Origin of the sequence: Caballeronia sp. LZ043 (genome assembly GCF_031451075.1) — a bacterium.
In the GTDB taxonomy this organism is placed as follows: domain Bacteria; phylum Pseudomonadota; class Gammaproteobacteria; order Burkholderiales; family Burkholderiaceae; genus Caballeronia.
In genome coordinates, this window is record NZ_JARUXT010000003.1 from 225,014 (window position 1) to 455,699 (window position 230,686).

Here is a 230,686-nt window from a genome sequence, read left to right on the forward strand (position 1 = left end):
CAACAAGGGCAGCATCCTCTATGGCGAACTGGCGCGTCCCTACGCGTTCGAAGCCTCCGCGGCAACCGTTGCCATCCTCTGTTCCGTGATCGTGCTGAGGGAACTCACCGACAGCCGCGCACCGGAAGAAGGCAATGCTGCACCTCAACGAGGACGATTGCTGCCCGCGCTGGTGGTGCTTGCGCTTGCCGCATGCGGGACCTTGTGGTCGCACAACACGGCGGTGCTCGTTGCCTTTGCAGTCGGGCTTGGCATGCTGGTCGCGACGCTCGGCTGGGCGCGCGGCAACCGCCTCATGGCGGCCTTGATCATCGGGGCGCCATTCTTGGTGGCGCTGGCGCTGTGGTCGCCTTACGTCCACTTCCTGATTGCCGCAACGAAGTATGTGCAGTCGTCGTTCTGGGTCAAGCTCGAATGGGTCGACTTCCTCAAGGCATGGTCGCTGGCGGCCGGCGCGCGGCTCACGCTGCTGCCCGTGTTGCTGCTCTGTGCCGGGGCATGGCTGATCCTGTGGCGCACCTGCCGCGCCGTGGCGGTGCATGTGGCGACCGTCCTGCTGCTGCCCTTCGTGTTCATCGTCGCTTATAGCGTACTCGTACGGCCCATCTTCATGGACCGCCTGTTCGAGTGGATGGCCGCGCCCATCATGTTCCTGACGGCGCTCGGCATCGTGTGGGCATTGCCGCGCAACCGCATTCGCCTCGGCGTGCTCATCCTGTTGTTGCTGCTGTCCGGCGTGCAGGCGGTGCAGCTGTATCGCGGCGTACAGGAAGACTTCCGCGCAAGCGTGGCGGAAGTCGCGAATCATCGCCGCAGCGGCGACCTGCTGATTGTCAGTCCGAATGAAGTCGACGTAGCCGTGCAGTATTACGCGAAAAATTATCGCGACTTCCCGGACGTGCTCGTCATGCCTTCGGCGTTTCCCGCGATCGGACTGAAGCGGCCGTACATGAGCAATGTCGCCGCGCCCGGGATCATTCCTGAGGATCGCGAGATTGTCAGGGCCGCGCTCGCGACGCACGGGCGCGTCTGGCTGATCCAGCGCAATCCCGGCGGCTTCGATCCCGACTCCGTGGTGCGCAACGAAATACTGTCGCTGCGCAAGCCGGTGCAGGTTCACGACGAGCATTCGCCTGAGCTGCAGCCTGAGCTGTTCCAATGACTTGACGGAAGAATTCGAGTTATGTGCGCTGGCGCACATAACTCGTGCGACATCCTCGCTATCTGCCGACAGAGGTTAGCAAAACGCGTGTGCGGGAATGAGGATTGCAAATGTTCGCACGGCGTGAATCACATCTGCGCGATGAACGTTTTCATTTCATGGGTGTCTTGTAAGACAGCCCATCAGGACGAGCCAGTATCGCTGATGTCACTGCAACGCGAGGCAGCCTGAAGTCTTTGCAGGTTCGCCCTGTCACCGAATCGCACGCGCGCGCTTCTTTCAGCGCTGCTGATGATCGGTCATCAGCCACGGTAAAGGAAAGTCATGAACACTCCTGTTTTCGAGGCCGTCCGGCTGGACGATGTCCTGCTGAAGCCCGATCCGATCGATCCCGCGTGGATCATCGAAGGACATCCGGTGGCACGCAGCGGCCAGTGGTCGCGCAGCCGCGACACGACCACGTCGTCGTGGGTCTGGGATTGCACGGCCGGCCGCTTCAGATGGTATTTCGATGCCGACGAAACCATCTATGTAATCGAAGGCGAAGTGATCGTCACGTCGGAGGGGCAGGCGCCGCGTTCACTGCGGGCCGGAGACGCGGCGCTGTTTTATGCAGGCACCTGTTCCGAATGGTATGTGCCGAAGTACGTGCGCAAGCACGCGATCCTGCGTCCGCATATCTCAAAGCCGGTGTTGCTGGCGCTCAAGATGAGCCGCAGGCTCAGGCGCAGGCCGAGCGGTTACCTGCCTCGTTCATCGCTCTGAACGAAGCGGCCTTGCAAGCGAACAGGCCGGACCTTGTACAGGTCCGGCCTGATTCATCACTCGAAACGCCCCAACGCAAGCGTCAGAAGTTGAACTCGGCGGACAACAGCACCGTGCGCGGCGCGGCATTCGTGATGTACGTGCCTTGCTGGATCCAGTAGCGGCTGCCGAACAGGTTCTCGATGTTGGCGCGGAAGATCACGTCCTTGCTCGCAATGCGCGTGCTGTAGCGAAGGCCCGCGTCATAGCGCGTCCACGACGGCAGGCGCAGCGTGTTGGTCGCGTTGTAGTACTGCGCACCCGTGTGGATGATGCGGCCATTCACACTCAGGCCCGGCACCCACGGCAGATCATAGTCGGCGCCCAGGTTGAGGGCGAACTTCGGCACGCCGGCCGGATCGTTGCCGTCGTTCGCGCCACCAGCGGTGCCTTCGAGCTTCGGATCGTAGAAGGTCGCGCTCGCCATCATGCGCAGGTTGCGGAACACTTCGCCGTACGCCGCGAGTTCGAGACCGCGCACCTTGGTGCGGCCGTCGTAACCGTAGACCAGCGTCGTCGGGTTCAGCACGCCATTCGGCTGCGAGATCTGGAAGACCGACACCGAGGTCATCACGCGTCCCCAGTCCGCCTTCACACCCGCTTCGTACTGGTTCGACTTGTACGGCGCGAAGACCTGTCCCACGTTCACTGCACCGGCGGGCGCGCTGCCGCCGTTGGTCAGCCCCGACGTGAAGTTGCCGTACACCGAGATGTTGTTGAGCGGCTTGAACACGATACCCGCGAGCGGCGTGATCGCTTGCTGATCGATCGTGCCGGTGCGCGAGCCCGACGACACGTCGTAGTTGTCGAGGCCGATGGTCTGACGGCGGAAGCCGCCCGTGATCAGCAGACGGTCATTGAAGAACGACATCGTGTCGATGACCTGCTGGCTGTTCAGACGCAACTGCGCGCTGCGTTGCGCGTCGCCGCGCGGCGTGGTCATCGGCGGGAGCGGCGTCGGGTTGTACAGGCTCGACGGCACCGCCTGGGCGGCTGTTCCGAGCGCGTAGAAGTAGCCATCTTCCTTGTTCAGGCTCGTGATGCCGGTGACCAGCGTGTGCTTCACGCCGAAGGTATCGAAGTGGAAGCGCAGGCCCGCATCGATCGTCTTCGTGCGGTTATAGGCGTCGTAGTAGCCGTTGCGAACCGAGAAGTTGCCGGCGTTGGTCATGCCGCTCGCCGCCGGGAAGTTCTGCGCCGACGTGCCGTAGTGTTCGCCTGCCGCGCCATAGACGGTCACGTGCGGATTGATGTCGTATTCGAGGCGCGTCATGACGGCCGAATCGCGCAGCTTGAGCTTCGAGCCGGGATAGAGGTTCGCATAGCCGGACGGCACGGCCGGCACCGCGGTAGCCGTGCCCAAGCCGATCTGCGAGCGGAGCTCGTCCGTGTTCTCGGAGACGTTGTAGGCATCGAACGACCAGCGCAGGTTCTTGCCGCGATAGTCGAGGCCCACGGCGCTGTCGCCCTGCAGCTGATTGCCGTGCGCGATGCTCGTCTGGCCATCCTTGATCTGGCCGTTCACGCGAATGCCGAACTGGCCTTCATCGCCGAAGCGCCGGCCCACATCGGCTGCGACACCGAACTGTCCTTTCGATTGATACAGCGCGGTGAGACGCGTGAGCGGGGTGTCGTCGGCACGCTTGGTGACGATGTTGATCGCGCCGCCGACGCTGCCCGACGGTCCCATGCCGTACATCAGCGAACCCGGACCCTGCAGCACTTCGACGCGGTCCAGCAGGTTCACCGGCACGCGCGCCGCCGAGACCATGCCGTAGAGGCCGTTCAAGGCGACATCGGTGGCCTGCACCGCGAAGCCGCGAATCTCGAACACGTCGCCGAAACCGCCGCTGCTTTGCTCGGTACGCACCGACGCGTTGTTCACGACGACATCGCCGATCGTGCGTGCCTGCGTGTCCTGGATGAATTGCTCGGTGTAGTTGGTCGTGTTGAACGGCTGGTCCATCACGTTCGACGTGCCCAACACGCCGATGCCGCCGCCTCGCGCCACCTGGCCGCCGGCGTAGGGCGCGGGCAGATCGCTGGTGGTCGTGCCCTTCACCACGACGGCGGGCAAGGAGGCCGGCTGAACTGACGAAGCGGCATCCGCGCTTTGCGCGTGAGCGATGCCCGCTGTTGCCGAGGTGGCGATGAAACCGAAGAAAAGATGCTGGACGGCGCGGGAAACGGCGGTGCGTCGGCAATTCGACGCCTGGGTTTGGCGATGAGACATGACGTGCTGGATCTTCTGGCTGGAGGGGTGAAGGCGACGCAACGTGGAACGTTCCGAATGAGAATCGTTCGCAAGTGTAAGTTAAGCGTTCACTGGAGGAAACGGTTTGTTACGAAATTTCTGAGGAGAAAGGATTCAAGTCGGAGGAAAACGTTTGCGCGCGGAACATCTGTTGCGCCGTAATTACACGCGATGTAATTGGCACGCCGCGCCCGCCTCACTACTGTGTGGTCATCGCGCGGCCATTCCGGCTGCGCTGGCCAACAGGAGAGATTCATGTCCAGCTACATCATTCACACGACGGCTTCCGCACCGGCGCAATCGCGGCCCGTGCTCGAGCAACTGCAACAACGCTTCGGCCTGATTCCGAATATCGCGGGAGCGATGGCTGCATCGCCGGTACTGATCAACGGCTTTCTCGGGCTGTTCGAGCGCGTGCATGCGAGCAGCCTGACCGAGCCGCAGATCCAGACGCTTCTTCTGACCAACGCCGTGGTGAACGCGAGCGAATGGCCGGTCGCGTTTCACACGGCGCTCGCGCTGAAGGAAGGCGTGCCGCCCGCCGATGTCGACGCCATCCGCCACGGCGCCTTGCCCGGCGACGCCACGCTGGCGGCCCTGTCAGGGTTGGCGCGCGCGCTGATCGAAAGGCGCGGCCGGATCACGGCGCACGACCAGGAACGCTTTCTCGCAGCGGGCTTCAGCGACGAGCAGATACTGGAGGTCATTGCGGTAGTGGCGGCATCGACGATCACGAACTACGCGGCCAGCGTCACGCAGCCGCCGCTCGAACCGCAGTTCGAAGCCTTCGCATGGCGTCAAAAACAGGAGATCCGATGAACGACACGCGGTCCGACCGCCCGGCGCCGGTCTCCGGTCTCGGCGACCTGCTGCGCTACTGGCGCGACGTGCGCGGCGTGAGTCAGCTCGATCTTTCGCTGGACGCAGGCATTTCGCAGCGGCAGATCAGCTTCATCGAAAGCGGACGCAGCGTGCCGGGCCGCGACACGCTGCTGACGCTCGCCCAGACCCTCGACGTGCCGCTGCGCGAGCGCAATGCGCTGCTGCTCGCAGCGGGCTATGCGCCGATGTATTCGGAAGCGCCCTGGAGCGGGCAGGAGATGCACGGCGTGATCCGCGCGCTCGAACGCGTGGTGCGCCAGCACGAACCGTTTCCGGCCATCGTGATGGACCGGCACTGGAACGTGCTGATGACCAATGACGCCGCGCCGCGCTTCTTCGGCTGTTTCATCGACATGGCCGCGCGCAAGGGGCCACGCAACATGCTGCATCTGATGTTCGATCCGCACGGCATGCGGCCGCACCTGATGCAGTGGGAAGACCTCGCGCGCAGTCTGCTGCAGCGTGTGCAGCGCGAGTCAGTGGGCCGCGTGCTGGACGCGGGCACCATGCGGCTGCTGGATGAACTGCTGGGCTATCCCGGCGTGCCGCAGGACTGGCGGACGCATCACGAGCCATCCGCGACGCCGGGCGCGCCGGCCATGCCGGTCATTCCGATGGTGTTTTCACGCGGTGCGCGCGTGCTGCGCTACTTCTCGCTCGTCACGACGGTGGGCACGCCGCAGAGCGTGGCGGCGCAGGAGTTGCGCCTCGAATGCATGTTCCCCGCCGACGAGGAAACCGAGGCGCATCACCGGCAACTGCTGGCCGATGATGAGCATCATCGCGGAACAACTACCAGCGCACGTTGAACGTGCTGCACAGCTCGTCGATAGCGGATTGTTCGAGCGGTTCAGGACGCGGCGTGGTCATGAGCCACAGGCGCGCGGTTTCTTCCAGTTCTTCCAGCGCCCAGGACGCGTGCGAGACGCTGCGTTCCCATACCACCGGACCGAGGCGCTCCAGCAGCACGGCGCGCACCGAAGCCGCACGCGCCGCGATTTCAGCCGCCACCTGCGGATCGCCCGGACGCCGATAGCGCACCAGCGGCACATGTCCGACCTTCATCACGTAGTACGGCGTGATGGGCGGCAACACGTCTTCATCGCTCCACACGCCCGCGAGCGTCAGCGCGACGAGCGAAGTGGAATGGGTATGCACGACGCCGCGCGTGTCCGCGTCGTTCGCGTAGATGCGCCGATGCAGTTCCAGCGTCTTCGAAGGCCGGCCGCCGGAGACGTGCTGGCCTTGCGCATCGACCTTGGCGATCTCGGCGGGGTCCATGCGGCCGAGGCAGGCGTCGGTCGGCGTGATGAGCCAGCCGTCCTCGCAGCGCGCGCTGATGTTGCCCGCGCTGCCCACCGTGTAGCCGCGCGCATAGAGACTCGCGCCGACCGTGCAGATTTCCTCGCGCAGCGCCGCGTCGCTGCCGGTGTTGATCATCGCGCTGCTCATGAACGTTTTCCCTCGGCATAACGCAGCGCCTTCGCGAAGAAATCGCGTGCGCCGAAATTGCCCGACTTGAGCGCGAGCACCAGCGGCGTCTCGCCCAGTGCGACCGTCACGGGCACGCCCGGATCGATCGGCGGTCCGATCTGCAGCATGTTGACGTCGAGCGCCTGCACCACCGCGCCCGAAGTCTCGCCGCCCGCCACCACGAACTTGCGCACGCCGCGCGCTTTCGCTTCACGCGCGATGGCCGCGAGCGCGTCTTCCACGAGCTTGCCTGCCGCCGCGACGCCGAGTTCGCGCTGCACTTCGCCCACTTCCTCGGGCGCGGCCGTCGCGTAGATCAGGACCGGCTGTCCGGCGTGGCTGTCGATGAAAGCGAGTGCCGCTTCGACCACCGCCTCGCCGCGCGCGAGTGAACGCGGATCGACGCGGAAAGCGGGACGCGCGGCTTGCCATTCGGCCACCTGCGCATTGGTCGCCTTCGACGCGCTGCCGGCCAGCACGAGCGCCGGGCCGCTGACGGGCGGCAGGTCGGCGGCCTGTTCGTTCGGTTCGATCAGCCCCGCGCGGCGGAAGTTCTCCGGCAGCCCGATGGCGACGCCCGAGCCGCCGGTCACGAGCGGCAGGTCGGCGCAGGCTTCGCCGAGGGTACGCAGGTCGGCGTCGGTGAGCGCGTCGGCGATGGCGAGGCGCACGCCGTCCGCACGCAGCCGCGCGATGGCTTCCCGCACGGCCGTGGCGCCGGCCGCAACAGTGGCGCTGCCGATCAAGCCCACTTTTGATTGCGACTGCCGCTGCAACACGCGCACGAGGTTGGGATCGCGCATCGGCGTGAGCGGATGGTTTTCCATGCCCGACTCGTTCAGCAGCGCATCGCCGACGAACAGATGCCCGCGATACACCGTGCGCCCGTTCTCCGGAAAAGCCGGGCAGGCGATGGCGAAGTCGTCTTCGCTGCCTTGGGCCGCGAGTGCGCCGAGCAGCGCTTCGGCGACCGGGCCGATATTGCCCGCGTCGGTGGAATCGAAGGTCGAGCAGTACTTGAAGAAGAACTGGCGGCAGCCTTGGGCGCGCAGCCAGTCGAGCGCGGCGAGCGATTGCGCGACGGCGTCCTGCGCGTCGATGGTGCGCGATTTCAGCGCGACCACCAGCGCGTCCACGTCTTCGGCCACGGCGGATGCGGGCACGCCGATGGTCTGGATCGTGCGCATGCCGCCGCGCACGAGGGTGCTGGCGAGGTCAGTGGCGCCGGTGAAGTCGTCTGCGATGCATCCCAGTACGGGACGGCGTGTGCGTGTGTGCATGGTGTTCCCTCCGTGCATCGATTGTACGGCGCGATGATCGATTCGTGTTAAACGGTGTTAAAAAAATTGACGTGAGTGGTAAAGAGCGTTAACGTCTGCGGTATTCGACGTAGACGTTGTCCGCGTTCCTTTTTTTCCTTTATTTCCCCGTCGTCGGCGGAAAAATCTGCCGGCCACGCCTTTTTGCGCGGATCCCAAGATGAATTTCGAGCTTCTCTTCGCCTCGCCGTCGCCGGCCCAGACAGTCCAGCCGGTGCGCTACGCGCTGACCGGCGCCAAGGGCGGTTTTGCCCGCACGCTGCTGGCGCAGACGCGGCTGATCGAGCGGCTGGTGCCCGCCGCGCTGTGCGATCTCGACGTTCACGGCCTGCGCGCGATGTGTATCGAACTGGGCTTCGCCGAAGCGTCGCTCGTCGAATGCACGGACGCAGCGAGCGTCGCCGCGCTCGCGCCCGGCCAGATCGCGCTGGTTGCGGATGTCGCGCTGCTGGCGTCGTCGGAATGGGACATCCTCGTCGAGGCGACCGGCAATCCGTCGGTGGGCTATCGCGTGGCGGTGGCGGCGCTCGAAGCAAAGCGCCACGTCGCGATGGTCAGCAAGGAAGTCGATTCGGTCGCGGGCGTCGCGCTCGCGCGGCTGGCGGAGCGCCAGGGCGTCGTGTACACGACGGCGGACGGCGACCAGCCGTCGAACCTGATCGGCTGGGTGACGTGGGCGCGCGTGCTGGGCCTCGACGTGGTCGCGGCGGGCAAGTCGAGCGAATACGATCTCGTGTTCGATGCCGACACCGGCAACGTCACGCAACTCGACCAGACTTTCCCCGCGCCGGAACTCGCTGGCCTGATGACGCTCGGCGACGACATCGCCGCGACGCTCGCCGCGCGCCGCGAGGCATTGCGCGGCCGCAAGACCTCGGCGACGGCGGACTACTGCGAAATGAGCGTGGTCGCGACCAACACGAACCTCGTGTCGGATGTCGAACTGCTGCATTACCCGGTTGCGCGCACCACCGAACTTGCGGACATCTATGCGCTGCGTGAAGACGGCGGCGTGCTGTCGCGCAGCGGCGTCATCGAAGTGTTCAACATGCTGCGCCGTCCCGACGAAGCGAGCTTCGCGGGCGGCGTGTTCGTCGTCGTACGCACCTTCGACGCGCCGACCTGGGAACTGCTCGCGCAGAAGGGCCACGTGGTGAGCCGCAACGGCCGCTACGCGTGCATGTATCTGCCGTATCACTTCATGGGCGTCGAAACGCCCATCTCGCTGCTCGATGCCGTGCTGCACGGCCGGCCCTCGGGCGCCGCGAAGCCGGCGCAGTGCGTCGTGCTGGCGGGCCGCGCGAACGTCGATATCGCCGCGGGCTCGGTGCTGCACATGGGCGGCCATCATCACGACGTGACCGGCGTGCAAGCCGTGCTGCTCGATCGCAGCCGCGCGCCCGGCGACGTGTCGCCGCTCTATCTCGCGGCCCACACGACACTGGCCCGCGATGTGAAGGCAGGCGAACTCATCACCATCGCCGACCTGCGCAACCCGGACGAGGCGCTGCTGCGCGCGTGGGAAGAGGGCTGCGAATAGGCGTAGCGGGCTACAACACACACTGAAACAGAAGGAAGGGGAGACCATGCGGGGAGAATTTGGAACGATCACGATGGCGGTGATCGCGATCATCGTGCTGATCGTATTGATTGCGCGGTTCAAGCTGAGTCCGTTCATCGCGCTGACGCTGACGGCGCTCGGACTCGGCCTTGCGGCAGGCGTGACGCCGGAACATGCCATCGACAGTTTCACGAAGGGCTTCGGCGGCGCGCTCGCGCGTACCGGTCCGGTGGTCGGACTGGGCGCGGTGCTCGGCGGCATCATGATCGGCACGGGCGGTGCGGACCGCATCGCCAATGCGTTCGTCGGCAAGCGGCCGCTGTGGCTCGCGCCGTGGACGGTCTGCGCGGCGGCGCTGCTGATCGGCATGCCGCATCTGTTCGACGTGAGCTTCATCATGCTCGCGCCGCTGGTCTATACCATCGCGCGCCGCACCGGCAGCCATCTGCTGTATATCGGCTTGCCGCTCGCTGCCGGCCTGTACGTGTCGCACGGTCTGCTGCCGCCGCATCCGGCGCCGACGCTCGCCGTCAACGCGTATCACGCGAACACCGGCCTCACGCTGCTGTACGGCCTGATGATCGCGATTCCGGCGGCCATCATCACCGGTCCGCTCTTCACGACGCTCGCGCGCCGCTTCTTTGGTCCGGCGCCGGATCTCGCGAAAGGTCCGGGCGGCACGCGCACCGACACGGAAAGCACCGGCGAAGTCTCGCTTGCCCTGTCCGTGCTGTGCCTGCTGATTCCGCCGGCCTTGATGCTGATCGGCACGCTCGGCATGGACTACAGCGTGAAGGGCACCGGGCAGTACGTGTTCTTCCAGTCGCTCAACGACCCGATTCTGTCGCTGCTCGCCGCGGTGATCTTCGCGTTCTTCGCGCTGGGCATCAAGGGACGCTTCCCGCTGGCGGACATGCAGAAGATGATCAGCAAGGGCATCGCACCGCTGTCGGCGATCCTGCTGATTCTCGGCGCGGGCGGCGGCTTCAAGCAGATGCTGACGTCGATCCATCTGGACACGATCATCGTTTCTCATACAGCGACGTGGGCCGTGAGCCCGCTCGTGCTGGCGTGGCTGATCGCGGCGCTGCTGCGCGTGTGCGTCGGCTCGGCGACGGTTGCGACCGTTGCGGCGTCGGGCATCGTCGCGCCGCTGCTGATGTCGCATCCGGGCGTCTCGCCGGAACTGATGGTGCTGGCGACGGCGTCCGGCGCGGTGATGTTGTCGCACGTGAACGACTCCGGCTTCTGGCTCTTCAAGGAGTATTTCCAGCTGACGGTGGCGCAGACGCTGCGCACCTGGACGCTGATGCTGTGCGTGCAGTCGCTGGTGGGACTGGGCGGCGTGCTGCTCATCAATATGTTCATCGGCTAAGATAGGCGACCCGCCGCGCGCGCAGTGCGTCACGCGGGACGCCCAACCCAGAACCCTTCATGTCGAGCCAAGCCAAACCCGATCCCGCCGAAGTCCCGCTGATTCCCGATCAGCGGCGCGAGGCCATGCTGCGTCAGCTACGCCGGGACAAGGTGCTCTCCGTGCATCAGTTGATGGAATCGTTCAACTGTTCGCACATGACGGTGCGGCGCGACATCGCCGCGCTGGAGGAAGCCGGCTTCGTCTACACGGTGCCGGGCGGCGTGCGCATTGCGAGTCACCTGAACACCGAGCCGAGCCATCAGTCGAAGGCGGTCGTCGAGCAGCCGCAGAAGCAGGCCATCGCGCGCCGCGCCTGTGAAGGTCTGCGCCCCGGCATGTCCATCTATCTTGATGCCGGCACCACCATGCTGTCGTTCGTGCCGCATATCGCCGAACTCTCGAACATGACGGTCGTCACCAACGACTTCGAGATCGTGCGCGAACTCGCGAGCGCGCAGCATGTGAACGTCATCCACATCGGCGGCCAGCTTGATCACAAGAACCTGTCGAGCGTCGGCACGCTGGCGGCGGCCACGTTGCGTCAGGTCGTGCTCGACGTGGCCTTCATCTCGGCAAGTTCATGGGATCTGCGCCGCGGCGTGACCACGCCCTCGGCGCCGAAAGTGGAAGTGAAACTCGCGGCCATGGACGCCGCATCGCGCACCGTGCTGACGGTCGCGAGTTCCAAGTACGGCACGGTCGGGCTGTACAAGGTCGCGAGCCTGGAGCGCTTCGACCAGGTGATCACCGACGACGGCCTCGCCCCCGCCGCGGCGACCGGCATCCGGCAATCGGGCATCGATCTCGCGCTGGCTTCGGTGGCGTGACACGCTGCGTTCGTCGGATTCTCTGCTTCAATGCGGCCTGCCGCGCTCCGCACGCCTGAATAACCCCACTACAATGAGCGCCGCACCCGGCGCGTCAATTCTCATTCGAATGGCCTGAGGAATCGGGCGGACCCGCCGCGCATGGCGACAGCGTTCGCCCCCTTCCTGGAGCGTCCATGTTCGGTAACTTGCGTATCGAAAGAGGCCCTGACTGGCAGGTCCACGTCTCCACGGACAGCTGGATGGTCGCGACACTGCTGGTCGTCGCGCTGCTGCTGGGCATCCTGCTCGCAAGCACCGTCTGCTATTACCTGACGCGCTGGATCATGCTGATGATCGTCAGCCAGCTCGCGCGCAAGGAAGGGCGCAAGTGGCTGGTCGCCGCGGAGCGTCATCGCGTGTTTCACCGGCTCGCGCCGCTCGTGCCAGCGGCGATCGTGTTCTGGGCGGCGCCGCTGCTCACCGGGCTGACCTTTCCGATCATCCCGGCGCTCGGGCAGCCGCTCGCCATCCTCGCTGCATGCTTCATGGTCGTGACGCTGGTGCGCGCCGCGCTCGCGCTGCGCGACAGCATCGAGGAACGCTACAGCCACTTTCCGTCCGCGAGCGAGCGGCCCATCAAGAGCTTTCTGCAGATCGCCACCATCGTGGTCTATCTGGTCGCGCTGATCGCGATCGTCTCGATCGTGCTGGAACGCTCGCCGGTCTATCTGCTGACGGGCCTCAGCGCGATCACCGCGCTGCTCATCATCATCTTCCGCGATTCGCTGCTGGGCTTCGTCGCCAGCATCCAGCTCGCGGCGTACGACATGCTGCGCGTGGGCGACTGGATCGAGGTGCCGGGTTTCGTCGCCGACGGCACGGTGATCGATATCGCGTTGAACACCATCAAGGTCCGCAACTTCGACAACACCATCGTGATGTTGCCCAGCCAGGTGCTGCTGGCGAACAGCGTCAAGAACTGGCGCGGGATGACGGAAGCAGGCGCGCGCCGGTTGCGGCATGCCATCCATTTCGATGTCGATACGATTCGCTATCCCGACGATCGCTTGCTCGCGCAATTGCATGAGGCGTTCGACCTTCCGCTCGCCGTGCCCGACGACGAACGCCGCACCAATCTCGGGCTGTACCGCCGCTATCTCGGCGCGTGGTTCAGGGCGCATCCGGCGGTGCGGCGCGACATGCCGGTGGTGATACGCCAGGTGCAATCGGCGGCGCCCGTGCTGGCGCTGGAAATCTGCGTGTATCTCGCGGAAATCCGCTGGGAGCGCTACGAAGCGCTTCAGTCCGACATGCTCGATCACGCCTATGGCGTCGTCCCGATGTTCAGCCTGCGCTGCTGGCAACCGGACCGCGGCACAGCCGTAATGCAATGAGCTAATGCTCGCTTAGCAGGTCGACAGGCATGAATGCGGCAGTGCGGCATTCCGGATTCAATGATATCGAGTTAACTTTCTCGATTAAAAGATTGAATCGAGTCCGATTAACTGGGAATACGGACTGCTTCCACAACATAAATTGCCGATTGCCTGCATTATCGCGGGTTATTTTTTCTGCCTGTTGTCTTTTGCTCAATCCTTTTGCGCCTGAAGAAAACGGGGATGCAAAAAGAATGAAACCCGATAATTGAAAGCGAATTGCGTCGGACGATTTCGTTTATCGAAACGATAATAAGGTTTGATTGATATGAACATTGCTTTCAGGAGAATAATTCTTCTGCCGAAGGCGTGCGTTGAGAGACAACTGAGCTTGGAGGCGAAAGAGAGGGTGGCCTATGCTTGCGCTTAGCCGTTAAAGAGAAGCTCGACGAAGGATGAGTCCTGGCTTTTTTTGAAGCGGGTGTGAGACAGGAGCGCCGTAAGCCTGAGGAACAGCGCAAACGTTTCCATAACCCGTGCTAAAAGGACCACTTCGTCGGCTCAAAACCTGAGAGAACTGCGTGCGCCTGAAAACCGCTCCCGCCACACCGGGAGCGGTCGACAATGCACGCAAGCCGGAGCTGACGATGGCCGTCGAATACAGCTTTGCAAGAAAAAATGATTTGGTCGTATCTTCGCGCTTCGGTTGGTTTAACTCCTTTCCCCTATTCATCGCTTTCTCCCTGGCGATAATCGCCAGCCTGGCGAGCACTGACGCGCAAGCGCTCTGTCTCGGCACGACTTCGGTGTCGTGCACAGGCGCGAATGGCGCCTTTGTCGGCACGACGCCGCAGCAGACGGTGACCGTCCAGTCCGGCGCGACGCTCACTCCAGGACTCGGCACGGCGCTCAGCATGTCCGGCGCCAATCCGACGCTCGTCAACAACGGCACCATCGATCCTTCGCTGCTCGGCGTCCTGAGCGTGCTGGCGACGGGCGCGGTGGTGGGCAACGCGTCGGCGAACAACGTGAGCGTCACCAATGCCGGCACGATCAGGGGCACGACGGGCCTGCTCGGCGTCAATCTCGCCGACCTGACCGGCCTCGCGCTGGTCGCGCAGAACGGCACGGGCGGCACCACGACGATCAACAACAGCGGCACGCTGGGCACGACGGCGCTGCTTGGCGTCACCCTGATTCCCAACGACGCAGCCACGGTGGCGTCCTACGGCGGCGCGCGCACGGACTTCACCAACACCGGCACGATCAACGGACGGGTCGCGTTTCAGGCGCCGACCTCGGGAGCGGGCAACACCTTCACCAATGGCGGCACGATCAACGGCAGCGTGTCGATGGGTGCGGGAACCACGAACACGTTCACGGCGCAGACGGGCTCGTCGGTGAGCACCGCGCCCGGCGCGAGCCTGAACGTGCTGGGTGTCGCGGGGCTTTCGCTGGGCTTTGCGGTGCCGGGCATCGTGGACGGCGGCGCGGGCGGCAACAACACGCTCTTGCTGACGCAGGCGGGGGGCGGTCCGACGACGGGCACCATCAATACGTCGAACTACATCAACTTCCAGCATCTCGGCTTGAACAGCGGCACCTGGACGCTCAACGGCGCCTCGACGGTGCTGGACACGACGCTCCTCGGCGGCTCGACGGCCATTTTCAATGATGGCGGCGCGTTCGGCACCGGCACGATCACGTCGACCGGCGGCACGATCCAGGCGGGAACCGCGGGCCTGACGGTCGGCAATGCGGTGACGCTCGGCACGGGCGGCCTCACGGTGCAGGGCACGAACGGCACGACGCTCTCGGGCGTCATGTCGGGCACAGGTGGCCTCACGAAGAACGGCACAGGCACGTTGACGCTTTCGGGCGCGGACACCTACACCGGCGGCACCAGCATCAACGCCGGCACGCTGGCGCTGGGCGCGGGCGGCAGCCTGGCGCCGGCCGGCGCCGTGACGCTCACCGGCGCGGGGGCGGGCTTCAATATCGCGGGGGCGAGCGGGCCGCAGACCATCGGCGGGCTGAACGGCGTGGCAGGTTCTCTTATCGGACTCGGGGCGAACACGCTGACGTTCGGCGATGCCAGCAACGGCGCCTTCGGCGGCACGATCAGCGGCACAGGCGGAATCGTCAAGAGTGGTACGGGCACCGAAACACTGACGGGCGCGAACACCTACACCGGCGGGACCACGATCAACGCCGGCAAGCTCGCGCTGGGCGCGGGCGGCAGCCTGGCGCCGACCGGCGCGGTGAATCTCGCGGGCGCGGGCACGTCGTTCGACTTGAGCGGCGCGTCGGGCGCGCAGACCATTGGCGCGCTGAGCGGTATCGGCGGAACGTCAGTGCTGCTGGGGGCGAATTCGCTGAGTCTCGGCGGCGCGACCAGCGCGGCGTTCGGCGGCGCGATCAGCGGCACGGGCGGCATCACCAAGACCGGCACCGGCACCGAAACGCTGACCGGCGCGAACACTTATACCGGCGGCACGACGATCAGCGGCGGCACGCTCGCGCTGGGCGCGGGGGGCAGCCTGGCCTCGACGGGCGCGGTGAATCTCAACGGCGCGGGCGCTGCGTTCAATATCGCGGGCGCGAGCGGCCCGCAGACCATCGGGGCGTTGAGCGGGATCGGCGGGACGTCGGTTGCGCTCGGCAACAACGGGCTCACCTTCGGCGATGCCGGCAACGCCACGTTCGGCGGCGCGATCAGCGGCGCGGGCGGCATCACCAAGGCGGGCACGGGCACCGAGACGCTCACCGGCGCGAACACTTTTACCGGCGGCACCACGATCAACTCCGGCACGCTCGCGCTGGGCGCGGGCGGCAGTTTGGCCTCGACCGGCGCGGTGACGCTCGCGGGCGCAGGCTCGGGCTTCAACATCGCCGGGGCGAGCGGGCCGCAGACCATCGGCGCGCTGAACGGCGTGGCGGGCTCGACGATCGGACTCGGCGCGAACACGCTGGGATTCGGCGATGCCGGCAACGGCACGTTCGCCGGCACGATCAACGGCACGGGCGGCATCGTGAAGAACGGTACGGGAACCGAAACACTCACTGCGGCCAACACCTACACCGGCGGCACGACGATCAACGCCGGAACGCTCGCGCTAGGAGCGGGCGGCAGCCTGGCATCGACGGGCGCGGTGAACCTGGGGGGCGCGGGTGCATCGTTCGATCTCAGCGGCGCGACCGGCGCGCAAACGATTGGCGCGCTGAGCGGAGTCGGGGGAACCTCGGTGGCGTTGGGCGGGAACGGACTCACGTTCGGCAACGGCGCCAACGCGACCTTCGGCGGCTCGATCGGCGGAACGGGCGGGATCACCAAGGCGGGCACGGGCACCGAGACGTTGACGGGCGCGAATACCTACACCGGCGGGACGACGATCGGCGCCGGCACGCTGGCGCTGGGCGCGGGCGGTAGTCTGGCGTCGAACGGGGCGGTTACGCTCACGGGCCTGGGTTCGGGCTTCGACATCAGCGGCGCGAGCGGGCCGCAGTCGATTGGCGGTCTGAACGGCGTAGCCGGATCGACGATCGGTCTCGGCGCCAACACGCTCGCATTCGGCGACGGCAACAACGGCACGTTCGCTGGTGCGATCAATGGAACGGGCGGCATCGTCAAGAATGGCGCGGGGGTCGAAACGCTGAGCGGCGCGAACACCTACACCGGCGGCACGACGATCAATGCGGGCGGCATCGCAGTCGGCGCGGGCGGAAGCCTCGCTTCGACAGGCGCGGTGAACCTCGCGGGAACGGGCGCATTGCTTGATCTCGCCAATGCAGGCGGTGCGCAGACGATCGGTGCGTTGAGCGGTGTCGGCGGTACTTCAGTGCTGCTGGGCGCGAACACGCTGACCTTCGGTGACGCCACCAACGCCACCTTCGGCGGCGCGATCAGCGGCGCGGGCGGTCTTATCAAGAACGGTACGGGCACGGAGACGCTGACGGGTGCGAACACCTATACCGGCGGTACTGCGATCAACGCTGGCACGCTGGCGTTGGGCGCGGGTGGCAGTCTCGCGTCGAATGGTGCGGTCACGCTTACAGGCTTGGGTTCGGGCCTCGATATCAGCGGCGCCAGCGGCCCTCAATCGATTGGCGGCCTGAACGGCGTAGCCGGTTCGGTGATCGGCCTCGGTGCCAACACGCTTGCGTTCGGCGATGGCAACAACGGCACGTTCGCCGGCACGATCAACGGGACGGGTGGCATCGTCAAGAATGGTGGAGGCGTCGAAACGCTTACGGGCGCGAACACCTACACCGGCGGCACGACGATCAATGCAGGCGGCATCGCAGTCGGCGCGGGTGGCAGTCTGGCATCGACGGGTGCGGTCAATCTCGCGGGAGCAGGAACGTCGCTGGACCTGGCGAATGCAGGCGGCGCGCAGACAATTGGTGCATTGAGCGGTGTCGGCGGCAGTGCGGTGCTGCTGGGCGCGAATCCCTTGACCTTCGGCGATGCGACCAACGCAAACTTCGGCGGCACGATCAGCGGCACGGCCGGCGTGACCAAGAACGGCACAGGCACCGAAACACTGACGGGCGCCAACACCTTCACCGGCGGCACGACGATCAACGCCGGAACACTCGCGCTGGGCGCAGGCGGCAGCCTGGCGTCGACGGGCGCGGTCACGCTTGCGAATGCGGGAACGGGTTTCGACATCGGCGGGGCGAGCGGACCGCAGACCATCGGCGCGTTGAATGGCGTGACGGGTTCAGTGGTTGGTCTCGGAGCGAACACGCTCGCATTCGGCGATGCCGCCAACGGCACGTTCGCCGGCACGATCAATGGCACAGGCGGTCTCGTGAAGAACGGCACGGGCACCGAAACGCTCACGGGCGCGAACACCTATACCGGCGGTACGGGCATCAATGCGGGTACGCTGGCGCTCGGCGCGGGCGGCAGTCTGGCGTCGAACGGCGCGGTCACGCTCTCGGGCGTCGGCGCGGGTCTCGACATCAGCGGAGCGAATGGGCCTCAATCGATTGGCGGTCTGAACGGCGTTACCGGTTCGACGATCGGTCTCGGCGCCAACACGCTGGCATTCGGCGACGGCAACAACGGCACGTTCGCTGGTGCGATCAATGGAACGGGCGGCATCGTCAAGAATGGCGCGGGGGTCGAAACGCTGAGCGGCGCGAACGCCTACACCGGCGGCACGACGATCAATGCGGGCGGCATTGCAGTCGGCGCGGGCGGAAGCCTCGCTTCGACAGGCGCGGTGAACCTCGCGGGAACGGGCGCATTGCTTGATCTCACCGATGCAGGCGGTGCACAGACGATCGGCGCGTTGAGCGGTGTCGGCGGTACTTCAGTGCTGCTGGGCGCGAACCCGCTGACCTTCGGTGACGCAACCAACGCCTCGTTCGGCGGCGCCATCAGCGGCGCGGGCGGCCTTATCAAGAACGGTACGGGCACGGAGACGCTGACGGGTGCGAACACCTATACCGGCGGTACTGCGATCAACGCTGGCACGCTGGCGTTGGGCGCGGGCGGCAGTCTGGCGTCGAATGGTGCGGTCACGCTTACGGGCTTGGGTTCGGGTCTCGATATCAGTGGCGCCAGCGGGCCGCAGTCGATTGGCGGCCTGAACGGCGTCGCCGGTTCGGTGATCGGCCTTGGCGACAATACGCTCGCATTCGGCGATGGCAACAACGGCACGTTCGCTGGTGCAATCAACGGCACGGGCGGCCTCGTCAAGAATGGTGGAGGCGTCGAAACGCTGACAGGCGCGAACACCTACACCGGCGGCACGACGATCAACGCGGGCGGCATTGCACTGGGCGCTACCGGCAGTCTCGCTCCGACAGGCGCGATCGATCTCGCGGGAACGGGCGCATCGCTCGATCTGAGCAACGCAGGCGGTGCGCAGACAATCGCCGCGTTGAGCGGTGTCGGCGGGACGTCGGTGCTGCTGGGCGCGAACCCGCTGACCTTCGGCGATGCGACCAGCGCCACCTTCGGCGGCACGATCAGCGGCACGGCCGGCGTGATCAAGAACGGCACAGGCACCGAAACGCTGACCGGCGCCAACACCTTCACCGGAGGCACGACCGTCAACGCAGGCACACTCGCACTGGGCGCAGGCGGCAGCCTGGCCGCGACCGGCGCGCTGAATCTCGCCGCGAACACCGGCTTCGACATCAGCGGCGCCAGCGGACCGCAGACCGTCGGCGCGTTGAACGGCGCGGCGGGTTCGGCTATCGGCCTGGGCAACAACACACTCGCATTCGGCGACGTCGCCAACGGCACCTTCGCGGGCACGATCAACGGCGCGGGCGGCATCGTCAAGAACGGCGCGGGCACCGAAACGCTCACCGCCGCCAACACCTTCACCGGCGGCACGACCATCAACGCCGGAACGCTCGCACTGGGCGCGGGCGGCAGCCTGTCGCCGACCGGCATCGTCGATCTGGTGAACGCGGGCGCGGCGCTCGACGTGAGCGGCGCCACCACGGCGCCGGCAATCGGCTCGCTCGCGGGCGCGGCCGGCACCAACGTGACGCTCGGCGCCAACACGCTGCAACTCGGCGACGCGAACAACGCCACCTTCGGCGGCACGATCTCCGGCGCCGGCGGCCTGGTCAAGACGGGCGCGGGCACCGAAACCCTCACCGGCGCCAACACCTTCACCGGCGGCGCGACGATCAATGCAGGCACGCTCGCGCTGGGCGCGGGCGGCGGCCTCACGCCGACAACCTCGGTGACGCTGACCGGCCCCGGCGCGGGCTTCGACATCGGCGGGGCGAGCGGACCGCAGACGATCGGCGCGCTGAACGGCGTGAGCGGCTCCGTCGTGGGCCTCGGCAACAACACGCTCACGTTCGGCACCGCCGCCGACGGCACCTTCGCCGGAGCAATCGACGGCGCGGGCGGCATCGTCAAGAACGGCGCGGGCACGCAGACGCTGAGCGGCGCGAACACCTTCACCGGCGGCACGACGGTCAATGCCGGCACCATCGCGGTCGGCGCGGGCGGCAGCCTGGCATCGACCGGCGCGGTGAATCTCGCGAACGCCGGCACCGCGCTCGATGTGAGCGGCGCAGGCGCGCCGCAGACCATCGGCGCGCTGAGCGGCGTCGGCGGCACCTCGGTCGCACTCGGCGGCAATACGCTGACCTTCGGCGATGCCGGCGACGCCACCTTCAACGGCACGATCGGCGGGACGGGCGGCATCGTCAAGCAAGGCACGGGCACGGAAACGCTCACCGCGGCGCAGACCTTCACGGGCGGCGCCAACATCGGCGCAGGCAGGCTGGTGCTCGCGGGCGCGGGCGACCTCGCCGCGGGCAGCGCGGTCAATCTGTCGGGTACCGGCGCCGATCTCGACCTGAGCGCCGCGAACGGCCCGCGTACGATCGGCGCGCTGAGCGGCGTCGGCGGCACTGCGGTCACGCTCGGCAACACCGCGCTGACGCTCGGCGACGCCAACAGCACCACCTTCGGCGGCGCGATCAACGGCACCGGCGGCGTCACCAAGGACGGCAGCGGCACGCTCACGCTCACCGGCGGCAACACCTTCACCGGCGGCACCACCGTGAACGCGGGCACCATTGCGGTCGGCGCGGGCGGCAGCCTGGCATCGACCGGCGCGGTCAACCTCGCGAACGCCGGCACCGCGCTCGATGTCAGCGGCGCGGACACGCCGCAAACCATCGGCGCGCTGAGCGGCGTGGGCGGCACCTCGGTCGCGCTGGGCGGCAACACGCTGGCCTTCGGCGATGCGGGCAACACCACCTTCGGCGGCACGATCGGCGGGACGGGCGGCATCGTCAAGCAAGGCAGCGGCACGCAGACGCTCACGGGCGCGCAGACCTTCACCGGCAACACGACGATCAACGCCGGCACGCTCGCACTCGGCGCAGGCGGCTCGCTGGACAGCGCGAGCGTCGTCGATATCGGCCAGCCCGGCGCAACGCTCGACGTAAGCGGCGCCAGCACGAATCCGACGCTCGGCGGGCTCTCGGGCGTCGCGGGCGGCAGCGTGCTGCTCGGCTCGCACAGCCTGAATCTCGCGGTCAACGGCAATTCGGTCTACGGCGGCACCATCAGCGGCACGGGCGGCATCGTGAAGACAGGCACGGGCTCGCAGACGCTCGACGGCGCCAATACCTTCACCGGCGGCACCTCGCTCGCGGGCGGCACGCTCGTGCTCGGCAATACCGGCGCGCTCGGCTCCGGCGGCCTCAGCGTCGATGCCCCGTCGACGTTGGATACCTCCACGGCGCTCACCATCGGCAACGCGGTCACGCTGAACACGGGCGCGACCTTCGGCGGCAGCAACGATCTCACGCTGACCTCGCCGGTGACGGGCGGCGGCGGCATCACCAAGGACGGCGCCGCCAACCTGACCCTCGCCGGCAACAACAGCTACGGCGGCGGCACCACGCTCAACAGCGGCTCGATCACCGCGAACACCGGCACCGCGCTCGGCAGCGGCACCGTCACGCTCAACGGCGGCACGCTCAACACGGGCACCACGCAAGTAGCGATCTCGACCCTCAACGGCGTGTCCGGGTCGGCGGTCAACGTGGGCACGGGTGGCATCGCGGTGGGCGGCGGCGACTACGGCGGCACCATCGGCGGCGCGGGCGGCGTGACCAAGACGAGTCCCGGCACGCTCACGCTCACCGGCGAGAACACCTACACGGGCGGCACGACCATCAACAGCGGCACGCTGCAAGTGGGCAACGGCGGCACCAGCGGCAGCATCACCGGTCCGATCAACAACAACGGTTCGCTGGTGTTCAACAGCTCGGGCAACGTGACCTATGGCGGCAGCATCAGCGGCAGCGGCACGGTGACGAAGGTCGGCGACGGCACGCTGTCGCTGACCGGCAACAACACGAGCACTGGCCCGGTGGCGGTGGGCGGCGGCACGCTCGACGTCGCCGGCGCGATGCCCGCCGCACCCGTGACGGTCGGTTCGGGCGGCACGGTGTCGGGCAGCGGCACGGTCGGCAGCGTCGTGGTCCACGACGGCGGCACGGCTGCCGCGACGACGCCCGGACAGGCGCTCAACGTCGCCGGCAACGTCACCTTCGAACCCGGCTCGAACTACAACGTCGGCGCGAATCCGCAGCAGCAGAGCGGCAAGATCCTGGCGGGCGGCACGACGACGATCCAGGGCGGCACCGTCAACGTGCAGGCCGGCGGCGGCAAGTGGGGGCTCGACAACAACTACACCATCCTCACCTCGCAGGGCGGCGTGAACGGGGCCTTCACCAACGCGACGTCGAACCTGGTGTTCCTCACGCCGACGCTCGGCTACGACGCCAACAACGTGTATCTGTCGCTGGTGCCGAACGGCGTGCTGTTCCCGTCGATCGCGGCGACGCCGAACCAGCGCGCGGCGGCCACGGCCATCGCCCAGCTCGGCGTCGGCAATCCGGTGTTCGACGCCATCTTCCTGTCCGATGCGCCGAGCGCCCGCTGGGGCTTCGCGACGCTCGCGGGCGAGATCTACGCAAGCACGCGCAGCATGCTGGTCGACGACAGCCGCCTCTTGCGCGACGCCGTCACCGACCGTCTGCGCCGCGGCCTCTCGCCGGAGGACGGACCGCTGGCGGCGCTGTCGTCATCGCAAGGCGCGATGTGCGACGACACCTCGACGAACGCGGCCGGCACGACGCATCGCGGCTCCAGCGCGGCCTGCGCCGAGCGCGCGCCGTGGCGGCCGACGGTCTGGGCGCAGGGCTATGGCGCGCATGACCGGCTGAACGGCCCGAGCGGCGTATCCGATGTGACGCAGACCACCAGCGGCTTCTTCGCCGGCGTCGATACGGCGGTGAACGATCACTGGCGCGTGGGCGCGGCGGCGGGCTTCGGTCACGGCTCGATCAGCGACGACCTCAACGCCAGCGCTTCGGTGGACAGCTATCACCTTGCGCTGTACGGCGGTGCGCAGTACGGCCCGCTGGGCGTGCGCATGGGCGGCGGCTACTCGTGGAATCATGCGGACACGGATCGCACGATCGGCTTCTCGGGCTTCAACGCGAAGGAAAGCTCGGGCCAGACGACCAGGATCGGACAGGTCTTCGGCGAGGTGGGTTATGGCATCGCGGCGGGACCGGTCGCGGTGGAACCGTTCGCCGCGCTCGCTTACGTGAACGTGTCTTCGGACGGCTTCGAAGAGAGCGGGCCGGCCGCGCTCAAGGGCGACTCCGACAATCAGGGCATCACCTATTCGACGCTCGGCGCGCGGGCCGCATGGCGCTTCTATCCCGGCGCACGCGGCATGCTGACCGCCCGCGCGATGGCCGGCTGGCGGCATGCGATGGGCGATACCACGCCGGTCTCGCGTGTGGCGTTCGTCGCGGGCGGCAGCGCGTTCGACGTGACGGGCGTGCCGATCGCGCGGGATGCCGCTGTGGTGGAACTGGGCGTGGATGCCGCGATCACGAAGAACCTGAGCTTTGGCGTGCAATACTCCGGCCAGTATGGCGGCGGTGCGCAGGATCACACGCTGACGGGGAATTTGCAGTGGAAGTTCTGATGGGCGGCGCGCCCTGGGTCTTGCGAGGGCGCGCTGTGTCGAGCCTGGCTTTTCTTCGGGAAGCCCAGCTGGTCGGCGCGCTTGCCCTACAGCGCCACTTCCGGCGGCGCCTGCCGGAAGAACTTCGTGATCCAGCACAGGTAAGCGATCCCCACCACGAACCAGACTGCGCCGAGCACGAGCGCCCGCGTTTCCAGGCTCGCGAGCAGCCAGATATCGGCGATGGCGCCAATGGCCGGAAACACCAGTCCGCCCAGCATGCCGATACGGCGTTCGCCATGATTCCCTGACAGCCAGATGCGGATCACGCAGAGATTGACGGCCGTGAACGCGAGGAACGCGCCGAAGTTGATGAACGACGTCGATGTCGCGACATCCATCTTCAACGCGATCAAGCCGACCACGCCCGCAATCGCGATGTTGAACGCCGGCGTCTTGAAGCGCGGATGCACGAACCCGAAGATGCGTCGTGGCAGGATCTCGTCGCGTCCCATCGCATACAGCAGGCGGCCGACGCTCGCTTGCGCCGAAATGCCCGAAGCGAACTGCGCGAGAATCAGCCCTGCGAGGAACACGCTCACGAAGAGATCGCCGCCGATCATCTTCGCGACCTCGAACGCCGCCGAATCCGTATCCTTGAATTCGACGCCGGGGTGCGCGAGCTGCATCGTCCAGGCGGCAATCACGAAGATGGCGCCGCCGATCAACGCAATCAGCACGATGGCGCGCGGCATGTTCTTCTTCGGTTCGATGGTTTCCTCCGTGAGCGTGGACACCGCGTCGAAGCCGAGATACGAATAGGCGGCAATCGCGGCGCCCGCCATCGTCACGCCGAGCGGCACATGCGGCTTGAAGAACGGCTCGGCCATCGCGATGCCGCCCGGCCCGGCAACCGCTGCGGCGTAATGCCAGCAGAGCGCGACGAACAGCGCGACGATCACGAGCTGCACGATCATCAGCACGATGTTGAAGCGCGCCGCCAGTTCGATGCCGACGATGTTCAGTCCGCTCGTCAGCACGATGAACGCGACGATCCACACCCACGACGGCACATGCGGGAACGCGGCGTTGAGATAGGCCGCGCCGATCAGCCAGATCACCATCGGCAGGAAGAAATAGTCGAGCAGCGTCGCCCAGCCGATCATGAAGCCGAGATGCGCGTTGAAGGTCTTGCGCGTGTAGGTGTAGGCCGAGCCCGCCACCGGAAAGAGCCGTGCGAGCTTGCCATAGCTCAGGGCCGTGAAGACGATCGCGATGAGTGCGAGCAGATAGGCGAGGGCGGCCGTGTCGCCGCTGGCTTTGGCGAGCACGCCATAGGTGCCGTACACGATCAGCGGCGCCATGTAGGCCAGGCCGAACAGCAGCACCGACGGCAAGCCGAGCGTGCGTTTCAGATGCGTGGGTTCGGAAGATGAAGTCTGCATGGTGTCTCCTGGCCGCGGCGGCGGCCGATGGTGTTGTGATTCTGTGATTCGACCAGCGTGTCGTGCGGTCAGCCTGCTTTGCGGGCGCGCGCGTCGATCAACAGCGAACGGGTGCCGTCGGCTTCCTGGACGGCTGTCAGACCAAGCGCAACGCGCGCGTCATGGTGGTAGTTGTAGTGCTCGCGGCTGGCTTCGAGTCGCTTCAGGTCGATGTCCGTTTTCGTCACGGTCTCCGCGCCGCCCAGTTCGACGACGGTTTCGCCAAAAGGATCGATGAGCGCGGACAAGCCGGGGAACGTCAACGCTTCATCGCCCGAGCCGCAGCGATTGACCATGAGCGCGAACATCTGGTTTTCCATCGCGCGCGCGGCGATGGCGCGGCGATGCACCGGACCGAACGGATCCATGTTGCCGTTCGTCACGAGCAACAGGTCCGCATCCAGCGCGCCAATCGCACGCGCGGTCTCGGGAAACTCGATGTCGTAGCAGATCAGCAGGCCCACTGTGAGGCCGTTCCACATGCAGGTGGAGAAGCGGTCGCCCGGCGTGTAGATGCCAATGTCCGACGCCCACAAATGCGTCTTGCGATAACGCAGTGCAATCTCGCCGCGTTCGTCGATGAGCACTGTCGTGTTGTGCAAACGCGCGCCTTCGCGCTCGGTGAATCCCACCGCTGCGGCCACGCGGCGTTGACGTGCGGCGTCGCGCACCGCGGTCAACGCGGGGCCGTCGAGCGCCTGCGCCAATTGCGCCACGTTCTCGCGCACCGGAAAGCCCGACAGCGTGGTCTCGGGAAACACGATCAGCTTCGTGCCGCCGGAGGTGTCGGCGTTCGAGATCGTCTGCACGACCTTGCGCGTGTTGTGCGCGAGATCGCCGTCGATCAGTTGCAGTTGCGCCAGCTCCACTTGCATTGCCCGTCTCCTTCCATATCCCTTTCAGACGCGCTGAACACGCCGGATGCGTCGCGCCATGTGATGATTCGCGCCTGGACTGCCGGCGTCACGGCCGATTATCAAGGTAATATTTTTGGCGAGAAATTACCCATCCGGGGTACCCCACAGGAGCACTGCATGGAGTTGGAATGGCGGGATCTCGCCTTTCACCGGGAGATCGGCTCGGCCATCGAGGCCCTCGACGGCCCGCAATTCTGGGCGCGTCTCACACGCGTGCTGGAACGGCACGTGGCCTTCGACAGCTGGGTCGCATTGCGCTTCCTGCGCGATGACTCGCCGCACGTGCTGGCCGAGCAGGCCTTGCCCGACGGCAAGATCGACGTATTGTTCCAGCACTATCTGTCGGCGATGTATCAGCTCGATCCGTTCTATCTCGCCGCCTTCGAGATGCGTCAGTCGGGCTTCTACACGCTCGCCGACGTCGCGCCCGACAACTTCCGCATGACCGAGTATTACCAGCGCTACTTCAAGCGCAATATCGTCGGCGATGAAGTGCATTTCAACGTGTACATCGGGCAGAACGAGACGATGGGTCTGTCGCTGGGCAAGACGAGCCGGTATGACGATCGCGAGACCGCGCTGCTCACGCTCTATGCGCCGTGGGTGCTGGCGCTGATGCAGCAGCGCGTGCGCTTCGAGCGAGAAGCGGCGCACGAGGCGCATGCGCCCGTGGAAGGCGATGACCAGCACATGGCCGCGCGCTTCGGCACGCTGGGCAGCCGGAGTGGGCGAAGCGTGCTGACGGCGCGCGAGACTGAAGTGGCGATGCTGATCCTGCGCGGCTTTTCCTCACGCGCGATCTCCGAGAAACTGGCGATCTCGTTTGAAACCGTGCGGGCGCACAAGAAGCATATCTACGCGAAGCTCGGCGTGAATTCACAGTCCGAGCTCTTTGCGATGTTCTACGAGTCCGACATGGATGCGAAGTGAGTCTCGATGAATAACCCCTTGCACACGACACCCGTCGCGCAGGCGCAGTTGCGCCTGCAACAGGCGCGCCGCCTGCTCGCGATTGCCCAGACGGGACTTCACTATGCCACCGGCGATTTCGACCGCGAGCGCTATGAGGAAATCGCGCAGATCGCGCATGCGCAACTCGCGGAGCTGGCGTCGATGGACACGCAGCACGTCGCGCAACTCTTCGCCTTCGAGTCTGGTTATGCCAATCCGAAGCTCGACGTGCGCTGTGCCGTATTCGATGACGAAGGGCGCATTCTGTTGGTGCGCGAGCTTGCGGATGGCAGGTGGTCGCTGCCGGGCGGATGGGCTGATATCGGTGTATCGCCGGCTGCGAACGCGGCCAAGGAAGCGCGCGAGGAGAGCGGCTTCACCGTCGATATCGTGCGCCTGCTTGCCGTGTGGGACATGAATGCGCATGCGCACCCGCCGTCCGTGTTCCATATCTGGAAGCTGGTGTTTCTCGGGCGGATTACGCAGGCCGGCGACATCATCGGCAGCGAGACGAACGAGACCGGGTTCTTCCCGCTCGATGCCCTGCCGCCGCTCTCGCTGGGTCGCATCCTGCCCGAGCAGATCAGGCGGCTCGATGCATTGCGCCGCAGCGATCAGGTGGACTTCGACTGAAGCGCCTGCGCGCCCGGACCCACTCTGTGGATGTTGGCGGCGTACACCCAGTCGCGCGCGTGGTGCGCGATGAAATCCATGAATGCGGGCGGGCCGCTGCAATAGATCTGCGTGTTGGCGCGTGCGGGACTGAGCGCATGCGTACACGCTTGTTCGAAGAGCGCATGAGGCAGATCCACATGACGATGCACCTTGCCGTGATGACGCAGGGCGTCGATCTCGTCGTGCTGCGCGCTGCGGTCCGCGGACTGCAGGAAATGATGCAGCTCGAAGCGTTGTCCGGCCACGGCGAGCCGCCGTGCAATGCCCGCTATCGTCCGGGTGCTCGTGCCGCCCGCAAACAGGATGGAGCGCGTGTGCTGCTCCGGAATTGCGGATGTGCCTGCCGGACCGGCGATGACGGGACTGAGGTTGTCGCGCATGTCTTCTCCATGAATCGTTCGTTGGTGTGCCACGAATCGAGGCGGCATCGACGGCAATGCGCCTTCTGACCGAGAGTAGGTGCAGGCCGCGACGGCAACAAGGCGCTCGGCCGAATGTCTGTCATATAGGCATGCTGATAAGCGGTCCCCGCGTTTCATCTGACCGAAGAGGTCCAGTGCGGCGTCCGGTCAAGCGCGAAAAACCGTGCGTTTTCGCTTCATCGGTCCGTGAAGTCTGCCTACACTACGTGCTTAGGCTCACGTCCAGGGGAAGCGATCATGTCTCTTCAGACACATGGCTATGACGTCCTGCACAATCCGCGCTTGAATCACGGGACGGCGTTCACGCTCGAAGAACGCAAGGCCTGGCGCATCGAAGGGCTGTTGCCGCCCGGAGTCAGCTCGCTCGAATTGCAGATTGCGCGCACGCATGCCGAGCTGTCGCAACTCGATAGCGACCTGCAGCGCTACCTGTTTCTCTCCGACATGCAGGCCCGCAACGAAACACTCTTCTATGCGTTGCTGATGTCCGATCCGGCCAGCTACATGCCGATCGTCTACACGCCGACAGTCGGGGAAGCGTGTCAGAAGTTCGATCAGATCTTCAGGGCCACGCGCGGCCTCTACCTTCCGATCCATGCGCGCGGCCGCGTGAGGGAGTTGCTCGGCAACTGGCCGGAAACGGACGTTCGGTTCATCGTCGTGACGGATGGCGAGCGCATCCTGGGGCTCGGCGATCTGGGTGTCGGCGGCATGGGCATTCCGATCGGCAAGCTGGCGCTGTACACCGCCTGCGCAGGCGTGCCGCCGATGCATTGCCTGCCCGTCATGCTGGATGTCGGCACGAACAACCAGACATTGCTCGAAGACCCGCTTTATCTCGGCCTGCGGCAGGAACGCGTACGTGGCGCCGACTACGATGCGTTTCTTGACGAATTTGTGAACGCGGTCCAGGACGCGTATCCGAAGTGCTGCATCCAGTGGGAGGACTTCGCGAACTTCAACGCCGTGCCGTTGCTGGCGCGCTACAAGGACCGGGTCTGCACCTATAACGACGACATCCAGGGCACCGCGGCCGTCGCGCTGGCCGGCATCTATGGCGCTCTGCGCATCTCCGGACAGAAGCTGACCGAACAGCGCTTCCTGTTCCTCGGCGGCGGATCGGCGGCGACAGGTATTGCCGAACTCGTCAGCGAAGCCATGGCGCTCGAAGGCCTGGACATCGACGCGGCCCGCGCGCGCAACAGCCTCTTCGACATCAACGGACTGATGGTCCGCTCGCGCACGGATCTCGCGGCGTTCCAGCAGCCCTTCGCGATCGATCACGAACCGCTCGACAGCTTCGTCGACGCAGTGCGCGCGCTCAAACCTACCGGCATCATCGGCGTGAGCACGGTGCCCAAACTGTTCAACCAGCCGGTTATCGAAGCAATGAGCGAGATCAACGAACGCCCGATCATCTTCCCCTATTCGAATCCGACTTCGCGTTCCGAGTGCACTGCCGAGGAAGCGTACCGCTGGTCGAAAGGGCAGGCGATTTTCGCGAGCGGCAGCCCGTTCGGACCGGTCGAGATCGAAGGACGGCAGTTCGTGCCGGGACAGGGCAACAACGTGTACATCTTTCCCGCGATGGGCATGGCGGTCTTCGCCACCGAAGCGACGCGGGTGACCGAAGACATGTTCATCGTCGCGGCGAAGGCGGTCGCCGAGCAGGTCAGCGATGAAAGTCTCGGCAAGGGCTTGATCTACCCGCCGCAGAGCGGAATCTTCGAGGCGTCGATGCACGTGGCCGCCAAGGTGGCGGAATACATCTTCGAGCAGGGACTCGCGCGTGTGAAGCGGCCGGACGATCTGCTGGCCCACATGAAAGCGGTTGCCTATGTGCCGGCGTATCGGCCGCTGTTGTAGGGATTCACCGCGCCGCAAACGCAACGAGCGACCGCCAGGGTCGCTCGTTGCGTTTCGAACTACGCGGGATCTGCGGATCCCGCGTCATGCATTACATCGGGTGGGATGCAACGAAGTTCTTGTAGGCCGTGTAAGCCGGCTTTTGCGTCTTGCCGTCGCCGCGCAGCAGGCCGAAGTTGCCTTCGCTGTCGTCATACAGTTCGAACTGCTGGATCGACTGGATGTTGTACTTCGACGCCACGCTCTGGAACTGCGCCATCATCGTGTTGCCCGACATGTAGTTCGCGATCTGCTGATCCGAGCCGTAGTTCGGACGGACGCCGAACTCGTTGATCCAGATGGGACGGCCAAGCGACTTGAGCACGGCCAGCATGTCGTAGCAACCCGAACCGCCGCATGCGTGCGTCATGTCGCCCTGATCCGAGTACCAGTGCCACGCGGTGATGTCCCAGCTGACGGTCGGGTGACCGTGCGTGCCGTCCGGCTGCGAACCGTCGAGCAGCATCTGGAAGAACGAGTAGTGCAGCCAGGTGCCGTTGATGATGATCTTCGCCGAGCTGTTCACCGACTTCACACCTGCGATCAGGCCGCGATACACGCCACGCGCGACGACGAACGGCTGGTTCTTGTAGTGCTTCCAGTTGGTGCCGTCGACATTGCCGTTGAGCGCCTGCGCTTCGAGTTCGTTGGCGACTTCGTAGTATTGCCAGTTGTAGGTCTGCGCGACCTGGCGGCCCAGCGTATAGCCCGCGTTGTAGGCGTCCTGCTCGTTGTTGTAGTTAGCGCCGAGCATCAGCACCGGATAGACCGTCACGCCGCCGGCGGCCATCGTCTGCGTCATCTTCGCGACGACTGCGGCCGATGCCACGTTGTACACGTCGTTACGATAGATCTTCGCGCCGAGGTCCTTCAGCTGTGCAAGCTGGGTTGCGACCGGCGTGCCGTCGTAGGCGCCGCCGTTGGTGTTGCGGCCATTCACGCCGTAGAAGATGGACGAGCTGGTCGCAGCCTTTGCGGTGGATTCAGGCAGGTCGCTGGCCTTGGCGGTGGCGGCTGCGTCGAGGGCGGAATCACCGCCGCCGCCGCATGCGGCGAGCAGAACGCTGGTGAGGACGGCGGTCGCGACGGCCGTGATCTTGCGTGCGGAGAAAACGTTGAAGCGGCGAACGGAGGTTTGGTTACGAGTCGTCATTGCGATCAGCAGGGCTAATGGGTGAGCGCAACGATCGTGAATTCATACACGCTTGATGGACCTGTCTGTGCGCAATTCGAAACTGCTTTGAATCGCATCCATCCGTTCTCATCGTTGAGATGACATTGATTAGTCATCCGGAAGATGAGCGCACCAGTCCTGTCAGCCGCGCTCATTGCGCTGGCGGACGGTGGGGTGCGACACGGATTTTTTACCGACAAGATCCAGTGCGTGACACGACTAGCGCTCTGGATGGCAGAGTCGAGCAAATGAAAGGGTCATTCGCCCGGTTAAGCCTCGTGAAATAACATCAGATCATTTTCAAGGCTACGTCGACGGAACTGGTACAACGTTTGCGCGTGTCCGGTAAAAAAAGCCGATTTCTCGGAGGTTCTGTCCCGGTTCAGCAAGCATTGCCGAAAACCTGATCAACGGAACGAACTTTATCTTCTTATGAGATGAATGTAAACGCTTGTCTCAGTAAAAAAATCTTTTGTCGTACTTGGGATGCAGCAAGAATTGCAGTGACATGCAAAACGTTCACCGTAGAAACCCTGATCGCGAACGCGCGTGCGAAATGCAAGGAGTATTGAATAAAATTTACCGGGTAGAAATTGCGACCAGCCTCTCTCGCTATCGGCGTCGTTGGTTATCGCATAACAGGTATTCGAGCATCCCCAACACGCCAGTACTAAGCTCGGAATTCGTCGTTTCGCAAACCGCGAATCGACTACGGCAGCGCCATCGAAACTGGCGTGCTCAGCATGATCTCCCTCCTGCTCGAAAGCTCCGGCATGGCCGAATTCATCTCGGCCGTGTGCCGGGTCGCGTTCGTCCGTCCGGGTGACATCAACGCTGAATCCGCTTGCCTCGCGGCGCAGACAATAACGAAGAAATGGCGGGAGACAGGAATGGTCGATAACAAGGATATCCGGCGCGTCGCATGGTCGAGCGCGATCGGCGCGACGCTCGAGTGGTACGACTTCTTCATATTCGGATCGGCGGCGGCGCTGATCTTCAACAAGCTGTTCTTCCCGGCCTTCGACCCCGTCGCGGGCACCATCGCTTCGCTGGCGACCTTTGCGGTCGGCTTCATTGCGCGTCCGCTGGGCGGTATCGTGTTCGGTCATTTCGGCGATCGCATCGGCCGCAAGGCGATGCTCGTCATGAGCCTCACGATGATGGGCGGCGTGACCTTCCTCATCGGCCTGTTGCCGACGTATGCGCAAGTCGGCGTTGCCGCGCCGATCCTGCTGACGGTGATGCGCTTCCTGCAAGGCTTCGCCGTCGGCGGCGAATGGGGCGGCGCCACGCTGATGGTGATCGAACATGCGCCGGCGAAGAAGCGGGGTGCGTTCGGCAGCTGGCCTCAGTGCGGCATTCCCGCCGCGTTGTTGTTGTCGACAGGCGTCATGGCCCTCACCACGGCGATGTTCTCGAGCGAGCAATTCGCCGCGTGGGGATGGCGCATTCCATTTCTCGTGAGCGGTGTGCTGGTGGTGTTCGGCATCGTGCTCCGCCGCAGCGTCTCCGAATCACCCAGCTTCAGGAAGCTGCAGAAGGCCAATGCGAAGGATCGTCTGCCTATCGCAACCGTGCTCCGCACCGAGAAGCGCAAGACGCTTTGCCTGCTGGCCGCGCAAGCAGCGGAGAACACGAGTTTCTACGCCATCGCCGTCTACTCGCTGGTGTATCTGACGCAGGACCTGCACGTGCCACGGCCGCTCGCCTTGCGCGCGCTGATGATCGGCGCGTTACTGCAAACCGTCACGCAACCGATCTTCGGCGCGCTCTCGGATCGCATCGGCCGCAAGCGGGTTTATATGGGCGGCATGATCTTCATCGGCCTGTTCATCTTTCCCTTCTATGCCATGCTTCATACGGCCAGCTATCCGATGATCGTAGCGGCCATTTCGATTGCGCTGATCGGACAGGGCAGCACGCAAGCCACGCAGCCCAGCCTGATGGGCGAACAGTTCCACGCGGCGATTCGCTATAGCGGCGTGTCGGTGGCGTATCAGTTCGCCACCGTCGTGTGGAGCGGTCCCACGCCGATTCTCGCCGCGTTGATGGTGGGCTGGGCGGGCAGCTACTGGCCGCTTGCGGCGTATATCGCGCTGGCTTCCGTCATCTCGGTGATCGGCATCACGCAACTGCGCGAGGCCGCCGGTCAGGAACTGGGCGCGGCGGAACCCGCGGCCGTCGAGGACGACGCCGTGCAACGCGAAGCCGCCGCTGCGTGAGCACAACCTTCATCAGGAGACAACCCACATGATTCGATTCAGGATCGGCAAGATCACGGCGACGCTCGTCGAAGAGATGGTGGATCACTCGTTCAACTTCCTGAAGTTCTTTCCGCTGGCGACCGAAGAGGCGCTCGCCGAAAATCTCTCGTGGATGACGCCGGGCCACTATGACGCGGCCTCGGGGCGCCTGTTGCTCAGCATGCATTCATGGCTCCTCGATACCGGCAAGCACAAGATCCTCATCGACGGCTGCGTCGGCAATGGCAAGGACCGGCCCGGCCGGCCCGACTGGTGCGGACTCGACACGCCGTTTCTCGATCGGCTCGCTGCCGCCGGCGCGACGCCCGAAGAGATCGACTATGTGCTCTGCACGCATCTGCATGCCGATCACATCGGCTGGAACACGCGGCTCGTCGGCGGGCGCTGGGTGCCTACGTTCGCGAACGCGAAGTATGTGTTCTCGCGGCGCGAGCACGCCTTCTGGGAAGCGAAGTGCGCAGCCGACGCAGGCAAGGGCGGCCCGCATCTGATCGCGTATCAGGACAGCGTGCTGCCGGTGATCGAAGCGGGGCAGGCGATGATCGTCGACGACTACGCCGAGCTCGCCGGTTGCCTCACGCTCGAACCGGCGCCGGGACACACGCCGGGGCATGTGGCGATCTGGGTCAAGTCTGACGATGCACGCGCCGTGATGACTGGCGACATCATCCATCACCCGGTGCAGGTCCGGTATCCGCAATGGAGCTGCTTTGGCTGTATCGATCCGGTGCAGTCGGCGCAGACACGCGAGCGGGTCTTGCAGGCAACCTGCGAGCATCGCGCATTGCTATTGCCCGGGCATTTCATGGCGCCGCATGCGGGCTATATCGACGAGGCGCGCAACGGCTTCGCGCTGCGCTGGGCCGAACCGGAAGCCTGATGAATGCTAATGCGCGTCGATGAACGCGACGACATCGGCCAGCACCGGAGAGGGCTTGCCCGGTTTGGCCGAGAATGACTCGACGATCGTCACGTGCCCGAGCCCCGGGTACTTCTTCAACTCCACCTTGTCGTGATGCGCGCGCAGGACATCGGCGAAGCGGTCGCTGTTGCGCGGATCGACATCCTTGTCGTCGGTGCCGGCAGCGAGGAACATCGGCGGCTCGTTGCCGTCGACGAAGGCAATCGGAAGCGCCTGTGAACGCAACGCGGCAGGGAAGATCTCGTCCATGTGCGGGTCCGTCGTCGGAATGACGGCGTACGGTCCCGCCAGTCCGATCATGCCGGCAAGCGAGCGATTCGAGAGCCCATGCGCCGCCAGATAGCGCGGATCGGTCGCGAGCATCGACGCCATGTGTGCGCCGGACGAATGTCCCATGACGAACAGGCGCTGCGGATCGCCGCCGAATTCATGCGCGTGATCGTGCGCCCAGCGTACAGCCGTGGCGGGATCATCGAGGAAGCTGGGAAAGACCGTGTCCGGATACAGGCGATAGTCCGCCGCGACGGTCACGACGCCATGTGCGGCGAGCGCCTGCGCCACGCCATGCGAGTCCGAGCGATGGCCGCTCTGCCACGCGCCGCCATAGAAGTACACGACGATGGGCCGCTTTGAACCGGCATCGGCGGCCGGGGCGTATAGATCGAGCCGCTGGCGGCGCGCGGCGCCATAAGGGATGCCGCCCGCTTCGTCGTGTTCGCGCGCACGCGGGGCGATGACGCCCACTGCGCAGGCGGCCAATGCCGCGGAGATGAATCGTCGTCTGGTGATGACACGCATGGTGCTGTCGACCCGCAATGGTTCCGGTACAGCCGTCATTAGACGATGTCTCGCGCGGCGCTGTACGTGCGCAAGACATCGCTCACACAATATGTCCGGATCGGAAGGAGGATCGAAGCGCCCGATACGCGCACAGTGTTAGGTATCGCACCGAAGCGTGGCGCGTGAGGCAAAAAACGACAAGTCCCGGTGGACGGCTGCGCGCCGTGCACCGGGACTCTGCTCACATGAAGCTCAGGCTTAGTGCGATGCCTGAACAGCCGCCTTCATGGTCGCGTAGATGGCCTTCTTCTGGCCGCTGTTGGTGAGGATGCCGTAGTCGCCGGTGGGATCGTCATAGAGCTCGTACCACTGGAAGCCCACCACGCCATACGTGTTACGCGCCGCGTACAGCTCAGGAATCGTCTTCGTGATGTAGGCCTGCGCCTGCTGTGTCGTGAAGTCGAAGTTCACGCCGATTTCCGTAAACATGATCGGCAGGTTATAGGCGTCGTGAAGGATCTTCAGCACGTTGTAGTTGGTGCCGTCCTTGCCCCAGGTGTTCTGCGGATCAAGGCCGTCCGAATACCAGTGCAGCTGGATGATGTCGGTCTTCACCTTCGGATGCCCGGTCGAACCGTCCGGCTGAACGCCCGTCAGCATGCCCTTGTACCAGCCCAGATAGAGGAAACCCGCCGATGCCGTCGCGATGACCTTCGTCTGTCCCGCCGTATCGACCGAACGCCAGCCGTCGTAGTAACCACGCAGCGCGCCGCGCCAGATCGGCCAGGTCGTGTTGTCGTAGTCGGAGACATTGACGCCGTCGTTCGCGATGCGCTTGTTGTGAACGTCGAGATCGTATTCGTTACCGAACTCCACCACCGGCACGCCCTTCAGCTTCGTCGCCGCGTAGGCCGCCATGTTGTAGGCGTAGGTGTAGGCGCTCGATTCCGTCGGCGTCTTGCCGTTCAAGGTCGGATCGTCCCAAGGGTAGGCGTCGATCAGCGGCATCACCGTGACACTCGAACCGAGACCGGGGATGACTTTCTCCGCCAGCGTATCGATCTGATCGTAGCCGTGCACGTCCTGACGAATGCCGGTGAGACCGAGGTCGACCATCGTCGCTGCCTGGGTGCTCAGCGGAGTCTGCGAATAGACGCCGCCGTAAGCGTAATGCTCGTTGACGCCGAAGAAGGGCATGCCCGGCGCGCCCGACGTGGACGTGCCCGTGGACGCCGCGGTTGTCGACGATGCGCTCGACGGCGCCGATGCGGCCGTCGAAGACGATGCAGGCGAAGAGGCTGCGGTCGAACCCGAGGCCGAGCCCGTAGTGGTGCCTGACGTGGTGCCCGTCGATGAACCCGTGGACGTGGCGGGACGCGGGTCCGCCGACACGACCCAGGTGTTGTTCTGCCAGACCCACCATAGCTTGTTCACGTTCTGCTGATAGATCTTGCCCGCGTACCAGAGCAGCGCGATCACGTCCTGCGAGAAGCCGGCTTTCACATTCGCGCGATAGATGACGCCGCTTTTCACGGTCCACACGGCGCCGCTGGAGTCATTGAGCGACGTGGCGGGCGGAATGACGGTGCCGCTCACGGAAGCGGGATGCCGGTTGATATCGATGACCGTGGCGGGATCAGCGCTGTTGGCGACGCTCGACGGACCACCGTTGTCACTCCCGCCACCGCAGGCTGACAAGATAAGCGCACCTAAGCAGTACGCATAAGCACTCGTACGGAGATTTTTCATTTCTTTTAGATCCGGAAATCGTTGATTGGAATCGCCGGAGAAAAATGTCCCCACTGCTTTCGAATGGCCATTCGAAGCAGTCGGAAAAAGTGGCGATCGGGCTAGACGTTCGCGGGAGAAATGCGATGCGAAACGCGCTTCAGTCGGTTTGTTGGCGACTTGAAGAAATGTTACACAGCTGAATCAAGATGAGTATGACGTAAGAAGTAACTTCTTGTAACGAAAATGGACGACGCGAAAAAATTGCATGTCATTCCATAATATGAATGCAATTGGATGCCGCGCAGGGGCTTGCAATACGGCTTTTGAGTCGTCCCCGATATCTTTTGTATTGGTTATACAAAAGAGGATGGGGTGAATGCGGTAAATCTGGCAATGGCGGTTTTGTATCGCCGAAGAAACATGCTTGTGAAACTTTGACGACAACCATCACTTCTTTTGGCAGGTAATCGCGCCAGGCCAATATGCTGGCCATCTGTCGATTTACCCTTCGATGAAACGTCGTCGATATATCTCCAACCTGTCCTGAGAAGAGGAAATCACCATGGCTACCGGAACCGTTCAATTGCACCGCGTCTTGCGCACTCCGCCGGAACGCGTTTATCGCGCGTTTCTTGAACCCGACGCCATCGCGAAATGGCTGCCGCCCTATGGCTTCACCTGCCGGGTTCATCAACTGGATGCGCGTGTCGGCGGGACGCACAAGATGTCGTTTCATCAATTCGGCACGAGCAACGGCCATTCATTCGGCGGCGAGTATCTGGAACTCGTGCCGAACGAAAAGCTTTGCTATACCGACCGTTTCGACGACGCCAACCTGCCTGGCGAAATGCGCGTCACGGTGACCTTGCGACAGGTGTCGTGCGGGACCGAACTGAGGATCGTGCAGGAGGGCATTCCGGAAGCGATCCCGGTGGAGATGTGTTATCTCGGCTGGCAGGAATCGCTGCTGCAACTGGCGAGACTGGTCGAGCCGCATATTCCGGAGTGACAAGCGCGTATTCCGATTGATGTCGCGGGTGGCGGTTTTTTATTCGAGGGCGTCAGCGGGTTACGATGCGTGAGGTGAACGCAGGCAGGCCCGCCTGCGGCACAACGAGAAACCGCAGCCATGCAAACGAACCGGATCGTCCTGACGCTGTACATGGACGAAGAAACCGCGGCCGCATCGGTCACGGCGAGTCTCTTGCACCGGCTCCAGCGTTCGGTCGATCACATCGTGATCGAGCGAAGCGTTGCGACAGGGGAGCCGTCGCGCACGGCAACCATGCTCGTTGCCGTGCTCGGCCCGCGGGACATCAGGGAGTTCGCTCATCAGCTGCACGACTGGCTCGCCCGCAACGGGTCCGCCGAAATCGCGATCGGCGCGAATCCGATCACGCCATGCCGGGGGCTGACCACCGGGCAATTGCACATGCTTCTCGCGAGTGCCGTCGAGGACGAGCACGCGCCGCGCTAAGGCATCCGGCATTCATCTCCAGTAGCCGACACCATAGCGCGGTCCCCACCAGCCCGGATGTCCCCAGTACCCGACCGCGACAGGCGGCGCATAGACAGGCGGCGGCGCGTAATAGGCGGGTGGCGGCGCATATACGGTCGCCGGAGCGTAGGGCGCATAGGGAACGTAAGGAGACACGGGCACGACCGCCGGCGCCATCACGACAGGCGCGACCGGCATGCCGATACTCATCCCGACGAAGACATGCGCCTGAGCCGCGCTGATGCACCCAAGGCTCAGCACCGTGGCGGCGATCACATAACCGGTCTTCTTCATGATGGTTCTCCTCAGAACGCGGTGCGGCTTGAGTGCGCATCGGTTGAGGATGATTCTCGGCGTCGTGAATGAGCGGCGAATTAGCGCAGTGCGCGGCCTTCGCGCAGCCTGTGCGGCATCGTGCAGTCAAGCCGAAAGCCTGTTTCGATGGCGCGCATCGCATTTGACGAGTCAGCTTTCCTACTATGACCAAGCAGGCCTGAAGTGCATGAAGAAGCGTATTCAACACAACCACCTCTTCCAAGGAAAGCCATGAAGCCAGCCTATGTTCTGATGACCCTGACGTGTGCCCTTGCCGCTCAATCGGTGTTTGCGGACGACCAACCCGTCGCGCCCATGAAGATGACCTGCGAGCAATTCACCCAGCTCGATGACGCCTATCGCCCCGCGCTCGTCTACTGGGTCGCGGGCGTGGACAAGCTCGGCATCAAGGAGACGGACAGAGTCGTGGTCGATACGGCGCATCCGGTCGGCGAGATCGTCGCCACGGAATGCAAGAAGGATCCGAACGCGCCGTTCGTGAAAAAAGTGCGGTCGATGATCAAATCCAACCAGATCTCGCTCTTCGACCATCACTGAAGATCTGCGGCGGGCATCGCGGCATGGCCGCGATGCCTTTGCGCTTCATGACTCGAGCGGCACGGCACTGACGCACTTGAGTTCGTCGAGACAGACGCTGGACTTGACGCCGCTCACGCCGGGAATGCGCATCAACGTGTCGAGCAGGAATTCCGACAGTCCCTTGAGATCCCGCGCGATCACCTTCAGCATGTAGTCCACGTCGCCGGCCACGGCGAAGCACTCCTGGATCTCGGCCAGCCGGCTGACCACGCCTTTGAATTTGGCCAGATCGCGCACGTGGCCACGCTCCATCGTCACCTGAATGAAGGCCACCACGCCGAAGCCGAGCATCTGGGCATCCAGACGCGTTTCATAGCCCTTGATGACGCCCAGCTCCTCGAGGCGCCGATGTCGCCTGAGTGTCTGCGCGGGTGAGAGACTGATGGCTTCGGCCAGTTCGAGATTGGAAATGCGCCCGCGCGCCTGGAGCATGGCGAGCAGGCGCAGGTCGATGCGATCGATCTCGATGGTCTGCAATTTTCTTTCTCCCCTGGAGCAAACGATGAAACGTGCATGCACGAAGACCGGCTGCGACGCTGCAAATGCGAAATCATAGCGTGCCGCCGCCCGGCGCCGGACCCACGCCGCTCGATGCCCTGCTGAACGAAATCGTGCAGCGCTACCGGCTGACGGAGATCGGTCCGACGTCGTGGCCGCTCGACGCAGCGCAACCGGCGACCACGCTCGCCCTCGACATCGAGCGCGCGCGCGAGGCGAGCGCACGCGGCGAGGCGCCCGACGCCGCCTGTCGTCTGCGTTTCCTGCATACGCTCGCGCGCCTGATCGGCGATGCCATGCATCCCGATTCCGGCGATGCCGCATTCCAGGCCCTGGTGCTGCGCCATCGCTCGGCCTGGGTGGGCGAATACGCGTCGCTTTCGGCGCAGGCCGCTCAGGACCGCAGACGGATCCGCACGGAAGTGGCGGCAATCGCGCATCCGGCGAAGCTGGACCGTACGCCGGCGGGTGTCCGGCGAACCTTGCTGGCGCACCTGCATGCGGCAGCTTCAGTCGCGCGTCCAGCCGAATTGCAGGACGCCGTGAAGGCGTTGCTGGACCTTCCCGACGTCGCCGCCGACGCTTCCTTGCACGAGGCGCTGGCGCGTCTCCAGCGTGGTGCCCCGCTCGAACGGCTCTTCCGTCTCGAAACGCTGGAGCAGGATGAGCGCGTGCGCCGCTACCGCGCGCTGTGGGACCGCCAGGGGCCGGCGCCGGGCAGCGACGAGGCGGCCGCACGCGGCGCGCGATCGCGAGCGCGCGGGGCGAGCGCGGAGGCGTCGGCGGCGGACGCCCTGCGCGCGCTGGCACGGCGGCTCAATCATCTGGAAGCGGGGAGGGCGGAGTATGGCGTCGTGACCTCCCTGCGCGTGCCGGCCACGATTCCCGGCAGCGCGGCGCACGCCAAGAGCGAGTGGGATGCCGTGCTGTTGCGGCGCGCAGCGCCGGGCGCGGCGGCTTCGGCCTGGGATGTGTGTCTGCTGGTGGAGGCGAAATCCTCCGTCGATGCCGCTGCGACCGATTTCCCGCGGCTGCTGCGCGGCGTGCGGCTGCTCGCGTGCGCCGAAGCGGACATCGAGTACGCCTTTGGTGCGCGGGAGGGCGAAGTGCGCCTGCGCGGCGCGTCGCTGGCAGCGTTGCGCACGGATGAAGCCGCATTGAGGCGTTCAATCCTGTATTGTTGCGATGCGCCCGCGGAGCCTGCGCCGCGCCTGCTGAACGCGGCGGGCCGCATGCAACTCCTGACCGCTCCGGCGAGTCTGAGCTTTGCGGCGCGGCTGGACGAAGGCTTCCTGGCGGAACCCGCCGAACTGGAACCTGTATGGAAGGAGTTGCTGTCCTCGCCCCGCTGGGCTACCGTGCTGAATCAGTACCCGATACTGCGTCAGGTCCGGGAGTTGATGGTTCATCCGCATGATCTGCTTGCCGTGGCAGGCGCTGCGGCCGGCGGCCGCTGATTGCGGCACGCCGGGCGGCGATAATGCCGTATTGCCGATGAACCGGCCACCCGATACGCACCAACTGAAGGCATGTGGACTGCTGGGCTTCATGTATTTCACCGTAAGCGCCAGCAAGGCCATTCCTGTTTAATTACCGATCGAGCTTGCCATGTCAGAAGCTGTTACAAATCCGCAAAATGATTTCCTGAACGCGTTGCGCAAAGAGCGCAAGCGCGTCGCTATTTTTCTTGTCAACGGGATCAAGCTGACGGGCCACATCCAGTCGTTCGATCCTTACATGGTCTATCTCAGCTCGACAGCCGGCGCGCAATCCATCTACAAGCACGCCATTTCCACCATCAGCGAAGATCACGACCGTCCGCATCGCACGGATCGCCCCGAGCGCCGTCCGCACGGGCCGGCCCGCTGAGCGGCGCGGTTGCTTCCTGGCTTTGCATCCCTTCCCGTTGCGCTGACCGCGTCGCGAGCCCCGATTGCCGGGGCTCGACCGAACGCGCGTTCCAGTGCACGATCTCGCGCCGGATCCGGCGCGATACAATTTCCTTTCTCGAAACAGGCCGCGGATGAAATTCTGATCGCTGAGTCAGGGTTTGTCTGTGTCCGTTAGGAAATCATATTGTGCGGCAGGAAATCTACACTGATTCCCCTGAAACGGACGGCGCGCGCTTCGGCATCGCCGTGTCAGGTTCAACCGCATAACGAGGGAGAGGGCACGTGGCATTGCAAGAAGACGGCACGCTCAAACGCGGCCTGAAAAATCGTCATATTCAGTTGATCGCGCTCGGCGGGGCGATCGGCACCGGATTGTTTCTCGGCATTGCGCAGACCATCAGGACGGCGGGTCCGTCGGTGCTGCTCGGTTATGCCATTGCCGGCATCGTTGCGTTTTTCATCATGCGCCAGTTGGGAGAAATGGTGGTCGAGGAACCCGTCGCCGGTTCGTTCAGCCATTTCGCCGACAAGTACTGCGGCCAGTATGCAGGCTTCCTGTCAGGCTGGAACTACTGGGTGCTCTACATTCTCGTGTCGATGGCCGAGCTTTCCGCCGTCGGCATCTACGTCCAGTACTGGTGGCCGGGCATGCCCACGTGGATCTCGGCGCTCGTCTGCTTCTGCGTCATCAACGCCATCAACCTCACGAGCGTGAAGTCTTATGGTGAACTGGAGTTCTGGTTCGCGATCGTGAAGGTGGTCGCGATCGTCGGGATGATCGGCTTCGGCGGCTATCTGCTGCTTTCCGGCAGCGCAGGCCCGGAGGCCAGTGTGTCGAACCTGTGGCGCCACGGCGGTTTCTTCCCGAACGGCGTCTCGGGGCTCGTGATGGCGATGGCCGTCATCATGTTCTCGTTCGGCGGACTGGAACTCGTGGGCATCACGGCGGCGGAGGCGGACGATCCGTCGCACACCATTCCGCGCGCCACCAATCAGGTCATCTACCGCATTCTCATTTTCTACGTGGGCGCACTCGGCGTGCTGCTGTCGCTGTATCCGTGGCAGAAGGTGGTGACCGGCGGCAGCCCGTTCGTGCTGATCTTCCACGCGATGAACAGCAATCTCGTCGCGCACGTGCTCAATGCCGTTGTGCTGACGGCGGCGCTCTCGGTCTACAACAGCGGCGTGTACTGCAACAGCCGGATGCTCTACGGCCTCGCGCAGCAGGGCAATGCGCCGCGCGCGCTGCTGCGGGTCAACGCGCGCGGCATTCCGCTCGCCGCGCTCGGCGTCTCGGCGCTCGCGACGGCCGTCTGCGTGCTGATCAACTACCTGATGCCGGGCAAGGCGTTCGAATTGCTGATGGGCCTCGTGGTGTCCGCGCTGATCATCAACTGGGCGATGATCAGCCTGATTCACCTGCGGTTCCGTCGTGCGAAGGCGCGCGCCGGCGAAACGACCACGTTCCGCAGCCTCGGCTATCCGCTGACCAATTATCTGTGTCTCGCGTTCCTCGCCGGGATTCTCGTCGTGATGTGCATGATTCCCGACTTGCGCATGTCGGTTTATCTGATTCCCGTGTGGCTCGCGGCGCTCGGCGTGGGCTATGTCGTGCGGAACCGGCGGACGCGGGCGGGGCTGGCGGTGTCGCGCTGAAGCTTCATTCGCGCAGGCCCATGGCGCGCAACAGCGCGTCGATCTGCCCGAACGCGTCCTGCTGCCACTGGTCCGGCGTGCGGTCGCCCAGCGCTCGCGTATCTTCGACGAAGCGCCTCACGCAGGTCGGGCCGTGCGCCTCGAAGGACGCGAATTTGTCGGCGATGTGAGCGAAGCCCCGCGCGCCGCTCGCATGCTCCAGCAGCGGCCGGCACTCGGCTGCCAGCGCCTCGATGCCGCCGGCATAGTTGCGCACGCAATAGTAGATGTCGTACGCATCCTTCTGCTTGTAGCGGCCCGCGAGCGCATGGCCTTTCATGGCCAGCAACGCCGGGATGGAACAGACGGCAATCTCCACGCGGTTCGTGCCGCCGTTCGGCATCGGTCCCGCCACCGCCACCAGTTGATAGAAGCGCATGGCCAGGTCGGCGCCTTCGGCGCGCTGCACGGCGAAGTCGCTGATCAGCGGCGGCACGTTCTTGACGATCTCGGCATCGCGCGGCATCAGAAAATCGACGATGACGTCGATCGCTTCCCCGCCGTCGCGCACGGCAACCTGCCGCACCAGCTGGAAGCGCCGCAGCCCGGCGCGCTGGCTGTAGCCATGACCTTGCAGCGTGCCGACGAGCGTGGCGTATTCGCCGTCGCCGAGCGCTTCCGCATCGAGCCCGACATCCACGTCGAGCGTGCCGACGTGCGGCATGTCCTCGTTGGCCAGCAACAGCCACGGCACCGCGCCGCCGATGATGGCGAACTTGCCCTTGAAGCTGCCGAGGATCTGACCCATTTCGATCAGCACGGACTTGACGGCGGCGGTGGTGCGGTCGTCGTAGTCGGCGGCCGATTGCGGTTCGTGGGGAGGTGTCATCGGGACCATGGAAGTTTTTCCTGGCGCAGGTGGTCGGCGGCCTCCGCGCCACGTTCGCCGGCAATGGAGAGGTCGAGCCAGGTCTGGACCGGGCTGGTGCAGATGGCGCCCGGCGCGGGCTCGATGGTATCGGCCAGCAGCGCCGGATCCTTCGGCAGAAGGATGCTCACGTTTTCGCCCTTCAGGACCGGCGCCAGCTTGAGCGCGGCTTGCAGCGTGCGCAGGCCGTCGTCATCGGCGAAAAAATAATGGGTGCCGGTGCGGCCGTAGGGCGCCAGCCATTGCGCCGCCGAGAAGGAGGCGAAGGCCGCATGCCCGGAAGCGTCCGGGGCGCGCAGTGCATTGCGGGCTGCGTCTTCGAGCGCGCTGCCGTGCAGCGGCGTATAGAAGCGCAGCAGTTCGCCGGCCGGCGCGGTGTAGCTGTCGCGCCATGCGTCCAGCAGGGCGGCCGGCGCACAGAGCACGAGTCCGTCGTCCGAGGTGCGCGCCCATTCGCGGTCGAGCAGGCCGTTGCGGACATTGCTGACATGCCCGAGGCTGACGCCCGACAGGTCTGCCAGGTCGCTGACGCGCCACGCGCGCTCCGGCTCGCGCAGCATGACCCGCAACACTTGCGCGGATTTCGGTCTGAACAGGGACTTGAGTTCGCGTTGTTCCGCCTGCGGCTTGTCCGCCACGATGCGTTCGATGAAGACGTTGCCGAACGCTATCCGGGTGTTGCCCTGCAGGTCCAGATAGCTTGCGTGTTCCTCGCTGCACATCTGCCTGACTGCGGGCGAAATATACGGGGCGATGAACACAGGTGTGGCGCCCGGCGGATGGCGCGCGACATGACGGCGCAACTCCAGCAGCGCGGCGCGCGCGTAGCGCGGTTGACCGCTTGGCTTGAGCACGCAGATGAGCGAGTGCCGTTGGTCATTCACCGTGATCCGGAAGATGAGGTCCGGTTTCCAGTCGTCGAACTCGGAAACCGTGTCGATGCCTTCAACCCTGAGCACGGGGACGCGCGCGAGCAAGTCCCGCAAGGCCGATTTGGCTTGCTGCAGACTGGGAGCGGATTCTCCGGTGGGAAGGGGGTCTTTCATCAAATAGCCTGGTTTCAGCATTTGTTGAAAATACCATATTTACTGAAAATCCGCCAGTTTTCACTGTTTTGGCTAGTTTCAACATTTGCTGAAATCAGCCAATTTACTGAAATTCAGGTGCAAGGCCTATCGTCGTTCGTGCGTGCGTTGGCCCGACACGCGCCGTTTCGCCCGCACGAAGCCGCGGCGCGCGCACTCAATGAATCGACGAAGGGTGTTTCGCGAGCGCGGTCACCTTGACTGTCATGTACGGAAACAGCGGCAGCGCCGAAAGCAGGGTGTGCAGCTCGTCGTGCGAGTCGACGTCGAAGACACTGTAGTTCGCGTACTCGCCCACCACGCGGTGCAGTTGCTGCCACTTTCCGGAGCGCTGCAGTTCCTGCGAGTATTCCTTCTCGCGCGCCTTGATGGAATCGGCCGTGGCTGCGGGCATGTCGTGCGGCAGGTGCACGTCCATTCGTACCAGATAAAGCATGTCGTTTCTCCGGATGATTGAAGACATCCCCGCCGTTCGGGCCGCGCGCGGATGCCGTGGTGATGGAGCCGTGTTCAGGCGCGCTTGTCGCGGCGATAGAACGCGAGCTTGTCTTCGTCGATCTGCAAGCCGAGACCCGGTCCTTCCGGCAGATGCAGGTCGAAGTCGCGGTAGTGCGGGCGCGCGGTGACGATGTCGTCCTTCAGCAGCAGCGGTCCGAAGAGTTCGGTGCCCCACGCAAGCTGCGGCAACGCGCTGAAGCCGTGCGCCGAAGCAATCGAGCCGATGCTGCCTTCGAGCATCGTGCCGCCGTACAGCGAGACGCCGGCCGCGTCCGCGATGGCGGCGGTGCGCAACATGCCGTAGATGCCACCCGATTTCGCGATCTTCAGCGCGAACACATCGGCGCAGGCGTTGCGTACCAGTTCGAGCGCGTCTTCCGGCCCGGTCACGGCTTCGTCGGCCATGATGGGCACGATGAAGCGCGCCGCGAGCCGCGCCAGCGCGTCGCGCTGTTCGCGCGGCGTCGGCTGTTCGATCAGGTCGATGCCCGCCGCCTGCAACGCTTCGATGCCGAGCGCCGCGTCGGTCTCGTTCCAGGCCTGGTTCACATCCACCGTGACCTTCGCGCGATCGCCGAGCGCCGCCTTGATCTTCGACACGTGCGCCACGTCGTCACGCACGCCGCGCCGGCCGATCTTCAGCTTGAACGTGTGATGGCGGCGCTCGGCGAGCAGCATCTCGGCTTCCTCGATGTCGCGCCCGGTGTCGCCGCTCGCGAGCGTCCAGAGCACCGGCAGCGTCTTGCGCACCGCGCCGCCGAGCAGTTCGTTCAGCGGCACGCCGAGGCGCTTGCCCTGCGCATCGAGCAGCGCGGTTTCCAGCGCGCACTTGGCGAAGCGGTTGCCGCGCGCGACCTTGTTCAGCCGGAGCATCGCCGCGTTGATGTTGGTCGCGTCCTGACCGACGAGCGCCGGCGCCAGATAGGTATCGATGGTCAGCTTGATGCCTTCGGGACTCTCGTCGCCATAAGACAGCCCGCCGATCGTCGTGGCCTCGCCGATGCCTTCGATGCCGTCGCTCGAACGCAGGCGCACGATGACGAGGGTTTGCTGCTGCATCGTCGCCATGGCGAGCTGATGCGCGCGGATAGTCGGGAGATCGACCAGGATCGCTGAGACGGACGTGATGTGGGCGTTCATACCTGAAATGTCGGGAAGGGAGGGTTGCTGAAGTATTGCGCGCCCGATATTCGCCTGTCCAAGACCATCGACGTCTAGTCTCATACCCTCGAGGTATGAGCGTGTCACGTACCCCGGTCGGTGCGCGGGGTGTAGTCGATGCGTTCCTCCTCATACAGCCGGTAGATGAGTTCGAGCATCTCGCGGATGTCGCGCGACTCGTCGAGCGCGCGCATGCTCATGATGATTGGCGAGACGAGCGTCGGATCGTCGAGTTCCTGATAGCTGACGTCGTCGCGCTTGAGACCGTAGACGCTGCTCGGCACCACGGAAATGCCTTCGCCCGCCGCGACCAGACCCAGCGCGATCTGCAACTCGCGCACTTCGTAGGTCTTGCGCGGCGCGAGCCCGCGGTCCTGAAACGCGGACAGCACCTGATCCGCGTAACTGGGACGCGGCGCCTTCGGAAAGATGATGAGCGTTTCGTTGATCAGGTCGCGCAGTGCGAGCACCGGTTTGACCAGCGACAGCGGATGACCCACCGGCAGCGCGACGATCATCTTTTCCTCGCGCAGGATCACGCGGCGAATGTTGGCGTCTTCATGCCGGATCCGGCCGAACCCGACGTCGATGCGCCCGTCCTTCAGCGCGCGGATCTGGTCCATCGTCGACATCTCGTGAAGACTCAGTTCGACGGTGGCGTTTTCGTCGCGGAACCGGCGGATGATCTTCGGCAGCATGCCGTACAGCGTCGAACCCACGAATCCAACCGAAAGACTGCGTTCGATATTGCCCACGCGCCGCGTCATCGATTCCAGCTCGGAGGTCTGCGCCAGCAACTGCACTGCGTGGGAATAGAAGAACTTTCCCGTCTCGGTCAGCTTGAGCGGACGCGACGCGCGTTCGAACAGCTGCACGCCGAGCGTTTCTTCGAGCTGCTGGATCTGCCGGCTCAACGGCGGCTGGGCGATATGCAGCCGCTGCGCCGCGCGCGTGAAGTTGCGCTCTTCCGCCACCGCGACGAAATAACGAAGATGCCGCAATTCCATTTCGATACCTCCTGGATATAGCCCAATACTAAATCAGTGTTGGACCGGGCGTTCTGGCGTCGACTATTCTGCCTTCACGCTCTGTTTCAGCACCCGATCATACCTTCCGAGCATATCTGTGTCGGCGCTGGAGCAGGGGTTAACCCCACTAAAAACAGCGAGACACAGGAGCAGACATGAACGTCAAAGTGTTCGATACGAAGGAAGTGCAGGACCTGCTGAAGGCCGCTTCCAATCTCGGCGGTGAGGACGGCAATGCCCGCGCGAAGCTGATTACGCATCGCTTGCTGGGCGACCTGTTCAAGGCCATCGACGACCTCGACATGACGCCCGATGAAATCTGGGCCGGCGTCACCTACTTCAACAAGCTGGGCCAGGATGGCGAAGCCGCCTTGCTGGCTGCCGGCCTCGGCCTGGAGAAGTTCCTCGACATCCGCATGGATGCGGCGGACCGCGAAGCCGACATCCACGGCGGCACGCCGCGCACGATCGAAGGCCCGCTGTACGTGGCCGGCGCGCCGGTGCGCGACGGCGTGTCGAAGATCGATCTCGACGCCGATGCCGACGCCGGCCCGCTCGTGATCCGCGGCAAGGTGACGGGTCCCGACGGCAAGCCGGTGGCGCACGCGGTAGTGGAATGCTGGCACGCGAACTCGCACGGCTTCTACTCGCACTTCGACCCGACCGGCGCGCAAAGCGACTTCAACCTGCGCGGCGCGGTCAGGACCGGCGCCGACGGCGTCTATGAGTTCCGCACGCTGATGCCGGTGGGCTACGGCTGTCCGCCGCAGGGCGCGACGCAGCAACTGCTCGATGCCCTTGCACGTCATGGCAACCGTCCGGCGCACGTGCATTTCTTCGTCTCCAGCGACCAGCATCGCAAGCTGACGACGCAGATCAACATCGAAGGCGATCCGCTGATCTGGGACGACTTCGCCTACGCGACCCGCGAAGAACTGGTGCCGCACGTGGTCGAGAAGAGCGGCGGCGCGGCGCTCGGACTGAAGGACGATGCGTACCGCGAGATTGACTTCGACATCCAGCTCACCTCGCTCGTGCAGGGCAAGGACAACCAGCTGGTGGAGCGTCCGCGCGCAAGCGTCGCGGCTTGAGCGCCTCGTCTTGACGCGGCGGCGCGCGGACTGCGCGGCCGCCTTCCTACCCCGAATCAAACTTCACCGATGCAAGGGCTTCGTTCACTGAAGCCCGCATAGGGAGAGCACTCATGTCCGCCATCAACGACCGCGCCCGGCAACTGGACGATCTGCTGCAAACCGCCGTTCAGGACGACAAGGAAAGCGGCGTCTACCGCTGCCGCCGCGACATCTTCACGAACGCCGACCTGTTCGATCTCGAGATGAAGCACATCTTCGAGAGCAACTGGGTTTATCTGGCGCACGAAAGCCAGATTCCCGCGAACAACGACTACTACACGACATGGATCGGCCGGCAGCCGGTGGTCGTGACGCGCGACAAGACCGGCGAACTGCATGCGGTCATCAACGCCTGTGCCCACAAGGGCGCGATGCTCTGCCGCCGCAAGCACGGCAACAAGGGCAGCTTCACGTGCCCGTTCCACGGCTGGACCTTCTCCAACACCGGCAAGTTGCTGAAGGTGAAGGACGAGAAGACCACTGAATATCCGGTGCAGTTCAACAAGCAGGGCTCGCACGATCTGCGCCGCGTGCCGCGCTTCGAGAACTATCGCGGGTTCCTGTTCGGCAGCCTGAACCCGGATTCGATGCCGCTCGAAGACTATCTCGGCGAGACTCGCGTGATCATCGACCAGATCGTCGATCAGGCGCCGGACGGGCTCGAAGTGCTGCGCGGCAACTCGTCCTATATCTACGACGGCAACTGGAAGATGCAGATGGAAAACGGCTGCGACGGCTATCACGTCAGCACCGTGCACTGGAACTATGCCGCGACGATGGGCCGCCGCAAGGTCGAAGGCACCAAGGCCGTCGATGCCAACAGCTGGAGCAAGTCGGTGGCGGGCGTGTACGGCTTCGAGCACGGCCACATCCTGCTGTGGACCCGGACGATGAATCCGGAAGTGCGGCCGGTGTACCGGCATCGCGAGGAACTCAAGGCGCGGGTTGGCGAAGTAAAGGCGGACTTCATCGTCAACCAGACCCGCAACCTGTGCCTGTATCCGAACGTGTTCCTGATGGACCAGTTCAGCACGCAGATCCGCGTGGTGCGTCCGCTCGGCGTCGACAAGACCGAGGTCAGCATCTTCTGCTTCGCGCCGAAGGGCGAAAGCGCGGAGCAGCGGGCACTGCGCATCCGTCAGTACGAGGACTTCTTCAACGTCACCGGCATGGGCACGAGCGACGACCTCGAGGAATTCCGCGCATGCCAGGCCGGTTATGCGGGCACGACTGCGCTGTGGAACGACCTGTCGCGCGGCGCGCCGCTGTGGATTGAAGGCGCGGACGAGAACGCCAGGCACATGGGCCTCAAGCCGCTCATCTCGGGCGAGCGCAGCGAGGACGAAGGGCTGTTCGTCTGTCAGCACGAGTACTGGGTCGAGGTGATGCGCGACGCGCTGAAGAAGGAGCAAGCGGAGGTGCCGGCATGAGCTTCGATTACCAGACCATCTGTGCCGCGCTGTATCGCGAGGCGCGCTTTCTCGATGACCGCCAGTGGGACGAATGGCTCGGCTGTTATGCGGAAGACGTGACTTACTGGATGCCCGCGTGGGACGACGACGACCAGCTCACCGACGATCACGAAAGCCAGATCTCGCTGATGTACTACCCCGACCGGGGCGGACTCGAAGACCGCGTGTTCCGCATCAAGACGGAACGCAGCGGCGCCTCGTTGCCCGAGCCGCGCACGAGCCATAACGTGACGAACGTGGAAGTGCTGGCCGAGCGCGGCAACGAAGTGGACGTCCGCTATAACTTCGACACGCTGAATCACCGCTACAAGATCACCGATCATTTCTTCGGCACGATCTTCGTCACGTTCCGCAAGGTCGACGACATTCTCTTGATCGCGAGAAAGAAGATCGTGCTCAAGAACGACACCATTCGCCAGGTGCTCGACGTGTATCACGTCTGAGTTCCGCGATGAGAGACAGCACGCAGGAGGCAACATGACCAGCTTCAACATTGCACTGAATTTCGAGGACGGCGTGACGCGCTTTGTCGAATGCAAGGCGGGCGAAAAAGTGCTCGACGCCGCATTCCGCGCCCGGATCAACCTGCCGATGGACTGCTCCGACGGCGTCTGCGGCACCTGCAAATGCCGCGCCGAAAGCGGCCGCTACGATCTCGGCGACGAGTACATCGACGACGCGCTCACCGAAGACGAAAAGGACAGCGGTCACGTGCTCACCTGCCAGATGATTCCGGAGAGCGATTGCGTGATCGCGGTGCCGGCATCGTCGACGGCCTGCAAGACCGGGCAGAGCACGTTCGCGGCGACGGTCACGAAGATCGAACCGCATAACGACGCCGCCGTCGTGCTCGAACTCGATGTGGACGCCGCAGCGCCCGTGTTTCTCGCGGGCCAGTACGTGAACATCGACGTGCCTGGCAGCGGCCAGCATCGTTCGTATTCGTTCTCGTCGGCGCCGGGTGAAACGAAGATCAGCTTTCTCATCAAGAAGATTCCGGGCGGCGTGATGAGCACCTGGCTCGAATCCGCGCAGGCAGGCCACAAGGTCGAACTCACCGGACCGCTCGGCAGCTTCTACTTGCGCGCGGTGGAGCGGCCGCTGTTGTTCCTCGCGGGCGGCACCGGGCTGGCGCCGTTCCTGTCGATGCTGGAAGTGCTGGCGCGCGCGGAGTCGCAGCAGAAAGTGCATCTGATCTACGGCGTGACGCGCGATCTGGATCTGGTGCAAGTCGAAGCGATCGAGGCCTTCACCGCGAAGCTGCCGAACTTTACCTTCAGCACCGTGGTCGCCGACGCGGCGTCGGCGCATCCGCGCAAGGGCTGGGTCACGCAGCACATGCCGGCCGAGTCGCTCAACGACGGCGATGTGGACGTGTATCTGTGCGGTCCGCCGCCGATGGTCGATGCCGTGCGCAAGCATTTCGACGACAACGGCGTGAAGCCGAACAGCTTCCACTACGAGAAGTTCACGCCCAACGCCGCGCCGGTGACCGCATGAGCACGCCACGTTTCGACGGCAAGGTGATGGTCGTGACGGGTGCGGCGCAGGGCATCGGGCGCGGTGTGGCGTTGCGCGCGGCGGCGGAGGGCGCGAAGGTGCTGTTCGTCGATCGCGCGGATTTCGTCGCCGAGGTAGCAGCCGAGGCGCGGGGCGCGCAGACCGCGGGCTTCGTCGCGGATCTCGAAACCTACGAAGGCGCTGCCGCCGCGATGGCGTTCGCGGTGCGCGCGTTCGGCCGTATCGACATTCTGATCAACGGTGTGGGCGGCGCGATCCGCATGCGCCCTTTTGGTGAATTCGAGCCGGCGCAGATCGACGCGGAGATCCGCCGTTCGCTGATGCCGACGCTTTACGCCTGCCACGCGGTCCTGCCGTATCTGCTCGCTAACGGCGGCGGCACCATCGTCAACGTATCGTCCAACGCTACGCGCGGGATTCGCCGCGTGCCGTATTCGGCGGCGAAGGGCGGCGTGAATGCAATGACGCAGGCGCTCGCGATGGAATACGGCGAGCACAACATCCGCGTGGTGGCCGCCGCGCCGGGCGGAACCGAGGCGCCGCCGCGTCGCGTGCCGCGCAATGCCGCCGGCGATAGCGAGCAGGAGAAGACCTGGATGAACGAAGCGGTGCGGCAGGTCAAGGAATCGACCTTCTTCAAACGCTACGGCACGCTGGACGAACAGATCGCTCCGATCCTGTTTCTCGCGTCCGATGAAGCCAGCTATATCACCGGGGCCGTGCTGCCGGTGGCGGGCGGCGACAACGGCTGAATATCCCGAGCCGATAAGCTTGCAGCCGCTTAAGCAAAAGCACTACAAGAACACTAAAACTTTGCTTAGCCGCGCTCAGCCGCTTCGCTTGGAATTCCGTCAAGCAAGGCAAGTTCGTCTTAGCGCAGGATATCGCCGGCGCGATGCCCTGCCTCGACACCCTCTATGAGAATGACCGCGCCGCGCGAATGGTTGGTCCTGAGCGGCAGGATGACCCGATAGGCATCCGATCCGTACCACGCGCGCGCCTCGGCCAGCGACGGAAACTCGATGATGACCAGATCGCCTCGCCACTGCCCTTCGCGCACATCGGGCGGCGCGCCATGCACGATGAAGCGGCCTTCGAACGGTGCGAGCGTGGCATCGATCTCGTCGAGATAACGAATGATGTCGTCGTTCATGACGACGTCATGAAGATGCGCAACGGCATAAGCGGACATGATGGACACTCCATTAAGCGGGTATGTCCATGTTCGCGGTAAGACTGAGCGATGTCGATTACCTGGCAGGTAAAAAGCGCTCTCTCGAGAGGCGGCATTCCTCATACCATGCACAACATTTTTGAATCCCTTCGACAAACAGTAGCGGAGTCCCGATCATCTTTATTATTCTTTAGCCTTCGCAGGCAATAATCGCGAAAGCATCGAGCTTGACTTCTCAAGAACCGGAGGTTCGCAGATGAAAGGGCACTCGACGTTTGGCGTGATGGCAATCGCTTTCGCACTGTTGCTTGCCGGATGTAGCGGCGGCAGTTCAAGTTCCGATTCGGGATCTTCCACGGGCGGTGCATCGCCGGCATCGAATCCCTCTTCCGCGTCGAGCCCGACGGGTGCGTCCACTCCGTCCGGCGCCAGTTCGCCTTCGGGCGCGAGTACGCCTTCCGGCGCCAGCACGCCCTCCGGTGCCAGTTCGCCTTCCGGCGCCAGTACGCCGACAACGACGCAGCCATCAGCATCCACCCCCGCCGACGTCACTACCTATCACAACGACAACCTCCGCACTGCCCAGCAATTGAACGAAACCCGGCTGGCGCCCGCCAACGTCAACGCCAACACCTTCGGCAAGATCGGCTTCTATACGGTGGACGGCGCCGTCGACGCGCAACCGCTCTTCCTCGGCAGCGTGCCGATTGCAGGCGGCACGCACAACGTGCTCTACGTCGCCACCGAGGCGGGCAGCGTGTATGCGTTCGATGCCGACACCGGCACCGTGCTGTGGCGCGTGACGACCTTGCCGACGGGCGAAGTGCCCAGCGACGACCACGGCTGCAACCAGACCACGCCGACCATCGGCATCACGTCGACGCCGGTCATCGACCGCACGCGTGGACCGAATGGGACGATGTATGTGGTCGCGATGTCGAAGGACACGGGCGGTGCATATCATCAGCGGCTCCATGCGCTCGATATCGCCACGGGCGCCGAACTCTTCAACGGCCCCGCGGAAATCACCGCTTCCTATCCGGGCACGGGTTCGGGAAGCGTCAATGGCGTCGTGCCGTTCACGCCGGGACAGTACATCGAGCGGGCTTCGCTGTTGCTGCTCAATGGCGTGGTCTACACGGCCTGGAGTTCGCATTGCGATGCGCTGCCGTACACCGGCTGGGTCATCAGCTATAACGCGGACACGTTGAAGCAAGCCGGAGTATTGAACGTCACGCCGAACGGCGAAATGGGCGGCATCTGGATGAGCGGCGCCGGTCTTGCATCGGATGGCACGTCGGTCTATTTCCTCGACGGCAACGGCACCTTCGATCCCACCACCAACGCGCAGGACATGCCCAACAAGGGCGACTTCGGCAATGGCTTCCTCAAGGTCTCGCCGACGCCGACCCTGCACGTCGCGGATTACTTCGAGCCTTCGGATACGGTGGCGCAGTCGAACGCCGACCTCGACCTCGGCTCGGGCGGCGTGCTGCTCCTGCCGGACCTCAAGGACATCAACGGCAACGTGCGGCATCTCGCGGTGGGCGGCGGCAAGACGCGCGCGCTGTTCATCGTCAACCGTGATTCGATGGGCAACTTCGACTCCAACGGCGACCATATCTACCAGGAGCTGTTCTCGACCATCTTCGGCCCGATGTTCAGCGCGCCCGCGTTCTACAACAACACGGTGTACGTGGGTCCGGCCGGCGATCATCTGAAGGCGATCCCGGTGGTCAACGCGGTGTTCGCGACCACGGCGTCGAGCCAGAGCTCGCAGACCTGGAGCTTCCCGGGCCTCGCGCCGGTGATCTCGGCGAACGGCAATACGAACGGCATCGTGTGGGGCGTGGAGAACGGCACGGCCATCGGCATCCTGCATGCCTATGACGCGGGCAATCTCGCCACGGAGCTCTACAACAGCAATCAGTCGGGTACGCGCGATCAGTTCGGCAGCAACAAGTTCATCTCGCCGATGATCGCGAACGGCAAGGTCTATGTCGGCACCAAGACGGGCGTGGCCGTGTTCGGCCCGCGTTGATGATGGCGCGATGAACACAGGCGGGGGCTGCATCGATATAAGATCGCAGTTTTCCCACCTGTGGAGCGCTTCATGCAATTGACCCGTCTTCTGGTCCCGACCTTCGTGCAGACGCTGAAGAACTTGTCCGCATGGCTGGACAAGGCCGCCGGGCCCGACAAGGACAAGAGTGGCGAAGCGGCCGCCGGCCTCGACATGCTGATGACGCTGCGTCTCGCGCCCGACATGTTTCCGCTCGCCGCGCAGGTTCGTTTCGCGTGCTTTCAGGCCCAGGAACCGGTGTATCGCTTGCGCGGCGAAGACGTGCCGCAGGCGTTGCGGCAGGTGCGGGAGGAAGGCGTGAAGTCGAACGAAGCGCCGGGCACCTTCGCCGACGCCAAGGCGCGCATTCAGGAGGCGGTGTCGTTCCTGTCGCTGCTGACCCCGGATGCGCTCGATGACGCCGCGAACCGCCCGATCGCGCTGGATCTGCCGAACGGCGTCATCTTCGACATGACCGGCGAGGAATATGCGCGCGACTGGTCGCTCCCGCAGTTCTATTTTCATGCGGTGACTGCTTATTCGATCTTGCGCAGTCACGGCGTCGTCCTTGGCAAGCCGGATTACGTCGCGCACATGTTCCCGTATATCCGGCCCGGTACGTTGCCGCAGTCCTGACGCCTCGGCCGTTTCGATATCACGCGTACGCCGAAGATTGGGCACAATGCTTGCCTCCAAGCCTGTGCTTTGATTGAGCCCGATCCCTCCGCATGAAACCCGCCGACCCCGACGTCTCTCCCGCCCTCGAATGCCGCCGCCTGACCAAGACCTACGAAGGCGGGCGCGTGGTGCTCGATGCGCTCGACTTCGCGCTCGGCGCGGGCGAATTCGTCGCGGTGATGGGCGATTCCGGCGTGGGCAAGTCGACCTTGCTGAACCTGATCGCAGGACTGGATCACGCGGACAGCGGCGAGGTGCTGATCGACGGCTCGGTGATCTCCAGTCTCCCCGACGACGCCGCCACGCGCCTGCGCCGGCAGAAGCTGGGCTTCGTGTTCCAGGCGTTCCACGTGTTGCCGCATTTGACGCTGTTCCAGAACGTCGCGGTGCCGTTGCTGCTGAACGGCGCATCGCCCGATGCGGCGCATGCGATGCTCGCGGCGGTCGGTCTGGCGGGCCGCGACGGCGACATGCCGCGTCAGCTGTCCGGCGGCGAACTGCAACGTGTGGCGATTGCACGGGCGCTGGTGCATCGGCCGCGTTTGTTGTTGGCCGACGAACCCACCGGCAATCTCGATCCGCAGACGGCGCATGAAGTGCTCGGGCTGTTGCGTGCTGAAACGCAATCGACCGGCGCGGCGACCGTGATGGTCACGCACTCGGAAGCGGCGGCGGCCTTCGCCGACCGGGTGGTGATCCTGCGCGACGGCGCATTGCACGCTGCAACGCTGCAGCGATGAGCGGCGCCAGGATGAAGCACGGCTTCGACACGCTCGCGCGCTGGCTGCTCGCCGCGCAATGGCGCAGTCATCGTGGCCGCGCGCTGGTCGCGGTGCTGACGATCGCGCTGGGCGTCGGCCTGGGCTATGCGGTGCAACTGATCAACGGCGCGGCCTTCAACGAGTTCTCGGCCGCCGCGCGCAGTCTCTCGGGGCAGGCGGACTTGCAGGTGCGCGGCGCACAGCCTTTCATCGACGAGCAGATCTATCCGCGGCTGGCGACGCATGCGGGTGTGGCGGTCGCGAGCCCGGTGCTCGAAGTCGATGCCGCCGTGCCCGGCAAGAGCGCGCCGCTCAAGCTGCTGGGCGCGGACGTGTTTCGCGCGCGGCGCATTGCGCCTGATCTTGTCGGTGTGCCGTCGCCGCAAGCGCCGCTCGATGTGCTCGCCGGCGACGCCATCTTCCTCTCTTCCGCCGCGCAGACCTGGCTCGGCGCACGCAACGGCGCGCCCGTCGAATTGCAGAACGGCACCGCGCCCGTGATGCTGCGCATGGCGGGCGGGATCGCGCGGACGCGGCCCGGCCAGCGCATCGCCGTGATGGACATCGCCGCTGTGCAGACGCATTTCGCGCTCGAAGGCAAGCTCTCGCGCGTGGATCTGCAACTGGCGCGCGGCGTGGACCGCGAGGCATTTCGGCAGACACTGCAACGCGAACTCGGCGCGCGCTTCGTCGTGACGGAAACGAGCGATGTCGAAAGCCGCACGGACCGGCTCTCGCGCGCGTATCGCATCAACATGAACGTGCTCGCTCTCGTCGCGCTGTTCACCGGTGCATTCCTCGTCTTCTCGACCCAGGCGGCGGGTGTCGTGCGCCGTCGCGCGCAATTTGCGTTGCTGCGCGTGCTCGGCATGACGCGCGCGGCGCTCGTGCGGCAGATCATGGTCGAAGGCGCCTTGCTCGGTGTTGCGGGCGGCGTGCTCGGCATTGCGCTCGGCTTCACCGTCGCGGCGCTCGCGCTGCGCTTCTTCGGCAGCGATCTCGGCGGCGGATACTTCCCGGGCGTCGAGCCGCGCGTCGCGTTCGAACCGGTCGCGAGCGGGATTTTCCTGGCGCTCGGCATCGGCGTCGCGCTGGCGGGCACGCTCGCGCCGGCGCTCGAAGCGGCGCGCACGCGGCCCGCGCCCGCGCTCAAGGCCGGCAGCGAGGAAGCCGCGCTGACGCCGCTCGGCACGCCGTGGCCCGCGCTCGCCTGCCTCGTGCTCGGCGCGGCGCTCACGCAGGCGCCGCCGCTGTTCGAGACGCCCGTCGCCGGTTATGTGGCGGTCGCGCTGCTGCTCGTCGGCGGCATTGCGCTGATGCCGCGTCTCACCGCCAGCGCCTTCCGTCGCGCGCCGCGTTCCCGCAGCGCCGTCGCGACGCTCGCGCTCGCGCGCCTCGCGAATGCGCCAGGGCAGGCGTCCATCGCGATGGGCGGTGTGCTGTCGAGCTTCACGCTGATCGTCGCAATGGCGATCATGGTGACGAGTTTTCGCGTGTCGGTGGAAGACTGGCTCGCGCATCTGCTCTCCGCCGATCTCTACGTGCGCATGGCCTCTGGCGGCGACACCGGCGGCCTCGATCCCGCGCAGCAGGCACAACTGGCGGCGGCGGACGGCGTCGCGCATGCGGCGTTCACGCGCACGTCGAAACTGACGCTCGACGCCGCGAAGCCGCCGGTCGTGTTGATCGCACGCGAACTCGATGCCGCCGATCCCGGCGCGACGCTGCAAATGACCGGCGCCGTGTTGCCGACGTCCGCGTGGCGTGCCGACGAAACGCCGGTGTGGGCCTCGGAGGCGATGGTGGATCTGTATGGATATCGCGTCGGCGAACGTGTGACGTTACCGGTCGGCGGGAAGGACGCGCGTTTTGTCGTCGCGGGAATCTGGCGCGACTACGTGCGCCAGACGGGCGCATTGCAGATGCGCATCGGCGACTATCGCAAGCTGACGGGCGACCTGACCGCGACGGATATCGCCATCACGCTGCGCGCCGGTTCGAGCGCCGCGCAGGTGATCGGCGCGCTCAAGCGGCTGCCGTTCGGCGGCACGCTCGAGTTCTCCCAGCCCGGCGAGATTCGCGCGCGCACGCTCACCATCTTCGATCGCAGCTTCGCGGTGACCTATTTGCTCGAGGCGGTGGCGATCGTGATCGGCTTGTTTGGCGTCGGCGCAACCTTTTCGATGCAGACGCTCGCGCGGGCACGCGAGTTCGGCATGCTGCGCCACGTAGGCGTGACGCGCGCGCAAATCCTGGCGCTGCTCGCCTCCGAGGCCGGCTGGCTGACACTGCTCGGCATCGCGCTGGGTTGTCTGCTCGGCTTCGCGATCAGCCTGATTCTCGTGTTCGTCGTGAATCCGCAGTCGTTCCACTGGAGCATGTCGCTGCATGTGCCGTGGACGCCGATTGCGGTCATCGCGTGCGTGATGCTGGCGTCTTCCTGCGCGACGGCGGTGTTATCCGGTCGACGGGCGGTGTCGGTCGATGCCGTGCGCGCCGTGCGGGAGGACTGGTGATGCGCGCGTGGATCGCCGGAGGGTTGCTCGTCGTGTCGAGCGTATGCGCCGGGCAAGCGGCGTTCGCACCCGTCGTGCCGGGGCAAGGGATCGACTGGCCGCGCGACAGCGGCGCGCATCCGCCGTATCGCACCGAATGGTGGTATGCAACGGGCTGGCTCGACACGCCGGAGCATCAGCCGCTCGGCTTCCAGATCACGTTCTTCCGCTCGAATACGGGCAAGGGCGGGACGGACAGCAGGAGCGCGTTCGATCCGGCGCAACTGATCATCGCGCACGCGGCGCTGTCCGATCCGGCATACGGACGGCTCGTGCATGACCAGAACATCGCGCGGCAGGGCTTCGGTCTGGCGTATGCGCGTGAGGGCAACACCGACGTCAAGCTCGACGGCTGGCGCATGACGCGTGCGGCGGACGGCAGCTACGCGGTCGTCGCGGATGCCGCGAACTTCGCGCTCAAGCTCACCTTCACGCCGACACAGCCGCCGATGCTCCAGGGCGAGCGCGGCTATTCGCAGAAGGGGCCGTTGCCGGAGCAGGCGAGCGACTACTACAGCGAGCCGCAACTTAAGGTGACGGGCAGCGTGGTGCGGCCGTCCGCCGATGGCCGCGCGCGCGCGGCGACCGCTGTGACGGGGCGCGCGTGGCTGGATCACGAGTGGTCGAGCACGCTGTTGTCGCCGGATGCCGCGGGCTGGGACTGGCTCGGCGCGAATCTCGACGACGGCGCCGCGCTGATGGCGTTCAAGGTCCGCGCGCGCGACGGTCATGCGATCTGGGCGCATGCCGCGCTGCGCGACCGCGAGGGCCGCACGACGCAATACGGGCCCGGCGACGTGGAATTCACGCCGCTGCGGCAGTGGCGTTCTCCGCGCACCAGCACCGTGTATCCGGTCGCGATGGACGTGCGTGTCGGTGCGCTGCACTGGCGGCTGAATCCGCTGCTCGACGATCAGGAACTGGACTCGCGTGAATCGACTGGCGCGCTTTATTGGGAAGGCGCGGTGACGCTCGACGGCAACCCGCACGGGCACGGGTATCTGGAGCTGACGGGCTATGCGGGGGCGATCGGGATGGAGAAGCGGTGAGGGCGGCTCGCTCGATGTGACAGGCCGGATCGAGCCGCCGTCGCTCACACGCCCGGACTTTTGTCCGGCCGCACGTCGAGCAGATGCATGGTCTGCGTGGCGATATCGACGAACGGCGGCCCGGCCACCGCGCCGCCGAAGTGCGAGCCGCGCAGCGGCCGGTCGATCGATACCGCGATGACCACGCGCGGCGCCTTCGCCGGCACGATGCCGACGAACGACGCGCGATACTGATGCCGGTCATATCCCTTCGACGTCCACTTGTACGCGGTGCCGGTCTTGCCGGCGACCGTGTAGCCCGGCACGGCCGCCTGCGGCGCGGTGCCGTCCTTGCTGACGACGCTCTCCATCATCGTGCGCACTTCGCGCGCGACGCGCGCCGTGAACACGCGCCGGCCTTCCGGCGGTTGCTGGTTCGCGTCGCGAAGGTGGATCGACGCGCGCACGAGACGGCCATCGTTGGCAAAACTCGTATAGGCCTGCGCCAGTTGCAGCAGCGACGCCGACAGCCCGTAGCCATAGGACATCGTCGCCTGCTCGATGCGCCGCCAGTTGCGATACGGCCGCACGCGGCCCGACGAAACGCCCGGCAAACCCGCACGCGGCGCGTGCCCGAGTCCGAGCGCGCGGAAGTTGCGGTACATGTCACGCGCCGGAATCAGCAGCGCGATCTTGGTCGTGCCGACGTTGCTTGACTTCTGGATGACGCCCGCTGTCGTCAACGTGCCGAAGTTCTTGTCGTCGTGGATCGTGCGGCCGTCCAGGCGCAGGCGGCCGCCGTCGGTCGGCACGACGGTGTCGGGCGTGATGCGGTGCTGTTGCAACGCGAGCGCGATGGTGAGCGGTTTCATCACCGAGCCCGGTTCGAAGATGTCGGCGACCGCGCGATTGCGGACCGCCATGACGGTGCGGCGCGTGCGCTGGTTCGGGTCGTAACTCGGCCAGTTTGCCATCGCGAGGATTTCGCCGGTATGCGCGTCCAGCACGATCGCCGAACCCGAGCGCGCGTTGCTGCGCTCGACCGCGCTTTTCAGCGCCTTGAAAGCGGCATACTGGATCGGCCGGTCAATCGACAGTGTCAGGTCCCGGCCGTTCTGCGGCGGCGTGGTGTCGAGGGTATCGATGACCTGACCGCGCGCATTGCGCAGCACGCGGCGATGGCCGTCCGCGCCGCGCAAAGTCGTTTCGGCGAAGCGCTCCAGACCTTCCTGGCCGGTGCCTTCCGTGCCCGTGAAGCCGGTGATCTGCGCGGCAATTTCGCCTTCCGGGTAGTAACGCCGGTAATCCTCCTGCATCGACAGACCGGGAACGTCGAGACGCATCGCCCGGCCGGCGACATCGACGGGGACTTCGTGCTTCAGGTACGCGAAGCCGCGACGGGCCGCGTAGATCTTCTCGATGTCGGCCGGGGCGACGTCGAGCAGACGGGACAGCGCATCGATCTGCTGTTGCGACACATGCTCCTCCAGGTTCGATGCGTCGACGAACAGCGTGCGGGTCGGCAGGCTCACGGCGAGCGGGCGGCCGTTGCGGTCCAGGATGCATCCACGGGAGGCGTGCATCGGCCAGTCGCGCACTTGCCGCATGTCGCCCTGACGACGATAGAAAGCGTCATCCACGCCCTGCACCCAGAACGCCCGCACCGTCAGCGCCACAAACAAGGCGGCGAATGCACCGCTCAACGCCCGCGAGCGCCAGCGCGGCGGCGGTGTCAGGTTCGTGGTCTGGATGTCATGCCGCGCAATCCCGAGGTATTTCCGTACTTGTGGTTTCATGCCGCGATTATGCGGGATCGCGCTTTCGGGTGTCGAATTGAAAAGTCTGCATCCGGCGTCATCCGCCGGCAATTTCATGCAAACTTCGTGCAAAAGGTTTATTAAGGGGCAGCTTAAGTTTGGTTTAAGAAAGCTCTTTTAGTCTCGGCCGACCTGAACGTGCCGCGCAACGTGGCCGAACTCATCGCCTTTCATTTCATGCCCGCTTGCCGTTTCGCTGCGCTTTCCCCGACGATCCGCCTGTTTTCGCGGCAGATCGAATAACGCGCGCAAGCGTTCACGCCGCCCGCGGTCAAGACCGCGCCTTTTCGTTCCGGGTGATGCCCTTGCATCGCCCGTCCCCTTTTCCGCCGATGCCCTTCTCTCCCGCAACCGCCTTGCCCGGCAAGGCAGGACGAGTCTTTTTCATCTGCGCCGTCGGTTCGATCTGTTCCGTCGTGATCTGCAATTCACTCGAACACGCGCGTTCATCTTCATCAACGGTTCTCGACGATATGCCGCCCGTGTCAGTGCGGCAAAGCGCCGCTCCGGCGCCTGCCGCGCCACCGGCACCGGTCCGCACGACCGAAAGCGCCACAGTCAACCAGACCTTCTCGCAGGCCGCGCAGAGTCTGGGCATCGATGCGGCAACCATCGCGACACTCACGGACGCCTTCGCGGGCAAGGTCGACATGCGTCGCGATATCCGCAAGGGTGACACGCTGAGCGTCATTTACGACCGCAAGCCGGGCAATGAACAGGCGCAGCAAACGCCGCTGGCCGTTCGGCTGACCACTGGGTCGTCGTCGCACGATGTGTTCCTCTATCGCGATCCCGAAGGCGAGGCGCGCTACTACTCGAAAGACGGCAACAGCACGACACCGGGCTTCTCGCGTTATCCGATCGCCTTCACGCGCGTATCGTCGGACTTCTCGCGGCGCCGGCTCGATCCGGTCACGCATCGCTGGCAGAGTCACGATGGCGTGGACCTCGCTGCGCCCATCGGTACGCCGGTGCATGCGTCGGCGCAGGGCACGGTGACTTTCGTCGGCAGGCAGACGGGCTATGGCAAGGTCATCATGCTCGACAACCCCGCGCCGTATTCGACCGTATACGCGCACCTGTCGCGTTTCGCGAAGGGCATCCGCAATGGCGGGACGGTGAAGCGCGGGCAGGTGATCGGCTATGTCGGCGAGACGGGCTGGGCAACGGGCCCGCATCTGCACTATGAAGTCCGCATCAATGACATCGCGATGAATCCGCTCACCGTGGACCTGCCGAGCGATGATCGTCTGCGCGGCAAGGAGCGTCGGCGTTTCGCGAAGGAAGCAGAAAACCTGAGCGCGGAACTGAGCGGCTGATTCCCGGACGTCCCGCTCAGGCGACCAGTCCGACCGAGCGCGTCGCCGGCTTCGGCTCGCGCCGGCTGGCCGCGACCCAGCGGTTCTTGCCGGCGCGCTTGGCTTCGTAGAGGGCGTTGTCGGCGTCGCGGAGAACGCCGTCGAGTTCATCGTGATGATGGTCGAACATCGCAATGCCGATGCTCACGCCGATGCGCAAGGCCAGATCGCCGTCCGTGTGGAACGGTTTCGACAGCTCGCGAACGACTGTGTCCGCGAGCGTGAGCAAATCGTCGCGCGGCGGCGTGACGATCACGAACTCGTCGCCGCCGAGTCGCGCCACCAGCGCGCCTTCCCCCGAGAGATGCCGCAGACGGCGCGCCACCAGCGCGAGCAGCGTGTCGCCGACCTCATGGCCGTGTGCGTCGTTGACGGCCTTGAAGCCGTCGAGATCGAGATAGAGCAGGGCGGTCGGCGCACCGTTGCGCGCCCGGCCCGACTCGCGCGAACGCGCCGCCTGGAACAGGCCCGCGCGGTTCAGCAGACCGGTCAGCTCGTCGTGACGCGCGCGGCGGTCGTTTTCCTGCTCGGCTTTCATCGTCGAAACGAGCATGCCGTTCAGGCGCCACGCGGCCGCGCTCATCGCGAACAGGTAGAAGGGAATCTGCAGCAGCGTGAGCCAGAGCGTCGGCTCGCCGGCCAGCACGGCGCCAAGACAGCACGGTCCCAAGGACAGGAAGATCATCACCGCCACCAGACGCGGCGCGGCGAAATTGCGGAAGCAAATGCCGCCGACCATCGCGGCAGCCGAGAGGAACGAGAGCGTCGCGGCCACCCAGTCGCCGGACAACACCGAGACCAACGCGCCGTAGCCGACCGTCGCGCCCCACAGCGGCGCGAGCAGGACATAGGTGTCGGTCAGCGTGGACTTGCCTTCGCGTGCGCGTCGGCGCGCGATCACCAGCACGACCAGCCGGATCAGGCAGACGGCAATTTCGAGTGCGAGCCAGATGTGGAAAGCGGTGGTCGGATGGCGGCGGTCGAGCACCCAGGCCACCGCGACCGTGTTGAGCACGCCGCCCGCGAAAATCGGCAAGGTGCCGAACAGGCTGCCGACGAGCGCGACACGGATCGCGCGGGGAATGTCGGCTCCCGCGTGCAGCAACCACGTGGCCGCACGTCCGCGCGGCAATGTGAATACCTCGGTCTGATGGTCCATGTTGGATTCCGGCGTGGTCCGGCGAGGGCGGGACACTCGCGGAAAATCGGACCACATCGCAGATATCGGACGTCGAAGTCCCAAACTTTAGTGAGGAACACCCGCGCGCGCGGACTTTTATACTGACGGCTCCGAACGACAACTTCCCTCACTCCACATGGCCCTCATCAACTACATCACGCAGATCCAGTTCGATTTCGGCGCGGTGCGCCTGCTTGCCGGCGAGTGCGAGCGCATCGGCATGCGCCGGCCGCTGATCGTGACCGATCGCGGCATTCGTGCCGCCGGCCTGGTCGATACGGTGCTCGCCGCGCTCGGCGCTTCACAGCCCGCGCCGGTGTTCGACGCCACGCCGCCGAATCCGAACGAGGCCGCGGTGCGCGCCGCCGTCGCGATGTACAAGGAGCAGGCGTGTGATGGCGTGATCGCGGTGGGCGGCGGTTCGTCGATCGATCTGGCCAAGGGCGTGGCCGTCTGCGCGACGCACTCAGGCCCGTTGCAGAGCTTCGCGGTGATCGAAGGCGGGCTGGCGCGCATCACGGCGAAGACGGCGCCCGTCATCGCTATCCCGACGACGGCAGGCACCGGCAGTGAAGTCGGCCGGGGCGCGATCCTGATTCTCGACGACGGCCGCAAGGTCGGCGTGATTTCGCCTTATGTGGTGCCGCGCGTCGCGATCTGCGATCCCGAACTGACGCTCGGCCTCCCGCCGATGATGACCGCCGCGACCGGCATGGACGCCATCGCGCATTGCCTCGAAACCTTCATGGCGCCGGCCTTCAATCCACCCGCCGACGGCATCGCGCTCGATGGACTCTGGCGCGCGTGGCGTCACATTGAACGGGCGACGCGTGACGGCTCGGACCGCGTGGCGCGCGGGAACATGATGAGCGCGTCGATGCAGGGCGCGCTGGCGTTCCAGAAGGGTCTGGGCTGCGTACACAGCCTGAGTCACTCGCTGGGCGGCATCAATCCGAAGCTGCACCATGGCACGCTCAACGCCATCTTTCTGCCGGCCGTGATTGCGTTCAACCGCAGCGCGCCGACGATGCAGGATGAAGGCAAGCTGGAGCGCCTCGCGCAGGCCATGGGCCTGACTTCCGGCGATCAAGTCGGCGATGCCGTGCGCGAGATGACCGCGACGCTCGGCCTGCCGCGCGGTCTGGCGGAACTCGGCGTCACGCGCGATCTTTATCCGCGAATCATTGCCGGTGCGTTGAAGGATCACAGCCACAAGACGAATCCGCGTGAAGCATCGGAAGCTGACTATACGGCGATCCTCGACGCTTCGATGTAGGGACAGGGCGCGAGCCCTTGCATGACGGCGCTGGTGCGGCATTGCAACAAACACTTAAGGGAAAACCCTTAACTCTGTTACAATGCCGCAAAGTTTGAGGAACAGATCATGCGCCGCCATCACCAAGTCATCGAAAAAGTCGCCTTTACCTTGCTCACGCTGTCCGCTGTCGTCGATGCAAGCTACATCACCTGGGAAAAGCATCCCAACTTCCGCGAAAACGTCACCGAAATCGTCAAGCTGAGCGCCGATCTCTCGCTGGCAAATCCGGGTGTCGGCGAACCCACGCCGCTCGTGCCGCTGGCGTTCAACTAAGCTGCTTCCCACCGGCGCGACTTTTCTCGTCGCGCCCACTGCTTCAAGTCCATACCGGTTATTCGGCCCGCCGTCGCACGGCGCGCGCCGGCTGCCTTATGCTGGCGGCTTCTCGTGCCGTCGCCGCCCAGCATGTCTTCCGCTCTCCATTCCGACGTCGTTCTCGCCGACCCGCTGCGCCGCTTTGCGCGCGCGATCGGGCAGATCGTCCTTCAGCGCAACGCCGCGACCGGCGCGCTCCTCTTCCTCGCGGTGCTCAGCGCGAGTCCGCGCCTTGCATGCGGCCTGCTGATCGGCACGCTGACCGGGAATGTCATCAGCGCGATCATCGATAACGATGACGCGCCCGTCTTCCGCGACGATCTCCACGGCTTCAATGGCGCGCTCGCGGCGCTGGCGGCGTTCGCGTTCATCGGCGATGTCTCGCAGGCGGGCGCCGTCGCGATCGTCGCGGCGATGGGCGCAACGCTGCTCGCCCACAAGCTGTCGCGCGTCCTGGCCCGCTTCGACTGGCCGTTTCTATCGAGCCCAGCGATCCTGGTGACGTGGTGCTGGCTGCCGCTGTTCAGCGGACGCGGCGACACCGGCGCGATCCCGCAAGTCGCGGCAGGCGTCGTGCCGATGCTCGAAGCGGCCTTCGCGGGACTCGCGCCGATTACCTTCGCCACCGGCGCCATTGCGGGCGGACTGATCGCGGCCGGACTACTCGCGGCGCGGCCGTCGCAGGCGGGATGGGCGCTGACCGGCAGCGCGCTCGGCGCCATGTTGCACGGACTGGGCGGCGCGGGCGATGCCGTCGTGCTGTCCGGCGCGTGCGGTTTTAACGCCGCGCTCGCCGCGCTGGCGGCGGCGCCGCTCGGCAGGCGCTATGCGCTGTTCGCGATCGTCGCGGCAGTGTTGATCGAACGGCTGATTGACTGCGCCGGCATCGCCGCGCTGACCGCGCCCTTCGTGCTGGCGTCGTGGCTGACGATCGCGCTGCAACGCCGCCTGGTCCGTAGCACTCAAGCAGGAGACTCGCATGTCATTCACCCACACGCCTGAACACAGGATCGCGCAGGATGGCCCGCGCAGTGCCGCCGAAACGGCCGCGCGGGTCGATCTTGCGGCGGCCTATCGGCTCGTCGCGCTCAATGGCTGGGACGACGTCGTCTACACGCACATCTCGGCGAGCGTGCCGGGCGAGCCAGGACGCTTCCTGATCAATCCGTTCGGGCTGACGTTCGATGAAGTCACAGCATCGAATCTCGTGAAGATCGATATCGACGGCAATGTGATCGGCGAGAGCGTGCATCCGGTGAACGCGACGGGCTTCGCGTTGCACGGCGCCGTGCACGCGGCGCGCGAGGATGCAGTGTGCGTGATGCACCTGCACGTGCGCGAGGCGATTGCCGTCTCGGCTCAGCCCCATGGCTTGCTGCCGGGATCGCAGCATGCGATGCGCTTCCATGGCCACCTCGCGTATCACGACTACGAAGGCCTGGCCTTCTCGCCTGCGGAAGGCGAGCGGCTGGTGACGAGCCTCGGCGCGCATCGTGCGATGCTGCTGCGCAATCACGGCCCGCTCACGCTCGGGCGGACCGTCGCCGAGGCTTATGTGCTGATGGATATGCTCGTCAAGGCATGCGATATTCAGCTGCGCGCGCTGGCGGGCGTCAACAAGATGATCGTGCCGACACCGGATGTCGTCACGCGCACGGCAGCGCAACTGCATGATGACGACGCCATCGAGGGCGCGCTCGAGTGGCCCGCGTTGCTGCGCAGGCTGGACCGCATCGACGCGTCATATCGCGACTGAAAACCCAGCAAAGGAGAACATTGCAATGCCGACATTCAACATTCAGCTGTTCGAAGGCCGCACGACGGAGGAAAAGCGCAAGTTTGTCGAGGCGATCACGCGCACCACGTGCGAGACGCTCGGCTGCGAGCCGGGTTCGGTGGATATCATCCTGACGGATGTGAAACGCGAGAACTGGGCGACCGCGGGCAAGCTCTGGTCGGAGCAGTGAACGCGGCGCGCATGCGGCACGAGGCCGCATGCACGCGCGACACGATTACATCGAAGCCTTCACGGCGAGACGGAACTTGTGCAGCAGCGGTTCCGTATAGCCGCTCGGTTGTGTGCGACCTTCGAACACGAGTGCGCAGGCAGCCTTGAACGCGAAGGAACTGTCGAACGCGGGGGCCATTGGTTGGTAGACCGGATCGGCCTCGTTCTGCTGATCGACGACCGCGGCCATGCGTTCCAGCGTCGCCTTCACCTGCTCTTCGCTGACGATGCCGTGACGCAGCCAGTTCGCAATGTGCTGGCTCGAGATACGCAGCGTCGCGCGGTCCTCCATCAGGCCGACATCATGGATGTCCGGCACTTTCGAACAGCCGACGCCCTGATCCACCCAGCGCACCACATAACCGAGAATGCCCTGCGCGTTGTTCTCGATCTCGTTCGTGATGTCCTGTTCCGACCAGGTCGGCTTGTCGACGACGGGAATCGTCAGCAGGCCGTCGAGCAGTTCGTTCTTCTGCCCTTCGTAGTCGTGGCTTTCGAGTTCCTGCTGCACCTGTTGTACGTCGACCATGTGATAGTGCAACGCATGCAGCGTGGCGGCCGTGGGCGACGGCACCCAGGCGGTGTTCGCGCCCGCGCGCGGATGCGCGATCTTCTGTTCGAGCATCGCGTGCATGAGGTCGGGCATCGCCCACATGCCCTTGCCGATCTGCGCGCGGCCACGCAAGCCGGTGTTCAGGCCGACGAGCACGTTGTTGCGCTCATACGCGTTGATCCACTTCGACGACTTCATGTCGCCCTTGCGCATCATCGGGCCGGCTTCCATCGATGAATGCATCTCGTCGCCCGTGCGATCCAGGAAGCCCGTGTTGATGAACGCGACGCGCGCGCCCGCTGCCGCGATGCAGGCCTTCAGGTTGACGCTGGTGCGGCGCTCCTCGTCCATGATGCCCATCTTGATCGTGTTTCGCGGCAGGCCGAGCAGCTCTTCGATGCGCGAGAAAAGTTCATCGGCGAAGGCCACTTCGGCGGGGCCGTGCATCTTCGGCTTCACGATATAGATGGAACCCGTGCGCGAGTTCATCTTGTTCTTCAGGTCGTGCATGGCGCCGAGCGTCGTCATCACGCCGTCGAGGATGCCTTCCGGAATCTCCTTGCCGTCGCGGTCGACCACGGCGGGATTCGTCATCAGATGGCCGACGTTGCGCACGAACAGCAGCGAACGTCCGTGCAGGCTCAGCGTTGAGCCGTTCGGCGCGGTGTATTCGCGATCCGGGTTCATGCTGCGCGTGAAGCTCTTGCCGTTCTTCGTGACCTGCTCGGCGAGATGACCCTGCATCAGGCCGAGCCAGTTGCGATAGAGCTGGGTCTTGTCGGCGGCATCGACGGCCGCGACCGAATCCTCGCAGTCGATGATCGTGCTCACCGCCGCTTCCATCAGCACGTCTTTGACGTGCGCGGCATCGGTCTTGCCGATCGGATGGTCCGCGTCGATCTGAATCTCGAAGTGCAGGTCGTTATGCTTGAGCAGGATGGCGTGCGGCGCCTTCGCATCGCCCTGATGGCCCGCGAACTGTTCGGCGTTGGCGAGCCCGCTCTTGCTGCCGTCCTTCAGTGTCACGACGAGCGCGCCCTGTTCGACGCTGTACTTCGTGGCATCGGCATGCGAGCCGTGCGCGAGGGGTGCGTTGTCGTCGAGAAAGCGGCGTGCATAGGCGATGACCTTCGCGCCGCGGTTCGGATTGAACTGGGCGGTGCGCTCGGCGCCGTCGGTGTCGTCGATGGCGTCGGTGCCGTAGAGCGCGTCATACAGGCTGCCCCAGCGCGCGTTGGCGGCATTCAGCGCATAGCGCAGGTTCGACAGCGGCACGACCAGTTGCGGCCCGGCCTGCTCGCCGATCTCGCGATCCACGTTGGCGGTGCTGGCCTGCACATGTGCGGGCGAGGGGACGATGTAGCCGACTTCTTCGAGAAACTTGCGATAGCCGCGCAGGTCTTGCACGGGGCCGGGATGGCTGCGATGCCAGTTGTCGAGTTCGGTCTGGAGACGGTCGCGCTCGGCGAGCAGCGCGCGGTTTTTCGGGGCGAGGTCGTGAACGAGCGCATCGAAACCCTTCCAGAAGGCGGCGCTGTCGACACCCGTGCCAGGGATGGCTTCTTCATCGACGAACTTCGCCAGGCTTGTGTCGACCTGCAGACCGTGTTGTTGGATCATGTCGTTCATGGGCACTCCGGCTGAGTTGCTGTGACTCTGGGGTTTGGGGTGGGCTGGTTGTGTATGGTAGCGCGTCTTGGGGGAGGATCGAAGCGGGGTGACGGGGGAGGGGGTGTGCCTGGCGGCATGCCCTTTTGAAGATTCGACGCGAGGAGAGTGCCCGACGCGTCTCCCGCTAGAGTTTGAGTTCGGTGGCGAGCAACTCAAGTTGCTTGCCGAGCGCGGGAAGGTCACCACGGGCAGTGACCCAGACGATTCCGAGGTCGACCTTATGGTATCCGTGCGAAAGTGCATTGCGCATCTCGTACGCGGATTGGAACGGAACTTCGGGATGCTGTGTGACGAAGGTCGGAAAGTATTTGCAAATATTCCTGCAGGCTTCACCAACGACTTCGATGTTGCGTATGACTCCATCCTGAACGAGTTCATCCGCGAGAAAGTCCGTTTCGTCCAGATCGTTGATGTATCGACTGATCTATCCGATGGCCGTGAGCACATGACCCACGTATTCCGCAGGCGTCGAGGCGTCCCGGCTCATACCGGAATGGCTCCCGCGATGATTGCGTCACGCGTCCGGTCCGGCAGTGCGCCGGGTGTTAGAACGTCGACCTTTACGCCAAGAAGCTGGCGCAACTCATGGCGTATCGCGCCGATATCCAGCAACGATGTCTTCGGTGTGGGATCAATCAGCAGGTCCAGGTCGCTTCCTTCCGTGTCCTCGCCGCGCGCGACGGAGCCGAAGATACGCGCGTTTTTCGCGCGATGCGCCTCGACGACGCGCCGAATGTCATCGTGATGTCCTTGAATGGCGAGCGAAGGTTTCATAAGCGGTCTTGTCCGGGGAGCGAGCCGGCGTGAATGAAACGAAGCGCCACGCGATCGGGCGCCTGTGTATTCGAGCGCAGTCTAGCATAGCGCCTTTGCCCGCCAGCGGCCCTTGCCGGGCGCCCGACACGGCGCCCGGCAACGCCTCCCGACCCTATCCCCCCAACAAATCCTCAATCATCACCGGCAGCTTCCTCACGCGCACGCCGGTCGCGTGATACACCGCGCCGGTGATCGCTGCCGCGATGCCCGCCAGTCCGATCTCCGCAATACCCCTCGCGCCGAGTTCGTTGAACACGGTATCGGGATAATCGAGAAAGGTGACGTCCATCTTTGGCGTGTCGGCGTTCGTCGCGACCACGTAATCCGCGAGACTGCTGTTCACCGGCGCCCCGCTGCGCTCGTCGTACACCGTGTGCTCGAACAGCGCCATGCCCACGCCCATCACCACCGCGCCCTCGATCTGGTTACGGCCCGCGCGGGGATTCAAAATCTTGCCGCCATCGATCACGGTCACCACGCGGCTCACGCGCAGCCGCGCCGTCGACGCATCCCAGGTCACTTCGGCGAAATGCGCGCCATACGAATGGATCGACCATTTCTTCTTGAGCGGATCGTTGAAACCGCCTTTCGCGCTGCCGCTGCCCGACGCCGCATGCAGCTTCGCCGCGTCGAGAATCTGCGCATACGGCACGCCGCTACCGGGCGGCTGATCCTTGCGATGCACGTGCCCGGCCGTCATCGCGAGTTCCTCGGGCTTCGCGCCGTTGAACGGCGAGCCTTCGGTCTTCGTGGCATGCGTGAGCAGCGTCTTGATGGCGCCGCGCACCGCATCCGATACCGCCGGAATCACCGAAGCCGTCGCCGCCGATCCACCCGACACCGGCCCGAGCGGCAGCGCCGTATCGCCGAGACCGACTTCGATCTTGCCGAGCGCAATGCCCGTATGTTCCGCGACCAATTGCGCGAGGATCGTATAAGTGCCGGTGCCGATGTCCTGCGTGCCGCACGCAATGCGCGCGGTGCCGTCGGCGCGCAGGTCGACGGTCGCGTCCGCCGAGAAGCGCAAGCCCGGCCAACTGCATGCGCCCAGGCCCCAGCCGAGCGTGAGGCCGTCACGCTTCATCGAGCCGACTTCCGGCGTGCGCTTGCTCCAGCCGAACTTCTCCGCGCCGGTGGTCAGGCATTCCACGAAGTGTCGCGATGAAAACGGCAGGCCGCTGCTTTCATCGACCTTGGGCTCGTTGCGCAACCGCAGTTCCACCGGATCGATCTTCAAAGCGACAGCCAATTCGTCCATTGCACTCTCGAGCGCATACAAACCCGGCACCGCGCCGGGTCCGCGCATCGACGTGGGCGAGCCGACGTTGCGCTTCACCGTGCCACCCGTAACGCGCAGGTTCGGCACGCTGTACATCGACGGCGTGGCTTCGCCGCAATCTTCCGCGTACTCGTCGGCAAGCGCCGCGTGATTCACGAAGTCATGCTGCAAGGACACGAGCTTGCCGTCCTGTGTTGCGCCGAGCCGGACGCGCTGCTGCGTGGTCGGTCGATGGCCGACGTTCTGGAACATCATCTTGCGCGACAGCACGAGCTTCACGGGCCGTTCGAGCTGCCGCGTCGCGGCCGCCGCGAGCAGCGAATGCGGCCACATCCACAGCTTGCCGCCGAAGCCCGAGCCGAGATAGCGCGAGATCACCCGCACCTTCTCCTTCGGCAGGCCCAGCATCTGCATCAGCGCGCCCTGATGATTCGAAACGGCCTGGCTCGTCTCATAGAACGTATAGCCGTCGCCGTCCCAATGTGCGACGGTGGCGTGCAGTTCAATGGGGTTGTGCGTCTCGACCGGCGTGACATAGGTCTCGTCGATCTTCACCGGCGCGCTGTCGAACGCCATGTCCGGGTCGCCGCGTTCGCTGTGCGTGTCGAGCTTGCCGCCGTCATCGAGCGCGGCGCTGACGTCGTGCGGCGTCCTGTCGTAACCCACTTTGACCGCCGCTGCTGCGGCGCTCGCGGCCTCGAAGGTATCGGCCACGACGAGCGCCACATACTGCCCGTAATAGCGAATGATGTCGTCGTCGAACGGCGGCCGGTTTTCATCGACCATACCGGTCTCGATCGAACCGCCCGCGAGCCGATAAAAGCGGCCGATATTGCCGCGATGAAGAATCAGCTGCACGCCGGGCATGGCTTGCGCGGCGGCGAATTCGAGCGACGTGATCCTGCCGCTCGCAATGATGGCGCCGACCGGCACGGCAATCAGCATGCCGGGCAGATCGACGTCGGAGGTATAAGTCGCGCGGCCGCAGACCTTCAGCGGTCCGTCGATGCGCGACTGGGGCCGTCCGATGACGGACGGCGTGGTGTCGGGCGCAGTGGACATAGTCAGGTTTCCTCGGTCGGGTTCATGACGCTTGCGTGACGAGCTTGAGCGTATGCACGATGCAGCGCTTCGAAAGCTCCACCTTGAAGCCGTTCTCGCTTTGCGGCTTGGCATCGGCGAGCGCGGCATCGGCGGCGCGGCGGAAGGTCGCCTCGTCGGGCGCCGCGCCCTGCAACACCTGCTCCGCTTCGCGCGACCGCCACGGCTTCGTGCCGACGCCGCCGAGACCCACGCGCGCATGTTCGATGCGCCCGTCCTTCAGCGCGACCACAATCCCCGCCGACGCCAGCGCGAACTCATACGATGCGCGATCGCGCAGCTTCAGATACGCCGACCGCGCGCCTTGCGGCAGCGGCGGCACGGTGACGTGCGTGATGAGATCGCCGGCGTCGAGGACGTTCTCGCGATCGGGCGTCGTGCCCGGCGTCAGGAAGAATTCGTCGACGGGAATCGCGCGCTTGCCGCCCGTGCCTTCCACGTGAATGGTCGCTTCGAGCGCCTGCAACGCGACGCACATGTCCGACGGATTGCTTGCGATGCACGCTTCACTCGTGCCGAGTATCGCCATCATCCGGTTGAAGCCCTGCATGGCCGAGCAGCCGCTGCCCGGTTCGCGCTTGTTGCAGGGCGAGGCGGTATCGCGGAAATACACGCAGCGCGTGCGCTGCATGATGTTGCCGCCGGTCGTCGCCATGTTGCGCAGCTGCACCGACGCGCCCGCGAGCACCGCCTGCGACAGCACCGCATAGCGTTCGCGGATCAGCGCGTGATGCGCGAGGTCCGAATTGCGCGCCGTAGCGCCGATGCGCACGCCGCCATCGTCCGTTGCCTCGATGGCATCGAGCGGCAGGCGGCTGATGTCGATGACGCGCATCGGCCGCTCGACGTTGAGCTTCATCAGGTCGAGCAGGGTCGTGCCGCCTGCGAGAAAGCGCACTTCGGCGCCTTGCTGGGCCGTATGCGCGAGTGCGCCGCCATTGATCGCGTCGCGCATGTCGCGCGCGCGGGAGAGCTGGAACGTTTCCATGATGCTCTCCTTATTTGGCCGGGGTCTTGGCGACGCGCACCGACTGGATCGCCGTGACGATGTTCTGATAGGCGCCGCAGCGGCACAGGTTGCCGCTCATCGCTTCGCGCACGTCCTCGTCGTTCGGACCGATGGGCTCGTCGAGGAGCGCGACCGCCGACATCAACTGGCCCGCCGTACAGTAGCCGCACTGATAGCCGTCGCATTCGACAAAGGCGGCCTGCAACGGATGCAGCGCTTCCACTTCGCCAATGCCTTCGATGGTCGTGACGGTGTCGCCATCGCACGCGGCGGCGAAGCACAGGCATGAGTTCACGCGGCGTCCGTTGACATGAACGGTGCACGCGCCGCACTGGCCGTGGTCACAGCCTTTCTTCGTGCCGGTCAGATGCAGATGGTCGCGCAGGGCGTCGAGCAATGTCGTGCGCGGGTCGAGCGACAGCGTGTGACTACGGCCATTCACGGTGAAGGTGACGCTGGCAGGGGCGGCGGGAGTCCGGACCGGCGCCAGTGCTTCGGTGCGGGCCGAATTGGGCGTGTCTGCGTGAATGGTCTTGGATTGGGGGACAGGGTGTTGTGGCATCGAGCATTCTCCAGGGGTAGCGCATGGAAGCTGCACTGCATGGCTAAGACGGTCCGGGCAGGCGGCAAGGCGTGAGAAGGCGAAGATGGAGCGAGAGCGTGACGGCGCGCGTCAGGCGGAGCGCGGACAGCCGGGGAAGAGTCTGCACAGGGCGCGCAGGACTTCATATGCCGCAGGGACGCGTGTGAAGACGCTCAAGCCAGTATAGGCAGCGGACGCGAAACTTTCTTCATTGCAAGCTTCCATGCGCTGCCGGTCTTGCGCAGGCGCACGAAGCATGCCCGAAGCAGCGCTTCAGTGCGGGAACACGGCGCGAACGAAGAGATAAAAGAGGTAGACGCCGACCGTCGTGAACGCGACGAGCGCCACGAGGACGAGGAACAGGCGCACAGTCATCTGCATGGCGTCAGTCCAAAAAAATGGCCGCTTGCGCGGCCGGAAGGAGGGGTGGATCGGTCAGACTTCAGGCTAACGGCGCATCCTTAAGTCAGACTTAAGTGCGCTGCCATTTCGGGCGGGCCGGGCCATTCTCCTTCCTTTGCGAACTCGATGCAGCAGACTTACCTCAATGCTTCGCTATAGCGATCGCGCAGCGGAATGATCGTCAACAGCGCCACCGCGCTGCCGAAGATCACGTAGTAGCAAATCGAAAGCGGGTCGCCGGTGCTCATCGTGAGCCATTGCACGATGGCCGGTGCAAAGCCGCCGAAGATCATCACCGCGACGTTGTAGCTCACCGAGATGCCGGTCGACCGCACGCTGGAGGGCAGCAGCTCCGAGATGAACGCCGGATAGCAGCCCTGGAAGATGCCGAGGTAGGTCATCAACAGCGCCTGGCAGACGATCAGCATCGGCAGGCTTGGATGCGCGGTCAGCACCGCGAAGATCGGATACGCGGTGAGCAGCGACAGAGCCAGCGCGGTCAGCATCAGCTTCTTGCGGCCGATACGGTCCGACAGGCGCCCGAAGAACGGGCAGCACACGAGATACACGAGCGCACCGATGGTCGAGCTGATGAGGCCGTCGGTGAGCGCCATGTGCAGCACGCGGGTGGCGTGGGTCGGCAGATAGAGCAGGAAGATATACGTGCCGATGGTGCCGAACACCGTCAGGCCGAAGCCCGCGAGCACGGAGGTCCAGTGCTTGGTGGCCGTGTCGCGGATGGGGCTTGCACTCAGTTCGTTCTTCTGCGCCTTCTCGACGAACACGGGCGACTCGTCGAGCTTCGAACGCAGATACAACCCCACCGGCACGATCAGCAACCCGACCACGAACGGCACGCGCCAGCCCCAGCTATTGAGATGCTCGGGGCTCAGCGTGCGTGTCAGCACCGCGCCGAAGAACGAGCCGGCGAGACTCGCGGCCGCCTGCGCGACCATCTGGAAGCTGCCGAAGTAGCCGCGCTTGTCGGCGGGCGCGTATTCGACGAGAAAGGCCGTCGCGCAGCCCACTTCGCCGCCTGCCGAGAAGCCCTGGATCAGCCGGCCCAGCAACATCAGCAAGGGCGCGGCGATGCCGATGGCCGCATAGGTCGGCGCGAACGCGATGATCGCGATGCCGACCGCCATCAGCGAGATGGTGAGCGTGAGCGCCGACTTGCGTCCGACGCGGTCCGCCACGGCGCCCAGCACGATGCCGCCGAGCGGCCGCGTCAGGAAGCCGACGCCGAAGGTGGCCCAGGTGGCGAGCAGCGAGATGGTGGGGCTGGTGGCGGGGAAGTAGAGCTTCGAGATGATGACGGCGAAGAAGCCGTAGACCATGAAGTCGAACCATTCGAGCGCGTTGCCGATGGTCGACACGACGATTGCTCGTCGGCCGGACAGGTTGAGCGCGGCGTTCTGTTCGGCCGCGTGGGCTGCAGGAAGTACGGTGCTCATCGAATGCACTCCGTGGGCGTGGGGCGATTGATCAAATGCCAGACTTTATTGGCCGACGACAGCCGTGTATCCGGCCTGCACCGGGTAGGCGAGCAGGCCGCTGCAACCCTCAAACATTACGCCTGGCTAAAATAAGAAAATATAGAATTTCTGAACTGACACTCAAGGAAACCTGATTGAACGATCGGGTTTGTCCCTAGCCACGATGAGCAACATCCGCTTTCTGCGCACCTTCATTGCCGTCGCGCGCTACGGCTCCTTCGCTGCCGCCGCCGAAAAGGTCGCCCTGACCCAAGCCGCCGTGAGCATGCAGATGCAGTCGCTCGAAGACGATCTCAAACGGCCGCTGTTCGATCGCGTGGGACGGACCAACCGCCTGACGAGCATCGGCAAGCAGGTGCTGCCGCAGGCGGAGCGCATCGTCGCGCTCTACGACAGCATGCGGCACACCGGCCTCGATGACGAGATCGCCGGCTCGGTGTCCATCGGCGCCGTGGATTCGGCCATGGGCGCGCTGGCATCGGTCGTTACGGAATTGAAAGGTCAGTACCCAAAGCTCGATGTGCGTCTCTTCACCGGCAAGGCGCTCGCGCTCGCGCCGCAAGTGGAGGCCGGCGAGATCGATGCGGCCGTGATCGTCGAGATGGCGGGCAAGACGCCGGCCAGTCTCAACTGGACGCCGCTCTATTCGGAGCCGCTGGTCGTGATCGGCTCGCCAGGCGGCACGGCTTCGAGTGCCGCCGAGATGCTGGCCAGCCGGCCGTTCCTGCGCTTCGACCGCGCGCAGCGCACCGGCGCGTTGATCGAGCGGGCGCTCAGGCATAACCGGCTCGTGGTGAACGAGTTCCTCGAACTGAATTCGCTGGAAGTGATCGTGGAACTCGTGCGGCAGGACGCGGGCGTGTCGGTGGTGCCGCTGCTCGAATACGGCTCGTGGGCAAGCGACCCGGCCTTGCGCGTGATGCCGCTTGCACGGCATACGCCGCGCCGTGTCGTCGGCATGCTGGAGCGCAAGATCCACGACCGGCATGCGGTGATGAGCGTCGTGCAGGAACGCATCAGGCTGCGTTCGCATGGCGCCATGCCGCTTGCGAACGGGACATGACACCCAAGCTTTGCTTAAGTGACGGACAAGAAATATCAGCTTTCCCTGTGAATTGCGGCCACTGACAATGCTCGGGCAAAGTCGCATGTCCAACCATCACTGAAGAGGAACGCATGTCGATCATTCCCGAGATCGCCGCAAGCCGCGCAGAGATTCAATCCATTCGCCGCGATATCCACGCGCATCCTGAACTCTGCTACGAAGAAGCCCGCACTGCCGAGCTCGTCGCGCGCACGCTTGAAAGCTGGGATATCGAAGTGACGCGCGGGCTGGGCAAGACGGGCGTGGTCGGCGTGTTGAGGAAGGGCAGCGGCAAGCGGGCCATCGGCTTGCGCGCCGACATGGACGCGTTGCCTATCCCTGAACTGAACACCTTCGCGCATGCGTCGCGCCATGAGAACAAGATGCATGCGTGCGGTCACGACGGCCACACCGCCATGCTGCTCGGCGCCGCGCAATATCTCGCGAAGCATCGGGACTTCGACGGCACGGTGGTCTTCATCTTCCAGCCTGCGGAAGAAGGCGGCGGCGGTGCGAAGGCGATGATCGAGGATGGTCTGTTCGAGCGCTTCCCCGTCGATGGCGTGTTCGCGCTGCACAACTGGCCCGGCATGCCTGCGGGTGAATTCGGCGCGCGCGTCGGCGCGACGCAGGCGTCGAGCAACGAGTTCGAGATCCGCATCGAAGGCGTCGGCGCGCATGCCGCGATACCGCACGACGGCGTCGATCCGGTGTTCACGGCCTTGCAGATCGGCACGGGCTTGCAGAGCATCGTGACGCGCAACAAGCGCCCGGTCGATGCCGCCGTGCTCTCGATCACGCGCATGCAGGCGGGTTACGCGATCAACGCGATACCCACCACCGCGACGCTCGCCGGCACGGTGCGCACGTTCTCGACCGAGGTGCTCGACCTGATCGAGACGCGCATGAAGGAGATTGTCAGCGCGACGGCGGCGGCGTATCGCTGCAAGGCCGAAGTCAGTTTCCTGCGCAACTATCCGCCGACCGTCAACACCGAAGCCGAAACGCAGTTTGCGCTGGGCGTGATGCGCGACATCGTTGGAGCGGAGAAAGTGAACCCGAACGTCGATCCCACCATGGGCGCCGAGGACTTCTCGTACATGCTGCTGGAGCGGCCCGGCTGCTATGCGTATATCGGCAATGGCGTCGGCGCGCATCGCGAACACGGGCACGGCATCGGTCCATGCATGCTGCACAACAGCAGCTACGACTTCAACGACGAACTGCTGCCGCTCGGCGCCACCTACTGGGTGCGGCTCGTGCAGGCGTTTCTCGCGCGTGCCTGACCAGGAGAGCGCACATGTTTTCATCGACCTATCGCGAGGCGCGACAGCGTTTCCTCGACACGGCCGCCGAACGCGGGCTGGCCGTGGATACCCGCGTGCTGGAGGGCGTCGCCGGACTCGAAGGCGAGCTGCTGGCGACGGATGTCGTGCGCATCGGGCCACGCTCGGCGCGGCGCATGCTGGTGCTGACCTCGGCGACGCATGGCGTGGAGGGCTTCTGCGGCTCGGGCGCGCAGATCGCCCTGATGCGCGACGACGGACTCGCTGCATTGGTGAAGCAACTCGATGTCGCGTTGCTGCTCGTGCATGCGATCAATCCCTATGGCTTTTCCTTCCTGAGCCGCACGACGGAAGGCAATGTTGATCTGAACCGCAACAGCATCGACTTTGCTGCGCCCTTGCCGCAGAACCCGGGATATGCGGAACTGCACGAGCTTCTGATTCCGGCAAGCTGGCCGCCTGATGAGGCCAACGTGCAGGCCATTCGCGGCTATATCGAAGAGCGCGGTGAGTGGGCGTATCAGCAGGCAGTGACGACGGGCCAGTACACACATCCGCAAGGCCTGTTCTATGGCGGTGCGGAGACCGCATGGAGCACGCGCACGATGCGCGAACTGCTGACGGAGTACGGCGAGGGCTGCGCATCGATCGGCTGGATCGACTTTCATACGGGACTCGGGCCGAGCGGTTTCGGCGCGAAGATTTGCGTGGGGGATGTGCCGCGCGCGCGTCGCTGGTGGGGCGCGGACGTGACGAGCCCCGCGGACGGCACCTCGATTGCGGCGGATATTGCCGGACCGCTGCTCGATACCTTGCGGCAGACGTGTCCGCGTTCGGCCAATGCGTCGATCGCGGTGGAGTACGGCACGGTGCCGCTCACCGAGATGCTCGACATGCTGCGCGCGGACCAATGGATGAGGCAGCATGCCGATGCACCCGATGCCGTGAAGCACGCGATCCGCCAGCAGATTCGCGCGGCTTTTTATATCGATGACGATGTCTGGCGCGGCAAGATCCTCGGACAGGCGCGCGCGGCGGTGTTGCAGGGGCTGTACGGTCTGTCGCGCGAGGCCTGACTACGATGGGGCCGCACTTATGGTGCGGCCCCGCGCGTCACAGCGACATGCAGCCTGCCAGGATCACGCGCCAGCCGGGCTGTTCCGGCTCATGTTCGGCACGCTGTCCGTAGATTTGCAGGATCAACTGGCCGTCCCTGGCGAATGCTTCGAAGCTCGTGACGTAGCCGCAGTCGGAAGGCTTGCTCACGATCCAGCAGCGTTCTATCTGCTCATGCTCCACGTGCAGACGATATTGTTTGTTCATGACGTTGAGGTACTGAGCGTCCTTCATCAGCTTCTCGACCTTGCCCGTCGATATCTGCACGCAGCCCGCATTGCTGACGAAGATCGCGAGGCTCACGTCCCGCAGCTTCGATTCCGTGAGCACTTCCATCAGTGAATCGGCGGCGACTTCGCGCGCCAGATCGGACTCCACGCAGCGATAGAGTTCCTGCCGGCTCTTGCCGTGCTTGCGCATCAGCAGATAGAAGTCGTGCGGATCGGTCATGGCGCGCCATTCCTCGCTGATGGATTCATCGGACGCACTGGGAAGGCCATGCGGCATGGCGCGAGGAGAGACTGATTCAACGCGCGCCGTGACGCTCTCGTCCGTGCATCGATGCCGCTCCACGAGTGCCTTGAACGCCTGCATGTTCGTATCCTGCGTCGCATAGATCTTGTGCACCGCCTTGCCGGCTTCGTCGAAGATCTGGATGGACTCGAGCGTGCGGTTGGGCTTTTCATCGCGCAGGAAGAAGAAGTGCTTCCAGTGACGGAAAAAGATTCGCAGATCAAGACCGCCGGGATTGAGAACCAGACCCGCTTCGGCCGACACGCTCATTTGCCGATAGCCGTTCAGATACTGATTCGTGAACGCGCCCGTCTGAACGCTGATCGCATGTTCGTTTCTCGTAATGCCGCGCACTTCGCCGCAGGCTTCGAGCGCCGCGATAAACGCCTTCACGTCAGGCACGCTCAGCGCAATGGCATCCATGCCGACGCGTGCGCGCATCATCGTCAACTCGTCGATCTGCATATCCCGGGCGATGTCATACGCATACTCGTTTGGGATCCTGTCTTTCACTGCGTTGATGATTTCGTTCATTGTCTCTCCTTGGTCATGACGGATGACAACGAGATTACGCTCAAGGACGTGACTGAGGGTTTCATTCAGCGCCTTGCTTGACGAAACTTAAAAGGCTCGCGCTAAGTTGCTTAAAGACAAGAAAAGAAGTTTTTTCGAAATGTCTCAAACCTGCTTAAATGCTAAGCAATCTGCTATTGCTCGTCATTGCGAAGGGCATAAGAATGAATGGCTGAAAGGAAGTTGATAGATGAACTTCTTTAAGCGGCCGCAAGGTCTTCCATTCCCGTCTGGAGCAACTCATGCAGCTCATTTCCCGTCTGATTCGAATCCTTTCCGTGACCGCTACGGCCGGCTCGGCGCTGATGGTCCTGTCCACCGCTCATGCCAATACTCCGGCTGCCGCCGACGTCGCCGCGCAAGCCGAGCCCCAAGCCCACACGCTCGACATGAAGGCAACCGTCGTGAAGGTTCACGCTGATACGAGCAGCGTCGAGGTGAAGGGTCCGAAGGGGCGCGTCGTGGTCATCGACGTGGATCCGGCCGTTGCGGACGTGAAGAAGCTCAAGGCCGGCGACGAGGTCCACGTGTCCTATCGCGGCGCCCTGCTGATTTCCGCAGATCCGGTGGATCCGAAGGCTGCCGAGTCGCGCGTGATCGCCGACCAAACCGCGCCGGCTTCAGACGGTGTCGTCGTGAAGAAGCATGGCGTGCAGGTGGTGGCGGTGGTCCAGAAGATCGATGCAGCCGCGCGTGAAGTCACCCTGGCCGGTCCGAAGCACACGGTCACGGTGCAGGTGGCGCCCGACATGCCGCTCGACAAGATCAAGGTCGGCGACCGTGTCACGGCCACCTATGTCGCGGCCACCGCCATGAACGTCACGCGCGGGGGGCACGTGGTCAAGTAAGCGTGTGAGGGCGCGTTGCAGCCGGCGTCACATGTTGGTCCAGGACGAGCACCAGCCGCGTCCGGCCACGAGCTTGTCGCCGAACAGCGTGCAGTCACCCCATGCATCCGTCGCCTTGCCCTGGAACAGCGAGCAGTTGGCGCAAGTCTGGTCCGCCGCGTAGTTCGCGTACTTCTTCTTGTCGACCTTCGCGGCGTTTTCCGTGTAGCCGACGGCCACCGCGGCCGGGTCGGATTCGCTCAAACGGGCGGCATCGGCCCGGACACGCGTGAGCCACAGCGCGGGCAATGCACCTGCGCCGGCAATCATGAAATTACGACGGCTAATGGGTTTCATGGTGAACCTTGGTTTGTGTGGGGAGGTTCCTGCGCGCCAGTTTTTCCAGTCTTTTCCAGCACTTGGCGGCAAGCGTTTGCGAATCATACGGCCGGTCGTTTTTTTGTGAAGGCCTTGAAGCCATTCTCATGTAACGCCCAGGCTACGTCGCTTGATCCGCGTGCTGCTAAACCTTTGCGCGCCGCTGCCGTAATCAGGCCAGAACGCGTTTGCAACTGCGTGAATCATGCCCGCGGCAGGCTTGCCTGCGGATCAATTCGAAGGAGAAGAACCGTGAGTGGAATGGACTGGATGATGGCAAGCGTGTATCTGACGGGACTCGTCGGCAGCACGTTGTTCATGAGTGCGCTGGCGCGGCGCAGCCTGAATCGGGTGGAGGAACACGGCCACTAAGTCTTTCAGTTTGCTTGTATCAAGCTTCTTCGTTATCTGAATACCGCCTTTCCGCAGGCGGCGCAAGATGTCTCGGGGGATAGTCCCGCACAAGCCGCAAAAACAAACACGCCGGGCGATCGGCTCGAAAGCCCATCGCCCGGCGCGTCATTTCAAAGCTTGCAGCGTCTTAATGAAACAGCTTGACGGCCTGCGTCAGGGTATTCGTTACGCCCCATGCAGGCGGGATCAGTACATAAGCCCAGAACAGCACCAGCAGTCCCTTGTTCGACGAACTGCCTTGCTGGATATCGTTACGCGAATTCATTGCGAATCTCCTTTCTTCAGTCTCAGCTCGCGGTCTGCGCCGACGTGTTCATGTGATGCTTTTCGTGCACGCGCGTCACGAGCAGGTTGCAGACGAAACCGATCACGAGCAGGACAGCCATGATGTGCAGCGTCATCGTGCAGGCATCCGCGCCGGTAACGCCGTGAGCGACCTGACAGGCGCGCACATAGTTGACCAGCACTGGACCGGCGATGCCCGCCGCCGCGACTCCGGCAGTTCTTGTGGGCTCGGTTGAAAACTATCGGTGAGGTCCCATTCGGGATCCAGATTTGACGGTGGTTTCATGGGCTTACCTAAGAGTTGTCTCATTTTGAACCGCGCTAAATTCGTTCGCCGACGTGCATCATGATTGTCGAGGATGGTTGAAGCATCCACTTGGCATGCGCCTTACTATGAATTTCGAAAGATGGTTCCAATGCCTTCATTCAAAGCAATATGACAGGTTGGAATGTTCGATGTACGCACATCGGCGTGGAAATCAGCGAAACGGCTCTTGACGCATGCCACAGTAGTCCAATTCATTGACGGAGCATATCTCGTGAGTTCAGACAACAGTTACCCAGGCGTTTATATCGAAGAAGATGCAACACCCACGTTGTCGGTTTCGACGCTTCCCACCGCAGTTCCATTAATCAATATGGATAGCGACATTACAGAAATATTGAAGTTCAACAATATCCTGGATCTTTACGAGAAATTTCCGCCATCTGGAACGTACGACACTGCCCTAGCTGGTTTGCGTGCCTACTTCGAATGTGGGGGAGGGCCTTGCTATGTCACGGGATGGAAGACTTTCACAGATGCCATCAAGACCTTGGGGAATCGCATCACGCTTGTGGTTGGCAACTACCACGGAATCAAAGATGAGGTGTATACCCTGCTCGAAGATCGCAGCAAATGTCTATTTGCCATCCTCGATGGACCCGCCGTCCACATTAAAAAGAGCGATCTCAATACGTACCAAACGAGTGCTTCCGCCGCAGTCTACTATCCCTATCTCAAAGTTGGATGGACCGATGTTGACGTGCCTGCAAGTGCTGTCGCCGCAGGGCTCTATTGCAAGAATGATCGAACACGAGGCGTGTGGAAGTCGCCCGCCAATGTTCCATTGCCGTCGGGGTACACACCGAAGTACACCGTAACGGACACGATCCAGGCCGACTACAGCACCGGCAAGGCCGTCAACATGATTCGAAAAATTGACGAACGGGGTTCGGTGATCTGGGGCGCCCGCACCCTGGACGATAGCGACGACTGGAGATATGTCTCGGTGCGACGTTTGTTCAATAGTGTCGAGCGCGACTTGCGATACGCACTTGGTACGATGACGTTCGAACCAAACAGCCCACTGACCTGGGAGAAGGTGCGCTCCGCGGCAACGAGCTATCTGCATCGACTGTGGAAGCAGGGCGGTCTGGCTGGTGCTTCCGAGAATGAGGCATACTTCGTGCAAATCGGCAAGGGAGTCACGATGTCTGACGAAGACATCAAGCAAGGGAAGATGATCGCGAAAATCGGGCTTGCCGCCGCGCGACCAGCCGAGTTCATCGTGCTGCAATTCACGCAAAACATGGCACAAGCTTGAGGGACCGTGCGTTTCACATGTTGATGCTGGTTGAGTTTTTTGAAACATCGACGCGATGCATCTCAACGTTGCTCGCAGAAGCGCGGTGGTCGCATCCTGTGAAGGGAAGCGGCCGAGTGCATTGGCAAATGACGGAATTGAGCATGCAGGCTCTGCTTTGAGTCCGTCCCTGGAGCACCTGTCTCACCCCAGTGCGCCAGTCAATCGAAACGGCGCGACGCCCCGACTCCCCTTCGCTCATCGCTTTAGACGGTTCGTGATATTGTGGAATTCAGTTCGAGCGTGTCGCAGGTCGGGGCCGAACTCGGCGCAACGGCGTAGACCGTGCGCAGGTTCGTTCGTGGCAGTGGATGACCACTTGATCAAGCTCCGCTCATCGCGATGACGTCTTGGCGAGCTGACGGCACCACTACCGCTGGCATCGCACTCACCTCTTCATCGGCAATGTCGTACGAATGGCAAGAATTCACAAGGCGACAAGCGACCTGTTGAAGCTTCACCACCAAGTCGCATCCGGCGAGACGGACAGCCACACGCCATTCGTCCAGCACGCCTTGCTGCTTTCCCAACCCCGACGGTAAATCGCCGCACTTCCGATATCGCAAGAGCTGACCAAGCTCCGCAGTCGACACGATCGCGTCCGGTTCCCGGAATACGGAATCACCGTCGACCAGGGTGGGCACGCGGCCCGTCAGATTCATGGCGAGATAGCTGACCTCGTTGTTCGGCGGTATTGGAGGCGGGCGTCGATGCGGTCCGAGGGAAGATCCAGCTCTTCAAGGCATCACAGGACTTTCTGCACGTTTACCGAGATGGCTCAGCACTGGCATGCTGTTGGAATACCTTCTATGCGGGTCATCCGGGCAGGAGGGGCAAAGGCTGATCTGAGGAATCAAGCGACACTGAAACCAAAACGACGCGCGGAGCGGACGGCTACACCGAATCGCGTCCGAGCATCGCGTCAGAGAAGCTGATTCGCGCGCTGCTATTGCAAGTGCCGTATTCGATTCGAAGCGAACGCATTCTGACGGAGCAAATCTTCTATGACATGCTGTTTCGCTGGTTCACGACAAAGCATCGCTCCGGTGCCGCGATTCTACAGTTTCGCCTGAGCGTCGGTGCTGATTCATGCGTATCGTTGCTACGTTTCTCGCAATACCAGTTCTCTTGAGAACTGCCGCCACCATCAGCCGACGAGTCGTTATCCGATCCGCTCCGATCCGGTCCTGGGCACGAAGCTCTTGTGCCCAACCCAAGCCTGAATGAGTGTGTCATCGACACCGAAATGCTCTCCCGACAGATGACCGCGCACGCGTGTGGTCTCCACCGTCACGTTAAGCAGACTGGCCGTATCGAGGTCTGAAGCGCGTCGACCAATTCCTTGTGTTGACTCAGGCACCCTACAACCTGACGCGTATGCGAACGCTGGCTGCTCGGGCGGCATGAAAGCAGACTCGGAGAGGAATGCGAGATCAGCAGCACCTGAATCAACAAAGTTCGGCGTCGTTTTCAGTTGGGGCTCTACGTCGCTGCCTCGTTAGAATGAGCGGGCGCGCGTTCAAAAAAGAGATCTTTGAACAGCCCGCCCAGCCTTTCAGTTTTGCTTGTACCAAGCTTCTTCGTTATCTAAATACCGCCTTTGCGCAGGCGGCGCAAGACGGCTGAAGGGATAGTCCCGCACAAGCCGCAAAAACAAACACGCCGGGCGATCGGCTCGAAAGCCAATCGCCCGGCGCGCCATTTCAAAGCTTGCCGCGTCTTAATGAAACAGCTTGACGGCCTGCGTCAGGGTATTCGTCACGCCCCATGCAAGCGGGATCAGTACATAAGCCCAGAACAGCACCAGCAGTCCCGTGTTCGACGAACTGCCTTGCTGGATATCGTTACGCGAATTCATTGCGAATCTCCTTTCTTCAGTCAGTTCGCGGTCTGCGCCGACGTGTTCATGTGATGCTTTTCGTGCACGCGCGTCACGAGCAGGTTGCAGACGAAACCGATCACGAGCAGGACGGCCATGATGTGCAGCGTCATCGTGTAGGCATCCGCGCCGGTGACGCCGTGGGCGACCTGATAGGCACGGACATAGTTGACCAGCACCGGACCGGCGATGCCCGCCGCCGCCCACGCAGTGAGCAAACGTCCATGAATGCCGCCGACGAACGCTGTACCGAACATGTCCGCGAGATAAGCGGGGATGGTCGCGAAGCCGCCGCCGTACATCGACAGGATGATGCCGTAGGCGAGCACGAACAGGGCGATGTTGCCGGCGGTGGCGAACCGCGGCACGAGGAAGTACAGCACGGCGCCCAGCACGAAGAACACGAAGTAGGTGTTCTTGCGGCCGATCCAGTCGGACGCCGACGCCCACACGAAGCGCCCGCCCATGTTGAACAGCGACAGCAGCCCGACGAAGCCGGCCGCCGCGCCTGCGGTGATCGACGTCTTGAAGCTCTCCTGGATCATCACCGAAGCCTGGCCGAGCACGCCAATACCCGCCGTGACGTTGAGGAACAGCACGAGCCACAGCAGATAGAACTGCGGCGTCTTGAGCGCCTGGTCGATATGCACGTGGTTCTTCGTGATCATCTTGCTGGCGGTGACGGGCGGCGTCCAGCCGGCCGGCTTCCAGTCCGCCGGCGGAATGCGGATGGCGAGCGCGCCGATCGTCATCGAGATGAAATAGAGCACGCCGAGCACGAGGAAGGTTTCCGCCACGCCCGCGCTGGTGGCGCTCTTGAAGTAGTTCATCAGCGCGACGGAGCCGGGGGCGGCGATCATCGCGCCGCCGCCGAAGCCCATGATCGCCATGCCCGTGGCCATGCCGCGGCGGTCCGGAAACCAGCGGATCAAGGTGGAGACCGGCGACACATAACCGAGCCCCAGTCCGATGCCGCCAATCACGCCATAGCCGAGATACAGCAGCGCGATCTGATGCAGATAGACGCCGAGCGCCGAGACGAGGAAGCCGCCGCCAAAGCAGCAGGCCGCCGTGAACATGGTGCGGCGCGGGCCGACCTTTTCGAGCCACTTGCCGGCGAAGGCCGCCGAGAGGCCGAGGAACACGATGGCGAGCGAGAAGATCCAGCCGAGCGTGGTCAGCGTCCAGTCATCCGGCGCCGACTTGGTGATGCCGATGATCTTCGTGAGCGGGGCGTTGAACACTGAGAATGCATAGGCCTGACCGATGCACAAGTGAACAGCGAGCGCGGCGGGCGGCACCATCCAGCGCGAGAATCCGGGCCGGGCGATGGTCGCCTCCTTGGAGAAGAAAGGTGTCGGGCCGTGGGCGGCCCCTTGATTGATTGTGCTGTTCATGGTGGTCTCCGTGGCGCGTCATGCAAGCACGTGCGCGCGCATCGTTACTGAGGTGCCTGCGCCGGGGTCGCCGGTGCAGCAGCCCGCCGTGGTTCATGCAGGCGCGCGATGCGGTTTGCATCCTGCGGCTGCAAGGCCATTTCGCGTCACAAACATGCTGCAAGAGCACATATGCATGCGGCGCTTTGCCACGGCTGGGCATGAACATAGACAACTGTGAAAGGCTTTGCAATATGAACACTCGTGCCATAAGCGTTTGCCCTCAGCGCAGGACACTTTTTGCATGGGCCGATCAGCACCGGCCGGTGTGGCGCATCGCTACAGCCGGGCGCAGCTGTTCTGAATGTGAACAACGCCCGATCTCCCGTACAAACCCTGAGCACATCGTGCTGAGCCGCATGCCGATGCGGTCGGCGAACCCGCCATGCGTGCGGCGGGCTCATGGCACGGAACTCGCAAACCAGAGCGACCGGCGCCGGCCAAGGGCTGTGCCGGCTCGTTCACGTCGACATGCGAGGAGCACACAGAATGAATCACGCGGAGATGCAGTTCCTGAGCACGGAGTACCCGTACAAGAAGCAATACGGCAACTTCATCGGCGGCAAGTGGGTTGCGCCAGCGGGTGGCGAGTACTTCGACAACATCTCGCCGATCACAGGCGAGCCGTTCACGTCGATCCCGCGCTCGCGCGAGGCCGACATCGAAGCCGCGCTGGACGCGGCGCACGCCGCCAAGGTGGCATGGGGCAGGACGTCGGTCACGGACCGCTCGAACGTGCTGCTGAAGATCGCGGAACGCATGGAGCAGAACCTGCAGCGCCTCGCGGTGGCGGAATCCATCGACAACGGCAAGCCGCTGCGCGAGACCATGGCCGCCGACATTCCGCTGGCCATCGACCATTTGCGTTACTTCGCGGCGGCGGCGCGCGCGCAGGAAGGGGGCATTTCGGAGATCGATCACGATACGGTCGCGTATCACTTTCATGAGCCGCTGGGCGTCGTCGGACAGATCATTCCGTGGAACTTCCCGATCCTGATGGCGATCTGGAAACTTGCGCCCGCGCTGGCCGCAGGCAATTGCGTGGTGCTCAAGCCCGCCGAGCAAACGCCGGCTTCCATCCTCGTGCTGATGGAAACCATCCACGACCTGCTGCCGCCGGGCGTTCTCAATGTGGTCAACGGCTTCGGTCTGGAGGCCGGCAAGCCGCTCGCATCGAACAAGCGCATTGCGAAGATTGCCTTCACCGGTGAGACCACGACGGGCCGTCTCATCATGCAGTACGCGAGCCAGAACCTGATTCCGGTCACGCTGGAGCTGGGCGGCAAGAGCCCGAATATCTTCTTCGAGGACGTGCTGAACGCCGACGACAGTTTCTTCGACAAGGCGCTCGAGGGCTTCACGATGTTCGCGCTGAATCAGGGCGAGGTGTGTACGTGTCCGTCGCGCGCGCTGATTCAGGAGTCGGTTTATGAGCGCTTCATGGAACGCGCGCTGAAGCGTGTTGAGGCGATCTCGCAAGGCCATCCGCTCGATACGAAGACGATGATCGGCGCGCAGGCTTCGCAGGAGCAGCTGGAGAAGATTCTTTCGTATATCGATCTCGGCAAACAGGAAGGCGCCGAGTGCCTCTCCGGCGGCGAGCGCAGGAGCTTCGACGGCGAGCTGAAGAACGGCTACTACATCAAGCCGACCGTCTTCAAAGGCCATAACAAGATGCGCATCTTCCAGGAAGAGATCTTCGGACCGGTGTTGTCCGTGACGACCTTCAAGACCGAGGAAGAGGCGCTCGACATTGCCAACGACACGCTCTATGGACTGGGCGCCGGTGTATGGACGCGCGACGGTACGCGGGCCTATCGCTTCGGCCGTGCGATTCAGGCGGGACGCGTGTGGACCAATTGCTATCACGCCTATCCGGCGCATGCGGCGTTCGGCGGTTACAAGCAGTCGGGCATCGGGCGGGAAAATCACAAGATGATGCTCGATCACTATCAACAGACGAAGAACATGCTCGTCAGTTATAGCGACAAGCCGCTCGGCTTCTTCTAAAGCCTTTCCAGCAGTCTGTGAGGCCGCCGCTGATTCCAGCGGCGGCCGTTTTCAAGAACGGGGACATCATGAGCGAACAGGACGTGCAGCGCGTGACGGCGACAGCGGCCGCGATCGAGCTGATCGAGAGGCTCAAGGCCGAACATGGCGAGGTATTGTTTCATCAATCTGGCGGCTGCTGCGACGGCAGTGCGCCGATGTGCTTTCCGGTCAACGAATTCATGGTCGGAGGATCCGACGTGAAGCTCGGGGCGATCGGCGGCGTGCCGTTTTACATGACCGAATCGCAGTATGAGTACTGGCAGCATACGCAGCTCATCATCGATGCCGTGCCGGGGAATGGCGGGATGTTCTCGCTGGAGCGGCCTTCGGGATTGCGGTTTCTGACGCGCTCGCGCTTGTATAGCGATGACGAGAATGCGTGGCTCGAGAGACATCCGGTAGAAAAAGTGGAATAGACACGACGATGCGTATCGTCGTTTGTGCTTCAGCGCCGGAAGCGACTCCTCACAAAACGAACGCGCACGAAACAATTCCGCTTGCCAGCGATGCCTCGTCCGATTGAAAACTATCGGCTCGGGTTATCGCTTCCTGTTTGATGACTTCGCACTCAATGCTCTGCATCAATAAAGTCATATTCTGATGCAGGCTAACGGCATATAACTTCCCGACTTCACTATGGGCGTCAGGCGAACTCAGGCCCGCCAGGCGCGTGAAGCATCGCGCTTCTGGTGACGAAGTTCGCGTGCGAGGCTCCGCATTGCAGGCATGAACTTGCTCCCGGTGAGGTTCTTCTCGGGTCGAGACCTGTTTCATCTTCTACATCAAAGAACGAGATGTCGCAGGCGGTGCCGTCAAGGCTGGGCGTGTTGCGCCGAGCCTGCATTTCCCGAACAGGAGAGGGTTCATGGCTGTGACTACAAGCTTTCCCGGTGTCTATGTAACGGAAGATCAATCCCCGGCATTATCGGTCGGGACCGCTTCGACCACGGTTCCGCTGTTCAGCATGCACTATCAGTTTTCCGGCACGGCGGTAAGGTTCGAATACTGGCTCGATGTCGTCAATTATCTCGGAACCGGTATGGATCTTGAGGATGCCGCAACAGCGGGACTTCGGGCTTACTTCGATGCAGGCGGCGGGCCTTGTTATGCTGTCTCACACGACTACCTCGAAAGAGAGGCTGGCAAACTGTCCTCAACAGTCAATCTGATCGTCGAGAACAGTTTCGACATTCCCCCTGAATTCCAGGATCTGAAGCCAGACGATGGGATCTTCCTGATCCTGGATGGACCCAAGGACGAACTCACCACCGCAGACCGCCCGACGCGCTATGGCAAGAATGCACTGGCGGCCGTCTACTATCCCTGGATCAGAGCGAAGTGGACCAAGGCTGACATAGCGCCAAGTGCGGTCATGGCAGCGCTTTACTGCAAGAATGACAAGAACCGCGGAGTATGGAAAGCGCCCGCCAATATGCCATTGCCCGCAGGTTTCACACCGAAGTACAAAGTATCCGATGATCTCCAGGGGCAGTACATGTCAGCGCCGGCGATCAACATGATTCGTACATTTCATGATCAGAACCCGGTTGTCTGGGGCGCACGTACGCTGGATGAGACCGACGAATGGCGATATGTGCCGGTACGGCGTCTGTTCAACAGTGCCGAGCGCGATATTAGAGCCGCGATGAACGCCCTGATGTTCGAACCCAATATGCCTAACACCTGGGAGAAGGTGAGATCGGCTGTCACCAGTTATCTCCGCAGCCTCTGGCAGCAGGGTGGTTTGACGGGCGTCTCCGAGGAAGAAGCGTTTTTCGTGCAGATCGGCAAGAACGTCACGATGTCGCAGGACGAAATCGAGCAGGGAAAGATGATCGTCCGTGTCGGCATGGCAGCGACACGGCCTGCGGAATTCATCATCCTTGAGGTTACGCAGAACGTGCAAAGCGCTTAAGGCCTGCGTACAAAGCAGCTGTTCATTGCTTGCGGGCGGGCACGTACATGGAATGACGTCCCTTGGCACGCATGACGCTCGCCATTGACCGATGTGGAAAATGAAAGATGAATGAGACGACAACTTATCCCGGCATCTATGTCTGTGAGAGTGCTTCATCGACGGTCAGCGTGACTCGCTCGTCATCGACCATACCTCTGTTCTGCATGGGCAGCGACTTCTCGACTGAACCAGTTCGATTCGATAACTGGTTCGATGTCGTCAATTACCATGGCGGAAACATCAAGACGAACGATCAGAAATCATGGGCGCTTCGTGGCTATTTCGAATGCGGCGGCGGCCCTTGCTACGCGATCGAGCCTTTTCATGTGCTGGACGGAGTAAAAGCACTGAAAAGGAGAATCACCCTGATCGTTGCACTTGCCAATGACCTCACTTCGCAGATTCAAAGCATCCTCGATATCGATCCCACCCTCTTCATCATCCTTGACGGGCCCTATGAGGAGATCACTGCGGCAGGCTTTGACGCCGGCTATGCAGCCACGTCCCATGCCGCGATGTACTACCCTTATCTGCGCGCAAGCTGGACGACGAGCGATATTCCAGCGAGCGCGCTGGTTGCTGGTCTCTATTGCCGGAACGACGCTACCCGAGGAATCTGGAAATCACCTTCCAACCTCCCTCTGCCTCGGGGCTATACGCCAAAGTTCAAAGTCTCGGACGACATCCAGGGGCTATACAACCAGGGAAAGGCCATCAACATGATTCGTTCGTTCGGCGACGAGACGCCCCTCGTCTGGGGCGCGCGTACGCTCGACGATACGGACGCCTGGCGCTATGTGGCCGTACGCAGGCTGTTCAGCAGCGTCGAGCGCGACCTGCAGAATGCAATGGAGCAGATGCTGTTCGAGCCAAACACACCTCTGACCTGGGAGAAGGTCCGCTCGGCAGCCGTCAGTTATCTGCACGGATTGTGGAAACAAGGCGCACTGGCTGGCGCGTCGGAGGATGAAGCCTACTTCGTACAGATCGGCAAGGAGGTGACGATGCTGGATCCCGACATCGCGCAGGGCAAGATGATCATGAAAATCGGCCTGGCCGCCGTGCGGCCCGCCGAGTTCATCGTTATCCAGTTCACGCAGAGCATGCCGGGCGGCTGACACTCACTCCCAACACGGCGGCCGCTTTTCAATGAACGCCTGCATGCCTTCGAGCGTGACGTCGTCCATCATGTTGCACGCCCTCGTTTCCGATGCAAGCGCAGAGGCGTCCTCGATGTGCCGCTCGATCCGGTGGTGCGAACAATACGCCGCCCCGCCGTTTCGTGCTCGATTCTGTTCCTAACATAGTCATATTTTGATGTGGGCCGAAGGCACATATCGGCTTGCTGTCACTATAAGCGTCAGGCGAGTTGAAGCATGACAGTACTGCGGAGCGTGTTCTCCGTGCAAGAGCCCGTTTCATTTTTCACCTCAAGCTGCGAGAGGTGGCGGGTGGGACGTCGGTGCTCAGCGTACCGCGCTGAGCATACATTCACCAAGCAGGAGAGAGTCCAATGAGCGTCACTACAAGCTTTCCCGGTGTCTATATAGCAGAGAGCGATTCCCCGACATTTTCGGTCAGCACCGCTCCGACCGCGATTCCGCTATTCAGCATGAACGCTGATTTCTCAAGCACTGCGGTCAGGTTCGAATCCTATATGGAGGTCGCGAGATATTTCGGAGCGGACCTGGATGTTAAAAGACCCGCCATCGCGGGACTTCGCGCTTATTTCGAAGCCGGTGGTGGACCTTGCTATGCCGTCTCACACGACTACCTGGAACAGGAGGCAAGTTCTCTGGGTTCGACAATCAGTCTTGTAGTCGCGAATGCCTTTGACATTATTCCGGAATTCTCTAGCCTGGATGTGGCCGATGGACTCTTTTTCATTCTGGACGGTCCAGAGGAAGAACTCACCATTCAAAGCCGCCCGACCAATCTTGGCTCGAGCGCGCTGGCGGCAGCTTACTATCCTTGGCTCAAGGCGCGATGGACCGATGCTGATATTGCGCCAAGCGCGGTCGTTGCAGCACTCTACGGTCAGAACGATCGAACCCGGGGTGTATGGAAAGCACCCGCCAACATCGCGTTGCCTGCAAGTCTCAAACCCAAGTACCAGGTTACCGATGATCTCCAAGCCGAGTACATGTCAGCACCGGCGATCAACATGATCCGCACATTCCGGGATCAGAATCCGGTCATCTGGGGCGCGCGGACGCTGGATGAGAGTGACGACTGGCGCTATGTGTCGGTACGGCGTCTGTTCCTCAGCGTCGAGCGGGACATCCGGAAAGCAATGAACACGCTGATGTTTGAGTCAAACGTCCCACATACGTGGGAGAAAGCAAGATCCGCTGTGACGAGCTACTTGCGGAGCATATGGCAGCAGGGTGGTTTGATGGGCATCTCCGAGGAAGAAGCGTTTTTCGTGCAGATCGGCAAAGGTGTGACGATGTCGGACACGGACATTGCGCAAGGCAAGATGATCATGAAGATCGGACTGGCCGCTTCACGACCGGCGGAATTCATCATCCTGCAATTCACGCAGAATTTCGAAGGCGCATGAGTCCCCGCCTGGTGATTCAACCGCTCACTCCCAACGCGGCGGCCGCTTTTCAATGAACGCCTGCGTGCCTTCGAGGGTGACGTCTTCCATCATGTTGCACACCATCGTTTCCGATGCAAGCGCATACGCGTCCTCGATGCCGCTCTCGAGTTGCCGGTAGAACAAGCCCTTGCCGGCCGCAACCGCTTCACGCGGTTTCGCCGCGATGTTCGCGGCCAGCTTGCGGACGGCATCATCGAGATCGCCCGGCGGGGCCACGCGGTTCACGAGACCGCGTTCCCGCGCCGTGGCGGCATCGATGAAATCGCCGGTCACCAGCATCTCGAACGCTGCCTTGCGCGACAGGTTGCGCGACAGCGGCACGCTGGGCGTCGCGCAGAACAGCCCGAGGTTCACGCCCGATACCGCGAAACGCGCATCGCTCGACGCCACCGCCAGGTCGCACATGGCGACCAATTGACATCCCGCTGCCGTCGCAATGCCGTGCACGCGCGCGATGACCGGCTGCGGCATCTGCTGAATAGTCAGCATCATCCTGGTGCAGCGTGCGAAGAGGGCGCGGTAATACTCGCGCGAAGGCTCGGCACGCATCTCCTTCAAGTCATGCCCCGCGCAGAACGCGCGGCCTTCGCCGGCCAGCACGAGCACGCGCGCCTCCGACGAAGCCACTTCCCGCAACGCGTGTTCGAGCGCTTCGAGCATGGCCTCGGACAGCGCGTTGAAGGCTTCCGGCCGATTCATCGTGAGTGTGACGACGCCCTTGACGCCGTACGCGTCCTGTTCGATTCGCACCAGTTCGCTCATTGATCCGCTCCTTCAGAGATTGAGCGCCGCAACTGATCCGGCGCGCTTGCGCAGTTCGAACTTCTGGATCTTGCCGGTCGAAGTCTTCGGCAGCTCGCAGAATTCGATCGCGCGCGGCACCTTGAAGCTCGCAAGTCTCGACTTGCAATACGCAATCAGTTCCTCGGCACTGACCTGCGCGTCCGCCTTGAGCTCTACGAACGCGCAGGGCGTTTCGCCCCAGCGTTCGTCCGGTTTCGCGACGACGGCCACCGCCAGCACGGCCGGATGCCCGTACAGCGCGTCCTCCACCTCGATGCTCGAAATGTTCTCGCCGCCCGAGATGATAATGTCCTTGCTGCGATCCTTGATGCGCACATAGCCGTCCGGACAGGCGACTGCGAGATCGCCGGTGTGGAACCAGCCGCCCCGGAACGCTTCTTCGGTAGCGGCCGGGTTCTTCAGATAGCCCTTCATCGCGATGTTTCCGCGAAACATGATCTCGCCGATGGTCTCGCCGTCAGCGGGCACCTGTTCCATCGTGTGTGGATCGCGCACGGTCACGGCGTCCTGCAAGTGATAGCGCACGCCTTGCCGGGCATTGAGATGCGCGCGCTCGTGAACATCGAGCGCGCTCCACTCGGCTTGCTGCGCGCATACAGTGGCGGGGCCGTAGACCTCCGTGAGCCCATACACATGCGTCAGCTCGAAGCCCATGCGCTCCATGCCTTCAATCATCGCGGCAGGCGGCGCGGCGCCCGCAACCATCGCGTGCACGGTCTGGTCGATGCCGGCCTTCCATTCATCCGGCGCGTTAACGAGCAGGTTCTGCACGATCGGCGCGCCGCAGTAATGCGTGACGCCTTCGCTGCGGATCAGGTCGAGCACGCCTTTCGCATCGACGCGCCGCAGGCACACGTTCACGCCCGCGCGGGCGGCCACGGTCCATGGGAAGCACCAGCCGTTGCAATGGAACATCGGCAGGGTCCACAAATACACGGCGTGTTTCGGCATGTCCCATTCGAGGATGTTGCTGAGGGCATTCGTATACGCGCCCCGATGGTGATACACGACGCCCTTGGGGTTGCCGGTCGTGCCCGACGTGTAGTTCAGGCAGATGGCGTTCCATTCGTCCGGGGGCGGCGACCATTCGTATGCGGGATCGCCGCTCTCGAGCAACGCCTCGTATTCAATTTCGCCGATGCGTTCGCCCGTGCCGGTGTACTGCGGATCGTCGACGTCGATGACGAGCACGCTCTGCGGCACGTCCTCGAGCGCACGGCGCATGACATCGGAGAACTCGCGGTCGACGAGTACCGCCTTTGCTTCGCCATGTGTCAGCATGTAGCCCAGCATGGCGGCGTCAAGGCGCGTATTGAGTGTGTTGAGCACGGCGCCCGACATCGGCACGCCGAAATGCGCTTCGACCATCTCGGGCGTGTTCGGCAGCAGCGCGGCCACGGTATCCCCGAAGCCGATGCCACCTGCCGCAAGCGCGGAGGCGAGCCTTCGCGTGCGCGCATAGGTCTCGGCCCAGGTGCGCCTGAGGTTGCCATGCACAACGGCGGGGCGTTCCGGATAGACCGACGCAGCGCGCTCGATGAACGAGAGCGGCGTGAGCGCCGCGAAGTTGGCGGCGGTTTTGGGCAAATGGTCTTCGTACATGCCGGTGGACATGGTCTTCTCCCTGTGCGCAATGGTGCGGGTGAGTCAGTGTCACCCTTCTTGATTAGCTGGTTGTTATCATGCCCGCGAGTGGCATTTTCCTGATGACCAGGTCGCTCATGGTTTGCCCTGATCAGGCGAGGTCATCCAGCTTCACGGCGAAGCCGCGCTGCACGCCCGGGCGCGCGAACAGGGCGTCGTACCAGCGCTTCACGTTGGGAAAGTCGCCGAGAGAAACCTCATGGCGCTCGTGGCGCCAGGCCCAGCCGAGGATCGCGAAATCCGCGACGGACAAGGCGCCCGCGACGAACTCCACCTGGCCGAGACGGGTATCGAGCACACGATAGAGGCGGCGGGTTTCATCCGAATAGCGCTTCAGCCCGTAACGACGATCACTTTCCGGCTCGACGGCGCGAAAATGGTGCACTTGCCCAGGCATCGGGCCGAAGCCGCCCATCTGCCACATCAGCCATTCGAGCACCGGCACGCGATGGCGCAGGCTTGACGGAAGAAACTTGCCGGTCTTCTCGCCGAGATAGAGCAGGATGGCGCCGGATTCGAAGACGCTGATTGGCTTCTCTTCCGGACCGTCGGGATCGACGATCGCCGGGATGCGGTTGTTCGGGCTGATGCGCAGGAAGTCGGGCGCATGTTGTTCGCCCTTGCCGATGTTCACCGGCCTGACGACATAGGGCAGCTCCATTTCTTCCAGTGCGACGCTGATCTTGCGTCCGTTCGGCGTGTTCCAGGTATGCAGTTCGATTGTCATGGCGTTAGTCCCGGGACAGGTTCAACTGAGGGCAGGCGCGACGTAACGCTGGAACCCCGCGCGCTGCGTGACGCCGATGTACCAGCGTTCGAGATCGGGTAGCGCCGGACGCACCAGTTCGGCGATACCGAACCAGCGGCGCGCATACGCGCCGATGACGATGTCCGCGAGTGTGAATGTGCCGCCTTCGAGATAGTCGCGACCCTTCAGATGGGTGTTGATCACCCGCCAGAGCTTCTCCACGTCGCTGGCCGTGACGGCGAGTTGCGCGGCGTTGCGCTCAGCGGCGGACGTGCGGATGTAACCCCAGAAGAGCGGGCGTTCGGCGGGCTGCAACGTCGAGAGCGTCCAGTCCAGCCAGCGGTCCGCGCTCGCGCGAGTCTTCGGATCGGCCGGACAGAGTGTGCTGTCCGGCCCGTATTGCATCGCCAGGTAGCGCAGGATCGAGTTGGATTCCCACAGCACGAAGTCACCGTCCACCAGCGTGGGCACGCGGCCGGTCGGATTCATCGCGAGATACGCGGCTTCGTCGTTGCGGCCGAACTGCATGCCGGCGTCGATGCGGTCAAACGGAATCTTCAGTTCCTCGCAACACCACAAGACCTTCTGCACGTTGACTGAATTGGCTCGGCCCCAGAGTGTGATCATCGGATGGATCTCTTTGAGTGGAGAAGTGTCGTTATCTTAGCTGCGTTCGGTTCCGGGCGTTTTATCAGCGCGGAAAGGGCGTTTTGACGATCGGTCCACCCCCGCAGCAGCGACCGGGCGATCGCATTCTTCATGCGCGGTCTCCTCGCAATAAGTTATCCCTTGTCTTTTTCATTTCCCGTGCTCTGAGCACGCCAGAAGCAATATGGAATGAGCGAAAGTGACACGTTCCTTTCCAGTGGAACCTTCAAGGAAATGATGCCTTTCTCCATCGGTTTATATCTATCTGAGCGCGCCGGATAATCAATGTCATAACCCCTTGAAATTCAATTGGCTACCCCTTGGAAGTCACATTGTAATGAGCGTTAAGAACCTGCTGCTGGTGGATTCATGATTGGCCCGGTACCAACGATCACTCAGCAGAGTGTGAGGCGCGTCACGAAAACAGGAGCTTGAGCAAATGGCGACAACTTCGGCACAAATGGCTTCGTCGTATCCCATCCCGACTTATCGATTCATCGTGTCGGTCGGAAGCGAGGATATTCCCTTCAATAACGTATCCGGTCTCAACATCACGTACGAGACGATCGAATACAAAGACGGTCTCGGAAACTGGTACCGGATGCCTGGCCAGCTCCAGACGGTGGATATCACGTTAAGGAAAGGCGTGTTCCCCGGCGATTCGAGGCTGTACGATTGGATCAATCAGATCGCGCAGAACAAACTCGAAAAGATGGATCTGACGATCAGCTTGACCGACACGAGCGGCACGACTCCCCTCATGACATGGACGGTCGACAACGCTTTCCCGAAGTCGATGACGTCGCCTTCGCTGGACGCCACGAGCAACGAGATCGCGGTTGAGGAGCTGTCTCTGATGGCGGATCGCGTGACGCTGAAGATGGCGTCCTGAGCAAGGAGCTTCCCATGACAGTTGTTACGAGTTATCCCGGCATCTATATCCAAGAAGACGCGTCGCCGGCGCTGTCGGTCAGTCAGCTCGCGACTGCGGTGCCGCTTTTCTGCATGAACGAGGACTTTGGCACAAGCGTCATCCGCTTCAGCAGTTATCTCGACATGGCGCAATTTTTCGACGGCAAGCCGAATTTCGAGGACGTGAGTGTGTCGGGCCTTCGCGCTTACTTCGAATCGGGAGGCGGCCCCTGCTATGCGGTGTCATTCGAGAGCGTTGTGCAAGCCGCGAACCTCTGGCGGGATTCCATTACGCTGGTCGTGGCCAATGGCCATGACATCAGCACTTCGGTGGGCAGTCTCACGGATCCTGCTGCGTCGCTGTTCGTGGTTCTGGACGGGCCGAGCACGGAGATCACCGATGAAAAGCAGGCCGACGGTTACACGGCCACGCCATACGCTGCCGTGTACTACCCCTGGCTGACCGTGGCATGGAGCAAGACGGACATTCCGCCAAGCGCGGTCATGGCCGGCCTCTATTGCAAGAACGACCGGTCCCGCGGCGTGTGGAAGGCGCCTGCCAATCTGGCCTTGCCAGGGGGCTACACGCCAAAGTTCATGGTGAACGATGATCTGCAAGGCATGTACAACACGGGCCGCGCGATCAACATGATCCGCACCTTCAACGATACGGAGTCGCTCGTCTGGGGCGCCCGTACGCTGGAGGATTCGGACTACTGGCGCTATGTGTCGGTGCGCCGGCTGTTCAACAGCGTCGAGCGGGACGTCAGAAGCTCGATGAACTCGATGGTCTTCGAGCCCAACACGCCGCCCACGTGGGAGAAGGTGCGTTCCGCCATCAACAGCTATCTGCATGGTCTGTGGCAGCAGGGCGGCCTTGCCGGTGCCTCGGATGAAGAAGCCTATGTGGTGCAGATTGGCGAGGGCGTCACGATGTCGAAGGACGAAATCAAGCAAGGAAAAATGAAGGTTCTCGTAGGACTGGCTGCGGCCAGGCCGGCGGAATTCATCATCCTGCAATTCACGCAGAACATGGCTTGAGCGCTGGGCATTCGCTGTAGCCGGATTCACGTTCATCGAGGGAAAGATTCCAATGACCGAAGTTGTCTCTTATCCAGGCGTATATATATCGGAGGATTCTTTCCCTTCGATCTCCGTGAATCATTCGGCTACTGCAGTGCCGGTTTTTGCCGGCAACGTGAAGAAGGCTGACAGCACCAATTTCAAGGAATTCGAATGCGTTGGCGTGAGCGCGTGGCTCGATTTCAGCTCCATCGCCAAGGTCAACGCCAGCACGAACGTGGCCTTGACCTCCACGGCCGACGCGACGCTCGCCGGCGCCGACTCGAATGACGACACCAGCTGGCGCTACATTCCCGTGCGCCGCCTGTTCAACAGCGCCGAGGCGGACATCAGAAAGTCGATGCAGGCCATGATGTTCGAACCGAACACCGCGCCGACCTGGGAGAAGGTGCGCGGCGCCATCGACAGCTATCTGTTCTCGCTCTGGAGCAGCGGCGCACTTGCCGGCACCGCGCCGGAGGAGGCGTATTTCGTGCAGATCGGCAAGGACGTCACGATGAGCGACGCCGATATCGCCGCCGGCAAGATGATTGTGAAGGTCGGCATGGCAGCGGCCCGCCCGGCTGAATTCATCATCCTGCAGTTCACACAGGACATGCCGGCCTGAGCCACTGCAACGACGTGCGCGCATCTGAGGAGAGTGTTTCCATGAATGGCATCGAACAGCCCGGCGTGAGCTACAGCGCGGAAGTCCTGACCGGTGAGCCTCCGCCGGAGGACACCGCCGTCCCCGTCTTCATCGGGTACACCGAAAGCGGCCCGCAATGGTCCCTCACGGCGATCGATTCGCTCGCCGATTTCGAAGCGGCATACGGCGGCCCCGCGCACGAAGGCTTTGCGCTTTGTCACGCGGTCCGGCATTACTTCGACAACGGCGGAAGGACGGGCTACGCGCTCTCGCTCGGTCTGTACTCCAGCCTGACCAATTTGGGCCGCGACGCATTGCTCAACGCATTGTCGGATGAGCGCATTGTCCAGTGTGTCCTCAAGGAAGAGCGCATTACGCTGGTGTGCATGCCGGAAATGATGCGCCTGTCCGAAACCGACACGGATGGCTGGGCAGCGGCGTGGTCCGCGGTATCGGAGATCGTCCGGGTGCGTCGCGGCGTGTTCGGCATTCTGGACACACCGGAAGATCCGGCTGTGGCGCGTGCGTGCCTCGACCGCTTCGTCACGCAACAGGCGGATGCGGCGCAATGGACTGGCGCGTACTGGCCGCGCTTGCTGACAGACTACGTGGACGATGCGGGCGCCGCCATCACCGTTCCGGCCTCGGCCGCTGTCGCAGCAGTCATGGCGGCAGTGGACCAGGAATACGGCATCTGGTGTGCACCGGCCAACATCGCGCTGTCGCGTGTGGTGAAGCCGACGCGTCCGTGGCTGCAATCCTCTGGCTTGTTCCAGACGAACGGTGCGTCGATCAACCTGATTCGTAGCTTCCCCGGCGGCAGCGTCCGTATCTGGGGCTGCCGCACGCTGATCCAGGACGCCGGCCCGGCCTGGCTGTACGTTCACATCAGGCGAACTCTCTCATGGATCGAAGCGCAGGTCGCGCAGATCGTCAAACCGTTCGTGTTCGAACCGAACATCCTGTTCACCTGGATCCGCATGCGCGGCATGGTGCATATCTGGTTGCGGGAGTTGTGGCTCGACGGCGGACTGTATGGCGAAGAGGAGAGCGACGCCTTCTTCATCCAGATCGGACTTGGGGAGACCATGAGTCAGGAAGATATCGACCAGGGGCGGATGGTCATGAATATCGGCGTGGCGGCCGCCTATCCGGCCGAGTTCATCGAGGTGAGCATCACGCTCGATACCCGGTCGTCGCTCGTTTCCTCACTGGAGAGCAACTGATGGAACAGCGCTATTTCGAACCGTCAACGGCGCATCATTTCTCGGTTCTTTTCGCACTCAACCGGATACCGATACCCGACGTCCTCGACATGAGGTTTCAGAAGGTCCATGGCCTGTCGCGCGAACTGAACGTCATGACGCACAACGAAGGCGGTGAAAATCTGCGCAACCAGTATTTCACCGAAAAGCTGTCGCACGGCTCGCTGGTGCTCGAGCGTGGCGTCATGGCGCTGACGCCCCTCACCGCCTTGCTGAGCGCTCAGTTCGCGAGCGGCAAGATCATGCATCTGAGCGCCGTCATCACGCTGTTGCATCCCGGCCTGATGCCGCTCACGAACTGGCTGGTGACCAAGGCAGTGCCGGTGCGCTGGCAGACTGGCGACCTCAACGCGCACGGCAACGAAGTGCTCATCAATACGTTCGAGCTGCGTTACCGCGACATGATTCCTCTGGGAGTGAAACTCTGATGCTCGAAATTCGCGAGTTGATCATTCAGGCCCGGGTCACGGCCGAGGAGCCTGGCAAGCCAGGCAGTGAGCAGTCGTGGCGCGATCCGAGCGAGCGCATGATCGAGGTCATTGCGCGCCGGGTCGTGGAATTGATGCGGGAACGTGAATTGGAGCGGCTGCAATGAGTTTTCTGTCGAGACGACCCGTCAAGCTCAAGCTCGAATCCTACGACAACCGGGACGCGCAGGGTCTGCCGCTGCAGTTTCAGGCGATGTACAACCCCGATTCAGTCAGCCTCGGCTATCACACGGACTTTGCAACGGACACCTTCATCAACACGAACTGGAAAAGCAACCGGTTCGTCCAGACCAAGCCCGGCGGGCTGTCCATCGAACTGCTGTTCGACGCGAAGATGCCCGGTAACCGGCAGGACATCGACGGGAAACTGCACAAGCTGCGCAAGCTTTGCTATGACGTCGATGAGACGCGTTGTGAACCGCGCTATATCAAGGTGATCTGGGGCAAGATGAAGTGGAGCGGCTCCGGCTATTTCTTCGGGCGCCTGCAAAGCCTCTCGGTGCGCTACACGCTCTTCGAAAAAGACGGCACGCCGCTGAGAGCCACGGCGACGCTGCAACTCGCCGAGGATCAGAGCCTGAGGAATCAGGCTGCGGAGGCACTGAAGAAGTCGCCTTCGAAAGCGGTCGCCATCGCGAAGGCTGCGTCCTCCCTGGCCTCGATAGCGAAGAACTTGAAGGGCAAGATGAAGAAGAGTCCCGGCTATCTGAAGATCGCCAAGGACAACAACCTCGACAGCATCGATGGCTTCAAGGCCGGCGACAAGTTGAAGGTCGAGTCAGGCAAGGGGAGCCACTGATGCGCGCGAGCCCTTCCGTTAGCGTTCTGGTCGGCACAGCGCGCCTGCCGCTCAACGGGCTCAGTCCCGAGCGCGTTGAGGTCCTGCATCGCATCAATAGCGTGCCCAGCGCGCGCGTGGTGCTGACGGTACAAGGCAATCCGCTCAGGGACATCTTCGAGGACGTCGAGGCGGAGGTTGCCCGGTGCGCGGCGGGTGAACCTGTCTCCCTGATGTTGCTGGACGCCCAGGAGCGCGAGCATCTGATCTTCAAGGGCGTGATCGAACAGCAGACCATGAAGGCTGACCGGGAGCGCACCGAATTGACGCTGAGGCTTCGGCACGACCTGGAGAAGCTGCGCAATTCCCACCGGTCGCAGGTCTTCCAGAACATGTCGGAGGCTACCGTGGTTGGCAGCCTGCTGGCCGCGCAGCAGATTCCCGCGACCATCGCCGATATGGACCTGCGGTGCGAGCAACTGGTTCAGTTCGGCTGCTCGGACTGGCGCTTCATCCGTGAGCGTCTGAGCGCCAGCGGCGTATGGGCATTTCCGTCGCCGGAGCGCGTCGTGATCGCAGCGCCGGGTATTGCCTTTCCCACGCTCATCATCCGGCAGCATGCCTTGTTCGACTCTGATCACGTGCTGATGGAGGACGCAAGCTGGAGTTTCAGTGAACGAGCCCAGCCGGAGAAACTGAAGACGTCCACTTGGGACGATCACGAACAGCGTCTCGACACCGTCAGCGCCAAAGACGTGTCGCTCGGCACTGGCGCCTTCGACAGCGCGCGCGGCAACACCATCAACCGCGAGCCCTGGCAGTTCAGCCGTAGCGCGCCGCTCGGGCTGCAACGGACGACGGCGCTTTCGCACGGCCTGATGTTGAGCCTGCAAGCAGGACGGGCGAGCGGCGAGTTCAGGATCAACGGCACGGCTGAAGTCGACCTTGGCGATACGGTTTCAATCGAGGGATACGGCAAAGCTTTCGACGGCGATGGAATCGTCACCGCGGTCCGGCATCACATCGACAGAGAGGCAGGCTGGCGCACTACGCTGACGCTCGGATGCGACGACATGAGCAGCGAGGACGTGCCGCCCGCGCAGATCAATGGATTGCACATTGGCGTCGTCAGGAGCTTCAAGAAGGACACGGGCGGCATGAACCGGTTGCAGGTTCATCTTCCCGTCCTGGGCGACAACAGCGACCCCTTGTGGGCGCGCCTCGCCAAACCCTATGCAAGCGACATGAGCGGCTTCTGCTTCTATCCGGAACCAGGCGATGAAGTGATCGTTGGCTTTCTCGATGGCGATCCGAGTTTCCCTGTGATTATCGGCTCGATGCATAACCCGAAGAACCGTGCGCCGATCGATCTGGACGCGAAGAACGACGTTAAGGCGCTCATCGTCGGCAAGCAGGGCATGTCGTCGCAGCTGCTTTTCGATTCCGGCGAACAACGCGTTGACTTGAGTTCTCCGCAAGAGCAGCTTGTCTTCAAGAAAGGTTGCAAGCTGATGTCGGGAAGCGGGCTTGCACTGACGAGCAATCAGCTGAAGCTTTCGGGGGCGAGTTCAGTGTCCGTCGAGAGCATGTCCGTCAACTTCGACCAGAAGTCGACGCCGCCCAAGAAGTCCTAGTTATCCAGAGGTGATTTGCATGATTGACGACTCTGTACTGACCAGCATCTATGGTCGTGGCTGGGCGTTTCCGCCGGCGTTTTCGCTCGAGGAGGGCGTGGTCATGTCGGAAGGCGTCGAGGACGTCAGGCAAAGCCTGCGCATCCTTTTCGCCACGGAACCCGGCGAACGGATCATGCGGGAGGAATATGGATGCGCGCTGTATGACGTCATGTTCAGGAACATCGACAGCGAGCTGACCAGCGAGATCGAGCGGCGAGTAGCGGATGCCGTCCTGAGTTACGAGCCGCGCGCGAACCTCACGGACATTCTTGTCGTGCAGGCAGAGAGCAATCGAAGCGCCGTGGAAGTGGGCGTGACGTATCGGCTGCGCGGTAGCGAGATCGATGAAACCATGTCCGGAACGCTCGACCTGAATCAGGCCATGCGGGGAGACTTCCTGTGACGACGCCAATCGTTTGTGATGGAGATCAGCTGATGTTCGAGCCGATGTTCGGGCCGCGCCAGGTGGTGCTGTCGGCGCCGGCCTCGATTACGGGGACGGGCGTGGCCATGATCGGCAAGCGGCGCATCTGCGTAACCGGTGATGAAACGCGTGCGCAATGGACTGCGCAGTATTTCATGCCTGGCTATGCGCCCGGCACGGGCACGGTGCGGATCCTGATGCTGGATTCCAGCCAGAGCGCGCCGTATATCAAAGGCCGCGCGCCCGTCATCCTCAAAGGGATGCAATTCACGGCGCAATTCACGCCGACCGTGCCGGCCGTTCTCTCGTCGCCGCCCGGGACGCCGGATTCGACCGCGCCCAGCACTGGGCGAGGCGTTTTCATGCCGCGTCAGTGGTTCGGGTGCGCGTGACGCAAACAGGGTGAAGCGGTAAGTAGCAAGGAGGATGTCATGGATAAGACGACGGTGAACGGGCTAAGGACAGGACATGTCGGACATTAGTCATCTGATGAACAAGCTTGTTCCATTTGGAGCGAGCGAACGCTTCCGTCTCGATGGACGAAGCGACGAGCGTGTGCTGCAGCAGTTGAAGGACTATGCGTCCCTGATTCCCTTCGATGCATCGCATAGCTGGGCGGATGTGCTGTTCACAGCAGGCGTGACGCCGGCATCGCTGGCTGAAATATTCAGCCAGCCGAAGAAAGCTGATGGCGAGTTGGGCCCGCAGCAGGCGTTTATCCTGGCGATCATGCAGATGCTCAAGACGCCGCGCGCGCTGCTCAATGCATTGCCTTATGCGCATCGCGAGATGTACTACCGGGACTTGCTGGGTCTGACGGAAGCGTCGGCACGCGCCGATAGCGTGGCGCTCGGTTTCGCGCTCGCCAAGTCGGCTCGCGAATGTTTTCTGTCGGCGGGCACGCTGTTCGACGCCGGGGAGATCGATGGCGTGAAGCTGAGCTATGCCCTCGATCGCTCCTTGCTGGTCAATCCAGGCGTCTGGACGGACCTGCGCTGGAAGATTCCCGGCGACGGCAGCGCGGCGTTGACGTGCATTGCCTTCGACCAGACGCAGGGCGAATGGAACGCTGATGGCGTGCGGCTGTTCGACCCGGAAGCCACCCGGACGCCGATGTTCGAGGGCCGCCTCGTGACGTCGGGCGCGCTGGCCGCGCCTGCGGGAAAGCGCACCTTCAAGGTTACGTTTGAGAAAGCCGTGGACGAGAAGGTTGTCGCGTCCGCCGAGGTCAGCGGCGAGGATGGATGGTTGCCCTTGAGCTTTTCCTCGCTCTCGTCCGACAAGCTGACAATGACATGGTGGCTGGGCGACGATCAACCGGCCATCGTCGCGCCGGAAGATCTCGATGGCCTGACCTTCGACACAGCGGTCCTCCGGCTCGGCAATGAGAGCGGCGCCCAGGTGCCGGCCGTGAAGAAGCTGAGTTTGGTCGTGGAAGGCGACAGCGCGCTGGCTTACGGCACCGACAACGGCGCCGCTCCGCTCGATGGCGCGAGCTATCCGTTCGGTACGCTGCCGGTCACGGGCGCGGGTTTCAATCTTATTGCGCCGGACTGGTGCGGGCAGGCCGCGGCCGCGACGCTCACCGTCACGCCTCGGTGGGTGGGTTTGCCGGCGGCGGGTTTTGCTACGTGGTACACGGGCTACGATTCCCCGCCTGCAAGCAATACCGACTTCAAAGTGCAGGCTCTTCTGATGTCAGGCGTGCAGCGTGTCTTGCTCTCATCGAGTCCGAGCGATGCGACCAAGACCGCGCCGCAGTCATTGTTCACCGGTGCGGGCAATGTATTGCCGGTTGCGGCCGCGCTGACGGTCGCGGTGCCGGCAGAGCTGGCCGCGCTGAGTGAGGCTACATCCAATCCCACCGACTGGCCGCGCTGGATCCGCTTCGAATTGACCGGGCGCGATTTCGGTCATCAGGTCTATCAGAAGCTCGCGGGCAGCAAGACGCTCAACCCGCCTTACACGCCGCAGATGAACGGCGTCGCAATCGAGTGGAAGATGGACGTCACGGACTTTGCGCAGTACGTGCTGACGCCCTTCGGCTATGACGGTTCGCCGGACGCGGGGTCCGGGGAAGCATCGCAGGCTTGCCTTTATCTCGGCTTCACGGATGGAACGCCCGGCGAGACGATCTCCCTGTATTGGGAGCTGGACAGTCCGCAGGCAGTCGAGCCGGAATGGCATTACCTGAATCAGCAGAACGACTGGGTGAGTCTGGCCGATACGCTCGTGGACGGCACGAACGGTCTGCGCGACAGCGGCATCATGAATGTGATCCTGCCGCACGATGCGTCGGATTCCGCCGCCCAGATGCCTCCGGGACGGTACTGGCTGCGTGCGCTGGTGGCTAAGCCGATGCTGGATATGAGCGGGGCGAAAGTCGAGGGGGATGCTGATCCCCTGACGGAGCCTGCTGTTCAAGCCTCAACGGACGCGGATACCGACTCAACTCCGAAGCACGAACCCGATTACGCCTACGTGTGGCTCAAAGGCATTCTGGCAAATGGCATGACCGCGTCGCTCCATTCGCCGGAGAGCGTATCCGCGAGCCACTTCCTTGCCCCGCTCGCGGCATCGACGATCACCCGGCCGGTGGAGCCTGTCGCTGAGCTGTCGCCGGTGGTGCAGCCTTGGCCTTCGAGCGGCGGCAAGGCAGCGGAGACGCCGGCGCAGTTCATGTCGCGCAGCGCGGAACGTCTCTTTCATCGCTCGCGCGCGCTGACGTGGCACGACATGGGCTCGCTCATCAAGGCCCGGTTCGACAACGTGCTCGAAGTCGCAATCCCGCCAGTGGACAACATCACCGACCTTCCCGCACCCGATCCCCTGAACCTGCTCATCGTGCCCAACACGGAGCGAAAGGATAACGACGATCCCTTGCGGCCGCGCCTGAGTCAGTCACACCTCAATGCAATTCAGGCCTATGTGCAAGGCATGGCTTCGACGTGGGCCAGGATCGCAGTCGTGAACCCGACTTACCGCGATGTGCTGATCACCTACGACCTCTCTTTCAACGTCAATCCGGACTACGGCTATTGCCAGATCCAGGAGCAGCTCGAACGCCGTTACATGCCGTGGATGCAGGGCGGTCAATCCGGCCTCACGCTTGGCACGACGCTGGACTTCTACGGCATGGTTGCCTTTATCGAGGCGCAGCCGTTCGTGACGGAAGTGGTGAACATGACGCTCGACGGCGGCTGGGCGTCAATTCATGCCGCGACCAACGAAGTGCTGATCCTGACCTGGAAGAGCGCAACGCAAACCATGCCGGCGGTGGCGAACCATGGCAGGAGGAATAATGCAGTCGAAGCCTGATGTGTTTGAACTGGTGCAGGACGACATTCATTTTGATGCGCTCTGGGAGCAGGCGCAGCAGACCGTCGAGCAGTTCGGTGGTCAGGTCTGGACCGATACGGGCGATCATGACCCTGGTGTGACCTTCCTGCAGGGTTATGCCTACGGCGCGTCCGACCTCGGTTACCGGCATACCTTGCCGCTGGTTGATCTGCTTACGCCGCCGCTGGCCGAGCAGACCGAGGGCGGGGGCGTATTTCCGCTGGAGTTTGGTCCTCACCAGGCGCTGACCTGCGGGCCGATCACGCCGGAAGACTACCGCCGCGCGCTGCTGGATCTGACGGACAGCACCGGAAGCTACTTTCTGTTTCGCAACGTGCAGTTGCTTCCGCTCGATTCGGATGGTACTGATGCCCGGCAGCAGGACTATCGCTATTACTATTCGCCGCAAACGCTCGAGTTCAGCTTCAAGCAGCCGCAAGACAAGGCAGCCGTCAGGTACTGGCTTCGCGGAAATTATTCCTTGCGTTTTGAGCGGACACGCGAAGGGCTGCGCAATCCGAGTGAACCGAATAACCAGTTGAACGCGTTTTTGACTGACAACCGGAACTTGTGCGAAGCGGTTACGCACACCGTTGATCAAACATGGCAGAAAATCAATCCGGTAGCCGAGATAGAGCTTCAGAAACATGTGCAGGACTACGCGGCTGTCTTCGCGGAACTCTACCGCACGGGTGAAGATTATATTTCGCCGTGCGTGTCACATGAAACCGCCGAGACGCTGGAAGGCCGGGGCGCTTCAGCGGCTGAAATCTACAACGGTCCCGCTCTGTCCCATGGCTGGCAGAGCCGGCTGCCTCCGGCAACGGATTACACCGTCCCGATTTCAGTGAACCTTAGCGGTCTCGCAGCGCGCTGGACCCAGGTCGCGGGGGTCAAGAGCGTTCTGTCGATAAGAGAGGGGGCACACAGTGATCCCGGCTGGGGGTGGACGTCTAATGCAGGATCCTATCCGCTGCTCTGGGGCGACGACCCGCTGAGCGAGATCACGAGTTCCATCAAGCTGATCACCGCCGACGGCAAATACGTGACGGCAACGAAAGCCGAGATCGAGGCGAAGCTGACACCGACGCCGGTGGAAGACAACCCGCCGAAGGTGCTGCCCTACGGAAAGCCGCGCGACGTCGCGCAGTATCACCCCGTCACCGACAAGATGCCTGCCTGCTACAACCTGCAATTGCCGCCTGGCCTGGGCGGCCCTCAGGCGCTGTACCAGTTTCTGCTGCCCTTCGAGCAAGCGATGTCGGACAGTTGCCGCCTATTGGCCATGCTGCCGAACTTGCTCTCGTTTGTCCGAGAAGGCGAAACGACGTGGGGTGCGCAATGGCCCTACGCCGAGGGCAGCGCGGCCGATGTGGCGCACGCGTCATACAAGGCCGGCTTGGTCGAGCACAGCGCATCCATGGCGGTGGACGGTGCCCAGGAGCGAAAGCTGACCGATCATCTGCTTGGCTACTTCGGCACTGAAGCGGCATCGCGGATGCTCGACACGACCGAGAGCGAGTCTCTGACGATTCAGCAGTCCGCGTTGAGTCAGATCACCACGCTGGCCTATCAACGGGCGAACATACGAGTCGATCAGGTGTCCGCGTTGCAGAAGCGAATCGCCGCGCGCATGGGATGGGGGCAGGCACTGTTCGACGATGATGTCGACATGGGCGAACTGCCGTTCTATCTGGTCGAGCATCGCGCGCTTATGCCGCAGCTTCCACGGCCCATCTACGACAGTCCCATGAAGCCGAAGAAGCTCACGCTCTCCGCAGACAACCGGAAGCTGACTGTCGATTGTGGCAACGCCAAGCCTATTGATCAAATGGTGGTCGGACAACTGGTCGATTTCGCCTACCCCGACGCGAGCGGTACACACACGGTGCAGGGTGTGATCGTGGATAGCTACGATTGGCACGCTTATACCTTCACAGTGGATCTTGTGGATAACCCGCATCTGCGGGTCGTGCTCGAGCCTGTCCTGGCGGCACAGGACAAGCAGCAACTAACGTGGAAAAACGCGGCGTCGTGGCTGAAGGAGATCGTCTATCCGCTGCAATACGAACCTGGGACACCAGAGACTCCGGGCCAGGAAGCCCAGTTGACGATCCCGCCGGACTTCCCGTTTCCTGCCTGCCTCCAAAAGGGCAGCGCGTTCTCGATCGATTCGATTACCCAGTTAGGTCTGGAACCGTGGTCGATGAAAGCCGAGGTCGTGAGTGTGGACTGAATTGCCCGAACGCTGTCGATCAAGCCCGCAGCAGGCGAGAAACAAGTGCTGCCGGCTGTATCGAAGCAACAGGGCTATGCCTGGCATGCGCTCGACATCGGCGACCGCTTCTCGATGATCGTGAGCCTGGTGCTCAACCGCAACATGCTGCCGGAGAACGGCGATGTCCAGGCGACCGAAGCGTGGATCAAGCGCTGCGTCCAGGCTGAATTGCAGGCGCATATCAGACTCATGATTCACTGGCTCGATTCGGACGAGAGCAACCCGCAATCGTTCGGCAGCTTCGCGTTGAGCTATGCCGCGTGGCAGAACGGGAAAACCGTGGCCAGTACGTCCACTTTTCAACTTCTCTGGAAACTGGGCTTGGGACGGCCGCCTGCCAGCCTGAGCACCGGCATCGGCGCTGTGCGCATTGCTACCCCCGAGCAGAGAACTGCTGTGCTGGGACCCGATGGGGATCAATGGAATCTGGACGTGCTCTTGAGGCAAGCGCTGTTTTTTGTTCCAGACGACGTCTACCGCAAACGCAGTCAACTCAATTGAGGCTTAACGCACCATGGAAAACGAAACGAATCAATTGCCAGGCGATTCAGTCTCCGACAGCAACGGGACGACCACTGCCGAGCTGAAGGCCCGGTTTTCAGCCGGATCGGTACCCCTGGACACGGATTTCGCTGCACTGATAGACATGGCCGAGTGCGGGCGCAGGGCTATCGGTAAAAGTGCTGATCAGACGAACAATACGATTGGAGCAGGCTTGCAGATCGCCGCGGATAGCGATGCAGCCAACAAAGGCAAGCTGTCCGTGAAGCTTGGCGGAGGCCTTCAGTTCGACGCCGGCAGCATCAGAGTAGGCGCTGGAAGTGCGCTTTACCTCGGAGGCAACGAAGTCAACGTCAAGGTGGGTGTGGGTGCCGAAATTGTCAACGACTCCGTGAGCGTGAAGGCCGACAAGTACATCAAGGTCAGTTCGTCCGGCGTGAGGGTCGATACCGACGCATTGCTTCCGCGCGGCATGATCATGATGTTCTGTGGAAGCACGGCGCCAGAAGGATGGCACTTCTGCGACGGCTCCAAGGTAACTGCCGCCGATGGCACCCAGGTTCAGTTGCCGGACCTGCGGAAGCGCTTCGTGCTGGGGTCCCAGACGCTCGGTGATTCCGCTGGTTCGCATAAGGGTGGTGCAAGCTGGTCGGATTCAGGCTTTCAGGCGACAACGACCACTGATGCCTGCAACGTGGGCGTGAAAGATCATTTGCTCACGCAACATGAAATGCCTGTCCATAAACATGAGTTTATTGATAGCAATAAAATGCTTATGAGCGTAGTCAGATCCAACTCGGCGTGGGGTGGAGACAAGGAAGCGACGAGTCACGATTATGTCTATGCCTCCTATGACACCAGTAAAGGCGATTTCACAATGTCGACCGCAGGATGGAGTGAACCCATCAAGTTCGATGTCACCGACCCCAAGCACGGCCACACCGTCACGGTCAATCCGCCGTACTACCAACTCGCCTACATCATGAAGGTGTAGCGAACGAGCCATCAGCGGCCGATTAAACGGGGACATCATGCGTACCATCATCCAGAGCGTCTCGCTGATCGTGGACACGCGCACTGATATCCACGCCACGGTGACGGACCATTGCGCGAAGCTGTTTCGCGGCTCGTTAAAAGAGGATATTTCCAACCTCGTGAATGAGTACTTTCATCGCGAGGCCGATATCCAGATCGCCGAGTTGCATCTGGATATCGGAACCATGCGGCGCGACGAGATTGACACGGTCATGCCGAAGCGGATTCTTGCGGAATTGCAGCGAGCGCTTGCGGAACATGTTATTGCGGAACAATCTCCTGCGGCCGAGTCCGTGGAATTTGACGAAATGACCATTGCCCCGGATGACGTCTTCGCTCGCGAAGGAGAGCAGCCTTCGCTAACCGAAGCCGAGCCAAGCGCGATCGATTCGCCACGGCCCGATGTCCTTGGGCAAAAACGCACGTTGCAATCCCACTCGGTCACTTTGGCTTTGCTCGAACAACACCTTGCGTCGTTGGGCCAGGACGAGCCGTCCGAGCGCATCCTCACCTGGCTGGCTCCAGCGTGCCTGCATCGCGAATCGCGGCAGTTCCTGCTGGAACGCGCCAGGACGATGCCTGAAGCGGCTCATGCATTGGAAGTGCTGCGGGGCGAAACGGAGGCGACAGAGCTAGCTATCTTCCTCAAGGCTCTGATCTGGCTTGGAAACAATCCGTCCTTCGCTCATTCAAGCCAGATTCCCGAGTTACCGGACATTCATGAACTGAAGGGCGCGCGCTTAAGCGAAACACTCGCATTCATGGAAAAGTCCTCACACGCGGAAATACGCAGCTGGCAGGCCAAGCTATGGCGCCATGAAACCGTCCGCGCCAGCCTGCGAAAAAGTCTCACGCAAGCGGAAACGCGACGGCTGGAGCGCCTGGCGCGCGCCTATCCCGAACGCCGCATCGCACAGCGACCCGAAAACGAAAGCGCGACAACAAAAGTGCAGTCCGTAGCCGGCGCAGGCCTGATCGTCCTGTGGCCTTTGCTGCCCGATCTTCTTCGCAGTCTGCACCTCTGGGACGGCGAACGATTCGCAAGCACTGAAGCGCAGGAGCAGGCAGCCGCATGGCTCGACTGGCTCATCTGGCAAGACGCCGGACTCGCGCTGCGCACGCATGGCTTTGCTCGCCGTCTGTGCGGCCTGGCAAGTCTCACCGATGAAGAAGACAACGACCCACCCGAGCCCCCGGAAGAACAGACCAGGACACTGCTCGAAAACTGGCTGTCCCAGCTGCCGATGAAACTGCCCAATTGGAAATCCCTTCAGCCGGAAGACATTCGCGCGCTGTTCCTGCAGCGTCCAGGTCAACTGTCCACGCAAGGCCCCGTGCCCGTGCTGACGATAGAACCGCAACCCTTCGACATCCTGTTGCGGGATCTGCCGTGGCCCTTGTCCACCGTCGTCCTGCCGTGGCTCCTGAAGCCGATTGAAGTGAACTGGCCGATACCGAACCTCGATACGAGGATGTTCTGATGACTTCACCGCTCATAGTCGACCCTGTGGAACGGCAGCGTTCCGCCGATGCCTGGAATAGCCTGATGCACGAAGTCGAGCGCATCGACTTGTTGTTGCAGCGTGAATATCACGTGCGCATGGAGCGGATGTGGTCGGGCGACGTGTGTCTTTCGCGTCAGGATATCGAGGCGCGACTCGACGCCCCGCGCGGCATTCCGTGCTGGATGGAAGCGGAAGATCTGGCAAGCGAACGCTCCTCCGGCGCGAGCGTGCCGTCCGAAGCTGACGCGCCGCTCGACCAGCTGGTGGCGCGCTTCGGTCTCGACCGGTTCGAACGCGAGATCATCCTGCTCGGCGTGCTGCCGCATCTGGACACGCGTTATCAGACCATGCTGGCGCTGCTGCAGGGAAAGGGGCGTCACTATCCCACCGTCGAACTCGCGCTGAACCTGTTCTGTTCATCGTGGGCCGAACGCCATGCCGCGCACCAGAGCTTTCTGCCGCAAGCGCCGCTGCATGAACATCAACTCCTGGTACCCGTTCATCCCGGCGATGCCGCGCGCGATGGCTGGGGCCGCACGCCGCTCTGCACGTCGCTGGAGGTGTTTCACTTCCTGCAAGGCAATCGTTTGCAACCGACGGACCTGCAATTGTTCTGTCGATGGGAACAAGCGCTCTCCGCGCAAGCCGGCGATGCACGCATCACCGCGCTGATCGACGTCCTGCGCAACGCGATCTTCGACAGTTCGTCGCCGGCCGTGGTGACGCTGCGCGATGCCGCCGAGAGCGAGGTAGTCAGTGCACTCGCTGCATACCGGTGCGGCGCGCTCATCATCGATGTGCAGCGCCTGCCGACGGAAGAGGAGCCCGCGTCTTTCCGCTTCGCTCAGGCCCTGCGCAACGCGCGCCTGCATGATCGTGCAGCGGTCATTTGCGGTCTTGAAGGCGCGGCGGCAGCGGTGCGCGACACGCTGCTGGCGCAGCTCGCGGCCTGCGCGCGCGGCGCGGTGGTGCCGATTCTATGTCTGGAGGACCGTCGCGCAAGCGTGCTGCGTCTGGCGGGCGTTCCACACGTCACCTTCGACATGCCGCCGCGCACGGCACAGGAACGGGCCGCGGCGTTCGTCGTGCAAGTGGGCGACGCAGCGATCGACGCACTGGCTCTCAGCCGCCGCTTTGCCTTCCAGCCGGACGAACTCGCGCAGATCGGCTGGGAAGCATCGTTCTATCGAAGCCGGCGCGCGCCGGATGCAGAAACCAGCCAGGGCGACTGGACCGAAGCACTCCGCCATCGCGCGCGGCAGAACTTCGGCAACCTGGCGACGCGCGTCGAGCCCCAGCGTACTCCCGCTGATCTCGTCGTCACAGCCGACATGCGTCTTCAGCTTGGCCAGATCGTCGCGGCGGTACGGCATCGTGAAGCCTTGCTCGAGCGAGGCTTCCTCGAAAAGATTCACTACGGCACCGGCATCAGCGCGCTGTTCCATGGTCCCTCCGGAACCGGCAAGACGATGGCCGCGGAAATCCTCGCCGGACAGCTTTGCACGGATCTCATCAAGGTGGATCTGTCGAGCGTGGTGAACAAGTACATCGGCGAAACGGAAAAGAATCTCTCGCGCATCTTCGATATGGCCGAGGCCGACGCAGGCGTGCTGTTCTTCGACGAAGCCGATGCACTGTTCGGCAAGCGCAGTCAGGTCAAGGACGCACACGACCGCCACGCCAACATCGAGGTGTCGTATCTGCTGCAACGCCTCGAAGCCTTCCCCGGTCTCGTGATTCTCGCGACCAACAATCGCGGCCATCTGGATGAAGCCTTTATCCGGCGCTTCACCTTTGTGACACGTTTCGTCTATCCGGACCCGGCGCTGCGCGAAGTGATGTGGCGCGCCATCTGGCCGGCGCAGATGAAAGTGGATGAGAGCATCGATTTCGCGGATCTGGCCAGACGCATCGACGTCACCGGCGCAAGCATCCGCAACATTGCCCTGCTGGCGGGATGGCTCTCGATGTCCGAGGACTCGCCGGTAGTCAGGAAACATCACATCGAGCAGGCCAGCCTGCGTGAACTCGCCAAATCAGGGCGCTTGAAGATATAAGGAGCATGCACATGGCAGACATCATCGCGTCCGATACAACCATCCTCAACCTCAATCAGGCTATCTATGATGCGCTGGTCGAGTATGTGCCCATCGACCTGGATTCAGGCGTGTCGATCATCTTCGATCTTCCGAATGCCGACAATCCGCCGTCGGAGCCCACGCTGAGCGTATTCCTCTATCAGATCTCCGAAGACCTTCAGATGCGCACGTCTCCAGGACGCATGACTTCCTACAATGCGGAGACGAAGCAGTCCACCGTCGCGCCGGGATGGGTCAATGTGTGCTGCAACTACATCATCACGTACTGGGATATCGGTCAGACCGAGAAGATCAGCCCCGGCAGTCCCGGCAGCGCGCCCGACAACCCGTCACTCAAGGTCATGAATCAGGTCGTCAACGCGCTCATCAACAATCAGGAGATCGGCGGCATGCCCGGCGCCTATGCGCGCATGATTCCGCCCAAAGCCGAGTTGAACAGTCTCGGCAACTTCTGGCAGTCGCTCGGCAACAAGCCGCGCCTTTCGCTGAATCTCTCGGTGACGGTGCCCGTCGTTCTGACTGACAAGCAGAAGACGGTCGCAAGCGTGCAAGAGACGGAAGTCAAATCGCAGCAGCCGCCGTTCGACGAGGCGGTCTGACGGCAGAAGGACGTTCGGCGATGAGCGTCGCGTTCATGGATCCAGCGGAGGCTACCGATGCTCGCTTCAGAAGCAAACGTACTGCGCAATCGCAGGCCGTCAGGGCAATCCCGATCCTCGAATGCGTGGATCATCGAACACGGGGAAGAGGACGCATGCGAGCCCGCGGCGGCGGGCGCCAGCGAGAAGCCTGAAGCTGCGCTGGCGGGCATGCTGGAACGCTTGCTCGTCCCCACGGTGATAAAACTTGCGGGAGGGGTATTCCGGCAGGCGTTCGTCGCCAATCGCACGCTGGGGCAACTGGCGGAAATCAGGAAGAGCGACGCGCCGTGGGATCAGCAGCTGCTTCAAGCCGCGCGGCTCTCGGCGTCATTCGACGAATGGCTGCCGCCTTCCATCGGGCCGCGCATGAAAGGCATGATGCAGAGCCTGGAAGATGCTGTGCATCTCTGGCAAGCCTCCCGGCGGGTGCTGGCCGCCCTGCAAGCGCTCGATGATCCACGACGCCCCTGGATGCAAAGGGCCGAAGACTGCATCGACGTGCTCGACCTCCATGCGCACCAGTTGCCTTCCCCTGTTCAGCGCAGGCTCGGCACGTTAAGAAGTGTGGTTCAGTATGGAAAGGCCGTCCGTGAATTGCGCCGTCTGTTGCAGTCGACGCCCGAGCAGGTCTTGCACGAGGCGGGCGGCTCGCGCCTCGGACTCGATGCGGTCTGCGATGAACTGGCCGGGCAGTTGCCTCCCGTCCTTGCACGTCGGCTCAACGCGCGCCGTGAGGGCAGCGACGCGCTGACGTTCTGCCGGACGGAGACGGAGCGCGCGTATCTCGCCTTCGAGCAGGTCAGTCAGAGCAGAAGCTGGCAGGAGATTTTCGCGGCGCTCCGCGGCTGGCTGGAGAGTAACGGGTCCGATGACGTCGACGCGCTCACCACGATCAAGCAGCAACTCGATGCCTTCCGCGTGGGCTATGACAAGGTTTGCGCGATCTTGTCTGACTCGACGAACTTCGAGTTGCGTTTGATATGTCTGGCCGACTATATCGCCCGCGTGGATGACCGCGTCTTGCGGGCGTTCCTGGCAGAGCGGTTTCATCCGGCCATCGACGCATTGACTGGCGTGTTGCGGACAGGCGCAGCCGCGAGCGAGTTTTTTCGGGCGTTTTCGGCCATCTACCGCAATGACCTCCCCTGGCAAGGCAAAGTGCAAGCCCTGCGCTGCCTCATGGAGGAGTTCGCGTGCAGCGGTCTGGCCGGCTGTCCTGTTTCGGTGCAGGAAGTCTTCAAGCGCCTGACTGAAGTGATGGACGTCGTGGCGGAGCTTGCGTCTCCCGGACAAGCATCCGGTCTACGCGAGGTGACAGGGCGCGTTGCATCCGTCGTGCACCGGATCGAACGGCTTTTGCCCGCCTTGGAATCTTCATTGCCCGACGGCGCGATGGCGCAAGTGGACGGCATTGTCCGCACCGTCGGATGGTTGACTCGACAAATCCAGACGCTGACCGAGCTTCCCGGGGACGCGACCTTGTCCGACTACCTGGGGCGAGCGTTCCGGGAGGGCGATGCGCCGCCGTGGCTGCCGCCCTTCATGGAACCGCTGTCGGCGCTCGGGCGCCAGCTTGGCGACGTGCTGCGGGCCAGCGAGGACGCGCACTGCCCGGCTTTCCCGCGTGCGGGGCCGTTGAGCGAACAACTGAACTGGATTTTCACGGCGCTTCAAAGCGACCGGCTCACCGATTCGGCCTTGAAGCTTCTGCCCGCTCGCCTCACGCCGGTGGTGAGCCTGAGCCGGGCGTTGCTGCTGCGCGTGAACGCGTTTCCGGCTGAAGCCTCAGTGGTCGAACGCGCCAGCTGGCTTGTCTCGGAGCTTTCCGGACCGGATGTCCGGGCGCTGCTGAACGCCCCGGAATGTTTGCGGGCCGGGTTGTTGGGCGAGATCATCGCGGATGAAGATTTCCAGAAGTGGCTCGACATCCTGCACCGAATCATGAAGGGAGGGTCGCAAGCGCGCTGGTCAGGCGGCTTGATGGCGGCAATGCGGGAGCACTGGCGAACCATCGGCTCCGCGCTGTCTTCGGTTGCCTTGTGTTACGTTCCGGGCGGCCCGTTCATCAAGCAGGTAAGTTCATGGGTACACCGGGTCCGGCCGCAAGAGGACTGGATGGCGACCGCGGATGACTTCATCAGGATCGTCGCAAGCGATATCAACGAGGATGTGTCAAGCGGCCGTTTTGCGATGCTCGGTCTCCTTCCCGGAGCGACGGCCAAAGGTCTGGGTCATGCCGCCATGGCGGTCCGGCATTTCTCGCTGTATTCGGAACAGTGGGACTGGACGGCCCTGTTGCAGGACTATTGCAAGGACCCCGCCCAGCGATCGCTCTTCGATGCGTTCTTGCTGGTACGCCTGACCTGGTCGCTGCATCGGCTGGCGACTTCGGAGCCGCCGGGCCGGGATGCATCCCTCCGGAGTCTGCAGCGCGACGTCGAACATCTTCGTTTGCTGGGCTGGCGCGGCATGACTTCGCTTGCGCAACTGCTGCCGCTGGTTCCCGACCTCTGCGCCGTGCGCGCACGGATTCATGTCGAACCATCGAAGGCCCGCAACTGGTTCGATTGGGCCGCCGCCGTGTGCGGCGCCCTTGCCGACGATGACACGCCGTCGATACGGCGGCTCAGGCAGAAGCTTGAAGAAGGCACGGAAGCCTTGCTGGCGAATGCGCTCCAACAGACCCTCGCATCGTTGTCAGGCGAAGTGTTCGTGGAACCTTCCGCGGGCAATGACGATGCCATGCGTTTGTCGGTCATTCCTCCGCAACTGGCACAGCGGTGTGCAATCGCGGGAGAGGAGGATCAGGACGGCTTTGTGATGAGCGGGGCACACCGTTATGTCGTCGACGATGGCCGGCTTTTTCTCGTGCACTGGGACAGCGACGAGCGTGCCTATGCGGTCGTGTCCGGAGAGCGTGTCAATGATCGCGCGGCAGGTCCTCCACTGGTGCGGGTCATGGGCCGATGGTGGGTGAGGCCGCGCCTCGCCAAGCTGCCAGGCGGAGGGCTGTTGTCCCGCTGGTTCTCGACCACGCTGACAGCGAACCCGACAGCGGCCCCGCTGCCGACCGAAGCGGCCGACGCCGTTCTGGACATCAACGCAGATCATCACGATTCTCCCGACGCATTCATATCCAACAACCTCGAATACTGGACTGAAGACGGGCAGATCAGGCTGCGCGATTTCGTCATCGCGTCCGGTGAGAGGGCGCAGTCGGGCGGCAGGTTGGGCTGGGCGGTCGGCCTCTCGGGCGCATTCCTGCTGCTCCTGACCTCCGTCTATGTCTGGAGGGCGTTTCGCAGGGGCGCGGTGCCTGAGCCGTCACGCCGGGCCAATGACGGCAGCGCCAGCGGACAGGCCGAAAGCGAAGCGCTGGTGATGGAAGGCGCGCCGGCGTCAGAGAGGGTTGAGGGGGTCGGGAAGCAGACCGCGGTGGACATCGAACAGCCCATGCTCGACCCCGAACCCATTCCGGATGCCGTCCCCGATGCTGTACGCGACGAACACGCGGGTTGGCGTCCGACGCGTGGCGAACTGACGGCGCTCGCGGTGCTCGGCAGTGCGTCGCTCGGCATGATTGGCTGGGCCTCGTTCAACGCGTGGCAGAGCCGTCGCCCGGAGGCGTTGGTGGCCCCGGACGACCTGGATGCGGGACGTCTGCTGACGGAGCGCGACTTTGAGATCGTCGTGGATGCGCCATTCGCCATGCAGGCCGTCGAACTCGCCGGACGCGGACGGCGAAGCGCGCCCCCCGCGCGCGGCAAATCCTCGATCCCGCCATGGCCGCTGCCGAGGAATGCGAAGATCGATCCCGATTTGAGTGCGGAAGTATCGCTGCGCTTCGATGCTAAAGACAGCTATATGCCACGCAGAGGAGACTTCGGCGCCATGCATATGGACGGTGTGTATTGGGACGCTGCGGGAGTGAGGGCCTATCTGTTCGTGTCGGGTCGTTACTGGCCCTACACTTATGACGGCAAGCAAGGCGCCTATCACGAAGCGACGATCCATCCCGTGAACAAACCGGAGACATTCCTCGACATCAGGAGGCTCGACGGCGGCGCATGGTTTCTCGCGCTTGGCGCCACATTCGCGCAAGCCGCTGTCGTTCCACCAGGCACAAGCCGTCTCGGTAAAGATGTTGGCGCCACGCTCAGGCGATGGGACGCTGAAGAATCCTTCAAATATGCCGAGCAAGCCGCCGGTTGGGAGGGCCAGGTCTATACCGACTGGGACGGCACCTATCTCTATGCAAACGGCAGTTTCTGGCCGGCCGTGGTGCTGCACGAGAACCTGCTTCGAGTGACGCAGGAGAAGCAGACGGCGGGACCGTTCCTGTATCTCAAGCGCGAGGAGCCGGGCAGCTTGTGGAGGTTTGCGAGGGTCGTCAAGCCGGAGCATCTGCCGGCCAAGCTTGCGTTCTCTCCGGACCTCGTTGCGCGAGCGAAGGCCACGCTCGCTGGAGAGCCGTGGACGTCGGCATGGGTGGCCGACGAACCCCCGGGCATGTATCGCAAAGCAGGCTCAGAAGCAAAGTACCTGCGGATCGACGACACCCTGTATCGATGCAGTGAAGTCGGAACCAGGCGGGTCAACTATTTCCCGGAGGAAATCCTGACCCTCGTATGGCGGCTCGACGTTGACCTGGCGACCGCGACGTCGGCTCCGTTGCTTGCCGGTCAGGACACAAGCGGAGCCTGGCATTCGATATTGAACAATGGGGTTGACGGGTACTGGGCAGAAGAGCGCGTCGGGGCGTCAAGGGCGCTCGGGCTACTGTTGGCGGCCGCATCCGCCGCGCCGCAAACGCCCGATCTCTCGCAATTGGCGCCGGTATCTCCGGGTCTCTATGCCATGCTGGACTGGGGGCGGTATCTGCGTGTCGGAGGCAGACTGCATCGGTGCTGGAGAGTCGATCTCAATCCGAGGGCATTCGCGGATGGGGCTCCCGAGACGGTGATGCGGGTCGCGGATTCCAATATTGCAGGTTATGTCGCGGGTCGGGGCTGGGGGCTCTTCAGCACGGGAGCCAGCGGCAAACTTGAGCTCGTTCGGGACAAGGAAGATATCGCTTCAGGCTTTGGCGCGCTCCCTTCGGTCAGTGGCGAACTGACGCGGATCATCGACACGTTCGATACGGCGCATGCGCTTCATCACGATGGCGTTGGCATGGGTCGTGAAGGCGTCGTGTATGCAGAGTCGGGACAGCTTTGTATCAGCGTGAATGGTCGCTATTGGCTGTTCATGCTGCTGTCGCCGCAGATGGGGATCATCTTCGGCGATTCATCGGGGCGCGCGTCCTGTGTCGTGATCATCTCGGACGGCCAATGGCAGCTCTATGGCGGCAGTGTAGCTTCCCTCGGCCTGCAGGATCTTCTCGAAGTCGGCACGTTCCATGGATTCAGTGCATCGCTGGAAGTCGCCGTCGGCGGCATTGGACCGCATACCTGGTCGCAGACAATCGAACTGCTCGATAACGCGGCGGATCATGCGTTCCATGGCAGTTACCTGAAGCCCGCGAGCGGCGAATTCCGTCGGGCACTCGGTTTGAAATACCAGGTTGCCTACCTCAAGTCGATCTCGGACTCCTCAGGCAGCTTGAGAACGACCGTGCCCGCCCCCGACATGAGCAAACTCAAACAGACGTGGGATGCCGAGACCATCAAACGCTACTGGCCGCTCTTCCAGGCAGATCAGGATGCGCTTTCCGATCCCGATTTCACCGAGTCCTGCGCCGTGCGCGGCCTGACGCCTGAACAAGTCAGTGAGCAAGCAGAGAGATTGCGCGTCGCGAAGGCGGATCTGGCCGCGCAGAAAAAGACGGTGGATGCGCAATTCGGGTCGGCTGAGTGGGAAGAGACGATGGCCGCCATCGGGATCGAGATGGCCATAGGCAGCATAATGAGAGCGACCGCGGTCAACAACTGGAACAAGAAGAAAGTCACGCGCATTTATTGGCAGAAGGAACAAGCGCGTGTCAACGCGCTTCACGACGAGATCGAAAAGCTTGTGCTCGACCAGGATGCACTGACCGATCTTTATTCCGAGAACCGCTTCGTCGAAGGCGTTGCGCTTGGCTTCGAAAGAGAAAGGGTAGCGCTCGAAGCACTGAAATCCCAGCCGCCGACAGGCCGTCACTGGCGGTATGGGCTCATGTACAGCGATCTGATAGCGGAACTCACGTACGAGATGATCCTTGAGTTCTCGCAAAACAGCGAGAGCGAACAGTTGCACGTCATCGACGCTGCCCGTCTCTATCTCCAGCAGCAGTTCTCCAGCATGGACGAATATGCGGCCTTGATAGGAAAGCTGTCGTCGGTGCCTTCCGGGCAGCGCACTTTTACCTGGCGCGGGGACTATCGCGACATCGTCGCCGCGCAAGAACTGGCCGACAAACTGATCAATACCTGCATGAAGGATGTCGAAGACGAAGAGCGCGCGGAAGGCACACGCGCCATAGCCGCGACGCTCTACCATCTTGTGAAGACGGGGGACGAGCCCGCTTCCATCGATGTCATGCTGGTGGGAGCGATTCTCGATGAGTTCGAAGCGGCATCGAGAAAGTTCAATCCGCTGTACGTTCCCAAGCGTCCGGAAGAATTCTTCTCGCTGTCGCAGATCAAGCCGAATACATTGACAAACGGAGATGCCGCCTATTATCAGCAGTTCGTCGAATATGAGAAAAGCGGTTCGCTCGACTACGAGGCCGCATGGATCGCGAATTTCACGCTGCTGAAAGTGCCATTGCAGATCGACGACTTTTATTCGATCAGGCAATCCTATTTCGTTGATAACGCCGTCGAAGGCACAAGCGACCTCCTGATCAAGCTGAAGAGCGGCAAGTGGATGCTGACGCGTTACCATGGCGACGGGCTGGGTGATCCGCGTGACACCTGCGAGCTTCAAACCTACGAAGAGATGGCGATGCTTCCATACTGGTACGAACTTCCGTATATCGGCGACGGGTACGGATGTTCAGCAAGCTGGGCAGTATGGGACATCGGCATCGACATACCCGAGAACCAGCTGGAAGCTGGGAGCGCTGTGCCGTTGCGTGCAGAAACGGGGCTGGTGCCGGAGTTGGTTCGGCTTACCCGTAAACATCTCGTTACGTTGAAACAGGGTTTGAAAGCGTCGTTTTACGCACCGGAACTGTGGCAGCTTTATGCCAGTCTTGTGCCTTTTTGGGACACCGGGCATGGCTTGGCGCTTGATCCGGAGCACAGCGTCAGGGTTGAACAAGTATTGTCAGACGTCATGGCAGTCGCCATTGCGGTTATTCCCTGGGGGGCAGGGATGGTCAGCGCAGGAGCGAAAGTCGGCTTCGAAAAGGTGGTCCTGCAAGGCTTGCGATACGGTTTGAGAGGCCGGGGGCTTTACAACTATGTCGCCCTCAAGGTATCCCCGACGCTTCCTGAATTTTTCCGGACCTCGTTTCTCCTGCTAACCCGGATGTTGATTGAAGCCTTCAGCCCCGTTCCGCTTCCAACATTTTCTTCGTCCTTCCGCGTCAAACCCGTGAAGTGGAGCAACGTCGCAGGACCAGGAAATCTCTCTTTCGTTCGCAATCCGGGTGCGCTTGTTCCCGCGGCGGCAAACAGCCTCGCTTTCACTCCATTGAGCGACGCTTTCCAGCTGTCGTCGAGGCAGGTTCCAGCAGGCGAGTATCTGCGAGCGGATCTGCGTGGCAACCGGTTGGGGGCGGACCTCGCGGCGGGTCCGTCGCGCGGCCAGCTTGCTCCAGATGCGGACGTGGGCCTTTCCATCGTCAGGGAGCAAATCGATCAGGTTGCTCCGTGGAAGTATGTTGTGAAATCCGGTGGGAAGAAATATGGATTTGTCTTCGATCAAAAGCTGAAACAGTTTCGCCTCGTTTATCCAGACGACTGGACCCGGCCCGGGCCTCTCGTCTCCTACACCGCCGATGGATGGCGGCAGGCGCCGATGCTTGGCGCGGCGCGTGACGCCTCCGAAAGCAAGGCTATCCTGCTGACGGAGCGAGGCTTGAGCCAGGTGCGTGCGCGCGTGCTCAGAGGCAACGTGCGCGCCGGACGAAAGTCGGCACGGGAATCGCTGACCGTTGGCCTGAAAGTCCTCCGGGACCCGGCTGAGCGCGCTTCGGTGGACAGACTCCTGGACATGTTCATGGGACAGCATTCGCCCGCATTGAAGACTGAACTGGAATCGAGAATGCAGAACTCCCTTGCTGCGCTCAGGCGCTTGCGAAGCTCGAAGGACGTTTTTTACAGGATCAAAGATGAAGAGGTTAGCGCATCGGTCATGTCGGTCCCGGCTGGCGAAGGCTACACAGCGCCGCAAGTTGTCCGTATCTCGTGGTACGGCAAAAGAACTACAAGTTCCGCAATCGATTTCGGAGAGCGTCAGCCTTATATGATGAATGTCTATTCCGACGGAGTGCAGCTGTTGCAGGACCATCATCATCAAGCGTATCCACAAGCTTTTGCGCGAACCATGCTTCATGAGAGCTTCCATATGGTGAACGATACCCACATTGACATGTATGTTCAGACCGGCAGTCGCGGTTATCATCTTGAGCGATTGGTCAGCAACGCAGCGGGCTTTCTGAGAACCAGCGATGCCGCTGGGAACATGGTCGACCTGCCGCTCGATCAGGTGGCGACGCTGCCGAAATACGATGGAATGGTGAGGTGGATGCTTCCGTACGCCGCCGAGAGCTTCGCGCCCTTTGCGGTCACGTACAAGTTCAAGGACGCCGGCGGCCGCCTGGACGTGGCGAGGGTGCAAGAGGCCTATGGCGACAAGTCTGAAGTGGAAGATGTCCTGCGTCACGTGAGAGATTCGATTTCGCCCGCGATGAAGGACAATCCCGATAGTTACAGCTTTGTCGTGCTCGGGCTTGAAAAGATCCGCAAGCGGCCCGTTGACTTCCGGAACTTGCTGGACGACCTGGATTACGTTCTGGAACATGGGCCGAGCCGGGAGAACGCGCTTATATGGCCCTGGTGACAGGTCGCGACCCCGCCATGAATCCGGATTTGCTGCATCGCAAAACCAGATCACCCGCGTGGCGCCTCATTTGTGCGCGCTTCCCCCTTCCTCGTTATCACTGATTCATTCGCTGCACTTCACGGTGTTACTGTTCATCGGCAAATCCTTGATTGCTGCATGTGTCTGGCTTGCGTCGCTCCACAAATCGAAAACAACGCGCTTCGCGCGGCAACCGGAATCCTCCGCGATTCCGGTCGACAGGAGGCTGATGATGTCCACGATCAAGACGTGGCGGGGATCCCGTGCCGCAGCTGCCATGAGCGCATTGATTGGAGCGGGCCTGGGCATGTCGCCGGGCGCGCATGCAGCGGGGGAGCCGATCAGGATCGGCGTCATCAGCGAGGAGTCCGCGGTCGCGGGCGCTTCCATCAGCAAGGCCGCGCAGCTCGCGGCGGAAGAGATCAATGCCCATGGCGGCGTGGACGGCAGGCAGATCCAGATCATTGCCTACGATGACCACTCGTCGGCCTCGGACGGCGTGCGTGCCTTTCAGCGCGCGGCCAGTCAGGACAAAGTGGTGGCGATCATCGGCAGCTATATCAGCGAAGTGGCGCTCGCGATGGAGCCGTGGTCCGCGCGCCTGAAGATGCCCTTCATCACGCCGGGCGCCGCGAGCAACGAGATCTCGAAACGCGTCCACGATGATTACAACAATTACAAGTACACCTTCCACGGCTGGATGACGTCGGCATTCATCGCGCAGTCCATCTGCGATTTCTCGCACGATGTGCTGGTGGGCGAGTTCAAGATGAAGACGACGGTGGTGATGAGCGAAGACGCGGCCTGGACCAAACCGCTCGACGAACGCTTCCTCGAATGCCTGCCGAAAGCCGGGCTCAAGGTGCTGGACCATATCCGCTTCAATCCGGACACCTCGGACTTCACGCCGATCTTCAACCAGATCGAAGCGAAGCATCCCGACACGATCACCACGGGCATCAGTCACGTGGGCGTGCAGCCTACCGTGCAATGGCATGACCAGCAGGTGCCGATCCCGATGACCGGACAAAGCTCGCAAGCTACCACGACGAGCTTCTGGAAAGACACCAATGGCGCGACGGAAGGCGTGATTACCGCATCAGCGGCGGCGCCGGGCGTCGCCATGACGCCGAAGACCGTTCCCTTCGTGGACTCGTACCAGAAGCATTTCGGCGGCGTGTCGCCGGCTTATGACGGCTTCACGAGCTATGACCTCGTGTACATCATCGCTGATGCCATTCACCGCAATCAAGGTTCGACGGACCCGGACAAGATGGTCGATGCACTTGAGAAGACCGACTATGTGGGCACAATCGGACGCTGGCAGTTCTATGGCAAGAACGATCAGTTCACGCACGCGCTGAAGTACGGCGAAGGGTATATCACCGGCATCAACCTGCAATGGCAGAACGGCAAGCAGGTCGCGATCTGGCCGAAGTCGGTAGCGAACGCCAAGGTCAAGTTCCCCGCCTTCGTCAAGGTGCAGGCAGCAGCGAACTGACGTCCTCCGCAGCGGGCGGGCACGAGCATGCACGTCCGCTTTTTTGGGTCTTTCGCGGGGACCGGTTCCACCTGAACATCGATCCGACAAGGACCGCCTATGCTTGCGCTGCAGATCCTCATCGACGGTTTCGCGATCAGTTCGCTCTATGCACTCGGCGCGCTCGGCTTCACGCTGATCTTCGGCGTCTCGGGCGTGCTGAATCTCGCGCACGGCGGCGTCATGCTCATCTCCGCGCTGCTCGGCTGGGCGCTGGCGGGCGAGGCCGGCCTCGGCACGTATCTCGGCACGCTGCTGGGCGTGCTTTGCGGGATGATTGCCGCCTACATCACATACTTCATGGTGGTGCGGCCCATTCAGCGCTCCAGCGCGATTCCGCGCGAGGAGAAGGAAATCTTCGTGCTTACCGGCACGCTGCTGTGGGGCATCATGATTCAGCAAGGCATGGCCTGGCTGTTCTCCGACAACCCCGTCACGATGCGCCCGCTGATTCCCGGCGTCGCGAGTCTGGCGGGCGTGCGCGTGCCCTATAACGAGATCATGATCGCCGTGGTGTGCTGGGTCGTGATCGGTCTGCTGTGGCTTTTCGTGAACCGCACGAAGGGGGGCAAGGCGCTGCTCGCGGCGTCGATGAATCCGCGCGGGCTCACGCTGCTCGGCTTCGAACTGTCGCGCATCTATCTGCTGGCCTGGACGCTGTATGGCGTGCTCGCGGGCGTGGCCGGCGTGCTGCTGGCGTCCTTTCTCGGCGTCAGCACGAACAACGCCGGGCAACTCACGGCGAGCGCGTTTTCCATCGTCGTGCTGGGCGGCCTCGGCAGTGTGTCCGGCTCGTTGCTGGCGGCTTATGTCGTCGGTTATCTGGAGACCGTGACCGCGTATCTGATCGCGCCGACATTGCGTCCCTTGCCCGCGCTGCTGTTGCTCGTGCTGGTCGTGTACGTGCGGCCGCAGGGCTTTCTCGGGCGACGCTGATCATGAAGATTTTCGGAGGCTCGCGTCTGATTGTCGTCGCCGTTGTGCTTGCGGTGATCGCCGCGACGCTGCCGTGGTGGCTCACCGGTTATATCCTCGGCGTGCTGACGGTGGCGTACTACTTCGGCGTCTTCGCGATGTCATGGGACCTGTTGTTCGGCTTTGCGGGCGAAGTCAACTTCGGACCAACTTTCCTGATCGGCCTCGGCGCCTATTCAGCGGCGATCCTCAACGCGCATGTCGCAGCGCCCATTGCCATCTGCGTGATCGCCGGCGGTCTCGTTGCACTGATTGGCGGTCTGCTTCTAGCCGTGCCCGCGCTGCGCCTGCGCGGTCCGTACTTCGGTCTCGTCACTCTGGTGGCGGTGCTCCTGCTGCAAAACGCCATCGTGATCTTCGCGGGCATCACAGGCGGTGAGATCGGCATGATGGTGCCGGACGTAATGTCCGTCGATGCCAGCACTAACTACTGGATCGCGCTCGCCTTCCTGATCGTCTGCGCGATCATCCTGTTCGGACTGTCGCGCTCGGCTATCGGGCTGATCCTGCAGGCAAGCGGTCAGGACACGGTCGGCGCGCAGGCGCTCGGTTTCAACGTCGTCAAGCACAAGCTCGCAGCCTTCTGCATCAGCGCGGTGTTCTCGGGCGTCGCGGGCGCGATGCTCGTGTTCTATCAGGGCACAGCTTCGGTCAGCACCGTGGTCGATATCGGCATTGGCGTGCAGATCATCATCGCGGCCGTGCTCGGCGGCAGGCGCACCATTCTCGGCGCGGTGCTGGGCTCGATCTTCCTGATCGTCGCGGGCGAGTTCCTGAGGCCACTCGGCCAGATCAATACGTTCGTGGTCGCGGCCGTGGCGCTGGCGGTCATCCTGTTCTTTCCCGATGGCCTGCTCGGCAACCTCCTGCGCGTGAGGGAACGCGAATGATCGACGACGAGAACCGCGCGCCTCTGCTTGCCGTGCACGGACTGACCAAGCGCTTCGGCGGTCTGGTCGCGGTAAAGGACATCAGCTTCGAAATCCGGCCGGGGGAGATTCTTGGCCTGATTGGACCGAACGGCTCCGGCAAGTCGACGGTCATGAAGCTCATCATGGGCATCGAGCGACCCAATGCGGGCTCCATCAAGGTCAATGGTGTGGAGATGGCCGGCTGGCTGCCGCATCGCATTGCGCGCGCGGGCGTGGGCATCGTGTTCCAGCATTCGCGGCCGTTGCATCGCCAGACCGTGCTGGAACATATCAAGCTGGCGCTGTTGCCCGATTCGCTCGTGAAGCTTGCGGCCGATCCACATGTCAACCGACGCGCGCGCCAGATTGCTGAACGCGTGGGCCTCGGCGGCGTAATGCATCGGCATCCGGCTACCTTGCCGTTCGCGGATCTGCGGCGCATGGAAATGGCGAAGGCGATCGCACGCGATCCGCGAGTCGTGCTCGTCGACGAACCCTTTGCCGGTCTCACTGCCGCCGAGTCCGAAACGTTCTCTGAACTGATTCGCGGCTTCCGCGCGGAGGGGCGCGCGGTGCTGCTGGTCGATCACAACGTAAAGAGTCTGGCGGCGCTCGCGGACCGGGTACTCGCGATGTATCTCGGCGAATACGTGGCCGAAGGCACGGCGGACGCGGTGATGCGCAACGAGACGGTGCGGCGCGTCTATCTCGGCGGCAAGATCGAGGCACGCGAGCGCGTCACGCAGGTGGCGAACAGCAGGCCCGAGATTCTTCGGGTGGAGAATGTGGGCGTGCTATACGGCAAGGCGCGCGCCCTCGACAGCGTGAACTTGCATGTGCGCGAGGGCGAGTTCGTCTCAGTAGTTGGATTGAACGGCGCGGGCAAGACAACCTTGTTCAATGCCATCTCGGGACTGGTGCCGTACCAGGGAACGATACGCTATGGCACGCAGGACCTGAAAGGCATGAGCGGCGCGGCGATCGCGCGCTCCGGCATTGTCCAGTGTCCTGAAACACGTGAGTTATTCGGCGACATGACGGTGCGCGAAAACCTTGATCTTGGCGGTTATCATCTCGCCGACAAGGTACGCGCGGATCAGCTCGAATGGCTATTCGAGCTGTTTCCCATACTGCGGGCGCGTCAGGCTCAGACCGCGCGTACGCTGTCGGGTGGCGAACAGCAGATGCTCGCCATCGCGCGCGCGCTGATGATGCAGCCCAGGCTTCTTGTTCTCGACGAACCCACGCTTGGCCTCGCACCGGTGATACTCGAGCAGTTGTCGAAAGCGATGGAGTTATTGCAGAAGACAACGCCGATTACCGTGCTGCTCGGCGAGCAGAACGTCACGTTTGCATTGCCGCACGCGGACCGTGTCTATGTGCTCGAACACGCGTCCATTATCTGGGAAGGCAGCCCCGCTCGCTTCGAGAAGGAGATGGGGCACGGCTTTCTCGAAGCTATTCCTTCCAGCATTGCGCCTGGCGTGCGAGCGAAGGCTTGATGCGTCGCGCATCTTCAACGTCATGACCTCCTCTCCCTCCGCAGTTTAAATTTGACGCGCAGTCCCCTCCGTTCCTTTGCAAACAGAAGGCCATCAGACGCTTAAGTCTGAATCGTCGCATTGTTATATGCGTTAAGCAATCTCGATGATCCCATTCATCATGCACGGTGCGCGTCATGTGGAAAAGTTATCCGCATCCGGATTCGAACCACTCGGCTGAGCGCGTTTCATTGCAAGTGCGGGAGCATGGGTGGATCTGTATTTCGAAGATGAAGGTTTGAGGAATCGCCGGGCGTCATTATTCGACCGGCGCGTTCAACGTACGGGGTGGAGGGTCGAGCACGCCGGGCCGGATGTGATCGAAGAGTCCGAACAGGTTTCGCGAGGCGGGCAGGCCGGCCTCCAGCAGATGTTCGAACAAGTACTGGTTCGCGCCGTGCTGCAAGTGGCGGGGAGCGCCTTTCATCATGCGCTCGCTGCCAGACAGGCTTATGAGGATCTGGAAGCCATCTGGTCGAGTGCCGCACCGTGGGACGAGCAATTGATCCAGCTGGCCGATATGCTGCCGCGCTATGCGGAGTGGCTTCCCGGGTGCATGCAGTCGCGCATTACCGCGACTGCCGATAACCTCAAGGGTGCGATCGGCATCTGGCTATGCGCGAAGAATATCGGCGAGTCTCTGCGTCGCGTGGATGAGCGCGGCGGTTCATGGATGGACAAGCTGGACAGCTCTCTGCGTGCGCTGACGAGTTTCGAACGTCGTCTGCCGGCGCGGATGCAGCCCATGCTGGCCAGCCTGAAACGGATCATGCGTCACGCGGATGCCGTGCGCGAGTTATACGGGCGACTTCGCTCCGAAGAAGCCAACTCGAGCGGCAATCATGACGGGCACGGGCACGGGCACGGGCACGGGCGTGGCTGGGTCGGGCGGCTCGCACGCAGTCTTCCCTCCGAACTCTCGCGCATGCTTCTCGAAGACGCGGACTCGTCGGCGCTCATGCGCGAGGTCGCGCGGGCCTATGAGGCGTTCGAGGCGGCGCGTCGCGGTGCCTCCGTGAAAGAAGTCGTGGAGGCGCTGAAAGACTGGGCGGGCGCGAGACCAAGAGAGACGCTGGATTACCTCGATACCATCAGGCGTCACATCACTGCGTACGTTCGTGCATATGAAGCGATGAGCGCAATCATGAGCCGTCCCACGAGTTTGCGCGCGCGGCTGGAAGGATGCGCCGCCTATATCGCGGAAGAATGCTCTCCGGAGCTGAAGCATTTGCTTCCCGAGCGCGCGTTCCCGGCTATCGATCTTTTCGTTGGCTTGGCGCGGGGCTATGCCGCGGCGCGTGGCTTTCATGCATCGGCGATGGCCATTACCAAAGCCGACAGTCCCCTGGATGCAAAGCTGAATGGATTGATGCAAGCGATCGATCGATTTTCGGCGGCTGATCTGAAGCTACTTCCTCAAAGCGCGCGAGAGCTGATTCTGCAAGTGTCGCAAGTATTGCGCGTGACATCCGCGGGAGTTGCCGTCGGCCGCTCAGCGAATGCGCAGGAGACGATTCCGCGTTTGCGGGCGATTGTCGAGCAACTCAGGGCCTCGCTGCCGCATCTGCTCGACGTGCTTCCCGAAAGGTCCGGAGACTCGACCGAGTCCGTGGTGCGTGCACTGGACGTGATGGTACGACAGTTCGAAGCGCTTTCGCGTCTGCCTGCAAGCCCCGGATTCGAGGATGTCATGCAATCGTTTCTTCAGGATCAGGGCGCGACTTCCTGGCTGCCTGAATTCATGCAACCGCTGCTGCAAGTGGCGCGTCAATTGAGCGGACTGCTGCCGGCATGGAAAAGCTATCCGGATTCCGGATCGCTTGCCGACCAGCTGAGCTGGACGCTGGAAACGCTGCAGAGCGAGCATCTTACTGACGAGACCCTTGGACGGCTTCCTGTCGGCGTCGCCGGGATTGTTCGGCCCGGTCGCGTCGTGTTTCTTCGCATGACGCGCTTTCCCGTCTCGGCGCCACCGGTCGAGCAAGCGCAGTGGCTGATGTGGCAGCTTTCGGAGCCCGAACTGGGGCATCTGCTGGAGGCCGGCGGCCTGCCGGTGACGGAGTGGCGGAGGGCGTTCATCAGCGACGAACATGTGGGCGCCTGGTTCGACGCATTGCTCGAGCTCACGCAGTGCAAGTCGTGGACGGCCGCGGCGAACACTGTGTTCAATCTTGCATTGCTGAGTCATCTTCCGGCGGCAGCGCTCTCGACCCTGGAAGGTGCGCTGGCCTATGTCCCCTTTGGCACGCAGGCGAAGCAAATCCTGCACTGGGTGAAGAGCACTCAGATCGCAACGACCTGGAAGCAAACGGCGCGCAACTTCTTCAAAACCGTCGAGAAGGACGTCATGCACGATCCCGCTGCGGCATTCCGATGTCTTCCCGGCGCGACGTCCGCCGATCTCGCGCGAACCATGACGCTGGCGCAACGCCTGTCGATCTACGCCGATCACTGGGACTGGGCGGGCGTGCTGTGCGATCTCCGCGAGTCCTCGGAGTCGAAGGTGCTGTGCGATGCCTTGTTTGCCATGCGGCTTGCGTGGTCCTTCCAGGCGCTGGCCCGCGCGGATGTGGAGGAACGAAGCGAGCGACTGGAACAGCTCGAAACCGATGTGCGCAAGTTGCACATGCTGGGCTGGACCGGCATGAACACGCTAGTCCATCTGTTGCCACTATTGCCTGCGCTATGGGAACTGCGCGGACAGGTCCGGATTGAAACATCCGGAGCGCGGAACTGGTTCGACTGGACCGCTGCGATGATGCGTTCACTCGCGGACAGTGACACACCCGCCGTTCAGCGGCTGAGGACAAGAATCGAAGAGCAGACGGAGGCATGGGTTGCCGGTGCGCTTCAGGACGCCATCACATCGGTATTGGGCAAGGCCTGCGCCACGACCATCAGCGGTGAATCCAGTGGGGCAGTGCTGACGCCTCTTGCGGCGTGCTTTGCGCGTGATGTATCGCTTGCAGGCGTGGAGGAAGACAGCCAAGGCATCTTCCGGGTGGATGGACGCTGCTACGTTCAGTCCGACGGACACGCGTTCCCGGTGAAATGGGATTCGGAAGAGCGCGCGTTCTGCCTGATCGTGAACGAGCGAGCGGTGAATGAACATGGACGGCGGCCGCTTGCAAGGATGATGGATCGATGGTGGACAAGGCGTCGTGTGCGAGGGGGCAAGGGCGGCGGACCGGTTCTGATCCCGCAACTGGCCGAAGCGGACATCGACGCCTTGCAAGTGCCTGCGGATCCGGAAGACATCCTCGAGGCGCGCGGGATCGAATACTGGAATGAGGACAACCAGGTCAGGCTGCATGACTTCGTCATTGCGTCCGATGAACAGGACTTGTGCGCGCGCTGGAAACCCATCGTGGCGGGGGTGGCGGGCGGTTTGGGGCTGTTGGGCGTGATCGGGTACTTCTGTCATATGGCGATCGGCCGGAGGCGCTCAACGGTGTCCGGCGATCAGGACAAGGAGGTCAATGAACCCTTGGCCGAACCGGCGATACCGCTCCAGGATCTGACGGAAGTACGCCCAAGTGAGGCGTCGCAGGAATCGAGCGAGTTGCTCGACAAGCCGGCGGCAAGGCAGATAGTACCGGGCGATGTTGTAGCGGCTTCACGCGGCGCTCAGGTTGAGCGATGGCGGCCGACGAAAGCCGAGTTGATCGTGGGCGGGCTGATAGGGAGCATGTCGCTGGCTGCGGTGGGATGGGCGTCCCGTCAGGCGTGGCTCAGATATAGCCGGTCCGCCGGCGTTGTGGATGATGCGGTTCTGAGCGTCGCTCATCAGGCTGCTGCGCGTCAGATGGACATCGTCATCGATGTGCCGTTCGATGCCAGCGCGCTTCATTCGGGTCATGTGGTTTCCAGGCGGCAGGCAGCCCCTCTTGGAGCAGCCGCTCAGGAAGGTTCCATGGAATTTTGGGCCTTGCCGCGCTATTCAGAGGTGAGTGATCACCTGACGGCCGTGGTCCTGGAACGTTTCACCCAGTCGGCCCACTACAAACCCAGGCAGGGTGACTTCGCGACGAAGGAGGAAGACGGCATATATTGCAATGCGCAGCGAAGCCGCGCGTATATCTTCATTGCAGGTCGCTACTGGAGAATTCATCTCCAGACAGCTGAAGCTTCCAAGTATCTGGGCTTCGACTTTATCATCGGCAAAGTTTTCTCTTTGAATGACGCCGACAGAAACATTTTCGTCAAGAGAGAGAATAAAAAATGGACCCCGTTGCATGCTCCCACGAAGCCGGTGCCCGCCGTTGCGACAGAGAGCTATCTCGATCCGTCGGTGTCGAGAGCAATCAGGCGATGGTCCGTCGAAGAGGTGTTTCACTATCCCGATGAGGCTGCAGGCGTTGAAGGACGGCTATATACGCATTGGGGCGGCGCCTGTTACATTGCAATAGACGGAAAATATCGCTCCGCTACGGTGTTTCACCCCAATCTGTTGTGCGTCTTCGGCGGCGCAGGTGTTTCCACTGAACGGCTGTATCTCAAACGGAACCCGGCCAGCAAGATCTGGGAGATTGCAACGGTCGTCAGGCCGCAGCCCATGCCCAGAAAGTTCTCCGACGATCTGATAGCCCGAGCAAAGGCATTCCTGATCGGCAAACCTTCGGTGCCCAATCTGGTGCAGGACGAATCACCGGGCATGTATTACACCGTCGGTTCTCCAGATCAGAAGTTTCTGCTTCTTGACGGTCTTTACTACAAGTGCAAGAGAGTCGAGAAAGACTTGTTGAAGTATCCAGGAGGCAGCTATCGCGAGATATGGGAGATTCATGACATCGACGAGGCTCCCTATCGGGATCCAATTCATGCAGCACTGGACGAAAAAATGAATTGGCGGTCATTGATCCATAACGATCGTAATGAATTCTGGCTGGAGGATATCGAATACGTGTCCATCGCTTTGGCGGATCGTGTGACGGCTCAAGTCATGCCTGTAAGCATCAACTATCCGGCCGCTGCGTGGGCTCTTCTTCCAGGAAAATTCGAGTCCAAAAGTCGAGCCCCATTGTTGAGAATCAGGGGAAAACTCTACATCTGCGAGGCAGTCACGATTCCGTCCGAAGGCTTTTCCGAAAAAACCCTCCGTGAAACGGTCAAGATCGGCGATCAATACGCCAGTTTCAATAGCGCTTCTTGGGTGCCGCTGCAGAAAGACAAGCAGGGAAAATGGGTTCTGGAAGAGAGCAGTACAGCGGCATCCACGGCCGACAGCGGCTTCTTCTCGGTCAGCAAAGATGTGCGGGGCATCGTGGATTCATTCGACCCCGCCTATGCGTTCGCGGACGAAAAAACGGGCGCTGGCGTGGATGGAATGGTGTACGTCCACAATGATCAACTGTTTCTGAGCATGGATGGAATGTATTGGCCGTTTTCGCTTCTGGCACCTCACTTGGGCATCCTGTTTGGTGATGCCGAGCGAATCAGGATGTGCACGTTGGTCAAGTCCGGAGGAGAATGGACTTCGGTCTCCAGTGCTCCGCTGTTCGCAGCGTTGAGCGAGCTGTTCAAGACAGGCTCGTTCCAGGGACTGAATAGCTCTTTGAGTGGGCTACTGGGAAGAGACGGCTTTTCGACCTGGTCTCAGGTGCTCGATGCGCTTGACAATTCGGCAGATCACGAGATTCATGAAAGTTATCAAAACCCGGAAAGTGGGAACTTCAGGAAAGCACTGAAACTTAAATTTCAGACGGTATTTTTGAAGAGCATAACGGAACAGAAAAATAGCGGATTGAATTCGTCCAGATCCGCAGCCAGCGTCGACGCCAGCCGGCTATGGAACGAGAAGGGTATCAGCCAATATTGGACGCTCATCTCGCAAGAGCGAGAGGCGTTCGACGACATCGATTTCCGTCAAGCTTATCTGGTCCGCGGGTCGTCGACTGAAAAGCAAGCAGATCTCGAGAAAACGCGAGGGCAAAGAAATACGGTGGCGGTCCAGCTGAAGGCCGCCATCAAGGCGAAAGAACGTGCGGACGAGATGATGAAATACTTCCCGGACGGAAGGGCGCCATTGGAAGACATTTACTGGCAGAAAGAAGTCACAAGGCTTCAGGCGCGGCGCGACGGGTTCGACATCACTATCCTCGAACTCGAGGAGTGGCTGACCAGTTTCAAGGAGAATGTTTTTGCGGCTGGAGTCGCGATGGGGTGGGCGCGAGAGACTGCTGCATTAAAGACTCTGGAAGGTGCGACTGCGAGTTCCAGTCATTGGCTATACGGGTTGATGTATAGCGGCTTGTTGTCCGACCTGGTTTGGGAAATCGCTGCTCAGAGCAGCACTCATACAGCAGCACCGCAATTGGCGTTGCTCCAGGGCGCTCGTCTTTACCTCGAAACACAGTGGAGCATTCATCACAATTTCTCGGAGCTGGTGGCAAAGCTGGCCCGCTTTCCTGAGAGCAGATACTGGTTCAAGGCGAAGGGGGATTATCGCGACGTCTTGTCGGCGCAGAACTCGGTCAAGGCCCTGGCTGGCGATCTGCTCCCCACCAATGATGGTGTTGAGTCGGTCGCAAGCGCCCAGGTTCTGGCCGCTTTGGTCTATCACCTCGTCACTTCGAACAAGCGTGCGTCTTCAGTCAGTGCCGGCGCGATGGAAGGGATTGTTCTGAGATTCGAGCAGGCGAAGCGGGACATGAATTTTTGGCAGACCATTGGGCCCGCGCCCGAGCATTTCTTTTCGTTGTCGCAAATCAAGCCGAGTGCGCTGTGTGTCAGCGATACTGCTTACTACAACCAGTTCGCAGACTATGAGGACCTGGGCTTCCTGAAATACGAGGCTGCGTGGATCACCTCGTTGAAGATCATCGAGGCCAAAATGACCGTCGAAGAGATGTACGATGTGAAGCAGGTCTATCTGATATATGATCCGTTCCTTTATCTTCGTGAGGCCTATATAAAGCTGAGTAGTTCGGAGTGGATGGTGGTCAGGCTTTACGTTCCCTTCGGTTCGAGCGGGAAGGTTGAATTCTGTGAAAAGATCCCTCAAGAGCAATTAAAGACAAGAACTCTATGGTGGAAATACCTGCCCGTAAAAGTTAACGACGGAGAGTTCTGGTCCGGGGAAACGTTGCGTCTTCCGCCTCATCGGGGTGACACGAAGTGGTATTTCGGTGCGAAAAGGGAGAGAAAGCAACTAGCACCGGGAACGACAGTCTTCTCCGCGCTATTGACGATGGTTTGCGACACGCTCTCCGATACGGTAGACGTGCTGAAGGAAGACCTGTACACCATGTCAAAGGCGAAGGCGTCCGTGCCTCCCCTTCCGTTTTTCGAAGAAATCTACATGTGGTTAGTGGACCGTCATTATCGGCCTTCGTTCTTGCAGCTCGGCGTTGATGCGGTGATGACGGTGCTGGCACTCGTGCCCGGACTTGAGGAGCTGTTCGACGCGGGAGCCGAAGCGGCCGTCAAGATTGTGTCGCAAGGTGTTCGAAACGGCCTGACTGGTGCGGAGCTTCTCAGATACGCGGTGTATGAGGCAGGCGACGCAGCAGTGGACGGCGTCATCCAGGCGGGCAAGGCCCTCGGTATGATGATTCTCGACTTCCACAGCCCGGTCCCGTGGCGTACGTTACGTCCTGGGCCCGCTTTCAAAGCGGGTAATTTCGGTCGGGCAACAGTCTTGAAAGATCAGGAGCCGTTCTTCGGCGCGAGCGTCTACCTGCCCCAGGATACAGTCGATATCGTCTTCAAGAAAATAGACGACGAATTCAAGCTCACGGAGAGTCAACTTCCCGCAGGCAAGCTCGAAAGGGTTCATGCCGTGTACAACGGTTCTCAGGCGGAGCCCGTCGCCAGTGCCTCGACGAGCGCTGCGGCAGGCGTGTCTGCAAGCGCATCGACAAGCGCGGATACGAAACTCTGGAAGGTCGTGGGCAATGAGAACCTGAAGAATCTCTATCTGCTCGAGCAGAGTGGCAACCGCTATCTGCTGACATTCGACGGCGCGCGCAATCAATACCGTCTGGTGAACCCTGCTGCCCCGACGGAAGCCAGTGAATATCTCTATCACACGGATCGTGGATGGAGACAATCTCCGCCAAAAGCGCTCAAGGGATTTCCATACGAAACCAAGCCGATCCTGCATTTCGATACCCGCTTGACCAAGGAGCGCGGCAACGAAATGCGCGCCCTGATCCGCTCGAGCCGCGACGAAGGCCGCAGGGTACTCACGAGCGGGCTGGAAACATTGCACTCGCAGGAATCGGACGTCGACAAGGTACTCGATATCTTCATGGGCGGCCATTCACCTGAAATGAAGAAGGAGCTGACGACCAGAATCAACGCTTCGGTCATCGCGCTCGAACAGCTGAGACCGTCTACCGACGTCTCCTACGACCTCGGTGATCTGAGGGACAGCACCGCCGTCATGGGAACAATCGCCGGGCCCAACCGGGTGCCGCCGCGAGACATCGTCACGACGTCGTCGCAGTCAGTGAGACTCACGCCGGCGAAGAACGTCGGCGGCGAATCCGTCGTGCTGATGGTGGCGTACTCGACTGGCATGAAGATTTTCGAGAACCACTTGGCCGAGAGCTTCTCGGAGGGCATGGCGCTGACCATGGTTCATGAGAGTTTCCACGTGCACAGCAAGTGTCCCTTCGACTGGTATGCGAAGCTGGAGCAGGGTGGCATGGATGTGAACAACCTGATTTCCTATGCTGGCGGCCACCTGAAAGAGGCGGGAGCAGACGGGCAATTGAAGAATATCAGCATCGATACCTTGCTGTCGGACCACCGCTACGACAGCCGAGTCAAATTCACGCTCGCCTATGCACGCAATCCGCCGAACGTGAAAGACTCGGTCTACCGCTTCAAGACGGCTCAGGACGTGGAGAAGGCGTTCGAAAACAAGGAACTGGTTCGGGGCATTCTCAATGACACGTTGATGAACCTGTCGCCCAAGATGGCCTCGAATCCGGATAGCTTTGCCATTACAATGTACGCGCTGAAAAACCTTCGTTCCGATCCAATCAAGATGAAGGAGTTTATTCGAAGGTACGAGAGCTTGTTCAACACGGACAAGGCGGAATTCGAGTCCTTGAGCTGGCCTTTCATCCAGCGCCCCGTTTAGCGCACGCGCAAGGTATAGCGCGTGCGCTGGCGAAAGCTTTCACCGGGCCGGAGCACGGCGTCGCTTCTTGCCGGACCGTCCATATTGATGCCATCGGGAAACCCGCCGGCTTCGAGACACAATCCCGCATGTTTTCGGTAGCGCGCTCCGCCGCGCGCCGCTTCGCCTTCAAGATGATTGCCGGTATAGAGCTGCAATCCGCGCGCGTCCGTCGCGACCAGCAATTCGCGGCCGCTCGATGCGTCATACACCGTGGCCGCATCGCGGAAATCCTGCGACTTGCCGTCGTGCAGCACGTAGCAATGGTCGAAACCTCCGGCGAGTTTCACTTGCTCATTGGATTCATCGAGTCGCGCGCGAATCGATTGCGGCTGACGCCAATCAAACGCCGTGCCCGCCACGTCTTCGCGGGCAATCGGTATCGAGCCTGCGTCGATCGCGAAGTATGCGTCCGAAGCTATCGTGATCTCGTGATCGCGAATGTCGGCCTCCGGCGCCACGCTGCCGCTCAGATTGAAGTAAGCGTGATTCGTCAGATTGAGCGCGGTGGGCGCGTCGGTGCGCGCTTCGTAGTCGATGGATAACGTGCCGTGTGCATCGAGCGCATAGCGCACGCTCACGTCGAGATTGCCCGGAAAGCCCGCTGCCCCGGCGTCCGGATGCAAGCTCAGGATCAGTGCGGCGCCGTCGATGCGCGCCTGCCACATCTGCCGATGAAACCCCGCCGAGCCGCCATGCAGGTGATTCGCGCCTTCGTTGCGCTCGACCTGATAAGCGACACCGTCGATAACAAACCGCCCGTCGCGAATCCGGTTCGCCCATCGCCCGACGATCGCGCCCATGAAGGCCGTGCTGTTCAGGTAATCGTCGGGCGCATCGTGGCTGAGCAGCACATCGGCGAAATGGCCGTCGCGGTCGGGCGCGCGCCACGAGACCAGGGTCGCGCCGAGATCGCTGATGTCGATCTGCATGCCGCTTTCGTTACGCAACGTATAGAGCTGCACATCGCCCCAGGGGCGCATCGTGATGGAAGTCGAATGTGTCATGCAGCATGGACCTCAGGGACGCGCGGCGACTTCATCGAGATGCAGCAGCAGATCGGCGGGATCTTCATAGACGCGCAGAGCGCCCGAGCGTTCCAGTTCGTCGCTGCCATATCCGCCCGACAGCAAGCCCACGCCCAGCGAGCGGCAGCGACGCGCGGCGAGCATGTCCCAGATGCTGTCGCCGACCACGACGGTATTCTCGATCGGCACGTTCAGGCGCGCGGCCGCGGCGAGAAACAGATCCGGGTCCGGCTTCGCGTACTTCACCTGATCGCGCGTGACGACGACCTGCTTGGACGGATCCACGCCCAGCGCTTCGAGGTTGAGCTGGGCGGTTTCCATGCGTCCGCTCGTCGCGATGGCCCAGCGCGTGCCAGCCTGCGTCAGCGCATCGAGCAGTTCGCGCGCCCCCGGCAGCGGGCAGACCTGCGCGCGCAGCCGCTGGTAAGCCGCCGCATGCAGTTGACGCAGCCGCTCGACTCGGTCCGGACTTATCGTGCCATGAGTCTCGCGCAATAGCTGGTTCGTGAACAACCCGCCGCTCATGCCGATCTTGCGATGAATGCGCCACACCGACAACTCGATGCCTTCCGCATCGAGCGCTTCCTTCCACGCCAGCACATGCTGATAGACGCTGTCGACCAGCGTGCCGTCCAGATCGAACAGGAAAGAGGTTTCGATACGCATGTTCTGCTCCTTGTGAATGGATCCGTTCTTGCCATCATACGCATTGTTGCAGGACGGACCGCGCGACAGGCCTGGCGTGGATGCGATAATGGATGTTTGCGCCGCAAGGCCACCCACGCGCGGATTCTTCGCGTGAGATAGCATTTTTTTGCATTGATAACGCATGACGGAGCCCATCTTGACCCGCATCGACAATCCCTCCCGCGATCAGGAGGCAGGCGTGGCCGACTCCACGCAAGACACGACCCGCATCGACGACACGCGCATCGGCGCCGTGCGTCCGCTGATTTCCCCCGCGTTGCTGCTCGACGAACTGCCCGTGACGCCCGGCGTGCAGACGCTGGTGGAAGAATGCCGCGCGGGGATCGCCCGGATTCTCCACGGCCAGGACGACAGGCTCGTGGTCGTCGTCGGGCCGTGTTCCATTCACGATCACGATCAGGCCATGGAATACGCGCGTCGCCTGAAGACGGTCGCCGGGAAGCTGCGCGACGATCTGCTCATCGTGATGCGGGTGTACTTCGAAAAGCCGCGCACCACGGTGGGCTGGAAAGGCTATATCAACGATCCGCGCCTCGACGGCAGCTTCCGCATCAACGAAGGCCTGCGCCGCGCGCGTGAACTTCTGCTCGACATCAGCGAGCTCGGCCTGCCCACCGCCACCGAGTTCCTCGACTTGCTGAGCCCGCAGTACATCGCGGATCTGATCGCGTGGGGCGCCATCGGCGCACGTACGACGGAATCGCAAAGTCATCGGCAACTGGCGTCGGGTTTGAGCTGTCCCATCGGCTTCAAGAACGGCACCGACGGCGGCGTGCAGGTGGCGGCGGACGCCATCGTCGCGGCGCGCGCCAGTCACGCGTTCATGGGCATGACCAAGATGGGCATGGCCGCGATCTTCGAAACGCGCGGCAACGACGACTGCCACGTGATCCTGCGCGGCGGCAAGAACGGCCCGAACTACGACGCGCAAGGCGTCGGCGAAGCGTGCGCGTCGCTGGCGAAGCTGGGTCAGCGCGAGCAGGTCATGATCGACTGCTCGCATGCCAACTCGAACAAGTCGCATCTGCGCCAGGTGGATGTCGCTCAGGACATCGCGCGCCAGCTCGAAGCGGGCGAGCGGCGCATCACCGGCGTGATGATCGAGAGCCATCTGGAAGAGGGCCGTCAGGACCTGAAGCCGGGCGTGCCGCTCAGGCATGGCGTATCGATCACCGATGCCTGCCTCGGCTGGACGCAAAGCGAGCCGGTGCTGGAACTGCTCGCGGAGGCCGTGCGGAAGCGGCGGGCGCGCTGATGCCCGCAGGCCGGGCGATATTCCGCTAGCACCCGAGGGGAGGCGGAAGGCGGCACGATTGCCTTGCAATCACCCGCCTTCATCCGGACACCTCCCCATGCTCGTTTCCAGCGCCACCTCGAGCAACGCCGCCTTCACGACAGAAGGTGATGATTCGTCGAACGCCGAATCGGCGGATCTCGCGCAACCGGCCGAAGGCGCTTCATCGACTTCTTCCGGTGAGGTTGACCTCCCTCGTTCGGAGATGTCGACCCAGTCGCAGATCGCTCCCGACGAATCCGCCCCGACGCGCGTCAAACGGGACGACTCCAGCGAAGACTCCGACGACGAACCGCTTGCCGCCGCCGATGCCTATGCCGACCATGTTGTGAAGCTTGGTCAGGAGCAACCACTGAGCGCGACGGAGCTGAACGAAGCGCGCTGGAGCGCGGTGCGTTCCGTGCAGGCCAGTCACAGCATGCTGGCCGATTCGCAGACCGCAGACGCCATCGGCAACACGATACTGGATGCGCTGAACCGGTCGCCGACCTTCCAGTCCATGGTGAGCTACGGTCAGCGTCATGGCGGCGAGCGGCTAGGCGACCTCGACTACCGCAACGAGTACGACTACCGTCTCGGGTTCCACGGCGAGGAACGCACGATTCACACCATGACGGCTGATTACCTGCGAAGACAATCTTCCACGGACATGCCGCTGGAAGTCGACGTCAGCGCCCATTCACGGGACGAGTATCAGCCGCCGTGGGTCAATGTCGGCGTGGTGCCGAATGCAGGTTCTCCGCTCATGGATACCTGGCGCCTGGGGTTGATACACGAACTCGCGCATCAGTTAACCGACTCGGAAGATCCTTCGACGGACTCGTCGGAAGACCGCATGGGTCCGACCGAGATCCTCGCCTACCGGGTGGCGGACGAGCTGGGCTGGCACCCGCCGCGGTTCGAAAGCTATGGCTCGGAGGATCGAACAAGTTACTTCGAGCATCTCGAACGCGCCGCTCTGATCGACGCGGCAGAGCGCAATGCGCCTCACGCCCGGGCCTTCTTCGAACGGCTTGAGGTACTCAGCGAACGCAGCCATGGCAGCCCCGACTTCCATGAACTCGAAGAGCCGGCGGCGGGGGCCGCCGCGTCCGATCACACGTATTTCCAGCCGGAGCCTGCCGGCACGTCCGCGAGCAATTTGAGCGCCGTCGGGATGATTCCCGAAGCGGCGGCGCCGCACAACGTGACCCAGCCGTTGCCCGAGCAGCCGCCGAGCGAGGACCTCACCCACGTGCAGTTCTATCAGGGCGAGCCGTTTCTGTTCCGCTTCGCGCAGAGCACGCCGCTGGGCCCGCCAACAGGCTTCGCGAGCGCATGGGCAGCATCGAGCGCCAGTTGGGACACGCAGGGCCGCTTCTTTCGCTATGGCAAGCCGGTGGATGGCAATCCGCACGTGCGCCAGTTCGATTTCGACGACGGCAGCAAGGTCGTCATCTCCGCACACCAGCCTCAACTGGCCAATAGCGACGGCACCAACTTCGAGAAGGGCGCGATAGGCGTGGGTGCGGCGGTCCTCGGCGCGGTGGCCGGCGGCGTGGCGGGCGGCCCGGCGGGGGCAGTGGCGGGTGGGTCGATCGGCGCGGCCGTGGGCGCCGCGGCGGCGGCCAAGGTTCCGTATGACCGGATCTGGCAGCCGTATGACATCAACTACTACTACAAGGGCGCCGCGAGTCCTTTCTACAGCCAGTACATGTACCCGTGGGACAGCAACCCGGATCGCGTCAAGCTGCTAACGCAGTTGGCCGACCCGAACCTTTACCCCGACTACGCCGACAGCGACCCCGATGATCAGTGGCGTTTCTGGCGGTGGCGCTCGGGTGATACGCCGCAGAGAACCTGACAGGGCGATGGCCGGAATGGGCCGAGCGTGTTTATCGATGAATGTCGAGCAGGAGTGAGTTCATGTTCGTTTCCGGAGCCAGTACCAGTGCCACGTCCAGCAATGCCGCTCCCACGGCGGATGACGACCAACCGGCGTCTCCCGCTCCGGCGAACCCGCAGCCTGCCGACAACGTCGAATCGTCGGAATCGTCAGAATCGTCGCAGCGATCCCAGCCATCCCCGCCCGGCGATTCACTCGCTTCCGCCGGAGACGGCGAAGCGCCGAAGCCCCCCGGCCAGACGGATTCCTCTTCGTCATGGGTGCCGACCCAAGCCCAACTGCCCTCCGCCGACGTGGACCTGGCGCGCGTGAAGCGCGAGGACCCCGATCCACCGGCGGCCTCGTCCGACGCCTACGCCGATTACGTGGTCGAAAAAGGCCATGCAAGCCCGTTGAGCGATGCTGAACTCAATGATGCGCGGTGGGGCGCGATACGCGCAGTGCAGAACAGCCACAGCAGGCTGATCGATACGCAGACGGCCGACATGATCGGCAACACCATGCTGGACGCTCTGGACCGGTCGGAGACATTCCGCGACATGGTGAGTTTCGGTCTGCATCAGGGCGGCGAGCGGATCGGGGACATCGGATTCCGGAACCGCTATTACCACACGCCGCAGTTCCGGGGCGATTTCCGCAACATCCGCGAGATGACGTCGATGTATCTACGGCTCAACCCCGCGACAAACATGCCGCTCTCGCTCTACACCAGTGCCCAGCCCAGAACGCCCGAGCAGCCGCCGTACGTGAACATCAGCGCCGCGCCGAGTGAGAATTCGACGTACCTGGATGCGTGGCGGGTCGGCCTGGTCCATGAGATCGCTCATCTGACGACGAACTCGCGCGACCCTGACCCGGATGCGCCGCAGACGAGCCTGGGCCCGACCGAGCTGCTCGCGCAGCGGGTGGCAAGGGAGATGGGCTGGCAGACGACGAACTTCACCAGCTATGGTGACAACGCGCGCAGCTACTATCACCAGCAGGTCCAGCGCGCCGCGCTGATCGATGCCGCCGAACGCAATGGGGCGCATGCGCGGGCTTTTTTCGAACGCCTCGATGTGCTCGCCGGGAATCAGGATGCGAGTCCCGACTTTCACGAACTGGGCCAGCCGTGGCCAGGGACCGCCGTCCCGGACCACACGTACTTTCAGCCGGAGCCTGCCGGCGGATCCGCGGGCAATGCGAGTTCCGCCGGGATGATTCCCGACGCCGCGGCGCCGCACAATGTGACTCAGCCGTTACCGGAGCAGCGGCCGAACGAGGACCTTTCGCGCGTGGAGTTCAGTCATGGCGAGCCGTTTCTCTTCCGCTTCGCCGATAGCGCGCCGCTGGGCCCGCCCATGGGCTATCGAAACGCATGGGCGGCATCGAGCGCCAGTTGGGACACGCAGGGCCGCTTCTTTCGCTATGGCAAGCCGGTGGACGGCAATCCGCACACACGGCAATTCGATTTTGACGACGGCAGCAAGGTCGTTATCTGGGCGTACGAGCCTCAACTGGCCGCCAGCGACGCCACCAACTTCACGAAGGGTGCGATAGGCGTTGGCGCGACGGTCGTGGGCGCCGTGGCCGGTGGATTGTCGGCCGGGCCGGTGGGGATAGGGACGGGTGGATCGATCGGCGCGGCCGTGGGCGCCGCGGCGGCGGCCAAGGTTCCTGACGACCGGATCTGGCAGCCCTACTGGATGAATTACTACTACCCGGGCGCGACCAGCCCTTTCTACCGCTCGTACATGTACGCCTGGGACAATGACTCAAAACGCGTGAACCTGCTGGCGAGGCAGGCCAACGCGAACCTTTATCCTGACTATGCGGACAGTGCTCCCGACAATAACTGGAGCTTTTGGCGATGGCGTTCGGGCAGTACGCCGCTGCGTACCTGACTTCGCTATCTCACCGCCGCAGCATTGAGCGCATTGAGCAATGCCAGCGGATCGAACGGCTTGCGCAGATGGATGGCGCCGGGCAGGGCGCGCCGTTCTTCGTCGCTGAGCGCGAGGTCGAAGCCGGTCACGAACACCACGCCGAGCGCCGGCATCTCGCGCGACGCCGCAATGGCCAGCGCCACGCCCGATTCTCCCGCGAGATCGACATCCGTCAACAGCACTTCGAAGCGCTGCGCGCGCAGCAGCGTCATCGCTTCGTCGACGCTGCCCGCTTCCATCAGGTCGAGACCAAGCGTGCGCAGCAACTCCGCGCTGCTGACGCGCACCAGTTCGTTGTCTTCGACGTACAGCACGCGCATGTGCGCGAGCGCGTCGTCGGTCGGGGCGTCCGGGACGTTTGGTACGGCGTGTCCGGCTGTCTCCGCGTGCTGTGTCTGCTCCGGCCGCTGCCCGAGCACATGGCGAACCTTGCGCGCCAACGCCTCGTGCGTATAGGGCTTGCTCAGCAGATCGATGCCTTCGTCGAGCCGTCCGGCGTGCACGATGGCATTGTCCGTATAGCCCGACGTGAACAGCACCACGATGCCCGGCACACGCTCGCGCGCCTTGCGGGCCAGCTCGGTGCTGCGCAAGGGGCCGGGCATGACGACATCGGTGAACAGCAGATCCACCGGCACGCCGCTCTCGACGATCGCCAGCGCACTTTGCGCATCCTTCGCGCGCAGCACGCGATAGCCGAGGTCCGCGAGCAACTCGACGACCGTCGCGCGCACTTCCTCGTCGTCCTCGACGACGAGGATCGTCTCGCTGCCGCCCTTTGCCGGGCCGGCGTCGATGGCAGTTTCGAGATCCTCTTCCTCGCGTGCGCGCGGCAGGTAGATGCGCACCGTCGTGCCGTGTCCTTCCTCGCTGTACACCTTCACGTGGCCGCCCGACTGCTTGACGAAGCCATACACCATCGAGAGGCCGAGCCCCGTGCCCTGGCCTTCGCGCTTGGTCGTGAAGAACGGCTCGAACGCGCGCTCCTGCACTTCCGGCGACATGCCCGCGCCCGTATCCGTCACGGCGACCATCACGTACTGGCCTGGCGCGACATCGGCGTTGCGCAGCGCATAGGCTTCGTCGAGCGACGCGTTGCCCGCCTCGATCGTCAGCCTGCCGTGCGCGTTCATCGCGTCGCGTGCGTTGATCGCCAGATTGAGCAGGGCGTTCTCCACCTGGAACGGATCGACGAGCGTGTTCCACAAGCCGCCCGACACGATGGTCTCGATCTCGATGCCGTCGCCCAGCGCGCGGCGGAACATGTCGTCGAGGCCGCGCACGAAGCGTCCGAGGTTCACGACCTTCGGCGCGAGCGGCTGGCGTCGGCCGAAGGCGAGCAGTTGCGACGCCAGGTTCGCGCCGCGCGCGACGCCCGCCAGCGCGTTGCGCACGCGCTGCTCGGCCTTCTCGCGCCCGGCCACATCCTTGGTCAGCAATTGCAGATTGCCGCCGATCACCTGCAGCAAATTGTTGAAGTCATGCGCGACGCCGCCCGTCAGCTTGCCGATGGCTTCCATCTTCTGCGCCATCCGCAGCGCCTCTTCGGCGTGGCGCAGCGCGTCGGCGGTTTCGCGGTCGGCGGTGACGTCGCGTCCCACGCCATGAATGCGCCGCGTGCGCGGGTCCAGCGCGACGTTCCAGGCAATCCAGCGCCAGCCGCCGTCGTGACGCATCAGGCGGCATTCGTAACGCACGGACAGGCCCATCGAGCGCAGGCGCTCGAGCTGCACGGCGGCGGCGGCGGCATCGTCGGGATGGACGAGATCCATCACCGTGTGCGAATGCAAACGCTGCGAGTCGAAGCCGAGCAGATGCGTCCACGACGGACTCACGCGCAGCAACGCGCCTTCAAAGCTGGCGACATAGAACAGGTCTTCGCTCAGTTCCCAGAGGCGGTCGCGGTCGGCCACGGCATCGGCCACGCGGCGTTCGAGCGTTTCATTGAGATCGCGCAGCGCATCCTGCGCCTTGGTGCGTTCGCTGATCTCGTCCTGCGCGGCCTGAAAGAGGCGCGCATTGTCGATGGCGATGGCCGCCTGCGACGCGATGCCCGCCAGGATCCGCTCCGCGCGCTCGCCGAACACGCCTGCTTCCGGATGCCCGAAGAACAGGCCGCCGAGCACTTCGCCCGTGCGCGACAGCACTGGCGCGGCCAGATAGCTGCATACGGCGAGATGACCTTTCGGCATGCCGTGATGCGGCGCGTTGTGGCCATAACGCGGGTCTTTCGTGATGTCGTCCGAACGGACGATGCCTTCGCCCCCGAAGGTCGGCCCGAAGACGGCGGTGTTGCGCGGCATCGGGAAGCGGTCGAAGCTGTCCTTCGGCACGCCCGACAGCGTGTAGAGCGTATAGCGCCCGCCCTGTTCATCGATCACGTTGTAGAAGAACGCGCCGAACGCGGCGCCGGTCAGTTCCGTCGCGGCATCGACGACGACCTGCACCGCGCGGCTCAGTTCGAGTTCGCCCGCCACCGTGTTGCCGACGCGGTTCAGGATCTCCAGCGTGCGCGATTCGTCGCGCAGCTTCTGCTCGGTCTCGTGGCGCAGCCGCGCCAGCCGCAGATTGCTCGCGACGCGCGCCAGCAGCTCGCGCGCGGAGAACGGCTTGGTCAGGTAATCGTCGGCGCCGGCTTCGAGACCGCTCACGCGCGCTTCCTCGCCGGCGCGCGCCGACAGCAGCACGACCGGTATCTCGCGCAAGCGCGCGTCCGCCCGCACGGCGCGCAGCAGGCCGAAGCCGTCGAGGCCCGGCATCATCACATCGGAGACGATGACCTCCGGCGGCGCGGCGCGGGCCATCGCGAGCGCCGCCTCGCCGTCCTGCGCGACGCTCACCTCGTGACCCGCCGCGCTCAGCATGCGGCGCATGTAGTCGCGCAGGTCGGCGTTGTCGTCGACGACCAGCACGCGGCCCGGCTCCGCGTCCGCCGGCGTCGGCTCGACGGCGCCTTCCGCGCCCAGCGGCGCGTCTTCCTCGCGCGGCACGGTGTCCGCGTCCGCGCGCTCTTCGGCGTCCGGCATCCAGCGCAGCGCGGCATCCACGTAGGAGCGCGCGCGGGCGCTGGCCTCGGCGGGCGGTGTGACGGGCCGGTCGGATTCATCGGCGTCGGCGTGAATGGCGGGCAGCCGCACCGTGAAGCGCGCGCCATCGCCCAGTGTGCTTGCGGCCTCGATGGTGCCGCCGTGCAGCTTGACCAGTTCCTGCACCATCGCCAGGCCAATGCCGCTGCCTTCCACCGAGCGTCCCGTCGCGCCCGCGACGCGATGGAAGCGCTCGAACACGCGTCCGAGTTCGTGCTGCGGAATGCCGATGCCGGTGTCGCTCACCGTCATCTCGATGCCATGCTGCGCATGATCGCGCAGCGCGATGCGGATGACGCCGTCAAACGTGAACTTGAGCGCGTTCGACAGCAGGTTCATCACGATCTTTTCCCACATGTCGCGGTCGATGTTCGCGAGCAGCGGCGCGGCCGGCACGTCGATCTCGAGGCGCAGTCCTGCGGTTTCGATCGCCGAGCGGAACAGCGACGCCAGTTCCGCCGTGAAGCGGGCGAGGTCGGTGGGCTGACGGTGGATCTCGATGCGCCCGGCCTCGATGCGCGAGAAGTCGAGCAGGGCGTTGACGAGCTTCAGCAGCCGCAGGCCATTGCGATACATGATCTCGACGAGCCGCCGGTCCTCCACGCCGATGCGCGCCGGGCTCGCGAGCAGCTCTTCGAGCGGACCGAGCATCAGCGTGAGGGGCGTCCTGAACTCGTGGCTGATGTTCGAGAAGAAAGTGGTCTTGGCGCGGTCGATTTCCGCGAGCGCTTCGGCGCGGCGGCGTTCTTCGTCATAGGCGTGCGCATAGCCGATGGCCGCGCCGATCTGCCCGCCCACCAGGTTCAGGAACGCGCGATAGCCTTCGTCGAAGAGTCGGTAGGGATTCAGCGCGACGATCAGCACGCCCGCCCGGCCCGTCTCGCCCGAAGGCGCGATGGGCACGAGCACGGCGCGGTCCGGCGCGACGTGCCACGCGCCTGTCGGCAGTGCCGTGCCGAAACGCTGCCGCAAGTCAGTGACCACGCACGGCTGGTTGTCGCGCAGCACGCTCGCAAGCGGCCAGGCTTCCGCGCGGGCCGCCGGATGATCGGCGCCGATGCCGCACGCGCCGACCCGCTCGGCGGTCTCGCTGCCTGGTTCGGCCGCGAACAGCAGCGCGAAGGGCATGTCGCGGGATGCGCCTTGCAGCGCGGCGACCGACAGGCTGCACGCGTCGCGCCAGGTGCGGGCGTCGGCGGCGGAGGCGGCGAGTTGGCGCAACACGTGGAGCTGGCGCTCGCCAAGCACGCGCTGGGTGTCGTCGCTGTTCGCGCAGATGATGCCGCCGGTGCCCCCGCGGTCGTCGGGGATCGGGCTGTAGGAGAAGGTGTAGTAGGTTTCCTCCGGGAAGCCGTTGCGCTCCATGATGAGCAGCTTCTGTTCGACGAAGGTGCCTTCGACGCCCGAGCGTGCCGTATCCAGCAGCGGGCCGATGTCGCTCCAGACCTCGCGCCATACCACCGAGGTCGGCTGGCCGAGCGCATGCGGATGCTTGCCGCCGATGATCGACTTGTAGGCGTCGTTGTAGAAGAACAGCAGGTCCGGGCTCCAGCCCACCCAGATGGGCTGGCGCGACGTCAGCATGATGCGGATGGCGGTCTTGAGGCTCTGCGGCCAGTGCTCCGGCGAACCAAGGGCGGTCTGCGTCCAATCCGCCTGACGGATGAGGGCGCCCATTTCGCCGCCTCCCTGGAGGAAGCTCGGGTCGAGCCCGTCGCTCCTCGAATCCGCGATCAGATTGTCAGCTTTCATCGACGGTTGGTCTCCTCGCCCTGTCTCGATGTGGCGACGTGAAAGGTTCAGCGCCAGAGCGCTCGTGCCGCCGCGTGTGAGCACGTCCGGATTTTCGCATGGAACGGGTTTTCAATTCAGGCGCGCGCACGCGTCAGGCCCGTCCGTCAAGGCGCTCAGGCTGCTTGCTTAGGGCACTCAGGGCGCGGCGACCGGATCGAGACCGGTGGCGCGCACCGTATCCTGCACCTGCGGCGAGGCGAGGTAACGCAACAGCGCGCGTGCTTCGTCGGGATGCTTTGCGCCCACCGGAATGCCGGCGGCGAAGCGCGTGACGGACTGCACCTCCTCGGGAATCCGGCCGACGAACTGCGCGCCCTGCACCGGCAGCAGTTCGCTCACCTGCTGCAGGCCGATCTCGTACTCGCCGTTCGCGACGACCGAGGCCACCGGGATTTTCGGCACCATCCTGGCCTTGGCCTTGACCTGATCTTCGATGCCAAGTTTCCCGAACATCTGGTTCTGGATGTAGACACCGCTTGCGCTGTCCGAATAGGCGATGGACTTCGCGTGCAGCAGCGTCTGTCTGAAAGCCTCCACGCTGCCGATGTCGGGCTTCGGCGCGCCCGCGCGCACCGAGACGCCGATACGGGAATCAGCCAGCTCGACACGCGAATCCGGGATGACCTTGCCTTGCTTGATGAGATCGTCGAGCGCGTAGCCGACCATGATCACCACGTCGGCCTGCTCGCCTCGCGCCAGACGGTTCGGGATGGCTTCGGGCGCCTTGCCCATCGACGGGCCGAGCGCGGTATCGAGGGTATTGTGGGTGGACGCCGCGAACTTCGGGCCGAGGATCTTGTAGGCGGCGGTGAAGCCGCCGGAACTCATCACGTACAGTTCAGCCGCTTGGACAGCCGTTGCGGCCGTGGCGACGAACGTGCAGACAGCGGTGCAGACAGCAATCTTCCTGAAAAGCATTTTCATGGGCGTCGAACGTAGGGAAGGGGAAGCAGCCGCATTTGAACCCAAAGCGGCGCATCGGCGCAAGCGCCAGCGTGCACCGGCATCGGAACGCAATTTGCAGGACTCGTTCTTGCTGAAGGTGTGGTGCAGCAAAAAGCGATCAACAGACCAGCCGAATTCCCGTCGAACATGTCAAGACCGATGCCCAGGACTCAACCCTTATCAGAAGCAGGCGCGCACGAAGGCTTCGACATCTATGCGTCGTATGTCGTGAATGCGACGGGCATGCATATCGGCACGCTGAAAGTCGTGAGAAAGCGCGACAAGCGAGTGCTTTATCCCTTCGATGGTTGCGAGACCATCGGCCCGTTCGAATCGAGCGAGGATGCGCGGCACGCGGCGGAAGCGCTGGGCGTGCGCATCGTCGAGGCGGATATCGCGAATCCCGAACCCTGAAGGCACTGCACATTGTCCTGCGACATTCATCGCCAAGCCGCCGACGCAGTAAGAAGCGCCGCGTCATGCGTGGCCGGGCGGCAAGTTTGGCGCGTGTGATGGGGAAAACCCCAGCGCGGCGATCGTCCTAGGACATGCGGCCTCTGCCGCATGCGTCTGTATCTTGAAGTTCAAGGCGGTGCAGGGCGCGCGACTCCGCGTGCGGCACCGGGCTACTGACGCATCGGGAAGACGACCATGAGCGAACAGCACCTCACTACGCGGCAAGGCCATCGGGCGCAGCAGTTTCACGCGCCATCGCGCGGACCGATCCGGCGCGCGATGGCAGCCTCGGCCATCGGCAATGCAACCGAATGGTTCGACTACGGCATCTATAGCTACGGCCTCACCTATATCTCGGCGGCGCTGTTCCCCGGCAGCACGGCACAGGCCACGCTGTTCGCGCTCGCTGCTTTCGCGATCTCGTTCCTCGTGCGCCCGCTCGGCGGACTGTTCTGGGGGCCGCTCGGCGACCGGCTCGGCCGCAAGCATGTGCTGGCGCTGACCATCCTGATCATGTCGATGGCCACGCTGCTCGTCGGCCTGTTGCCTTCCTATGCAAGCGTGGGTTTGTGGGCGCCGGCGGCGCTGGTCGTGCTGCGCATGATCCAAGGGTTCTCGACCGGCGGCGAATATGGCGGCGCGGCCACTTTCATGGCCGAGTACGCGCCGGATCATCGGCGCGGCTTCTGCGGCAGCTTCCTCGAATTCGGCACGCTCGCGGGCTTCTCGCTCGGCGCATTGCTGATGCTCGGCTGCTCGGTGCTGCTCGGCAATGACGCGATGCACGCATGGGGCTGGCGTCTGCCGTTCCTGGTCGCGGCGCCGCTCGGGCTGATCGGGCTGTATCTGCGTTCGAAGATGGAAGACACGCCGGTATTCCGCGAATGCGCCGAAGCGGCGGAGCGCGAGACGCATGCGGGCTTGCCGTTGCGCGAGCTGTTCGCGCAGTACTGGCGGCCGCTGCTGCAACTGGGCGGTCTCGTGGTGGCGCTGAACGTCGTCAACTACGTGCTGCTCGCCTACATGCCGACGTTCATGAAGAAGGAACTCGGCATGAGCGACAACCTTTCGTTGCTGCTGCCCCTGCTCGGCATGCTGTCGAAGATGGTGCTGCTGCCGTTTGCCGGGTTGTTGTCGGACCGGATCGGACGCAAGAAGGTGTGGTGGCTGTCGCTGGTGGGCATCTTCGTCGCCGCCGTGCCGATGTTCTCGCTGATGTCGCATGGCATCGCGGGCGCGTTGATCGGACTGGCGGTGCTGGGGCTGCTCTATGTGCCGCAACTGGCGAGCATCTCGGCGATGTTCCCCGCCATGTTCCCGACGCAGGCGCGCTATGCGGGCATGGCGATCGCCTATAACGTGTCGACCTCGCTCTTCGGCGGCACGGCGCCGATGGTCACCGACTGGCTCATCGGCCGCACCGGCAGCACGCTGGTGCCGGCGTATTACATGATGGGCGCGTGTGCGGTCGGCGCGGTGGCGTTGCTGTTCGTGACGGAGACGGTGGGATGCTCGTTGCGCGGCCGGGAGATCCCGGGGCAGGGCGAGGGGCGGCAAGAGGAGTCGATTGAAGGGTTGGGAGAGCACAGGCACGCGTGACAGGTGTGTCTGAGCTGTTGCTTCGATTGCGCGAAACGGCTCCGACGTTAGTCAACCCGTCAGAAGCCCAGGAATTCCGCGATTCCCCGCATCTGACGGCCCGTCAGTTCGGGACCCTTGCCGGTGAGATAGGCGCCCCCTTCAGACCTGTGTCCGGATCGACTTCCCAGTTGCCCTTCTCATTGATGTGCATCTTGGGTGCATTGGGCGAGCCTTCACGCCGCTTAATCTGCCAGCAATGAGCGGTGTCGTTCCAGTCCACCGGGTAGGGCTTGCCGTCCTGCTGGATGTAATGCTGGCCGCCTTCGTCGCGATACAGGCCGCGGTCGTCCGGATCAGGGGTGAGCTTGCCGGAGGGTGAACGTGAATAGTCCTCGGGCACCAGTGGGATGCCTGCCGTCAAGCCTGGGCCAAGTCCACCTTTTGGCTTGGGCGCGCGCTTCGACCAAGATTTCGACAAACCCGCTAGAAGCCCGCGAATTCCGCGATCCTCTGCATCTGTCTTGCCGTCAGTTCGGGACCATTGCCGGTGAGAAAGGTGAGAATCATCTCCGGCGTGATGTCTGAATAACCTCGGGCAGTCAATTCTGCTTGCAGACTTTGTGGTGCGGGGCTGTTCCCGTCGAGCCAGGCATCGATTGAGTCGGCCTCTGCTTTACTCAGTTTTGTATGGTCTTCGGAGAATTGCTGGAGCTGCTTGCTTCCCCAGGAAGGCTCAGGTTCTGGGGGAGCAACATGTTCTGGTTGCGTGGCGCCGGCGGTTCCCGTCTGAGTCTGCCCGGTATCGCCCGGACCGGCGTCCGTGCGCTGCCGCTTCGCCGGCGGTTCGCCCGCATCTCGCACGTTGCCTGACTCATATCGTCCGGCCCCGGCTCGCATGTGTTCGATCACATCTTCCGGCACGCCGGTTTGCTCGCTGATCAGCCAGTTCGGCTCGCCTCGATCAAGGCTACGCAAGATGTCGGCGCGTTGCATTCCGGTGACGGGATAAGTGAGCTGATCGGTCGTGCCTCCCGGCTGAATTCTCCACGGTCTGTCCTGCGTTATTTTGTAAGTCGGAAGGTGTTCTTTTCTCGCATATCGCAACCCCGCGCGAAGAGCCGCGATCTCTTCACCGTCAGTAAATTTGTCGGCGACCTCCTGCAGCGGTCTGCCTTGCGTAAGCTCAGCGTATATGGCGGCGCCGCGCGCCATATAGATATTCTCTATCTCTTCTGGGATTCGCTGAGGTATTACCTCTCCGCTGTCGCTCATATAGTGTTCCACCCAAGCCTCGGCTGTGCCTTCGCCAAGGCCGAGTCTGCGCTCGATCTCAGGAAAGGCGTAGCCGCGCTCGTAGAGTTCAAAAGCGTGTCGGTATTGATCCATGCGGCCCGCATTTGCCCCCTGCGCCTCCTGTACTGTGGAAGCAGTTGACGGGTGTTGCGCGGTCCGGCTGGTTCCCGGTTGGGGTTTGTGCGCGGTCCCGCTGGTTCCCGGTTGGGGTTCCGGTGCGGTGCCGCTGGTTTCGGGACGGGGCTGCTGGGTGCCGCCGGGTTCGACACCCGAGTGCAACTGCTGCGCCGGCGCTCCAGCCGGATCGGGCGCATTACCGGTCTGAATCCATTCGTGTGCCTGAGGAAAGTATTGCCCGTTCCTGGCCTTGATCTGCTCGACCCAGCCTGGCGGCAAGCCGGTATCCTTGCTGATTTCCTCCGTTGATTTGCCTTGCTTGATTCCCTCGTTGACTTTGGCGCTTTGCTCATCGGTCATGGGAATACGAATCTGATTGGGCGCGCGTTCCGGTTGGCTTTGCACAGGCATGTCTTGCGCAATTCGCCAAGGCCTTTCTCGTGGAATTACATCGGTCGGAAAGTGACAGGTTTCCGCGTACCACATTGCGTTGCGATAAGCCGCCAGCGCGTCACCGTGGGTGAATTTGTTTGCGACTTCCGTCAGCGATCTGCCTCGATAGAAGTCTCTGTACATTAGCGAGGAGTGGTTTCTATAAAACGGGTCTTCCATTCCTCCAATTCGTACAGGCCCTAAATCACCGCTTTTGAGCGCATATCTTTCAATGTACCGCTTGACTGTTGCGCGGCTGACGTGGAGTGCGTCGGCGATTTCGGTCAGGTTTTGCCCGCGCTCGTAGAGATCGAAAGCCTGTTTGTAGAACGCAAGAATCCCGCTCCGAGGCACGCCGCCCTGCAATCCCGTATCGAGATTGACTTCCCAGTTGCCCTTCTCGTTGAGACGCATGTTGGGGGAATTGGGTGAGCCTTCACGGGGCTCCATTTGCCAGCTATGAGTGTTTTCGTTCCACTTCATTGGATACGTCTTGCCGTCCTGCTGAATGTAGTTCTGGCCGCCTTCGTCGCGATACAGGCCGCGGTAGTTCGGATCGGGCGTGAGCTTGCCGGAGGGTGGTCGCGCGTATTCTTGGGGCACCAGCGGGATGCCCGAGGTCGAACCGGATGTGGCGGCCGTGCTGCCCGGTACCGGCGTGGTGATTTCGGGTTTCGGGGCATTGGCGGATTCGTCTTTTGCATTGCCTTCACCGGGCTTGACCTCTTCTTTGAGCTTCGGCTCTTCACCGGGCTTGACCCCCTCAGCGGGCTTGACCGTTTCGGAAGGCTTGAACTCGGAGCCAGCCTTGCTTTCGCTGGCTCCGCCGAATTTCGGGAGCTTTGCCTCGCCCAGCATGCTCCCGACCAACGCCGAAGCGAAGTCGATGCCCTGTCTGGCCCATTCGGGAAGCGATTGGGCCGGCACGATGTAGTCGACGAGCAGATTCACGCCCGGGATGAGGCCCACGAAGAAGCGGCCGAGGCCATCGTCGAGCTGCTGCCGCCAGAGCGGCAGCGGCGGGGTGTGCGCATCGAGATACGAGGTTTCAATGGGCCCGTGCTGGGATGCAGCGTGATACATATTCATGGCATCGAGAATGCTGCGGTTCTCCAGTTGATAGCGATACAGCAGATCGCCACCGAAGTTGCCCATGCGCAGGTTATCGATGTTGGTCTGCGTGGGATCGGGCGGCAGCGGCGGGAGCACGGGTGTGCGGTGGAAGGGGTCGCTTTGCAGGGCTGAGATCGCCCATTCGGCTTTTTTGGTCGCATCGGCGGACCACTCGCGCAGGGGCTTGAAGTCGTCGGGCGATTTGTTCAGGCGGTACTGGAATTCCTGCGCGTTGCGTTCGGAGTTCAGGCCATGGTTCATGAACCAGTTCAGACGCTCGAATGAACTCGTGTTGTCGAGGCCGCTCTCGGCGCTGGCGACCCACATCCCCTTGGCCTCAGCCAAGGCCTGATTGATTTCCTTATCGGCCTGTTTCCACTGCTCCTGCACGTGTGAGCGCTCCTGGTCGACGAAGGTGGCAATCTGCGCCTGCATGACATGGCGCAGGTCAGCGGCCTGTTCGAAGATGCACGCTCGCTCTTCCGCGGTGGCGGCCTGGTTGAACTGCTGCCCCATCCGGGCGAGCAGATCGACTTGCTGCATGCCGGCGGCGCCGAGATAGACGGAGCCGAAGGGCTTGTTGAAGGCCATCTGCACGCGAGCGTTCGGATCAGCCATGGCTTGCAGATAGGCTCGGCTGATCGGATCGATGACGTCGGTGCGCACCGCATGAGCGATCTTCTCGCGCTGCTCCTCGGTAATGGCGGCGTTGTAGTAGGTGGTGCCCGCGGCGAGCGCGCCGCGATAGAAGTCGTGTTGCTGTGAGGGCAAGGCTTCCACCTCTTGATTGGCCTGAATGGCCTGCTGCTCGAAGCCGATGGCCCCGGAATCCGCGCTGCGCAGCGAGTCGCGCTGAAGTCCGGCCAGGCTGTTGGCGTTTGCGGCGTCGTCAGGGATGGAGGGGTTCTTGTCGAGACGCGAGAGCAATTGCGTCGCTTCGGTGTTCGAGAGCGTGACAGGCTTGACCGCGTTGGCGGCAGCGGCCGCCGCCAGCGCGGGATCAGGCGCTGGCGGCTTGGGTCCGCCTATCGTCTCCACTGTGCTCACGGGGGGTGACGATGCGGAGGCGGCGCCCTGTGTGGTTCCGTCGGAAGACGATTTCGACCTTTCGTTGGCGATGTCCGACGTGATGTTGACGGCCGACTGCATCAAGCTCGTGTCAGGGGCCAGGATCGGAAGTAGCGGCGCGGTTGGCAGGGGCTGAGTGTGGGCATCGAGATATTGCCCCTTCTCATGCGCGGGGCTCGAGGCGGCGCGAACCATTTCCTCCGCATCGAGGATGCGGCGATCTTCCTGTTGATAGCGGTACAGCATATCGGCACCGAAGTTGCCCATGCGCGAGTGCTCGGTGGTGGTTTGCGTGGGGTCGGGGGGCAGCGGCGGAAGCACGGGCGCGCGGCGGAACAAATCGCCATGCAACGCTGAAGTCGCCCAGGTGGCTTTCTCGATTGCTTCGGCGGACCAGTCGTGCAACTGCTTGAAGTCGTCGGGCGTCTGGCCCAGACGGTACTGGAACTCCTGCACGTTGCGCTCGGAGGTCAGGCCGTTGGCCATGAACAAATGCAGGCGCTCGAAGGCGCTTGTGTCCCTGTAACCGCTCCCGGCGCTGCCGAACTGCATCCCGGCGACGTAGGCCAAGGCCTTGTCGATTTCCTGATCGGCCTGTTGCCACTGACTCTCCAGCTGTGAGTGTTGCTGATTGATGAAGGAAGCAATCTGCGACTGCATGGTATGGCGCAGGTCAGCGGCTTGTCCGAAGATGCGCGCGCGTTCTTGCGATGTGGCGGCCTGATTGAACTGCCTTCTCATTTGGGCGAGCTGATCGTTTTGCAACTGGCCGGGGGTGCCGAGATAGCTCAAGCCGAAGGGATCGCTGAAAGTCAGCTGCACGCGGGCCATCGGGTCGGCCATGGCCTGCTGATAAGCGTCGTGGAGCGGCTCGAAGACTGTGGTGCGCACGGATTCCGCAATGCTCGCGCGCTCGGCTGAAGTGGCGGCGGCGTTGTAGCGAGAGGCGCCTTGGGCGAGGGCATCGCCATAGTGCGGGCGCTGATCGGAGGACAAGGATCCAAGCTGCTGGTTCGCAAGGGTGGTCTGCTGTTCGAAGCCGATCGCCGCGGGGTCCGCGCCGCGCAGTGCATCGCGCTGATAGGCGGCGAGGAGTCTGGCGTTCTGGGCGTCGTTGGGGCCGGAGGTGTCCTTGTCGAGAGGAAGGAGCAATTGCGTCGCTTCGACGTTGGTGAGTTTCGACGGGGCGGAGGTTGGTGCGTTCGTTGCCGTGTTCGTTGATGGGTTCGCAGGCTGAGCGGGTGATGACGTGGACTGATTGGCGGGAGTGATCGTTGTGGTCACTTTGTTCGTCGGTTCTTTCTCCGTTATCGTGAGCTCCCCTGCGGACGCAGTGGTCTGCGTGGAGGATGCGCCATTCGAGCCGTTGCCAGTTGACGGAGCAGGCGATGCCGTCGGTTGACTGGAGGTCGTCGAGTTCGCTGCCGTGCTCGCAGACGGGGTCTGCGTGGAGGTTGCGTTACCGGTCCCGTTTCCAGATGATGGAGCAGACGATTGCGGCGGTGGGTTGGAGGTTGCCGTGTTCGTGTTCTTATCCGTGGTTGTCGTGTTCGCAGACCGCGTCTGCGACGATCCGGACTGCCCTCCGGACGTATCAGTCAGCGTGGAAGCAGCATTACCGGTTTCGTTGCCAGGTGATGGAGACGGTGTGTTGGAGGTCGTGTTCGTGCCGGCCGTGTCAGCAGGCGGAATCTGCGACAACGTGGATTGTCCTTGAGACGGATCCTTCTGCGTGGAGGAAGGGTTCTCGGCGTCGTTGCCATCGGTCTGCGGGGACTGCGTGTTATCAGTGTCGTTGCCGGTCGAAGAGGGGGGCGGGTCGTTTGTCGAGTTGTTGTTGGTGGACGTGGTGTCGTCGTTGCCGTCATACTGCTGGGTGGAACTGGACGATGATGAACTGACGTTCGATACAGCCATTTCTGTGCTCCTGACAAGAACATGAACGTCGCCCGATACGCGCCATTTTCTTGGAGCGTTGGGGCAATGCGAGTCAATAGTGTCCCTGTCAGTCGCCTTACGCGGGTGATGCAGCAATATCTTGCAAATGCCGCCGTTCAATCTTGCCCGCGTGCTTTCATCCGGACTTCCCGCAAGCGCACACGAGCATCGTCCCTGGCGTGCATCTCGCGCCGCAATGCCGCGCGGATCGCGTGCGCTTCACGGAGGGCGGCGGCCAGACCTTCCCTCGCCGTATCCGCTTCGCGCGCCAGCACGGCCTCCCGCTGCCGATGCCGCTCACGCGCATGACGCCACATCTCCGGACCATGCGGTCCGCTCGCGCGCCAGTCCTGAAGTCCCGCCAGCTGAGCGGCGTGCAGTTCGCATTGCCCGATGGCGTGACCAAGCGCCGTCTGTGCGCTCTGCACGTCGCGTTGCGCCCGCGCAAGCTCGCCCAGCCGGCGCTGCACGCGCACGTCGCGGACCCGGCTCAGCACCGTCCAGAGCCGCAGGTGGCGCGACGCAGCAGACGAAGCGCTCATTCCCGTCAACCTTGACCTGCGCACAGCGCACGCAGTGCCGCGAGCGTGTCATCGAACGGGACGTGAGCGTTCGGGGGCTGCCGCAGGAACGCGTTGATGGCCGGATGACGTGCGATGGCAAGATCGCCGGCCGGATCGCTGCCGGCCTTGTATTCGCCGATTTGCAGCAGCAGTTCGAGATCCTGATAACGCGCGAGCCATTCGCGCACGCGCTGGGCATCGGCCTGATGCCAGTCACGCGTGACGCGCGGCATGAGACGGCTCTTGCTCCGCAGGATATCGATGGCCGGATAATGCCCGGCCGCGCCCAGCCGCGCGGCAAGCTGGATATGTCCGTCCAGCAGCGAGCGCGCTTCCTCGACGATCGGATCCGTCGCGTCCTCGTCCTCGGCGAGCACGGTGAAGAACGCGGTCACGCTGCCGCTCGCCGTGAGCCCGCTCATCTCGATGATGCGCGGAAGTTCGGCGAATACACGTGGGGGGTAGCCGCGGCGCACCGGCGGCTCGCCCACCGCGAGTCCCACTTCGCGCAGTGCCCGCGCATAACGGGTCAGCGAATCGAACAGCAGCACCACACGCTGGCCCCGCGCGCGCAAACCGCTCGCGATTTCACAGGCGAGCTGCGACGCGCGGATACGTTCGGCAGCGGGACGATCGGACGTCGACGCCACCACGACAGACCTTTCGCGCGCGCTGCCCAGATGATCGTGCACGAACTCGGCCACCTCGCGGCCGCGTTCGCCGATCAGCGCGACCACGACGGCATCGGCGCGCGCCCCGCTCGCGATCATGCCCATCAGCGTGCTCTTGCCGCCGCCCGCCGTCGCGAAGATGCCGACGCGCTGTCCGACGCCACAGGTCAGCAGACCGTCGATGGCGCGCACGCCGGTCACGAACGGCTCCGCGATCAGCGGGCGTTCGAGCGGATTGATGGTCGCCAGCGCTTCGTTGCGCCCGCCTGGGCGCGGGGCGACGGGCGGCATGCCGTCGAGCGGCTGGCCGAGGCCGTCGATCACGCGGCCGAGCACGCTGCGGACATCCAGCCGGTGCCACTCGAGCCCGCAGCCTTCGACGCGCGTGATGTCCGACAGCCCGTTGAGCCCGGCATAGGGCATCACCAGCGCGCCGTCCGGCGTGAAGCCGACGACTTCGCCGCTGTGCTGTTCGAACGTATCCGGCCGCACGAGGCGGACTTTTTCGCCGATGCGCAACGAAGCGCCCACCACCCGCACGACCACCCCGCGCGCTTCCACCACGCGGCCGGACAGGGTCGGAGAATCGAGCAGCGAAGGCAGCGCTTGTGCCTGGTTTGCGATGTCCCCGGTCATCACGACCTCGAGAAAGTGAAGATGTTGCGGACCTGGTAGACATCGCGCGGAATCTCTTCGATCGCGACCACCTCCATGCGGATGCCGAGCGTCTGGAACACGCGGGCCATATGCGGGCGCAAGGTTGCCGACGTGACCAGCAAATGCACCGTGCGCGCCTGCATGCCGAGCACACGCCGCACGGTATCGAGTTGCGTGAAGTCGAGCGGACAGTACGGCTCGCCGTCCCGAGCGCGCTGGATGCTGGCTTCGAGTTCGGCTTCCCACTCAGGCTCCAGCACGCCGCCCTGGATCTCCCAGGTTTCGAGGTTCGCGTGCCCGCGCACAATCTGCGGCCCGAGTTCGATACGAACCTCCCGCACCATGCGGTCGAGTGTGTGCTCATGCGTGGGCGCGCGCAGGATCGCTTCGAGGATGCCGCGCAGATTGCGGATCGACACGTGCTGCTGCAGCAGTTGCCGGAGCACGGCGGCGAGCTGCACCGTCGTCACGCGTTGCTCGATCTGCGCCACCAGCTCGCGGAACTCGCCGCCGATGCGATCGAGCAGGAAGCGCGCTTCCTGCGTGCCCATCAGGCGCGGCGCGCAGCGCTCGAATACTTCGACCAGATGCCCGCTGAGCGCGGCCTCTGGCGTGTGCGTCGTGAACACGGCAGGATCGAGCCGGCTCGCCGCGGCGGTGGGCACCCAGACGGCTTTCTCCGCATCCAGCCGATAGCCCGCGACGCCCTCCATCGTGACGTCGGCGGCGCGGCCGCTCACCAGCAGATGATCGGGCAACAGCGTGCCGCTCGCGAAGGCGACGTCGTCCACGTCGACGAGATAGCGGTCGGGTACGAGCCGCGCATCGAGCACGCAGGACAGGCCCGGAAACGGCAAGCCGAGCCGCGCGTTCAGGTCATGACGCAGCCCCGCGAGCACGCGGTTGAGCGCCTCCGGATGCAGCGCTTCGAAGGCGCGCGCGCCCACCCGCAGGCGCAGCGCGGCGCTTGTGCCGGTCTCGGCGTCGTCGAGCAGATTCGGCACGCGCCGGCTGCCGTCGCGTGCGAGTGCGGGCATCGGCGCGAGGGCGTTGGCGTGCCCCTGTCGCGACTTGCGCGTCAGCAGCCAGCCAAGACCGCCGAACAGCGCGGCAAGCAGCGCGAACTGGAGATGCGGAAAGCCGGGAATCAGCGCGAGCGCCAGGCAGCACGCGCCGGCCATCAGCAGCGCATGCGGCTGGAGCGTCAACTGGCGATACAGATCCGCGCCGAGATTGGTCGCGCCGCTCGCGGGCGACACACGCGTCACCAGCAGGCCCGCCGACACCGACACGATCAGCGAAGGAATCTGAGAAACCAGGCCGTCACCGATGGTGAGGATCGTATAGACCTGCAAGGCCTCGCTGAACGGCAGGTTGCGCTGAAGCATGCCGACCGCGAGCCCGCCGACGATGTTCACCAGCGCCACCACGAAGCTCGCGATGGCATCGCCCTTGACGAACTTCATGGCGCCGTCCAGCGAGCCATAGAAGTAGGTCTCGCGCTCGAGTCCGGCGCGCAGTTGCGCGGCCTGCTCGGCGGTGATCTGGTTGCTGCGCAGGTCGGCGTCGATGCTCATCTGGCGGCCGGGAATGCCGTCCAGCGTGAAGCGGGCGGCCACTTCGGCGATGCGGTCGCCGCCCTTCACCACGACGATGAACTGAATGGCGCACAGCACGACGAACACCACCACGCCGACGGCCACGTTATTCCCCGCGACGAGTTCGCCGAACGCGGAGATGACGTTGCCGGCGTGCGCATGGACCAGGATCATCTTGGTCGAGGCGATGGCGAGCGCGAGCCGCAACAGCGTGGTCATCAGCAGCAGCGCGGGGAAGCCCGGCAGGTCCGCCGCGCGCGACACGTAGATGCTGGAGAACAGCATCACGAAGCTGGCGCAGAAGCTCACGCCGATGAACAGATCGAGCAGGAACGGCGGCACCGGCAGGATCAGCAGGGCGATCACGCAGATGAAGCCGGCGGCCAGCGCCACGTGGGCATAGCGCGCGAGCAGGCCGGGCAGCGCGTGCAGACGGAAGGATGTGGAAGCAGACATGTTATTGGTTCAGTTCTCGGTGAAAGGCGCGGCGGCGGTCCTTGAAGTGGCGGTCGCCGTTGTCGTCGCGTTGTTCGCGCTTGATCTCGTCCTTGTCCATGCGCAGACGGCGGATGTGCAGCACGCGCTGCAAGGCGTAGTCGGCGGCGGCGGGCGCAATTTGCAGCAACGCCGTGAGCAGCAGCAGGCGGCCGTACTCGCCCGCTGCCAGACTCATCTGCGCGCGGGGTGCGAGCGCATGCGACGCGGTGAGCATCGCCATCCAGCCGGACAGCGCCTGCCATGCCAGAAAGCCGAGCAGCACGAGCTGCACGAGCATGATTCCGATGTCGACCAACAGCCTCAGGCCGAACAGATTCTTGAATCCCTCGATCGGATTGAGGCGCTTGAAATCCGGCGAAACGCGCTTGAACGCAATCAGGCCGCGGGTTTGCGCCAGCTCGGGGATGATGACGGTCATCAGCCCCATGCCCGCCATCGCGAGCGCGGCCTGGCCCGGTTCGATGAGCGCGCCGAGCACCTCGTGGACGGTCGAATCGAACGGGCGGCTCAGGTCGATGGCGGTCACGGTCACGATCATGTTGACGAACGCCACGAACACGTTGGGCGCCTGCACCGCCAGCAACAGCCACCACAGCAGACCGCTGGCGGTCGTGGTCAGCTGCACGCTCTTGGGGATGTCGCCGTCCTTGCGCGCGCGGTGCAGGCGCCGGGGACTGGGCTTGACGGTTTTTTCGCTCATTGCGCGTTACCTCAGCACCAGGGAATGCGCGAACAGGTCGGCAAGACGGCTCAGCACAGCCGGGACGCATGACGCCGCGGCGAACGAGAGCACCATCGCCTTGATCGAGCGCGCGGTGGAGAAGGGGTTGAGGCGCTTCGCGTGACGCGCGGCCAGTCCCAACGACAGGTCCGCCAGCACCATCAGCCCGAGCAGCGGCGCCGCCAGTTGCAGGCCCTGCACGAACAGCGCGGGCAGCCGGGCAAGGGCGAGGCTTTGGTAAAGGCGCGCGACGCCATCGCCGTAAGGGCCCCCGGGCGGCCAGAGCGACCAGGCATCGGCGAAGAAGCCGCACTGCATCACGAGGCCCGTGCCCGTGAAGAACGTCAGCGCGGCGAACTGCGTGAAAAGCGTCTCGAAGAGCGCGCTTTCCTGCTGGAAGTTGGGGTCGTACACGGCGGCCACCGTGTAGCCGCCTTGCTGGTCGAGGATGCCGCCCGCCGCGCCCGCCACGAAGAAGACCACGCTCATGGAGAGTCCCTGCGCGAGACCAATGAGCGCTTCCATCATGCTCGCGCCGAGCAGGTCGGCAGGCAGGCCCGCGTGCGCGGGCAGCATCGCGAACATCAGCACGAGCGGCACCCGCAGCGTGACGCCGAGGCCGCCGTCGTTGCCGAACGGAACCATGCTCAGCGCCACGGCAGGCCGGATCATGCAGAACGCGAAGCCCATGAATTGATCGAGTGTGTTCATGTTCAACGCGTGCGCCCGGCGGCGATCATGGAGAAGACATGCCCGAGCAGCCGCGCGATCTCGTGATGCGCCCACGGCGCCGCGACGATCAGCACGAGCCCGACGCAGATGATCTTCGCGCCGTAAGGCAAGCTCTGATCCTGGATCTGCGTGACCGACTGCACGAGACCGAGCAGCAGGCCCACGGCCGTGGCGACGGCGAGCATCGGCAGGGAGAGCCAGAACACGAGCAGCAGGGCGTCGCCGGAAAGCGAGGCAAGGGATGGAAGAGGGTTCACTTGGCGTAGCTGAGAATGAGTGCATGCATGAGCTTCGGCACGCCGGATGCGGCCACCAGCACGAAGAGCTTGAGCGGGATCGAGACGGTGCTTGGCGAGAGCATCATCATCCCCATGGCGGTCAGCACGTTCGCCACGATCAGGTCGATCACCAGGAACGCGACATACAGCAGGAAGCCCGCTTCGAAGCCGCTGGAGATCTCGCTGATCAGGAATGCGGGGACGAGCAGCGAGAAGTCGGTCTCGTTGGCATCGCGCGACGGGTCGATGCGCTTCGCCGCATTGACCAGGAACGCGCGCTCGGCCGGCCGCGAATGCGCCAGCATGAAGTCGCCGAGCGGACCGCGCACCGCATCGACGAATTGCGGCAGCGGCGGCAGCCCCTGCGCCTGCGAACTCGAACCGCCGTCGTTCACGCCGAGCGCCGCGCCGATCTGATGCATGGTCGGCGCCATCACGGTCAGCGTGGCGGCCAGCGCGAGCCCGGAGATGGCGAGGTTGCCCGGCGCCTGCTGCACGCCGAGCGCCGAGCGCAGCAGCGTCAGGACGATGCTGAACTTGGTGAACGACGTCGTCATCACCACGACGAGCGGCGCCACGCTCATCAGGAAGAAGATGCCGATCAGCTGCAACTGTCCCGTCTGGCCGTCGATCATGATGTCGCGTCACCGTTCGAGGTCTGGAGCATGCTCGTGATGCGCACGGCGAGGACGTCGTCGATATCCACCAGTTCGGCATGTGCGAACGGCAGACCCTGGCACAGCAGCGTCACGGCGCGTTCGCGCACGGAAATCTGCAGCGACACGAGCGAGCCGCTGCGCAAGCGGCTCAGTTCCTCGAGCGAGATGCGCAACGAGCCGATCATCGCGTCGAAGGTGAAGGTGAGGGCGTCGATCGGGATGAACTCGCTCGTGAGCTCTGTCACGGGTTCGCGATCGTTTTCAAGCGGGCGGTCCAGCACGATTTGATCTCCAACAGTTTTAAGGCCGATGCGTTGCGTGCCGCTGCGTAGCGGCACGCGGAGGTAATAAAAGTTCTTGTCGATCACGAGGGCGTCGCCGGTGCGGATGCGGCGCATGCGCGCCACCGAGAGCGTCGGACCCGCGAGGCACACCGGCAGCGGCACGACGATGCGCCGCGCCAGCGCGCGCAGATCGGCCGGCGGATGGGAGCGGCGCCGCAGCCAGCGGTCGATCTCCTCGCACTGGAACGAGACGCTCGCCATGCGCCCGCTCTGCACGTGCGTCACGGCCAGGCCATAGGCGCCGGGATCGGGCAGTGCATCGAAGGAGACGCGGGTCACTTCGAGCGCGAAGCCGAACAGGCCTTCGAGCGCGCAGAACCAGTCCTCGCAGGCGTCCAGGATCAGCTTGCAGGCATGCGCGCCGCTCGCCTCCAGACTGCGGCGCGCGAGTTCGGGCAGCAGCGCCTGGGCATCGAGATCCAGTTGCAGCAGTTGCCCGGAGGCGTGGCCATGCAGGCGCACCGGATAGCGCGAGCGGCGCGGCTCGAACGTGATGGTGAAGCGTCGATGCCCGACGCTGACCGGCAGCGGCGCCCCGAACAGCAATGCGGCGACGTTGTGGCGTTCCGCATGATCACGGCTGATTTTTTCGAGACCCTTGAACGGATTCATGTCGACGGTCCTCCGTGCGACAAGGCGTCGAGCGTCTTGCGCAGGTCGTCGCCGATGTCGTCGAACTGGGCCACGATGCGTTCGTCGAGCCGGGTGTATTCGTCCAGCACCGCGCCGATCGCCTGGCGCATGCCGCGTTCTAGCGCTTCGAGCTGCCGGTGCAATCCGCCGTCGACGACGCCGCCCTCGGTTTCCACCACGCACGAACGCGGCGGCAGGTCGGCATCGGCGAGCACGTTCACGAAGGCCAGCCCGAGTTCCTTTTCCAGCAGATCGACGGCATGCCTTGCTTCGGCAAAATCGCAGACGGCCACGCGCACCGACAGCAGGCGCTGTTCGGGCGCAGCCAGCAGGCTGCTGCGCAACTGTTTAGGCAGCGTCGCGCCCGAGGGCAGTTCGCCGACGAGATCGGTGACAGCCTGCATCACGAGCTGCAACAACCGGTCTTGCAGGCGTCCGAGCGCATACGCGGTTGCGGCGGCCGGCACGACGAGGCCGCGCAGCGCCGCGGCCTGACCGGCGCGCAGGCCGCGAACGAAGGCACGGCGGCGGGTACGGCGGGCGCGTTCGGCGAGACGCCTGGTTTCCTGCAGCACGTACTGGTGAATCTCCCGGCGCAGCGCACCGAGTTCCTGCAAGCGCACGAGGTCATCGCCGGATACGTAGCCGTCGGACTCGACGCGCCAGCCGGCGCTACGCCAGATCAGCATGGCTGCCTCCCCGCCTTCAGCACCTGGAGCGCATCGCCCATCAGTTCGAGCGCGGCTTGCTGCGACACGCGCGGGAGGCGCCATTGCGCGGCCGCCTCGGCGTGCGCAAGCGGCATGCGCAAGCGCGTCCAGGCCCGCTGCGCATCGCCGTGCGTCGCGCGCAGCGCGAGCGCCAGACCAGCGATGCTCAGACTGCGCCGCGCAAACCAGTCGACCGGGGCATCGAGCGGCAAGTCGCGATGCTCGCCGCGTGGATGACATTGCAGCAGCGCAAGCGGCGGCAGGCCCGTCGCGATCTGAAAGCGCGCGTGCGCTTCCGCGCTCACCACGAGGCGCAGCGAACGTGCGCACGCGAGCGCCGCGCACAGACGCATGAGGCGTGCGCAGGAGGTGCGGTCGAGCGGCCCGACGATCCACGGCAGCTGCGTGACGCCGGCGCGGGCCAGCATCGGGAAGCGGGTGAACAGATGCGCGGTGGCGCGGGCCCGCGCCCGTTCACCGCGCGCGGGCCGTTGCTGCGGCAGCCAGCTGTGATGCGCCCAGCCGGAGATATCGAGGAGGGGGCGGGAGGTCATCGACGGTCTCGTGTCGTGGAGGAAGCCGAATTGGCGTCGTTGGCGGCCGAGGTGGGTTCCTTCTTCGCGCGCTCGCTGTGGCGGCCGCGACGCCGGAAGAACGTGATGCCCGGCACGCGCAGCCTCGGAAATGCGCGGATGCCCTTGTCCCAGATCCACGCCGCGACGATCAGCACCAGGGCCATGACGCTCAGCGTGATGAGCACCCGCGTGGTGGAACCGTGCGAAGCGCGCCCGGGTGTGCACGTGCCGGTCTGCGCGCAGATTTCCGCGGGCGTGGCGACCGGCATGACCGGCACCATCGTCACGTAGACGCGATCCGGCGTGAGTCCGGTCACCGCGCCCGCGACCAGCGCGCGGATCTTGTTGCGCATGGCTTCAAGATTGGCGTCGCTGCGATAACGCAGCATCACCGAGGCGCTCGGCAGCGGCGCGGGTCCGAGCAGCGCATCGCGCGGCGGATCGACGACATGCACGCGGGCCACCAAGACGCCGTCCATCTTCTCCAGCGTCTCGGCGAGTTCCTGCGTGAGGCCGTACACGTAGCGAACCTGGTCTTCTTCGGGGCTGGAGATCAGCCCCTGACGGCTGAAGAGTTCACCGAGATTCGCGTGAGTTCCGCGCGGTAACGCGTAGGCGCCGACGAGCTCGGTCGCGTAGACGACTTCGTCTTCCTCGACCGAGATGCTCCAGGTCTTGTCGTTGTTGCGCAGCTTCGAACTGTCGATGCCGTGACGGCTCAGCACCGCGACGATCCGGTTCGCCTGGTCTTCGTCAAGACCTTCGAACAGCGAGGTCTTGCACGCGACGAGCAGCACGAGCGGCAAGAGAATGATGGCGCGGCGAATCATGTTCTTTGCGTGAGGGATTGGATCGCGCTGCCGGCGCTCTGTGCCATATGGGAGAGCGTGTTCAGCGTGACCGAGTAGTTGATGACGGCGGATTGCAGCATCAGCATTTCGCTGGTGGTAGGGGCCTTCCGGCGTGCGGGATCCAACAGGCCGATGATGGCCGCCGAGTCGTTTTGCACGAGTTGCTGGGCTCGCTCCGCGATGCGGGTCAGCCCGTCGCTGTCGCCGACGATGCCGGCGCGGGCCGGTTCCGGAGTGGGCGGCGGCGGGACGACCGGCGGGTCGGGCTGATACAGCGTCATGTCGGCATTGGTTGAGAGCATGGACGTATCGTGAGTAGATTGAGGGTGCGCTGCTGGTGGCCCCCGCGCGGCGGTGGCTGCGAGCCGCGGCGCGGGGGAGCTTCGTGGCGATGCCGGCGTGGGGTCTTACTTCGTGTTCTGCGCCACCGCCTTGTGCGTGTCGCCCACGCCGGACATCATCGATGTGCCTTGCTGGAGCATGGTCGTGTACTCGCTGACGGCCTTTTGCATCTGCAGCATGGTGGCGCTGCCTACGCCGCCGCCTTGGGCGCCGCCTCCACCACCCGTTTGATCCGTGCCCGCACCGGCTCCATCCTGCTGCGTCTGTTGCTCGTTGATCGCGTTGATCTCCTGGGTCTTCTTTCGAAGCGCCTTCGTAATGGCGGCCGCCAGGTCTCCCAGGGAAAGCGTGCCGTCGGCGGCAATCATGCTGGGACCGCTACGGGGGTAATAGCCCGAGTACTGCGGGACATATGCGAAATCTGAAAAATCGGACATTTATAAAATTCCTTTCGAAAGAACTGGCGTGCTCGACGGAAGCAAACTCGCTCCCGACGCCTCGCACGGCACGCCGACGCGCGAAGCCGTAATGCTCGGATGGTCAAGTGCCGCAAGGGTTGCCGCGCACCGTCAACAAGGTTTTCCGGAGGCGGTGCGCTGCGCGGTCAGGTCGTAGACGCTGCCATCCTCGCGCACGACGCTCGCCCCGCATTCACGGATGCGTTCGATCCTGCCCATTGCGATGCTACCGCCGGCGAAGTAGCGCGTACCACCGGCATCCGCGAGCCACGCCGAATGGGGCGACGTGACGAGATTGAGGCCAAAGCTTTCGAGCGGAATGCGCACGGGACCGCTCGCGTTTTCGTGACCGGCGAAGGTCAGCGCCCGCAGGCCTTCGATCTGCGACTGCGCCGTACGGGCGACCAGCGCGTAGTCCCAGGAATCGGCCTTGAGGTGCGCGCCCGCTCCCGGCAAGGTCACGATGAACGCGCCGGGCTTCTCCACCCGCGCTTGCGCGCCGCGGTAGTACTGGTCGAGCAGATCGCTCAGCTGCTCCGCGATGTTCTGCATCACGAACACACGCACGCTCACTGACTGGTCGGCGGCGCGTGCGGCCAGCGACAGCGCCGCGAGATCCGCAGGTGTCTGGACGTAGCCTTCATAGATGCGCATGCCCGAGGTCTTGTCGGTTTCCACACGCACCTGACTGAACGCGGGCCGCTCGAGCAGCGGCGCCCGCGGAGGCACGGCGTTGCTTGCGAAAGGATTCAGGCTGAGCCAGGCAGCGAGCGCGAGCGGAGTCGCCGCCAACCCGAACCACACGAGGCGCGGAATGCGCGCGCAACGCATGCGCAGCCACGCAAGCGGTGCATGCCTCAGCAGCCAGTCGGCTTCGGCCTGTTTCGTACTCTGCTCGTCCGGATACTCGCCGTGACTGAACAGCAACGAGGTATCGCCCAGGCAAAACGTGGCGCCGTGATCCAGCAGCGTGCGCGACCCCGACTTGAGCGGGCGGGCGAATACCGTGACGCCGTCGGCCAGCGCGGACAGCACGAGTTGCGGTCCGTGCAGTTGCGCGCGCGCATGGCGCGGGGCGATGCCGTCGTCGGCGAGAATCAGATCGGCGTCGTTGTCCTTGCCGATCTCGAGGTCCTGATCCACCTTGAGCGGAAGGCTCGCGCCCGCGTGCAGTCCGCTCGTAACGAAGATGCGTGGCAAGCCGTTCATCGTGCGTCCTTGGCGGTGACAGCGCGGTCCGCGCCGGTGATGGTTGCGGCTGCGGGAAGCAGGGGCATCGCGGCTGGCGTTGCAGAGGCCATCGGGGCGTCCGCCGCGACAGGCCGGTCCGTCACGCGCTTCAACTGCGGCGTGATGAGGATGAGGCGCTCGGTACGGCCGCTCGACGTCGTTTCATTGCTGAACAGCTGGCCGATGAACGGAATGTCGCCGAGCAAGGGCACCTTCGAGCCGCCGGACTGGCTGTGCTCGTATTCGTATCCGCCTATCAAAAGGCTTTCACCATCCGGCACCACGGCCTGCGTGATGATGGAGTTGCTGCGGACGCGCGGAATGCCGTCGACGGCTTCGTCGTTGTCGAAGGTGCCGTCTTCGATCTGGACGCTTAGCAGGATGCGGCCGTTTTCGGCGCCGCTTTGTTCGACGGTCGGTGTCACCTTGAGCACCAGTCCGGTATCGACGTTGAAAAGATTGGCATCCTGATTACCCGCGACGCGCACGTACATCGAATTGCGCGACGATAAGGTGGCTTCGATGTTGTTCAACGTCAGCACGCGCGGACGCGAGAGGATGCGCGCCTGCCCGTGCTGTTCGAGGGCGTGGATCTGCTGATAGAGGTAATGCGCCGAGTTGCCGAGCAGCGTGGTGAGCGTCAGGCCGCCGTCGACGGTGGCGGTGACGCCGGGCTGCACGGTTCGCGGTCCGACTGCTTCAGTGCCGAACCAGGGCGCGGCCCGTCCGCCCGTGCCGCCGCCCGCGCCCCAGCGTACGCCGAGTTCGCGCGCGGCGTCGCTCGAGACATCCATCACTACGGCGGAGATTTCCACGAGATCCTGCGGCCGGTCGAGCAAGGCGATGGCACGTTGATAGGCCGGCATCATTTCGGGGATGTCATACACCACGACAGCATTCGTGCGCGCATCCGCGACGATGTTGCGCTGCGCCGGGCTGACCGCTGTCTGCGGCAACTCATCCGGGCCGTCGCTGGTGGATGCGCTCTGTGATGTTTCATTGAGACCCGGCAGGCTCGGCAGCGGCGGGACGCCGCGCGAGCCGCCTTTGCTTCGCGCTGGATTGCGCTGGGCCGCCACGGGCAACGAACCCGCGTTCTCCATCAAGCGGCGCAGCAGGGTGGCCACGCCCGGGATGGTCTGCTTCTGACTGCCGGATTGATACGTGATGTCCTGTGCCTGTGCATAGCGCAGCGGGAATACACGGATCTGGGTCTTTTCATAGACCTGTTGCGGCGTGGTCTGCTCGCGCGCCTGGGCGATGGCGTCGGACACTGCCTCCACGAATCGCGAAGGTCCGACTACTTTCACGCTGTCCTTCGAATAGCGCAGCGGCAAATGCGGATCATCCAGCTCAAGACTGCGCAGACGGGCGGCGACTTCATCGCGGCTCAACGGCCCGAACGGCACGGTGCGGCTGCGGACATCGTCCGCGGTGGAGACGTGAATGGTCTGGCCGTCGAAAAACCAGATCAATCCCCAGGCTTCGGTGAGCGCGCGAAACACCGCGGCCGGCGGCTGATTGAATTCGCCATTGACGCTGCCGTTGACGCCGCGCGCGATATCGATACGCAAGCCACTCGCGGAAGCCACATCTTTCAGCACGTCCGAAAGACGTGAGTTTCGGGCGACGTAATGCATCGAAGCGCCCTGCCATGCCGGCTCCGCCGAATGGGCCAAATGGCATTGCCACGCCAGAAGCAGCCATGCCGCACTGTGCGCGGCACGGCGCGTTCTGTTTCTGCCAATCAAAGGATGTTTTTGCATTCTGCGCCAGTTCATGATCTTTAAGATTTTTATGCGTCGAATGCTTAGGTCTCTTATGGCTCGAACCTTAACTCACTTTATTTCGTGAAGATCTGATTCGAATACCTGCGATCCCTGCGTCCTGCATGCGCCGCGTCTTAGTGATCGAACTGTATCGCGCCTCTAATTTTCAATGGTCGTATTGGCGTATTACATGTGGCAGTCCAGAAGATTCAGAATGATCGTGCGGGTGCGTACAAGAGTATGCGCCGGAGGCAAAGCTTATTAGACGGTGTATCCGCATGAAAAATCAATGGAATAAGAATCAGGATATTTCAGGTAGGTGTTTTCCCGGTGTTTCAATTGTTATGCCGGAGCCTGGCAAGTTATGTGAACGTCATCGGGCTCTGGAATCGTGAAAAGGCAAGCTTGCGAAATCAGTTCGACCTGGATCGTGCCGCGACAGCGCTCGATGAGAATCAATGGCTTTGCGACCTGCGTCCGGCTTGAAGAAGTCTACTGGCGAATCATCGAGACGCTTGCGGAACGCGAGTCGGTCACGGTGGGAAAACTGGTGTCGAAGTGGGCGCTGGAGATGGACCTGAGCGTTCACGAAGTAAAAAACTTCACGGGCTATCTGAGGGTGGTGTGCGTGGTCGAGATGATCAAGAGAATCCAGCCGTCTTCACCGGGTGAGCCCGATGATTTTCTAAAGATCCTGGGAGCCGGCACGGGCTTGTGAAGTTGTGCGCGGCCGATGCTGCGCAAAAGGAGAGATGAACGACAGGGATATCGGAATGGGAAAGCCGAAGTGCGGTGTTCCAAGGCAGCGCATGAGTAGGCATGTGTCATTAACTCAATAGGAGCTTTCTTTATGTCAGTGAGAAACGTAAGTTCGCCGGGAATGGGCATGATGCCTCTGGTCGCGGACGACGGCGGCGGTATGGCCGGTCTTTCGGGCGCGCGATCCCGCATCGATCCGGATGTGATGCAGCAAATCCAGCAAACCGTGAAGGATTCGGTGGACAGCTACCTGGGTGGGCAAGGCGGGCCTTCATCGATTCCAACGCAGCTCGCGGCGGGTGGCAGTGCCGGCGCGGGGTCAGGCAGCCTTCCGCCGGAAGTGGAGGACAGTATCAGTCAGGCCGTGAAGGAAGCGGTCCAGGACGTGCTGCAGGGCGGTGGCGGAGCGACGCAGCAGATGCCGCCGACGACGGGACAGGCTTCTCAAGGAATGGGCGGCGGAGGTGGAGGTGGAACTCCGATGCCTGCGCCAATGCCAGTCGATGGCCCTTCTGCAGGCGAGGGCGGTGCTTTGCCTCCGGGACAGCCGACAATGGGACCGGCTCCTCAAGGGATGGACGGCGCGGGCGGGTCGGCTGGTCCGATGACGGCACGGCAGGCTGCGATGACTGGCAATCCCGCACCGCAACCCACCATGAAGGCCGCACCGCAGCCTGCGCCACAGCCGGCGCCGCAGGCCGCTCCGGTTGCAACGGGTCAAGGCGGCAAGCAGGCAGCGAACGGCCCAGCTGGCCTTGCAGACGCAATTGGCTCGCAGGTGAAAAAGGTTATCGACTCGCTGATGAACGGAGGTAATGCGGGCACGGCAGCCAGGACTGGTGTCGGCAACCCGGGCGGTGCAATGCCTAAGGCTGCCGCTGGCGGAGGTGGTGGCGGTACGGGCGGCGCGACGCCGAAGGCTGCCGGAAGCGGAGGTACAGGCGGCGGTACAGGTGGTGGAGGCGGTGGCCTGGGCGGAATCGGAAATGCTTTGGGAGGCATGATGCCGAAGATCGGCGGTGGAGGTGGCGGAGGCAGTGGCTCGACGGGTGGCACGCACGCGAACCCGGCCGGTCAGCAATCCCCGAGCGGCACGCCGGAACGTGGCCAGACGGAGGACAATCCGCAGGTCAACACTCCCTCTGATTCCCAGGACCCGGGGGAAGGAACCGGGATCGGCGGGGGTGATGCCGGCGGTGGCGGTGATGCAGGCGGCGGTGCCGTTGATGGCGGTGCTGATGCAGGCGGCGGCGACGGAGGCGGCGGCGACTGATCTCGCCGATTGTTGAGACGCCGCGACACGATTCGGCGTCGAAGCGCACTGCAAGTCTCTTGCAGTGCGCTTTTCATTTTCAGGCTCGCAAGCTGAGTGGCAGACTGCGCGGCGGAATCGCACAGGAAGTGCTGGCTGATGCATGGTGGGGATTGGGCCGCGCGCCGTCGGGCCGCACGAAGCGGCCGTCGGGCCATGAATGATGAAAAAGGAGACGACGGCGTCGGGCGCCGTCGTCTCCGTGCGGGTCAGTTCAGAAGGATCGAATGGACACTCAGGCGCTGAAGTCGGACGCCCTGGCCATCTGATGGCTCTGTTCGTTGACCCAGCCCGTACCCGAGCCGGTTGCCATCAGGCGCGGGCCGTCCTGCGGCAGGTTCTGCAGCTCAGCGAAGCCGTTGCTCTTTTGCACGCTGAGGCCAGCGGGGTTCTTTTCGCTCAAGCCCGTGACGCTGTACGCCTGGTTGCCTCGCGTGATGGTCAGGCCGTCGGCATACGAAACGCCGCCGTCGCTCGGCTGCGTGTGCACGCCGATCGTGGTGTTATCCGGCAGATCGAAAGTCATGGAACCGTTGAACATGCCGCTCGTCTGGCTGTCCGAACCCGAATTGAAATCAATGTGCGGATCTCCCCACAGCCTCGTGGCGATGTTGTTGGCCTTGTCGGTGAGCAACATCGACGAATTCGACTTGTCCAGGTCGATCTTGAACTGTCCGAGATCGATCGACCCCTTGTTGTCGCTCACGCCCGTATCGGACCAGCCGCATTGCGCCGGCGGTGCGGGCGGCATCGGCGGCGTCGGCGGGCATTGATAGCTGTTCATGGACGTGCTGCGCTGAAAGTCGGAATAGCTGAAATTGCCGCCTCCGTACGATCCTTGTGGAGCCTGGCTCGAGAACATCGAATTGAACGACTGGTACGAGGACATGCTGCCCATCGGGGAATTCAACGAATAGTAATTCTGCGAAGCCATCGATTGATAGTAACTGGATGGATCGCTATAGGTCTGTTGCGAGAAATTGTTATAGCTCGACGTCTGATAGCCGCCGCCGCCGCAGAAGGGGGGCACGGGTGCTGGCATCGGCATCGGAATCGGCGCGGGCTGGCACGCCGGCGGCGTGGCAGGCCCGTTGCAGAAGCCGCCGCCGAACCGGCCTGGAATCCGCGGCGGCAGCGGCGGAAACGAAGTTTGCATGTTGACTGCCGAATTTGCCGAAAGTGAGAAAGTCATAAGAACGTCCTGATTGAGCGAAGGTTATGGTGATCTTTCCATGCAGTCGAGCAAGCGCGACACGGAGTCGCGTCGTGTTCAAAGCTGCGAACAAAGTTTAAGTTTCGATAACCCGACACGGGTGCTACATAGTTATCGCAATAACATAGGCATAACAATTCGCATTGAATCTCGCTCCGGATTTTGGTCATGACCGGATACCACCTTTGCAAAGCCGGCGTGACTATCCTCTGAAATCACTGATATCAGGCGAGCGGCGCACAGTGCGCTCCTCGCGATCGAGAAGTTATCCAGTGAGGAATGGAAAGTGACAATCAGCGTCGAAGTAAGGGAGCTGTGCCCGGTGCAGGCGGATGACAACAAGCTGGCTCGCATGGAAGGTTCGGGCGCGGCAACGATGCGCCATGCGCTGACGGGCACGGTCAGGGCATTGACGCTGATCGGCCTCGCGGGTGCGAGTTCGCTAGCCGTCGCGCAGGGCGATGTGACGGACGCGTTCTCGAGCGCGAGTGTACAAAGCGTACATGCGCCCGAGACCGTGAAGACGGTACCCGCGCAACAAGTCGAGCCCGCTCGATCGCCTCGCAAGGGACGCGTCAGCATGCGCTTTGCGAGCGATGCAACTCCTTCCGTTGCGTCGAAAGCAACGACTGTCAAAGCCGCGAAGCCTTCAAAGCGGTCCACGCCGGGCAAGCGCGCCGCGTGGCGCAAGCAGAGACTCAAGCCGCTTCCGGGCGCGCTGCGATCCTATGCGACAGAGCCGGGACAGCGAAGCAGCAAGCGTGCTCCGGCGCATCCGGCCAGCGCCATCCGCCCGCAGCCTCGGACCGAAGCAGCGCGGCCGATGGCCATCGAGAAAGTGTTTCGCGCGGTCTCGCTTGCGGAGATCCAGGAAAATGACGAGAGCGTGCTCGCCGCTGCGCCGGTCGCCGCCACGGACACGGCGGCGCCGGCGGACGCTTCGGGAACGGATGGGCATGGGCAGGCCGCCTCCCTTCACGGCATCACGGCGCACGCGCTGGTTTCACAGGCGGCCCAGGCCATAGCCGCGAATAGTCTCGCCATCGGTAACGACTCACTGGCAAGCGGCGCGCGTTCGAGCGCGGTCGGCAACGGCGCCGTGGCAAGCGCGGCCAATTCAGTGGCGCTGGGCGCGGACTCGCTTGCGGACCGCGAGAACACGGTGTCGGTCGGCAGCGCGAGACACGAGCGGCAGATCACCAACGTCGCGCCGGGAACAGCGGCCACGGACGCCGTCAATCTCGGGCAGATGAACAATGCGATAGGCGGCGTGAACAGCCGCATCGACGATGTGGACCGGGTTGCGCGGCGTGGCATCGCGTCGGCGGCGGCGCTCAATATCGTGACGCCGTATCTGCCGGGACGCACCACGGTCAACGCGGGTCTGGCGAGTTATCGCGGGCAGTCGGCGCTTGGCATCGGCTTGTCGCGCTGGAACCAGAAGGGGACGGTCAACTACAACCTGGGCGTGTCCACGGCCGGCGGCAACAGCACGATTGTGCGCGTGGGCATCGGCATCGTCCTGCGAGCGTGAGCGCCACTGGATTCATCGCGCGACGGGCGTCTCCGTCGCGACGCCGCGCTTCAGCACCCGCGCCTGCAACACGATGACGAGCAACAGGAACATGCCGCGAATCACCGACTGCCAGTACGCGGACAACGAGATATAGCCCAGCCCGTTCTCGAAGTTGAGCAGGTTGAACACGAGCCCGAGCAGCGCCACGCCGGCGATGGTCATCGCGATGGAACCCTCGCCGCCGGTCAGCCGCGTGCCGCCGAGCACCACGGCAGAGATGGCGAACAGTTCCCAGCCGACGCCTTCGTTCGGCTGGCCCGCACCGAATTGCGCGGCGAGGATCGCGCCCGCGATGCCCGCGAGCAGACCGCTGACGGCATACACGAAGACAAGCGTGCGATCCACGTTCAGCCCCATCAGACGCGACGCTTCCTCGCTTCCGCCGATCGCCAGCGCATGCCGTCCAAAGCGCGAACTGCGCAGCGCCAGCCAGCCGATCACCGCGACCACCGCGCAGACGATGCCTGGAATCGGCAGCCCGAGAAAATCCCCCTGGCCGAAGGCGGCGAAATTGGTATCGGACGAAATGGCGACTGCATCGTTATGACCGAGCAGCAGCGCGAGTCCGTGCGCGCCGAGGCTCGTTGCCAGCGTGACGATGAACGGCAGGATGCGCATGTGCGTGATGACGAGTCCGTTCAGCACGCCGACCGCGAGGCCCGCGAGCGAACCGGCAAGCACGCCGGCCACGACGCCATGTCCGCTGGCCAGCGCCGCCACGACGCTCGCCAGCGCGGCCACTGCGCCGACCGAGAGATCGATGCCGCCCGTGATGATGACGAAGGCCATGCCGATGGAGATCAGCAGGAACATCGAGTTGTAGCGCCAGAACGACGTGATGTTGTAGGCGTCGGCGAAATGCTCGTAGCGCGTGACGCCGAGCACGAGCAGCGCGGCGAGCGCGATCAGGATGGGCAGGTTTTTTTTCATGAGCGGCTCAGCCTCGCTTGCGTTGCACGTACACGGCGGCGATGATGATCGCGGCCTTCAGCACGAGCGCGGCGGCGTCCGGAATGCCGTGCGCGAGCAGCGTGTAGCGCAGCAGCTGGATGATCAGCGCGCCGATCAGCGTGCCGGTGATATAGGCCTTGCCGCCCGTGAGCGCGGTGCCGCCCACGGCGACGGCCGCAATGGCATCGAGTTCCACGCCCAGGCCCACGACGTTCGCATCCGACGACGAATTCACCGAGATCGAAATCAGCCCGGCGAGCCCCGCAAGCGCCGCGCACGCGGTATAGGCGAGCATCTTCACGCGGGTGGTCGGAATGCCCGAGAGATAGGCGGCGGCTTCGTTGCCGCCCGTCACGAGCAGGTACTTGCCGAACAGGGTCTTGCGCACGATCCACGTGAACACAGCGACGAGCACGAGCATCAGCAGGATCTGGAACGGCACGCCCGCAACCTTGCCGAGCGCGATCCACTGGAACGCGGGATTGTTGAAGGCTTGCAGGCTGCCGTCGGTGACTACTTGCGCAATGCCGCGTCCCGCGATGAACAACACGAGCGTCGCGACGATGGGCTGCACGTTCAGGCGCGTGACGAGAAAGCCGTTGAAGACGCCGCACACGGCGGCGGCGAGCACCGGCAGCGTGAACGCGAGCACGATGCCGAGCGGGCCTGCGATGTTCGTGAAGAGCATCGGCGCGAGCGCGCCGGCAATCGCCATCGAGGCGCCCACGGAGAGGTCGATGCCGCCCGTCGCCACGACCAGCGTCATGCCGATGCCGACGATCACGATCGTCACCACCTGCGTGAGATTCACGTTGAAGGTCTGCAGCGACACGAAATGCTGCGTGAAGATCAGGTTGAAGACGATCATCGCGAGCAGCACGGCAATCTCGCGCTGGATCGCGATGCCACGTCGTTTCTTCGCCGGCGCGGCGGATGCGAGGGCGCCGGCCGGTTGGGTCTTGTCGATCATCATTCGCTTCCTCGCGCAGTCGTTTCCACGGCTTCGGCCAGCGTCGATTGTTCGCCCGCGCCGTAGGCGATGGCGTCCATGATCGCGGCCTCGTTCATCTGCGCGCCGTCCAGTTGCGCGACGGTCTCGCCGTCGCGGATCACCACGGCGCGGTCGGCGACCGCGGTCAGCTCTTCGAGTTCGGATGCCGACAGCAGCACGGCGAGCCCCGAATCGCGCAGCTCGCGCACGATCTTCGCGACATCCGCCTTCGCGCCGACATCGATGCCGCGCGTCGGTTCGTCGAGCAGCAGGAGGCGCGGCTGCGTGGCAAGCCAGCGCGCCAGCAACACCTTTTGCTGGTTGCCGCCGGACAATTCGCGGATGGGCTGGTCGGGTGAACGCAGCTTGATGCCGAGCGACTCGATGAAGCCATCGACGATCTCGCGCTGCCTTGCGACATCGACGACGCCGCGTTTCGTCAACGCGGGCAGGCAGACGAGCGTGAGGTTGTCGCGCACCGACAGCTCCGGCACGATGCCTTCGGCCTTGCGGTCTTCCGTCAGATAAGCGACGCCGCGCGCGATCGCATCCTTTGGCGACTTGAACGCAGCGCTCTCGCCGTTCACGGCCAGCGTGCCCTTCGCGGGGCGGTCCGCGCCGAACAGCAGGCGCATGGTCTCGGTGCGGCCCGAGCCGAGCAGACCCGCGAGGCCCACTGCTTCGCCCGCGTGGACGTCGAGCGATACGTCGGTCACTTTCGCGCCTGCCGCCAGGCCTTGCGCGGCGAGCGCCACCGGGCCGCGCTTCGCGAGATTCGCTTCCTTCACCGCGCTGTCTTCGTGCACGACGGCGGCGAGCGTGCGGCCGAGCATCGTCGTGACGAGCTTGAGCTTGTCCATCTCCTGCATCGTGCTTTCGGCGACGGTCTGGCCATCGCGCATCACCGTGACGCGGTCGCATAGCGCGTACAGTTCATCGAGCCGGTGCGAGACGAAGATCACTGCGCGGCCGTCGTCGCGCAAACGGCGCACCACGCTGAACAGCAATTCGACTTCACGCTCGTCGAGCGAGGACGTGGATTCGTCCATGATGACCATCTTCGCGTCCGACGACACCGCGCGCGCGAGCGCCACCATCTGCTGGATCGCGGTGGAGTAGTCGAGCACGGGCTTCTTGACGTCGATATGCAAGCCGAACGATTCGAGCAGTTCCGACGCACGCCGCTGCACGCTCTTCCAGTCGATCAGGCCAAAGCGGCGCGGTTCGCGGCCGAGAAAGATGTTCTCGGCAACGGAGCGGAACGGCACCAGGTTGATCTCCTGATAGATCGTGCTGATGCCTGCCTCGCGCGCTTCCTTCGGCGTGCGGAAATCGACTTCGCGGCCGTCGAAGCGCACCGTGCCCGCGCTCTTGCGATAGGCGCCGGTCAGGATCTTGATGAGGGTCGATTTGCCCGCGCCGTTCTGGCCGATCAGCGCATGCACTTCGCCCGCGGCGACGGTGAGGCGCGCGTGCTTAAGCGCGGCGACGCCACCGAAGGCGATGTCGATGTCCTGCATGTCGAGAAGGGGAATCTGAGCCATGCCGTGAGTCCGTCGAAATGAAAAAGCGAGCGCCCGCTTTCAGGCGCCCGCAAGACACACACACTTCGCTTCAGTACCCGTACTGCATGCTCGCGTCGACGTTGCTCTTGTCGTAGAAGCGGTCGGACACCTTCACCCACGGCGGAATCGTTTCGCCCTTCGCATACTTCTGCGCGACGTCGCAGGCCAGCGGGCCGAAGAACGGACTCGACTGCACGCTCGCGCCGAGTTCGCCGGCCTTGATGGCTTCGAGACCGCCCTTGGTGCCGTCGATGGTCACGATCTGGATGTCCTTGCCAGGCTGCTTGCCGGCCGCCTTGATCGCGGCGATGGCGCCGAGCGCCATTTCGTCGTTGTGCGCGTAGACGGCGGTCACGTCCGGATGCGCCTGGAGCAGCGTCTCCATGACCTGACGGCCCTTGTCGCGTGCGAAGTCGCCGCTCTGCGACGCCACGATCTTCATGCCCGGGTTCTTCGCGATGACATCGTCGAAACCCTTCTTGCGGTCGTTCGCGGCGGATGCGCCCGTCGAGCCTTCCAGTTCGATGATGGTCGCCTTGCCGTTGGTGGCTTTCACAAGCCAGTCGGCGGCGCGGTGACCCTGATCGATGAAGTCGGAGCCGATGAAGGTGATGTAGTCCTTGCCCGCCTTCGCCATCGACTGGTCGATGTTGCGATCCACAAGGATCACCGGAATGCCCGCCTTCTTGGCCTGCATGACCACCGGCACGAGCGGCTTCTCTTCACGCGGCGGAAACACCAGCAGATCCACGTGCTGCGCGATCATGCTCTGGATGTCCGACACCTGCTTCGCCGCCGAACTGTTGGCATCGGTCATGACCATCTGCCAGCCGCACTTCGCCGCGATGTCCTTGAAGCTCTTGGTTTCGGCCAGGCGCCACGGGTTGTTGCTCTCCGTCTGCGCGAAACCCACCTTCAACGGTTTCTTGTTCGGGATTTTCGGCAGGCCGTCGTCGGCGGCATGCGCCGCGCCGATACCGGCGGCGAACGTCAGGGTGGCGAGTACGGCAGCGAGCGGGCGCAGGCCCAAGCGTGATTTCTTCTCTAGCGACAGCATGTCTTCCTCCATAGGATGGTTTGCCTTTTTCTAGTGATGCCGATGCTTGTGTTGCCCGGTCTGCGTGCTGCGAGAGTGTTCTGCGTTCCTGCTGCGCGGTGGCGGTTTATTAACCGTCAATCGCTAATATTATTAATGGCGAGTTGCCTTGTTTCGCTGATGACCCTGACCGAACCGCGCTCGATCAGCGGTCCGTCGATCTTCACGGTACGGCGCCGCACCGGCGCGCCCGCGGTGCGGTTCTCTTCCTCCTGCAACAGCGTGTCCACCGCCCAGCGGCCCAGTTCATAGTTGGGCAGCACCACCGTCGACAACGGCGGATGCGTATGCCGCGCGATTTCCTGATCGTCGTAGCCGAGGACGGAGACGTCGTCGGGCACGCGCAGGCCGAGTTGCTTGAGCGCCTCGATGGCGCCGAGCGCCATCAGGTCGTTCGCGCAGAAGATGGCGGTGGGCGGGTTCGGCTCACGCATCAGCGCAAGCGTCTGTTCGAAGCCGGTGTGCGGGCTCCAGTCGCCTTCGCGCACGAGTTCCGGCGCGAACGGCAGGTCCGCCGTGGCAAGCGCCGTGCGATAGCCCTTCAACCGGTCGCGCGCGGCGTCCTGCCAGGGCTCGCCGTTGATATAGCCGATGCGCCGGTGGCCCGCGCTCAACAGGTGATCGGTGGCGCTGTGGCCGCCCGCGACTTCGGCGGGCACCACCGAGGACACGTTCGCCTCGTTCGCATAGCAGTTGAGCAGCACCGTGGGCACGCGGGCGAGCGCGGCCGGCAGCGTCACGCGGCGCGTATAGACGGTGGCGTAGATGACGCCGAGCACGTCCGGATTGCCCAGCGTCGCATCGAGCACGCGCGCTTCAATTTCCGCATTGCCGTGTGTCGAATAGACCGCGAGCATGCGGCCATGGGCGAAGGCTGCGTCGCGCGCGCCGTCGATGCTCACGACCGGATGCGGACTCGTCGAGATTTCATCGGCGAGATAGACGATCAGGTTGCGTTCGCTTGCGTTGCCGAGCGGCTCGGCCGGCTCGCGCTGCGTCATGCGATAGCCGAGATCCTGGGCCGCGCGCAACACCTTGTCGCGCGTGGCGTCCGAGAACTTCGCGCCGCTCGCGTTGTTCAGCACGAGCGAAACCGTGGACTGCGAGACTCCGGTGAGTTTCGCGATGTCGGTCATCGTCGGGCGGCGTTGCGTCGTCTTTTTCATCGTGCAGGCCGCGTCGGGCGGCTGGATCCTTTTCTGTTGTTCGACAGGCCAGGCAGGGCGAAACTTGTCACTAATATTAGTGATGAATGCTGCGGAAAGCACGCATTTCTTGGTCATATTGGCTCAGGGTTTTCACCGGTTATTACTAATAATATTGACGAATCGATTACGCGCGTGCGATTCTGCTTTGACCAACGCTCAAGGAGACGGCGCATGGGCAAGTACGACGAAGGCACGCGAGACACACTCGCCGCATCGTTCGAGCGGGACGGTTTCGTCGTGCTGCGTAATCACTTCTCGCGCGCGACGATCGAGGCTTGGCGCGACGCCTTCGCGCCGCTGCTGCAACCGCATGTGGAGCAGGCGCTCGAGGCCTCGACCAGCGGCAATCGCGGACCGGGCCGCTATTACGTGACGCTGCCGTTCGAAGGCGGCTTCGCGGACCCGGCCATCTTTTGCGACGAAGACATCGTGGGCATCGTCGAAAGAGTCGCCGGGCCGGATCCGGTGATGTGCCAGCTCGCCACGGACACGCCGGTGCTTGGCTCGGTGCATCAGGAGTGGCATCGCGACACGCCGCCGCTCTTCGACGACGCGCCCGAGACGCCTTCCTTCCAGCTCGCGGTGAACTTCCCGCTCGTCGATGTCGACGACAGCAACGGTCCGCTGGAAACCACGCGCGGCACGCATCGGCTGTCTCGCGACGAGGCGCTCGCCGGTCTGGAAGCGGGGCGGTTCCCGGCGGAGCGCGTGCCGATGCAAGTCGGCGACGTGATGATTCGCGACGTGCGCGGCTTGCATCGCGGTACGCCGAACCTGACCGGTGAGCCGCGCCCGATGGTCGTGATTGGCTACAGCCGGGCGTGGTATTTCCGGCCCGAAGTGCATATCGACGTGCCGCGCGATGTGTTTGCCGCGTTGCCCGCGCGCGCACGGCGTCTGCTGCGTTTCAATCCGCAAGTGGATGAGACGGCGCGGACCTTCGATGAAAACTACCGGCAGTTCGCATATTGAGCACGCCTGCTTCCGCACGTCTCGTCGAGTTGCGCCACGAGGGGCGGCGCGTGCTGTTGGCGCCGGACATTGGCGGCGCAATTGCCGCTTTCGACGAATTCCGCGATGGTCGGACGGTTCGCTGGCTGCGTCCTGCTACGTCGGAGGCGCTGGCTGCGCGCGATCCGCTGGGCATGGCGAGTTTTCCGCTTCTGCCGTACTGCAATCGGATCCGCGATGCGCGGTTCGTTTTTCAAGGTGCGGTTGTGGATCTGTCCGGCGATGGGAACGCGTTTCCGCACGCATTGCACGGTAATGCCTGGCGCTTGCCTTGGCGGGTGGACGATTTTTCGGATAGGCGGGCGCGGCTGGTCTTGCGGCATGAGCCTTCTCCGAAAGCAGCGCACCACTGGCCATTTGCCTATGAAGCAGCGCAGGACTTCACACTCGACGCCGATAGCCTGAGCGTAACGCTGTCCATGCGCAATCTGGCCGATCGGCCTATGCCGTTTGGCATGGGGCATCATCCGTACTATCCGCGCAGCGTTAATACGCGCATTCATGCGCGCGTCAGGGCGATGTGGCACAGCACTTCTGATCTGCTGCCCACGCATGCCGGCGCGCATCCCAGCGTGGACGCAATGGCGTCGCAAGAAGGCATGTCCGCCGATGCCTTCGATCTCGACAATAACTATGCTTGCTGGTCGCGCACTGCGATTGTGGAGTGGCCCGATGAGCGTCGGTCTGTCACGCTTTCTGCCGATCCTCGCTTCGCGCATATGGTCGTGTATGCGCCTGCGGCGTATCCGGATTTGCTTTGCGTCGAGCCCGTGAGCAATGTGGCCGATTGGGTCAATCTCTTTTCTGTCGAGCACGCGTTGAAGGGTGGGGCGGTGTTGATGCCCGGGGAGTCTGCCTGCGCTTCGTTCAGGTGGATGACTCGGTTTGATTGAGTCCCTTCCCCGGGTGGGCTCTTGACCCTCGCCTGTGCTTTCATAAACTTCCCGGTTTCGCGTCGGTCTATCGGCACTGCCCCTCCCCGGGGCGGGGGTAACTTTCTTTGCGTGCTGCAAAGAAAGTCACCAAAGAAAGCAGCTTTCCTACCGCCCAGCGTCACCCCACGGCGCAGCACAGAACCACGTTTCTGGCCCGGCAATAGCGAGTGCCCTCAAAATCCCCACCCGGCTTGGATCGCAGACCCACTGAGACAAACTGCCGTTTAGCCAACTGGTGCAGCCATTGATAGCGCCGGCTCAGCGCTACGCGCTGCCGCAGGGCATGCAAGGGAAACCGTCGAAGGGTCATGCAGTGCTTTGTGAGGGATGCGGCGGTGACGCCCGGTCTCCCTGGGCCGGCAGTAGCGAGTGCCCTCAAGGCGCCCCGGCTTGGATCGCGGACCCACTGAGACAAACTGCCATCTAGCAAACTGATGCAGCCATTGAAAGCGCCGGCCCAGCGCTACGCGCTGCCGCATGCAAAGGAAACCGTCGAAGAGTCTATGCAGTGCTTCGTGAGGGATGCGGCGGTGACGCCCGGTCTCCCTGGCCCGGCAGTAGCGAGTGCCCTCAAGGCCCCCCGGCTTGGATCGCGGACCCACTGAGACAAACTGCCATCTAGCAAACTGGTGCAGCCATTGAAAGCGCCGGCCCAGCGCTACGCGCTGCCGATGGGAACGCAAGGGAAACCAACGCGGGTTGGATGTGTTTGGGGGTTGGCGATACTGCCGGGCCGTTTCGGCAGTATCGCGCTGCTTTTTTTAATTGGATTTCGCTGCGCCGCCGCTCGACGTGCCCGAATCCATGCCGCTCTTCTTGTTCTTCTGCATCTTGCTCGAGCCATGTTGCGAACCCATCGTGTTCGCACCCGATGCGCCAGACGTCGTGCCCGTCACCCCCTCGCTGTTCGGCGTGCTCATGCCCGTGCCGCCCTGGCCAGCGCCGTTACCGCCCGCCGTGCCGCCCCCAGCGCCGCCTCCGGCTCCGCCGCCCGCGCCCTGCGCGAATGCCGCGCCCGACAAAGCCAGCAACATCGTGGAAACCAGCAAGCCCTTCTTCGCGCTCTTCATGATGTGTCCTCCCATTTATGGATGATTGCGCATAGGCCGTCAGGCTCGACGCCGCAGCTATGCGCCTTACATCGCGCAAGGCTCGTGCCTCGCAAACAGGAAAGACCAACGCGTCAGGCCAGCGCCTCGTCACACCATTCAATCGCCCAAGCCCGAGCGCAGTGCAGCGCATCCGATTCGTTCGCAAATGTGTCCAGATCGCCTGAGTCGAAAATCTCCAGTTGCGCCGCCGGTTCGCCATGAGCACGCGTGATCCGCGCGTGAGCGTAAAAGCCGCCGTCCTGGTCGTGACGGGCCGTGCAGTCGATGTGGAAAGTCTTGTAGTCGAAGCGCATCACAATCTCCAGTTTCCGTTTGGGCAGGGCGAGGTTGCAGAGGCGTCGCAAAGCCTTCGCGAACCCATCGCAAACCATCGCAAACCCTCCGCAAGAGTCAAACCCATGCCATCGCGCGTTGCAGCTGAGCGTTCTCGAAGGCGGGCGCGAAGGCCTCCAGATCGGCGGCGCGCATGCCGATTTCCGCCGATTGCGCCACGCGCCGCCAATCGGCAAGCGCGCTGGTGACTTGTCGAAGAATGCGCTTTGCGCTGCTGTCGGACAGTCTGAAATAAAGGGCTTCCCGCATGACGGCGTCGATGGAATCGACCGGGCCGTCCGTTTCATTGATCCATAGCTTCAGCTCGGGATCCTTGTCCGGAAAAGGGTTCAGGTCGAAGGCCGGCGCGAGTTGCCATTGGCCGTGCTCGACATGCAGGAAGCCATGGTTCTGAAGGTGATCGTCGACGTTGGTGATGAGCAGATTGAAGACGAGCCGTCGCCACAGTTCTTCCAGGTCGCGTCGCGGATCGACGCACCGTGCGACGATCACGTCCGCAATCTCGGTGTAGGCATGATCGTCGGTGCGCGACGCCTGGAGCATCGACGCCGCCGACAAATAAGGAATGCGTCCGCCCGACGCCGCGCGGTCGAAACGCCGCACAAGGGCCACCGGGACGTCTTCCGACACGACAATGCGCGCGTGGGCCGCCCTGATGCCCGCCGCGTCGGCCAGTCTCAAGGCGAGCACTTCGCCACGCGTGACACAGCGCTCGTCCTGAACGCTGGGAAACTTGCCGATGGCAAGATGGCCGTCCTGGTCGAGCAACGTGCACTTGGGACGCATGCCACCGAGCGACGTGCCTCGGCCCCGAAGGTATTGCAGGTCCGCCTCGGTTTCCTGATTCAGCTCGACCGCACGGGAGGCGCCGATGAGTTGAGCCAGCTCGATCAAAGGCGGCGTGCTCCGGCCGCGCGGCGCATGGGGCCGCAGGAAACGGCCATTCGCGTCCGTCAGCCTGAGCGCACCAACGCGGCTCTGGTCGTCAACGCCGAGCAAGTAATCCAGCTCGGTGAGCGCCGCGCTGGACGGCGGTTCTCCGTTCAACCGCGCGGCGCGCCGCTGCTTCGCATGATCCCGTGCAATGACCCGGCACCCCCAGCCATCCGGCTCAGTATCGGCGAACGCGAAATGGAAGATCGAATCTTCACGGCTCGGCGCCCTGCGAAATTGATGGCCCTCGACCAGCGGCAAATCGGGCGAGATCTCAAAACGGTTGTCAGCCGAGAACCAGGCGTGATCATAGGCAAAGGTCGTGCTTTGACGGGCGCCGTCCTTATTGAAGGTCAGCGCACCCACCGGAATGGCACTGTCTCCCACCACGACGCGCACACTCTGGCGCACGGCAGCACCTCTCATAGCGCCCCCGATTCAGGGGTGATGCGCTTCTTTCGAATGCGCTGCGGTAACTCCTGGTTCATCAGCGTGAGGCCTATCTCGTCGGAGGCCGTGTCCAGCAGGCCATCTATCTTGTCCAGTTCGCCCAGAATCATGAATGCTCGCGCGATCAGTCCGATAGGAATGCGCGCGTCGCCATGCTCCAGGCGTCGCAAGGTGGCGACCGATGTCTGTATGCGTTCGGCCATCGACGCTTGCGTAAGACGTCGGCGCCGGCGCGCCAGCGCGAGATCGGCGCCCAGCTTTCTCAAAGCACGGGCAACGGGCGGAGGGGGCAACCCATTTTTGGCTGAACCGCTCACATGTGAGCGATTATCGTGCTTAGGCATGCACCAGTGAGCGGTTAGATGAAGGTGGAATCTTTTTACGCATTATCGACAGGGAAGCTTCTGGAAGTCAATAAATTCGGATCAAACGCTCATGCATGAGCGATAAATCGGCTTTGACGCTCGCATATGAGCGCTTAAATAGCATTGAATAAATTTTGAAACGCCGGGCCCGCAACCTGCGGAAGTGTTGCGACAACTCCCCAGTCAACCTCCTTCTCAACCCTCACCCGACATGAGATACTGTATATAAACACAGTATCGCCCTCAAGATGGAACTCTCCGAAAAGCTCGAAATACTCGCCGACGCCGCCAAGTACGACGCGTCGTGTGCGAGCGGCGGGGCGCCCAAGCGTGAATCGCGCGGCATCGACGGCCTCGGCGCCAGCACTGGCTCCGGCATCTGCCACAGCTTCACGCCGGACGGGCGCTGTGTCTCGCTGCTCAAGATTCTGCTGACCAACTTCTGTCTGTACGACTGCCAGTACTGCGTCAACCGCCGTTCCAGCAACGTGCCGCGCGCGCGCTTCACGCCCGACGAAGTCGTGAACCTCACGCTGGACTTCTACCGCCGCAATTACATCGACGGGCTGTTTCTCAGTTCCGGCGTGATCCGCTCGTCGAACTACACAATGGACCAGCTCGTGCAGGTCGCGAAATCGCTGCGCGAGAAACATCACTTTCGCGGCTATATCCATCTGAAGACCATCCCCGACGCCGATCCGGAACTCATCGCGCTGGCCGGCCGCTATGCCGATCGTCTGAGCGTGAACATCGAGTTGCCGACGGAAATCAGCCTTGAACGCCTCGCGCCCGAAAAAAGCGGCCGCACCATCAAGCTCGCCATGGGCAACATTCGCGTCGCTCGCGAGGAGTCGGAAGCGGAGCCGCGCGCGCCGCGTTTTGCGCCGGCGGGGCAGAGCACGCAAATGATCGTCGGCGCCGATGAAACCGATGACCGCACCATCCTCGGCACCGCCGAAACGCTCTATGGTTCCTATCAGCTGAAGCGCGTGTACTACTCCGCGTTCAGCCCGATTCCGGACAGTCCGTCGGGCGTGCCGTCGAAGGCGCCGCCGCTGCTGCGCGAACACCGCCTCTATCAAGCGGATTTCCTGATGCGCGGCTATGGCTTCAACGCGGCCGAACTGCTCGGCGATGCCGGCAACCTGCCGCTCGACGTCGATCCGAAACTTGCCTGGGCGCTCGCCCATCGCGAACGCTTTCCGGTCGATCTGAACGCTGCGCCGGCGCGGATGATCGCGCGTGTGCCGGGCATCGGCATGCGCAATGCGAAGCGCATCGTCGAATTGCGGCGCGCGCGGCGAGTGCGCTACGACGACCTCGTCCGGCTGCGCTGCGCGATGGACAAGGTGAAGCCGTTCGTCGTGACGGCCGACTACAAGCCGCCGCTGGCGGACACGCCGTCGGAGAACTTGCGGCGAGCGCTTGCGACCGGACCGGTACAGCTCTCATTGATCTGATGCTGATCTGATGCGCATCATCTCCATCGACGACGATTTCGATGCCTGGCGCACCGCCGCGCTCGATGCGCTCGCGCAGGGCCTCGCGCCTGAGTCGATCGACTGGCGCACGGCGCAGGCCGAACCGGCGCTGTTCAACGAAGCCGCTCCTCAACAGGATGCACCGGATGCGCCACGGATCCGCGTGTCGCGGGAGTTGTCGGCGCTGCTGAAGGACGCCGCGCATTTCCGCGATGAGCGTCGCTGGAGCTTCCTCTACCGGGTATTGTGGCGCTGGGCGCAAGGCGACCGCTCTGCGGCCTCCGCCGCCGATGAAGACGGCGCGCGCCTCTACAAGATGGCCAAGGCGGTGCGGCGCGCCCAGCACGACATGATCGCGTACGTGCGGTTCCGCCAGCGCGATGCGGCGCTCGGCGCGCCCGAATACGTCGCGTGGTACGAGCCGGATCACGACGTCCTCGCCTGGGGCGCCGAGCATTTCGCGGCGCGCATGGGCCGCTCGACCTGGCTGATCGCAACGCCGGACGGCGCCGCGATGTTCGACGGCGCGCGCCTGCAACTCGAACGCCGCCGCGCGCTGGCGTCGGAACATGCGGTCGACACGCCCGACGCCGCCGAAGGCCTCTGGATGACCTATTACCGCAGCATCTTCAACCCCGCGCGGCTGAACGAGTCGGCGCTCGAACAGCATATGCCGGTGCGCTTCTGGAAAGGGCTGCCGGAGGGCGCGCTGATCCCGCAGATGGTCAGCGCGGCACGTGGCGGCGCGCGCCGCGTTGCGCAGGCGTCGAGCGTGGGCGCGCTCGGCGGCAAGGCCGTGCAGGTCGACGCCCACGAAGCCCAGCCCGAACGCGACGCGCCCACGTCGCTCGATAGCTGCCGCCGCTGCGATCTCTGGCGGCACGCGACGCAGGCGGTGCCGGGCGCGGGACCGTCGGGCGCGCGCATCATGCTGCTCGGCGAACAGCCCGGCGATCAGGAAGACCTGAAAGGCGAGCCGTTCGTCGGCCCGGCCGGACAATTGCTCGACGAAGCCATGCGGCGCGCCGGCGTTCCGCGCGAGCAGGTGTACCTGACCAACGCGGTGAAGCACTTCAAATGGGAGCCGCGCGGCAAGCGGCGTCTGCACAAGACGCCCGCGCAGCAGGAAGTCGACGCGTGTTCTTACTGGCTCGAACAGGAACTGCACGATGTGGGCGCGCCGGTCATCGTCACGCTCGGTGCGACGGCGCTGGCGGCGCTGTTCGGCCGCCGCGCGACGCTCTCGGCGCATATCGGCCGCGTGGTGATGTACAAGGATCGACAGGTCGTCGCGACCTATCACCCGTCCTACGCGCTGCGCCAGAATGATGAGGCCGCGCGCGAGCGCACTGTCGCGGCCATCGTCGAAGCACTCGAAGAGGCGCGCCGCCTCAGCGGCGGCTAGCCGTCAGAACGCCGCGCGGATCACGCCGCCATCGGCACGCAAGGCTGCGCCGTTGGTTGCCGCCGAAAGTTCGGAACACACATAGGCCACCATGTTGGCGATCTCCTCGGGCGTGATGAAACGCTTGAGGATCGAAGTTGGCCGGGCTTCCTCGAAGAACTGCGTTTCGAACTCGTGGAAGCTCTTCCCGCCCGACAGCTTCTCGACGAATTCCGTCACGCCTTCCGAACTCGTCGGACCCGGCAGCACCGAATTGACCGTGACGCCGGTGCCCGCGCAGGTTTCCGCCAGCCCGCGCGCCAGCGCGATCTGCGCGGTCTTGGTCACGCCGTAATGAATCATCTCGACGGGAATCTGCACGCCGCTCTCGCTGCTGATGAACACCACGCGGCCCCAGTTCTTCTCCTTCATCTTCGGAAGATAGGCGCGTGACAGGCGCACGCCGGACATCACGTTGGCGTTGAGAAAGCGCAGCCATTCGTCGTCGCTGATGTCCTCGAAGGGCTTCGGATCGAAGATGCCCATGTTGTTCACGAGAATGTCGACATGCGGAAAGCGCGCAACCAGCGTATCGACCTGGGCGGCGTCGGAGACGTCGCCGGCGAAGCCTTCGGCCTGTGCATCCGGAACCTGCTCGCGCAGTTTGGTGAGCGCGGCATCGACGGAAGCTTGCGAGCGGCCGTTCACGATCACGCGGGCGCCCTCGCGCGCGAGCGCCACCGCGATGGCGTGCCCGATGCCTTTTGTCGATCCGGACACGAGCGCGAGCTTGTTGGCGATCTTGAGATCCATCTTTCTCTCCTTGAACAGGTGTGACGGAATGCATCGCGCGGCGCGCGATGCGAAGTGATGACGTGACCGGCAGTAAACCAGAAGCCCGCCGAATCTGCATGAGCCCTGTCCCGCGCTGCATCTTTTGACTGGCCTGAAAGCCTTGCTGCGCGGGCCTTCGCGGCGGATGAAACCGCACGACATAAATGCTCGATGGCGGCATGAAAAGGCATCGTCCATAGTTGCGCCTGCGTGACCGGAACACCCTGCGGGACGTAGAACAGCAACGGAACCCACGCCGTATCACGCACAGATGACATCACGGATCAGGACAGCAGCAAGACCGCCGCATCCTCGTCGCGCGATACGAACCGTCAACGAATCCACACTTCCGGAGCCACATCATGTTCAACCCGATCAACGCCTTCTTCAGCAAAACCCTCGCCGCACTGGTCGTCGGTACGGCGCTGCTGGCAGGCTGTGCCGACAACCCCGCGCAGGCCGCGAACGCGTCCGGCGCATACGCTCAGACGACGAGCGCGTCCGTGCAGACGCTGCGTCCCGATACCCTCTACGTCTACCCGTTCGCCAGCGATGCCAGCGACGTCAAGCTCGACAATCACGGCATGCTGTCGAAGCTCGGCGCGGCGATGTCCGGCGATTCACAGGCCGACAAGCAAGCGCAGGACGCGGTCGCTGCCCGCGAGGACGTGGCGAACGAGATCGTCGCGAAGCTCCAGTCGATGGGCCTGCGCGCCATTCGCGCCGACGTCCCGCCGCCCGACGGCCAGAACGTGCTGATGATCGAAGGCAGTTTCAATACGATCGATGCGGGCAATCGCCGCCGCCGCATGGTGATCGGCCTGGGGGCGGGCGAGAGCCGCGTCGGCGCGACGGTGCAACTGGTGCTCAAGCCGGCCTACGGTGTACCGCAAGTGCTGGAACAATTCGACGCCAATGCCGACAGCGGCCACGCGCCGGGCATGGCGGAAATGGCCGGCGTCGGCGCGGCGGCGGGGCACGTGGCCAGTTCGCTGGCCGTGTCGGGCGGCTTGCACGCGGTCTCGGAAAAGAAGCATGCGGACGTCTCGTCGGACGAAAAACGTCTCGCGGACGCCATCGCGAAGCAGATCCAGAAACTCGGCCAGTCGCAGGGCTGGATGTCCGCGAAGAGCTGAGCAGGTAAAAACACCCGCACGCGGCCCGAAAACTGCTTCCATCGACATTCCGGACGCATGTTCGTTTCGCGAGGCCCGCGTATGCCGACGCTTGCCGTGATTGTTCTGACTGTCGTAGTGACGCTGATCGTCGTGCTCCTCATCGCCAATCTTTCGAGTGGCGAGAAGAAGATCGAACACAAGATAGAGCGCGAGTACGCCAGCGACGACCCGCAGTTCCTCCGCTCGATGGGCCTGCTGCTCGGGCCGCCCGTCATTGGCGGCAACCGCTTCGAGGTGCTCCTGAACGGCGACCAGATCTTCCCGAAGATGCTGGACGCCATCCGCGCCGCCCGCGACACGATTACCTTCGAGACCTTCATCTACTGGTCAGGCGGAATCGGCGAGGAGTTCGCCCAGACGCTCTCGGAGAAGGCGCGATCGGGCGTCTCGGTACATGTGCTGCTCGACTGGGTGGGTTCGTCGAAGATGGACAAGCGCTATCTGCACATGCTGCGCGACGCCGGCGCCGAGGTCATCCAGTATCACAAGCCGCACTGGACCGGCCTCGGCCGCATGAACGACCGTACGCATCGCAAGCTGCTGGTGATCGACGGACGCATCGGTTTCACCGGCGGCGTGGGCATCGCCGACGAGTGGACCGGACACGCGCAGGACGAAAAGCACTGGCGCGACACGCATTTCTGGGTCGAAGGCCCGGCGGTCGGCCAGATGCAGGCAGTCTTCATGGACAACTGGATCAAGGCGACCGGCAATGTCCTGCACGGTCCGCGCTATTTTCCGGAGATCGACGCGGCAGGCGACGGCCTCGCGCACATGTTTAGCAGCTCGCCCTCGGGCGGCAGCGACGACATGCAGCTCATGTATCTGATGGCGATCACCGCCGCGACGCACTCCATCCATCTGTCCAGCGCGTATTTCGTGCCGGACAAGCTGACGATCAACGCCATCGTCGAGGCGGCGAAGCGCGGCGTGCGGGTGCGCATCATCACGCCGGGCAAGCGCATCGACACGCATACGGTGCGGGAAGCGTCGCGCGCCTGCTGGGGCGACCTGCTGGCGGCGGGCGTCGAGATGTTCGAATATCAGCCGACGATGTTCCATTGCAAGCTGATCGTGGTCGACGAGTATCTGGTGTCGGTCGGCTCGACCAACTTCGACAGCCGCTCCTTCAAGCTGAACGACGAGGCCAACCTCAACATTTACGACCGCGATTTCGCGCGCCGCCAGACCGCGATTTTCGACGACGACGTGACGCACGCGAAACGCATTACGCTGGACGACTGGCGGCGCCGCCCGCTGACCGAAAAGCTGCTCGAGCGCGTCGTCGCGCTGCTCGATCCGCAGCTCTAACGTTTGCGTGAAGTGCCTTGCGAAAAATTCCGTTGGCGACCCTAAAGGTCGGATTCCGGAAGCCGATAAGACGCTCACTCAAACGAGTCTTCGGTCCATTGGCGAACATGCACGGCACCTACAATCTCTGGCTGGTCGCGGCATCGCTGGTGGTCGCGACGCTTGCTTCATTTACCGCACTCGACATTTCGGCACGCATCGCCAACCTCGCGCAGTCGCGCGGGCGGCAAATCTGGCTGGCCGGCGGCGCCGCTTCCATGGGCATCGGCATCTGGTCGATGCATTTCATCGGCGTGCTGGCCTTCCAGCTGCCAATTCCACTCGGCTATGACCTCAAGATCACCGCCGGATCGCTCGGCATCGCGGTGCTGGTGTCGTTCTTCGCGCTGCATGTGATCACGGGCAAGCGCCTCACGGCCCGACGGCTCGTCGCGAGCAGCCTGCTGATGGGCGCCGGCATCGCCGCCATGCACTACACCGGCGACGCCGCCATGCGCATGCAGCCGGCCATCACCTACGATCCGGTGCTGTATGCGGCGTCAATCGTCATCGCCGTGGTGGCGTCGGGCGCGGCGCTGTGGATCGCGCACACGCTCTCGGCCGCGAACCTGCGCAACATGATGGCGAAGCGCGTCGGGTCGGCGGTCGTGATGGGCATCGCCATCTGCGGCATGCACTACACCGGAAACGCGGCGGCGGAATTCGTGCCGGGCTCCATCTGCGGCGCGGCCAACGATGTCGATGCGCACTGGCTCGCCACCACCGTCGCGCTGTTCACGTTTGCGATCCTCATCATCACGCTGGTACTGTCGCGCTTCGACGCGCGCACCGCCTTGCTGGCCGGCTCGGTGTCGCGGCTGAACGGCCAGATCGTCCGCATGGCCACCTTCGACACGCTCACGGATCTGCCCAACCGCCGCACGATGAACGAGCGCATCGAACGGGCGATCCGCCATGCGACGCAGCAACGCAGCCGCTTCGCGATCCTCTTCATGGACCTCGACGGCTTCAAGACCATCAACGATTCGCTCGGCCATACGATCGGCGACGAAGTGCTGAAGGCGTTCGCGCGCCGTTTGCAGGAATGCGTGCGCGGCGGCGATACGGTTGCGCGTCTGGGCGGCGACGAGTTCGTCGTGATGCTGGAAAACCTGAACGCGCCCACCGACGCCGAGAAAATGTCCGAGCGCATTCTGGACACGATGAAACAGGGGCTGATGGTGTCGAGCCATCCGTTGCAGGTGATGCCAAGCATCGGCATCGCGCTGTATCCGCAGGACGGCGACAGCGTGGAGGCGCTCCTCAAGCACGCCGACATCGCGATGTACGAGGCGAAGCGCGGCGGACGCAGCACCTATCGCTTCTTCGAGGCGAGCATGAACGAGGCGGCCGTGCGCACGCTGCAGATCCAGCAGGCGCTGCACGAGGCGTTGAGCGGCGGGCATTTCTACCTGCTGTTCCAGCCGAAATTCCACGGCAAGAGCGGCGACCTGGCGGGCGCGGAGGCGTTGATCCGCCTCGACCATCCGCAGATCGGCACACTGACGCCGCTCGAATTCATTCCGATCGCCGAGCGCTCGGGGCAGATCGTGCAGATCGGTTACTGGGTGGTGCGCGAGACCTGCCGGCACTTGTCGCGCTGGCGCGCGGAGGGCCGCCCGCCGGTCAAGGTGGCGATCAACCTGTCGCCGCGGCAGATGCACGAGGCAGATCTCGTCGAAAACGTCATGCGGATCGTGCGCGAAGAGGGCGTGCCGAGCGAACAGATCATGTTCGAGATCACCGAAACGGTGGCGATGCAGGACGCGCCGCGGACCATCGAGATGATCCGCGCGTTCCAGGAGAACGGCATCGAGATCGCCATCGATGATTTCGGCACCGGTTATTCGAGTCTTGCCTATCTGCAACGCTTCCGCGCCAAGCAGTTGAAGATCGACCGCTTCTTCACCAACGGGCTCGACGAGAACGGCCAGGAAGGCCGCGCGATCGTCTCGGCGATCATCGCGCTCGCGCATTCGCTGGACATGGACGTGGTGGCGGAGGGCGTCGAGACGGGTTCGCAACTGAACCGGCTGCAGGACATGGCGTGCGACGAAATGCAGGGCTTTCTGCTCGCCATGCCCCTGTCGGCCGAGGCGTTCGGCGGGATGCTCGAAAAACGCACGGTCAGCGTCTGAGGCGCCGCTGACGGTGGCTGCGCTCAGTCCATCGCCGCGTGCGCGATGTTGTCGTCGGCCGTGCCGTTTTTGGCGGGCCGGATCAGCAACAAGAGCGGTACGACCAGCAGCGTCGCGACGAACATCAGCTTGAAGTCGTTGATATAGGCGATCATCGTCGCCTGCTGGGTAATGGTCTGGTTGAGCATCGCCATGTCCTGCATCGAGCCGTTCAGGATGGACTGCATCGCCGGATTGAACGGCGTGACATGCGCAGCCAGGTCCGCGTGCGCGATCTGCGTGTTGCGCGTCATCAGCGTCTGCACGATCGAAATACCGATACTGCTGCCGATATTGCGCGCCAGGCTGTAAGTGGCGGTGCCGTCGGCGCGCAGTTCCGGCGCCAGTGTCGAGAAGGTCAGCGCCGACAGCGGCACGAACACCAGCCCCAGCCCGAAGCCCTGGATCACACCGGGCCACACGATATCCGACGCCGACAGCACGATCGTGTAGTGCATCATCTGCCACAGCGCATACGCCGACACCAGGAAGCCCGAAAGCAGCAGCACGCGTGCATCGACGTGTTTGAGCAGCCGGCCCGCCATCAGCATCGCCAGCATGGTGCCCGCGCCGCTCGGCGCCGTGACGAGGCCCGTGGTCGCGACCGGATAGTTCATCAGGTTTTGCAGCATCGGCGGCAGCAGCGCGCGGGTCGCGTACATCACCGCGCCGATCACGAAAATGAACAGCGTGCCGGTCGCGAAATTGCCATCCTTCAACAGCTTGTACTTGAAGAAGGAGCGCGGGCCGGCCGTCGCCGTGTGCGCAATGAAGAACACGAAGCTCAACGCGGCGAGAATGGCCTCGATGCGGATTTCCATCGAGCCGAACCAGTCGAGCTGCTCGCCGCGGTCCAGCATCGCCTGGAAAGCGCCGATCGCCAAGCCCAGGGTCGCGAAGCCGAAGGCGTCGAACTTCACCGCGCGGCGCGCAACCTGGGCCGGCAGGAACGTCGTCACACCGAACAGCGCGAACGCGCCGATCGGTACGTTGATGAAGAACACCCAGCGCCAGTTGTAGCTGTCGGTGAGCCAGCCGCCGAGCGTCGGGCCGAGAATCGGGCCGACCATCACGCCCATGCCCCACACGGCCATGGCCTGGCCTTGTTTCTCGCGCGGATTGATGTCGAGCAGGATGGATTGCGACAGCGGCACCAGCGACGCCCCGAACACGCCCTGCAACAGCCGCGACGCGACGATCTGCGCCAGCGTTTCCGACAGCCCGCACAAGGCCGACGCCACCGTGAAGCCGGCAATGGAGATGCACAGCAGCTTCTTCACGCTGAGCTGGTCGGAGAGCCAGCCCGTCAGCGGCGTGGCGATGGCGGCCGCGACAATATACGAGGTCAGCACCCACGTAATCTCGTCCTGCGACGCCGACAGCGCGCCCTGCATGTGCGGCAGCGCCACGTTGGCGATGGTGCTGTCGAGCGTCTGGATCAGCGTGGCGAGCATGATCGAGACGGTCAGCATGCCGCGGTTGAGAGGCGCCGCGGCGCTTGCTGTTGATGCTTCGGAGGACATGGAGGCGGCCGCGCGTGACGGCAGAGTGTAGATTGTAATCAGGGTGATGATAAGCACGCTTATTATAAGACGACGGCTGCCGCGCGCCAATGCGGACATAAACGGTGGATGCGCGGGAGGCCGTCTGTTCCCTATAATCGCGCGATGGAAACCCAACTCGACAAACGCTTCGGCTTCCTGGTCGCGGACGTGGACCGCCTGTGCGGCAACCGTTTCGACGAACTCGCGAAGTCGTCGCTCAATCTCACGCGCGCGCAATGCCGCGTGCTCGCCTATCTCTCGCATTACGGCGAGGTCAATCAGGCACGTCTGGCCGGCTTGCTCGAAGTCGCGCCGATTTCCGCCGGACGGCTGCTCGATCGCATGGAAGAGGGCGGCTGGATCGAACGGCTGCTCAATCCCGACGATCGCCGTGAACGTCAGGTGCGCATGACCGCGAAGGCGGAGAAAGCGCTCGACAGCGCGCGGCGCGTCGGCGACGAAATCACCGCCGAGGCGCTCGCGGGATTCACCCGCAAGGAAAGCGAGCAGCTTGTCATGCTGCTCCAGCGCGTGCGCGGGAATCTGAGCCGGATCGTCGATCGCTGAAGCGGCGCGAGGGGTGGCGGGGATGTGGCCCGTCTATTGCTGTTGCGATGCCAGCAAGTCCACCCGTCGCCATCCCTTCCGGAGAAGACCGATCATGAACAAACGCACCGCACCGTTGGCTGTCATCGCTTTGTCCGTCGCCGCGCTCCTGACCTTGCCCGCCGCGCCCGCGCTGGCGCAGGATTCCGCGGCTTCCACGCCGAAGCAGGTCAGGAAAGCGGAGCGCAAGCAGGCGCGCGCGAAGAAGAACGCCGAACTGAAGCAGCTGGAGCAGAACGGCTACAACCCGTCCGGCGAGCAGACCAACTATCCGCAGAACCTGCAGAACGCGCAGGCGAAGATCAACGCGAAGAAGGCCGGCCAGCCCGCACCGGCTTCGGCGCCGTAATTTCAGTGCTGCACGCGCGGGCTCGCCCCGCGCGTCAATCCAGTTGATACGACAAGGTTGCATTCACGCGCGGGCTGCGTGACGTGTTCTCGACGGGCGCATCGCCGACCGCCTTCGCCACCGACAAATCGATGCTGTAGTGCTTCGCATCGGACACGCGAAAGCCGATTCCCACCGAAGACAATCTGCGCGGATTCGCCGTGCCGCCATGCAGGTAGACGCGCGCGGCATCGAACGCCACGTACGGCGTGAAGCTCTTCAAGTACGTCATGCCGACCTCCAGCGGCCGGTTCACTTCGAACGACGCTCCCCAGCCCGAATCCCCCGACACCTCTCCCGGCTGATAGCCCAGCGCGAAACGCTGCGCGCCGAATGACACCTGTTCCGAAGTCGGCAGGGAATCGGGCGAGTATTGTCCGGTCGCGGACAGCACCGTGCCGATCTTCCACGGCCATTCGTTGCTTTGCGAGACGCTGGCGCCGGTGCGCACGAAGGTCAGCGAGACCGGATTGACGGGCGCGTAGCCGGCGATGTTCGTGTCTGCGCTCTTCGATGCCCCGAGCACGTCGAAGGCCTTCGCGACATTGAAGCTCGCGCGGCGCACAACGCCTTCGCTGATGCCGGTGTAATCGAGCTGCAACTGCGCGACCCGGACCTGCGAGCGATTGGCCAGATACGGATTGCCGGGCACGATCGTGTTCTTGAGGCGGTCCTCGTCATGCGAGGCGTACACCGTCGCCGTGCCGATCAGACTGCGCGCGTTGCTCAGCATGAACGGATAGACGCCGGAGAACGCGAGCTTGTCGTTGACCACCGTGCGTTCGATATAGGACGGCAAGCCAGGGTTGTCGACCGGATGGCCGTGATAGTGCGAGGCATCGATCTTGGCGGTGAAGCCGTCGGTGCCCACCGGCAGCGTGCCATTCAGCGCGTAGTAGGTCTGGTCGTCGCGGCCTTTCGGCAGCAGCGCGGACGCCGTCAGCGATTCGCCGAGCCCGAGCATGCCGTTCTCGGTCGCGCTCAGGATGCCCTGCACGCCCGGATGATTGAAGTCGATGCCCGTGCTGACGTTGAACGGCTTGCGTTCGACGTCGAGTTCGAGCGCCGTCGCGCCGTCGGTGGTTTGCGGCGGCGCGACGTTCACCTTCGCCTTCACGCCCGGAATCATCCCGAGCACGTTGACGTAACGTTCGAACTTCGCCTGCGTGAGCGGCCGGTCCGCCTCCAGGCGTTCGGCCACGGCGCGGATGCGCTTCCCGGCGGCGCCCGGATTGCCCTTCACGATGACCTTCGCGATATAGCCCTCGACCACCGTCACGCGCACGACGCCGTCCTGGAACGCCTGCGCCGGGATGAACGCGAAGGAGAGCGCGTAGCCGTGTTCCTTGTACATCGCGGTGATGCCGTTGGCGGCCTCGATCAGCTGGCCGACGGTCACGTCCTTGCCGACGAACGGCGTGAAGCGCGCGGCGATCGGTTCGAAGGGCAGCGACTTGACGCCTTCGATCTCGACCCTGGACGGCGTGAGGTGATGGGCGAGGAGCGCTTCGAGCGCGGGCGCAGGCGGCGCGACATTCACCGCGACGGGCGCCTTGGGCGGCGTGTTGACTTGCGGCAGGGCATCGAGCGGATTGCCGCCGACGCTGGCTCGGGGTGCGGGCGCGGTCTGCGCCTGCGCGGGGTGTGCCATGGGCGCCGTCAGTGCGGCGAGCATGAGCGCCCGTGTCCAGTCACGGATCTTCATCGTGTTGCCCTCGGTTGGTTGCGAGAACGTCGTGCGTTCGGATGACGCCGCGTTCTTCGTCGTGTGTCGTTATGGGTGCTGCGTGTCTTGCGTGTCTTGCAATTTCACGCAGAGAGCAGGGAAGCGCAGGTTTCGTGGACCGCGCTCCCCTGCCGCGCGCCGGTTTAGCGCCGCGTGCCTCCCAACACGCCGCCTACCACGGCGCCCACCGTGCCCAGCAGGCCGCCGTTGATGGCGGTGCTGCCGCTGGTGTTGCCGGTGGTGGTTGCGATTCCTGCTCCCGCGCCTGCGCCAGCGGAGGTAGAGGTTTGCGTGCTCGCGACGGTCACGCCGACGGCTGCACCGGTGATCGTCGTCACCGAGCCGAGCACGCCTGCATTGCCGGGCGATCCGGCGGTGCTGGCCGGTGCGCCGGTCAATGCGCCGACCAGTCCGGTGACGGGTGCGAGCAGACCTGCGCTGCCGGCGCCGCTGCCGGTCGATCCCGCGCCGGTTCCCGTGGCGCCCGCCAGCGCGCCGGTGACGCCGCCGACCAGACCCGTGACCGGTGCGAGCACGCCGCCTGCGCCTGCGCCGCTGCCCGTGCCACCGGCCGCGCCCGTCAGGCCGCCGACCAGACCCGTGACCGGTGCGAGCACACCGCCCGCGCCCGAGCCCGTTCCGCCCGCCGCGCCCGTTAAACCGCCGACCAGGCCAGTGACCGGTGCAAGCACGCCGCCCGCGCCCGTACCGGTGCCCCCTGCTGCGCCCGTCAGGCCGCCGAGCAGACCGGTGACCGGCGCGAGCGGATTGGCCGTCGAGCCGCCGTTGACGAGGCCGCCCACCGACGACACCGTTTGTCCCGTCGCCGAAACCAGGTTGCCGACGCCGGCCGTGACCGGATTCGCGCCGGTGCCCGTGACGCTCTTGCCGGCGTTGTCGAGCGTACCGCCGAGGGTCGTCAGGAGATTGTTGACGGGCGCACCGAGGCCGGTCACCGAGCCGACCGTCTGCGTCGTCGTGCCGACGACCGAGGTGATCGGCGTGATGGCCTGGCTGACCGTCTGCGTGAGCTGCGTGACCGGCGCGCTGGTGAGCGTGGTATCGAGCACGCCGCCGGTCTGATGGACCGCGTTGCCGACGATGCCGACGATGCTGCCCACCGGCGTCGTCACCGGGGCGAGCGGGGAGAGCGCGCCGGTGCCGAGACTCGACACCAGCGTGCCCGCGCTCGACACCGCGTCACCCGTCTTCTGGACGACCCCGCCCACGCTGGCGACGGTGGTGCCCACAGGATTGGTGCTGGTGCCGATGGTGCCGAGGCCGGCCGACACGCCGTCGCCCAGCGTGGAGACAGCGCCGCCCACGTTCGATACGACGTCGCCCGCGGCTTTCGTGGTGCCCGGGCTGACGCCCGGCGCGGTCGTCGAGCCGATTGCCGTCCCGATGCCCGTGACCGTGTCGCCTGCCGCGGACACCACGTTGCCTGTTTTATCGACGACAGCCGCGACCGGCTGGACCGGCGTACTGCCCGTGCCGCCGCCGGTGCCGCCACCGGTTCCACCGCCGCCCGTGCCGCCGCCGCTCCCCCCACCGCTTCCACCGCCGCCATTGCTGCCGGTGGTGGTCCCCGAACCTCCGCCCGAGCCCGTTCCGGACCCGCCGCCCGAACCGCTGCCGGTTCCACCCGCACCGCCGCCGGTGCCCCCGGCATCGCCCGTGGAGATGCTTCCCGCGCCGCCCGGCGCCTTGCTCACGGACCCCGATCCGCCGCAAGCCGCGAGCGACAGCACGCCCGCAACCGCTGCCGCGATGATGGTGATCCGCAGGGTTTCGCGTCCGATGTGTCTCGTATTCATGTTGGCCCTCGATATGTTGTTTGAACGAACCGCGGGCGAATAACTGCATTAGGTGTGCCATCGCACGGACAGCGCGATCCCGATTCGACGGCGGGCTTACGCAGCGCCAATCGCTTCAAGCACTTGCGGGGGTTGTCGAGAATGATTCTCGTGTGATGACGCGTTGCACCATTTGAAGTGTTTCGGGGAAACGTAACGTTACGAGAAACGGCTCGCGTAACGGATTGGAGGGTTACACGAGACAATCCTGTCAACCCGCACTTGTCATATATCAGCCACTCAATCCATGCAGCCGGAATTTAATTCTTGTTTGGACACCAGCAATCGTCGCGCTTACTTAATGGAAGTTCGAAAGGCATGCTATCAAGCGAAGCCAAGCAAAAATTGAACAAAGTTGGGTCAGACGATTATTGATTTTGGGATGGCCATGCGTTATAAATCCTCTCAGCGACACGTCACACGAAATGCTCGCCGCGAGGCGCCAGACGTGTAGACGAGAGCGCAATACAAAACAGAGTTGGATCGCCTTTCGGGGGCTGACACTTAGGGTGCAGCAGAACCGGATGGTAGATGCGGCCAGAGAGAAGCAAACCCATCCGAGGGCCATTAATAATGAAAGCAACCTTCCTGCAGTTTCTTCGCGACAGTCGGGGAATTACCGCCATTGAATACGGACTGATTGCCGGCGTGCTTGCGCTGGGCATCATGGCGGCGGTCGGTGATGTCGCGGACCAGTTGAAAAGTACCTTCCAGGCAATCAAGACAGAACTGTCGAAAACCGGAACCTGAGAGAAACCGGCTTTTCGCCGTTATACGGCAAGACTGCATGTGCGTTTAATGTTCTTCTCGCGCTGGCTCACGCCAGCGCGAGGATGTTTATCGCCTTGCGGTTTTGGAATATAAAAACATCCGGATTAATCCGGATGACGGTATTCGTTTGCCGGCGGATTTGTTTTCGACATGTTCTCGATCGGATCAGCATTATTCACGGGGTGGGCGTGCGCCGTTGCCATGTGCGACTGGCGACGCCGTTCCATCCCCAATGCGCTCGTTCTGGCGGGCGCCGCGTGCGCGCTGGCGCTCGCGGCGGCCCGCCTGTCGCCGTTCGAAACGCCGCCCGGCGCCGGGCTGATCGGACTCGGCGCAGGCTTCGCCGCGCTGCTGCCGTTCTGGCTGCTCGGCATGATGGGCGCCGCCGACGTCAAGACGTTCGCGGTGCTCGGCGCCTGGTGCGGGCCGCACGCGCTGCTCGGCGTCTGGGTGGCGGCCAGCCTGTGCGCCGCGCTGCATGCGCTGCTGCTGTTCGCGCGCCGCCGCACTACGGTTGCGCTGGACGAGTTGTCCACCGGCATGACGCTCGCCGAACGGCGGCGCAACAGCACGCCGTACGGCGCGCTGCTCGCGGTGGCCGCGCTCTGTCATCTCGCGCTGCATGCCGCCGGAGTGCCCTCATGACGCCCGCACGTCAAACCGGCAGATCCAGCCGCCGCGCCGAACGCGGCAACATGGCAATCGAATTCGCGATCGTGTTCCCGCTGTTCTTCGTGGTGTTCTACGCGATCGTCACCTACAGCCTGATCTTCGTCGCGCAGCAGTCGCTGACGCTCGCGGCCGAGGAGGGCGCACGCGCCGCACTGCGTTTCCAGGACGGCGCGGCAACCGTCGATGACTCCCTCGCGCTGCGCAGCACCGCTGCCTGCACGGCCGCGAAGGGCCTGACGAACTGGCTCGCCGGACTGGCCGACTGCACCGCGACGCCGGCCCCGTGTACCTATGACACCTCGATGCGTTGCATCCAGGTGACGCTCGACTATCAATACGCGCAGCGTCCGCTGGTGCCGACGCTGCCGCTCTTCGGCCTTGCGCTGCCCGACTCGCTCGTGGCGCGCGCGATGGTTCAACTCGATCCGGACAACGTGCTATGAGCACGCGCCTGCCGGTCCACTCGCCCTGACACCATGGCCAATCTCACTCGCACGCTTGCCATCCTGCTGTTTTCGGTCGCGGTCATTCTCGGCATCTTCGCCGTGATGCTCGCGCGCCATCCGGCGCCTTCCCCCGAGCGTGACCGGACGCCGGCGCAGCCCGCCGCGCTCGCCACGCCGCAACGGCTCGCGCCGGTCGTGATCGCCACGCGCGATCTGGCCGCGGGCAAGCCGCTCGACGCCGACGCCCTGACCGTGCGCATGCAGGCCGAACCCGCGCCGGGCACTTTCGGCGATGCGTCCGCGATCGTCGGCCGCGTGCCGCTCGTCGCCGTGCCGAAGGGCGCGCCGCTCACCGCCGACACGCTCTCGAGCGGCCTCGCGGACGTCGTCGCGCCCGGCGAGCGCGCGGTGGCCGTGCGCATCGACGAGACCAATGCGGTCGGCAATTTCGTGCGGCCGGGCGATTACGTCGACGTCTTCTTCACGCTGAAACGCGAAGGCGCATCGGGTGATGTGGAGATCGGCTCGACGCAGGCGCGCCTGCTCCTGTCGAAGGTGCGCGTGCTGGGCGTGGGCGACGCGTCGATCGGCCGCGCGGGCGGCAAGGAAGCGAAGGATTCCGCGCTGCGTGCGGGCAGTCCGCGCACCGCGGTGCTCTCGGTCCGCACCGCCGATGTCGATGCGCTGACGCTCGCGGAAAACGCCGGCCGTCTGGTGCTCGCGCTGCGCAATTCCGCCGATCCCGAAGCGCCGCCGCCGCACGCGTTCGCACCGCTGTTCGCCGCCGCGAAGCCCGACGACGGCGCCGCGCGCGCCGCCGCCGGCCTCTCGCTCGGCACGCTGGCGGGCGCACGCACCGCGAGTCGCGCGGCGGAACCGGTACGTGTCGCACGCGCGCCGCGCGCGGCGACGGGTGATGGCATCGAAGTGATACGCGGCGGCCGGGCGGAGCAGGTCGCGTACTGACAGTCAGGGCGAGAACGGAACGCGGACAGCGCGGCGAATCACGATGACAAGAAACCAGCAAGACGAAGGCATGAAGAAATCGACGGGATGGAAACGGGCGGCGCTCCTCGGCTGGGTGGTCGTGGTATGCGGCGGCACCGTGCAGACGGCGGCGGGGGAAACAGCGGCTACGACGGCGTCGCCCTCGCGCGGCCAGGTCATTGCGCTGTCGACGGGCGCGCAGATGTCGCTCGCGCCCGGCAAGACGGTGACGCGCGTGGCGATCGGCGACCCCGCCGTCGCCGACGTGAACGTGCTGAAGGGCGGCGGCGTGCTGCTCGTCGGCAAGGCGGCGGGCTCGACCAGCCTGATGCTGTGGCAGCGCGGCAGCGGGACGCCGCTCTCCTATACGGTCGACGTGGCCTCCGGCGCAGGCGCCGCGCTCGCCGAAAGCGACGCGCCGCAAGTCCGCGTGCTCGGCAAGACGGCGGTGCTGACCGGCAGCACGCCGAGCGTCGGCAAGCATCAGCGCGCGGCGGCGGCGGCGCGCGCGTCGGTGGGCAAGGACGGCGCGGTCGTCGATGCCTCGACCATCGCGACCCGCAGCGTCGTGCAGGTGGACGTCAAGGTGGTCGAGTTCAGCAAGTCGGTGCTCAAGGAAGCCGGCTTCAACCTGTTCTCGCAGAATCACGCGGGTTTCGCGTTCGGCACCTTCGCGCCGAGCGCGCTCAGCAACGTGTCGGGCGGCGCGACCAGTCCGCTCGCCGTCACGGCCACCTCGCCGATCGGTTCCGCATTCAACCTGCTGCTCAATTCGACCTCGCGCGGATTGTTCGCCAACCTAAGCTTGCTGGAAGGCAACAATCTGGCGCGCGTGCTGGCGCAGCCGACGCTGGTGGCGCTCTCGGGACAAAGCGCGAGCTTCCTCGCGGGCGGCGAGATTCCGGTGCCGGTGCCGCAGTCGCTCGGCACGACGACGATCGTCTACAAGCCATATGGCATCGGCCTTTCGCTGACGCCGACCGTGCTCGGCCCGGAGCGCATCGCGCTGAAGGTGGCGCCCGAGGCGAGCCAGCTCGACTTCGCGCATGCGATCACCATCGACGGCGTCTCGGTGCCCGCGCTCACCACGCGCCGCGCGGAAACGGCGGTCGAACTCGGCGACGGCGAGAGCTTCGTGATCGGCGGGCTGGTGGATCGCGAGACGGCCTCGAACGTCAACAAGGTGCCGCTGCTCGGCGACCTGCCGATCATCGGCGCGTTCTTCAAGACCTTGCAGTACTCGCAGCAGGACCGCGAACTGGTGATCATCGTGACGCCGCATCTGGTCGCGCCGATCGCCCGCAACGCCCCGTTGCCCGCGACGCCCGGCGAGCAGTCCGAGCGCCGCGACGGGCCGGTATGGCGCTCGTTCATCGGCGGCGCATTGTCTGCCGAAGCCGCGCCGGGATTCTCGCGATGACGCCCGTCGAAGCTTCCGCGCTGCCGGCGCGCTTCCTGTGCGCGAGCCCCGACAGCGCGCGGCTCGACTGGCTGCAACGCGCGCTGGCGGGCGCGGGCCCGGTGGAAGCCGCGCCGTGGGACGTGGCCGGACTGACTGGGCGCATCGGCGAGCGGGCGCCGGGCGTCGTCTTCATCGACTTCGGCGCGAGCGGCGACGCCACGCAAGCGAGCCTGCTGGCGCACGCGGCGCGCGACATGTATCCGGCCGTGCCGATCGTCGCGCTGGGCACGCTGGCGACGCCGGCCCCGGCGCTCGCGGCGCTGCGGGCGGGCGTGCGCGATTTCGCCGACGTGAGCGGCGCGCCCGCCGACGTCCTCGCGATCGCGCGGCGTCTGCTGGCCGAACGGCCGGCTCCGCGCAACGAGCCGGTCAGCCGCCAGGGCAAGCTCACGGTGCTGCTCGGCGCGCGCATTGGCGTGGGCGTGAGCACGCTCGCGGCGAACCTGGCGGTGAGCCTGCAAAAACGCGCGGCGGCGGCGCAGCGCACCACGGCGCTGCTCGACCTCGGCCTGCCCGCGGCGGACAGCGCCTTGCTGCTCGACACCCGCAGCGAACTGCATTTCGTCGATGCCGTGCGCAACCTGCGCCGCTTCGACGAGACCTTCGTGAACACCGCCTTCGCGCGTCATCCGAGCGGGCTGGCGCTGACCGCGCTGCCTGCCGATCTTGGCGAGATGCGCGCGATTTCCTTCGCCTCCGCGACGAGCACGCTGAACCGCCTGCGCGCGTATTTCGATCAGCAGATCGTCGATCTGGGCGGCTTCTCGAACCTCGAATTCGTCGGGCAGGCCGTGCGTGCCGCCGACGAAGTCTGGCTCGTGTGCGATCCGAATGTCGCCTCGGCGGTTTCGGCGGTCGCCTTGCTCGACGCCTTGCGCGCGGGCGATGAAAGCGAGCCGGACGAAGCCAAACCACTCGGCCTCGTCGTCAACAAGTTCGACGCCGCGCTCAACTTCGGCGCCGACCAGCTGGCCGAGCGTCTCGACCTGCCGCTCGTCGCGGTGCTCCCGGAGCGGGCCCAGGCGCTCGGACGCGCGGTGAACCAGGGCCGGCTGCTGGCCGAGTGCGCCGAACGCGATCCGTATGTCCGCGCGCTCGCGCCGCTGGTGGCGCGCCTGCACGGTGAAGCACCGGGCGAGGCGGCCGCGCGCGACGCACAGTCGGCAGGCGGCCGTGCGTCCCTCCGCTCGGCGCTGGGCGCCGGGCAATTCCTTCCCAACTTTCTCAGACGGTCATAACGATGGTTCAGGACTTCAGCAAGGACATCGCGTTCGCGAACGATCTGGCCGAAGACGCCGTCGCGTTCGCCCAGTCGCAGCAGTTCCAGGACGTGGCCACGGCCGCGCACGAACATCTGCTGTCGCGCATCGAGGAACTCGGCGCGGAATTCGGCCGCTGGTCGCGCCAGGCGATCCAGCAGTTCGTCGATCTGGAGATGGACAGCTTCGTGCGCCTGCGCCGCATTCCGCTCAATGAGAGCGAAGTGCGGCTGGTGGCGGCGGCGCTGACCAAGGAACTCGCGGGTTTCGGCCCGATCGAGGACCTGCTCGCCGATGCCGCCGTGGAGGACATCCTCATCAACGGCTATAGCGACGTGTATGTGTCGCGGCACGGTATCCTCGAAAAGATTCCGGTGCGCTTCGCCGACAACGCGCACCTGCTGCGCATCGTGCGGCGCATTCTCGCGCCGATCGGCCGGCGTCTCGACGAATCGAATCCGATGGTCGATGCGCGCCTGCCCGACGGCGGCCGCGTCAACGTGGTGATCGAGCCGCTGTCGATCGACGGGCCGGTCGTGTCGATCCGCAAGTTCCGCCGCGATCCGCTGCGTCCGGATGACCTGCTCGCGAACGGCACCTTCAACCAGGACATCGCGACGCTGTTGCAGGCGGCGGTCGAGGCGCGCTGCAACGTGCTGGTCTCGGGCGGCACGAGCTCGGGCAAGACCTCGCTGCTCAACGCGCTGGCCTTCTTCATCCCGAAGCACGAACGCGTGGTGACGATCGAGGACACGGCGGAGCTGTCGCTCAACCATCCGCACGTGGTGCGGCTCGAAAGCCGGCCGGGCGGCTTCGACGGCGCGGGCGTCGTGTCGATCCGCGACCTGTTGCGCAATACGCTGCGGATGCGTCCGGACCGCATCATCGTGGGCGAAGTGCGCGGCGGCGAAGTGCTCGAAATGCTCCAGGCGATGAATACCGGCCACGACGGCTCGATGGGCACGGTCCACGCCAGTTCGCCGCGCGAGTGTCTGTACCGGCTGGAAATGCTGGCGGGCTTCGCGGGCTTCCAGGGCACCGAGGCGAGCCTGCGGCGGCAGATTGCCAACGCCATTGATTTCATCGTGCAGATCGGGCGGCTCTCGAACGGCCGGCGCCGAATCCTCTCGGTTACCGAAGTCACCGGCCTTTCGGACAACATCATCGCGATGCAGGAGTTGTATCGCTATGAGCCGTCCGTCGACATGAACGGAGACGAACAGGACCGCTGGAACTGGCTCGGCATTCATCCGAGTTCGCCGAAGCTCGCGAAATTCCGTCAGGCGCAAGGTGTGGCGATGTCGGAAGGCTTCGGGCAGACGGGACGCTTCGGCGGCGGTTTCGGCGGGGGCTTCAGTGGCTAGGGGCGTCGCGCTCGTCGCGATGCTTGCGCTGCTGTGCGCGGCGGCGGCGCTCATGCTGTGGCGGCGCAGCGCCCTGCGGCGTGAACGGGCGCTGGCGGAACGCTTCGTCGAGCGGCAGGTGCAGACCGCGAGCGCGGCGCACGCCGCCGCTCCGCACGCGTCGCACGCGGCACAACCGCCCCGGCCCGCGCCGGGCGCGCCTGCCGCCGAGATGCAGACGGGCGTCCGGGCGCGCATCGCGCAAGTGCGCGCGTTCGTCGGCAATCTGCTGAACCGCGCGGGCATCGAACGGCCGGGCGCGCTCGTCGCGATCACGCTCGCCGTTGCCGGCTGCGGCGCGCTGTGGGCCGGCGTGCGCGCGGGAGCGGCGATCGGCGCGGGCGTCGCGGCGTTCGTGCTGGTCGCCGTCTACGCGTGGCTGACGTGGCGCGCGCAGAAACGCTACCAGCGCATCGTGCGGCAACTGCCGCCTTTCCTCGACGGCATCGTGCGGATGATCGTCATCGGCCACAGCGTGCCGGCGGCGTTCCAGAGCGCGCTCGGCAGCGCCGAAGCGCCGCTCTCCGAATGCCTGAACCGCGCGCTGCCGATGCTGCGCACCGGCATGGAAATCGATCACGCGCTCGGCGCGGTGGCGCGCATCTACCGCGTGCGGGAACTGGAACTGGTGGGCTCGGTGCTGCGCGTGTCGGTGAAATACGGCGGCCGCTCCGACGTGATGCTCGACCGCATGGCCGCCCTGATGCGCGACCTGGAGCAGGCCGATCGCGAACTCATCGCGCTGTCGACCGAAACGCGGTTGTCGTCGTGGGTGCTCGGACTGCTGCCCATCCTGCTCGGCACGATGGTGATCCTGACCAATCCCGCGTACTTCGACGCCATGTGGACCGACACGCTCGGCAAGCGCCTCGTCTACATGGCGGTGGCGTTGCAGGCGCTCGGCGCGTGGATGCTGTACCGGCTGGCGAGGGTACGGACATGACGATCACGCCTGCCTTGCTCGGCGCGCTCGCGCTCGCCGCCGCCGCGCTGGCCGTGAGCCTGTGCGGCGTGCTGGCGTTCGGCCGCCATCTGCGCATGCAGCGTTCGGCGCGCACGCTCGATCACGCGTTGCAGGATCGTGCGGCGGCGTCGCTGTCGGCCGCCGCTGCTGCTGCGCCGGCCACGCGCCTCACGCCGCCGCCGGCGCGCGGCCTGTTCGCGGCGCTGGCACGCGCGAGCGTTGCGTGGCTCGACACGCCGTTCGGGCGCATCGCGGTGGCGCCGGAAGACCGGCGTTTGCTGGAACGCTGCGGCTATCTCGATGTCCGTGCGCGCGCCCGCTTTCTCGCGGCGCGCATTGTGGGCGCGCTCGGCGCGCCGCTCGCCGTCTTCGCCGTCGCGCATGGCGGCTTGAGCAGCGCGCGCTTCATGCTGCTGATGTTCATGGCGCTTTCGGCGGGTTTCATGGCGCCGAAGTGGTTCGTGCGGCGGCGCGCGCAGGCGCGTCAGCGCGCGGTGGAAAACGAGCTGCCGATGTTCGTCGACCTGTTGCGGCTGCTGCAGGGCGTCGGGCTGTCGCTCGATCAGAGCCTGCAGGTGATGATCCACGACTTCGGCAACGTGCTGCCCGTGCTCGCGCGCGAACTGGCGCTGGCGCAGGCGCAGTTCGTGACCGGCCGCACCCGCGAGCAATCGATGAAACGTCTCGCCACGAGCTACGAAAACGACGACCTCGCCGCCATCGTGCGGCTCATCATCCAGGTCGAGCAGCACGGCGGCGCGGTGCAGGATCCGCTCAAGCAGTTCGGCGACCGGCTGCGCGAGGCGCGCCGCGCGGCGCTGCGGGCGCGCATTGGCAAAGTCACCGTGAAGATGACCGGCGTGATGGTGCTCACGCTGCTGCCCGCGCTGCTGATCATCACGGCCGGGCCGGGTTTCATCGCGGTGGTGCACGCGCTGGCAGGACTTCATCGATAACGGAATGCTCATGACTCTCTCCACGACCCTCTTGCGCCCGCTGCTCGCGGTGCTGCTCTGCGCGACGCTCGGCGCGTGCGCGACCAAGCAGGAGAACGGCTACGGCCTGGGCATCCAGGCGGAACGCCAGGCCGCGCTCGATCAGGCGCAGCAGAAGGACGCGCCGCCCGATACGCCCGGCATGTACCTCGCGCTGATCGACCGGATGCAGGCGCAGGGCTTGTGGTACGCGTCGCTGGCGCACATCGATGCCTACGAGCAGCAATACGGCGAAGCGCCCGACACGATTCTGTTGCGCGCCGATGCGCTGCGTCAGACCGGCCAGCCCGAGGCCAGCGCGGCGGCCTACGCGCGTCTCGCCGATACCCCGCTCGCCGCGCGCGGCCTGCGCGGCCTGGGATTGCTGGCGGGTGCGAAGGGCGATTTCACGCACGCCGCCGAACGTTTCGAGGCGGCTTCGAAACGCGCGCCGACCGATGCCACGATGCTCTCTGACCTCGGTTATGCGCGCTTGCGGATGGGCGATGTCGAAGGCGCGCGCGTGCCGCTGATGAAGGCCGCTGAGCTCGCGCCGGGCAACCCGAAGATCCTGAGCAACGTCGCGCTGTATCTGCTTGCCAGCGGCCAAGCCGCGAATGCGCAAGGACTGATGGACCAGCAGAAGTTCACGGCGGATGTGCAGCAGGCGATCCGCGGCGATGCGAAGCGGGTTGCCGATGCGGCGCGGCCGCGCGTCGCGGCGCGCTGATGTCGCACGAACGAAGTTACCGAACCACGAGGCAACGATGAAACGACTCCCCCTGACGATGCTGGCCGCCGTGCTGGGCGCGGCGCCCGCCGCCGCCTTCGCGCAGGTCGCGAACCCGCCGGCGGCGAGCGAGATCGGCCACGCCACGCAGGCCTGGCTCTCGCTCCAGGCCAGCAATGCCGCTGCCGCGCCCGCGCAGCCGATGCTGGGCGCCGAGGCCAGCGCGGCCTACGACCGCTATTTGAGATCGTTCGAGACGGCGATTCCGGCGCGCTTCGGTTCGTCGCTCGAAGACGCCGGGCGGCCCGCGCTCGACGTCAACTATCACAACGCCAACTGATGCAGTTCCGCAGCCCACGTCATGAAAGCGCACCGCACCTTCCGACCGCACCTTGAGCGCCAGCGCGGCGCGGCGGCGACGCTCGCGGCGATCTGGCTCATCGTGGCGGTCGCGGCGCTGGGCGCGCTCGACATCGGCAATCTGTTTTTCGCACGGCGCGCGTTGCAGAGCGTCGTCGATCTCGCCGCCAGCGCGGGCACGCAGTCGCTGTCGAGTTCGTGCGCGCGCGCGACCTCCGCGGCGACCGGCAGCGCGCTCGTCAACGGCTTCGACGCCAACGCCGCCGGCAACAGCCTGAGCGTCACGTGCGGGCGCTGGGACGCGCAGGCGAACGCCGCGCCCGACCATTTCTCGACCAGCGGCATGCCCGTCAACGCCGTCAAGGTGAGCGCGGCGCGCATGGTGCCGTACTTCTTCGTCGGACCGTCGAGGCAGGTGACGGCGACGGCCATCGCCCGGGCCACGGACATCGGCTCGTTCTCGATCGGCACGACGCTCGTCAGTCTTGGCGCGGGCCAGCTGAATAGCCTGCTGAACGCGCTGCTCGGCACCAGTCTCAATCTGAACCTGGTGTCGTACCAAGGACTCGCGAACGCCCAGGTGCGCGTGGGCGATCTCGTCACGGCGGCGGGCGTCGGCACCGTGGATCAACTGCTCGGCCTGCAACTCAGCGCGGGCGATATCGCGAAACTCATGCTGAAGGCGCTGCAAACCACGTCCGTCGTGAACGCGAATCTCTCGACGGCGATCGGCGCGATGGGCGCCATCGTCAACGCGAACATTCCGGGCAACCAGACCATCGCGCTCGGCAGCAAGAACGGCTCGCCCGGGCTGCTGTCGATTGCGCTGGCGAACACGCAAAGCGCGCTCGACGCCACCATCAATCCGCTCGAAGCGCTGCTCGTCTCCGCCGAGATCGCGCAGGCGGGCAAGGCAGCCGTCATTCTGAAGCCGAGCATCGACCTGGGGCTGCTCGGTTCAGTGACGCTTTCGGTGCAGATCATCGAGCCGCCGGCGCTGGCCATCGGCGAGGCGGGGCAGGACGGCAACGGCAACTGGCGCACGCAGGCCAGCACGGCGCAAGTGCGGGCGGTCCTCGACGTGAGCCTCGTGAAGCTGCCGAACATCCCGCTCATCCCGTTGCTGAGCGGCCAGATGATTCATCTGCCGCTGTATGTGGATGCGGCGTCCGGCACCGCGTGGCTCGCCTCGACGCAATGCGCCGGTCCGCCGCTGACCCGGCGCTCGGTGATCGGCGTGCAGGGCGGCATCGCCAATGTGTGCGTCGGCGACCTGACGGCCAATGCGGCGTTCGGTGCCTGTTCCGTGCCCGCGACGATTCTCAACGTGCCCGGCGTGGCCAGCGTGAGCCTCGCCGCTGCCCTGCCCGCGACGATGCCCGCGTCGGCGGCGCCGAACATCACGTTCGACGGCGTGAGCGGCAACGCCGACGACTACCAGACCGTGCCGTCCGCGCCGGGCGCATCGCTTGCGAATGCGTTGAGCGGGCTGAACAAGAGCCTCTCGGGCACGCTGAAGATTTCTTCGCCCATCCTGCCGACCGTGCTGACCGATCTGTTGAGCGGCATCGTCACGGGCTTGCTGGGCGGCGTCGTCGCCACGCTGCCGCAACTGCTCACAGGCCTCGACACCGTGCTGCTGCCGGTGCTCCAGGCGCTCGGCGTGCAAGTGGGCGCGAGCACGATCCACGACCTGTCGCTGACCTGCGGCGAGTCGCAACTGGCCTATTGATTGATTGATCGACATGAGACAGAACACCAGAATCGACGGCCTCGACATTCACGTATGGGAGGGCAAGGCCGACATCGTCGAGCGCGTGGTGCGCGCGATGTCCGGCCAGGACGTCGACGTGCTGCGCGCCGACGGCACCGCCATCAGCGCGCCCCGCGACGCCGAGCGTCCCGCTCTCGCGATCATCAGCGTGAGCGTGATCGACCACGGCGCGTTCGTGCTGCGCGACTGGGAGGCGCGGCATACGATGCCGGTCGTGTGGGTCGGCGCGGCGCCGCGCGAGCGCGATCCGTCGGTGTTCCCCGCCGACTATTCGCACATCCTGCCGCTCGACTTCACCGGCGCGGAACTGCGCGCAATGGTCTGCAAGCTCGCGCGGCAACTGCGTGCGCATGGCGAGGATACGCAGGCGTCGGAGGATCTGATCGCGCATGCGGACTGCATGAAGGCGCTGCTGCATGAAGTCGATACCTTCGCCGATTGCGACACCAGCGTGCTGGTGCATGGCGAGACCGGCGTCGGCAAGGAACGCATCGCGCAGTTGCTGCACGAGAAGCACTCGCGCTACGGCGAAGGGCCGTTCGTGCCGGTGAATTGCGGCGCGATTCCGGACGGGCTGTTCGAGTCGCTGTTCTTCGGTCATGCGAAGGGTTCCTTCACGGGCGCGGTGATGGCGCACAAGGGCTATTTCGAACAGGCCAACGGCGGCACGCTGTTCCTCGACGAAATCGGCGATCTGCCGCTTTATCAGCAGGTCAAACTGTTGCGCGTGCTGGAAGACCAGGCGGTCACGCGACTCGGCTCGGCGACGCCGTTGCGCCTCGAATTCAGGCTGATTGCAGCGAGCAACAAGTGCCTGCCGCAGCTCGTGAAGGACGGTGTCTTTCGCGCCGACCTGTATTACCGGCTGGCGGTGATCGAGCTCAAGATTCCGTCGCTGGAGGAACGCGGCGCGCCCGACAAGATCGCGCTGTTCAAGGCGTTCGTCAGCGAAGTGATCGGCAAGGACAAGCTCGATACCTTGCCGGACCTGCCTTACTGGCTCGCGGACGCGGTCGCCGACATCTACTTCCCCGGCAACGTGCGCGAACTGCGCAACCTGGCGGAACGGGTCGGTGTTACCGTGCGACAGCTCGGCGGCTGGGACGAGTCGCGCGTGAAACGCCTGCTGGTGCTGGCGCGCAACCAGCAGCAACCGTCGGCGGGAGAAGGCGCAACCGACCTGCTCGTTGATCGCAGCAAGTGGGACATGAACGAGCGCAACCGGGTGATCGCCGCGCTCGATGCGAACGGCTGGCGCCGGCAGGATACCGCGCAGCATCTCGGCATCAGCCGCAAGGTGTTGTGGGAGAAGATGCGCAAGTTCCAGATCTTCGACGAGGAACCTGAAACCCGGCCGATGTAGCGCCGCGTCGCCGCATTCAAATTGCGGCGCACCAAAAAAAACGCCGGCGCACGCATGCGCCGGCGAAGTTCTGGCTTTACGAGGGCTGCCAGAAGCTCTTGGGAAACCGGTTCTAATTGCTGTACCTCGTTTTCATGCCGCGTTTGCAATGCGCATGGCGTGGCCAGCTTCGCGTCGTTTCGCGGGCGCTTTCGCCGTGCGCACGCCGGGCACCTGGTCGATGCCGAACGCCGGGCGCGCCAGGAAGAAGCCTTGCGCAAGCACATGCGGCCATTGCGCCAGCCACTGCGCCTGCGCGGCGGTCTCAACGCCTTCGACGACGATCGACACCTTGAGCCGCGTCAGCAGCGCGAGCACTGCCGAGAACACCGTGCAGGCATTCGGGCAGCTCGGCGCTTCGGCGAGCAGTTCCTTCGCGATCTTCACCGTGCCGAATTCGATCGGGCCGAGCGCCGCGAGACAGGCATAACCGGTGCCGAAATCGTCCATCGAAATATTGACGCCCTTGTTGCGGAAGCGGCGCACGAGCTTCTTCATGCCCGGAAAACGCGCGAGATCCTCGCTTTCCGACAGCTCCAGTTCGAGGCACTCCGGCGCGACGCCATGCGCGCGGCAGATGCTGTCCATGCGCTCGGCAAAACCGGGCAACGCCGCGATGGACGGCGGCACGTTCACTGCCACCGGATAGTGCGCGCCGCCGGCGGCGCGCCACGCGGCCATGTCGGCGGCCACGCGGTCCATCACGAACCAGGTGAGTTCGAGCATCACATCGGCGTCCTTGAACGCCGCGCAAAATGCGCCTGGCAGCTGCAGTCCGAACTCCGGATGACGCCAGCGAATCAGCGCTTCCATCTGAGCGAGTTCGCCGCTGTCCACCCGATAGATTCCCTGATAGGCGATGCAGAACTCACCAGCCCGCAGGCCCTGGAGTACGCGATGCCTCAATGCATGATCTGAGTCCGGCGCGGCGATCGCTGCGGGCGAGCCGTCTGTCGTTCTTTTCATGCTGATTCCATCCCTCCCCGTTGGTCACGCAAGGAATTGCAGGAGTCGTGCCAGACGTGCGGGCCAGAGGTGATGTCTCGCGAATTCTCTGCGTGTTACGGCTGGATAACGTTTGCGGCGGTGTTTCGTCCTACGGAAGGCCCGGTGGAGTATGAAATGGATGCTTCAGTTACGTAACGTCCCGCCCGTGTTACGCCGCTCGGGGCGGAAAACCTCGCTGGCCGGGACATCGCGCTTTTGCCGGACCTTTTGCAAGTTGTACGAGCCATGTGTTGAACTTTTGTAATCCGGACGCGTGGCAGAGTTCAATACGTGATGGTCGCGATGATCGTATCGGTATAAGTGCCCGCGCTCGGCGTGGTTTGCGGCGGCACTCGGCCGTAGACGGTAATGGACTGATTCGAGCCCGTGCCGGTGCCGCTCGCGATGCTCGTGCCGTTCGTGCCGTCGCCCCAGGGGAACGTGAGCGCGGCATTGGTGTAGAGCTGGTAGCGGACCTGCTCGCTTCCTCCGCCTTTCGTCATGCGCCGGTCCGCGACGCTCGCGCCGCTGCCGCTGCCCGCCGAGAGTGTGATCGAGTACGGGTCCTGGTTGGTGCACGTGACGCTCAGCGTGCCGCTCGCGGTGAGCGCGCCGTTCAGCACGCCCGCCGCGCCGAAATTGATGTTGGTCGCGGAAAGGGAGCAGTCGTTGATGACCGTCGCCGATACGGCGAACGAAAGCGGCGTGGAGTTCGCGGTGACCGTCGAGCAGCTGGGCGGCACCAGGACATACGCCTGATAGTTCATTTCCGCCTGTGCCGTGCCGCTGAACAGCGACAGATAGCTTCCTGCAACTACCGTGTTCTGTCCCGCGCCAACCCGGCCATAGATGGTGATGCTCCGGCTCACCGAGGACTGGCCGAGCGGAAAGGTCAGGTCCACGGCGACCGGGTCGAAGGACGACCCGCGTGATCCCCAGACCGTGGTCAGCGCGGCATCGGTAAGAAGCTGGTACGTCAGCGTATTCGCGCCGCTGGTGAGCACGCGAGGCAAGATCGTCGAGCCGCCGCTGCCCGTGCCGAAGCCGATGCACACGCGCACCGGCGGATTCAGCGCCGCCGGCGTGCAGGTCAGATTTACCGTGCCCGTCGCCCGCACGTCCGTCGAGGTGGCCGGCGTCACCGTGCCGAAGTTCACACCCGACACCGTCGCGCTGCACACCTGCGCCTGCGCCGTGGCGCTCAGCAGCAGGAACGCGAAGAACAGCACGATGCGCTTCATGGCGCCGCCGTTCCGCAGGTGAACGGGCCGAGCGTCGGCAGAGCATGGGCTTGCGCCTCGTAGGGCACCTGTAGTTCGCAGTGCTTGCCCGCCGGCGCCGCGTCGATCGTATTCGTTTGCGCGAGGTCGTCCACGAAGGCGAGGCCGTCGTAACCCACGATGTACTGCTTGCCGGTCTCGCGATGCGTGATCTGCGTTCCCACGGGCAAGGGCTGGCCGTTCGCACTCAGAAGGAGCAGCTGCGCGCCATGGAAGCCTTGCAGCGGGAAACGCGCGAGCACGCCCGCGCGCGCCTGCGGGGCGAGATTCAGCTGCGTGGTGGCGACGGCGGTATCGGCGGGAAGGCCGAGCGGATCAATGGCGAGATGGTTCGCCTGGTAGGAAACCAGGTCCGGCACCAGCAGATGCCCCGCCGAATTGGTCCTGCCGATTTCGCGATTTTCATGCAGCACGGGCACGCCCGCTACGCCGTCCGTCGAGACGAGCGCGAAGGCGTCGTCGATACGGCGGCCCGCGAGCACGTCGCCGGCCATCAGGACGATGGAGCCGGATGCGTCCAGTTCGCCATAAGTGCGTGAATCGACATTCGCGACGGACGCCAGCACATCGCCGTATCGGCCGCGATAGGTGCCCTGCGCGAGCGACTGCTGGATGCCGTTCTGGCGCGCGGTCTGGACCTGCCAGCCGAAGCCGCCGCCGTAGTCGGCCGTCTTCGACACCGCCGCGCCGAAGATCGGCTTGCCGTGATCCGTGCCGGCATTGACGCTGCCGTTCAGCGCGCCGCCGAGCACGAAACTCAGCGCCACGAAGACGCCGGTCGTGCGGGTGTCGCCGAAGTCGTGATAGACGCTCGCGGACAGCGACGCGCCGCGCGGCAGACTGGTCGTATAAGCCAGCGAGCCGATGCGCGAATCGCCGTAATACGGATCGTCCAGGCCGACGAAGCTCGCGCTCGCCGTGCTCGACGAACCGAGCGCGCGCAGCGGTGCGGCGAGCGTCGCGCGATAGGTCGCGCGCGGCACGGGCGTGCCTTCGGCGGCGGCCAGGTCGCTGTAGTGCGGCGTGGCCCGCTGCGCCTGCAAGTCGATGGAAATGGCCGGCGTGCGCCATTGCCAGCCCGCCGCGATCTGGAAGCCGCTGCCGCCGGTCGGGGCTTGCTGCGGAATTGCCGTGGCTTGCGGGGCAATCGACGAGAAGCCGTTGTAGTAGCCGGCCGGATAGACATAGCGCGGCGCCGGATTCTCGCCGCCGTTGCCCGCGCTGCCCGCCACCGCCACATTCAACACGCCCCACTGGCCGATGCCGAACAGCATGCCGATGCCCGCGTTATAGACGCCGCGCGTGATTTCGCTGTGCGCTTCGAGCGTGAATTCGTCGGTGATGCCGCGCCGCAGCGACGCCGACAGCGACGGCTCGCCGGCGTAGTCGAATGACTCGAGCGAATAGGCGCGCCGCACGAAGCCCGCTTCCACCGAAAAATCCGTGAGGCCGCGCGCGAGCAGGCGGGCGTCGATGTAGAGCGGCACCGTGGTCATCACGCTGCGCCCGAGCGTATCGCGGCTCACGATGACGGCTTCGCCCGCGCCGTTGATCGCGGGCACCGCATTGATGACGAACGGTCCCGAAGGCGCATTGCCGCTGAACTGGCGCACGTTGTTCACATACAGGTCGACCGCGCTCGGCACGGCCGCCGAGCCGGCCAGCGCGGGCACCGGATAGGTGATCAGGTCCGGCCGCAGCGAGAAGTCGCGCGACACCTGCGCGCCGCCCATGCGCACCGGCCGCGTCCACGTGAGCGAAGACGAGATGGTGTCGCCGAGACGCGTGGTCACGAGCGTGTCGGTATTCGAATGGGTCCACGAGGTATCGAGCCGCACGTAGCGATGCCGGTCCTCATACCAGTACGCAGTGCCCGTGTTGTCGAACACGCCGCCCGGATAGAAGAAGCGCTGCTCGCTGAAGAGGCCGTATTGCGTCGGCGAGTTGGTCTGCACCGTCGCGTCGTAGTTGATGACGAGGCCGGTGCCGGTGGCGGCCGTCGGCGGGCGCGCGGGCGTGTTGGCGAGCGCGGCCGGCAGACGGCGGGAATCGTTGGTTTCCAGGTTGATGCGCTGCCGCTCCGGCTGGTACGTGTAGCGCAGGCCGGGCACGAAGCCGAGTCCGACGCGGCCCTGGGCGTCGGGACGCAGGTCGTCGGTGCGCAAGCCGAGGTCGCGTAGCTCGTTGATCGTCGTGTAGATCATCGTGTCGGTGATGAAGAACTGCGCGATCTTCTGCGTCGACACGCCGTTGATGGCCACTTCGAGATACAGCTCGCCCGTGGCGCCGCCGCCCGCAACGGGGAAGCCGCCGCGCAAGGCGGCAAGCGTCGCGGGCAGGTCGCCGGCGGCGAGCGTCGCCGGCACGTCATCGGCGCGCGCCGGCACGCAGGTCGAAGTGAATACGCAGACCGGCAGCACCCAGCGCATGCGCCTGAAGGCATGCCTGCGAGTGTGGCACGAGTGCCGGTGGGGCGAGCGCATCCACGGGTCACTGATCAGGTTGCGGTCCGACGACGCTCACGGGCATCGTCACCGGTTCGCCGTTCACGAGCGCCTTGAGCGTCGCCGAGGTCACGCCCGAAGGTGCGCCCTGCACCGGCCAGCGGCGCGCCGCGTGCGGCAGGGCGTATCCAAGGAGGCCGGGGGACACCTGGGTCGAATGGCCATTGGGCCAGTCGAGGTGGACGCGGCTCAGTTGCGCATGGAGATCCGTGTGGTTCGCCGCGCGCAGCATCAGGGTGTCGTGGCCGTCCGGCGCTTCAGTGCGTTCGAGCGACAGCGCAAGTGCAGGCACCTGGTCCTCCTTGGCGCCGACGAACACCGGCACCGAATAACGCAACTGCATGCGTACGCCGGTCGAGGAGGCGGCCTGGCCGTTCGGCAATTCGTCGATCAGCAGCCGATAGGCTTCCTCGCGGACCAGCGGGGTCGTGCTGACGCGCAAGATGCGAACGGTCTGATCGCCACCCGGCGCGACATTGACGATAGGCGGACTCGCGACGATGGCAGAAGTGCGGTCCAGATGATCTGCATCGATCGTTTGCGTCCATGCGAACACACGCACCTGCGCGTAGAGCGGCACGGTGCCGTCGTTATGCAGCGTGAGGGCGGCGGCGGGTTTCTCGGCGGACAGGTCCAGCCGGATCGGCGAAACCTGAAGCGCGGCGCCCCACGCGCTGCCCAGCTGCGAGAGCGTGAGCAGCGCGAACGAGTACAGCAGCCCCCGCCTCACCCGGCGGAGGACTCGACCTGCCTTCGGATCACGCATACCTAAAACGTGATGGTCGCGGTGACCGTCGACGTATAGGTACCCGCTGCCGGAGTGGTCTGCGGCGCGACGCGGCCGTACACCGTCAGCGTCTGTGCCGCACCGTTGCCGGTGCCCGCCACCGTGTCCGTGGCGACCGTTTGCCCCCAGATCAGCGTGCGGGCGGCGTCGCGATAGAGCTGATAGGCGACGGTCGGAACCGGTGTGCCCGTTCCGCCCAGCAAGCGGGCGGGGATGGTTGAGCCGGCGACCGAGCCTGCGTCGAGCCCGACGTTATAGGCCGCGCCGTTCGAACACGTGACCGACAACGTGGTGGTCTGGTCAATGTTCGCGGCAATGACGCCCGAAGTACCGAAGTTCAGCGGATTCGCTGTGATGTTGCAGTCGTTCTGCAACGTCAGGGAGACCACGAAAGTGGTGGTCTTGGTAGCGGCTCGCGCTCCGAAGGGAATAAGGGGCCCCGTGGCTAACGCGAGTGAAATGAATGAAACCGCAATCGAGTGGCGACGCATTCTTCACCTCAGAATATTTTTTTATTGATATGTCCGTGTTCGACAACGTTTGCGCCGTTAGCGCAAAAGCGGTCTACACCTCGGTGGACGTTTCCATTCTTGTTCAATCTTCACACCGAAGACGTAACCGTTTGTAACGAAAGCAACAGATTAACGGAATGCTGCAACGCACTCTTTTAAAAGGCGATTTCTACAACGGCTCTGTTTCGTGTTTGTGTTTTGTCAGCTTCGGCGACCTGGAAATCGGCGAAGTATTGTCCGGTAAGGACGCGATATTGCCCCGCTGCCGAGCAGGCGACGGCGGGCCGACGGGCGTCGGTATCGAGGGTGCAGACTTCGTAGATGGTCAGCGAAACAGCGAGCTCGGCGCTGGTCGCGGCGAGCGTGGAGGGCGCCGCTCCGAACACGAGCAACAGGGTGAGCACCGCGGCCGACGCCGCGAGCGAGCGAATTCGAGATGCCATGGAGTTCACGAGACACGAGGTGAAGTCGGCCGCGAAGCAGGACGGCCGAGTGCGCCAGTCGGCGCGTGTTCTCGTTTACGGCAAATCCTCCATTAACTTGACGAAACGCAGCCGTTTCGGCGTGTCAGGCCGTGGCCGTCTGCGCCACCGGCCGCATGCGTTCGAGCGCGCTGCCGTCTTCGCGGAACAGATGCACGTGGCGAATGCTGAAGCCCGCGTTGAGACGCTGGCCTTCCACGGCGCTCGACTCGCCCGAGCCTTTCACCTGGATCACGAGACCGTTGGCCAGACGCAGATGCAGCAGCGTCTCGCCGCCGAGATGCTCGATCACCATGACCTCGCCGGTCAGGCCGCTGTCGATGTCGCCCCCGCATGACTCGATGAAATGTTCCGGCCGGATGCCGAGCGTCAGCGTCTCGCCTGCCTTGAGCGCGCCGGCGGCAAAGGGCAGCGTGAGCGCCTCGCCGCCCGGCAGCTCGATGGTGACGCCCAGATGGTCCGCGCGCATGACGCGCACGTCCATGAAGTTCATTTTCGGAGAGCCGATGAAGCCGGCGACGAAGCGGTTGTGCGGCGTGCGATACAACTCGAGCGGCGAACCGATCTGCTCCACGCGTCCGTGATTCAGCACGACGATGCGATCCGCCATGGTCATGGCTTCGGTCTGATCGTGCGTGACGTAGATCATCGTTGCGTTCAGTTGCTTGTGCAACTTGATGAGCTCGAGGCGCATCTGCACGCGCAGCGCAGCATCAAGATTCGAGAGCGGTTCGTCGAACAGGAAGACCTTCGGCTCGCGCACGATGGAACGCCCGATCGCCACGCGCTGGCGCTGTCCACCGGACAGCGCGCGCGGCCGCCGTTCGAGCAGCTGGCCGATTTGCAGGATTTCCGCCGCGCGCTGTACGCGTTCCTTGATCTGCGCTTCGGGCAGCTTCAGCATGCGCAGCCCGAATGCGATGTTCTCGTACACCGACATGTGCGGATAGAGCGCATACGACTGGAACACCATGGCGACGCCGCGCTGCGACGGTTCGAGTTCGGTGACGTCTTCGCCGCCTATCAGGACTTGCCCGGAGTCGCAGCGTTCGAGACCGGCGATGGTGCGCAGCAAGGTGGACTTGCCGCAACCCGAAGGGCCGACGAAGACCATGAACTCCCGGTCCGTGACTTCGATCTCCACGCCCTTCAGCACGTCCACGCCGCCGAAGGTCTTGCGGATCTGCTGCAAATGAACTGCGCTCATGCGTTGTCTCCAGTGTGCTGCTGCGGCAGCGCAGCATCGGATGCATCGGCGATTTTTGTTCTTGACAACCTGTTCGGGCCAAAATATACAATTGTAAAACCGAAATTACAAGTGAAACGGAGCGTATGATCTGAAGCCGAACGAGGCTTCGTGACAGGCTCGTTGCACGCTCGTTGCACGTCTGGGCGCGCAGCAAAGAAGCACGAACGAACTGAACCCGACCGCATACCCGCTCGATAAAAACCAAGGAGACAGGCATGAAGAAGCGCTTCATCCCGGCCACGCAATTCGGCCCGATCAAACACATCGCGGCAGTGGCGCTACTGGCGGCAAGCGCGGCGTTCGCGGCATCGAATGCGCAAGCCTGGACCTTGAAGGAAGCCGCCCAGCCCTACTCGGGCACCACGATCAAGGCCATCTTCCTGGACCGTCCCGGCTACAAGGCCGCGCAACAGCTCATTCCGCAGTTCGAGAAAGAAACGGGGATCAAGGTGCGCTGGGAAGTCATTCCTTACGAGAACACGCGCGAGAAGGAAGTGCTGAACTTCGTCGGCGGCGGAGATCAGGACATCGTGCTCGTGGACGTGGTGTGGATCGGCGAATTCGCGAGCAACAAGTGGCTCGTGCCCATCAAGAAGTTCACCGACGACCCCAAGCTCGCGGATCCGAACCTGAACCTGAAGGGCTTCTTTCCCATCCTGCTCGATTCGTTCGGGTCGTGGGACAAGGTCACCTACGGCCTGCCGTTCGATAACTACTCGGGCCTGATGTTCTACAACAAGTGCATGTTGAAGGACGCGGGTTTCGACGCACCGCCCAAGACCTGGGACGAACTCCTCAACGTCTATGCGCCGAAGCTCACGAAGGGCGACAAGTTCGCCTTCGCGCTGCAATCGAGGCGTGGCGAAACGCAGTCGGCGGACAGCTTCATGCGCGTGCTGTGGCCCAACGGCGGCTCGCTGCTCGATGCGAAATTCAAGTCGAACCTGATGTCGCCGCAATCGCAGGCGGGCCTCGAATACCGGCAGAAGCTGATGAAATACATGCCGCCGGGCATCGTCGACTTCGATCACGCGGAAGCGGTGAACGCGCTTGCGCAAGGGCAGGTCGCGATGATCACCGAATGGTCCGCGTTCTATCCCACGCTGACCGATCCGAGCAAGTCGAAGCTCGGCAACTGTCTCGCCATTACCACCGAGCCGAAGGGCCCGGCGGGTCTGAAGCCCGCGCTCGGCGGCTTCTCGCTCGCGGTGAACGCGAAGTCGAACGCGAAGAAGCAGGCGGCGTCCTGGCTCTTCATCCAGTGGATCACGTCGGAAGCCATGGCGAAGCCGTATCTCGATGCGGGCGGCGTGCCGGCGCGCATGGCGGTGTACGAGGACAAGGCCGTGCAGGACAAGTATCCGTTCGTCAAGCCGATGGTCGAATCGTGGCAGGGCGGCGTGCCGGATTACCGGCCGCGTTTCCCGGAATGGCCGGCGGTGTCGGAAGTCATCGGCGAATGGGGCAGCAAGATGATGCTGGGCCAGGTGACGGTAAAGGAGGGCGCGCAAACCATCGGTCAGAAGACCGAGGACATCCTCAAGAAAGCGGGCTATTACGACGGCAAGAAGCCTTTGCTGAAGTAACCCGTTCACAGGAACCGGAGGCGATCGAATGGCATCACCCGCACTGCACGCGAGAGGACCGCGCAAGCCCGCGCGCTATTTCGGCATCCTGCCGCGTTCGCCCGCCTTCTGGTTCCTGATTCCCGCCATCGCCGCGCTGGCGATCATTGGCATCTATCCGTTGCTGCTCGCGCTGTACAACTCGTTTCATCAGTACAAGCTCGCGGATCTGAGCTCGGGCACGCCCTTCATCGGGGTCGACAACTACATCGCCACGCTCACCGATCCGTCCTTCTGGGGCGCGCTCGGGCGCACCGCGCTGTTCCTGTGCGTGACCTTGCCGATCGAGGTCGCGCTCGGGCTGTTCGCGGCGCTCATGCTGCATCGGACCGAACTGCCGTGGATGCGCGCGGCGGCCCGCGTGAGCCTCGTGATTCCGATGGCAACCACCTATGCGGTGGTCGGGCTCATCGGGCGGCTGATCTTCAATCGCCAGTTCGGCGTGGCGAACTACCTGACGGGTCTGATCGGCATTCCGCCGCAGGACTGGCTCGCCGACCCGACGCTTGCCTTCGTCTCCGTGATGATCATGGATATCTGGCAATGGACGCCGTTCTGCGCGCTGATCCTGCTCGCGGGACTCTCCATGGTGCCGAAGGAAGCGGAAGAGGCGGCGCGTCTCGAGACGCCGAAGTGGAGCATGATCCTGTGGCACTTGCAGCGGCCTTATCTGCTGCCGGGTCTCACGGCCATCCTGATCCTGCGCTCCGCCGACATGTTGAAGATGTTCGACGCCGTCTTCACGATGACGCGCGGCGGACCCGGCGCCGCGACGGAGTTCATCAGCGTGTACATCCAGCGCGTGGGCTTCCGGCTGTTCGACCAGGGCATGGCGTCCGCGCAGGCCATCATCCTGCTGGTCCTGACCATCGTGCTGTCGCGTCTTTACATTCGTTTCGTGTATCGGGAGGCTGCGTGAGTTCATCTGTCCCGCAGGCGTCGAATGGCGCCCTGTCGTCACGCGCGAAACGCGCCCGCGCCGCGCGCAGGCGCGTCACCGTATGGCATTTCCTGGGCCTTCTGGTGGTGTTCCTGTCGTCGGTCTTTCCGTTCTACTGGATGGTCACGACGAGCCTGAAAAGCCAGGCCGATGCGCTCGCCTACCCGCCGAAGTGGCTCTTCTCGCCCACCTTGCATCACTACTCGGCGGCGCTGTTCGAACATGATGTCGCGGGCAGCCTGCTGAACTCGCTGATCATCGCGAGCAGCACCACCGTGCTCGCGATCCTGCTCGGCGCCCCCGCTGCCTACGCGCTGGCACGCTATGAATTTCGCGGCAAGGAGGACCTGTGGTTCTGGTTCATCTCGAACCGCATGGTGAGCCCCGTGGTGCTGGCCGTGCCGTTCTTCCTGATTGCGACGAAGCTCGAACTGGTGGATACCCATATCGTGCTGATCCTGCTTTACCTGACGTTCTCGTTGCCGATCGTCGTCTGGATCTGCACCGATCAGTTCCGCAACATCCCCATCGAACTCGACGAAGCCGCGCGTCTCGACGGCGCTTCACCCTGGCGCGTGTTCTGGCGCATCAACCTGCCGCTCGCGATGCCGGGCATCGTCGTCTCGGCAATCTTCGCGTTCATCTTCTCGTGGAACGACCTGCTGTATGCGCTCGTGCTGACACGCAGCGATGCCATTACGTCGCCGGTGGCGGCAACGAGCTACATGAGCGGCTATGAATTGCCGTGGGGCGAGATCATGGCGACCGGCACGCTGATCGTCCTGCCGATGGTGGTGTTCGCGCTGGCCGTGTCCGGCCGGCTGGTGCAAGGGCTCACGATGGGCGCGGTCAAATAGAATCACGGCGACCATCATTGAACACTGGAGCAACATGAGCAAGAGCGCACCGACCATCGCCGTGGCGGAAACCGACGAGGCCATCGATTCTGAAGAGGAATTGCAGGCGCGCGTCGCGTGGCATTACTACGTCGGCAACCTGACGCAGCAGGAGATCGCGCAGCGCATCGGCAGCAACCGCGTGCGCGTGAACCGGCTGCTGGCCGCGAGCCGCGAATCGGGTCTCGTGCAGATCACGATCAACAGCAAGATCGCGCCGTGTGTCGCGCTGGAAGAGGCGCTCGCCAAGCGCTTCGGACTGGAGTGCGCGGTCGTCGTGCCGACCGGCGCCGACACCGAAGCCAACAATGCGGCGCTCGGCATCGGCGCGGCGAACTATTTCTCCCGGCAGATCAGCGCGGGACAGACCATCGGGCTCGGCTGGGGCCGCACCATTCGCGCGGTGCTGCGCGCCATGCCGCAGCGCTCCTATGGCGCCATTTCGGCGGTGTCGCTGCAAGGCGGGCTGTCGCATTGCCCGAGCATCAATACCTTCGACATCGTCTCCGACTTCGCCAACATCTGCCGCGCCGACAGCTATCTTTTTGCCGCGCCAATCTATGTGAGCAGCCAGAAGGCACGCGACGTGATCCTGCAGGAAGAGACCGTGCGCGAAACCTATGAACTCGCGCGCAATGCCAGCCTCGCGTTGCTCACCGCAGGCGATCTCACCGAGTCGCTGGTCGTGACCTACGGCATCGACAACCCCGAGCAGCTGCGCACGCTGCAGAAGGCTGGTGCGGTCGGCGACATGCTCGGGCACTTCATGGATGAAGACGGCGAGCTGATCGATCATCCGCTGAACCGGCGCACCGTTGCCATCACGCTGGAAGACCTGCGCAAGATCCGCCGCGTGGTGCTCGTGAGCGGCGGCAAGAAGAAGTTTCATGTGACGCGCGCGGCGTTGCGCGGACGCTATCCGTCCGTGCTCGTGACCGATGAAGAAACCGCACAGCGCCTGTGCGAGACACCTTGATACCTGACCCATGAGCTCGACCATCGACAGGAATCGCGAGTTTGCCGGCAAGACCGTGCTCGTCACGGGCGCGGGCAAGGGCATTGGTCATGCGACCGTGCATCTGCTGACGGAGCGCGGCGCGCGCGT

At 63.8% G+C, this 230,686-nt stretch carries 185 protein-coding genes and 3 pseudogenes (2 of these 188 cut by a window edge); 105 read left to right on the forward strand and 83 right to left on the reverse strand.

Annotated features, from left to right (window positions below; all coding sequences use genetic code 11):
• Both QCE64_RS21310 and QCE64_RS21315 read left to right on the forward strand, forming a co-directional pair.
• A protein-coding gene (locus tag QCE64_RS21310) for a hypothetical protein (RefSeq protein WP_310006086.1) crosses the window boundary here: on the forward strand, positions 1–1,162 show its 3' portion. The gene continues 425 nt to the left of window position 1, outside the view; 1,162 of the gene's 1,587 nt are visible here — the last part of the coding sequence; its start codon lies off the left edge, out of view; its stop codon occupies positions 1,160–1,162.
• Positions 1,163–1,486: 324 nt separating this feature from the next.
• Positions 1,487–1,927 carry a cupin domain-containing protein gene (locus QCE64_RS21315; protein WP_309818434.1) on the forward strand — a complete coding sequence of 147 codons (441 nt, stop codon included), beginning with the start codon at positions 1,487–1,489 and terminating at the stop codon, positions 1,925–1,927.
• An 82-nt stretch (positions 1,928–2,009) separates the two neighbouring features.
• Here QCE64_RS21315 and QCE64_RS21320 read toward each other — a convergent pair whose 3' ends face one another.
• Positions 2,010–4,199 carry a TonB-dependent siderophore receptor gene (locus QCE64_RS21320; protein WP_309923302.1) on the reverse strand — a complete coding sequence of 730 codons (2,190 nt, stop codon included), beginning with the start codon at positions 4,197–4,199 and terminating at the stop codon, positions 2,010–2,012.
• 276 nt (positions 4,200–4,475) lie between these two features.
• On the opposite strand from QCE64_RS21320, the gene QCE64_RS21325 reads away from it, so the two are divergent.
• Complete coding sequence (locus tag QCE64_RS21325; RefSeq protein WP_310006089.1) at positions 4,476–5,039, forward strand: carboxymuconolactone decarboxylase family protein; 564 nt, start codon at positions 4,476–4,478, stop codon at positions 5,037–5,039.
• Positions 5,036–5,911, forward strand: coding sequence for a helix-turn-helix transcriptional regulator (locus tag QCE64_RS21330; protein ID WP_310006091.1), 876 nt, complete (start codon positions 5,036–5,038; stop codon positions 5,909–5,911). Before QCE64_RS21325 ends, QCE64_RS21330 begins: the two co-directional genes overlap by 4 nt.
• On the opposite strand, the gene QCE64_RS21335 is transcribed toward QCE64_RS21330, so the two are convergent.
• Both QCE64_RS21335 and otnK read right to left on the reverse strand, forming a co-directional pair.
• On the reverse strand, positions 5,895–6,554 hold the full coding sequence (locus tag QCE64_RS21335) for an aldolase (RefSeq protein ID WP_310006093.1): 660 nt from the start codon (positions 6,552–6,554) through the stop codon (positions 5,895–5,897). The genes QCE64_RS21330 and QCE64_RS21335 overlap by 17 nt on opposite strands.
• Positions 6,551–7,855 (reverse strand): 3-oxo-tetronate kinase, encoded by a 1,305-nt coding sequence (gene otnK / locus QCE64_RS21340; protein WP_310006095.1) that lies wholly within the window; start codon positions 7,853–7,855, stop codon positions 6,551–6,553. Before otnK ends, QCE64_RS21335 begins: the two co-directional genes overlap by 4 nt.
• 199 nt (positions 7,856–8,054) lie before the next feature.
• On the opposite strand from otnK, the gene QCE64_RS21345 reads away from it, so the two are divergent.
• From QCE64_RS21345 to QCE64_RS21365, 5 genes are all read left to right on the forward strand, one after another.
• Positions 8,055–9,434, forward strand: a complete 1,380-nt coding sequence (locus QCE64_RS21345; RefSeq protein WP_310006097.1) for a homoserine dehydrogenase — start codon at positions 8,055–8,057, stop codon at positions 9,432–9,434.
• 46 nt (positions 9,435–9,480) lie between these two features.
• Positions 9,481–10,830: a gluconate:H+ symporter gene (locus QCE64_RS21350; protein ID WP_309923314.1), complete on the forward strand. Its 1,350-nt coding sequence runs from the start codon at positions 9,481–9,483 to the stop codon at positions 10,828–10,830.
• Between the two features lie 59 nt (positions 10,831–10,889).
• Positions 10,890–11,699 carry a DeoR/GlpR family DNA-binding transcription regulator gene (locus QCE64_RS21355; RefSeq protein ID WP_309923317.1) on the forward strand — a complete coding sequence of 270 codons (810 nt, stop codon included), beginning with the start codon at positions 10,890–10,892 and terminating at the stop codon, positions 11,697–11,699.
• A gap of 176 nt (positions 11,700–11,875) precedes the next feature.
• Positions 11,876–13,075 (forward strand): mechanosensitive ion channel domain-containing protein, encoded by a 1,200-nt coding sequence (locus QCE64_RS21360; RefSeq protein ID WP_310006098.1) that lies wholly within the window; start codon positions 11,876–11,878, stop codon positions 13,073–13,075.
• Between the two features lie 788 nt (positions 13,076–13,863).
• Positions 13,864–23,562, forward strand: a complete 9,699-nt coding sequence (locus QCE64_RS21365; protein WP_310006101.1) for an autotransporter-associated beta strand repeat-containing protein — start codon at positions 13,864–13,866, stop codon at positions 23,560–23,562.
• Positions 23,563–23,648: 86 nt separating this feature from the next.
• On the opposite strand, the gene QCE64_RS21370 is transcribed toward QCE64_RS21365, so the two are convergent.
• Together QCE64_RS21370 and QCE64_RS21375 are read right to left on the reverse strand one after the other, a co-directional pair.
• The gene (locus QCE64_RS21370; protein ID WP_309933198.1) at positions 23,649–24,986 is read right to left on the reverse strand and encodes an APC family permease; all 1,338 of its coding nucleotides are present in this window, start codon (positions 24,984–24,986) and stop codon (positions 23,649–23,651) included.
• Positions 24,987–25,054: 68 nt separating this feature from the next.
• Entirely contained in the window at positions 25,055–25,900 is an 846-nt protein-coding gene (locus tag QCE64_RS21375; protein WP_310006103.1) for a carbon-nitrogen hydrolase family protein, read from the reverse strand.
• Between the two features lie 159 nt (positions 25,901–26,059).
• Here QCE64_RS21375 and QCE64_RS21380 point away from each other — a divergent pair, with 159 nt between their 5' ends.
• Entirely contained in the window at positions 26,060–26,872 is an 813-nt protein-coding gene (locus tag QCE64_RS21380) for a helix-turn-helix transcriptional regulator (protein WP_309923325.1), read from the forward strand.
• A 6-nt stretch (positions 26,873–26,878) separates the two neighbouring features.
• A complete protein-coding gene (locus QCE64_RS21385; RefSeq protein ID WP_310006105.1) occupies positions 26,879–27,526 on the forward strand; it encodes an NUDIX hydrolase in 648 nt (215 codons plus the stop codon).
• Here QCE64_RS21385 and QCE64_RS21390 read toward each other — a convergent pair.
• A complete protein-coding gene (locus QCE64_RS21390; RefSeq protein WP_310006107.1) occupies positions 27,508–27,948 on the reverse strand; it encodes a hypothetical protein in 441 nt (146 codons plus the stop codon). The genes QCE64_RS21385 and QCE64_RS21390 overlap by 19 nt on opposite strands.
• A 279-nt stretch (positions 27,949–28,227) precedes the next feature.
• Between QCE64_RS21390 and QCE64_RS21395 the strand changes: the two genes are divergently transcribed.
• The gene (locus QCE64_RS21395; RefSeq protein WP_310006109.1) at positions 28,228–29,856 is read left to right on the forward strand and encodes an NAD-dependent malic enzyme; all 1,629 of its coding nucleotides are present in this window, start codon (positions 28,228–28,230) and stop codon (positions 29,854–29,856) included.
• Between the two features lie 91 nt (positions 29,857–29,947).
• Here the strand turns inward: QCE64_RS21395 and QCE64_RS21400 are convergent, their stop codons facing one another.
• A complete protein-coding gene (locus QCE64_RS21400; protein WP_309923332.1) occupies positions 29,948–31,048 on the reverse strand; it encodes a lipopolysaccharide biosynthesis protein in 1,101 nt (366 codons plus the stop codon).
• A 764-nt stretch (positions 31,049–31,812) separates the two neighbouring features.
• On the opposite strand from QCE64_RS21400, the gene QCE64_RS21405 reads away from it, so the two are divergent.
• Together QCE64_RS21405 and QCE64_RS21410 are read left to right on the forward strand one after the other, a co-directional pair.
• The gene (locus tag QCE64_RS21405) at positions 31,813–33,291 is read left to right on the forward strand and encodes an MFS transporter (protein ID WP_309923334.1); all 1,479 of its coding nucleotides are present in this window, start codon (positions 31,813–31,815) and stop codon (positions 33,289–33,291) included.
• Between the two features lie 28 nt (positions 33,292–33,319).
• Entirely contained in the window at positions 33,320–34,213 is an 894-nt protein-coding gene (locus tag QCE64_RS21410; RefSeq protein ID WP_309923336.1) for an MBL fold metallo-hydrolase, read from the forward strand.
• A gap of 6 nt (positions 34,214–34,219) precedes the next feature.
• Here the strand turns inward: QCE64_RS21410 and QCE64_RS21415 are convergent, their stop codons facing one another.
• Together QCE64_RS21415 and QCE64_RS21420 are read right to left on the reverse strand one after the other, a co-directional pair.
• Complete coding sequence (locus QCE64_RS21415; RefSeq protein ID WP_309923338.1) at positions 34,220–35,053, reverse strand: alpha/beta hydrolase; 834 nt, start codon at positions 35,051–35,053, stop codon at positions 34,220–34,222.
• A gap of 240 nt (positions 35,054–35,293) precedes the next feature.
• The gene (locus QCE64_RS21420) at positions 35,294–36,733 is read right to left on the reverse strand and encodes a beta-glucosidase (RefSeq protein WP_404987423.1); all 1,440 of its coding nucleotides are present in this window, start codon (positions 36,731–36,733) and stop codon (positions 35,294–35,296) included.
• Between the two features lie 595 nt (positions 36,734–37,328).
• Here QCE64_RS21420 and QCE64_RS21425 point away from each other — a divergent pair.
• Both QCE64_RS21425 and QCE64_RS21430 read left to right on the forward strand, forming a co-directional pair.
• Positions 37,329–37,775: an SRPBCC family protein gene (locus QCE64_RS21425; protein ID WP_310006111.1), complete on the forward strand. Its 447-nt coding sequence runs from the start codon at positions 37,329–37,331 to the stop codon at positions 37,773–37,775.
• Between the two features lie 120 nt (positions 37,776–37,895).
• Positions 37,896–38,243: a hypothetical protein gene (locus QCE64_RS21430; RefSeq protein WP_310006113.1), complete on the forward strand. Its 348-nt coding sequence runs from the start codon at positions 37,896–37,898 to the stop codon at positions 38,241–38,243.
• Positions 38,244–38,255: 12 nt separating this feature from the next.
• Here QCE64_RS21430 and QCE64_RS21435 read toward each other — a convergent pair whose 3' ends face one another.
• Positions 38,256–38,558, reverse strand: a complete 303-nt coding sequence (locus QCE64_RS21435) for a hypothetical protein (protein ID WP_309923346.1) — start codon at positions 38,556–38,558, stop codon at positions 38,256–38,258.
• A gap of 252 nt (positions 38,559–38,810) precedes the next feature.
• Here QCE64_RS21435 and QCE64_RS21440 point away from each other — a divergent pair, with 252 nt between their 5' ends.
• A complete protein-coding gene (locus tag QCE64_RS21440; protein WP_309923348.1) occupies positions 38,811–39,137 on the forward strand; it encodes an HdeA/HdeB family chaperone in 327 nt (108 codons plus the stop codon).
• Between the two features lie 45 nt (positions 39,138–39,182).
• On the opposite strand, the gene QCE64_RS21445 is transcribed toward QCE64_RS21440, so the two are convergent.
• A complete protein-coding gene (locus tag QCE64_RS21445) occupies positions 39,183–39,656 on the reverse strand; it encodes an Lrp/AsnC family transcriptional regulator (protein ID WP_310006114.1) in 474 nt (157 codons plus the stop codon).
• A 65-nt stretch (positions 39,657–39,721) separates the two neighbouring features.
• On the opposite strand from QCE64_RS21445, the gene QCE64_RS21450 reads away from it, so the two are divergent.
• From QCE64_RS21450 to QCE64_RS21460, 3 genes are all read left to right on the forward strand, one after another.
• Complete coding sequence (locus QCE64_RS21450; RefSeq protein WP_310006116.1) at positions 39,722–41,134, forward strand: 3-deoxy-D-arabino-heptulosonate 7-phosphate synthase; 1,413 nt, start codon at positions 39,722–39,724, stop codon at positions 41,132–41,134.
• A 151-nt stretch (positions 41,135–41,285) separates the two neighbouring features.
• Positions 41,286–41,546 (forward strand): RNA chaperone Hfq, encoded by a 261-nt coding sequence (gene hfq / locus QCE64_RS21455; RefSeq protein ID WP_309818489.1) that lies wholly within the window; start codon positions 41,286–41,288, stop codon positions 41,544–41,546.
• Positions 41,547–41,851: 305 nt separating this feature from the next.
• Positions 41,852–43,225 (forward strand): amino acid permease, encoded by a 1,374-nt coding sequence (locus QCE64_RS21460; protein WP_310006118.1) that lies wholly within the window; start codon positions 41,852–41,854, stop codon positions 43,223–43,225.
• A gap of 4 nt (positions 43,226–43,229) precedes the next feature.
• Here QCE64_RS21460 and QCE64_RS21465 read toward each other — a convergent pair whose 3' ends face one another.
• The 5 genes from QCE64_RS21465 to QCE64_RS21485 all read right to left on the reverse strand — a co-directional run bounded on the left by QCE64_RS21465 (position 43,230) and on the right by QCE64_RS21485 (position 47,883).
• The gene (locus QCE64_RS21465) at positions 43,230–44,102 is read right to left on the reverse strand and encodes a nucleotidyl transferase AbiEii/AbiGii toxin family protein (RefSeq protein WP_310006120.1); all 873 of its coding nucleotides are present in this window, start codon (positions 44,100–44,102) and stop codon (positions 43,230–43,232) included.
• The gene (locus QCE64_RS21470; RefSeq protein ID WP_310006122.1) at positions 44,090–45,178 is read right to left on the reverse strand and encodes a hypothetical protein; all 1,089 of its coding nucleotides are present in this window, start codon (positions 45,176–45,178) and stop codon (positions 44,090–44,092) included. The genes QCE64_RS21465 and QCE64_RS21470 overlap by 13 nt, the downstream gene beginning before the upstream one ends.
• Positions 45,179–45,374: 196 nt before the next feature.
• Positions 45,375–45,653, reverse strand: coding sequence for a muconolactone Delta-isomerase (gene catC / locus QCE64_RS21475; protein ID WP_309818499.1), 279 nt, complete (start codon positions 45,651–45,653; stop codon positions 45,375–45,377).
• Positions 45,654–45,727: 74 nt separating this feature from the next.
• The gene (locus QCE64_RS21480) at positions 45,728–46,855 is read right to left on the reverse strand and encodes a muconate/chloromuconate family cycloisomerase (RefSeq protein ID WP_310006124.1); all 1,128 of its coding nucleotides are present in this window, start codon (positions 46,853–46,855) and stop codon (positions 45,728–45,730) included.
• A gap of 104 nt (positions 46,856–46,959) precedes the next feature.
• On the reverse strand, positions 46,960–47,883 hold the full coding sequence (locus tag QCE64_RS21485) for a LysR family transcriptional regulator (RefSeq protein ID WP_309818503.1): 924 nt from the start codon (positions 47,881–47,883) through the stop codon (positions 46,960–46,962).
• Positions 47,884–48,059: 176 nt separating this feature from the next.
• Between QCE64_RS21485 and catA the strand changes: the two genes are divergently transcribed.
• From catA to benD, 5 genes are all read left to right on the forward strand, one after another.
• The gene (catA, locus tag QCE64_RS21490) at positions 48,060–48,995 is read left to right on the forward strand and encodes a catechol 1,2-dioxygenase (protein ID WP_309923359.1); all 936 of its coding nucleotides are present in this window, start codon (positions 48,060–48,062) and stop codon (positions 48,993–48,995) included.
• 113 nt (positions 48,996–49,108) lie between these two features.
• Entirely contained in the window at positions 49,109–50,467 is a 1,359-nt protein-coding gene (locus QCE64_RS21495; protein WP_309923361.1) for a Rieske 2Fe-2S domain-containing protein, read from the forward strand.
• Entirely contained in the window at positions 50,464–50,952 is a 489-nt protein-coding gene (gene benB, locus QCE64_RS21500) for a benzoate 1,2-dioxygenase small subunit (protein ID WP_309923363.1), read from the forward strand. Before QCE64_RS21495 ends, benB begins: the two co-directional genes overlap by 4 nt.
• A 34-nt stretch (positions 50,953–50,986) precedes the next feature.
• Entirely contained in the window at positions 50,987–52,009 is a 1,023-nt protein-coding gene (gene benC, locus QCE64_RS21505) for a benzoate 1,2-dioxygenase electron transfer component BenC (protein ID WP_310006127.1), read from the forward strand.
• On the forward strand, positions 52,006–52,782 hold the full coding sequence (gene benD / locus QCE64_RS21510; RefSeq protein ID WP_310006129.1) for a benzoate diol dehydrogenase BenD: 777 nt from the start codon (positions 52,006–52,008) through the stop codon (positions 52,780–52,782). The genes benC and benD overlap by 4 nt, the downstream gene beginning before the upstream one ends.
• A 119-nt stretch (positions 52,783–52,901) precedes the next feature.
• Here the strand turns inward: benD and QCE64_RS21515 are convergent, their stop codons facing one another.
• Together QCE64_RS21515 and QCE64_RS21520 are read right to left on the reverse strand one after the other, a co-directional pair.
• On the reverse strand, positions 52,902–53,222 hold the full coding sequence (locus QCE64_RS21515) for a DUF1330 domain-containing protein (RefSeq protein ID WP_310006131.1): 321 nt from the start codon (positions 53,220–53,222) through the stop codon (positions 52,902–52,904).
• A 165-nt stretch (positions 53,223–53,387) separates the two neighbouring features.
• The gene (locus tag QCE64_RS21520) at positions 53,388–53,741 is read right to left on the reverse strand and encodes a hypothetical protein (RefSeq protein ID WP_309933219.1); all 354 of its coding nucleotides are present in this window, start codon (positions 53,739–53,741) and stop codon (positions 53,388–53,390) included.
• A 52-nt stretch (positions 53,742–53,793) separates the two neighbouring features.
• Between QCE64_RS21520 and QCE64_RS21525 the strand changes: the two genes are divergently transcribed.
• The 5 genes from QCE64_RS21525 to QCE64_RS21545 all read left to right on the forward strand — a co-directional run bounded on the left by QCE64_RS21525 (position 53,794) and on the right by QCE64_RS21545 (position 60,309).
• Positions 53,794–55,245, forward strand: a complete 1,452-nt coding sequence (locus QCE64_RS21525) for a PQQ-binding-like beta-propeller repeat protein (RefSeq protein ID WP_310006134.1) — start codon at positions 53,794–53,796, stop codon at positions 55,243–55,245.
• A gap of 72 nt (positions 55,246–55,317) precedes the next feature.
• The gene (locus tag QCE64_RS21530) at positions 55,318–55,902 is read left to right on the forward strand and encodes a DUF1993 domain-containing protein (RefSeq protein ID WP_309923374.1); all 585 of its coding nucleotides are present in this window, start codon (positions 55,318–55,320) and stop codon (positions 55,900–55,902) included.
• A 92-nt stretch (positions 55,903–55,994) separates the two neighbouring features.
• On the forward strand, positions 55,995–56,684 hold the full coding sequence (locus QCE64_RS21535) for an ABC transporter ATP-binding protein (protein ID WP_309818523.1): 690 nt from the start codon (positions 55,995–55,997) through the stop codon (positions 56,682–56,684).
• On the forward strand, positions 56,681–59,221 hold the full coding sequence (locus QCE64_RS21540; RefSeq protein WP_310006136.1) for an FtsX-like permease family protein: 2,541 nt from the start codon (positions 56,681–56,683) through the stop codon (positions 59,219–59,221). Before QCE64_RS21535 ends, QCE64_RS21540 begins: the two co-directional genes overlap by 4 nt.
• On the forward strand, positions 59,221–60,309 hold the full coding sequence (locus tag QCE64_RS21545) for a carotenoid 1,2-hydratase (protein WP_310006138.1): 1,089 nt from the start codon (positions 59,221–59,223) through the stop codon (positions 60,307–60,309). Before QCE64_RS21540 ends, QCE64_RS21545 begins: the two co-directional genes overlap by 1 nt.
• 44 nt (positions 60,310–60,353) lie before the next feature.
• Here the strand turns inward: QCE64_RS21545 and QCE64_RS21550 are convergent, their stop codons facing one another.
• Together QCE64_RS21550 and QCE64_RS21555 are read right to left on the reverse strand one after the other, a co-directional pair.
• Positions 60,354–62,084 (reverse strand): penicillin-binding protein 2, encoded by a 1,731-nt coding sequence (locus QCE64_RS21550; RefSeq protein ID WP_310006140.1) that lies wholly within the window; start codon positions 62,082–62,084, stop codon positions 60,354–60,356.
• 292 nt (positions 62,085–62,376) lie between these two features.
• Positions 62,377–62,532, reverse strand: coding sequence for a hypothetical protein (locus QCE64_RS21555; protein ID WP_310006143.1), 156 nt, complete (start codon positions 62,530–62,532; stop codon positions 62,377–62,379).
• Between the two features lie 46 nt (positions 62,533–62,578).
• On the opposite strand from QCE64_RS21555, the gene QCE64_RS21560 reads away from it, so the two are divergent.
• Positions 62,579–63,424: a peptidoglycan DD-metalloendopeptidase family protein gene (locus QCE64_RS21560; RefSeq protein WP_310006144.1), complete on the forward strand. Its 846-nt coding sequence runs from the start codon at positions 62,579–62,581 to the stop codon at positions 63,422–63,424.
• A gap of 16 nt (positions 63,425–63,440) precedes the next feature.
• Here QCE64_RS21560 and QCE64_RS21565 read toward each other — a convergent pair whose 3' ends face one another.
• Positions 63,441–64,622 (reverse strand): GGDEF domain-containing protein, encoded by a 1,182-nt coding sequence (locus QCE64_RS21565; RefSeq protein ID WP_309923384.1) that lies wholly within the window; start codon positions 64,620–64,622, stop codon positions 63,441–63,443.
• 157 nt (positions 64,623–64,779) lie between these two features.
• On the opposite strand from QCE64_RS21565, the gene QCE64_RS21570 reads away from it, so the two are divergent.
• The 5 genes from QCE64_RS21570 to QCE64_RS21590 all read left to right on the forward strand — a co-directional run bounded on the left by QCE64_RS21570 (position 64,780) and on the right by QCE64_RS21590 (position 68,243).
• Positions 64,780–65,919: an iron-containing alcohol dehydrogenase gene (locus QCE64_RS21570; protein WP_310006146.1), complete on the forward strand. Its 1,140-nt coding sequence runs from the start codon at positions 64,780–64,782 to the stop codon at positions 65,917–65,919.
• Between the two features lie 108 nt (positions 65,920–66,027).
• Positions 66,028–66,234 carry a hypothetical protein gene (locus QCE64_RS21575; protein WP_309818537.1) on the forward strand — a complete coding sequence of 69 codons (207 nt, stop codon included), beginning with the start codon at positions 66,028–66,030 and terminating at the stop codon, positions 66,232–66,234.
• Positions 66,235–66,366: 132 nt separating this feature from the next.
• Positions 66,367–67,278, forward strand: coding sequence for an urea transporter (locus tag QCE64_RS21580; RefSeq protein ID WP_309923388.1), 912 nt, complete (start codon positions 66,367–66,369; stop codon positions 67,276–67,278).
• Positions 67,256–68,032 carry a class II aldolase/adducin family protein gene (locus QCE64_RS21585; protein WP_309923390.1) on the forward strand — a complete coding sequence of 259 codons (777 nt, stop codon included), beginning with the start codon at positions 67,256–67,258 and terminating at the stop codon, positions 68,030–68,032. Before QCE64_RS21580 ends, QCE64_RS21585 begins: the two co-directional genes overlap by 23 nt.
• A gap of 25 nt (positions 68,033–68,057) precedes the next feature.
• Entirely contained in the window at positions 68,058–68,243 is a 186-nt protein-coding gene (locus QCE64_RS21590; RefSeq protein WP_187604407.1) for a 4-oxalocrotonate tautomerase, read from the forward strand.
• 45 nt (positions 68,244–68,288) lie between these two features.
• Here QCE64_RS21590 and QCE64_RS21595 read toward each other — a convergent pair whose 3' ends face one another.
• From QCE64_RS21595 to QCE64_RS21625, 7 genes are all read right to left on the reverse strand, one after another.
• Entirely contained in the window at positions 68,289–70,466 is a 2,178-nt protein-coding gene (locus QCE64_RS21595) for a malate synthase G (RefSeq protein ID WP_310006148.1), read from the reverse strand.
• Between the two features lie 166 nt (positions 70,467–70,632).
• A complete protein-coding gene (locus tag QCE64_RS21600; protein ID WP_310007325.1) occupies positions 70,633–70,932 on the reverse strand; it encodes a HepT-like ribonuclease domain-containing protein in 300 nt (99 codons plus the stop codon).
• Between the two features lie 59 nt (positions 70,933–70,991).
• The gene (locus QCE64_RS21605) at positions 70,992–71,282 is read right to left on the reverse strand and encodes a nucleotidyltransferase family protein (RefSeq protein ID WP_309907100.1); all 291 of its coding nucleotides are present in this window, start codon (positions 71,280–71,282) and stop codon (positions 70,992–70,994) included.
• 154 nt (positions 71,283–71,436) lie between these two features.
• Entirely contained in the window at positions 71,437–73,665 is a 2,229-nt protein-coding gene (locus tag QCE64_RS21610; protein ID WP_310006150.1) for a xanthine dehydrogenase family protein molybdopterin-binding subunit, read from the reverse strand.
• A 22-nt stretch (positions 73,666–73,687) separates the two neighbouring features.
• On the reverse strand, positions 73,688–74,692 hold the full coding sequence (locus tag QCE64_RS21615) for a xanthine dehydrogenase family protein subunit M (RefSeq protein ID WP_309933237.1): 1,005 nt from the start codon (positions 74,690–74,692) through the stop codon (positions 73,688–73,690).
• A 10-nt stretch (positions 74,693–74,702) separates the two neighbouring features.
• Positions 74,703–75,275, reverse strand: a complete 573-nt coding sequence (locus QCE64_RS21620) for a 2Fe-2S iron-sulfur cluster-binding protein (protein WP_310006151.1) — start codon at positions 75,273–75,275, stop codon at positions 74,703–74,705.
• Between the two features lie 560 nt (positions 75,276–75,835).
• On the reverse strand, positions 75,836–77,152 hold the full coding sequence (locus tag QCE64_RS21625) for an MFS transporter (RefSeq protein ID WP_309923405.1): 1,317 nt from the start codon (positions 77,150–77,152) through the stop codon (positions 75,836–75,838).
• Between the two features lie 205 nt (positions 77,153–77,357).
• Between QCE64_RS21625 and QCE64_RS21630 the strand changes: the two genes are divergently transcribed.
• The 3 genes from QCE64_RS21630 (at position 77,358) to QCE64_RS21640 (ending at position 80,640) form a co-directional block, all read left to right on the forward strand.
• A complete protein-coding gene (locus tag QCE64_RS21630; RefSeq protein WP_309925255.1) occupies positions 77,358–78,257 on the forward strand; it encodes a LysR substrate-binding domain-containing protein in 900 nt (299 codons plus the stop codon).
• A gap of 113 nt (positions 78,258–78,370) precedes the next feature.
• Complete coding sequence (locus QCE64_RS21635; protein ID WP_310006153.1) at positions 78,371–79,564, forward strand: M20 aminoacylase family protein; 1,194 nt, start codon at positions 78,371–78,373, stop codon at positions 79,562–79,564.
• 14 nt (positions 79,565–79,578) lie between these two features.
• A complete protein-coding gene (locus QCE64_RS21640; protein WP_310006155.1) occupies positions 79,579–80,640 on the forward strand; it encodes a M14 family metallopeptidase in 1,062 nt (353 codons plus the stop codon).
• A 37-nt stretch (positions 80,641–80,677) separates the two neighbouring features.
• Here QCE64_RS21640 and QCE64_RS21645 read toward each other — a convergent pair whose 3' ends face one another.
• A complete protein-coding gene (locus QCE64_RS21645) occupies positions 80,678–81,727 on the reverse strand; it encodes a ChuX/HutX family heme-like substrate-binding protein (RefSeq protein ID WP_309923410.1) in 1,050 nt (349 codons plus the stop codon).
• 281 nt (positions 81,728–82,008) lie between these two features.
• Here QCE64_RS21645 and QCE64_RS21650 point away from each other — a divergent pair, with 281 nt between their 5' ends.
• Positions 82,009–82,614: a hypothetical protein gene (locus tag QCE64_RS21650; protein WP_310006158.1), complete on the forward strand. Its 606-nt coding sequence runs from the start codon at positions 82,009–82,011 to the stop codon at positions 82,612–82,614.
• A 27-nt stretch (positions 82,615–82,641) separates the two neighbouring features.
• On the opposite strand, the gene QCE64_RS21655 is transcribed toward QCE64_RS21650, so the two are convergent.
• The 3 genes and pseudogenes from QCE64_RS21655 to QCE64_RS21665 form a co-directional block, all read right to left on the reverse strand.
• A complete protein-coding gene (locus QCE64_RS21655; RefSeq protein ID WP_310006159.1) occupies positions 82,642–82,950 on the reverse strand; it encodes a high-potential iron-sulfur protein in 309 nt (102 codons plus the stop codon).
• A 562-nt stretch (positions 82,951–83,512) separates the two neighbouring features.
• Positions 83,513–83,650: an oxalate:formate antiporter gene (locus QCE64_RS21660; protein ID WP_310006161.1), complete on the reverse strand. Its 138-nt coding sequence runs from the start codon at positions 83,648–83,650 to the stop codon at positions 83,513–83,515.
• Positions 83,651–83,672: 22 nt separating this feature from the next.
• Positions 83,673–83,876: pseudogene (locus QCE64_RS21665) on the reverse strand (MFS transporter); the annotation flags it as partial.
• Between the two features lie 333 nt (positions 83,877–84,209).
• On the opposite strand from QCE64_RS21665, the gene QCE64_RS21670 reads away from it, so the two are divergent.
• Positions 84,210–85,256: a phage tail sheath C-terminal domain-containing protein gene (locus tag QCE64_RS21670; protein ID WP_310006163.1), complete on the forward strand. Its 1,047-nt coding sequence runs from the start codon at positions 84,210–84,212 to the stop codon at positions 85,254–85,256.
• Between the two features lie 362 nt (positions 85,257–85,618).
• On the opposite strand, the gene QCE64_RS21675 is transcribed toward QCE64_RS21670, so the two are convergent.
• On the reverse strand, positions 85,619–85,957 hold the full coding sequence (locus QCE64_RS21675; RefSeq protein ID WP_310006164.1) for a hypothetical protein: 339 nt from the start codon (positions 85,955–85,957) through the stop codon (positions 85,619–85,621).
• A 245-nt stretch (positions 85,958–86,202) separates the two neighbouring features.
• On the opposite strand from QCE64_RS21675, the pseudogene QCE64_RS21680 reads away from it, so the two are divergent.
• Positions 86,203–86,322, forward strand: a pseudogene (locus QCE64_RS21680) (transposase); the annotation flags it as partial.
• 33 nt (positions 86,323–86,355) lie between these two features.
• Here QCE64_RS21680 and QCE64_RS21685 read toward each other — a convergent pair.
• The 3 genes and pseudogenes from QCE64_RS21685 to QCE64_RS21695 form a co-directional block, all read right to left on the reverse strand.
• Positions 86,356–86,601, reverse strand: a pseudogene (locus QCE64_RS21685) (IS5/IS1182 family transposase); the annotation flags it as partial.
• 414 nt (positions 86,602–87,015) lie between these two features.
• Complete coding sequence (locus QCE64_RS21690) at positions 87,016–87,153, reverse strand: oxalate:formate antiporter (RefSeq protein ID WP_309923418.1); 138 nt, start codon at positions 87,151–87,153, stop codon at positions 87,016–87,018.
• A 20-nt stretch (positions 87,154–87,173) separates the two neighbouring features.
• Positions 87,174–88,571 (reverse strand): OFA family MFS transporter, encoded by a 1,398-nt coding sequence (locus tag QCE64_RS21695; protein ID WP_309923420.1) that lies wholly within the window; start codon positions 88,569–88,571, stop codon positions 87,174–87,176.
• Positions 88,572–89,099: 528 nt separating this feature from the next.
• Here QCE64_RS21695 and adh point away from each other — a divergent pair.
• The 5 genes from adh (at position 89,100) to QCE64_RS21720 (ending at position 95,182) form a co-directional block, all read left to right on the forward strand.
• Positions 89,100–90,620, forward strand: a complete 1,521-nt coding sequence (gene adh, locus QCE64_RS21700) for an aldehyde dehydrogenase (protein ID WP_309923422.1) — start codon at positions 89,100–89,102, stop codon at positions 90,618–90,620.
• Positions 90,621–90,688: 68 nt separating this feature from the next.
• Positions 90,689–91,078, forward strand: a complete 390-nt coding sequence (locus QCE64_RS21705; protein WP_309923424.1) for a DUF779 domain-containing protein — start codon at positions 90,689–90,691, stop codon at positions 91,076–91,078.
• Positions 91,079–91,527: 449 nt separating this feature from the next.
• Entirely contained in the window at positions 91,528–92,577 is a 1,050-nt protein-coding gene (locus tag QCE64_RS21710) for a phage tail sheath C-terminal domain-containing protein (RefSeq protein WP_310006166.1), read from the forward strand.
• Positions 92,578–92,684: 107 nt separating this feature from the next.
• Positions 92,685–93,737 (forward strand): phage tail sheath C-terminal domain-containing protein, encoded by a 1,053-nt coding sequence (locus QCE64_RS21715; RefSeq protein ID WP_309923427.1) that lies wholly within the window; start codon positions 92,685–92,687, stop codon positions 93,735–93,737.
• A 395-nt stretch (positions 93,738–94,132) separates the two neighbouring features.
• Positions 94,133–95,182, forward strand: a complete 1,050-nt coding sequence (locus QCE64_RS21720) for a phage tail sheath C-terminal domain-containing protein (protein ID WP_310006168.1) — start codon at positions 94,133–94,135, stop codon at positions 95,180–95,182.
• A 24-nt stretch (positions 95,183–95,206) separates the two neighbouring features.
• Here QCE64_RS21720 and QCE64_RS21725 read toward each other — a convergent pair whose 3' ends face one another.
• From QCE64_RS21725 to QCE64_RS21740, 4 genes are all read right to left on the reverse strand, one after another.
• Positions 95,207–95,986, reverse strand: coding sequence for an enoyl-CoA hydratase (locus QCE64_RS21725; RefSeq protein WP_310006170.1), 780 nt, complete (start codon positions 95,984–95,986; stop codon positions 95,207–95,209).
• 12 nt (positions 95,987–95,998) lie between these two features.
• Entirely contained in the window at positions 95,999–97,642 is a 1,644-nt protein-coding gene (locus QCE64_RS21730; RefSeq protein ID WP_310006171.1) for an acyl-CoA synthetase, read from the reverse strand.
• Positions 97,643–97,763: 121 nt separating this feature from the next.
• Positions 97,764–98,399 carry a glutathione S-transferase family protein gene (locus QCE64_RS21735; RefSeq protein WP_309923435.1) on the reverse strand — a complete coding sequence of 212 codons (636 nt, stop codon included), beginning with the start codon at positions 98,397–98,399 and terminating at the stop codon, positions 97,764–97,766.
• 21 nt (positions 98,400–98,420) lie between these two features.
• A complete protein-coding gene (locus QCE64_RS21740; RefSeq protein ID WP_309923436.1) occupies positions 98,421–99,047 on the reverse strand; it encodes a glutathione S-transferase N-terminal domain-containing protein in 627 nt (208 codons plus the stop codon).
• A gap of 460 nt (positions 99,048–99,507) precedes the next feature.
• Here QCE64_RS21740 and QCE64_RS21745 point away from each other — a divergent pair, with 460 nt between their 5' ends.
• The 18 genes from QCE64_RS21745 to QCE64_RS21830 all read left to right on the forward strand — a co-directional run bounded on the left by QCE64_RS21745 (position 99,508) and on the right by QCE64_RS21830 (position 126,711).
• Positions 99,508–99,960: a phage tail protein gene (locus tag QCE64_RS21745; RefSeq protein ID WP_310006173.1), complete on the forward strand. Its 453-nt coding sequence runs from the start codon at positions 99,508–99,510 to the stop codon at positions 99,958–99,960.
• 14 nt (positions 99,961–99,974) lie between these two features.
• On the forward strand, positions 99,975–101,021 hold the full coding sequence (locus tag QCE64_RS21750; protein ID WP_310006175.1) for a phage tail sheath C-terminal domain-containing protein: 1,047 nt from the start codon (positions 99,975–99,977) through the stop codon (positions 101,019–101,021).
• 157 nt (positions 101,022–101,178) lie between these two features.
• A complete protein-coding gene (locus tag QCE64_RS21755; protein WP_310006178.1) occupies positions 101,179–101,670 on the forward strand; it encodes a phage tail sheath C-terminal domain-containing protein in 492 nt (163 codons plus the stop codon).
• 41 nt (positions 101,671–101,711) lie between these two features.
• Entirely contained in the window at positions 101,712–102,917 is a 1,206-nt protein-coding gene (locus tag QCE64_RS21760) for a phage tail sheath subtilisin-like domain-containing protein (protein WP_310006180.1), read from the forward strand.
• Positions 102,917–103,384, forward strand: coding sequence for a phage tail protein (locus QCE64_RS21765; protein ID WP_309923446.1), 468 nt, complete (start codon positions 102,917–102,919; stop codon positions 103,382–103,384). The genes QCE64_RS21760 and QCE64_RS21765 overlap by 1 nt, the downstream gene beginning before the upstream one ends.
• Positions 103,384–103,551, forward strand: coding sequence for a DUF5908 family protein (locus QCE64_RS21770; protein ID WP_309923448.1), 168 nt, complete (start codon positions 103,384–103,386; stop codon positions 103,549–103,551). The genes QCE64_RS21765 and QCE64_RS21770 overlap by 1 nt, the downstream gene beginning before the upstream one ends.
• Positions 103,548–104,243: a hypothetical protein gene (locus QCE64_RS21775; protein ID WP_309923450.1), complete on the forward strand. Its 696-nt coding sequence runs from the start codon at positions 103,548–103,550 to the stop codon at positions 104,241–104,243. The genes QCE64_RS21770 and QCE64_RS21775 overlap by 4 nt, the downstream gene beginning before the upstream one ends.
• Complete coding sequence (locus QCE64_RS21780; protein WP_309923452.1) at positions 104,243–105,856, forward strand: phage baseplate assembly protein V; 1,614 nt, start codon at positions 104,243–104,245, stop codon at positions 105,854–105,856. The genes QCE64_RS21775 and QCE64_RS21780 overlap by 1 nt, the downstream gene beginning before the upstream one ends.
• A 19-nt stretch (positions 105,857–105,875) precedes the next feature.
• Positions 105,876–106,301, forward strand: a complete 426-nt coding sequence (locus QCE64_RS21785; RefSeq protein ID WP_309923454.1) for a GPW/gp25 family protein — start codon at positions 105,876–105,878, stop codon at positions 106,299–106,301.
• Positions 106,298–106,714, forward strand: coding sequence for a hypothetical protein (locus tag QCE64_RS21790; RefSeq protein ID WP_310006182.1), 417 nt, complete (start codon positions 106,298–106,300; stop codon positions 106,712–106,714). Before QCE64_RS21785 ends, QCE64_RS21790 begins: the two co-directional genes overlap by 4 nt.
• A gap of 76 nt (positions 106,715–106,790) precedes the next feature.
• Complete coding sequence (locus QCE64_RS21795; protein ID WP_310006185.1) at positions 106,791–109,640, forward strand: hypothetical protein; 2,850 nt, start codon at positions 106,791–106,793, stop codon at positions 109,638–109,640.
• Positions 109,624–111,897: a hypothetical protein gene (locus QCE64_RS21800; protein ID WP_310006187.1), complete on the forward strand. Its 2,274-nt coding sequence runs from the start codon at positions 109,624–109,626 to the stop codon at positions 111,895–111,897. The genes QCE64_RS21795 and QCE64_RS21800 overlap by 17 nt, the downstream gene beginning before the upstream one ends.
• A gap of 45 nt (positions 111,898–111,942) precedes the next feature.
• Complete coding sequence (locus tag QCE64_RS21805; protein WP_310006189.1) at positions 111,943–112,440, forward strand: hypothetical protein; 498 nt, start codon at positions 111,943–111,945, stop codon at positions 112,438–112,440.
• A gap of 13 nt (positions 112,441–112,453) precedes the next feature.
• Positions 112,454–113,434, forward strand: coding sequence for a tail fiber protein (locus QCE64_RS21810; protein WP_309923462.1), 981 nt, complete (start codon positions 112,454–112,456; stop codon positions 113,432–113,434).
• A gap of 37 nt (positions 113,435–113,471) precedes the next feature.
• Positions 113,472–114,956, forward strand: coding sequence for a contractile injection system tape measure protein (locus QCE64_RS21815; protein WP_310006191.1), 1,485 nt, complete (start codon positions 113,472–113,474; stop codon positions 114,954–114,956).
• A complete protein-coding gene (locus tag QCE64_RS21820) occupies positions 114,956–117,037 on the forward strand; it encodes an ATP-binding protein (protein WP_310006193.1) in 2,082 nt (693 codons plus the stop codon). Before QCE64_RS21815 ends, QCE64_RS21820 begins: the two co-directional genes overlap by 1 nt.
• A gap of 11 nt (positions 117,038–117,048) precedes the next feature.
• Positions 117,049–117,678, forward strand: a complete 630-nt coding sequence (locus tag QCE64_RS21825) for a DUF4255 domain-containing protein (RefSeq protein WP_309923469.1) — start codon at positions 117,049–117,051, stop codon at positions 117,676–117,678.
• Between the two features lie 57 nt (positions 117,679–117,735).
• Positions 117,736–126,711, forward strand: a complete 8,976-nt coding sequence (locus tag QCE64_RS21830) for a hypothetical protein (protein ID WP_310006195.1) — start codon at positions 117,736–117,738, stop codon at positions 126,709–126,711.
• 105 nt (positions 126,712–126,816) lie between these two features.
• Here the strand turns inward: QCE64_RS21830 and QCE64_RS21835 are convergent, their stop codons facing one another.
• Positions 126,817–126,972, reverse strand: a complete 156-nt coding sequence (locus tag QCE64_RS21835) for a hypothetical protein (protein ID WP_310006197.1) — start codon at positions 126,970–126,972, stop codon at positions 126,817–126,819.
• Between the two features lie 37 nt (positions 126,973–127,009).
• Here QCE64_RS21835 and QCE64_RS21840 point away from each other — a divergent pair, with 37 nt between their 5' ends.
• The 5 genes from QCE64_RS21840 (at position 127,010) to QCE64_RS21860 (ending at position 140,790) form a co-directional block, all read left to right on the forward strand.
• On the forward strand, positions 127,010–128,233 hold the full coding sequence (locus QCE64_RS21840) for an ABC transporter substrate-binding protein (protein ID WP_309923475.1): 1,224 nt from the start codon (positions 127,010–127,012) through the stop codon (positions 128,231–128,233).
• A gap of 99 nt (positions 128,234–128,332) precedes the next feature.
• Positions 128,333–129,208, forward strand: coding sequence for a branched-chain amino acid ABC transporter permease (locus QCE64_RS21845; protein WP_309923477.1), 876 nt, complete (start codon positions 128,333–128,335; stop codon positions 129,206–129,208).
• Positions 129,209–129,210: 2 nt separating this feature from the next.
• Positions 129,211–130,137: a branched-chain amino acid ABC transporter permease gene (locus QCE64_RS21850; RefSeq protein ID WP_309923480.1), complete on the forward strand. Its 927-nt coding sequence runs from the start codon at positions 129,211–129,213 to the stop codon at positions 130,135–130,137.
• Positions 130,134–131,660: an ATP-binding cassette domain-containing protein gene (locus tag QCE64_RS21855; RefSeq protein WP_310006198.1), complete on the forward strand. Its 1,527-nt coding sequence runs from the start codon at positions 130,134–130,136 to the stop codon at positions 131,658–131,660. The genes QCE64_RS21850 and QCE64_RS21855 overlap by 4 nt, the downstream gene beginning before the upstream one ends.
• Before the next feature lie 250 nt (positions 131,661–131,910).
• The gene (locus QCE64_RS21860; protein WP_310006200.1) at positions 131,911–140,790 is read left to right on the forward strand and encodes a hypothetical protein; all 8,880 of its coding nucleotides are present in this window, start codon (positions 131,911–131,913) and stop codon (positions 140,788–140,790) included.
• Here QCE64_RS21860 and QCE64_RS21865 read toward each other — a convergent pair.
• Positions 140,787–141,836, reverse strand: a complete 1,050-nt coding sequence (locus tag QCE64_RS21865) for an aldose epimerase family protein (protein WP_310006202.1) — start codon at positions 141,834–141,836, stop codon at positions 140,787–140,789. The two genes, QCE64_RS21860 and QCE64_RS21865, sit on opposite strands and share 4 nt — an antisense overlap.
• 12 nt (positions 141,837–141,848) lie before the next feature.
• Positions 141,849–142,523 carry an HAD family hydrolase gene (locus QCE64_RS21870; RefSeq protein WP_309923487.1) on the reverse strand — a complete coding sequence of 225 codons (675 nt, stop codon included), beginning with the start codon at positions 142,521–142,523 and terminating at the stop codon, positions 141,849–141,851.
• A 178-nt stretch (positions 142,524–142,701) separates the two neighbouring features.
• Here QCE64_RS21870 and QCE64_RS21875 point away from each other — a divergent pair, with 178 nt between their 5' ends.
• The 3 genes from QCE64_RS21875 to QCE64_RS21885 all read left to right on the forward strand — a co-directional run bounded on the left by QCE64_RS21875 (position 142,702) and on the right by QCE64_RS21885 (position 147,627).
• Complete coding sequence (locus QCE64_RS21875; protein WP_309923489.1) at positions 142,702–143,820, forward strand: 3-deoxy-7-phosphoheptulonate synthase; 1,119 nt, start codon at positions 142,702–142,704, stop codon at positions 143,818–143,820.
• 97 nt (positions 143,821–143,917) lie between these two features.
• On the forward strand, positions 143,918–145,702 hold the full coding sequence (locus QCE64_RS21880; protein WP_310006204.1) for a M85 family metallopeptidase: 1,785 nt from the start codon (positions 143,918–143,920) through the stop codon (positions 145,700–145,702).
• 62 nt (positions 145,703–145,764) lie between these two features.
• Positions 145,765–147,627, forward strand: coding sequence for a M85 family metallopeptidase (locus QCE64_RS21885; RefSeq protein WP_310006207.1), 1,863 nt, complete (start codon positions 145,765–145,767; stop codon positions 147,625–147,627).
• A 5-nt stretch (positions 147,628–147,632) separates the two neighbouring features.
• On the opposite strand, the gene QCE64_RS21890 is transcribed toward QCE64_RS21885, so the two are convergent.
• On the reverse strand, positions 147,633–152,507 hold the full coding sequence (locus QCE64_RS21890; protein WP_310006209.1) for a response regulator: 4,875 nt from the start codon (positions 152,505–152,507) through the stop codon (positions 147,633–147,635).
• 177 nt (positions 152,508–152,684) lie between these two features.
• On the reverse strand, positions 152,685–153,473 hold the full coding sequence (locus QCE64_RS21895; RefSeq protein ID WP_310006211.1) for a substrate-binding domain-containing protein: 789 nt from the start codon (positions 153,471–153,473) through the stop codon (positions 152,685–152,687).
• 180 nt (positions 153,474–153,653) lie between these two features.
• On the opposite strand from QCE64_RS21895, the gene QCE64_RS21900 reads away from it, so the two are divergent.
• Positions 153,654–153,908, forward strand: a complete 255-nt coding sequence (locus tag QCE64_RS21900) for a DUF6723 family protein (RefSeq protein WP_309818671.1) — start codon at positions 153,654–153,656, stop codon at positions 153,906–153,908.
• Between the two features lie 237 nt (positions 153,909–154,145).
• Positions 154,146–155,549 carry an MFS transporter gene (locus QCE64_RS21905; RefSeq protein ID WP_310006213.1) on the forward strand — a complete coding sequence of 468 codons (1,404 nt, stop codon included), beginning with the start codon at positions 154,146–154,148 and terminating at the stop codon, positions 155,547–155,549.
• A gap of 103 nt (positions 155,550–155,652) precedes the next feature.
• On the opposite strand, the gene QCE64_RS21910 is transcribed toward QCE64_RS21905, so the two are convergent.
• From QCE64_RS21910 to sctC, 17 genes are all read right to left on the reverse strand, one after another.
• Entirely contained in the window at positions 155,653–155,952 is a 300-nt protein-coding gene (locus QCE64_RS21910; RefSeq protein ID WP_310006215.1) for a hypothetical protein, read from the reverse strand.
• A gap of 62 nt (positions 155,953–156,014) precedes the next feature.
• Entirely contained in the window at positions 156,015–161,471 is a 5,457-nt protein-coding gene (locus tag QCE64_RS21915) for a helix-turn-helix domain-containing protein (protein WP_310006217.1), read from the reverse strand.
• Between the two features lie 137 nt (positions 161,472–161,608).
• The gene (locus QCE64_RS21920) at positions 161,609–162,034 is read right to left on the reverse strand and encodes a hypothetical protein (RefSeq protein ID WP_309923503.1); all 426 of its coding nucleotides are present in this window, start codon (positions 162,032–162,034) and stop codon (positions 161,609–161,611) included.
• Positions 162,035–162,039: 5 nt separating this feature from the next.
• The gene (locus QCE64_RS21925; RefSeq protein ID WP_310006218.1) at positions 162,040–163,362 is read right to left on the reverse strand and encodes a FliI/YscN family ATPase; all 1,323 of its coding nucleotides are present in this window, start codon (positions 163,360–163,362) and stop codon (positions 162,040–162,042) included.
• The gene (locus QCE64_RS21930; protein WP_309923507.1) at positions 163,362–165,437 is read right to left on the reverse strand and encodes a flagellar biosynthesis protein FlhA; all 2,076 of its coding nucleotides are present in this window, start codon (positions 165,435–165,437) and stop codon (positions 163,362–163,364) included. Before QCE64_RS21930 ends, QCE64_RS21925 begins: the two co-directional genes overlap by 1 nt.
• Before the next feature lies 1 nt (position 165,438).
• Complete coding sequence (locus QCE64_RS21935; RefSeq protein ID WP_310006220.1) at positions 165,439–166,179, reverse strand: EscU/YscU/HrcU family type III secretion system export apparatus switch protein; 741 nt, start codon at positions 166,177–166,179, stop codon at positions 165,439–165,441.
• A 6-nt stretch (positions 166,180–166,185) separates the two neighbouring features.
• Positions 166,186–166,911 (reverse strand): flagellar biosynthetic protein FliR, encoded by a 726-nt coding sequence (locus QCE64_RS21940; RefSeq protein ID WP_310006222.1) that lies wholly within the window; start codon positions 166,909–166,911, stop codon positions 166,186–166,188.
• Positions 166,912–166,913: 2 nt separating this feature from the next.
• The gene (gene sctS / locus QCE64_RS21945) at positions 166,914–167,189 is read right to left on the reverse strand and encodes a type III secretion system export apparatus subunit SctS (protein ID WP_309815595.1); all 276 of its coding nucleotides are present in this window, start codon (positions 167,187–167,189) and stop codon (positions 166,914–166,916) included.
• Positions 167,186–167,845, reverse strand: a complete 660-nt coding sequence (locus QCE64_RS21950; RefSeq protein ID WP_310006224.1) for an EscR/YscR/HrcR family type III secretion system export apparatus protein — start codon at positions 167,843–167,845, stop codon at positions 167,186–167,188. The genes sctS and QCE64_RS21950 overlap by 4 nt, the downstream gene beginning before the upstream one ends.
• Positions 167,842–168,825, reverse strand: coding sequence for a FliM/FliN family flagellar motor switch protein (locus QCE64_RS21955; RefSeq protein ID WP_310006226.1), 984 nt, complete (start codon positions 168,823–168,825; stop codon positions 167,842–167,844). The genes QCE64_RS21950 and QCE64_RS21955 overlap by 4 nt, the downstream gene beginning before the upstream one ends.
• Complete coding sequence (locus QCE64_RS21960; RefSeq protein WP_310006228.1) at positions 168,822–169,535, reverse strand: FliH/SctL family protein; 714 nt, start codon at positions 169,533–169,535, stop codon at positions 168,822–168,824. Before QCE64_RS21960 ends, QCE64_RS21955 begins: the two co-directional genes overlap by 4 nt.
• The gene (locus QCE64_RS21965) at positions 169,529–170,110 is read right to left on the reverse strand and encodes a hypothetical protein (RefSeq protein ID WP_310006230.1); all 582 of its coding nucleotides are present in this window, start codon (positions 170,108–170,110) and stop codon (positions 169,529–169,531) included. The genes QCE64_RS21960 and QCE64_RS21965 overlap by 7 nt, the downstream gene beginning before the upstream one ends.
• Complete coding sequence (gene sctJ, locus QCE64_RS21970; protein WP_310006232.1) at positions 170,107–170,961, reverse strand: type III secretion system inner membrane ring lipoprotein SctJ; 855 nt, start codon at positions 170,959–170,961, stop codon at positions 170,107–170,109. The genes QCE64_RS21965 and sctJ overlap by 4 nt, the downstream gene beginning before the upstream one ends.
• Positions 170,958–171,284: a hypothetical protein gene (locus tag QCE64_RS21975; protein WP_310006235.1), complete on the reverse strand. Its 327-nt coding sequence runs from the start codon at positions 171,282–171,284 to the stop codon at positions 170,958–170,960. The genes sctJ and QCE64_RS21975 overlap by 4 nt, the downstream gene beginning before the upstream one ends.
• 105 nt (positions 171,285–171,389) lie before the next feature.
• On the reverse strand, positions 171,390–171,761 hold the full coding sequence (locus QCE64_RS21980; protein ID WP_309923525.1) for a hypothetical protein: 372 nt from the start codon (positions 171,759–171,761) through the stop codon (positions 171,390–171,392).
• Between the two features lie 132 nt (positions 171,762–171,893).
• Positions 171,894–172,991, reverse strand: coding sequence for an FHA domain-containing protein (locus QCE64_RS21985; RefSeq protein WP_310006237.1), 1,098 nt, complete (start codon positions 172,989–172,991; stop codon positions 171,894–171,896).
• Positions 172,988–174,586: a type III secretion system outer membrane ring subunit SctC gene (sctC, locus tag QCE64_RS21990; RefSeq protein ID WP_310006239.1), complete on the reverse strand. Its 1,599-nt coding sequence runs from the start codon at positions 174,584–174,586 to the stop codon at positions 172,988–172,990. Before sctC ends, QCE64_RS21985 begins: the two co-directional genes overlap by 4 nt.
• Positions 174,587–175,172: 586 nt before the next feature.
• Here sctC and QCE64_RS21995 point away from each other — a divergent pair.
• Both QCE64_RS21995 and QCE64_RS22000 read left to right on the forward strand, forming a co-directional pair.
• Entirely contained in the window at positions 175,173–175,499 is a 327-nt protein-coding gene (locus QCE64_RS21995) for a ribbon-helix-helix domain-containing protein (RefSeq protein ID WP_309923532.1), read from the forward strand.
• A 168-nt stretch (positions 175,500–175,667) separates the two neighbouring features.
• Positions 175,668–176,813 carry a hypothetical protein gene (locus QCE64_RS22000; protein ID WP_310006241.1) on the forward strand — a complete coding sequence of 382 codons (1,146 nt, stop codon included), beginning with the start codon at positions 175,668–175,670 and terminating at the stop codon, positions 176,811–176,813.
• 274 nt (positions 176,814–177,087) lie between these two features.
• Here QCE64_RS22000 and QCE64_RS22005 read toward each other — a convergent pair whose 3' ends face one another.
• Positions 177,088–178,008 (reverse strand): DUF1521 domain-containing protein, encoded by a 921-nt coding sequence (locus QCE64_RS22005; RefSeq protein ID WP_310006243.1) that lies wholly within the window; start codon positions 178,006–178,008, stop codon positions 177,088–177,090.
• A 343-nt stretch (positions 178,009–178,351) separates the two neighbouring features.
• On the opposite strand from QCE64_RS22005, the gene QCE64_RS22010 reads away from it, so the two are divergent.
• Positions 178,352–179,599 carry a YadA-like family protein gene (locus QCE64_RS22010; RefSeq protein ID WP_310006244.1) on the forward strand — a complete coding sequence of 416 codons (1,248 nt, stop codon included), beginning with the start codon at positions 178,352–178,354 and terminating at the stop codon, positions 179,597–179,599.
• Between the two features lie 12 nt (positions 179,600–179,611).
• Here the strand turns inward: QCE64_RS22010 and QCE64_RS22015 are convergent, their stop codons facing one another.
• The 5 genes from QCE64_RS22015 to QCE64_RS22035 form a co-directional block, all read right to left on the reverse strand.
• Positions 179,612–180,571, reverse strand: coding sequence for an ABC transporter permease (locus QCE64_RS22015; RefSeq protein WP_309923540.1), 960 nt, complete (start codon positions 180,569–180,571; stop codon positions 179,612–179,614).
• A 7-nt stretch (positions 180,572–180,578) separates the two neighbouring features.
• Positions 180,579–181,562 (reverse strand): ABC transporter permease, encoded by a 984-nt coding sequence (locus QCE64_RS22020; protein WP_310006246.1) that lies wholly within the window; start codon positions 181,560–181,562, stop codon positions 180,579–180,581.
• A complete protein-coding gene (locus QCE64_RS22025; protein WP_310006248.1) occupies positions 181,562–183,127 on the reverse strand; it encodes a sugar ABC transporter ATP-binding protein in 1,566 nt (521 codons plus the stop codon). The genes QCE64_RS22020 and QCE64_RS22025 overlap by 1 nt, the downstream gene beginning before the upstream one ends.
• Before the next feature lie 70 nt (positions 183,128–183,197).
• The gene (locus QCE64_RS22030) at positions 183,198–184,205 is read right to left on the reverse strand and encodes an ABC transporter substrate-binding protein (protein ID WP_309933306.1); all 1,008 of its coding nucleotides are present in this window, start codon (positions 184,203–184,205) and stop codon (positions 183,198–183,200) included.
• Between the two features lie 116 nt (positions 184,206–184,321).
• Positions 184,322–185,410: a LacI family DNA-binding transcriptional regulator gene (locus QCE64_RS22035; RefSeq protein ID WP_310006249.1), complete on the reverse strand. Its 1,089-nt coding sequence runs from the start codon at positions 185,408–185,410 to the stop codon at positions 184,322–184,324.
• A 213-nt stretch (positions 185,411–185,623) separates the two neighbouring features.
• Here QCE64_RS22035 and QCE64_RS22040 point away from each other — a divergent pair, with 213 nt between their 5' ends.
• The gene (locus QCE64_RS22040) at positions 185,624–186,424 is read left to right on the forward strand and encodes a phytanoyl-CoA dioxygenase family protein (RefSeq protein ID WP_309923549.1); all 801 of its coding nucleotides are present in this window, start codon (positions 185,624–185,626) and stop codon (positions 186,422–186,424) included.
• Positions 186,421–187,356: an aldose 1-epimerase gene (locus QCE64_RS22045; RefSeq protein ID WP_310006251.1), complete on the forward strand. Its 936-nt coding sequence runs from the start codon at positions 186,421–186,423 to the stop codon at positions 187,354–187,356. The genes QCE64_RS22040 and QCE64_RS22045 overlap by 4 nt, the downstream gene beginning before the upstream one ends.
• Before the next feature lie 803 nt (positions 187,357–188,159).
• Here QCE64_RS22045 and QCE64_RS22050 read toward each other — a convergent pair.
• The 4 genes from QCE64_RS22050 to QCE64_RS22065 all read right to left on the reverse strand — a co-directional run bounded on the left by QCE64_RS22050 (position 188,160) and on the right by QCE64_RS22065 (position 190,570).
• Entirely contained in the window at positions 188,160–188,468 is a 309-nt protein-coding gene (locus QCE64_RS22050; RefSeq protein WP_309923554.1) for a hypothetical protein, read from the reverse strand.
• 113 nt (positions 188,469–188,581) lie between these two features.
• Positions 188,582–188,803 carry a hypothetical protein gene (locus QCE64_RS22055; protein WP_309933309.1) on the reverse strand — a complete coding sequence of 74 codons (222 nt, stop codon included), beginning with the start codon at positions 188,801–188,803 and terminating at the stop codon, positions 188,582–188,584.
• A 97-nt stretch (positions 188,804–188,900) separates the two neighbouring features.
• Entirely contained in the window at positions 188,901–190,202 is a 1,302-nt protein-coding gene (locus tag QCE64_RS22060) for a type II toxin-antitoxin system HipA family toxin (RefSeq protein ID WP_404987424.1), read from the reverse strand.
• Positions 190,199–190,570 carry a helix-turn-helix domain-containing protein gene (locus tag QCE64_RS22065; RefSeq protein ID WP_309923559.1) on the reverse strand — a complete coding sequence of 124 codons (372 nt, stop codon included), beginning with the start codon at positions 190,568–190,570 and terminating at the stop codon, positions 190,199–190,201. The genes QCE64_RS22060 and QCE64_RS22065 overlap by 4 nt, the downstream gene beginning before the upstream one ends.
• 269 nt (positions 190,571–190,839) lie before the next feature.
• Here QCE64_RS22065 and QCE64_RS22070 point away from each other — a divergent pair, with 269 nt between their 5' ends.
• Both QCE64_RS22070 and QCE64_RS22075 read left to right on the forward strand, forming a co-directional pair.
• Positions 190,840–192,051, forward strand: coding sequence for a putative DNA modification/repair radical SAM protein (locus tag QCE64_RS22070; protein ID WP_310006255.1), 1,212 nt, complete (start codon positions 190,840–190,842; stop codon positions 192,049–192,051).
• A gap of 10 nt (positions 192,052–192,061) precedes the next feature.
• Positions 192,062–193,477, forward strand: coding sequence for a UdgX family uracil-DNA binding protein (locus QCE64_RS22075; RefSeq protein WP_310006257.1), 1,416 nt, complete (start codon positions 192,062–192,064; stop codon positions 193,475–193,477).
• A 3-nt stretch (positions 193,478–193,480) separates the two neighbouring features.
• Here QCE64_RS22075 and QCE64_RS22080 read toward each other — a convergent pair whose 3' ends face one another.
• Positions 193,481–194,269 carry an SDR family oxidoreductase gene (locus QCE64_RS22080; protein WP_309923565.1) on the reverse strand — a complete coding sequence of 263 codons (789 nt, stop codon included), beginning with the start codon at positions 194,267–194,269 and terminating at the stop codon, positions 193,481–193,483.
• Positions 194,270–194,652: 383 nt separating this feature from the next.
• On the opposite strand from QCE64_RS22080, the gene QCE64_RS22085 reads away from it, so the two are divergent.
• The 3 genes from QCE64_RS22085 (at position 194,653) to QCE64_RS22095 (ending at position 198,956) form a co-directional block, all read left to right on the forward strand.
• Positions 194,653–195,426 carry a DUF4410 domain-containing protein gene (locus QCE64_RS22085; protein WP_310006259.1) on the forward strand — a complete coding sequence of 258 codons (774 nt, stop codon included), beginning with the start codon at positions 194,653–194,655 and terminating at the stop codon, positions 195,424–195,426.
• Between the two features lie 81 nt (positions 195,427–195,507).
• Positions 195,508–196,779, forward strand: a complete 1,272-nt coding sequence (cls, locus tag QCE64_RS22090) for a cardiolipin synthase (RefSeq protein ID WP_309923569.1) — start codon at positions 195,508–195,510, stop codon at positions 196,777–196,779.
• Positions 196,780–196,886: 107 nt separating this feature from the next.
• Positions 196,887–198,956 (forward strand): EAL domain-containing protein, encoded by a 2,070-nt coding sequence (locus QCE64_RS22095; protein WP_309934170.1) that lies wholly within the window; start codon positions 196,887–196,889, stop codon positions 198,954–198,956.
• A 23-nt stretch (positions 198,957–198,979) separates the two neighbouring features.
• Here QCE64_RS22095 and QCE64_RS22100 read toward each other — a convergent pair whose 3' ends face one another.
• Positions 198,980–200,518, reverse strand: a complete 1,539-nt coding sequence (locus QCE64_RS22100) for a DHA2 family efflux MFS transporter permease subunit (RefSeq protein WP_310006261.1) — start codon at positions 200,516–200,518, stop codon at positions 198,980–198,982.
• A 144-nt stretch (positions 200,519–200,662) separates the two neighbouring features.
• On the opposite strand from QCE64_RS22100, the gene QCE64_RS22105 reads away from it, so the two are divergent.
• Together QCE64_RS22105 and QCE64_RS22110 are read left to right on the forward strand one after the other, a co-directional pair.
• The gene (locus QCE64_RS22105) at positions 200,663–201,106 is read left to right on the forward strand and encodes a MarR family transcriptional regulator (RefSeq protein WP_309923573.1); all 444 of its coding nucleotides are present in this window, start codon (positions 200,663–200,665) and stop codon (positions 201,104–201,106) included.
• A 94-nt stretch (positions 201,107–201,200) separates the two neighbouring features.
• Entirely contained in the window at positions 201,201–201,494 is a 294-nt protein-coding gene (locus tag QCE64_RS22110; RefSeq protein ID WP_309923574.1) for a DUF4148 domain-containing protein, read from the forward strand.
• 34 nt (positions 201,495–201,528) lie between these two features.
• On the opposite strand, the gene QCE64_RS22115 is transcribed toward QCE64_RS22110, so the two are convergent.
• A complete protein-coding gene (locus QCE64_RS22115) occupies positions 201,529–203,238 on the reverse strand; it encodes a POTRA domain-containing protein (RefSeq protein WP_310006263.1) in 1,710 nt (569 codons plus the stop codon).
• A 164-nt stretch (positions 203,239–203,402) separates the two neighbouring features.
• On the reverse strand, positions 203,403–205,076 hold the full coding sequence (locus QCE64_RS22120) for a collagen-like triple helix repeat-containing protein (RefSeq protein ID WP_310006265.1): 1,674 nt from the start codon (positions 205,074–205,076) through the stop codon (positions 203,403–203,405).
• Between the two features lie 612 nt (positions 205,077–205,688).
• Here QCE64_RS22120 and QCE64_RS22125 point away from each other — a divergent pair.
• From QCE64_RS22125 to QCE64_RS22185, 13 genes are all read left to right on the forward strand, one after another.
• Positions 205,689–205,865, forward strand: coding sequence for a Flp family type IVb pilin (locus QCE64_RS22125; protein ID WP_309815697.1), 177 nt, complete (start codon positions 205,689–205,691; stop codon positions 205,863–205,865).
• Positions 205,866–206,036: 171 nt separating this feature from the next.
• The gene (locus QCE64_RS22130) at positions 206,037–206,531 is read left to right on the forward strand and encodes a prepilin peptidase (protein WP_310006267.1); all 495 of its coding nucleotides are present in this window, start codon (positions 206,037–206,039) and stop codon (positions 206,529–206,531) included.
• Positions 206,528–207,001, forward strand: coding sequence for a pilus assembly protein (locus QCE64_RS22135; RefSeq protein ID WP_309923584.1), 474 nt, complete (start codon positions 206,528–206,530; stop codon positions 206,999–207,001). Before QCE64_RS22130 ends, QCE64_RS22135 begins: the two co-directional genes overlap by 4 nt.
• A gap of 33 nt (positions 207,002–207,034) precedes the next feature.
• Positions 207,035–207,970: a Flp pilus assembly protein CpaB gene (gene cpaB / locus QCE64_RS22140; protein WP_310006269.1), complete on the forward strand. Its 936-nt coding sequence runs from the start codon at positions 207,035–207,037 to the stop codon at positions 207,968–207,970.
• A gap of 70 nt (positions 207,971–208,040) precedes the next feature.
• Entirely contained in the window at positions 208,041–209,411 is a 1,371-nt protein-coding gene (locus tag QCE64_RS22145; protein ID WP_310006272.1) for a type II and III secretion system protein family protein, read from the forward strand.
• A complete protein-coding gene (locus QCE64_RS22150; protein WP_310006274.1) occupies positions 209,408–210,691 on the forward strand; it encodes a fimbrial protein in 1,284 nt (427 codons plus the stop codon). Before QCE64_RS22145 ends, QCE64_RS22150 begins: the two co-directional genes overlap by 4 nt.
• Positions 210,692–210,693: 2 nt before the next feature.
• Positions 210,694–212,076, forward strand: coding sequence for a CpaF family protein (locus tag QCE64_RS22155; protein ID WP_309815713.1), 1,383 nt, complete (start codon positions 210,694–210,696; stop codon positions 212,074–212,076).
• A complete protein-coding gene (locus QCE64_RS22160; RefSeq protein WP_404987425.1) occupies positions 212,069–213,058 on the forward strand; it encodes a type II secretion system F family protein in 990 nt (329 codons plus the stop codon). Before QCE64_RS22155 ends, QCE64_RS22160 begins: the two co-directional genes overlap by 8 nt.
• A complete protein-coding gene (locus tag QCE64_RS22165; RefSeq protein ID WP_310006277.1) occupies positions 213,055–214,035 on the forward strand; it encodes a type II secretion system F family protein in 981 nt (326 codons plus the stop codon). Before QCE64_RS22160 ends, QCE64_RS22165 begins: the two co-directional genes overlap by 4 nt.
• 10 nt (positions 214,036–214,045) lie before the next feature.
• Positions 214,046–214,783, forward strand: coding sequence for a tetratricopeptide repeat protein (locus QCE64_RS22170; protein ID WP_310006278.1), 738 nt, complete (start codon positions 214,046–214,048; stop codon positions 214,781–214,783).
• Positions 214,784–214,820: 37 nt separating this feature from the next.
• Positions 214,821–215,123 carry a DUF3613 domain-containing protein gene (locus tag QCE64_RS22175; RefSeq protein ID WP_404987426.1) on the forward strand — a complete coding sequence of 101 codons (303 nt, stop codon included), beginning with the start codon at positions 214,821–214,823 and terminating at the stop codon, positions 215,121–215,123.
• A gap of 21 nt (positions 215,124–215,144) precedes the next feature.
• The gene (locus QCE64_RS22180; RefSeq protein ID WP_310006279.1) at positions 215,145–216,875 is read left to right on the forward strand and encodes a TadG family pilus assembly protein; all 1,731 of its coding nucleotides are present in this window, start codon (positions 215,145–215,147) and stop codon (positions 216,873–216,875) included.
• A 13-nt stretch (positions 216,876–216,888) separates the two neighbouring features.
• A complete protein-coding gene (locus QCE64_RS22185; protein WP_309923599.1) occupies positions 216,889–218,280 on the forward strand; it encodes a sigma-54 dependent transcriptional regulator in 1,392 nt (463 codons plus the stop codon).
• A gap of 132 nt (positions 218,281–218,412) precedes the next feature.
• Here the strand turns inward: QCE64_RS22185 and QCE64_RS22190 are convergent, their stop codons facing one another.
• The 7 genes from QCE64_RS22190 to QCE64_RS22220 form a co-directional block, all read right to left on the reverse strand.
• On the reverse strand, positions 218,413–219,285 hold the full coding sequence (locus tag QCE64_RS22190) for an EAL domain-containing protein (protein WP_309923601.1): 873 nt from the start codon (positions 219,283–219,285) through the stop codon (positions 218,413–218,415).
• Positions 219,286–219,590: 305 nt separating this feature from the next.
• A complete protein-coding gene (locus QCE64_RS22195; RefSeq protein WP_310006281.1) occupies positions 219,591–220,547 on the reverse strand; it encodes a spore coat protein U domain-containing protein in 957 nt (318 codons plus the stop codon).
• Positions 220,544–223,015: a fimbria/pilus outer membrane usher protein gene (locus tag QCE64_RS22200; protein WP_310006283.1), complete on the reverse strand. Its 2,472-nt coding sequence runs from the start codon at positions 223,013–223,015 to the stop codon at positions 220,544–220,546. Before QCE64_RS22200 ends, QCE64_RS22195 begins: the two co-directional genes overlap by 4 nt.
• 61 nt (positions 223,016–223,076) lie before the next feature.
• The gene (locus QCE64_RS22205; RefSeq protein ID WP_309923607.1) at positions 223,077–223,820 is read right to left on the reverse strand and encodes a molecular chaperone; all 744 of its coding nucleotides are present in this window, start codon (positions 223,818–223,820) and stop codon (positions 223,077–223,079) included.
• A gap of 38 nt (positions 223,821–223,858) precedes the next feature.
• Entirely contained in the window at positions 223,859–224,368 is a 510-nt protein-coding gene (locus QCE64_RS22210) for a spore coat U domain-containing protein (protein WP_309815740.1), read from the reverse strand.
• A 176-nt stretch (positions 224,369–224,544) separates the two neighbouring features.
• Complete coding sequence (locus tag QCE64_RS22215) at positions 224,545–224,832, reverse strand: hypothetical protein (protein ID WP_309923609.1); 288 nt, start codon at positions 224,830–224,832, stop codon at positions 224,545–224,547.
• Between the two features lie 124 nt (positions 224,833–224,956).
• Positions 224,957–226,078, reverse strand: a complete 1,122-nt coding sequence (locus QCE64_RS22220; RefSeq protein ID WP_310006285.1) for a sn-glycerol-3-phosphate ABC transporter ATP-binding protein UgpC — start codon at positions 226,076–226,078, stop codon at positions 224,957–224,959.
• Between the two features lie 257 nt (positions 226,079–226,335).
• On the opposite strand from QCE64_RS22220, the gene QCE64_RS22225 reads away from it, so the two are divergent.
• The 5 genes in view from QCE64_RS22225 to QCE64_RS22245 are tightly spaced (at most 34 nt apart) and all read left to right on the forward strand, a layout consistent with a single transcriptional unit that may run on beyond the window.
• Positions 226,336–227,706 (forward strand): sugar ABC transporter substrate-binding protein, encoded by a 1,371-nt coding sequence (locus tag QCE64_RS22225; protein WP_309923613.1) that lies wholly within the window; start codon positions 226,336–226,338, stop codon positions 227,704–227,706.
• Between the two features lie 28 nt (positions 227,707–227,734).
• Positions 227,735–228,664: a sugar ABC transporter permease gene (locus tag QCE64_RS22230; protein WP_310006287.1), complete on the forward strand. Its 930-nt coding sequence runs from the start codon at positions 227,735–227,737 to the stop codon at positions 228,662–228,664.
• Positions 228,661–229,542 (forward strand): carbohydrate ABC transporter permease, encoded by an 882-nt coding sequence (locus QCE64_RS22235; protein WP_309923618.1) that lies wholly within the window; start codon positions 228,661–228,663, stop codon positions 229,540–229,542. The genes QCE64_RS22230 and QCE64_RS22235 overlap by 4 nt, the downstream gene beginning before the upstream one ends.
• 34 nt (positions 229,543–229,576) lie before the next feature.
• Positions 229,577–230,557 (forward strand): sugar-binding transcriptional regulator, encoded by a 981-nt coding sequence (locus tag QCE64_RS22240; protein ID WP_309815754.1) that lies wholly within the window; start codon positions 229,577–229,579, stop codon positions 230,555–230,557.
• Positions 230,558–230,567: 10 nt separating this feature from the next.
• Positions 230,568–230,686, forward strand: partial view of an SDR family oxidoreductase gene (locus QCE64_RS22245; RefSeq protein ID WP_309933341.1) — the start only. It continues 631 nt past the right edge of the window; 119 of the gene's 750 nt are visible here — the first part of the coding sequence; its start codon is at positions 230,568–230,570; its stop codon lies off the right edge, out of view.

Bases quoted from the DNA above. Each gene is read 5' to 3' on its own strand.
- QCE64_RS21595 (WP_310006148.1), bottom strand. From the start codon at position 70,466: ATGAACGACATGATCCAACAACACGGTCTGCAGGTCGACACAAGCCTG.
- QCE64_RS22190 (WP_309923601.1), bottom strand. From the start codon at position 219,285: ATGAAAAGAACGACAGACGGCTCGCCCGCAGCGATCGCCGCGCCGGAC.
- QCE64_RS21955 (WP_310006226.1), bottom strand. From the start codon at position 168,825: ATGAATCCGTTCAAGGGTCTCGAAAAAATCAGCCGTGATCATGCGGAA.
- QCE64_RS22230 (WP_310006287.1), top strand. From the start codon at position 227,735: ATGGCATCACCCGCACTGCACGCGAGAGGACCGCGCAAGCCCGCGCGC.
- QCE64_RS21780 (WP_309923452.1), top strand. From the start codon at position 104,243: ATGCGCGCGAGCCCTTCCGTTAGCGTTCTGGTCGGCACAGCGCGCCTG.
- QCE64_RS21610 (WP_310006150.1), bottom strand. From the start codon at position 73,665: ATGTCCACTGCGCCCGACACCACGCCGTCCGTCATCGGACGGCCCCAG.
- QCE64_RS21785 (WP_309923454.1), top strand. From the start codon at position 105,876: ATGATTGACGACTCTGTACTGACCAGCATCTATGGTCGTGGCTGGGCG.
- QCE64_RS22170 (WP_310006278.1), top strand. From the start codon at position 214,046: ATGACTCTCTCCACGACCCTCTTGCGCCCGCTGCTCGCGGTGCTGCTC.
- QCE64_RS21815 (WP_310006191.1), top strand. From the start codon at position 113,472: ATGCGTACCATCATCCAGAGCGTCTCGCTGATCGTGGACACGCGCACT.
- catC (WP_309818499.1), bottom strand. From the start codon at position 45,653: ATGCTTTATCTGGTACGAATGGACGTGCACCTGCCGCACGACATGCCC.
- QCE64_RS21750 (WP_310006175.1), top strand. From the start codon at position 99,975: ATGACAGTTGTTACGAGTTATCCCGGCATCTATATCCAAGAAGACGCG.
- QCE64_RS21580 (WP_309923388.1), top strand. From the start codon at position 66,367: ATGTCTTCCGCTCTCCATTCCGACGTCGTTCTCGCCGACCCGCTGCGC.
- QCE64_RS21820 (WP_310006193.1), top strand. From the start codon at position 114,956: ATGACTTCACCGCTCATAGTCGACCCTGTGGAACGGCAGCGTTCCGCC.
- QCE64_RS21335 (WP_310006093.1), bottom strand. From the start codon at position 6,554: ATGAGCAGCGCGATGATCAACACCGGCAGCGACGCGGCGCTGCGCGAG.
- QCE64_RS21870 (WP_309923487.1), bottom strand. From the start codon at position 142,523: ATGCGTATCGAAACCTCTTTCCTGTTCGATCTGGACGGCACGCTGGTC.
- QCE64_RS21400 (WP_309923332.1), bottom strand. From the start codon at position 31,048: ATGACGACTCGTAACCAAACCTCCGTTCGCCGCTTCAACGTTTTCTCC.
- benC (WP_310006127.1), top strand. From the start codon at position 50,987: ATGACCAGCTTCAACATTGCACTGAATTTCGAGGACGGCGTGACGCGC.
- QCE64_RS22215 (WP_309923609.1), bottom strand. From the start codon at position 224,832: ATGGCATCTCGAATTCGCTCGCTCGCGGCGTCGGCCGCGGTGCTCACC.
- QCE64_RS21765 (WP_309923446.1), top strand. From the start codon at position 102,917: ATGGAACAGCGCTATTTCGAACCGTCAACGGCGCATCATTTCTCGGTT.
- QCE64_RS21895 (WP_310006211.1), bottom strand. From the start codon at position 153,473: ATGAAAATGCTTTTCAGGAAGATTGCTGTCTGCACCGCTGTCTGCACG.
- QCE64_RS21890 (WP_310006209.1), bottom strand. From the start codon at position 152,507: ATGAAAGCTGACAATCTGATCGCGGATTCGAGGAGCGACGGGCTCGAC.
- QCE64_RS21470 (WP_310006122.1), bottom strand. From the start codon at position 45,178: ATGAAAGACCCCCTTCCCACCGGAGAATCCGCTCCCAGTCTGCAGCAA.
- QCE64_RS21720 (WP_310006168.1), top strand. From the start codon at position 94,133: ATGAGCGTCACTACAAGCTTTCCCGGTGTCTATATAGCAGAGAGCGAT.
- QCE64_RS21495 (WP_309923361.1), top strand. From the start codon at position 49,109: ATGTCCGCCATCAACGACCGCGCCCGGCAACTGGACGATCTGCTGCAA.
- QCE64_RS21485 (WP_309818503.1), bottom strand. From the start codon at position 47,883: ATGGAATTGCGGCATCTTCGTTATTTCGTCGCGGTGGCGGAAGAGCGC.
- QCE64_RS21385 (WP_310006105.1), top strand. From the start codon at position 26,879: ATGAATAACCCCTTGCACACGACACCCGTCGCGCAGGCGCAGTTGCGC.
- QCE64_RS21450 (WP_310006116.1), top strand. From the start codon at position 39,722: ATGCGAAATCATAGCGTGCCGCCGCCCGGCGCCGGACCCACGCCGCTC.
- QCE64_RS21690 (WP_309923418.1), bottom strand. From the start codon at position 87,153: ATGAATTCGCGTAACGATATCCAGCAAGGCAGTTCGTCGAACACGGGA.
- QCE64_RS21900 (WP_309818671.1), top strand. From the start codon at position 153,654: ATGCCCAGGACTCAACCCTTATCAGAAGCAGGCGCGCACGAAGGCTTC.
- QCE64_RS21770 (WP_309923448.1), top strand. From the start codon at position 103,384: ATGCTCGAAATTCGCGAGTTGATCATTCAGGCCCGGGTCACGGCCGAG.
- QCE64_RS21800 (WP_310006187.1), top strand. From the start codon at position 109,624: ATGCAGTCGAAGCCTGATGTGTTTGAACTGGTGCAGGACGACATTCAT.
- QCE64_RS22135 (WP_309923584.1), top strand. From the start codon at position 206,528: ATGACGCCCGCACGTCAAACCGGCAGATCCAGCCGCCGCGCCGAACGC.
- QCE64_RS21950 (WP_310006224.1), bottom strand. From the start codon at position 167,845: ATGATCGACGGCCAGACGGGACAGTTGCAGCTGATCGGCATCTTCTTC.
- QCE64_RS22055 (WP_309933309.1), bottom strand. From the start codon at position 188,803: ATGCGCTTCGACTACAAGACTTTCCACATCGACTGCACGGCCCGTCAC.
- QCE64_RS21395 (WP_310006109.1), top strand. From the start codon at position 28,228: ATGTCTCTTCAGACACATGGCTATGACGTCCTGCACAATCCGCGCTTG.
- QCE64_RS22105 (WP_309923573.1), top strand. From the start codon at position 200,663: ATGGAAACCCAACTCGACAAACGCTTCGGCTTCCTGGTCGCGGACGTG.
- QCE64_RS21375 (WP_310006103.1), bottom strand. From the start codon at position 25,900: ATGCAAGTGGAGCTGGCGCAACTGCAACTGATCGACGGCGATCTCGCG.
- QCE64_RS21920 (WP_309923503.1), bottom strand. From the start codon at position 162,034: ATGAGCGCTTCGTCTGCTGCGTCGCGCCACCTGCGGCTCTGGACGGTG.
- hfq (WP_309818489.1), top strand. From the start codon at position 41,286: ATGTCAGAAGCTGTTACAAATCCGCAAAATGATTTCCTGAACGCGTTG.
- QCE64_RS21865 (WP_310006202.1), bottom strand. From the start codon at position 141,836: ATGACACATTCGACTTCCATCACGATGCGCCCCTGGGGCGATGTGCAG.
- QCE64_RS22025 (WP_310006248.1), bottom strand. From the start codon at position 183,127: ATGGCTCAGATTCCCCTTCTCGACATGCAGGACATCGACATCGCCTTC.
- QCE64_RS21640 (WP_310006155.1), top strand. From the start codon at position 79,579: ATGTTTTCATCGACCTATCGCGAGGCGCGACAGCGTTTCCTCGACACG.
- QCE64_RS21775 (WP_309923450.1), top strand. From the start codon at position 103,548: ATGAGTTTTCTGTCGAGACGACCCGTCAAGCTCAAGCTCGAATCCTAC.
- QCE64_RS21405 (WP_309923334.1), top strand. From the start codon at position 31,813: ATGATCTCCCTCCTGCTCGAAAGCTCCGGCATGGCCGAATTCATCTCG.
- QCE64_RS21905 (WP_310006213.1), top strand. From the start codon at position 154,146: ATGAGCGAACAGCACCTCACTACGCGGCAAGGCCATCGGGCGCAGCAG.
- QCE64_RS22050 (WP_309923554.1), bottom strand. From the start codon at position 188,468: ATGAAGAGCGCGAAGAAGGGCTTGCTGGTTTCCACGATGTTGCTGGCT.
- QCE64_RS21935 (WP_310006220.1), bottom strand. From the start codon at position 166,179: ATGAGCGAAAAAACCGTCAAGCCCAGTCCCCGGCGCCTGCACCGCGCG.
- QCE64_RS21465 (WP_310006120.1), bottom strand. From the start codon at position 44,102: ATGGTCCCGATGACACCTCCCCACGAACCGCAATCGGCCGCCGACTAC.
- QCE64_RS21425 (WP_310006111.1), top strand. From the start codon at position 37,329: ATGGCTACCGGAACCGTTCAATTGCACCGCGTCTTGCGCACTCCGCCG.
- QCE64_RS21880 (WP_310006204.1), top strand. From the start codon at position 143,918: ATGCTCGTTTCCAGCGCCACCTCGAGCAACGCCGCCTTCACGACAGAA.
- QCE64_RS21845 (WP_309923477.1), top strand. From the start codon at position 128,333: ATGCTTGCGCTGCAGATCCTCATCGACGGTTTCGCGATCAGTTCGCTC.
- QCE64_RS22070 (WP_310006255.1), top strand. From the start codon at position 190,840: ATGGAACTCTCCGAAAAGCTCGAAATACTCGCCGACGCCGCCAAGTAC.
- QCE64_RS21390 (WP_310006107.1), bottom strand. From the start codon at position 27,948: ATGCGCGACAACCTCAGTCCCGTCATCGCCGGTCCGGCAGGCACATCC.
- QCE64_RS21430 (WP_310006113.1), top strand. From the start codon at position 37,896: ATGCAAACGAACCGGATCGTCCTGACGCTGTACATGGACGAAGAAACC.
- QCE64_RS21850 (WP_309923480.1), top strand. From the start codon at position 129,211: ATGAAGATTTTCGGAGGCTCGCGTCTGATTGTCGTCGCCGTTGTGCTT.
- QCE64_RS21655 (WP_310006159.1), bottom strand. From the start codon at position 82,950: ATGAAACCCATTAGCCGTCGTAATTTCATGATTGCCGGCGCAGGTGCA.
- QCE64_RS22125 (WP_309815697.1), top strand. From the start codon at position 205,689: ATGAAAGCAACCTTCCTGCAGTTTCTTCGCGACAGTCGGGGAATTACC.
- QCE64_RS21760 (WP_310006180.1), top strand. From the start codon at position 101,712: ATGAATGGCATCGAACAGCCCGGCGTGAGCTACAGCGCGGAAGTCCTG.
- QCE64_RS22080 (WP_309923565.1), bottom strand. From the start codon at position 194,269: ATGGATCTCAAGATCGCCAACAAGCTCGCGCTCGTGTCCGGATCGACA.
- QCE64_RS21825 (WP_309923469.1), top strand. From the start codon at position 117,049: ATGGCAGACATCATCGCGTCCGATACAACCATCCTCAACCTCAATCAG.
- QCE64_RS22095 (WP_309934170.1), top strand. From the start codon at position 196,887: ATGCACGGCACCTACAATCTCTGGCTGGTCGCGGCATCGCTGGTGGTC.
- cls (WP_309923569.1), top strand. From the start codon at position 195,508: ATGCCGACGCTTGCCGTGATTGTTCTGACTGTCGTAGTGACGCTGATC.
- QCE64_RS21550 (WP_310006140.1), bottom strand. From the start codon at position 62,084: ATGAAACCACAAGTACGGAAATACCTCGGGATTGCGCGGCATGACATC.
- catA (WP_309923359.1), top strand. From the start codon at position 48,060: ATGAACGTCAAAGTGTTCGATACGAAGGAAGTGCAGGACCTGCTGAAG.
- QCE64_RS21350 (WP_309923314.1), top strand. From the start codon at position 9,481: ATGCGGGGAGAATTTGGAACGATCACGATGGCGGTGATCGCGATCATC.
- QCE64_RS21715 (WP_309923427.1), top strand. From the start codon at position 92,685: ATGAATGAGACGACAACTTATCCCGGCATCTATGTCTGTGAGAGTGCT.
- QCE64_RS22145 (WP_310006272.1), top strand. From the start codon at position 208,041: ATGAAGAAATCGACGGGATGGAAACGGGCGGCGCTCCTCGGCTGGGTG.
- QCE64_RS21480 (WP_310006124.1), bottom strand. From the start codon at position 46,855: ATGAACGCCCACATCACGTCCGTCTCAGCGATCCTGGTCGATCTCCCG.
- QCE64_RS22115 (WP_310006263.1), bottom strand. From the start codon at position 203,238: ATGAAGATCCGTGACTGGACACGGGCGCTCATGCTCGCCGCACTGACG.
- QCE64_RS21675 (WP_310006164.1), bottom strand. From the start codon at position 85,957: ATGAATCTGACGGGCCGCGTGCCCACCCTGGTCGACGGTGATTCCGTA.
- QCE64_RS21380 (WP_309923325.1), top strand. From the start codon at position 26,060: ATGGAGTTGGAATGGCGGGATCTCGCCTTTCACCGGGAGATCGGCTCG.
- QCE64_RS21530 (WP_309923374.1), top strand. From the start codon at position 55,318: ATGCAATTGACCCGTCTTCTGGTCCCGACCTTCGTGCAGACGCTGAAG.
- QCE64_RS21635 (WP_310006153.1), top strand. From the start codon at position 78,371: ATGTCGATCATTCCCGAGATCGCCGCAAGCCGCGCAGAGATTCAATCC.
- QCE64_RS21940 (WP_310006222.1), bottom strand. From the start codon at position 166,911: ATGAACACACTCGATCAATTCATGGGCTTCGCGTTCTGCATGATCCGG.
- QCE64_RS21440 (WP_309923348.1), top strand. From the start codon at position 38,811: ATGAAGCCAGCCTATGTTCTGATGACCCTGACGTGTGCCCTTGCCGCT.
- QCE64_RS21630 (WP_309925255.1), top strand. From the start codon at position 77,358: ATGAGCAACATCCGCTTTCTGCGCACCTTCATTGCCGTCGCGCGCTAC.
- QCE64_RS22185 (WP_309923599.1), top strand. From the start codon at position 216,889: ATGAGACAGAACACCAGAATCGACGGCCTCGACATTCACGTATGGGAG.
- QCE64_RS21695 (WP_309923420.1), bottom strand. From the start codon at position 88,571: ATGAACAGCACAATCAATCAAGGGGCCGCCCACGGCCCGACACCTTTC.
- QCE64_RS22220 (WP_310006285.1), bottom strand. From the start codon at position 226,078: ATGAGCGCAGTTCATTTGCAGCAGATCCGCAAGACCTTCGGCGGCGTG.
- benD (WP_310006129.1), top strand. From the start codon at position 52,006: ATGAGCACGCCACGTTTCGACGGCAAGGTGATGGTCGTGACGGGTGCG.
- QCE64_RS22030 (WP_309933306.1), bottom strand. From the start codon at position 184,205: ATGCTGTCGCTAGAGAAGAAATCACGCTTGGGCCTGCGCCCGCTCGCT.
- QCE64_RS21615 (WP_309933237.1), bottom strand. From the start codon at position 74,692: ATGGAAACGTTCCAGCTCTCCCGCGCGCGCGACATGCGCGACGCGATC.
- QCE64_RS21370 (WP_309933198.1), bottom strand. From the start codon at position 24,986: ATGCAGACTTCATCTTCCGAACCCACGCATCTGAAACGCACGCTCGGC.
- QCE64_RS22165 (WP_310006277.1), top strand. From the start codon at position 213,055: ATGACGATCACGCCTGCCTTGCTCGGCGCGCTCGCGCTCGCCGCCGCC.
- QCE64_RS22175 (WP_404987426.1), top strand. From the start codon at position 214,821: ATGAAACGACTCCCCCTGACGATGCTGGCCGCCGTGCTGGGCGCGGCG.
- QCE64_RS22210 (WP_309815740.1), bottom strand. From the start codon at position 224,368: ATGCGTCGCCACTCGATTGCGGTTTCATTCATTTCACTCGCGTTAGCC.
- QCE64_RS21830 (WP_310006195.1), top strand. From the start codon at position 117,736: ATGCTCGCTTCAGAAGCAAACGTACTGCGCAATCGCAGGCCGTCAGGG.
- QCE64_RS21560 (WP_310006144.1), top strand. From the start codon at position 62,579: ATGCCGCCCGTGTCAGTGCGGCAAAGCGCCGCTCCGGCGCCTGCCGCG.
- QCE64_RS21345 (WP_310006097.1), top strand. From the start codon at position 8,055: ATGAATTTCGAGCTTCTCTTCGCCTCGCCGTCGCCGGCCCAGACAGTC.
- QCE64_RS22200 (WP_310006283.1), bottom strand. From the start codon at position 223,015: ATGCGCTGGGTGCTGCCGGTCTGCGTATTCACTTCGACCTGCGTGCCG.
- QCE64_RS21540 (WP_310006136.1), top strand. From the start codon at position 56,681: ATGAGCGGCGCCAGGATGAAGCACGGCTTCGACACGCTCGCGCGCTGG.
- QCE64_RS22075 (WP_310006257.1), top strand. From the start codon at position 192,062: ATGCGCATCATCTCCATCGACGACGATTTCGATGCCTGGCGCACCGCC.
- QCE64_RS21915 (WP_310006217.1), bottom strand. From the start codon at position 161,471: ATGGCTGTATCGAACGTCAGTTCATCATCGTCCAGTTCCACCCAGCAG.
- QCE64_RS22155 (WP_309815713.1), top strand. From the start codon at position 210,694: ATGGTTCAGGACTTCAGCAAGGACATCGCGTTCGCGAACGATCTGGCC.
- QCE64_RS21320 (WP_309923302.1), bottom strand. From the start codon at position 4,199: ATGTCTCATCGCCAAACCCAGGCGTCGAATTGCCGACGCACCGCCGTT.
- QCE64_RS22060 (WP_404987424.1), bottom strand. From the start codon at position 190,202: ATGAGAGGTGCTGCCGTGCGCCAGAGTGTGCGCGTCGTGGTGGGAGAC.
- QCE64_RS21660 (WP_310006161.1), bottom strand. From the start codon at position 83,650: ATGAATTCGCGTAACGATATCCAGCAAGGCAGTTCGTCGAACAAGGGA.
- QCE64_RS22240 (WP_309815754.1), top strand. From the start codon at position 229,577: ATGAGCAAGAGCGCACCGACCATCGCCGTGGCGGAAACCGACGAGGCC.
- QCE64_RS21975 (WP_310006235.1), bottom strand. From the start codon at position 171,284: ATGCTCTCAACCAATGCCGACATGACGCTGTATCAGCCCGACCCGCCG.
- QCE64_RS22085 (WP_310006259.1), top strand. From the start codon at position 194,653: ATGTTCAACCCGATCAACGCCTTCTTCAGCAAAACCCTCGCCGCACTG.
- QCE64_RS21740 (WP_309923436.1), bottom strand. From the start codon at position 99,047: ATGATCACACTCTGGGGCCGAGCCAATTCAGTCAACGTGCAGAAGGTC.
- QCE64_RS21575 (WP_309818537.1), top strand. From the start codon at position 66,028: ATGCGCCGCCATCACCAAGTCATCGAAAAAGTCGCCTTTACCTTGCTC.
- QCE64_RS22040 (WP_309923549.1), top strand. From the start codon at position 185,624: ATGGGCAAGTACGACGAAGGCACGCGAGACACACTCGCCGCATCGTTC.
- QCE64_RS21625 (WP_309923405.1), bottom strand. From the start codon at position 77,152: ATGAGCACCGTACTTCCTGCAGCCCACGCGGCCGAACAGAACGCCGCG.
- QCE64_RS21585 (WP_309923390.1), top strand. From the start codon at position 67,256: ATGTCATTCACCCACACGCCTGAACACAGGATCGCGCAGGATGGCCCG.
- QCE64_RS21545 (WP_310006138.1), top strand. From the start codon at position 59,221: ATGCGCGCGTGGATCGCCGGAGGGTTGCTCGTCGTGTCGAGCGTATGC.
- QCE64_RS21925 (WP_310006218.1), bottom strand. From the start codon at position 163,362: ATGACCGGGGACATCGCAAACCAGGCACAAGCGCTGCCTTCGCTGCTC.
- QCE64_RS22180 (WP_310006279.1), top strand. From the start codon at position 215,145: ATGAAAGCGCACCGCACCTTCCGACCGCACCTTGAGCGCCAGCGCGGC.
- QCE64_RS22020 (WP_310006246.1), bottom strand. From the start codon at position 181,562: ATGATCGACAAGACCCAACCGGCCGGCGCCCTCGCATCCGCCGCGCCG.
- QCE64_RS21965 (WP_310006230.1), bottom strand. From the start codon at position 170,110: ATGACCTCCCGCCCCCTCCTCGATATCTCCGGCTGGGCGCATCACAGC.
- QCE64_RS21535 (WP_309818523.1), top strand. From the start codon at position 55,995: ATGAAACCCGCCGACCCCGACGTCTCTCCCGCCCTCGAATGCCGCCGC.
- benB (WP_309923363.1), top strand. From the start codon at position 50,464: ATGAGCTTCGATTACCAGACCATCTGTGCCGCGCTGTATCGCGAGGCG.
- QCE64_RS21315 (WP_309818434.1), top strand. From the start codon at position 1,487: ATGAACACTCCTGTTTTCGAGGCCGTCCGGCTGGACGATGTCCTGCTG.
- QCE64_RS22000 (WP_310006241.1), top strand. From the start codon at position 175,668: ATGATGCCTCTGGTCGCGGACGACGGCGGCGGTATGGCCGGTCTTTCG.
- QCE64_RS21960 (WP_310006228.1), bottom strand. From the start codon at position 169,535: ATGCTGATCTGGCGTAGCGCCGGCTGGCGCGTCGAGTCCGACGGCTAC.
- QCE64_RS22035 (WP_310006249.1), bottom strand. From the start codon at position 185,410: ATGAAAAAGACGACGCAACGCCGCCCGACGATGACCGACATCGCGAAA.
- QCE64_RS21725 (WP_310006170.1), bottom strand. From the start codon at position 95,986: ATGAGCGAACTGGTGCGAATCGAACAGGACGCGTACGGCGTCAAGGGC.
- QCE64_RS21415 (WP_309923338.1), bottom strand. From the start codon at position 35,053: ATGCGTGTCATCACCAGACGACGATTCATCTCCGCGGCATTGGCCGCC.
- QCE64_RS21360 (WP_310006098.1), top strand. From the start codon at position 11,876: ATGTTCGGTAACTTGCGTATCGAAAGAGGCCCTGACTGGCAGGTCCAC.
- QCE64_RS21795 (WP_310006185.1), top strand. From the start codon at position 106,791: ATGTCGGACATTAGTCATCTGATGAACAAGCTTGTTCCATTTGGAGCG.
- QCE64_RS21840 (WP_309923475.1), top strand. From the start codon at position 127,010: ATGAGCGCATTGATTGGAGCGGGCCTGGGCATGTCGCCGGGCGCGCAT.
- adh (WP_309923422.1), top strand. From the start codon at position 89,100: ATGAATCACGCGGAGATGCAGTTCCTGAGCACGGAGTACCCGTACAAG.
- QCE64_RS21330 (WP_310006091.1), top strand. From the start codon at position 5,036: ATGAACGACACGCGGTCCGACCGCCCGGCGCCGGTCTCCGGTCTCGGC.
- QCE64_RS21645 (WP_309923410.1), bottom strand. From the start codon at position 81,727: ATGAACGAAATCATCAACGCAGTGAAAGACAGGATCCCAAACGAGTAT.
- QCE64_RS22100 (WP_310006261.1), bottom strand. From the start codon at position 200,518: ATGTCCTCCGAAGCATCAACAGCAAGCGCCGCGGCGCCTCTCAACCGC.
- QCE64_RS22130 (WP_310006267.1), top strand. From the start codon at position 206,037: ATGTTCTCGATCGGATCAGCATTATTCACGGGGTGGGCGTGCGCCGTT.
- QCE64_RS22110 (WP_309923574.1), top strand. From the start codon at position 201,201: ATGAACAAACGCACCGCACCGTTGGCTGTCATCGCTTTGTCCGTCGCC.
- QCE64_RS22005 (WP_310006243.1), bottom strand. From the start codon at position 178,008: ATGCAAACTTCGTTTCCGCCGCTGCCGCCGCGGATTCCAGGCCGGTTC.
- QCE64_RS22150 (WP_310006274.1), top strand. From the start codon at position 209,408: ATGACGCCCGTCGAAGCTTCCGCGCTGCCGGCGCGCTTCCTGTGCGCG.
- QCE64_RS22065 (WP_309923559.1), bottom strand. From the start codon at position 190,570: ATGCCTAAGCACGATAATCGCTCACATGTGAGCGGTTCAGCCAAAAAT.
- QCE64_RS21980 (WP_309923525.1), bottom strand. From the start codon at position 171,761: ATGTCCGATTTTTCAGATTTCGCATATGTCCCGCAGTACTCGGGCTAT.
- QCE64_RS21570 (WP_310006146.1), top strand. From the start codon at position 64,780: ATGGCCCTCATCAACTACATCACGCAGATCCAGTTCGATTTCGGCGCG.
- QCE64_RS21565 (WP_309923384.1), bottom strand. From the start codon at position 64,622: ATGGACCATCAGACCGAGGTATTCACATTGCCGCGCGGACGTGCGGCC.
- QCE64_RS21985 (WP_310006237.1), bottom strand. From the start codon at position 172,991: ATGAACGGCTTGCCACGCATCTTCGTTACGAGCGGACTGCACGCGGGC.
- cpaB (WP_310006269.1), top strand. From the start codon at position 207,035: ATGGCCAATCTCACTCGCACGCTTGCCATCCTGCTGTTTTCGGTCGCG.
- QCE64_RS21515 (WP_310006131.1), bottom strand. From the start codon at position 53,222: ATGTCCGCTTATGCCGTTGCGCATCTTCATGACGTCGTCATGAACGAC.
- QCE64_RS21325 (WP_310006089.1), top strand. From the start codon at position 4,476: ATGTCCAGCTACATCATTCACACGACGGCTTCCGCACCGGCGCAATCG.
- QCE64_RS21355 (WP_309923317.1), top strand. From the start codon at position 10,890: ATGTCGAGCCAAGCCAAACCCGATCCCGCCGAAGTCCCGCTGATTCCC.
- QCE64_RS21710 (WP_310006166.1), top strand. From the start codon at position 91,528: ATGGCTGTGACTACAAGCTTTCCCGGTGTCTATGTAACGGAAGATCAA.
- QCE64_RS22225 (WP_309923613.1), top strand. From the start codon at position 226,336: ATGAAGAAGCGCTTCATCCCGGCCACGCAATTCGGCCCGATCAAACAC.
- QCE64_RS21705 (WP_309923424.1), top strand. From the start codon at position 90,689: ATGAGCGAACAGGACGTGCAGCGCGTGACGGCGACAGCGGCCGCGATC.
- QCE64_RS21885 (WP_310006207.1), top strand. From the start codon at position 145,765: ATGTTCGTTTCCGGAGCCAGTACCAGTGCCACGTCCAGCAATGCCGCT.
- QCE64_RS22120 (WP_310006265.1), bottom strand. From the start codon at position 205,076: ATGAATACGAGACACATCGGACGCGAAACCCTGCGGATCACCATCATC.
- QCE64_RS22015 (WP_309923540.1), bottom strand. From the start codon at position 180,571: ATGAAAAAAAACCTGCCCATCCTGATCGCGCTCGCCGCGCTGCTCGTG.
- otnK (WP_310006095.1), bottom strand. From the start codon at position 7,855: ATGCACACACGCACACGCCGTCCCGTACTGGGATGCATCGCAGACGAC.
- QCE64_RS21650 (WP_310006158.1), top strand. From the start codon at position 82,009: ATGCAGCTCATTTCCCGTCTGATTCGAATCCTTTCCGTGACCGCTACG.
- QCE64_RS21410 (WP_309923336.1), top strand. From the start codon at position 33,320: ATGATTCGATTCAGGATCGGCAAGATCACGGCGACGCTCGTCGAAGAG.
- QCE64_RS22195 (WP_310006281.1), bottom strand. From the start codon at position 220,547: ATGAAGCGCATCGTGCTGTTCTTCGCGTTCCTGCTGCTGAGCGCCACG.
- QCE64_RS21730 (WP_310006171.1), bottom strand. From the start codon at position 97,642: ATGTCCACCGGCATGTACGAAGACCATTTGCCCAAAACCGCCGCCAAC.
- QCE64_RS21605 (WP_309907100.1), bottom strand. From the start codon at position 71,282: ATGAAACCTTCGCTCGCCATTCAAGGACATCACGATGACATTCGGCGC.
- QCE64_RS21435 (WP_309923346.1), bottom strand. From the start codon at position 38,558: ATGAAGAAGACCGGTTATGTGATCGCCGCCACGGTGCTGAGCCTTGGG.
- QCE64_RS21745 (WP_310006173.1), top strand. From the start codon at position 99,508: ATGGCGACAACTTCGGCACAAATGGCTTCGTCGTATCCCATCCCGACT.
- QCE64_RS21620 (WP_310006151.1), bottom strand. From the start codon at position 75,275: ATGCCACAACACCCTGTCCCCCAATCCAAGACCATTCACGCAGACACG.
- QCE64_RS21810 (WP_309923462.1), top strand. From the start codon at position 112,454: ATGGAAAACGAAACGAATCAATTGCCAGGCGATTCAGTCTCCGACAGC.
- QCE64_RS21930 (WP_309923507.1), bottom strand. From the start codon at position 165,437: ATGTCTGCTTCCACATCCTTCCGTCTGCACGCGCTGCCCGGCCTGCTC.
- QCE64_RS21735 (WP_309923435.1), bottom strand. From the start codon at position 98,399: ATGACAATCGAACTGCATACCTGGAACACGCCGAACGGACGCAAGATC.
- QCE64_RS21855 (WP_310006198.1), top strand. From the start codon at position 130,134: ATGATCGACGACGAGAACCGCGCGCCTCTGCTTGCCGTGCACGGACTG.
- QCE64_RS21590 (WP_187604407.1), top strand. From the start codon at position 68,058: ATGCCGACATTCAACATTCAGCTGTTCGAAGGCCGCACGACGGAGGAA.
- sctJ (WP_310006232.1), bottom strand. From the start codon at position 170,961: ATGATTCGCCGCGCCATCATTCTCTTGCCGCTCGTGCTGCTCGTCGCG.